At 61.8% G+C, this 230,686-nt stretch carries 191 protein-coding genes, 2 tRNA genes, 3 pseudogenes and 1 riboswitch (2 of these 197 running past the window's edge); of the genes and pseudogenes, 93 read left to right on the top strand and 103 right to left on the bottom strand.

What is annotated here, in order from left to right; all coding sequences use genetic code 11:
* The 4 genes from purH to ABX75_RS02130 all read left to right on the top strand — a co-directional run.
* Positions 1-54, top strand: the 3' end of a protein-coding gene (gene purH, locus ABX75_RS02115; RefSeq protein WP_034095679.1) for a bifunctional phosphoribosylaminoimidazolecarboxamide formyltransferase/IMP cyclohydrolase. It extends 1,554 nt beyond the left edge of the window; only the last 54 of its 1,608 coding nucleotides appear in the window; its start codon lies beyond the left edge, outside the window; it ends in the stop codon at positions 52-54.
* Positions 55-138: 84 nt separating this feature from the next.
* Positions 139-1,431 carry a phosphoribosylamine--glycine ligase gene (gene purD / locus ABX75_RS02120; RefSeq protein WP_034111583.1) on the top strand — a complete coding sequence of 431 codons (1,293 nt, stop codon included), beginning with the start codon at positions 139-141 and terminating at the stop codon, positions 1,429-1,431.
* A 126-nt stretch (positions 1,432-1,557) separates the two neighbouring features.
* Positions 1,558-4,329: a hybrid sensor histidine kinase/response regulator gene (locus ABX75_RS02125; protein ID WP_034095677.1), complete on the top strand. Its 2,772-nt coding sequence runs from the start codon at positions 1,558-1,560 to the stop codon at positions 4,327-4,329.
* Positions 4,330-4,423: 94 nt separating this feature from the next.
* Positions 4,424-5,020 carry a MarC family protein gene (locus ABX75_RS02130; protein WP_034095676.1) on the top strand — a complete coding sequence of 199 codons (597 nt, stop codon included), beginning with the start codon at positions 4,424-4,426 and terminating at the stop codon, positions 5,018-5,020.
* Here the strand turns inward: ABX75_RS02130 and ABX75_RS02135 are convergent.
* The 5 genes from ABX75_RS02135 to cobG all read right to left on the bottom strand — a co-directional run bounded on the left by ABX75_RS02135 (position 5,017) and on the right by cobG (position 10,300).
* A complete protein-coding gene (locus ABX75_RS02135; RefSeq protein ID WP_034095675.1) occupies positions 5,017-5,796 on the bottom strand; it encodes a hypothetical protein in 780 nt (259 codons plus the stop codon). The two genes, ABX75_RS02130 and ABX75_RS02135, sit on opposite strands and share 4 nt — an antisense overlap.
* 227 nt (positions 5,797-6,023) lie before the next feature.
* Complete coding sequence (gene cobJ, locus ABX75_RS02140) at positions 6,024-7,661, bottom strand: precorrin-3B C(17)-methyltransferase (RefSeq protein WP_047881387.1); 1,638 nt, start codon at positions 7,659-7,661, stop codon at positions 6,024-6,026.
* A complete protein-coding gene (locus ABX75_RS02145) occupies positions 7,661-8,395 on the bottom strand; it encodes a precorrin-2 C(20)-methyltransferase (RefSeq protein WP_169902991.1) in 735 nt (244 codons plus the stop codon). Before ABX75_RS02145 ends, cobJ begins: the two co-directional genes overlap by 1 nt.
* The gene (locus ABX75_RS02150) at positions 8,392-9,018 is read right to left on the bottom strand and encodes a precorrin-8X methylmutase (RefSeq protein ID WP_034095672.1); all 627 of its coding nucleotides are present in this window, start codon (positions 9,016-9,018) and stop codon (positions 8,392-8,394) included. Before ABX75_RS02150 ends, ABX75_RS02145 begins: the two co-directional genes overlap by 4 nt.
* Positions 9,011-10,300: a precorrin-3B synthase gene (cobG, locus tag ABX75_RS02155; RefSeq protein ID WP_256203846.1), complete on the bottom strand. Its 1,290-nt coding sequence runs from the start codon at positions 10,298-10,300 to the stop codon at positions 9,011-9,013. The genes ABX75_RS02150 and cobG overlap by 8 nt, the downstream gene beginning before the upstream one ends.
* Before the next feature lie 95 nt (positions 10,301-10,395).
* On the opposite strand from cobG, the gene ABX75_RS02160 reads away from it, so the two are divergent.
* The 21 genes from ABX75_RS02160 to ABX75_RS02260 all read left to right on the top strand — a co-directional run bounded on the left by ABX75_RS02160 (position 10,396) and on the right by ABX75_RS02260 (position 29,749).
* A complete protein-coding gene (locus ABX75_RS02160) occupies positions 10,396-11,601 on the top strand; it encodes a bifunctional cobalt-precorrin-7 (C(5))-methyltransferase/cobalt-precorrin-6B (C(15))-methyltransferase (RefSeq protein WP_047881389.1) in 1,206 nt (401 codons plus the stop codon).
* On the top strand, positions 11,598-12,332 hold the full coding sequence (locus tag ABX75_RS02165) for a cobalt-precorrin-6A reductase (RefSeq protein ID WP_034111575.1): 735 nt from the start codon (positions 11,598-11,600) through the stop codon (positions 12,330-12,332). The genes ABX75_RS02160 and ABX75_RS02165 overlap by 4 nt, the downstream gene beginning before the upstream one ends.
* 384 nt (positions 12,333-12,716) lie before the next feature.
* Positions 12,717-13,022: a type II toxin-antitoxin system RelE/ParE family toxin gene (locus ABX75_RS02170; protein WP_034095668.1), complete on the top strand. Its 306-nt coding sequence runs from the start codon at positions 12,717-12,719 to the stop codon at positions 13,020-13,022.
* 3 nt (positions 13,023-13,025) lie between these two features.
* Entirely contained in the window at positions 13,026-13,316 is a 291-nt protein-coding gene (locus ABX75_RS02175; RefSeq protein WP_034111573.1) for an addiction module antidote protein, read from the top strand.
* A gap of 96 nt (positions 13,317-13,412) precedes the next feature.
* Positions 13,413-13,808, top strand: a complete 396-nt coding sequence (locus ABX75_RS02180) for a DUF2946 domain-containing protein (RefSeq protein WP_034111572.1) — start codon at positions 13,413-13,415, stop codon at positions 13,806-13,808.
* 47 nt (positions 13,809-13,855) lie between these two features.
* On the top strand, positions 13,856-14,338 hold the full coding sequence (locus ABX75_RS02185; RefSeq protein ID WP_047881390.1) for a copper chaperone PCu(A)C: 483 nt from the start codon (positions 13,856-13,858) through the stop codon (positions 14,336-14,338).
* An 11-nt stretch (positions 14,339-14,349) separates the two neighbouring features.
* On the top strand, positions 14,350-14,751 hold the full coding sequence (locus ABX75_RS02190) for a DUF2946 domain-containing protein (protein ID WP_034095664.1): 402 nt from the start codon (positions 14,350-14,352) through the stop codon (positions 14,749-14,751).
* A gap of 93 nt (positions 14,752-14,844) precedes the next feature.
* Complete coding sequence (locus ABX75_RS02195; protein WP_047881391.1) at positions 14,845-16,905, top strand: TonB-dependent copper receptor; 2,061 nt, start codon at positions 14,845-14,847, stop codon at positions 16,903-16,905.
* A 116-nt stretch (positions 16,906-17,021) separates the two neighbouring features.
* Complete coding sequence (locus ABX75_RS02200; protein ID WP_047881507.1) at positions 17,022-18,398, top strand: PepSY domain-containing protein; 1,377 nt, start codon at positions 17,022-17,024, stop codon at positions 18,396-18,398.
* A 194-nt stretch (positions 18,399-18,592) separates the two neighbouring features.
* Positions 18,593-19,858 (top strand): urea ABC transporter substrate-binding protein, encoded by a 1,266-nt coding sequence (urtA, locus tag ABX75_RS02205; protein ID WP_034095662.1) that lies wholly within the window; start codon positions 18,593-18,595, stop codon positions 19,856-19,858.
* 63 nt (positions 19,859-19,921) lie between these two features.
* Positions 19,922-21,424 (top strand): urea ABC transporter permease subunit UrtB, encoded by a 1,503-nt coding sequence (gene urtB / locus ABX75_RS02210; RefSeq protein ID WP_034111567.1) that lies wholly within the window; start codon positions 19,922-19,924, stop codon positions 21,422-21,424.
* Positions 21,424-22,491 (top strand): urea ABC transporter permease subunit UrtC, encoded by a 1,068-nt coding sequence (gene urtC / locus ABX75_RS02215; protein WP_034095660.1) that lies wholly within the window; start codon positions 21,424-21,426, stop codon positions 22,489-22,491. The genes urtB and urtC overlap by 1 nt, the downstream gene beginning before the upstream one ends.
* Complete coding sequence (gene urtD, locus ABX75_RS02220) at positions 22,488-23,321, top strand: urea ABC transporter ATP-binding protein UrtD (protein WP_177329671.1); 834 nt, start codon at positions 22,488-22,490, stop codon at positions 23,319-23,321. The genes urtC and urtD overlap by 4 nt, the downstream gene beginning before the upstream one ends.
* A 12-nt stretch (positions 23,322-23,333) precedes the next feature.
* Positions 23,334-24,032 carry an urea ABC transporter ATP-binding subunit UrtE gene (gene urtE, locus ABX75_RS02225; protein WP_034111565.1) on the top strand — a complete coding sequence of 233 codons (699 nt, stop codon included), beginning with the start codon at positions 23,334-23,336 and terminating at the stop codon, positions 24,030-24,032.
* A 31-nt stretch (positions 24,033-24,063) separates the two neighbouring features.
* Positions 24,064-24,903, top strand: coding sequence for an urease accessory protein UreD (locus ABX75_RS02230; protein ID WP_034111563.1), 840 nt, complete (start codon positions 24,064-24,066; stop codon positions 24,901-24,903).
* A gap of 146 nt (positions 24,904-25,049) precedes the next feature.
* Positions 25,050-25,352 carry an urease subunit gamma gene (gene ureA, locus ABX75_RS02235; protein WP_003171437.1) on the top strand — a complete coding sequence of 101 codons (303 nt, stop codon included), beginning with the start codon at positions 25,050-25,052 and terminating at the stop codon, positions 25,350-25,352.
* A 9-nt stretch (positions 25,353-25,361) separates the two neighbouring features.
* Complete coding sequence (locus ABX75_RS02240) at positions 25,362-25,874, top strand: GNAT family N-acetyltransferase (RefSeq protein WP_034095656.1); 513 nt, start codon at positions 25,362-25,364, stop codon at positions 25,872-25,874.
* Positions 25,875-25,879: 5 nt separating this feature from the next.
* On the top strand, positions 25,880-26,413 hold the full coding sequence (locus ABX75_RS02245) for a GNAT family N-acetyltransferase (protein ID WP_034095655.1): 534 nt from the start codon (positions 25,880-25,882) through the stop codon (positions 26,411-26,413).
* The gene (locus ABX75_RS02250; RefSeq protein WP_034111559.1) at positions 26,410-26,715 is read left to right on the top strand and encodes an urease subunit beta; all 306 of its coding nucleotides are present in this window, start codon (positions 26,410-26,412) and stop codon (positions 26,713-26,715) included. Before ABX75_RS02245 ends, ABX75_RS02250 begins: the two co-directional genes overlap by 4 nt.
* A gap of 111 nt (positions 26,716-26,826) precedes the next feature.
* A complete protein-coding gene (gene ureC, locus ABX75_RS02255; RefSeq protein WP_034095653.1) occupies positions 26,827-28,527 on the top strand; it encodes an urease subunit alpha in 1,701 nt (566 codons plus the stop codon).
* Positions 28,528-28,621: 94 nt separating this feature from the next.
* On the top strand, positions 28,622-29,749 hold the full coding sequence (locus ABX75_RS02260) for a sensor histidine kinase KdpD (protein ID WP_034136684.1): 1,128 nt from the start codon (positions 28,622-28,624) through the stop codon (positions 29,747-29,749).
* Between the two features lie 21 nt (positions 29,750-29,770).
* Here the strand turns inward: ABX75_RS02260 and ABX75_RS02265 are convergent, their stop codons facing one another.
* The gene (locus tag ABX75_RS02265; RefSeq protein WP_034136683.1) at positions 29,771-30,709 is read right to left on the bottom strand and encodes a DnaJ C-terminal domain-containing protein; all 939 of its coding nucleotides are present in this window, start codon (positions 30,707-30,709) and stop codon (positions 29,771-29,773) included.
* A gap of 239 nt (positions 30,710-30,948) precedes the next feature.
* Between ABX75_RS02265 and ABX75_RS02270 the strand changes: the two genes are divergently transcribed.
* Positions 30,949-32,217: an Hsp70 family protein gene (locus tag ABX75_RS02270; protein ID WP_034095650.1), complete on the top strand. Its 1,269-nt coding sequence runs from the start codon at positions 30,949-30,951 to the stop codon at positions 32,215-32,217.
* Between the two features lie 125 nt (positions 32,218-32,342).
* Here ABX75_RS02270 and ABX75_RS02275 read toward each other — a convergent pair whose 3' ends face one another.
* Both ABX75_RS02275 and ABX75_RS02280 read right to left on the bottom strand, forming a co-directional pair.
* Positions 32,343-33,356 carry an AI-2E family transporter gene (locus ABX75_RS02275; RefSeq protein WP_034095649.1) on the bottom strand — a complete coding sequence of 338 codons (1,014 nt, stop codon included), beginning with the start codon at positions 33,354-33,356 and terminating at the stop codon, positions 32,343-32,345.
* A gap of 188 nt (positions 33,357-33,544) precedes the next feature.
* Complete coding sequence (locus tag ABX75_RS02280; RefSeq protein ID WP_034095648.1) at positions 33,545-33,847, bottom strand: PsiF family protein; 303 nt, start codon at positions 33,845-33,847, stop codon at positions 33,545-33,547.
* 120 nt (positions 33,848-33,967) lie between these two features.
* Between ABX75_RS02280 and ABX75_RS02285 the strand changes: the two genes are divergently transcribed.
* Positions 33,968-34,846 carry a DMT family transporter gene (locus ABX75_RS02285; protein WP_047881393.1) on the top strand — a complete coding sequence of 293 codons (879 nt, stop codon included), beginning with the start codon at positions 33,968-33,970 and terminating at the stop codon, positions 34,844-34,846.
* On the opposite strand, the gene ABX75_RS02290 is transcribed toward ABX75_RS02285, so the two are convergent.
* Positions 34,843-35,733 (bottom strand): triacylglycerol lipase, encoded by an 891-nt coding sequence (locus tag ABX75_RS02290; protein ID WP_047881394.1) that lies wholly within the window; start codon positions 35,731-35,733, stop codon positions 34,843-34,845. The two genes, ABX75_RS02285 and ABX75_RS02290, sit on opposite strands and share 4 nt — an antisense overlap.
* A gap of 175 nt (positions 35,734-35,908) precedes the next feature.
* Here ABX75_RS02290 and ABX75_RS02295 point away from each other — a divergent pair, with 175 nt between their 5' ends.
* Positions 35,909-36,439: a bacterioferritin gene (locus ABX75_RS02295; protein ID WP_034095645.1), complete on the top strand. Its 531-nt coding sequence runs from the start codon at positions 35,909-35,911 to the stop codon at positions 36,437-36,439.
* 97 nt (positions 36,440-36,536) lie between these two features.
* On the opposite strand, the gene ABX75_RS02300 is transcribed toward ABX75_RS02295, so the two are convergent.
* Positions 36,537-38,606, bottom strand: coding sequence for an AsmA family protein (locus ABX75_RS02300; protein ID WP_034095644.1), 2,070 nt, complete (start codon positions 38,604-38,606; stop codon positions 36,537-36,539).
* Between the two features lie 370 nt (positions 38,607-38,976).
* On the opposite strand from ABX75_RS02300, the gene ABX75_RS02305 reads away from it, so the two are divergent.
* Positions 38,977-39,381 (top strand): hypothetical protein, encoded by a 405-nt coding sequence (locus tag ABX75_RS02305; protein ID WP_034095643.1) that lies wholly within the window; start codon positions 38,977-38,979, stop codon positions 39,379-39,381.
* 152 nt (positions 39,382-39,533) lie between these two features.
* Positions 39,534-40,166, top strand: a complete 633-nt coding sequence (locus ABX75_RS02310; protein WP_034095642.1) for a TetR family transcriptional regulator — start codon at positions 39,534-39,536, stop codon at positions 40,164-40,166.
* A gap of 5 nt (positions 40,167-40,171) precedes the next feature.
* Here the strand turns inward: ABX75_RS02310 and ABX75_RS02315 are convergent, their stop codons facing one another.
* The gene (locus tag ABX75_RS02315) at positions 40,172-40,678 is read right to left on the bottom strand and encodes a C40 family peptidase (RefSeq protein WP_047881508.1); all 507 of its coding nucleotides are present in this window, start codon (positions 40,676-40,678) and stop codon (positions 40,172-40,174) included.
* Between the two features lie 277 nt (positions 40,679-40,955).
* Between ABX75_RS02315 and ureE the strand changes: the two genes are divergently transcribed.
* The 5 genes from ureE (at position 40,956) to ABX75_RS02340 (ending at position 44,959) form a co-directional block, all read left to right on the top strand.
* Positions 40,956-41,456 carry an urease accessory protein UreE gene (ureE, locus tag ABX75_RS02320; protein WP_034095641.1) on the top strand — a complete coding sequence of 167 codons (501 nt, stop codon included), beginning with the start codon at positions 40,956-40,958 and terminating at the stop codon, positions 41,454-41,456.
* Positions 41,453-42,127 carry an urease accessory protein UreF gene (locus ABX75_RS02325; RefSeq protein ID WP_047881395.1) on the top strand — a complete coding sequence of 225 codons (675 nt, stop codon included), beginning with the start codon at positions 41,453-41,455 and terminating at the stop codon, positions 42,125-42,127. Before ureE ends, ABX75_RS02325 begins: the two co-directional genes overlap by 4 nt.
* 39 nt (positions 42,128-42,166) lie before the next feature.
* The gene (gene ureG / locus ABX75_RS02330) at positions 42,167-42,781 is read left to right on the top strand and encodes an urease accessory protein UreG (RefSeq protein ID WP_034095639.1); all 615 of its coding nucleotides are present in this window, start codon (positions 42,167-42,169) and stop codon (positions 42,779-42,781) included.
* A 22-nt stretch (positions 42,782-42,803) separates the two neighbouring features.
* Positions 42,804-43,376, top strand: coding sequence for a HupE/UreJ family protein (locus tag ABX75_RS02335; protein ID WP_047881396.1), 573 nt, complete (start codon positions 42,804-42,806; stop codon positions 43,374-43,376).
* Between the two features lie 464 nt (positions 43,377-43,840).
* Positions 43,841-44,959 carry an AGE family epimerase/isomerase gene (locus ABX75_RS02340; RefSeq protein WP_034111545.1) on the top strand — a complete coding sequence of 373 codons (1,119 nt, stop codon included), beginning with the start codon at positions 43,841-43,843 and terminating at the stop codon, positions 44,957-44,959.
* Here the strand turns inward: ABX75_RS02340 and ABX75_RS02345 are convergent.
* The 9 genes from ABX75_RS02345 to ABX75_RS02385 all read right to left on the bottom strand — a co-directional run bounded on the left by ABX75_RS02345 (position 44,931) and on the right by ABX75_RS02385 (position 55,866).
* The gene (locus ABX75_RS02345; protein ID WP_047881397.1) at positions 44,931-45,836 is read right to left on the bottom strand and encodes a cation diffusion facilitator family transporter; all 906 of its coding nucleotides are present in this window, start codon (positions 45,834-45,836) and stop codon (positions 44,931-44,933) included. The genes ABX75_RS02340 and ABX75_RS02345 overlap by 29 nt on opposite strands.
* 203 nt (positions 45,837-46,039) lie before the next feature.
* The gene (locus tag ABX75_RS02350) at positions 46,040-46,804 is read right to left on the bottom strand and encodes an SDR family oxidoreductase (protein WP_034095635.1); all 765 of its coding nucleotides are present in this window, start codon (positions 46,802-46,804) and stop codon (positions 46,040-46,042) included.
* A gap of 706 nt (positions 46,805-47,510) precedes the next feature.
* A complete protein-coding gene (locus ABX75_RS02355; protein ID WP_034095634.1) occupies positions 47,511-48,227 on the bottom strand; it encodes an ABC transporter ATP-binding protein in 717 nt (238 codons plus the stop codon).
* Positions 48,224-49,099 carry an ABC transporter ATP-binding protein gene (locus tag ABX75_RS02360; RefSeq protein WP_034095633.1) on the bottom strand — a complete coding sequence of 292 codons (876 nt, stop codon included), beginning with the start codon at positions 49,097-49,099 and terminating at the stop codon, positions 48,224-48,226. Before ABX75_RS02360 ends, ABX75_RS02355 begins: the two co-directional genes overlap by 4 nt.
* Positions 49,096-50,373: a high-affinity branched-chain amino acid ABC transporter permease LivM gene (livM, locus tag ABX75_RS02365; protein WP_034095632.1), complete on the bottom strand. Its 1,278-nt coding sequence runs from the start codon at positions 50,371-50,373 to the stop codon at positions 49,096-49,098. The genes ABX75_RS02360 and livM overlap by 4 nt, the downstream gene beginning before the upstream one ends.
* Before the next feature lie 3 nt (positions 50,374-50,376).
* On the bottom strand, positions 50,377-51,291 hold the full coding sequence (locus ABX75_RS02370; protein WP_034095631.1) for a branched-chain amino acid ABC transporter permease: 915 nt from the start codon (positions 51,289-51,291) through the stop codon (positions 50,377-50,379).
* A 183-nt stretch (positions 51,292-51,474) separates the two neighbouring features.
* Positions 51,475-52,611, bottom strand: coding sequence for a branched-chain amino acid ABC transporter substrate-binding protein (locus ABX75_RS02375; RefSeq protein ID WP_034095630.1), 1,137 nt, complete (start codon positions 52,609-52,611; stop codon positions 51,475-51,477).
* 374 nt (positions 52,612-52,985) lie between these two features.
* Positions 52,986-54,269 (bottom strand): FAD-binding oxidoreductase, encoded by a 1,284-nt coding sequence (locus ABX75_RS02380; protein WP_047881398.1) that lies wholly within the window; start codon positions 54,267-54,269, stop codon positions 52,986-52,988.
* 106 nt (positions 54,270-54,375) lie between these two features.
* The gene (locus ABX75_RS02385) at positions 54,376-55,866 is read right to left on the bottom strand and encodes an aldehyde dehydrogenase family protein (protein ID WP_047881399.1); all 1,491 of its coding nucleotides are present in this window, start codon (positions 55,864-55,866) and stop codon (positions 54,376-54,378) included.
* 150 nt (positions 55,867-56,016) lie between these two features.
* Between ABX75_RS02385 and ABX75_RS02390 the strand changes: the two genes are divergently transcribed.
* The 3 genes from ABX75_RS02390 (at position 56,017) to nadE (ending at position 59,125) form a co-directional block, all read left to right on the top strand.
* A complete protein-coding gene (locus ABX75_RS02390) occupies positions 56,017-56,907 on the top strand; it encodes a LysR family transcriptional regulator (RefSeq protein ID WP_034111537.1) in 891 nt (296 codons plus the stop codon).
* A 172-nt stretch (positions 56,908-57,079) separates the two neighbouring features.
* Positions 57,080-58,294, top strand: coding sequence for a nicotinate phosphoribosyltransferase (gene pncB / locus ABX75_RS02395; RefSeq protein ID WP_034095626.1), 1,215 nt, complete (start codon positions 57,080-57,082; stop codon positions 58,292-58,294).
* Between the two features lie 3 nt (positions 58,295-58,297).
* A complete protein-coding gene (gene nadE, locus ABX75_RS02400; protein WP_034095625.1) occupies positions 58,298-59,125 on the top strand; it encodes an ammonia-dependent NAD(+) synthetase in 828 nt (275 codons plus the stop codon).
* Positions 59,126-59,231: 106 nt separating this feature from the next.
* On the opposite strand, the gene azu is transcribed toward nadE, so the two are convergent.
* The gene (azu, locus tag ABX75_RS02405) at positions 59,232-59,678 is read right to left on the bottom strand and encodes an azurin (RefSeq protein ID WP_040265915.1); all 447 of its coding nucleotides are present in this window, start codon (positions 59,676-59,678) and stop codon (positions 59,232-59,234) included.
* Between the two features lie 332 nt (positions 59,679-60,010).
* On the opposite strand from azu, the gene ABX75_RS02410 reads away from it, so the two are divergent.
* A complete protein-coding gene (locus tag ABX75_RS02410) occupies positions 60,011-60,193 on the top strand; it encodes a hypothetical protein (protein ID WP_034095623.1) in 183 nt (60 codons plus the stop codon).
* A 46-nt stretch (positions 60,194-60,239) separates the two neighbouring features.
* Here ABX75_RS02410 and ABX75_RS02415 read toward each other — a convergent pair whose 3' ends face one another.
* The 13 genes from ABX75_RS02415 to rnr form a co-directional block, all read right to left on the bottom strand.
* Positions 60,240-61,130, bottom strand: a complete 891-nt coding sequence (locus ABX75_RS02415; protein ID WP_047881400.1) for a transglutaminase family protein — start codon at positions 61,128-61,130, stop codon at positions 60,240-60,242.
* The gene (locus ABX75_RS02420; protein WP_034095621.1) at positions 61,130-63,616 is read right to left on the bottom strand and encodes a circularly permuted type 2 ATP-grasp protein; all 2,487 of its coding nucleotides are present in this window, start codon (positions 63,614-63,616) and stop codon (positions 61,130-61,132) included. Before ABX75_RS02420 ends, ABX75_RS02415 begins: the two co-directional genes overlap by 1 nt.
* Positions 63,617-63,710: 94 nt before the next feature.
* On the bottom strand, positions 63,711-67,001 hold the full coding sequence (locus tag ABX75_RS02425; RefSeq protein ID WP_047881401.1) for a DUF2126 domain-containing protein: 3,291 nt from the start codon (positions 66,999-67,001) through the stop codon (positions 63,711-63,713).
* Positions 67,002-67,189: 188 nt separating this feature from the next.
* On the bottom strand, positions 67,190-67,639 hold the full coding sequence (locus ABX75_RS02430) for a hypothetical protein (RefSeq protein WP_034111530.1): 450 nt from the start codon (positions 67,637-67,639) through the stop codon (positions 67,190-67,192).
* The gene (locus ABX75_RS02435; protein ID WP_034095618.1) at positions 67,636-68,568 is read right to left on the bottom strand and encodes a hypothetical protein; all 933 of its coding nucleotides are present in this window, start codon (positions 68,566-68,568) and stop codon (positions 67,636-67,638) included. Before ABX75_RS02435 ends, ABX75_RS02430 begins: the two co-directional genes overlap by 4 nt.
* Positions 68,569-68,776: 208 nt before the next feature.
* On the bottom strand, positions 68,777-71,080 hold the full coding sequence (locus tag ABX75_RS02440) for a YgiQ family radical SAM protein (protein WP_047881402.1): 2,304 nt from the start codon (positions 71,078-71,080) through the stop codon (positions 68,777-68,779).
* A 97-nt stretch (positions 71,081-71,177) separates the two neighbouring features.
* On the bottom strand, positions 71,178-72,575 hold the full coding sequence (gene dnaB / locus ABX75_RS02445) for a replicative DNA helicase (RefSeq protein ID WP_034095616.1): 1,398 nt from the start codon (positions 72,573-72,575) through the stop codon (positions 71,178-71,180).
* Between the two features lie 111 nt (positions 72,576-72,686).
* Entirely contained in the window at positions 72,687-73,133 is a 447-nt protein-coding gene (gene rplI / locus ABX75_RS02450; RefSeq protein WP_003171376.1) for a 50S ribosomal protein L9, read from the bottom strand.
* Between the two features lie 18 nt (positions 73,134-73,151).
* Complete coding sequence (locus ABX75_RS02455) at positions 73,152-74,045, bottom strand: hypothetical protein (protein ID WP_034095615.1); 894 nt, start codon at positions 74,043-74,045, stop codon at positions 73,152-73,154.
* A 36-nt stretch (positions 74,046-74,081) separates the two neighbouring features.
* On the bottom strand, positions 74,082-74,312 hold the full coding sequence (gene rpsR, locus ABX75_RS02460) for a 30S ribosomal protein S18 (RefSeq protein ID WP_002551829.1): 231 nt from the start codon (positions 74,310-74,312) through the stop codon (positions 74,082-74,084).
* A gap of 28 nt (positions 74,313-74,340) precedes the next feature.
* Entirely contained in the window at positions 74,341-74,763 is a 423-nt protein-coding gene (gene rpsF, locus ABX75_RS02465; RefSeq protein ID WP_003236224.1) for a 30S ribosomal protein S6, read from the bottom strand.
* A 199-nt stretch (positions 74,764-74,962) separates the two neighbouring features.
* Positions 74,963-75,727 (bottom strand): 23S rRNA (guanosine(2251)-2'-O)-methyltransferase RlmB, encoded by a 765-nt coding sequence (gene rlmB, locus ABX75_RS02470; protein WP_034095614.1) that lies wholly within the window; start codon positions 75,725-75,727, stop codon positions 74,963-74,965.
* On the bottom strand, positions 75,724-78,351 hold the full coding sequence (rnr, locus tag ABX75_RS02475; protein ID WP_047881403.1) for a ribonuclease R: 2,628 nt from the start codon (positions 78,349-78,351) through the stop codon (positions 75,724-75,726). The genes rlmB and rnr overlap by 4 nt, the downstream gene beginning before the upstream one ends.
* A gap of 224 nt (positions 78,352-78,575) precedes the next feature.
* Here rnr and ABX75_RS02480 point away from each other — a divergent pair.
* The 4 genes from ABX75_RS02480 (at position 78,576) to ABX75_RS02495 (ending at position 81,654) form a co-directional block, all read left to right on the top strand.
* Positions 78,576-78,662 (top strand) — tRNA-Leu (locus tag ABX75_RS02480).
* Positions 78,663-78,838: 176 nt separating this feature from the next.
* A tRNA-Leu gene (locus ABX75_RS02485) sits at positions 78,839-78,925 on the top strand.
* Between the two features lie 144 nt (positions 78,926-79,069).
* The gene (locus ABX75_RS02490) at positions 79,070-80,095 is read left to right on the top strand and encodes an extracellular solute-binding protein (protein ID WP_040265895.1); all 1,026 of its coding nucleotides are present in this window, start codon (positions 79,070-79,072) and stop codon (positions 80,093-80,095) included.
* A complete protein-coding gene (locus ABX75_RS02495) occupies positions 80,095-81,654 on the top strand; it encodes an iron ABC transporter permease (RefSeq protein WP_047881404.1) in 1,560 nt (519 codons plus the stop codon). Before ABX75_RS02490 ends, ABX75_RS02495 begins: the two co-directional genes overlap by 1 nt.
* 50 nt (positions 81,655-81,704) lie before the next feature.
* Here the strand turns inward: ABX75_RS02495 and ABX75_RS29875 are convergent, their stop codons facing one another.
* The 13 genes and pseudogenes from ABX75_RS29875 to ABX75_RS02555 form a co-directional block, all read right to left on the bottom strand.
* Positions 81,705-82,589 (bottom strand): methyl-accepting chemotaxis protein, encoded by an 885-nt coding sequence (locus ABX75_RS29875; protein WP_371263975.1) that lies wholly within the window; start codon positions 82,587-82,589, stop codon positions 81,705-81,707.
* A gap of 21 nt (positions 82,590-82,610) precedes the next feature.
* Positions 82,611-83,639 (bottom strand): annotated as a pseudogene (locus tag ABX75_RS29880) (methyl-accepting chemotaxis protein); the annotation flags it as partial.
* A 140-nt stretch (positions 83,640-83,779) separates the two neighbouring features.
* Positions 83,780-85,069: an adenylosuccinate synthase gene (locus ABX75_RS02505; RefSeq protein ID WP_047881406.1), complete on the bottom strand. Its 1,290-nt coding sequence runs from the start codon at positions 85,067-85,069 to the stop codon at positions 83,780-83,782.
* A 54-nt stretch (positions 85,070-85,123) separates the two neighbouring features.
* The gene (locus tag ABX75_RS02510) at positions 85,124-86,311 is read right to left on the bottom strand and encodes an ATP phosphoribosyltransferase regulatory subunit (protein ID WP_034095608.1); all 1,188 of its coding nucleotides are present in this window, start codon (positions 86,309-86,311) and stop codon (positions 85,124-85,126) included.
* 292 nt (positions 86,312-86,603) lie between these two features.
* Complete coding sequence (gene hflC / locus ABX75_RS02515; protein ID WP_034095607.1) at positions 86,604-87,470, bottom strand: protease modulator HflC; 867 nt, start codon at positions 87,468-87,470, stop codon at positions 86,604-86,606.
* Positions 87,470-88,645, bottom strand: coding sequence for an FtsH protease activity modulator HflK (hflK, locus tag ABX75_RS02520; RefSeq protein ID WP_034095606.1), 1,176 nt, complete (start codon positions 88,643-88,645; stop codon positions 87,470-87,472). The genes hflC and hflK overlap by 1 nt, the downstream gene beginning before the upstream one ends.
* 96 nt (positions 88,646-88,741) lie before the next feature.
* Entirely contained in the window at positions 88,742-90,043 is a 1,302-nt protein-coding gene (gene hflX, locus ABX75_RS02525; protein ID WP_034095605.1) for a ribosome rescue GTPase HflX, read from the bottom strand.
* Positions 90,044-90,055: 12 nt separating this feature from the next.
* Positions 90,056-90,316 (bottom strand): RNA chaperone Hfq, encoded by a 261-nt coding sequence (hfq, locus tag ABX75_RS02530; protein WP_034095604.1) that lies wholly within the window; start codon positions 90,314-90,316, stop codon positions 90,056-90,058.
* Positions 90,317-90,408: 92 nt separating this feature from the next.
* Positions 90,409-91,380, bottom strand: coding sequence for a tRNA (adenosine(37)-N6)-dimethylallyltransferase MiaA (gene miaA / locus ABX75_RS02535; protein WP_047881407.1), 972 nt, complete (start codon positions 91,378-91,380; stop codon positions 90,409-90,411).
* Positions 91,380-93,293, bottom strand: coding sequence for a DNA mismatch repair endonuclease MutL (mutL, locus tag ABX75_RS02540; RefSeq protein ID WP_034095602.1), 1,914 nt, complete (start codon positions 93,291-93,293; stop codon positions 91,380-91,382). Before mutL ends, miaA begins: the two co-directional genes overlap by 1 nt.
* Positions 93,293-94,714, bottom strand: coding sequence for an N-acetylmuramoyl-L-alanine amidase (locus ABX75_RS02545; RefSeq protein WP_034095601.1), 1,422 nt, complete (start codon positions 94,712-94,714; stop codon positions 93,293-93,295). The genes mutL and ABX75_RS02545 overlap by 1 nt, the downstream gene beginning before the upstream one ends.
* 15 nt (positions 94,715-94,729) lie before the next feature.
* Positions 94,730-95,200: a tRNA (adenosine(37)-N6)-threonylcarbamoyltransferase complex ATPase subunit type 1 TsaE gene (gene tsaE / locus ABX75_RS02550; protein WP_047881408.1), complete on the bottom strand. Its 471-nt coding sequence runs from the start codon at positions 95,198-95,200 to the stop codon at positions 94,730-94,732.
* Complete coding sequence (locus ABX75_RS02555; RefSeq protein ID WP_047881409.1) at positions 95,188-96,048, bottom strand: NAD(P)H-hydrate dehydratase; 861 nt, start codon at positions 96,046-96,048, stop codon at positions 95,188-95,190. Before ABX75_RS02555 ends, tsaE begins: the two co-directional genes overlap by 13 nt.
* 63 nt (positions 96,049-96,111) lie before the next feature.
* Here ABX75_RS02555 and queG point away from each other — a divergent pair, with 63 nt between their 5' ends.
* On the top strand, positions 96,112-97,194 hold the full coding sequence (gene queG, locus ABX75_RS02560) for a tRNA epoxyqueuosine(34) reductase QueG (RefSeq protein ID WP_040265879.1): 1,083 nt from the start codon (positions 96,112-96,114) through the stop codon (positions 97,192-97,194).
* On the opposite strand, the gene ABX75_RS02565 is transcribed toward queG, so the two are convergent.
* Together ABX75_RS02565 and orn are read right to left on the bottom strand one after the other, a co-directional pair.
* Positions 97,173-97,787 (bottom strand): trimeric intracellular cation channel family protein, encoded by a 615-nt coding sequence (locus ABX75_RS02565; protein WP_034095597.1) that lies wholly within the window; start codon positions 97,785-97,787, stop codon positions 97,173-97,175. The genes queG and ABX75_RS02565 overlap by 22 nt on opposite strands.
* Positions 97,788-97,962: 175 nt before the next feature.
* A complete protein-coding gene (gene orn, locus ABX75_RS02570; RefSeq protein WP_034095596.1) occupies positions 97,963-98,505 on the bottom strand; it encodes an oligoribonuclease in 543 nt (180 codons plus the stop codon).
* Between the two features lie 109 nt (positions 98,506-98,614).
* Here orn and rsgA point away from each other — a divergent pair, with 109 nt between their 5' ends.
* Positions 98,615-99,646 (top strand): small ribosomal subunit biogenesis GTPase RsgA, encoded by a 1,032-nt coding sequence (rsgA, locus tag ABX75_RS02575; protein ID WP_034095595.1) that lies wholly within the window; start codon positions 98,615-98,617, stop codon positions 99,644-99,646.
* Between the two features lie 66 nt (positions 99,647-99,712).
* On the opposite strand, the gene motB is transcribed toward rsgA, so the two are convergent.
* A complete protein-coding gene (gene motB / locus ABX75_RS02580; RefSeq protein ID WP_047881410.1) occupies positions 99,713-100,729 on the bottom strand; it encodes a flagellar motor protein MotB in 1,017 nt (338 codons plus the stop codon).
* Between the two features lie 3 nt (positions 100,730-100,732).
* On the bottom strand, positions 100,733-101,584 hold the full coding sequence (gene motA / locus ABX75_RS02585) for a flagellar motor stator protein MotA (protein WP_034095593.1): 852 nt from the start codon (positions 101,582-101,584) through the stop codon (positions 100,733-100,735).
* Positions 101,585-101,751: 167 nt separating this feature from the next.
* On the opposite strand from motA, the gene ABX75_RS02590 reads away from it, so the two are divergent.
* Genes ABX75_RS02590 through asd form a run of 3 tightly spaced genes read left to right on the top strand, consistent with a single transcriptional unit; the run spans position 101,752 to position 105,039 of the window.
* Positions 101,752-103,287 carry an HDOD domain-containing protein gene (locus tag ABX75_RS02590; protein ID WP_047881411.1) on the top strand — a complete coding sequence of 512 codons (1,536 nt, stop codon included), beginning with the start codon at positions 101,752-101,754 and terminating at the stop codon, positions 103,285-103,287.
* 57 nt (positions 103,288-103,344) lie between these two features.
* Positions 103,345-104,163, top strand: a complete 819-nt coding sequence (locus ABX75_RS02595; protein WP_047881412.1) for a rhodanese-like domain-containing protein — start codon at positions 103,345-103,347, stop codon at positions 104,161-104,163.
* A 15-nt stretch (positions 104,164-104,178) separates the two neighbouring features.
* The gene (asd, locus tag ABX75_RS02600; RefSeq protein ID WP_034111509.1) at positions 104,179-105,039 is read left to right on the top strand and encodes an archaetidylserine decarboxylase; all 861 of its coding nucleotides are present in this window, start codon (positions 104,179-104,181) and stop codon (positions 105,037-105,039) included.
* Between the two features lie 121 nt (positions 105,040-105,160).
* Here asd and serB read toward each other — a convergent pair whose 3' ends face one another.
* On the bottom strand, positions 105,161-106,375 hold the full coding sequence (serB, locus tag ABX75_RS02605; RefSeq protein ID WP_034095589.1) for a phosphoserine phosphatase SerB: 1,215 nt from the start codon (positions 106,373-106,375) through the stop codon (positions 105,161-105,163).
* A 133-nt stretch (positions 106,376-106,508) separates the two neighbouring features.
* Between serB and ABX75_RS02610 the strand changes: the two genes are divergently transcribed.
* A complete protein-coding gene (locus ABX75_RS02610; RefSeq protein WP_047881413.1) occupies positions 106,509-108,041 on the top strand; it encodes an AhpA/YtjB family protein in 1,533 nt (510 codons plus the stop codon).
* A gap of 193 nt (positions 108,042-108,234) precedes the next feature.
* Here ABX75_RS02610 and ABX75_RS02615 read toward each other — a convergent pair whose 3' ends face one another.
* The 8 genes from ABX75_RS02615 to ABX75_RS02650 all read right to left on the bottom strand — a co-directional run bounded on the left by ABX75_RS02615 (position 108,235) and on the right by ABX75_RS02650 (position 117,115).
* A complete protein-coding gene (locus ABX75_RS02615) occupies positions 108,235-108,945 on the bottom strand; it encodes a membrane integrity-associated transporter subunit PqiC (RefSeq protein WP_080758669.1) in 711 nt (236 codons plus the stop codon).
* Between the two features lie 177 nt (positions 108,946-109,122).
* Positions 109,123-111,387, bottom strand: a complete 2,265-nt coding sequence (gene parC, locus ABX75_RS02620) for a DNA topoisomerase IV subunit A (RefSeq protein ID WP_047881414.1) — start codon at positions 111,385-111,387, stop codon at positions 109,123-109,125.
* Between the two features lie 73 nt (positions 111,388-111,460).
* Entirely contained in the window at positions 111,461-112,456 is a 996-nt protein-coding gene (locus tag ABX75_RS02625; RefSeq protein WP_034111504.1) for an esterase-like activity of phytase family protein, read from the bottom strand.
* Entirely contained in the window at positions 112,456-114,360 is a 1,905-nt protein-coding gene (gene parE, locus ABX75_RS02630) for a DNA topoisomerase IV subunit B (RefSeq protein ID WP_034095584.1), read from the bottom strand. The genes ABX75_RS02625 and parE overlap by 1 nt, the downstream gene beginning before the upstream one ends.
* Before the next feature lie 54 nt (positions 114,361-114,414).
* Positions 114,415-115,023 (bottom strand): YqiA/YcfP family alpha/beta fold hydrolase, encoded by a 609-nt coding sequence (locus tag ABX75_RS02635; protein WP_034095583.1) that lies wholly within the window; start codon positions 115,021-115,023, stop codon positions 114,415-114,417.
* Positions 115,024-115,144: 121 nt separating this feature from the next.
* Positions 115,145-115,960, bottom strand: coding sequence for a 3',5'-cyclic-AMP phosphodiesterase (cpdA, locus tag ABX75_RS02640; protein WP_047881415.1), 816 nt, complete (start codon positions 115,958-115,960; stop codon positions 115,145-115,147).
* Between the two features lie 97 nt (positions 115,961-116,057).
* On the bottom strand, positions 116,058-116,507 hold the full coding sequence (locus ABX75_RS02645) for a DUF1249 domain-containing protein (RefSeq protein WP_003171323.1): 450 nt from the start codon (positions 116,505-116,507) through the stop codon (positions 116,058-116,060).
* Positions 116,498-117,115 carry an NUDIX domain-containing protein gene (locus ABX75_RS02650; protein ID WP_040265857.1) on the bottom strand — a complete coding sequence of 206 codons (618 nt, stop codon included), beginning with the start codon at positions 117,113-117,115 and terminating at the stop codon, positions 116,498-116,500. The genes ABX75_RS02645 and ABX75_RS02650 overlap by 10 nt, the downstream gene beginning before the upstream one ends.
* Before the next feature lie 193 nt (positions 117,116-117,308).
* Between ABX75_RS02650 and ABX75_RS02655 the strand changes: the two genes are divergently transcribed.
* A complete protein-coding gene (locus ABX75_RS02655; RefSeq protein ID WP_034095580.1) occupies positions 117,309-118,055 on the top strand; it encodes an RsiV family protein in 747 nt (248 codons plus the stop codon).
* Here ABX75_RS02655 and cytX read toward each other — a convergent pair.
* On the bottom strand, positions 118,024-119,313 hold the full coding sequence (cytX, locus tag ABX75_RS02660; protein ID WP_047881416.1) for a putative hydroxymethylpyrimidine transporter CytX: 1,290 nt from the start codon (positions 119,311-119,313) through the stop codon (positions 118,024-118,026). The genes ABX75_RS02655 and cytX overlap by 32 nt on opposite strands.
* 125 nt (positions 119,314-119,438) lie before the next feature.
* Positions 119,439-121,328 (bottom strand): phosphomethylpyrimidine synthase ThiC, encoded by a 1,890-nt coding sequence (gene thiC, locus ABX75_RS02665; RefSeq protein WP_034095578.1) that lies wholly within the window; start codon positions 121,326-121,328, stop codon positions 119,439-119,441.
* Between the two features lie 149 nt (positions 121,329-121,477).
* Positions 121,478-121,583, bottom strand: a riboswitch (TPP riboswitch).
* Positions 121,584-121,777: 194 nt separating this feature from the next.
* On the opposite strand from thiC, the gene ABX75_RS02670 reads away from it, so the two are divergent.
* On the top strand, positions 121,778-123,217 hold the full coding sequence (locus ABX75_RS02670) for a TolC family outer membrane protein (RefSeq protein WP_034095577.1): 1,440 nt from the start codon (positions 121,778-121,780) through the stop codon (positions 123,215-123,217).
* A gap of 106 nt (positions 123,218-123,323) precedes the next feature.
* On the opposite strand, the gene waaA is transcribed toward ABX75_RS02670, so the two are convergent.
* Together waaA and ABX75_RS02680 are read right to left on the bottom strand one after the other, a co-directional pair.
* Positions 123,324-124,601: a lipid IV(A) 3-deoxy-D-manno-octulosonic acid transferase gene (gene waaA / locus ABX75_RS02675; RefSeq protein ID WP_034111496.1), complete on the bottom strand. Its 1,278-nt coding sequence runs from the start codon at positions 124,599-124,601 to the stop codon at positions 123,324-123,326.
* 23 nt (positions 124,602-124,624) lie between these two features.
* Positions 124,625-125,515: a LysR family transcriptional regulator gene (locus ABX75_RS02680; protein ID WP_047881417.1), complete on the bottom strand. Its 891-nt coding sequence runs from the start codon at positions 125,513-125,515 to the stop codon at positions 124,625-124,627.
* Between the two features lie 101 nt (positions 125,516-125,616).
* On the opposite strand from ABX75_RS02680, the gene ABX75_RS02685 reads away from it, so the two are divergent.
* The 4 genes from ABX75_RS02685 to ABX75_RS02700 all read left to right on the top strand — a co-directional run bounded on the left by ABX75_RS02685 (position 125,617) and on the right by ABX75_RS02700 (position 129,023).
* Positions 125,617-125,952 carry a multidrug efflux SMR transporter gene (locus tag ABX75_RS02685; RefSeq protein WP_034095574.1) on the top strand — a complete coding sequence of 112 codons (336 nt, stop codon included), beginning with the start codon at positions 125,617-125,619 and terminating at the stop codon, positions 125,950-125,952.
* Between the two features lie 82 nt (positions 125,953-126,034).
* A complete protein-coding gene (locus tag ABX75_RS02690) occupies positions 126,035-127,204 on the top strand; it encodes an FAD-binding oxidoreductase (RefSeq protein ID WP_047881418.1) in 1,170 nt (389 codons plus the stop codon).
* The gene (locus ABX75_RS02695; protein ID WP_034111492.1) at positions 127,201-128,013 is read left to right on the top strand and encodes an aldo/keto reductase; all 813 of its coding nucleotides are present in this window, start codon (positions 127,201-127,203) and stop codon (positions 128,011-128,013) included. The genes ABX75_RS02690 and ABX75_RS02695 overlap by 4 nt, the downstream gene beginning before the upstream one ends.
* Before the next feature lie 41 nt (positions 128,014-128,054).
* Positions 128,055-129,023, top strand: a complete 969-nt coding sequence (locus tag ABX75_RS02700) for a hypothetical protein (RefSeq protein ID WP_034111491.1) — start codon at positions 128,055-128,057, stop codon at positions 129,021-129,023.
* Between the two features lie 29 nt (positions 129,024-129,052).
* Here the strand turns inward: ABX75_RS02700 and ABX75_RS02705 are convergent, their stop codons facing one another.
* The 3 genes from ABX75_RS02705 to msbA form a co-directional block, all read right to left on the bottom strand.
* A complete protein-coding gene (locus ABX75_RS02705; RefSeq protein WP_047881419.1) occupies positions 129,053-129,988 on the bottom strand; it encodes an NAD-dependent epimerase/dehydratase family protein in 936 nt (311 codons plus the stop codon).
* Positions 129,981-131,405, bottom strand: coding sequence for a bifunctional D-glycero-beta-D-manno-heptose-7-phosphate kinase/D-glycero-beta-D-manno-heptose 1-phosphate adenylyltransferase HldE (gene hldE, locus ABX75_RS02710; protein WP_034095569.1), 1,425 nt, complete (start codon positions 131,403-131,405; stop codon positions 129,981-129,983). Before hldE ends, ABX75_RS02705 begins: the two co-directional genes overlap by 8 nt.
* A gap of 136 nt (positions 131,406-131,541) precedes the next feature.
* On the bottom strand, positions 131,542-133,347 hold the full coding sequence (gene msbA, locus ABX75_RS02715; protein ID WP_034095568.1) for a lipid A export permease/ATP-binding protein MsbA: 1,806 nt from the start codon (positions 133,345-133,347) through the stop codon (positions 131,542-131,544).
* Positions 133,348-133,504: 157 nt separating this feature from the next.
* Here msbA and ABX75_RS02720 point away from each other — a divergent pair, with 157 nt between their 5' ends.
* Positions 133,505-135,361, top strand: a complete 1,857-nt coding sequence (locus ABX75_RS02720; RefSeq protein WP_047881420.1) for a bifunctional O-antigen ligase/aminoglycoside phosphotransferase family protein — start codon at positions 133,505-133,507, stop codon at positions 135,359-135,361.
* Between the two features lie 43 nt (positions 135,362-135,404).
* Here the strand turns inward: ABX75_RS02720 and ABX75_RS02725 are convergent, their stop codons facing one another.
* The 6 genes from ABX75_RS02725 to ABX75_RS02750 all read right to left on the bottom strand — a co-directional run bounded on the left by ABX75_RS02725 (position 135,405) and on the right by ABX75_RS02750 (position 142,056).
* Positions 135,405-136,286, bottom strand: coding sequence for a glycosyltransferase (locus ABX75_RS02725; protein WP_034095566.1), 882 nt, complete (start codon positions 136,284-136,286; stop codon positions 135,405-135,407).
* Positions 136,283-137,431, bottom strand: coding sequence for a glycosyltransferase family 4 protein (locus tag ABX75_RS02730; protein WP_034095565.1), 1,149 nt, complete (start codon positions 137,429-137,431; stop codon positions 136,283-136,285). The genes ABX75_RS02725 and ABX75_RS02730 overlap by 4 nt, the downstream gene beginning before the upstream one ends.
* A 59-nt stretch (positions 137,432-137,490) precedes the next feature.
* A complete protein-coding gene (locus ABX75_RS02735) occupies positions 137,491-138,903 on the bottom strand; it encodes a PIG-L deacetylase family protein (protein ID WP_047881421.1) in 1,413 nt (470 codons plus the stop codon).
* Positions 138,900-139,799 carry an antimicrobial resistance protein Mig-14 gene (locus ABX75_RS02740; RefSeq protein WP_047881422.1) on the bottom strand — a complete coding sequence of 300 codons (900 nt, stop codon included), beginning with the start codon at positions 139,797-139,799 and terminating at the stop codon, positions 138,900-138,902. Before ABX75_RS02740 ends, ABX75_RS02735 begins: the two co-directional genes overlap by 4 nt.
* Positions 139,800-141,557, bottom strand: coding sequence for a carbamoyltransferase (locus ABX75_RS02745; RefSeq protein WP_034111484.1), 1,758 nt, complete (start codon positions 141,555-141,557; stop codon positions 139,800-139,802). It abuts the gene before it with no gap.
* A 142-nt stretch (positions 141,558-141,699) separates the two neighbouring features.
* Positions 141,700-142,056 (bottom strand): YceK/YidQ family lipoprotein, encoded by a 357-nt coding sequence (locus tag ABX75_RS02750; protein ID WP_034111482.1) that lies wholly within the window; start codon positions 142,054-142,056, stop codon positions 141,700-141,702.
* Positions 142,057-142,240: 184 nt separating this feature from the next.
* Between ABX75_RS02750 and ABX75_RS02755 the strand changes: the two genes are divergently transcribed.
* Complete coding sequence (locus tag ABX75_RS02755) at positions 142,241-144,340, top strand: TonB-dependent receptor (protein WP_047881509.1); 2,100 nt, start codon at positions 142,241-142,243, stop codon at positions 144,338-144,340.
* A gap of 12 nt (positions 144,341-144,352) precedes the next feature.
* Here ABX75_RS02755 and ABX75_RS02760 read toward each other — a convergent pair whose 3' ends face one another.
* Genes ABX75_RS02760 through glnE form a run of 8 tightly spaced genes read right to left on the bottom strand, consistent with a single transcriptional unit; the run spans position 144,353 to position 154,297 of the window.
* On the bottom strand, positions 144,353-145,795 hold the full coding sequence (locus tag ABX75_RS02760; protein ID WP_047881423.1) for a lipopolysaccharide kinase InaA family protein: 1,443 nt from the start codon (positions 145,793-145,795) through the stop codon (positions 144,353-144,355).
* Entirely contained in the window at positions 145,795-146,547 is a 753-nt protein-coding gene (locus ABX75_RS02765) for a lipopolysaccharide kinase InaA family protein (RefSeq protein WP_047881424.1), read from the bottom strand. Before ABX75_RS02765 ends, ABX75_RS02760 begins: the two co-directional genes overlap by 1 nt.
* Positions 146,544-147,278, bottom strand: a complete 735-nt coding sequence (locus ABX75_RS02770; RefSeq protein WP_047881425.1) for a lipopolysaccharide kinase InaA family protein — start codon at positions 147,276-147,278, stop codon at positions 146,544-146,546. The genes ABX75_RS02765 and ABX75_RS02770 overlap by 4 nt, the downstream gene beginning before the upstream one ends.
* Positions 147,278-148,084, bottom strand: coding sequence for a lipopolysaccharide core heptose(I) kinase RfaP (gene rfaP / locus ABX75_RS02775; protein ID WP_034095557.1), 807 nt, complete (start codon positions 148,082-148,084; stop codon positions 147,278-147,280). Before rfaP ends, ABX75_RS02770 begins: the two co-directional genes overlap by 1 nt.
* Entirely contained in the window at positions 148,081-149,205 is a 1,125-nt protein-coding gene (locus ABX75_RS02780) for a glycosyltransferase family 4 protein (RefSeq protein WP_047881426.1), read from the bottom strand. Before ABX75_RS02780 ends, rfaP begins: the two co-directional genes overlap by 4 nt.
* Complete coding sequence (waaC, locus tag ABX75_RS02785) at positions 149,205-150,266, bottom strand: lipopolysaccharide heptosyltransferase I (RefSeq protein WP_034095555.1); 1,062 nt, start codon at positions 150,264-150,266, stop codon at positions 149,205-149,207. Before waaC ends, ABX75_RS02780 begins: the two co-directional genes overlap by 1 nt.
* A 1-nt stretch (position 150,267) precedes the next feature.
* Positions 150,268-151,302: a lipopolysaccharide heptosyltransferase II gene (gene waaF, locus ABX75_RS02790; protein WP_034095554.1), complete on the bottom strand. Its 1,035-nt coding sequence runs from the start codon at positions 151,300-151,302 to the stop codon at positions 150,268-150,270.
* Positions 151,303-151,357: 55 nt separating this feature from the next.
* A complete protein-coding gene (gene glnE / locus ABX75_RS02795; RefSeq protein WP_034111476.1) occupies positions 151,358-154,297 on the bottom strand; it encodes a bifunctional [glutamate--ammonia ligase]-adenylyl-L-tyrosine phosphorylase/[glutamate--ammonia-ligase] adenylyltransferase in 2,940 nt (979 codons plus the stop codon).
* A 383-nt stretch (positions 154,298-154,680) separates the two neighbouring features.
* Between glnE and aceE the strand changes: the two genes are divergently transcribed.
* The 4 genes from aceE (at position 154,681) to msrA (ending at position 162,721) form a co-directional block, all read left to right on the top strand.
* Positions 154,681-157,326, top strand: a complete 2,646-nt coding sequence (gene aceE / locus ABX75_RS02800) for a pyruvate dehydrogenase (acetyl-transferring), homodimeric type (RefSeq protein WP_003187985.1) — start codon at positions 154,681-154,683, stop codon at positions 157,324-157,326.
* Between the two features lie 11 nt (positions 157,327-157,337).
* Complete coding sequence (gene aceF, locus ABX75_RS02805; protein ID WP_040265826.1) at positions 157,338-158,990, top strand: dihydrolipoyllysine-residue acetyltransferase; 1,653 nt, start codon at positions 157,338-157,340, stop codon at positions 158,988-158,990.
* A 314-nt stretch (positions 158,991-159,304) separates the two neighbouring features.
* A complete protein-coding gene (locus ABX75_RS02810; RefSeq protein WP_047881427.1) occupies positions 159,305-162,001 on the top strand; it encodes a bifunctional diguanylate cyclase/phosphodiesterase in 2,697 nt (898 codons plus the stop codon).
* Between the two features lie 72 nt (positions 162,002-162,073).
* Positions 162,074-162,721 carry a peptide-methionine (S)-S-oxide reductase MsrA gene (gene msrA, locus ABX75_RS02815; RefSeq protein ID WP_034095550.1) on the top strand — a complete coding sequence of 216 codons (648 nt, stop codon included), beginning with the start codon at positions 162,074-162,076 and terminating at the stop codon, positions 162,719-162,721.
* A 69-nt stretch (positions 162,722-162,790) separates the two neighbouring features.
* On the opposite strand, the gene ABX75_RS02820 is transcribed toward msrA, so the two are convergent.
* On the bottom strand, positions 162,791-163,627 hold the full coding sequence (locus tag ABX75_RS02820) for a 23S rRNA (adenine(2030)-N(6))-methyltransferase RlmJ (RefSeq protein ID WP_034111472.1): 837 nt from the start codon (positions 163,625-163,627) through the stop codon (positions 162,791-162,793).
* 175 nt (positions 163,628-163,802) lie between these two features.
* Between ABX75_RS02820 and ABX75_RS02825 the strand changes: the two genes are divergently transcribed.
* A complete protein-coding gene (locus ABX75_RS02825; RefSeq protein ID WP_034095548.1) occupies positions 163,803-165,080 on the top strand; it encodes an O-acetylhomoserine aminocarboxypropyltransferase/cysteine synthase family protein in 1,278 nt (425 codons plus the stop codon).
* Here the strand turns inward: ABX75_RS02825 and ABX75_RS02830 are convergent.
* From ABX75_RS02830 to putP, 3 genes are all read right to left on the bottom strand, one after another.
* A complete protein-coding gene (locus tag ABX75_RS02830; protein ID WP_047881428.1) occupies positions 165,066-165,791 on the bottom strand; it encodes a DUF4123 domain-containing protein in 726 nt (241 codons plus the stop codon). The genes ABX75_RS02825 and ABX75_RS02830 overlap by 15 nt on opposite strands.
* Positions 165,792-165,824: 33 nt before the next feature.
* On the bottom strand, positions 165,825-167,831 hold the full coding sequence (locus tag ABX75_RS02835) for a type VI secretion system tip protein VgrG (protein ID WP_047881429.1): 2,007 nt from the start codon (positions 167,829-167,831) through the stop codon (positions 165,825-165,827).
* 204 nt (positions 167,832-168,035) lie between these two features.
* Positions 168,036-169,520, bottom strand: coding sequence for a sodium/proline symporter PutP (putP, locus tag ABX75_RS02840; protein ID WP_034095545.1), 1,485 nt, complete (start codon positions 169,518-169,520; stop codon positions 168,036-168,038).
* Positions 169,521-169,980: 460 nt separating this feature from the next.
* On the opposite strand from putP, the gene putA reads away from it, so the two are divergent.
* Entirely contained in the window at positions 169,981-173,934 is a 3,954-nt protein-coding gene (putA, locus tag ABX75_RS02845) for a trifunctional transcriptional regulator/proline dehydrogenase/L-glutamate gamma-semialdehyde dehydrogenase (protein WP_034095544.1), read from the top strand.
* A gap of 204 nt (positions 173,935-174,138) precedes the next feature.
* Positions 174,139-175,941, top strand: a complete 1,803-nt coding sequence (locus ABX75_RS02850; RefSeq protein ID WP_047881430.1) for an acyl-CoA dehydrogenase — start codon at positions 174,139-174,141, stop codon at positions 175,939-175,941.
* On the opposite strand, the gene ABX75_RS02855 is transcribed toward ABX75_RS02850, so the two are convergent.
* Positions 175,938-176,228 carry a cell division protein ZapA gene (locus ABX75_RS02855; protein WP_034111467.1) on the bottom strand — a complete coding sequence of 97 codons (291 nt, stop codon included), beginning with the start codon at positions 176,226-176,228 and terminating at the stop codon, positions 175,938-175,940. The genes ABX75_RS02850 and ABX75_RS02855 overlap by 4 nt on opposite strands.
* Positions 176,225-176,455, bottom strand: a complete 231-nt coding sequence (locus ABX75_RS02860) for a hypothetical protein (protein ID WP_034095541.1) — start codon at positions 176,453-176,455, stop codon at positions 176,225-176,227. The genes ABX75_RS02855 and ABX75_RS02860 overlap by 4 nt, the downstream gene beginning before the upstream one ends.
* 472 nt (positions 176,456-176,927) lie before the next feature.
* Between ABX75_RS02860 and ABX75_RS02865 the strand changes: the two genes are divergently transcribed.
* From ABX75_RS02865 to trxC, 4 genes are all read left to right on the top strand, one after another.
* Positions 176,928-178,670 carry a potassium/proton antiporter gene (locus ABX75_RS02865; protein ID WP_034111465.1) on the top strand — a complete coding sequence of 581 codons (1,743 nt, stop codon included), beginning with the start codon at positions 176,928-176,930 and terminating at the stop codon, positions 178,668-178,670.
* A 49-nt stretch (positions 178,671-178,719) separates the two neighbouring features.
* Positions 178,720-182,103 carry a mechanosensitive channel MscK gene (gene mscK, locus ABX75_RS02870; protein ID WP_047881431.1) on the top strand — a complete coding sequence of 1,128 codons (3,384 nt, stop codon included), beginning with the start codon at positions 178,720-178,722 and terminating at the stop codon, positions 182,101-182,103.
* A 48-nt stretch (positions 182,104-182,151) separates the two neighbouring features.
* Positions 182,152-183,615, top strand: a complete 1,464-nt coding sequence (gene selO / locus ABX75_RS02875; RefSeq protein ID WP_047881432.1) for a protein adenylyltransferase SelO — start codon at positions 182,152-182,154, stop codon at positions 183,613-183,615.
* 88 nt (positions 183,616-183,703) lie between these two features.
* Positions 183,704-184,138, top strand: a complete 435-nt coding sequence (gene trxC / locus ABX75_RS02880; protein ID WP_034095537.1) for a thioredoxin TrxC — start codon at positions 183,704-183,706, stop codon at positions 184,136-184,138.
* Positions 184,139-184,215: 77 nt separating this feature from the next.
* On the opposite strand, the gene ABX75_RS02885 is transcribed toward trxC, so the two are convergent.
* On the bottom strand, positions 184,216-184,986 hold the full coding sequence (locus ABX75_RS02885; protein ID WP_034095536.1) for a ParA family protein: 771 nt from the start codon (positions 184,984-184,986) through the stop codon (positions 184,216-184,218).
* A 337-nt stretch (positions 184,987-185,323) separates the two neighbouring features.
* Between ABX75_RS02885 and ABX75_RS02890 the strand changes: the two genes are divergently transcribed.
* From ABX75_RS02890 to ABX75_RS02985, 20 genes are read left to right on the top strand one after another with little or no spacing between them, the layout of a single operon-like run.
* Complete coding sequence (locus tag ABX75_RS02890; RefSeq protein WP_034095535.1) at positions 185,324-186,043, top strand: beta-ketoacyl synthase chain length factor; 720 nt, start codon at positions 185,324-185,326, stop codon at positions 186,041-186,043.
* Entirely contained in the window at positions 186,019-186,831 is an 813-nt protein-coding gene (locus tag ABX75_RS02895; RefSeq protein ID WP_034136601.1) for a 1-acyl-sn-glycerol-3-phosphate acyltransferase, read from the top strand. Before ABX75_RS02890 ends, ABX75_RS02895 begins: the two co-directional genes overlap by 25 nt.
* Positions 186,809-187,078: a phosphopantetheine-binding protein gene (locus tag ABX75_RS02900; protein WP_034095533.1), complete on the top strand. Its 270-nt coding sequence runs from the start codon at positions 186,809-186,811 to the stop codon at positions 187,076-187,078. Before ABX75_RS02895 ends, ABX75_RS02900 begins: the two co-directional genes overlap by 23 nt.
* Positions 187,079-187,087: 9 nt before the next feature.
* Positions 187,088-187,342, top strand: a complete 255-nt coding sequence (locus tag ABX75_RS02905; RefSeq protein ID WP_003209389.1) for an acyl carrier protein — start codon at positions 187,088-187,090, stop codon at positions 187,340-187,342.
* A complete protein-coding gene (locus ABX75_RS02910; RefSeq protein ID WP_034111460.1) occupies positions 187,339-187,884 on the top strand; it encodes a membrane protein in 546 nt (181 codons plus the stop codon). The genes ABX75_RS02905 and ABX75_RS02910 overlap by 4 nt, the downstream gene beginning before the upstream one ends.
* Positions 187,881-189,545, top strand: coding sequence for an acyl-CoA synthetase family protein (locus ABX75_RS02915; protein WP_047881433.1), 1,665 nt, complete (start codon positions 187,881-187,883; stop codon positions 189,543-189,545). Before ABX75_RS02910 ends, ABX75_RS02915 begins: the two co-directional genes overlap by 4 nt.
* On the top strand, positions 189,538-190,272 hold the full coding sequence (locus ABX75_RS02920; RefSeq protein WP_034095530.1) for a glycosyltransferase family 2 protein: 735 nt from the start codon (positions 189,538-189,540) through the stop codon (positions 190,270-190,272). The genes ABX75_RS02915 and ABX75_RS02920 overlap by 8 nt, the downstream gene beginning before the upstream one ends.
* Entirely contained in the window at positions 190,269-191,204 is a 936-nt protein-coding gene (locus tag ABX75_RS02925) for a glycosyl transferase (RefSeq protein WP_034095529.1), read from the top strand. Before ABX75_RS02920 ends, ABX75_RS02925 begins: the two co-directional genes overlap by 4 nt.
* Complete coding sequence (gene hutH, locus ABX75_RS02930; RefSeq protein WP_047881434.1) at positions 191,188-192,729, top strand: histidine ammonia-lyase; 1,542 nt, start codon at positions 191,188-191,190, stop codon at positions 192,727-192,729. The genes ABX75_RS02925 and hutH overlap by 17 nt, the downstream gene beginning before the upstream one ends.
* A complete protein-coding gene (locus tag ABX75_RS02935; protein ID WP_034095527.1) occupies positions 192,722-193,147 on the top strand; it encodes a thioesterase family protein in 426 nt (141 codons plus the stop codon). The genes hutH and ABX75_RS02935 overlap by 8 nt, the downstream gene beginning before the upstream one ends.
* The gene (locus tag ABX75_RS02940) at positions 193,144-193,734 is read left to right on the top strand and encodes an outer membrane lipoprotein carrier protein LolA (protein WP_047881435.1); all 591 of its coding nucleotides are present in this window, start codon (positions 193,144-193,146) and stop codon (positions 193,732-193,734) included. Before ABX75_RS02935 ends, ABX75_RS02940 begins: the two co-directional genes overlap by 4 nt.
* Positions 193,718-196,036, top strand: coding sequence for an MMPL family transporter (locus ABX75_RS02945; protein WP_047881436.1), 2,319 nt, complete (start codon positions 193,718-193,720; stop codon positions 196,034-196,036). The genes ABX75_RS02940 and ABX75_RS02945 overlap by 17 nt, the downstream gene beginning before the upstream one ends.
* A 33-nt stretch (positions 196,037-196,069) precedes the next feature.
* Positions 196,070-197,317 carry an NAD(P)/FAD-dependent oxidoreductase gene (locus tag ABX75_RS02950; RefSeq protein WP_080758668.1) on the top strand — a complete coding sequence of 416 codons (1,248 nt, stop codon included), beginning with the start codon at positions 196,070-196,072 and terminating at the stop codon, positions 197,315-197,317.
* Positions 197,314-198,048, top strand: coding sequence for a class I SAM-dependent methyltransferase (locus ABX75_RS02955; protein ID WP_047881437.1), 735 nt, complete (start codon positions 197,314-197,316; stop codon positions 198,046-198,048). Before ABX75_RS02950 ends, ABX75_RS02955 begins: the two co-directional genes overlap by 4 nt.
* Positions 198,045-198,527 (top strand): hypothetical protein, encoded by a 483-nt coding sequence (locus ABX75_RS02960; RefSeq protein ID WP_034095523.1) that lies wholly within the window; start codon positions 198,045-198,047, stop codon positions 198,525-198,527. The genes ABX75_RS02955 and ABX75_RS02960 overlap by 4 nt, the downstream gene beginning before the upstream one ends.
* Complete coding sequence (locus ABX75_RS02965; RefSeq protein WP_034095522.1) at positions 198,524-199,690, top strand: beta-ketoacyl-[acyl-carrier-protein] synthase family protein; 1,167 nt, start codon at positions 198,524-198,526, stop codon at positions 199,688-199,690. Before ABX75_RS02960 ends, ABX75_RS02965 begins: the two co-directional genes overlap by 4 nt.
* Complete coding sequence (locus ABX75_RS02970; protein WP_034111448.1) at positions 199,687-200,148, top strand: hotdog family protein; 462 nt, start codon at positions 199,687-199,689, stop codon at positions 200,146-200,148. The genes ABX75_RS02965 and ABX75_RS02970 overlap by 4 nt, the downstream gene beginning before the upstream one ends.
* Positions 200,145-200,873 carry a 3-oxoacyl-ACP reductase FabG gene (gene fabG, locus ABX75_RS02975; RefSeq protein ID WP_034095520.1) on the top strand — a complete coding sequence of 243 codons (729 nt, stop codon included), beginning with the start codon at positions 200,145-200,147 and terminating at the stop codon, positions 200,871-200,873. Before ABX75_RS02970 ends, fabG begins: the two co-directional genes overlap by 4 nt.
* Entirely contained in the window at positions 200,873-202,099 is a 1,227-nt protein-coding gene (locus tag ABX75_RS02980; RefSeq protein WP_034095712.1) for a beta-ketoacyl-ACP synthase, read from the top strand. Before fabG ends, ABX75_RS02980 begins: the two co-directional genes overlap by 1 nt.
* Before the next feature lie 25 nt (positions 202,100-202,124).
* The gene (locus ABX75_RS02985) at positions 202,125-202,577 is read left to right on the top strand and encodes a hypothetical protein (protein ID WP_034095519.1); all 453 of its coding nucleotides are present in this window, start codon (positions 202,125-202,127) and stop codon (positions 202,575-202,577) included.
* 266 nt (positions 202,578-202,843) lie between these two features.
* Here ABX75_RS02985 and ABX75_RS02990 read toward each other — a convergent pair whose 3' ends face one another.
* Positions 202,844-203,737, bottom strand: a complete 894-nt coding sequence (locus tag ABX75_RS02990; RefSeq protein ID WP_034095518.1) for a LysR family transcriptional regulator — start codon at positions 203,735-203,737, stop codon at positions 202,844-202,846.
* Positions 203,738-203,909: 172 nt separating this feature from the next.
* On the opposite strand from ABX75_RS02990, the gene ABX75_RS02995 reads away from it, so the two are divergent.
* Positions 203,910-205,130 carry an MFS transporter gene (locus ABX75_RS02995; protein WP_258535406.1) on the top strand — a complete coding sequence of 407 codons (1,221 nt, stop codon included), beginning with the start codon at positions 203,910-203,912 and terminating at the stop codon, positions 205,128-205,130.
* A 35-nt stretch (positions 205,131-205,165) separates the two neighbouring features.
* Here ABX75_RS02995 and ABX75_RS28185 read toward each other — a convergent pair.
* From ABX75_RS28185 to pilM, 11 genes and pseudogenes are all read right to left on the bottom strand, one after another.
* Positions 205,166-205,654, bottom strand: a pseudogene (locus ABX75_RS28185) (cytochrome b/b6 domain-containing protein); the annotation flags it as partial.
* Positions 205,655-205,847: 193 nt separating this feature from the next.
* Positions 205,848-206,915: a uroporphyrinogen decarboxylase gene (hemE, locus tag ABX75_RS03010; protein ID WP_034095516.1), complete on the bottom strand. Its 1,068-nt coding sequence runs from the start codon at positions 206,913-206,915 to the stop codon at positions 205,848-205,850.
* A 275-nt stretch (positions 206,916-207,190) separates the two neighbouring features.
* Positions 207,191-208,609, bottom strand: coding sequence for an FAD-dependent oxidoreductase (locus ABX75_RS03015; RefSeq protein WP_034095515.1), 1,419 nt, complete (start codon positions 208,607-208,609; stop codon positions 207,191-207,193).
* Positions 208,610-208,641: 32 nt separating this feature from the next.
* Positions 208,642-213,087, bottom strand: coding sequence for a glutamate synthase large subunit (gltB, locus tag ABX75_RS03020; RefSeq protein ID WP_040265781.1), 4,446 nt, complete (start codon positions 213,085-213,087; stop codon positions 208,642-208,644).
* A 352-nt stretch (positions 213,088-213,439) separates the two neighbouring features.
* The gene (locus ABX75_RS03030; RefSeq protein ID WP_047881440.1) at positions 213,440-214,999 is read right to left on the bottom strand and encodes an SPOR domain-containing protein; all 1,560 of its coding nucleotides are present in this window, start codon (positions 214,997-214,999) and stop codon (positions 213,440-213,442) included.
* Between the two features lie 10 nt (positions 215,000-215,009).
* The gene (gene aroB, locus ABX75_RS03035; RefSeq protein WP_034095512.1) at positions 215,010-216,110 is read right to left on the bottom strand and encodes a 3-dehydroquinate synthase; all 1,101 of its coding nucleotides are present in this window, start codon (positions 216,108-216,110) and stop codon (positions 215,010-215,012) included.
* A 125-nt stretch (positions 216,111-216,235) separates the two neighbouring features.
* Complete coding sequence (gene aroK, locus ABX75_RS03040; RefSeq protein WP_003187914.1) at positions 216,236-216,754, bottom strand: shikimate kinase AroK; 519 nt, start codon at positions 216,752-216,754, stop codon at positions 216,236-216,238.
* 4 nt (positions 216,755-216,758) lie between these two features.
* Positions 216,759-218,015, bottom strand: a pseudogene (locus ABX75_RS03045) (type IV pilus secretin PilQ); the annotation flags it as partial.
* 139 nt (positions 218,016-218,154) lie between these two features.
* Positions 218,155-219,135: a pilus assembly protein PilP gene (locus ABX75_RS03050; RefSeq protein ID WP_047881441.1), complete on the bottom strand. Its 981-nt coding sequence runs from the start codon at positions 219,133-219,135 to the stop codon at positions 218,155-218,157.
* A complete protein-coding gene (locus tag ABX75_RS03055) occupies positions 219,132-219,686 on the bottom strand; it encodes a PilN domain-containing protein (RefSeq protein ID WP_034095509.1) in 555 nt (184 codons plus the stop codon). Before ABX75_RS03055 ends, ABX75_RS03050 begins: the two co-directional genes overlap by 4 nt.
* Positions 219,683-220,336 (bottom strand): type IV pilus biogenesis protein PilM, encoded by a 654-nt coding sequence (pilM, locus tag ABX75_RS03060; RefSeq protein ID WP_047881510.1) that lies wholly within the window; start codon positions 220,334-220,336, stop codon positions 219,683-219,685. Before pilM ends, ABX75_RS03055 begins: the two co-directional genes overlap by 4 nt.
* 220 nt (positions 220,337-220,556) lie before the next feature.
* On the opposite strand from pilM, the gene ABX75_RS03065 reads away from it, so the two are divergent.
* Positions 220,557-223,022 carry a penicillin-binding protein 1A gene (locus ABX75_RS03065; RefSeq protein WP_371263976.1) on the top strand — a complete coding sequence of 822 codons (2,466 nt, stop codon included), beginning with the start codon at positions 220,557-220,559 and terminating at the stop codon, positions 223,020-223,022.
* Positions 223,023-223,233: 211 nt separating this feature from the next.
* Here the strand turns inward: ABX75_RS03065 and ABX75_RS03070 are convergent, their stop codons facing one another.
* The 3 genes from ABX75_RS03070 to rpmE all read right to left on the bottom strand — a co-directional run bounded on the left by ABX75_RS03070 (position 223,234) and on the right by rpmE (position 225,732).
* Positions 223,234-224,502: a malic enzyme-like NAD(P)-binding protein gene (locus ABX75_RS03070; protein WP_034095507.1), complete on the bottom strand. Its 1,269-nt coding sequence runs from the start codon at positions 224,500-224,502 to the stop codon at positions 223,234-223,236.
* Between the two features lie 178 nt (positions 224,503-224,680).
* Positions 224,681-225,478, bottom strand: a complete 798-nt coding sequence (locus ABX75_RS03075) for a thermonuclease family protein (protein ID WP_034095506.1) — start codon at positions 225,476-225,478, stop codon at positions 224,681-224,683.
* A gap of 35 nt (positions 225,479-225,513) precedes the next feature.
* Complete coding sequence (gene rpmE, locus ABX75_RS03080; RefSeq protein ID WP_010213765.1) at positions 225,514-225,732, bottom strand: 50S ribosomal protein L31; 219 nt, start codon at positions 225,730-225,732, stop codon at positions 225,514-225,516.
* 216 nt (positions 225,733-225,948) lie between these two features.
* On the opposite strand from rpmE, the gene ABX75_RS03085 reads away from it, so the two are divergent.
* From ABX75_RS03085 to ABX75_RS03095, 3 genes are all read left to right on the top strand, one after another.
* The gene (locus ABX75_RS03085) at positions 225,949-228,168 is read left to right on the top strand and encodes a primosomal protein N' (RefSeq protein WP_034095505.1); all 2,220 of its coding nucleotides are present in this window, start codon (positions 225,949-225,951) and stop codon (positions 228,166-228,168) included.
* A 110-nt stretch (positions 228,169-228,278) separates the two neighbouring features.
* On the top strand, positions 228,279-230,015 hold the full coding sequence (gene argS, locus ABX75_RS03090) for an arginine--tRNA ligase (RefSeq protein ID WP_047881443.1): 1,737 nt from the start codon (positions 228,279-228,281) through the stop codon (positions 230,013-230,015).
* A 1-nt stretch (position 230,016) separates the two neighbouring features.
* Positions 230,017-230,686: the 5' portion of an SPOR domain-containing protein gene (locus ABX75_RS03095; protein WP_034095503.1), read on the top strand. Its footprint extends 32 nt past the window's final position; only the first 670 of its 702 coding nucleotides appear in the window; it begins with the start codon at positions 230,017-230,019; its stop codon lies beyond the right edge, outside the window.

Consider the following 230,686-nt stretch of genomic DNA (forward strand, 5'->3'; position numbering starts at 1 on the left):
GACGAAGCTGGCATTGCCATGGTCTTCACTGGCATGCGTCACTTCCGCCACTAAGCCGACTCGATCGGAATGTGGGAGGGGCTTGCCACCTTCCACATAAAGCGCTCCAGCGGCGCCTACAGAATTTGAGGTTTTGACATGAATGTTTTGATCATTGGCAGCGGCGGCCGTGAACACGCCCTGGCCTGGAAAGTTGCCCAGGACCCTCGCGTCCAGACAGTTTTCGTAGCACCCGGCAATGCCGGCACCGCCATTGAAGCCAAATGCCAGAACGTTGCCATCGACGTGCTGGCCCTTGAGCAACTGGCCGATTTCGCCGAGAAAAACGTTTCCCTGACCATCGTCGGCCCGGAAGTACCGCTGGTGGCCGGTGTGGTGGACCTGTTCCGCAGCCGTGGCCTGGATTGCTTCGGCCCCACCGCCGGTGCTGCGCAATTGGAAGGCTCGAAAGCCTTTACCAAGGATTTCCTCGCCCGCCACAAGATCCCGACCGCCGATTACCAGAACTTCACCGAGATCGAGCCGGCCCTGGCTTACCTGCGTGAAAAAGGCGCGCCAATCGTGATCAAGGCCGACGGCCTGGCCGCCGGTAAAGGCGTGATCGTAGCGATGACCCTGCCGGAAGCCGAAGACGCCGTACGCGACATGCTCGCCGGCAACGCCTTCGGCGATGCGGGCTCGCGTGTCGTCATCGAAGAATTCCTCGACGGCGAAGAAGCCAGCTTCATCGTGATGGTCGACGGCAAGAACGTGCTGCCAATGGCCACCAGCCAAGACCACAAGCGCGTCGGCGACGGCGACACTGGCCCGAACACTGGTGGCATGGGCGCCTACTCCCCGGCGCCTGTGGTGACTAGCGACGTGCACCAGCGTGTGATGGATCAGGTGATCTGGCCGACCGTGCGCGGCATGGCCGACGAAGGCAACGTGTACACCGGTTTCCTCTACGCCGGTCTGATGATCGACAAGGCCGGCAACCCGAAAGTCATCGAGTTCAACTGCCGCTTCGGCGATCCGGAAACCCAACCGGTGATGCTGCGCCTGCAATCGAGCCTGGTGCTGCTGGTGGAAGCCGCCCTGGCCCAGGCCTTGGACAAGGTTGAAGCACAGTGGGACCCACGTCCGAGCGTCGGTATTGTGCTGGCAGCCGGCGGCTACCCTGCCGACTACGCCAAGGGCGACGTGATTGAAGGCCTGGAAGCGGCGGCTAAGCTGGAAGGCAAGGTGTTCCATGCGGGCACTGCGCTCAAGGACGGCCAGGTCGTCACCGCCGGCGGCCGCGTGCTGTGCGCAACCGCCATGGGCGCCAGTGTCGACGCCGCGCAGCAGCAAGCGTACAAACTGGCCGCGGCAATCGACTGGAAGGGCTGTTTCTACCGTAAGGACATTGGCTATCGCGCCATTGCCCGCGAGCGTGGTGAGAGCCAGTAAATCTCGAACATCGCTAGCATTGTCAGTAGCTATCCGTTCGGTTAGGCAAGGGCTCAAGGCCCTTGCCGTATACCCGCCACCCCGCGCATAGTTAACCCGTGCATCAACCTACGAAGGGATTTCGCCGTGCGCTGGCTCAGGATCGCCATAGGTTTCACTGTCAGTCTGCTGACGCTGCTCTGCTTGCTCCCGGCCCAGGCCGCCGCGCAAGGCAGTGGCTGGGCAGTATTGCTTGATGAACAGGCTGACCTGCAACTGAGCGACATCCGCTCCTCGCGTTACACCAATCAATTCAGCCCCATCGAACTGGACCGTATTACCGCCGCGGAGCCGGACGGTGCGTTGTGGGTACGTTTCAAGTTGCAACCCGGCAAGCACGAGCAAGTGCTGCGCATCTTCGCCCCGGACCTGTCCCACCTGAACCTGTACGTGCTCGATGGTGACACCCTGGTAGAGCAACAAAGCACCGGCACCCGCCAGGCCCAGACGGAACGCCCGCTGCCCAGCAGCGACTTCATGCTACCGCTGCCGCAAAGTCAGAACGTCCTTGAGGTCTACGTGCGGCTGGTCTCGGAACACGAGCTGCGCCCCTATATCACTCTGGAACCGGCCGTACTTGCCGCCGCCAACCAGACGCAGACGCTGATCTACGGCCTGCTGTTCGGCTGCCTGCTGATGCTGATCCTGCATAACCTTACACGCTTCGCCTACCACCGCTCGCGCAGCAGCCTATGGCTGGCCGCCTGCGAGGCCCTGTTGATGCTCAGCCTGGCGCTGCTGCTTAACCTGGTCGGCCCGTGGCTGCCCAACTGGCACGCAGTGCAGACCCCCGGCGCGTACCTGGCCCTGCTGCTGACCGCACCGTGCGGGCTGATGTTTGCCTATCGCTTCTTTATGCCGCTCGGCCCCCATGTACTGAACAAGCTGCTGATGGCCGACATCCTGCTCATCGTGCTGTGCGGTCTGCTGTTGTTGTTCGTCAACACCCTGCCCCTGAATATCATCACCTACGCGCTGGTGGCGTTGGCAGGGCTGAGCATGTTGTTCGTTTCAGCGTATCACTGGCAGAAAGGCTACCGTCCAGCGCGACTGTTCGTGGCGGGGATGGTGGTCTTCAATATCGGCACTCTGATCATTCTGCCGGCGCTGCTGGGCCTGACGATGGTCTCGCCCCAGGGCCTGATCGTGACGCTGCTGGCATTCATTTGCCTGAGTGGCCTGTTGATGAGCCTGGCCCTGGGCGAGCGCCAGCGCGCGATTGTCGAGGCACGCTTCAGCCTCAGCCGCGACCTGGCCGCCAGCAATGCCGAGATCGCCGCCAAGGCCGAGTTCCTGGCAAAAATCAGCCACGAAATCCGCACCCCCATGAACGGCGTGCTGGGCATGACCGAACTGCTGCTGGGCACTCCGCTGTCGGTGAAGCAACGGGACTATGTGCAGACCATCCACAGCGCCGGTAACGAACTGCTCACGCTGATCAACGAGATTCTCGACATCTCCAAACTCGAATCCGGGCAGATCGAATTGGACGATGTGCAGTTCGACCTCAATGCGCTGATCGAGGACTGCCTGAGTATCTTCCGCGCCAAGGCCGAGCAGCAGAATGTCGAACTGATCAGCTTTATCCAGCCCCAGGTGCCGCGCGTTATCAGCGGCGACCCGACACGCCTGCGCCAGGCGCTGTTGAGCCTGTTGGAAAACGCCCTGCAGAAAACCGACGAAGGCGAAGTGCTGATCGTGGTGGCCTTGGACGATCGCAGCACCAAACCGCGCCTGCGCATCGCCGTGCAAGACAGCGGCATCCCGATGGAAGCCGCCGAGCGCGATGCCCTGCTGCATAGCGAACTGCACAGTAAGAATTTCCTGTCGGCCACCCGTTTGAGTGGCCACCTGGGGTTGGTAATCGCGCGCCAGCTGATCCTGTTGATGAACGGCGAATTCGGCATCAAGAGCGGCAGCCATCAGGGCAGCACCCTATGGCTGACCCTGCCGCTGGACCCGGAGCGCCTGGAACACCCGACGTCCGACCTCGACGGTCCGCTCAAAGGCGCCCGCGTGCTGGTGGTGGACGACAACGACACCTGCCGCAAAGTGCTGGTGCAGCAATGCTCGGCCTGGGGCCTGAACGTCAGTGCCGCGCCTTCTGGCAAGGAGGCCCTGGCACTGCTGCGTACCAAGGCGCACCTGCGCGACTACTTCGACGTGGTGCTGCTGGACCAGAACATGCCAGGCATGACCGGCATGCAACTGGCGGCGAAGATCAAGGAAGACCCTAGCCTGAACCACGACATTCTGTTGATCATGCTCACCGGCATCAGCAACGCGCCGAGCAAGATCATCGCGCGTAACTGCGGGATCAAGCGCATCCTGGCCAAGCCGGTGGCCGGCTACACCCTCAAGACCACCCTGGCCGACGAACTGACCCAACGCAGCAAAGGCAGCGCCACGCCGCGCCCGGTCCTGACGACGCCGGAAGCTGTCACCGTGCCCAGCGATTTCCGCATTCTGGTGGCCGAAGACAACAGCATTTCCACCAAAGTCATCCGCGGCATGCTCGGAAAACTCAATCTCGATCCGGACACCGCCAGCAACGGCGAAGAAGCGCTGGAGGCCATGAAAGCCCAGCGTTATGACCTGGTGTTGATGGACTGCGAGATGCCAATCCTCGACGGTTTTTCGGCCACCCAACAACTGCGCGCCTGGGAAGTCAGCCACCAACGTATCCGCACGCCGGTGGTCGCGCTCACCGCGCACATTCTCTCGGAACATAAAGAGCGTGCACGCCAAGCCGGCATGGACGGGCATATGGCCAAGCCAGTGGAACTGTCGCAACTGCGTGAACTGGTGGAGTTCTGGGTGGCACAGCGTCAACAGCGCCCCGAACACGCCCCATCGTGACCTGAAATCCCATGTGGGAGAGGGCTTGCCCTCCCACATTTGCCCCCTGGCGCCTGTTAGACTCTCCCCACTTCTCCTGCCGCGAGCCTCCTCCATGCTCCACGTGCTATTCAGCGTTTACCTGAAGATGCTGGTGCTCTACAGCCCGTTCTTCGTGCTGTCCTGCTTTATCAGCCTGACTCGCGGCTATTCCAGCAAAGAACGACGCCGCCTGGCCTGGAAAGTGGCCTTGGCAACGCTGGTTTCCAGTGTGTTGCTCTACCTGTTCGGCCGGTTGATTTTCAGTGTGTTCGGCATCACCGTGGACGCATTCCGCATCGGCGCCGGCAGTGTGCTGTTCATCTCTGCCCTGGGCATGGCTCAGGGTAAGTCGGCCGTGCAGACCGATAACGTGCAGCAGGACGTAACCATCGTGCCGCTGACCATCCCCCTCACCGTCGGCCCCGGCACCATCGGTGCGTTGCTGGTAATGGGGGTCAGCCAGCCGCACTGGGATGACAAAATCATGGCCATCCTCAGCATCGCCCTGGCCAGCTTCACGGTGGGTGTGGTGCTGTACTTGTCCAACCGCATCGAACGCATTTTGGGTGACCAGGGCTTGCAGATTGTCAGTCGGTTGATGGGCTTGTTTGTTTGCGCCCTTGCCGCGCAGATTATTTTTACGGGCGTGCGCGGCTATCTGGTGCCCTAAATCCGGTATTTCGCGATTGCCAGCTGTACTTTGTCTCCGGCGCTCTCGCGCATCAGCTGGATGGTTTTTTCGTTGACCACCGAGGTATTGAGCACCAGGCAGGTTTGCCCGCTGAAGGCCTCGAACGAGGAGCTATCCCACTCCAGGAATGGCAACCCCACCTGTTTACTCACGCCCTGGGTGCTGTAGGTCACCAGCACCATCGTCAATTCACCGTCGGATTCGGCGCAGGACGCCAGGCCGAAATCACCGCCCTGGTGCACGGCGCTGTTGCGTTTGAACAGTTCGAAAGACGTCGGCTGCTGCTTCAGCGCCTCCAGCGCATCCGCCGCCAGCTTGGGCAGCGTAGCCAGCAACGGCCCGCTCAATGACGTCGAGGCCAGCAACGTCGCAATCATATTCAACGCCGCCAGTTGCACCGTCAGGCCCTTGCCGACGCTGGAGACGCGCTCGAACCGACTGCGCACCGGTAGCCAGCCTAGACTGATCATTACCTTGATAAATTCGTCGTACCACGCCTCGCTGCCGCGTTGGACTTTCAACACATCGCTCACGTAACTGCTGGCCAGCAGATAGCTTTTACGGATGTATTCGCGGTTCAGCCCCGACAGGCCCTCGGCAAACGACATGACACTGTTGTTGACCACCGCGGCGTTGCTGTCTTCATCGGTGTCCAGCGGTAACGTGGCGTGCGCCCCGGGCGCTCCCGGCAGTTTGTAGGCGGCGATCAATTTGCGCCGTTTTACGTTGTTGATCCGTTTGTGATGTCGCTCCATTTTCCAGTTCTCCACAAGCACCCCAACATGGGGCTTGCCTTCACCCTAGTCCAGCGCCCAGCGGGGTTTCCACACGACAAACAACGCTCGCCGCCACGCCGTGCGAAACGCTGCCCAGCAATTGCGGGGCACATCGCCGGGCCTTCCAGTTTTCCTTGTGCAAAAAAGAAAAAAGCTCCGAAAACACCCGGTGATCGCCCAGGGTTTATCGGAGCTTTCGTGCAGCCTCAGGCGCCGGGTTTTTCGCCGTACCAACGCGGTGTATAGACCCATGTACCGCCATCGGCCCGCGGGAATGTGCAGGTGGTAGACGAGCCGATCAGCACCATGGTGCGCATGTCCACCTGGTCCGGGGTGAGTTGACCCAGGGTGGTTACGCGCAGCGTCTGGCCAGGGCGGCCAATGTCGCGGCCCAGCACCACCGGCGTTTGTGGCGTGCGATGCAGCGCGACGATTTCCAGGGCACGACCCAGTTGCCACGGGCGCGAACGCGAAATCGGGTTGTAGAACGCCAGGGCCAGGTCGGCCTGGGACGCGAGGTCCAGGCGTTTTTCGATGATCGACCAGGGCTTGAGGTTGTCCGACAGCGACATCACGCAGAAGTCATGCCCCAACGGCGCGCCGGCCTGAGCGGCAGTGGCCAGGGACGCCGAGACGCCCGGCAGGATTTCCAGCTCGACCTGATGCCACGCCGGGTCGTCGGACTCGTGCAACGCCTCGATCACCGCCGCCGCCATGGCGAACACACCCGGGTCGCCGGACGACACCACCACCACCGAACGACCCTGGGCGGCCAGTTCGAAAGCATGGCGCGCGCGCTGCATTTCTTCGCGGTTGTCGGTGCAATGCTGTACCTGATCGTCACGGAATGGGCCGGCCATGCGCACATAGGTTTCATAACCCAGTACATCGGTGCAGCGCGCCAGTTCGGCTTTCACCGCCGGCACCATCAACTCGGCGGCGCCGGGGCCCAGGCCAATCACAGCGAGGCGGCCACGGGCGCGGCCCAGCTGGGACACATCCAATGGTTGCTCGGCAACATCGATCAGCAACTGCGCGCCGGGCTGCACATCGGCAAACCGCAGCGGCACGCCCAGCGCCAGCGCGGCTTCGTGCAGCGAAGAGTCGGCCATCTGCGTCTGGCTGGCCAGCAGGCAGGCCAGGGATTGCACAGCAATACCGGCTTCTCCCAAAGCGCTGCGCACGCGTTCGGCCAAGTACGGGCCCGGAGCACAGGTCACACACACGGTTTTCGGATAGATCAGCAATTCATTGGCCGCAGGTTTGCGCTCGGCACTGCCCACATGAATCGCCAGGCGGGCCTGTTGATCCTGGGGCAGATTGGCCTGTTCCAGCCACGGCGCCGCGCCTTCGATGCGCACGCTTTCACCGGCCAGCAGGTCGGAGACAAAACGCTTGCCCAACTCCAGATCGGCCAAATCATAACCACTCGGAGGGTTGAGCAGGCAAGTGCCGAAACGCAGTTCACCACTGGTGGTGATTGCCGCCGCCACGTTCAACGCAGCCGCGATCTCGCGGGCCATGACGTTGACCCCACCCAGCCCCCCCAGCAACGGCACCACAGCGCTGCCGTCTTCGGCCACCGCGAGTACCGCAGGCTCTTCGCCTTTTTCCAGCAGCAACGGCGCCAGGGTGCGAATCACGATGCCGGCCGCGCACAACGCAATCAACGGCGTGCCCTGTTGATAGAGCTGGCGCAGGGTGGTGCCGAACTCGTTGTAGAGGGTGTCCGCACCCTCAATACGCCCCGCCAGGCCGTGGATCAGCGCGCCAGGGTAAACCTGCTGGATCTTGCGCGCCGTGGCCAAGCTGCCTTGGCCCAGGATGACAATCGCCGGGCGCATCATCCTTGCCACCGTTCACCGGGCACGATGATCAGTGAAAAATATGGCGACGACATCGGTTCCACTTGATCCAGCGGCACAATCTTCTGGTTGGCCATGGTCGCGCGTTCCACATACAGCGCGCGTTCGGCCAGGCCGAGTTCTTCGAGCACCTGGCGCACCTTGGGGAAATTGCGCCCCAGCTTCATGATCACCGCCGCGTCAGCGTCCGCCAGGCGGCGCTTGAGGTCGTCATGGGGCAATACACCCGAAAGCACCGACAGGCTCTGGTTGCGATACACCAGTGGCGCGCCGAGCACCGAGGCGCCGCCGAGCATTGAGCACACGCCAGGGATGACCTGCGCTTCGTAGCGCTCGGCCAGACGGTCGTGCAGGTACATATAGGAGCCGTAGAAGAACGGGTCGCCTTCGCAGATCACCGCCACGTCGCGGCCGGCATCCAGGTGCGCGGCCACATCGACGCTGGCGGTGTCGTAGAAATCGCTGATCACCTGCTCGTAGGACAGCGGTGCCGGCAGCGCTTCGGTGGTCACCGGGTACACCAGCGGCATCAGGGTCTGCTGTGGCACCAGATGGTCTTCGATGATGCCGAAGGCGTTACCCTTCTTGCCCTTGGCCACGAAGTACGCCACCACCGGCGACTCACGCAGCAGGCGCAGCGCCTTGACGGTAATCAGTTCAGGATCGCCGGGGCCCACGCCCAGGCCGATCAAGCGTCCGCGCGCCGACATTATTCAACCTCCGTGGCGAGCGCATTCACCGCTGCGGCGGCCATGGCGCTGCCGCCCAGGCGACCTTGCATGATCACGAACGGCACGCCACGGCTGTCGGCGGCCAGCATCGCCTTGGATTCGGCGGCACCGACAAAACCCACGGGAAAGCCCAGGATCAACGCCGGTTTCGGTGCGCCGGCATCGAGCATCTCCAGCAGATAGAACAGCGCCGTCGGCGCGTTGCCGATCACCACCACGCTGCCCTCCAAGTGTGGGCGCCACAGTTCCAGGGCGGCGGCGGAACGGGTGTTGCCCAACTCCCGCGCCAGTTCCGGCACGCTGTCGTCGCGCAGGGTGCAGATCACGGGGTTGTTGGCCGGCAGGCGCGCACGGGTCACACCCTCGGAGACCATGCGCGCGTCGCACAGGATCGGCGCGCCGGCGGCCAGTGCATCGCGCCCGGCCTTGCCTGCGCCGTCGGAAAACTGCAAGCCGTCGATGGCCTCGACCATGCCGCAGGCATGAATCACGCGCACCGCGAGTTTTTCCAAATCAGCCGGGATACGGGCCAAGTTGGCTTCCGCGCGAATAATGGCGAAGGAGTTGCGATAGATCTCCTGACCGTCGCGGATGTAATCAATCATCGGTGTTGCTCCGTGGGCGGGCACGCAGCAAGGTGCCCGTCGCTTCAATAGAAAGGGTGCGCGCCTGCAGCCGGCCAAAACCGGGCTGGGCTGCATCGCGAAAATAGACGTCGTAGTGACCGGGGCTCACCGCCAGCAAGGTAACCGGCGCGGTGTGCGCCGCAGCGCAGGAGCGCGGGCAGCCGGACAGATGCACCTCTATGCCGGGTTGCAGCGCGGCCAGTTGCACAGCGTCAGCTTTGGTATCGGCCAGGGCTTTGCCGCAGCCGCTGGAACCGGTGCAGGCGATCATGCGCGCGAGGGGATCGTCGATTGCACACAGGAAGCCCAACTGCGCCAAGCGCTGGGTCACCGCGACCGGACGCTCGATATTGGGCAGCAACACGCCCTGCCAAGGGGTCAGGCGCAACGTCCCATCGCCGTACTCGCAGGCCAGTTGCGCGGCGCCCTTGAGCATCATCGAGTCCAGGCGGCCCAGCGGCGCACCTGCCGCGACATAGAACTGATTCTTTTGCTCTTGTGGATAACTTCCGATGTGCAGCAACGCGCCATTGGCCGGGCGTTTGAAGCCCTCCACCGACAGCAGCGGCAGACGCAGGCGGCGCATGAGGTTATCCACATCCAGATGGCGCATGCGGGTTTGCTCGGGGGTCGCAAGGTCGAGAAAAGCTTCCAGCACTGCCACCACCAGCGCATGGCCCTGCTCCAGCGGCACCGCCGCCACGGGGGCATCCTGGCCTGGGCAGCCGGCCAGGCCGAACGCCAGCAATGTCTTGCCATCGCGCACAAACGCCGATAGCCACAGGTCATGGTGATGGTCGAGCATCGCCAGGGCCTCGCCGCCATCCAACTGGATCGCGAACTTGGCCGACAGTTGGTGAAACCGCGAATGGTTTTGCAAGGTGGCGAGAATCTGCTCGGCCAGCGGGCGGGTGTCGAACAGCATCTGTGGGTCAATGCCGGCGCTGGGGCTGAGCATCAGGTTGCGCACGTCATCGCCGGCGGGGTTATTCGGCCCAAGATCGGCGGCGAGCAGCAGGGCAATCAACGCGTCCTGCTCGGCGCCGATGCCGCGAATCTGCAGATTGGCGCGATTGGTCGCCTCGATCACCCCACCGGCATAGGCTTGGGCGGCGTCCGCCACCGCGTGGGCCTGGGCGGCGGTGATGGAACCGCCGGCCAATTTGATCCGGCAGATGCCGCCATCCAGCGCTTGGACAATACGCAGCAACCCCGGACAAGCCGAGGGGCGCAAGGTATTCACAGCGGGCGTTGGCTTCACGGGGCTACCGGTTCATGGGCAAAGGCGCGGTATTATGCCTGCTTTGTCCGGCGGCATGAAAAGCCTGCCCGTCGGATGTCGTTCAAGGAATCCCTATGTCGCCCTGGCTGACGGTAGTAGGCATCGGTGAAGACGGCTTCAAGGGCCTGGGCAGGAACGCCCGGCACGCCCTGTTGCGCGCCTCACGGATTATCGGCGGGCAACGCCAGTTGGATCTGTTGCCGATGTGTATTCGGGGCGAGCGGCAATTATGGCCGAGCCCGTTTTCCCTGGAGCCGGTGTTGGCGCGGCGCGGTGAGCCTGTGTGCGTGCTGGCCAGCGGCGACCCGATGTTCTACGGCGTAGGGGCCAGCCTGGCGCGGCAAGTGGCCGCACAGGAGTTGCTGATCTTGCCGGCGCCGTCGTCGGTGTCGTTGGCGGCGGCGCGGTTGGGCTGGCCGTTGCAGGACGTAGTGACGCTCTCCGTGGTGGCGCGCCCGTTGGCGGCGCTTAACGCGCATCTGGCCAGCGGCGTGCGGTTGTTGGTGTTGAGCAATGACGGTCGCAGCCCTGCCTTGATCGCCTCGCTATTGGCTGAGTCAGGCTTTGGACCTAGCCGGTTGAGCGTGTTCGAACACCTGGGCGGGGCGCAGGAACAGCGCATCGATGGGTTGGCGCAGGCGTGGCAACACACATGCGTGGCCGATTTGAACCTGGTTGCCATCGACTGTGTGGCGGATGCCACGGCGCCTCGCCTGTCGCGCCTGGCGGGGTTGCCCGATTCGGCGTTCCAGCACGACGGCCAACTGACCAAGCGCGACGTGCGCGCCATGACCCTAGCCCGCCTCGCCCCCATGCCCGGCGAACTGCTGTGGGATGTGGGCGCGGGCAGCGGCTCCATCGGCATCGAATGGATGCGCGCCCACCCCAGCTGCCGCGCGCTGGCGATCGAGGCCGATGAAGGCCGCCAAACCCTGATCGAACATAACCGCGACGCCCTTGGCGTACCCGGCCTGCAGCTGATACGCGGCAAAGCGCCGGATGCGTTGCAAGGCCTTGAAGCCCCGGACGCGATCTTCATCGGCGGCGGCGTCACCCGCGACGGCGTACTCGATACCTGCTGGCAACACCTACGCCCCGGCGGCCGGCTGGTCGCCAACGCCGTCACCCTGCAAAGCGAAATAACCCTGATGAACTGGCGCGCCCAGTACGGCGGCGAACTGACGCGCATCCATGTGGCCCAGGCCCAGCCGTTGGGCGACTTCGATACCTGGCGCCAGGCGCTGCCGATCACTTTGCTCGAAGTGATCAAGCCACTATGAACAGGATTCTGCTGCTGGGCGGTGTGACCGAGGCCCTCGCCATTGCCCGCACATTGGGCGCGCAGCACATCTACAGTTTGGCGGGGGTGGGGCGTGTGCCGACCGATCTCAGTTGCCAAGTGCGTGTCGGAGGTTATGGCGGCGCTGAGGGCCTGGCGCAGTTTGTCCGGGATGAAGGAATCAGCCTGATCCTCGACGCGACCCATCCCTATGCGGCGCAGATCAGCCGTAACGCCGCCGAAGCTGCGCGGTTGAGTGGCATCCCTTGCTGGGCCCTGCGCCGTCCGGTGTGGCAGCCGCAGGCCGGAGATGACTGGCGCGAAGTGAGTGACTGGGCCGAGCTGATCGAAGCCCTGAAACCCTTCAAGCGCCCGCTCTTCACCTTGGGCCGCGAACCGTTGCAGCACCTCGACGAAATCCCCGCCGAGCAATTCTGGACACTGCGCGCATTGGATGTGTACCCCGGCAATGATCGCTGTGAAGTGATTGGCGCACGCGGGCCGTTTCTGCTCGAAGATGAACGCGCGCTGTTTGAACGGCGTGGGATCGATGTACTGATCAGCAAGAACAGCGGCAGTACCGCCACCGAGCCGAAGCTGGAAGTGGCGCGGGAACGCGGGCTGCCAGTGCTGGTGTTGAAGCGGCCAGTGTTGGCGGCGGTGGACCGAGAATTCACAGCCGTGTCAGCGCTGCTACAGGCAATACACACTCGTGGAGCACCACAAACCTAATAAACCTAATGTGGGAGGGGGCTGCCCCCTCCCACCTTGTTTGTTGTGGCGTTAGCGGCTTGTGGCTATCGCCTGCCCGGCAGCCGAGCAATCGCTACTCAGCGCATTGGCCGAGACTTCGCTGAGGTTGACCAACAGGTCTCCGGTGCTGATGCCAGCGGCTACGGTGAACAGACGCCGATACCACCCGAGCGGTCGCCGATTTTTACCCCGCCTTAAACGCAGAATTCACCTACAGACACTTCCGAGCCAGCTGGCTGGCTCAGCCAAAAGCCCCCGCCCTAACCTCCCGTCTCGCGGTTTTGCGTCAGCGCCCGCGAAGGGGGCACGCCGTTTCGACAACGTGTCACAGCTTGCCAACTTGTATCCTGAGGAATACGATCCATGACAATCGAGTTCAATGAAACCATTGAGTTTGCCAACTGGCTGGAAGCTGTTCGGGACCCGTTCGTAAAAGTTCGTGTGGTCAAGAGAGTGCGAATGGCTGAAGCCGGAAATTTTGGCGACTGCGAATCAGTGGGGGATGGAGTGTTTGAAATGCGGATCCATTACGGCCCTGGGTATCGCGTTTACTTCACCCGCCGAGACGAAGTGGTTTATCTATTACTAATCGGCGGTGATAAATCAACACAGAGCAGAGACATCAAACGTGCAAAGCAAATTGCGATAAATTTTGGTAGTGAGGAATAAATTATGAGCGAGTCCTTTTCCCGCTTCGATGCGGCAAAATATCTGAAAACCCCTCTGGAAATGGCTGCATATTTAGAGACCTGCTTTGAGGATGATGCTGGCGATGGTCTATTGATTCGCACCGCTCTCAACGACATCGCCCGCGCCCAAGGCATGACCCAAGTAGCCCGCGACGCCGGCCTCGGCAGAGAAAGTCTGTACAAAGCCCTCTCCAGCAGTGGCAATCCCGAGTTCGCGACTATCATGAAAGTCATGAGAGCGTTGGGCCTCAAGCTGCACGCCACCGTGATCTGATAGCACTGCGACACCAAACCACACCGCCGCTTTTTACTTATCCCCGCCGATCAGGCTAAATACCGGCCTGATCGTTAACCCTACGGATTGTCCGCCATGGCCCGTCAACGCTTTGCAATTGCCTGGATCGCCTGCCTTGCAGTGCTGTTCAACGCGTTTGCCATGCCGCTGGCCGGAGCGATGCAGCAGTCCAAGGACCCTGTACAGCAACTGCTGTGGGGTAGTTTCTGTTCATCCAATGGCGCCAGCCTCAAGACTATCGAACTGGGCAAACTGGAGATTCCGGCACCGCAGCCGGACGATCATTCCACCATGCAGCATTGCTGGTGTTGCTCGGGCTCACCGTCGTTGGTGGCATTGCCGGGGCATGTGCCGCAGTTGTATGTGACGCGCTTCGAGCCGCTACAAAGCCTGTCGCCGCCGTCATTGCAGACCCCCACCCCGCGCCAGCAATGGCCGAGCCTCAACCCCCGCGCCTCTCCATCGGTCTAGTCTTTTTCGCAAGTGAACTGCGTTTAGAACCGTTCTGGAGAACTGCCATGCTCAAATCATCCCTGCTTCTGGCCGCGTTGCTGCTGCCGGTGTTCAGTGCTGCCAATGCTCAAGACTACAAGGCCGGCGACCTGCTGGTCAGCGATCCCTGGTCCCAGGAGTTGCCACCCAATGCGCCCACCGTCGCGGCGTATTTCGTGGTGCATAACACCGCAGAAACACCGGACCGCCTGCTCAGCGCCGAGACGCCAGTGGCAGAAAAGGCGCAGTTGCACGAGCACGTCATGCAAGGCGCCCTGATGAAAATGCAAGAGGTGCCCAACGTGGCCGTGCCGGCCAAAGGCGATCTGACGTTCGCGCCCATGGCCTACCATGTGATGTTGCTGGGCCTCAAAGACCGCAGCCTACTGGCCGATGGCAAACAGTTCCCGCTGACCCTGACCTTCGAAAAGGCCGGCAAGGTCGAGGTGCAAGTGTCAGTGCAGAAAATGCCGCCCATGGCCAGTCACGAGCACCAGCACCCGCAATAGGCTGAAGCTCGATGGGCGCCCCTCGCGCCAGGTTGTCTCCCCGCCGCCGTGTAACACGCGGCAGTTGGATCAGCCTGTTCGCCATGCTGATGATCTTTATCGGTCCGCTGATTTCCCAAGCGATGCCGATGGATCATCACGCCGGTATGTCCATGGCAATGCCCATGGAGATGCCCGCTGACCACGGCGACTCCCATCATCCCAAAGCCCCTAGCGAGCACCACGCGCTGTGGGCCAAATGCGGCTACTGCGAGCTGCTGTTCAGTTGCCCGGCCCTGCCCGGCAACGCATCCTTCGTGGCCGTCGGCGCCCCACCGCCGGCCAACGCCCTCACCCCCGCCACGCGCCTGGGCCATGCCCGGCAGAGCATCTTCCCCGGCGCCCGCAGCCGTGCGCCGCCCATCGCAACGTAAACACTCAACCCCGTTACTTCACCCCGGCCGACTTTAGACAGACAGCCGCAGGCTGCTGGCCGTGTTGTTTACGATTGATTGATGGAATTTGTCATGTCCAGGTTCTCTGCTGACTCCCGTTTGGGAAGCACCCCCGTGTTCGCCGTTCTGTGCGGCGCACTGCTGGTTCCGATGGCCCACGCCGACGAACATGAATTGAGCCCCACGGTGATCACCGCAATCGCCCCCAGCTCGCCGCTGACCGTGGTCACCAACCCCAAGGATCCCCGTCAACCGGTGCCCGCCAGCGATGGCGGCGACTACCTCAAGACCATCCCCGGCTTCGCCCTGGTACGCAACGGCGGCACCAATGGCGACCCGGTGCTGCGCGGCATGTTCGGTTCGCGCCTGAATATCCTTACCAACGGCAGCATGATGCTCGGTGCCTGCCCCGGCCGTATGGATGCGCCTACCTCGTACATCTCACCGGAAACCTACGACACCCTCACCGTGATCAAAGGCCCTCAAACCGTACTCTGGGGCCCGGGCGCCTCGGCCGGCACGATCCTGTTCGACCGCGAGCCGGAGCACTTCGGCGAACTCGGCACGCGGCTCAACGCCAGCGTGCTGGCCGGTTCCAATGGGCGCTTCGACAAGGTCATCGATGCCGCCGCCGGCGGCCCGTTGGGCTATGTGCGGGTGATCGGCAACCAGGCCCACGCCGATGACTACAAGGACGGCAATAACGACACGGTCGCCTCGCGCTATGACAAGTGGAACGGCGACGTTGCGGTGGGTTTCACCCCCGACGCCGACACCTTGCTGGAACTCACCGCTGGCCGTGGCGACGGCGAAGCGCGCTATGCCGGGCGCGGCATGGATGGCTCGCAGTTTCTGCGCGAGAGCCTGGGGCTGCGCTTCGAAAAGTCGAATATCGGCGAGGTGCTGGATAAGGTCGAAGCCCAGGTTTACTACAACTACGCCGACCATGTGATGGACAACTACAGCCTGCGCACGCCGTCGGGCACCGGGATGATGGCCGGGCCCATGGCCTCCAACGTCGACCGACGCACCCTCGGCGCCCGCATCAAGGCCACTTGGCGCTGGGCCGACGTGCAGTTGATCGGCGGCCTGGACGCCCAGACCAACGAACACCGCCAACGCAGCAGCATGGGCATCGACACCTACAAAAATCTGCCGCGCGACAAGGACGCCGACTTCCACAACTACGGCGTGTTTGGCGAACTCACCTGGTACGCCGCCGACCGTGATCGCCTGGTCAGCGGCGCGCGCCTGGACCGCGCCTCGGCCAAGGACTTTCGCCAGACCACCGGCTCGGGCATGAGCAAACGCGCCAACCCCACTGCCGATGAGACCCGCGCCGACACTTTGCCGTCGGGCTTTATGCGCTATGAGCACGACCTGGCGGACAGCCCCACGACTGTCTACGCCGGGCTCGGCCATTCGCAGCGTTTCCCGGATTACTGGGAGCTGTTTTCGCCCAACACCGGCGCGGTCGGTTCGGTGAATGCATTCGAAGGTGTGAAGCCGGAGAAAACCACCCAGCTCGACGTCGGCGCGCAGTACAAAACCGACACGCTCGAAGCCTGGGCGTCGGGCTACGTCGGCCAGGTGCGCGACTTTATCCTGTTCGATTACAAGCCCGGCATGATGGGCACCACCTCCCAGGCACGCAATGTGGACGCACGCATCATGGGCGGCGAACTGGGCGCAGCTTACAAATTGACCCAGCACTGGAAAGCCGATGCGACCCTGGCCTACGCCTGGGGCAAGAACAGCAGCGACGGCAAGGCCCTGCCGCAAATGCCGCCGCTGGATACCCGCCTGAGCCTGACGTACAGCGAGGATAACTGGAGCGCCGGAGCCCTGTGGCGGGTAGTCGCGGCGCAAAACCGCATCGACCAGAACAAAGGCAATGTGGTCGGCAAGGACTATGACAAGAGCGGCGGGTTTGGCGTGTTCTCGCTGAACGGGGCTTATCGCATCAATAAAAACTTCAAAGTCAGCACCGGCGTCGACAACCTGTTCGGCAAGGCCTACGCCGAGCACTTGAACCTGGCCGGCAACGCCGGGTTCGGCTACCCGGCGAGCGATCCGCAAGCCCTCAAGGAGCCGGGGCGCACGCTCTGGACCAAGGTGGACATGAGCTTCTAAAAGCATTGGGGGCAAGCCCCTCCCACATTTTGAAATGCGCACCCAATGTGGGAGGGGGCTTGCCCCCGATGGCGGTACATCTGAAACAAAAAAACCAAAGCCTTGCGGAGCCTCTGATGAGCACTCAAAAAGTTTCCTTCTACAACCTGGCCTGGCGCTGGCATTTCTACGCCGGCCTGTTTGTCGCTCCCTTTATGGTGCTGCTGGCCCTGACCGGCATCATCTACCTGTTCAAACCCCAGCTCGATCCGCTGATGTACGGCGACCTGCTCACGGTGCAAAGCGCCGAACACGCGCTGAGTGCCGACGAGCAACTGCAACGGGCCCAGGCGGCCTTTCCCATGGGCAAGATCAGCAAATACCTACCGCCGGCCACCGCCACCAGCAGCGCACAGTTTGTGATGCACAACGATGGCCGCGAAGTGACGGTGTTTGTCGACCCCTATCGCGGCACCGTGCTCGGCGAGCAGGACGCCCAATACAATCTGCAAGCCATCGCCCGCGCGCTGCATGGTGAATTGATGATCGGCACCACCGGCGATCGCTTGGTAGAACTCGCCGCCGGTTGGGGGGTGATGCTGGTGGTGTCCGGCCTGTACCTGTGGTGGCCGCGCGGCAAGTCTTCAGCCGGGGTGCTGTGGCCACGTCTCGGCAGTCGCGGGCGGCTGTTCTGGCGCGATCTGCATGCGGTGGTGGGCTTCTGGGGCGCGGCGTTTCTGCTGGTGATGCTGCTCAGCGGCATGACCTGGACCGGCTTCTGGGGCAAGCAATACGCCGAGCTCTGGAACCGCTTCCCCGCAGCGATGTGGAACGACGTGCCGCAGTCCGATCAGCAAGCGCGGGCACTCAACACCGCGACGCAACAGACCGTGCCCTGGGCCATGGAAAACACGCCGATGCCGATGTCCGGCGACCATGCCGAACACATGAATCACGGCGCCATGCATTCGGGCCCGGCTGCGCCAACCGTGCGCCTGCAACAGGTGGTCGACCTCGCCACCGCGCGCCAAGTCGAGCCCGGCTACAGCATCACCTTCCCCACCACCGCCGACGGCGTATTCACCATCGCCGTGTTCGCCGACGACCCGCGCAACGACGCGACCCTGCATGTGGATCAATACACCGGCAAGGTCCTGGCCGACGTGCGCTGGGCGCACTACAACCTGGTCGCGCGGGCCACCGAGACCGGCGTGATGCTGCACGAAGGCAAGATGTTCGGCTGGGTCAACCAACTGCTCGTGTTGCTGATCTGCCTGATGATCCTGCTCAGCGCGGTCAGCGGCGTGGTGATCTGGTGGAAGCGCCGGCCCCAGGGCGGGCTCGGGGTGCCGCCATTGCGCCATGACCTGCCGAAGTGGAAAACCGCGATGGCCATCATGCTGGCGCTGGCGATCATCTTCCCCTTGGTGGGCGCCTCGTTGATTGCGGTGTGGGTGCTGGATCGCCTGCTGCTGTCGCGGTGGTTCGGGCAAGGCCAATCGGCGCGCCCATGACACAAGCCGGGGCCAACGCACCAGTGCAGTGCCGGCCCCGCACCACGGCCAGGTTCAGGCGCCGATTCGGTGCAGAGCCTGGCCGCCAGCGCGGTGTGAGCGCCGTATTCACTCGTTAGGGCAAGCAGGCACAGCCCTTGCAATCACCGGAGTATCTGTCCAACAACAACACTTGGGTACTCGGAGATCGCACCATGAAGCGTCGCAGCTTGATCAAGGCTTTCACTCTTTCGGCATCCATTGCCGCCATGGGCATGACGTGGACCGTCCAGGCCGCTGAGACCATCAAGGTCGGCATCCTGCACTCGCTGTCCGGGACCATGGCTATCTCCGAAACGTCGCTTAAGGACATGGCGTTGATGACCATCGACGAGATCAACGCCAAGGGTGGTGTGAACGGAAAAATGTTGGAGCCTGTGGTGGTTGACCCGGCGTCGAACTGGCCGCTGTTCGCTGAAAAAGGTCGGCAGTTGCTGACCCAGGACAAAGTCGCCGTGGTGTTCGGCTGCTGGACTTCGGTGTCGCGCAAATCCGTATTGCCGGTGTTCGAAGAACTCAACGGTCTGCTGTTCTACCCGGTGCAGTACGAAGGCGAAGAGATGTCACCTAACGTGTTCTACACCGGTGCCGCGCCGAACCAGCAGGCGATCCCGGCCGTTGAATACCTGATGAGCGAGGAAGGCGGCAGCGCCAAGCGTTTCTTCCTGCTCGGCACCGACTACGTGTACCCGCGCACCACCAACAAAATCCTACGCTCGTTCCTGCATTCCAAAGGCGTAGCGGATAAAGACATCGAAGAGGTCTACACCCCGTTCGGCCATGCCGATTACCAGACCATTGTCGCCAACATCAAGAAGTTCTCGGCCGGCGGCAAGACTGCCGTGATCTCCACCGTCAACGGCGACTCCAACGTGCCGTTCTACAAAGAACTGGCCAACCAGGGCCTCAAAGCGACCGAAGTGCCGGTAGTGGCGTTCTCGGTGGGCGAAGAAGAACTGCGCGGCATCGACACCAAGCCGTTGGTGGGCAACCTCGCCGCCTGGAACTACTTCCAGTCGGTGGAGAACCCGGTGAACCAGAAATTCGTCGCCGACTGGAAAGCCTACGCGAAGAAACACAACCTGCCGGGCGCCGACAAAGCCGTGACCAACGATCCGATGGAAGCCACCTACGTGGGTATCCATATGTGGGCGCAGGCGGCGGAGAAAGCCAAGTCCACCGACGTCGACAAAGTGCGTGAAGCGCTGGGCGGCCAAACCTTCGCCGCGCCGTCGGGCTTTACCCTGACCATGGACAAGACCAACCACCACCTGCACAAGCCGGTGATGATCGGCGAGATCCAGGCCGACGGGCAGTTCTCGGTGGTATGGCAGACCCAGGAGCCGATCCGGGCGCAGCCGTGGAGCCCATACATCCCAGGCAATGACAAAAAGCCGGACTATGCGGTGAAGAGCAACTAAGCCCCACCACAGGCCAACTGTGGGAGCGGGCTTGCCCCCTCCCACACGATCAGGACATTTTGTATGCCCACTGCCCTGCACCGTTTCATCGTCACAGCCTTGCTGTTGCTGCCGTTGGTGGTACACGCCGGTGACGCCGAAGACTTCCTGGCCGCCAACCCGACGCAACAGGCCAAGCTGTTGCAGGACTGGGCCGCCAACCCCGACCCTGCGCGCATCGAGCTGGTGGACGCCCTGCAACAGGGCCAACTCACCGTCAATGGCGAAACCAAGACCGTGCGTTTGAACAATCGTCTGCGCGGCTTGATCGATAACGTACAGGCCAGCCAACAACTGCTGGCCGCCGACCCCAAAGTGCGTCTAGCGGCTGCGCAAACCCTGCAAAAAAGCGCCCAGCCGGCGCAATTGAAATTCCTCGACCAGCAGGTCGCCGCCGAAACCAATGAGGACGTTCACACCGCCCTCAGCCTGGCCCTGGCCAACCTGCAACTGGTCGACGCCGACCCGGCGATACGCCTGGCCGCCGTGCGCCTGCTAGGCAGCACCGGCGACCCGCTGGCGCGCACGCGCCTGGAAGCGCTGCTGGCGCCGGGCGTGGAAACCGACGCCGCCGTGCATACCGCCGCCGAAACCAGCCTGGCCCAGGTCAAACGCAAACTGATGCTGGGTGAAATCCTCGGTCAGGCGTTCAGCGGCATGTCCCTGGGCTCGATCCTGCTGCTGGCCGCCCTCGGCCTGGCGATCACCTTCGGCCTGCTCGGCGTGATCAATATGGCCCACGGCGAGATGCTGATGCTCGGCGCCTATTCCACCTATGTGGTGCAGTTGTTGATGCAGCGCTACGTGCCCGCGGCCATCGAGTTCTACCCCTTGATCGCGTTGCCGGTGGCCTTCTTTGTTACCGCCGCCATCGGCATGGCGCTGGAACGCACGGTGATTCGTCACCTGTACGGTCGACCGCTGGAAACCCTGCTGGCCACCTGGGGCATCAGCCTGATGCTGATCCAACTGGTGCGTCTGGTGTTCGGTGCGCAGAACGTCGAAGTGTCCAACCCGGCATGGCTGTCCGGTGGTATTCAAGTACTGCCCAACCTGGTGTTGCCGTACAACCGCATCGTGATCATCGCCTTCGCGCTATGCGTGGTGGTGTTGACCTGGCTGCTGTTGAACAAGACGCGCCTGGGGCTCAACGTGCGTGCCGTGACCCAGAACCGCAACATGGCCGCCTGCTGCGGCGTACCCACCGGGCGTGTGGATATGCTCGCGTTCGGCCTGGGTTCCGGCATCGCCGGCCTGGGCGGTGTCGCACTCAGCCAGATCGGCAACGTCGGCCCGGACCTGGGCCAGAGCTACATCATCGACTCGTTCCTGGTGGTTGTACTCGGCGGCGTCGGCCAACTGGCCGGTAGCGTCATGGCCGCCTTCGGCCTGGGCATCGCCAACAAGATTCTGGAGCCGCAGATCGGCGCGGTGCTGGGCAAGATCCTGATCCTCGCGCTGATCATTCTGTTTATCCAGAAACGCCCGCAAGGACTCTTCGCACTGAAAGGACGGGTGATCGACTGATGAACCAGCCATTGATGCTCACGGCCACGCAAAAGGCCGGCCCCAAGGTGACCATCGCCGTGGGCGCGGTGATCCTGGCGCTGCTGCTGGCGTTGCCATTGCTGTCGCTGTTGCCGGTGGACAACGCCTTGCACGTATCGGCCTACACCCTGACCCTGGTGGGCAAAATCCTGTGCTATGCCATCGTCGCCCTGGCCTTGGACTTGGTGTGGGGTTACGCCGGGATGCTGTCCCTCGGCCACGGTTTGTTCTTTGCCCTGGGCGGTTACGCGATGGGCATGTACCTGATGCGCCAGGCTGCCGGCAGTGAGCTGCCGGCGTTTATGACCTTTTTATCGTGGACCGAATTACCCTGGTATTGGGCCGGCACCGATCACTTCCTCTGGGCCTTGTGCCTGGTAGTGCTGGCGCCGGGGTTGCTGGCCCTGGTGTTCGGGTTCTTTGCCTTTCGCTCGCGAATCAAGGGCGTGTATTTCTCTATCATGACCCAGGCCCTGACCTTTGCCGGCATGCTGCTGTTCTTTCGCAACGAGACCGGCTTTGGCGGCAACAACGGCTTCACCAACTTTCGCAGCATCCTCGGCTTCGGCATCACCGAGCCGGGCACGCGGGCGGTGTTGTTCCTGGCCACGGTGCTGTTGCTGGTGGCGAGTCTGTTCATCGGCTGGCGCCTGGCGCGCAGCAAGTTCGGCCGGGTGCTGACCGCCCTGCGCGACGCCGAGAACCGCCTGATGTTCTGCGGCTACGACCCACGCGGTTTCAAGCTGTTCGTGTGGGTGTTGAGCGCGGTGCTGTGCGGCCTGGCCGGGGCGCTGTATGTGCCGCAGGTGGGCATCATCAACCCCAGCGAAATGTCGCCGACCAACTCTATCGAAGCCGCCGTGTGGGTGGCCCTGGGCGGGCGCGGCACGCTGATCGGCCCGCTGCTGGGTGCCGGGGTGGTCAATGGCATGAAGAGCTGGTTCACCGTGGCCTTCCCGGAATACTGGCTGTTCTTCCTCGGGGCGCTGTTCATCATCGTCACCCTGTACCTGCCCAAGGGCGTGATCGGGCTGCTGAAGAAATGAGGAATGTGATGCTTGAACCTATTCTCGATGCGGGCAGCGGCCGCGACGCCATCGGCCTGGGCCAGGTGGCCGGCAAGGGCCTGAACACCCGCCATGGCACCATCCTGACCCTGGAAGATATCAGCGTGAGCTTCGATGGTTTCAAGGCGCTCAACGACTTGAACCTGTACATCGGCGTCGGCGAACTGCGCTGCATCATCGGCCCCAACGGCGCGGGCAAAACCACGCTGATGGACGTGATTACCGGCAAAACCCGCCCCAGCCACGGCAATGCCTGGTTCGGCGAAACCCTGGACCTGACCAGCCTGAGCGAAGTGCAGATCGCCCAGGCCGGCATCGGTCGCAAGTTCCAGAAACCCACGGTGTTCGAAGCTCTCAGCGTGTTCGAAAACCTGGAGCTGGCGCGAAAGACCGACAAGTCGGTATGGGCCAGCCTGCGTGCGCGCCTGAGCGGCGAACAAAAGGATCGTATCGATGAAGTGCTCGACACCATCCGCCTCAGCGCTTCGGTGCATCGCCCGGCCGGGTTGCTGTCCCACGGCCAAAAGCAATTCCTGGAAATCGGCATGCTGTTGATGCAAGACCCGCAGTTGCTGTTGCTGGACGAACCGGTGGCCGGCATGACCGACGCCGAAACCGAATTCACCGCCGAACTGTTCAAGGGCCTGGCGGGCAAGCATTCGCTGATGGTGGTGGAACACGACATGGGCTTTGTCGGCGCGATTGCCGACCATGTGACGGTGTTGCACCAGGGCAGCGTGCTGGCCGAAGGATCGCTGGAACAGGTGCAGGAAAATGAGCGGGTGATCGAGGTGTACCTCGGTCGCTAAGGAGAACTGAACATGCTGCAAGTCGACAAACTGCACCAGTATTACGGCGGTAGCCATATCCTGCGCGGGCTCTCATTCGACGTAAAAATCGGCGAAGTGACCTGCCTGCTCGGCCGTAACGGCGTGGGCAAGACCACCCTGCTCAAATGCCTGATGGGTTTGCTGCCGGCCAAAGAAGGCGCAGTGAATTGGGAGGGCAAGCCGATCACCGGGTACAAGCCCCATCAGCGCGTACACGCCGGGATCGCCTATGTGCCTCAGGGCCGGGAGATTTTCGGGCGGCTGACGGTGGAAGAAAACCTGCTGATGGGCCTGTCGCGATTCCCCGGTGCCGAAGCCAAGGAGGTGCCTGCGTTTATCTACGAACTGTTCCCAGTGTTGCTGCAAATGAAGCATCGTCGTGGCGGTGACTTGTCCGGCGGTCAGCAGCAGCAATTGGCAATCGGCCGCGCCCTGGCCAGTCGCCCGCGCCTGTTGATCCTCGACGAACCCACCGAGGGCATACAGCCGTCGGTGATCAAGGAGATCGGCGCGGTGATCAAAAAACTCGCGGCCCGGGGCGATATGGCGATCCTGCTGGTGGAGCAGTTCTACGACTTTGCCGCCGAATTGGCCGACCAGTACCTGGTGATGTCACGTGGGGAAATCGTCCAGCAAGGCCGTGGTGAAAATATGGAAAGCGAAGGTGTACGCGGCCTGGTAACCATCTAATCTGTTGCGACCTCATGAAAAGCACGCCGTTATGAACCTGCCCGTTTCCCCTGCCCTGTTCACCCCCAGCTGGCACGCCGCGCTGGAGCTCGGCTATGCGCGCTTCGGCGACACCACGCGCCCGGTGATGCGCCGCCACGTCGGCCCGCTGCGCGTGCAAAAGCATCTGTATGCCGAAGGCCCCGAGGTGTGCCAGCACATCATTGTGCATCCACCGGGCGGCATCGCCGGCGGCGACCGCCTGGACATCAGCGCCCACGTCGCCGAGGGCGCCTGGGCACAACTGACCAGCCCTGGCGCGGCCAAGTGGTACCGCGCCAGCGGCCCGGCGTTTCAGCAACTGGACCTGACGGTGGAGGCCGGCGCCACGCTGGAGTGGCTGCCCCAGGAAACCATCGTATTCAGCGCGGCCCAAGCCGAACTCACCACGCGCATCGACCTGCACGGCGATGCCCGGCTGTTCTATTGGGACGTGGTTGCGCTGGGCCGCCCGGCCAGTGACGAACGCTTCGACCTGGGACACTTTCAATCGCACCTGGATATCCGCCGCGACGGAAAGTCGCTCTGGCATGAACGTCAACGCATCGTCGGCGGCGACGGGCTGCTGGATTCGCCCATCGGCCTGGACGGGCAACCGGTGTTCGCCACGTTGCTGGTGACGGGCGATATCGACCCTGAGTTATTGGAACGTTGCCGCGCGCTGCCCCACGCCGTGCGCGGCGACTTGACCCAATTGCCCGGCTTGCTGGTGGCCCGCTGCCTGGCCAGCGAGGCGCTGCTGGCGCGGGGATGGTTGATTGATGTGTGGCGGCTGTTGCGCCCGGCCATATTGGGCCGAGAAGCGGTATCACCGAGAATCTGGAGCACATGAAGATCAAAAATGTGGGAGGGGGCTTGCTCCCGATAGTGGCGTGTCAAGCAGAGCATTTTTCACTGACCCACTGCTATCGGGGGCAAGCCCCCTCCCACATTTAATCTTCACTGTATTTACGAATGTATTTCACGACGGACTGAACCATGGACCTGACCCCACGGGAAAAAGACAAACTGCTGATCTTCACTGCCGGCTTAGTTGCCGAGCGCCGCCTGGCGCGTGGGGTGAAGCTCAATTACCCGGAAACCATCGCCTACATCTCCGCCGCCTTGATGGAAGGCGCCCGCGATGGCCGCACGGTGGCCGACCTGATGCACTACGGCACCACCCTGCTGAGCCGTGAACAAGTGATGGAAGGCATCCCGGAGATGATCCCGGATATCCAGGTGGAAGCCACTTTTCCGGACGGCACCAAGCTGGTCACCGTTCATCAACCGATTGCCTGAGGCACGCTCATGATTCGTGATGCAACTGAAAAGGACCTTCCCGCCATTCGCGATATCTACAACGACGCGGTGCGCAACACCACGGCGATCTGGAACGAACAACCGGTGGACCTGGCTAACCGCCTGGCGTGGTTCAACGCGCGCCAGGCCCAGGGTTACCCGATCCTGGTGGCGGTGGAAAACGACGAGGTGACGGGCTATTCCTCGTTCGGCGACTGGCGACCATTCGAAGGTTTTCGCTACAGCGTTGAGCACTCGGTGTACGTGCGCAACGACCAACGCGGCAAGGGCCTTGGCCCACGCTTGATGCAAGTGCTGATCGAACGAGCGCGCAGCGCCGGCAAATACGTGATGGTCGCCGCCATCGAAAGTGGCAATCAGGCCTCGATCCGCCTGCACGAGCGCCTGGGCTTCGTCACCACCGGGCAAATGCCGCAAGTGGGCATCAAGTTCGGCCGCTGGCTGGACTTGACCTTTATGCAACTGGCCCTGAACCCCGGCGCCGAACCGCCCAAGGAGTGAGATCGATGAGTGCTGCGCAAATGCGTCGCGTCAATGCGGAAAGTTTCGCCCATTACCGCCAGGGCTTGAGTGAACTGCTGTTGGACGCGGTCAGTCACGGTGCGTCGGTGGGTTTCATGGCCGACTTCGATGACGCCCAGGCGCGCAGTTACCTCAACGGCGTGCAGGCGAGCCTGCAAGACGCCAGCCTGTTGCTGTGGGTGGTGGTGCGCGACGAGCAGGTGATCGCCAGCGTGCAGTTGGCGTTGTGCCAGAAAGCCAACGGCCGCAATCGCGCCGAAGTCCAGAAGCTACTGGTGCACAGCAGCGCCCGCCGCCACGGCCTCGGCCAGCAATTGATGAACGCCCTGGAACTCGCCGCCCGCCAGCACCGGCGTGGCCTGCTGTACCTGGACACCGAAGCCGGATCGCCGGCCGAAGCCTTCTACCAGTCGCTGCGCTACACCAAGATCGGTGAACTGCCCGACTACTGCCAAAGCCCGGACGGGCGATACAGCCCGACCGCCATCTACTACAAGACCCTGGGGCAACCTGCATGATTCCTGGTGAATTTCAGATCCAGCCCGGCGAGATCGAACTCAACGTCGGCCGCCGTACCGTCACCCTGAGCGTGGCCAACAGCGGCGACCGGCCGATCCAGGTGGGTTCGCATTACCACTTTTTCGAAACCAACGACGCGCTGACCTTTGACCGCGCCGCCAGCCGTGGCATGCGTTTGAATATTCCGGCGGGTACGGCGGTGCGGTTCGAGCCGGGGCAGAGCCGTGAGGTCGAGCTGGTGGATTTGAGCGGCGGTCGGCGGGTGTTCGGGTTTGCCGGGCGGATCATGGGCGACCTTTAGGGCCTCATCGGGGGCAAGCCCCCTCCCACAGGGGAACGCATTCCAAAGGTGGGAGGGGGCTTGCCCCCGATAGCGATTTCACATTCAACACAAATATTTCAGGGCACACACATGAAAATCAGCCGCCAAGCCTACGCCGATATGTACGGCCCCACCGTCGGCGACAAGGTCCGCCTGGCCGACACCGAGCTGTTCGTCGAAGTGGAACGGGACTTCACCGTGTACGGCGAAGAGGTCAAATTCGGTGGCGGCAAGGTGATCCGCGACGGCCAGGGCCAGAGCCAGTTGCTCGCCGCCGAGGTGGTCGACACCTTGATCACCAATGCATTGATCATCGACCACTGGGGCATCGTCAAGGCCGACGTGGGCCTCAAGAACGGGCGCATCCACGCCATCGGCAAAGCCGGTAACCCGGATATCCAGCCCGGCGTGACCATGGCCATCGGCGCCAGCACTGAAGTGATCGCCGGCGAAGGCATGATCCTCACCGCCGGCGGCATCGACTCCCATGTGCATTTCATTTGCCCGCAGCAGATCGAAGAAGCGCTGACCAGCGGCGTCACCACCATGATCGGCGGCGGTACCGGCCCGGCCACCGGCACCAACGCCACCACCTGCACCTCGGGGCCGTGGCACCTGGCGCGCATGCTGCAGGCCAGCGATTCGTTCCCGATGAACATCGGTTTTACCGGCAAGGGCAACGCCAGCCTGCCGGGCCCATTGATCGAACAGGTCAAGGCCGGTGCCATCGGTTTGAAGCTGCATGAAGACTGGGGCACCACCCCGGCGAGCATCGACAACTGCCTAACGGTGGCGGACGACTACGACGTGCAAGTGGCGATCCACAGCGACACCCTCAACGAGTCCGGTTTTGTCGAAACCACCCTCGCCGCGCTCAAGGGTCGCACCATCCATACCTACCACACCGAGGGCGCCGGCGGCGGCCACGCGCCGGACATCATCAAGGCGTGCGGCTTCCCCAACGTACTGCCCAGCTCCACCAACCCGACGCGGCCGTTCACCCGCAACACCATCGACGAGCACCTGGACATGTTGATGGTCTGCCATCACCTGGACCCCAGCATTGCCGAAGACGTGGCCTTCGCCGAAAGCCGCATCCGCCGCGAAACCATCGCCGCCGAAGACATCCTGCACGACCTCGGCGCGTTCTCGATGATCAGTTCCGACAGCCAGGCTATGGGCCGCGTCGGCGAAGTGATCACGCGCACCTGGCAAACCGCCGACAAAATGAAAAAGCAACGCGGCGCCCTGCCAGGCGACGGTCCGGGCAACGACAATTTCCGCGCCAAACGCTACATCGCCAAGTACACCATCAACCCGGCGATCACCCATGGCATCAGCCATGAGGTGGGCTCCATCGAAGTGGGCAAATGGGCCGACCTGGTGCTGTGGCGTCCAGCGTTCTTCGGGATCAAACCGACGCTGATCCTCAAGGGCGGCGCGATTGCCTCCAGCCTGATGGGCGATGCCAACGCTTCGATCCCGACCCCGCAACCGGTGCACTACCGCCCGATGTTCGCCAGCTTTGGCAGCTCATTGCACGCCACCAGCCTGACGTTTATCAGCCAGGCGGCGCTGGACGAGGGTCTGCCCGAAGCGCTGGGTTTGAAGAAACGCATCGGCGTGGTCAAGGGCTGCCGTGATGTGCAGAAAACCGACCTGATCCACAACGATTACCTGCCGGAGATCGACGTGGACCCGCAGACCTATCAGGTCAAGGCGGACGGGCAATTGCTCTGGTGCGAACCAGCGGATGTGCTGCCGATGGCGCAGCGTTATTTCCTGTTCTAACCGTTCATCGGCACAGACCTGCGGGGCCAGTGAATGAAGCACGCGTATGGCGCTACGATGCGCCACGCGCTTTCATCGTTCTGGAAACCTGGCCATGCGTTTATCCGAATTCATCGTGTTACACGCCGAGCAGATCGTTGATGAATGGGAGCTGTTCGCCCAGACCCTGACACCCGCCGCCGACACCCTCAACCGCACACAATTGCGCGACCACGCCCATTCGATCCTGCTGGCCGCCGCCCGTGACATGAACACCCGCCAAAGCGCCAGCGAACAAGCCGCCAAGGCCAAGGGCGAAGGCCCGGAGAAAACCCCCAGCCTGGATCAAGCCGCAGCCAGCCATGGCGAGCTGCGCCATACCGTGGGCTTTGACCTGGTGCAGATGACCTCCGAGTTCCGCCATTTGCGCGCCTGCGTGATCCGGCTGTGGGTCGACAGCGTGCAAACCCCGCAACGGGCAGACCTGCAAGACATGATCCGCTTCAATGAAGCCATCGACGAAGCCCTGGCCGAGTCCACCGCAGCCTACGCCGAACAAGTGGCGCGCTCGCGGGACATCTTCCTGGCGATCCTAGGCCACGACCTGCGCGCGCCGTTGCAGGCAGTGAACATGTCGAGCGAGATGCTGTTGCGCAAGGCGCAGTTGGATAACCAGGGGTTGAGCCTGCTGGGCAATATCCGCAACGGCGCGCGCCACATGGGGGCGATGGTCAGCGACCTGCTGGAGTTCGTACGCAGCCGTTTGGGCAGCAGCCTGCCCATCGACCCCAAACCCATGAGCCTGGCGGACGCCGCGCGCGAGGCCATCGACGAGGCGTGCGCAGGTCGCCCGGAATGCAACCCGGCGCTGATCATCCACGGCGACACCCATGGCCAGTGGGACCGTGGCCGCGTCGACCAACTGCTGCAGAATCTGATCGGCAACGCCTTGCAGCACGGCACCCACAGCCAGGCGGTGACCCTGACGCTCAAAGGCACGGCGGACAGCGTGGAATTGCGCATGCACAACTACGGCCCGCCGATCCCCGAAGCCGCCCTGGGCACGGTGTTCGACCCATTGGTGCGCAGCGCCAACGAGGAACCGGGCAGCACGTCGACCAGCCTGGGGTTGGGTTTGTTTATCGTCAAGGAAGTGGTGCTGGCCCATCGGGGCAGCATTGAAGTGACGTCCAGCGAGGCGGACGGCACCACCTTTACCGTGGTGCTGCCGCGCTCGCTTTGACGGTCCCGCGCCGAGGCGGGTTTAGACGTTTTCGCGCGGGTTGAAGTTGGCCTTCTTGGCCAGCGCCTGCCACAGCGCGATGGTTTCGTCGTCGGCCTGCTTAGGCATCACTGCCTTGAGCTGCACGTAGAGGAACCCGCGCTGCCCAGCCTTGTTCATCAAGCCGTGACCCTTGACGCGCATGCGCTGGCCGTTCTGGCTGCCGGCCGGCACTTTGAGGTTGATCCTGCCGGTCAAGGTCGGCACCGCGACTTCCGCGCCCAACGCCAATTCCCACGGTGCCAGCGGCAAGTGGGTGATCAGGTTTTCGCCGTCCACTTCGAACTTGGGGTGCGGCGCGAACTTGATGATCAGGTACAGATCGCCATTGGGCCCTCCGGCCACGCCGGGCGCACCCTGCCCCTTGAGGCGGATACGCTCGCCGTCGGTGACGCCGGCGGGGATCTTCACGTTCAGGCTCTTGGTGGTGTTGCTGACATGCCGGCCCGAGGCGTCGTATTGCGGCACCTGGAAGCTGATCTGCTTGGACTCGGTGGACAGCGTCTCCTCAAGGAATACCGAGAGTTGCATCTCCACGTCCTGGCCCTTGCGCGCTGCGGAGCGGCGCTGGCCGCCGCCAAAGGCGTCGCCACGGGAGCCGAAGATCGAACTGAAGAAGTCCGAAAAATCGCCCGCGTCCTGGCCGCCACCAAAGCCGCCACGGCTCTGCCAGCCCGGTGGCCCCTGGAACGGCTGACCATGCTGGCCATACTTGCGCAGCTCGTCGTATTCGGCGCGCTTATCCGCGCTTTTGAGCGCTTCATAGGCTTCGGACGCGTCCTTGAACTTGGCTTCGGCGTCTTTTTCCTTGCTCACATCGGGGTGATATTTGCGAGCCAGCTTGCGATAGGCGGTCTTGATTTCCTTGTCATCGGCCGTCGGCTCGACACCCAGAATCTTGTAGTAGTCTTTGAAATCCATCGGCGGTTCACCATCCTCTCATCGGGATCGCACAGCCCAGGGCACAAGGTGCGATGCTTTGCACTTGTTGAGTCTTATGGCCTGGGGGTGCGTCAAAGTGTTATCGGCGCTAGCCGTATGCAACAGATGTGGGGGCAAATCGGCGACTTTCAAGCGTGATTTAACAGATAGTCGGCCTACGCATCGGCCCTCGACTGGCATACACTGCGCGGCCGTTTTTCGACCGGAACCCGATAGACATGAAAAACCCATCCCCAGCCCGTGCCTGCGGCATCGATTTCGGCACGTCCAACTCCACCGTCGGCTGGATCCGCCCCGGCGAGGAGACGCTTATTGCGCTGGAGGACGACAAAATCACCCTGCCGTCGGTGGTGTTCTTCAACTTCGAGGAGCGTCGCCCGGTCTACGGTCGCCTGGCCCTGCACGAATACCTGGAAAACTACGAAGGCCGGCTGATGCGCTCGCTCAAGAGCCTGCTGGGTTCCAAGCTGATCAAGCACGACACCAGCGTATTGGGCACGGCGATGCCGTTCACCGACCTGCTGGCGCTGTTTATCGGCCAGCTCAAGAGCCGCGCCGAAGCCAACGCCGGCCGCGAGTTCGAAGAAGTGGTGCTGGGGCGCCCGGTGTTCTTTGTGGATGACGACCCGCTGGCCGACCAGGAAGCGGAAAACACACTGGTAGATGTGGCCCGCAAGATCGGTTTCAAAGACATCTCGTTCCAGTACGAACCGATTGCCGCAGCGTTCGACTACGAATCCACCATCGAAAAGGAAGAGCTGGTGCTGATCGTCGACATCGGCGGCGGTACGTCCGACTTCTCGCTGGTGCGCCTGTCACCGGAGCGTCGCCACAACGACAACCGCCACGATGACATCCTCGCCACCGGCGGCGTGCACATCGGCGGAACCGACTTCGACAAGCAACTCTCGTTGGCCGGCATGATGCCGCTGTTCGGCTACGGCAGCCGCATGAAGAGCGGCGCCTACATGCCCACCAGCCACCACATGAACCTGGCGACCTGGCACACCATCAACTCGGTGTACTCGCAAAAATCCCAGTTGGCCCTGGGCAGCATGCGCTACGACATCGAAGACACCGGCGGCATCGACCGCCTGTTCAAGCTGATCGAACAGCGCGCCGGGCACTGGCTGGCGATGGAAGTGGAAGAAACCAAGATCCAGCTGACCCACGACGACAATCGCCATGTGCCGCTCGACCGCATCGAGCGTGGCCTGAGCGTGGACCTGAGCCGCAGCTTGTTCGAGTCAGCCATCGACGGGCTGCTCGAACGTGTACGTGGCAGCGTGACTCAACTGCTCAACGATGCCTCGGTCAGCGTGGCGCAGGTAGACACCGTGTTCTTCACCGGCGGCTCCAGCGGCATCCCGGCACTGCGCCACAGCATCGCGGCGATGTTGCCGAATGCGCGGCATGTGGAAGGGAATATTTTCGGCAGTATCGGCAGCGGGTTGGCGATTGAGGCGAGTAAGCGCTACGGCTGCTGAATTTCACCTGGGATACCGAGGTGAGTTTATCGGGGGCAAGCCCCCTCCCACATTTTGATTTGTGAACGCATTCAAAGGTGGGAGGGGGCTTGCCCCCGATGGCGTCAGCCCAGGCACCACAAAGCCTAAACCATCCCCCCCAGCTTCAACTCACTCTTGAGGTACGCATAGTAAATCGGCCCCGCCACCACCCCCGGCAAACCGAATGCCGCTTCGAACACCAGCATCGCCAACAATAATTCCCACGACTTGGCACTGATCTGCCCGCCCACAATGCGGGCGTTGAGGAAGTACTCGACCTTGTGGATCACGATCAGATAGCCCAACGCAGCCACGGCGACCCAGATCGACAACGACAGCGCGACGATGGTGATCAGGGTGTTGGACATCAGGTTGCCGATCACCGGCAACAGGCCGAGCAGGAAGGTCAGCACGATCAGGGTCTTGGTCAGCGGCAGGTGAATGCCGCACAGCGGCAGCACCACGGCCAGGAACACCGCGGTGAAGGCGGTGTTGAGGGCGGCGATTTTGATTTGCGCGAAGACGATATTGCGAAACGCCTGGACCAGCAGGTGCAGGCGGTCGAACAGCGCCGCGGCCAGGGGCTTGCGCTTGGTCAGGTCGGGAATCCGTTGCAGGGCAATGATCGCGCCGAGCACCATGCCGATCAGCAGGGTGACGAACATGTGCGCCGCGTCTTTGCCCACCAGTTGCAGTTCGCTCAGGTGCTTGCTCAGCCAGTCGCCGATGGCCACGCGGAACTCGGCGGCGCTGGCGGGCAGGTAGGCGTCGAGGAAGGGCGGCAGTTGGCCGCGCGCACGGTCGACCACGCCCATGAACTTGTCGAGGGAAGCGCCAGGGTTTTCCGCTTCGTGGAGCAGGAAGCTGATAGCGCCGGCAAAGATCAGCGTCAGCACGCTGACGATCACGGTGCCCAGCAAGGCCACCGCCAGCCAGCGCGCGCGCCGGCCTTCGATCAGCCGTTGCAGTTGAGGGGTGAGCATGTTGACCAGTTCGTAGACCAACAGACCGGCCAGCAGGCTGGGTAGCAACTTGAGCGGCAATACCAGCAGCAATCCGCCAAAAATAATGATGTAGCTGGCCAGCAACAACATATGACGCTGAGAAAACGTTGGCATACAGCCTCAAAACGAACGGCGTTAAAGGATGGGCAGTCTGCCAGCCTTAAGGGAATCAAGCGAGTGCGATCAAGCGTGGGAAGGGGCTTGCCCCCGATTGCGGTGCATCAGTGGACGCAAGAGCTGACTGATACACCGTTATCGGGGGCAAGTCGATGAGTCGCCCTCACCCAAGAGGAGTCGCCTACTCAACTGCCCTTGAGGCAGCTACTCATAAAGGTCTTGCGCGCATCACCGGTCAGCGCCTTGGTTTTCGCCGACGCGTTGCAATCCTTCATTTTCTGCTGCTGCGGCGTCAGCGTCTTGGCATCGTTGGCGGCCGGGGCCGACAGGCAGGTTTTCATAAACGCCTTGCGCTCATCGCCCTTGAGCGTCTTGGTGGTGGCTTCGGCGTTGCAGGTGGTCATCTTGGTCTGCTGGGCGGTGGCGGCAAAGCCCTGGGCACACAGCAGCAGGCCCATCATCAACAACGGAATACGCAGCATCTTCATGGAGTTTTCTCCCGGTTACCATGCGGAGGGCACGGCCTGTGCAGAGTGTAGTCAATCCTTGTTACACCTTCCGGCGCTGAGAGAGGATAATCCCCGCTCATTCATCCATGCGGCGCTGTCATGCAATACGCTTATCCCCTGCTGGCCATCTTTATCTGGGCCGGCAACACCGTGGTCAACAAATTGGCCGTGGGTTCGATCTTCCCTGCCGAAATCGGTTTCTACCGCTGGCTGCTGGCGGCCCTGCTGTTTACCCCGTTCATGCTCAAACCGGTGATCGCTCATTGGCCGACCATCCGCCCCAACCTGGGCAAGGTCTGCATCCTCGGCGTACTAGGCATGGCGGTGTACCAGAGCCTGGCGTATTACGCCGCGTCGCTGACCAGCGCCACTAATATGGGCATCATTCTGTCGCTGATGCCGTTGATGGCGTTGACCGCCGCCATTATCAGCCTCGGCCAGCGCTTGACCTTCGGCGCGCTCACGGGTGCGGTGCTGTCCTTTGCCGGGGTGGCGGTGGTGGTGTCGGCCGGCAGCCTCGGCGCCCTGCTGCAACATGGGGTCAACCTGGGCGACGCGATGATGCTGGTGGCCACCCTGGCCTACGCGGTCTACAGCACGCTGCTGAAAAAATGGCAGCTGCGCCTGCCGCCGTTGGTGTTGTTGTATTTGCAGATACTGGTGGCGGTGGTGGTGCTGTTACCGCTGTACCTGTTCTCCGCAAAGGCCGGCCTGGGCTGGGGGAATATTCCCTTGGTGCTGTACGCCTGCGTGCTGGCGTCGATGCTCGCACCGCTGGCGTGGATGCATTCGGTCAAAACCCTCGGGCCGAGCCGCACCACGCTGTTTTTCAACCTGCTGCCGCTGATCACCGCACTCATTGCGGCGGCGGTGCTCAAGGAAGAACTGGCGTTGTATCACTTGGTGGGTGGGTTGCTGACCCTGGGCGGCGTGGTTCTGTCGGAACGCTGGACCACACCGGTGCGTCGATCCGCTTAAACCCCCGCCGCCTTCAAGCGTCGTGCGTGCTCGACAAACAGGCGGATCGGCTCGGCGCCCTTGCCCACCAGGCCTAGGGACTGATTGACGATGTCGAAGTGGTCCAGCGCATAGTCGTCGCCAATCACCACGCCCAGGTGCGAACTGTATCGCCCGACCATGCCATCGCACTGGCCTTTCTCCCGTACGAAACTGCGGGCGAACAGCCGGCAACTGCGGTGGGTGCCATCGAACAGGTTGCGCCCGCGGTCGGTCTTGCCTGGCTGCAAGGTGCCAGACCATGAGTAATAACGCACGCCGTTGACCTGCGCCGCGCCCTGGCCGCCCCAGGTGTCGGGCAGCCCCTGGGGGTATTGGCGATTGAACAGCGCCACACCGGCACTGGTCAGGGACTGGTGCGACGCCTGCAAGTCCGCCTTGAAGCGCGGGCCGCGATAGCCAGTTTCCAGCAGGCCCATTAGCCGAGCCACCAGGTGCAACAACGCGCTCACCAGCCGCCCCTTGACGCTGTCGATGGGGTAATGGGTGTGGAAGTAGTCGGCCAGTTCCGAGCCGTGATTGGGCCCAGCCACCGACGTCACCGACGCCACCCACTCCGGCCGTTTGGCCGCTGCATAGCGTGCGGTGAGCGAGCCCTGGCTATGGCCGATCAGGTTGACCTTCTCTGCGCCGGTCTCGCGGCGGATGCGCTCGATCTGCACCAGCAATTGCTCGCCGCGCACCTCGTTGGAATCCAACGGCGCCACCTGCACAGGGAAGACTTGCGCCCCACCCGCGCGCAGGGCCGGGACGATGCCGTACCAATAGGGGAATAGCCCAATACGCACGAACCCCAGCATGCCGGGCACCAGTACCAACGGATAACGTGTGGCTAACGACTGCGGCATGAAGCGAACGTCCTCGAAAATACTTGGATGCCGTGCAGCCTAGCCCAACTGCAAGTCCGGCTGATGACGCCGGCGGCAAATCCGATAAAACTTTTTGCCTCGCCCAGCACTCACAACTTGGAGCGATCACGCCGACAGAGCGTGGCGTAACCCGGATTAGCCCCAGGAGATTGAGATGACTGAAGCAAACTTGACCGACGTTGCCACCCTGCGCAGCCGCGCCCGCCAGAACGTCGAAAACGGTGCCGTGACCGAGGGCTATGACGCTGACCGCGAAGAAATCATTCGCCTGCTCAACGCCTCCCTCGCCACTGAACTGGTGTGCGTGCTGCGCTACAAGCGCCACTACTTCATGGCCAGCGGCATCAAAGCCGCCGTCGCCGCGCAGGAATTCCTCGAACACGCCACCCAGGAAGCCGAACACGCCGACAAACTCGCCGAGCGCATCGTGCAATTGGGCGGTGAACCTGAGTTCAACCCCGACCTGCTGTCGAAGAACTCCCACGCGCAATACGTGGCGGGCAACACCCTCAAAGAAATGGTCTACGAAGACCTGGTCGCCGAGCGTATCGCCGTAGACAGCTACCGCGAGATCATCCAATACATCGGCGACAAAGACCCGACCACCCGCCGCATCTTCGAAGACATCCTGGCCCAGGAAGAAGAGCACGCGGACGACATGGCGGATATTCTCGAAAGCCTGTAAACCGCGACACAAACAAAAGGGGAGCTGATCAGTCAGCTCCCCTTTTGTTTGTGTGGGAGAGGGCCTGCCTGCTCCCACTTATTCAACGTGCGTCATGTCAACCCTTCACCGTCTTCGGCGCCTTGCCTTCCTTCATCTGCTGCAACAACGGCGCACACTGGTTCGGCGCGTCACCGCTCGGGGCCACTAGGGCGAGCAGGCCGGCGGCGGGGCCGGCGATCACACCGAGGGCCACCATGCCTGCACCGCGCAGGGCCAGGGGAATGGCTTTAACGCCCGCGTTGGGCTTGATAAATGGGCCGTTGACGTACAGCGGCGAGCGCAGGGAGAACAGGCGAAAGCCTTTGGACTCAGGGGTGATGGTCAGGTCCAACTGCTCTGTGGCCATGTTGGCCGTGCCGTCGACATAGATGATCGCGTTCTCGGTGTCGAACACGAACAGCCGCGTGGTGGCCAGGCCGCTCTTGACGCCGAAGTCCGCCGCCGCGCAGTTGATCTTTACTTCCTTGTCGCCGAACAGGCGCCCCACCACGTAATTGCCCACGTTGAGGCCGGCGATTTCCATCAGGCCACGGCTGATGGCGCCGTCGTTGATCAGCATCTTTAGATCGCCGTTGGAGGTGCCCAGCAGCGCCGCGACGGAGTTGCCGCGCCCGGAAATATCCGCATCGCCGTTGAGTTCGCCGAAGCTGGTTTTCATCGGTTCGAAGCTGGGGAACAGTTGCTTGAGCTTGAAGTTGCGCGCGGTGAGCCGGGCGCGACCTTCCATGGGCGTGGTGCGGCCATTCAGGCGAATCTGCGCATCGAGCTTGCCGCCGGCCACGCCGAAACGCAGGGGTTCCAGGCTCAGTTCGCCATCGTTGAGCACCAGGTGCGTGTAGAGGTCGGTGAAAGGCAAGTCGGCGCTGTGCACGATGCGCTTACCGGTGAATTCCACATCGGCGTCCATGTCGCGCCAGCGCTCGGTGCGGAACTCTTCCACCGGCAGCACCTTGGTCGCCGGCTGCTTGCTGTCGCCGCCACGGGCCTTTTGCTTGGCATTGGAATCGGCGCCGATCAGGGGCGCGAGGTCGGTCATCAGCAACTGGTTGGACACCAGCGTACCGCTGAGTTTGGGCCTTGGCTGGCTGGCGACGTAGGCCAGGTCGCCGTGGATATCACTGTTACCGATCTTGCCGTTGAAGTTCTCGTAGCGAAACGACGCACCACTGGCGTCGTGCAGCTTGGCGATCAGGTGACCGTCGGTGGCGTACGCCGGTGAATCGGGCAAGGTTACGCCGGTCAGCGGGTACAGGTTGCTCAAGCTGGTGCCGGCGAGTTTGAGGCGCAGGTCGAGGGCGCCAAGGTTAAGAGGGTCGGTCAGCGTGCCGGCCAGGGCGATGCTGGTGTCGGCGATCTTGACCTGAGCTTGCAGCGGAAACGGTTTGTTTGCGTCCTGCAGAGCCAACAGCCCGCCGATTTTGCCGGCACCGTCGAGCTTCTGGCCGTGGTACTGGCCTTTGACCTTGAGGGCGAACACGTAGTCCTGAGGGGCCGAGCCTTTTTCCAAGGCTTTTTTGGCATCGGCATCGCCGACGATTTCGCCGAAGGGAATGGGTTTGCCCAACAGGTCGATGATCACGTCGAGCTGGGTTTTGAGGGTTTGATCGTCGAGCGTCACATGGCCTTTGTCGAACCCGATGGCGCCAATGTCCACCACCCAATTGGAGGGCTCGGCGTCGGGGTCTTTAGGGTCGAACGTGAAGGTCCAGTTGGCGCGGCCATCGGCCAGGCGCTGCAATTCGGCGCTCGGCTCAGTGAGGTCGATACGTGGGATAACCACCCGTTGCGCCAACAATGCCAGGGGCGAAATGCGCAGCTCCACTTTTTTGAGGGTGACCATCTGCGGCTTTTTCGACCAGTCGGGGTTGCCCAGGGTCAGGTCTTCGGCAATCACATGGGGCCACGGCACCCAGGCGCGCCAGCCGCCTTCGTCGGGCTCGCGCTGCCACTTCACGGCAAGGTTGCCATTGATGGCAAACGGGCGATGCAGCTCTTCGGACACTTTGGCATTGAGGGGCGGTTTGATGCGGTTCCAATCAAAAAACACTAGAAACAGCACTACCGCAGCGATTAACACGACGAAGCTGGCGCAGCTCCAAACCACGACTTTACGAGTGCGCGTCATTGCACAGAACTCCTGAATACGACCGGCTGGGTGACAGCCTTTAGAACAGCTTACAAGACTACGACTGGCAAACCGCCCACGGGTTTAACCCGATCGCGTTTTAAGGGCGAGAAGTCGCGCAAAAAACTGGTTTTCCTGACCGGATCGACAGTTTCCACCATCGATGGCGCACCAATGTTACCCGCCAGCGTGTCGAAAATACCCACCATGGTGCAAAACCGCGTGCTTGAGAGGTGCGATCTAGAGGCCTCGGCGAGAACAATCAATTCTGTTGATTATTACCATTGTGTTTATGAACTTTTATATCGACTTATCGAGAGTAGCATTAGCCACGTACCCACTTTATCGCCCTCCCAAGGAGCAACTGATCATGAAACGCCAAGTACTCGCTACCGTCCTGTTATCTGTCCTGGCTTCGAGCGCCTTTGCCCTGCCAGCCGCCGAACAAGCCACCCCACAGAACAAAGCCCAAGCCGTGCAGTCGAGCCAAACCGTGGCACGCAGCGGTTCGCAAGAAGAAGAGAACCGCGACTACGCCAAAGGCGCTGTTGCTGAAAACGGCTTTAATCGCCTGCAAGAAAAAGGTTTGGTCGAAGGCGGCGCGGATCGTTTGATGGAGCGCAACGCAGTGGCCGAAGGTGGTTCCGACCGTGCCAACAAACGCACCTACACTGACGGAGTTGCCGAAGGTGGTGCTGATCGTCTGCTGGAACGCAATGCCGTTGCCGAAGGTGGTGCCGACCGCCTGGAAGAAATGCATCAAGCACAGAGCTGAGCCTGTGGTGGCCCAGAAAAAAGCCCGATCCGCCGATCGGGCTTTTGACTTTCTGCAGAACCTGTCTCGCCACTGACCCCGCCAAGTTCGACGCCGATCAAGCGGTTTTGCTAGAGTGCGTCGCTGTACTTGTCCACAAAGCCCGCCCGCCCATGCTGCCCCGTGCCGAACAAAAGCAACAGACCCGCCTTGCCCTGATGGACGCTGCTCGTCATCTGATGGAGTGCGGCCGTGGGTTTGGCAGCTTGAGCCTGCGCGAAGTGGCCAAAACGGCCGGCATTGTCCCCACCGGCTTCTATCGACACTTTGCCGATATGGATCAACTGGGCCTGGTGCTGGTCAGCGAAGTCGGCCAGACCTTCCGCGCCACCATTCGCCTGGTGCGCCATAACGAATTCGTCATGGGCGGCATCATTGATGCCTCCGTACGCATCTTTCTCGATGTGGTGTCGGCCAATCGCTCGCAATTCCTGTTCCTGGCCCGAGAGCAATATGGCGGCTGCCTGGCCGTGCGTCAGGCCATCGCCGCACTGCGCGAAGACATCACCCGCGACTTGGCGGCCGACCTGACGCTGATGCCAAAGCTGCAACACCTGAATGCCGAAGGCTTGCATGTGATGGCCGACCTGATCGTCAAGAGCGTGTTCGCCACCCTGCCCGATATCATCGACCCTCCGGCCCAGGCTCTGCCGGCCCACCTCACGCCCCAGGCGAAGATCACTCAACAGCTGCGCTTTATCTTTATCGGCCTCAAGCACTGGCAAGGGCTGGGCAGCACCGAGTAGACCAATCAACCCGCCGCGTGGAAACGCTTGGCGGTGGTGTAGTGCTTGTTCCAATAACTGTTGCTCAACGAGTCGATGCGTACGTTCTTGCCGGTACGGGGCGAGTGAATGAATTTACCCTCGCCGATGTAAAGCCCGACGTGACTGACCTGCCCGCTCCCATTGCCCTTGAAAAACACCGCATCACCGGGTTTGAGAGCGCTGCGCTGGATGGTGGCGGCCGTTGAACGGTGCATCGCCGCCGTGGTGCGTGGGATCTGGATATTGGCTTGGGTCTTGAACAGGTAGACCAGCAAGCTGCTGCAATCGAAGCCTTGCTCCACCGACATGCCGCCCCACTTATAAGGTGTGCCCAACAATTCATGGGCCCGGTCGATCACATTGGTAATCGAGGCAGACGGCAGGCTTTGCAGTGACGCGCCGAGGGTCGAACGCGGTTGATAGTTGGCTGAAGCCGACGACACAACAAACGACAAGCCGATAAAAAACGAACATAAAAATGACTTAAACATGATGAACATCGCAGCGGATTAAACACGGCGCAAAGCCTAATCACCGGCCGTGTAGCGCGCTGAGCGCCGAATCCCGAGATGTCGTAGGAAAAATCCCAAAGCGCCCATGTCCGGGGCAAGCCACCGGCAGACGCACCATATTGAGGCACTCCCTGCGCGCAGCACTGCCCCATTCGGTGGCAGCCGCCTCCCCACCTACAGGTAATTCCTACGCTTTTGCGGGGTTGGCAAGGCCCTTGCTCTAGCTGGTTCATTGCCCCTAGCTGGAAGCCTTCTGATGCTGGTGATCCATCGCCGAATTGCCCCCCAAGCCCTCTGGGCCGCTGAGTTGCAGCTGAATTTCGAAGCGCGCAGCAAAAGCCGCCTGCGCTGTTTCAGTGCCGATGGTGAAGACGTCGGCCTGTTTCTGGAGCGTGGCCAGCCGCCGCTGCACGATGGCGAATGCCTACAGGCGGAAGACGGACGTGTCGTACGCGTCACTGCACGCCCTGAACAGCTGCTGCACGTCACCTGCAGCAGCGCTTATGAGCTGACCCGCGCCGCCTATCACCTGGGCAACCGCCATGTGGCGCTGCAGGTCGGGCATGGTTGGTTGCGCCTGCTCGACGACTACGTGCTCAAGGCCATGCTCGAACAACTGGGCGCCCACACCGAAACCATCGAGGCGCCCTTTCAACCGGAGCACGGTGCCTACGGCGGCGGCCATCACCACTCGCGCCATGGCGATGAAGATTTCAACTACCCGCCCAAGCTGCATCAGTTCGGCGTGCGTCTATGAACCCAGCTTGGGCGTTGCTGCGTCTGGCCAGTCCGCAATTGCCGATTGGCGGCTACAGCTATTCCCAGGGCCTGGAGATGGCCGTGGAGAACGGCCGCGTCTGCGATGCGGCCAGCGCCAGGCGCTGGATCGGCGACCAGTTGCTGCTCAACCTGGCGCGCTTCGAAGCGCCTTTGCTGTTCGCCCACTGCCGGGCGGCTGCCGCTCAGGACTGGGCGCGGCTGACGCAATTGTGCGAAGAACACCGCGCCAGCCGTGAGACTCGCGAGCTGTATCAAGAAAGTCGGCAGATGGGCTATTCCCTGCAACAACTGCTCAACGGATTGCCCGAATTGGACGCCGCCGCACGTCACTTTCTCGACCACCTCAGCGAACCGCACCTGGCCCTCGGCTGGGCGTTGGCCGCGCGCGCCTGGAGCATCAGCGCCGAAGACGCGCTCGCCGCGTGGCTGTGGAGCTGGCTGGAAAACCAATTGGCCGTGCTGATGAAAACCCTGCCCCTGGGCCAGCAAGCTGCCCAGCGCCTGACCAGCGAACTGCTGCCGCTGTTGCAACAAGCCCAGCAGGACGCCAGTCGCATCGACCCCGACCACTGCGGCAGCGCCGCGTTTGGCCTGTCCCTGGCGTGCATGGCCCACGAGCGCCAGTACAGCCGCCTGTTTCGTTCATAGGTTCTTTAGATTTTGGCGCCCTTTACTTCGGAGAAGCACATGCACACACAACCCTTGCGCGTCGGCATTGGCGGCCCGGTAGGCTCCGGCAAGACCGCCCTGACCCTGGCCCTGTGCCTCGCCCTGCGCGATCGCTACAACCTGGCGGTGGTCACCAACGACATCTACACCCGCGAAGACGCCGACTTTCTGGTGCGCAACCAGGCTTTGGCGCCCGAGCGCATCATCGGCGTGGAAACCGGCGGCTGCCCGCACACGGCGATTCGTGAAGACGCCTCCATCAACCTCGAAGCGGTGGATCAACTCAACCGCCGCTTCCCCGGCCTGGACCTGATCCTGGTGGAGTCCGGTGGGGATAACTTGTCGGCGACCTTCAGCCCGGAACTGTCGGACCTGACCATCTACGTGATCGATGTGTCCGCCGGCGACAAGCTGCCGCGCAAAGGCGGCCCGGGCATCTGCAAATCCGACCTGTTGGTGATCAACAAGATCGACCTCGCCCCCTTGGTCGGCGCCTCGCTGGAACTGATGAACAGCGACACCCAGCGCATGCGCAACGGTAAACCCTTTGTGTTCAGCAACCAAAAAACCGGGGTCGGCCTGGACGACATCGTGGCCTTTATCGAACGCCAGGGTCTGCTGACCGCCGCCTGATCTCTCTTCAAGGAAGCTAGTTATGAGCCTCAACAAACTCTTTGCCACCGCTGCCCTGCTTCTCGCTCCGGCGCTGGCCTTCGCCCACCCCGGCCACGGCGATAACGGCCTGGTGGCCGGTATGAGCCACCCCTTGGGCGGCCTCGATCATTTGCTGGCCATGCTGGCGGTGGGCCTCTGGGCCGCCCAGCAGAAAGGCGCCGCGCGCTGGGCACTGCCGTGCACGTTTGTGGGCACGATGCTGATCGGCGGCCTGCTGGGTTTCGAGGGCCTGGCACTGCCGGCGCTGGAAAACGGGATTGCCGCCTCGGTGCTGGCCCTGGGCCTGGCCGTGGCGCTGGCGGTGCGGCCGCCGCTGTTGATGGCGATGGCAGCCACGGCGTTGTTTGCGCTGTTTCACGGTGTGGCCCATGGCCTGGAACTGCCGGAGATGTCCAGCCCTTGGGCATACGCCGCCGGTTTTGTCGGCGCGACGGCAGCACTGCACGCAGCCGGTTATGCACTGGTGCGCTTCCTGCCGGCAGCGGCGGCGCCATTGGTGCGAGTGGCCGGGGCGGCTTCGGCGGCGACTGGGGTCTGGTTGCTGGCGGGCTGATTTGCAGCGCGGCTAAAGGCCTCATCGGGGGCAAGCCCCCTCCCACATTTGGCTGCATTGCTATCACAAGGTGGGAGGGTTCTGGTTGCTGGCAGGCTGATTGGCAGCGCGGCTGAAGGCCTCATCGGGGGCAAGCCCCTTCCTACATTTGGCCGCTATCACAAGGTGGGAGGGGGCTGGTGGCTGGCGGGCTGATTGGCAGTGCGGCTAAAGGCCTCATCGGGGGCAAGCCCCCTCCCACATTTGGCTGCAGCGCTCTCAAACGGTGGGAGGGGTCTGGTGGCTGGCGGGCTGATTGGCCGCACGGCTGAAGGCCTCATCGGGGGCGAGCCCCTGCCCACATTTGACTGCAGCGCTATCAAAAGGTGGGAGGGGGCTTGCCCCCGATAGCTGTGCCACAGACACCACAGAACCCAAGCCTGCTACCATGCGCGCCTACACCTCTGCCGTGACGACGCCAGCCAATGCCCAGCGCTTCCCAACCCTCTTTGAACACCGTGCTCACCCACTTCCATGACCTGATCGTGCCGCTGTGGCAGGGCCCAGGCTGGAATGCCGAGCTGGCGTTGCCTTACGAGGCGCTGGACGCCGATCACCATCCTTTGCCGCCGCAACGCTACCGCGCCATGGCCTGCGCCCGGCAGTTGTATCTGTTCGCCAGCCTGATCGGCCAACCCGATGCCGAGTTTGCCCAAGTGCGGGCAGCCGCATTGTTTCGCTCCTTGCAGCGGCACTTCCACGACGCCGAACACGGCGGCTGGTTCTACAGCATCGACCCCGCCGGCCAGGCGCTGGACATGCGCAAAGACCTCTACACCCACGCATTCATCATCTTCGCCTGTGCCCATTACTGGGCCAAGGTGCGCGAACCGTTGGTGGAATCGGTACTCAATGCGGCCCTGGAAGTCGTCGCGCAACGCTTCGCCACAGATGACGGCCTGTACGAAGCCGTACTGGAGCGCAACTGGTCGTCGCTCGATTCCGGCCCGTTGCAGAACCCGTTGATGCATTTGGCCGAAGGCTTTCTGGCCACCCTCGCGGTGCGTGAGGACGCCACCGTGCAAGCCGCTCTGCTCAGCCTGGCAACCGCTATGCAACAGCGCTTCATCGACCGCCAGCACGGCGTGATGATGGAAAAACCGCTGGGTGCTGTGGATAACTGGTTTGAGCCCGGGCACCAGTTCGAATGGTTCTTTTTGCTGGAATCGTCGGATGTGCTGCGCGGTACGCCGTTGCACGCTTCACTGACGCGGGCGTTTGCCTATGCCGAACTCAAGGGTGTGGATAACGTGACCGGCGCGGTCAGCGGCATGCTTGCCCTCGATGGCAGCGTGCGCGACGGCACCCAACGCATTTGGGCCCAGGCCGAATACCTGCGCGCGCTGACCCTGCGCCCCAACAGCCAAGCGGTGTTGCAACGCCAATTGCTGGCGCTGCAGCAGCATTTCCTGCACGACAAAGGCTGGCACGAATGCCTGGATGCCAACGGCGCCGTGAGCCGACGGGACATGCCGTCGACCACGCCATATCACTTGGCGACCTGCTACCAGGGCCTTACGCAATCCACTTACGATCTGCGGTAAAGCTGATCGTCAACCAGCGCGCCGCATCCGGCTTGCCGAGCCCTGTGGATATCTCTTCGCGCAATCCGTCTAGGGTCGCAACGTTATCCACCGGGTAATCCGCTGGCAACACCACATGGATTTCGATAAACCGAGCGCGTCCATGCTTCTGCACGTACGACACGTACTCTTCGAAACCATGTCTAGCCGTCGCGGCGTCCATAACCTCGCGCACCTTGTCGTCCAGATGATCCGGGGCAATCCCCAGCACGTCGCGCAACGCCGGGCGCAGGATCTTGAACGCCGGCGCCAGCATGCTCAGGGCCAGCAGGATAAGGATCATGGGGTCGACATACACCGCCCATTCGCCATAGCCCTGGGACTTGAGCAACAGCGCGGCCAGGAAGCTGATCAGCAGCCCCACCGACAGCATCGCGTCCACCAGCCAACTGATGTTATCGAACTGGATCAACGACGATTTCAGTGCGCGGTTGCGATAACGCACATAGAAGAAATAGCCGAACTCGACGACGGTAAACACCGCCGCGTAGATGATCACCAGGCCCAATTCGACCTCGCGCCCGCCATTGATAATGCCGAACACACCGTTGAGAAACGCATAGATAGCGATCAGCAGCAGGAAACTGCCTTCGATCAACAGCACCATGGGTTCCAAGTGCCAGTAGCCAAATTGGAAACGCTCGTTGCTTTTCTTGGCGATCAGCTTGGCCGTGATCAGCATCAGCACCTTGATGGCGGTGGCGATCAGCGAGAAAAAGCCGTCGAACAGAATGGATTGGGCGCCGGATATCACGCCCGTGACAATCCCGGCGATCGCGACTGCGAACATCAGAATCGTCGATTGTTTGAGCAGTGCCTGCTCACCTCGGTTACTCACATTGCCTCCCGTCAAAACCCTGAATCCGCACGATACGGAGCGGCTTTCAGACAGGGAGTGTACCTTATGTCGTGTTTTGGCCGATTTGACGCCATCGGGGGCAAGCCCCCTCCCACAGTTGACCAGTGCACATCTTAGGTTTGTGAACACGGTCGAGTGTGGGAGGGGGCTTGCCCCCGATAGCAGCGACTCGGTCTAACGCCTTACTTGGCCCCCCGCTCAATCGCAAACCCAGCCCAGCTCTGGCTCACCGGCATCAACTCCAGGCGGTTGATATTGACGTGCGCCGGAGTGTTGAGCACCCAGAAAATAGTGTCGGCGATATCCTGCGGCTGAATCGGCTCGGCGCCGGCGTAGGTGGCGTCGTATCGCGCCTGGTCACCGCCAAAACGTACCAGGGAGAACTCGCTTTCGCACAGGCCCGGCTCGATGTTGGTCACGCGCACGCCGGTGCCTTGCAGGTCGCAGCGCAGGTTCAGGGAGAACTGTTTGACGAACGCCTTGGAGCCGCCGTACACATGGCTGCCCGGGTATGGGTAGCTGCCGGCGATGGAGCCCAGGTTGATGATGCCCGCGCCCCGGCCATGGGCGATCAAACGTGGCAGCAGCAGATGGGTGGTGGTCAGCAGGCCTTTGATATTGGTATCGACCATGGTTTCCCAGTCGTCCAGGTTGCACTTGGGCGCGGGGTCGGTGCCCACCGCCAGGCCGGCGTTGTTGATCAAGCCGCGCAGGGTGGCAAACGACGGCGGCAGGTTAGCGATCGCGTCTTCCATGCCCTTGCGGTCACGCACGTCCACTACCAGGCCGTGCACTTCGGTCTGCTTGGAAAGTTCTTCCACCAGCGCATTCAAACGCTCGGCACGCCGGCCAGTGAGCACCAGTTTCCAGCCAGCCTGGGCGAAGCGACGAGCGCAGGCTTCGCCGAAACCTGAAGTGGCGCCAGTAATAAACAGCGTGTCGGACATGGTGTTCTCCTTGCGAGCGACGGGAAAAAATCAGCCAGCAGAATGCCCGTCCACCGCCGTTGCGGCAACCGCTAAGCGCAAGCACTGCGGCATGACTGGTTATTTTATGATCACTCGGCTCAAACCCTTGTACTGCGTAGCCTGTAGCCATATGCACGCAGGTTATCCACAGCTGCGCCCACAGTCTTTGGGGGCAAGTTCAAACCGGCCAAACCCGCTGTATACAAGGGCTGCGGGCTGTTTCGGAAAGTATTTTGCTTGACCTTCAGCGAGGCCTATGTAGGCCCGACACACGCTGAAAAATCCGCGCGATGGCTCCAGGCCAGTTATTTCGGCCCCTGCGGAGGTCTTTCCAGAGTTTAATCACAGACTTATCCACAGGCTTAACGGACATAATTCGGTCATATACCTGTGTCTTTAAACAGGTTGACAAACCCCTCGAACGCTCACGAAAAAACCACTGCTCAAAAAACAACCGCCAGGCTACAGGCCGCGGAAACAGAGGCTTTCAGCCAGCTACTCCCACGTTACCCACAGCCGGTTCCACAGTGGATGGGGACAAGTCAAAACTGTGACAAAACAGCGATTTGCGGCGGCTATATGTCGCGCTTTGGAGGGAGGCTGGATTTGTTTTCCACAATTTGGATCAGCCTTGTGGATCACTCAAAACAAATGCGGGGAGGAGCTTGCCCCCTCCCCCACGTCCTCAGTGCCCGCCGAGATAGGCGTTGCGCACTTCCTCGTTCACCAACAGCTCCTTGCCGGTGCCGGTCAGGCGAATCTCACCGTTGACCATCACATAGGCGCGGTCCGACAGACGCAACGCGTGGTTGGCATTCTGTTCCACCAGGAAGATCGTCATCCCGGTCGCCGCCAATTCGCGCAGGGTGGAAAAGATCTGCTTCACCACAATCGGCGCCAGCCCCAGGCTCGGTTCATCCAGCAGCAACAACTTGGGCCGGCTCATCAACGCACGGGCGATGGCGAGCATTTGCTGCTCGCCGCCGGACATGGTCATGGCGCGCTGGTTACGCCGCTCCTTGAGGCGCGGGAAGAGCTCGAACATGCGCTGCATGTCTTCGCTGGCGAACTTGTCACCGATCGGGATGGTGCCCATCAGCAGGTTTTCCTCGACGGTCATGTCGGGGAACACCCGCCGCCCTTCCGGCGACTGCGCGATGCCGTTGGAGGCGATGTAGTGGGACGACTTGTGGGTAATGTCGACGCCGTTGTAGAGGATCTGCCCGGACTCGGCCCGAGGCTGGCCGAAGATCGACATCAACAGTGTGGACTTACCCGCACCGTTGGAGCCGATCAGGCTGACGGTTTCGCCTTCGTTGATGTGCAGCGAGACTTTTTTCAGGGCCTGGATCGGGCCGTAGAACACGTCCAATTCCTTCATTTCGAGGATAGGTGCACTCATACCAGCTCCTCTTCGTCAGCGCCCAGGTAAGCAGCGATCACTTTCGGGTCGTTGCGGATCGCATCCGGCCCGCCTTCGGCGATCACGTTGCCGTGGTCCAGCACCACGATGTGGTCGGAAATATTCATCACCATGCCCATGTCGTGTTCAATCAGCACCACCGTCAGGTCGTGTTCGTCGCGTAACAGGCGAATCATCGCGCTCAGAGCTTCGGTTTCCTGAGGGTTGAGGCCCGCCGCCGGCTCGTCCAGGCAGATGATCTGCGGCCGGGTGCACATGGCCCGGGCGATTTCCAGGCGCCGCTGCTGGCCGTAGGAAAGCTCGCCGGCCAGACGGTTGGCGCAGTCCACCAGGTCCACCACTTCCAACCAGTAGAACGCATGGTCGAGGGCATCGCTCTCGGCCTTACGGTAGCCCTTGGTGTTGAGGATGCCCGCCAACATATTGCGGTTGACCCACATGTGCTGGGCCACCAGCAGGTTTTCCACCACGGACATTTCCTTGAACAGGCGAATGTTCTGGAACGTACGCGCCAGCCCCGCCCGGTTCACCAGATGGGTGCCGCCGAACATCTTGTAGTAGACGCGGCTGAGGAAGCTTTTCGGCGATACAAAATCGGTGGCCTGGAAGCGCTCGCCCAGCAGTTGGATCACATTGGTCTGCTTGCCCCGCACGTTGAGCTCGATCTTGCCGCCACTGGCTTTGTAGAAACCGGTGAGGCAGTTGAACACCGTGGTCTTGCCGGCGCCGTTCGGGCCGATCAGGGCGAAGATCGAGTTGCGTTCGACCTTGAGGCTCACATCGCTCAAGGCCTTGATGCCACCGAAGTGCATCATCAGGTGTTCCACGCAAAGCACAACTTCCTTGCTCATGGCGCCACTCCTTTACGTGGTGTCACGCCGGTACGGCTGATGCGGATCAAACCGCGCGGTCGCCAGATCATCATCACCACCATCAACACCCCGAACAGCAATACACGGTACTCGGAGAAACTGCGCAGCAGTTCCGGCGCCACGGTCAACACGAACGCCGCGATCACCACGCCCACCGTCGAGCCCATACCGCCCAACACCACAATGGCCAGGATCAGTGCCGACTCGAAGAAGGTGAACGACGACGGGTTGACGAACCCCTGATAGCTGGCAAAGAACACCCCGGCCAAACCTGCCGTCGAGGCGCCAATGGTGAACGCCGAGAGCTTGACCAGTACGTGGTTCAGGCCCATGGAGCGGCAAGCAATCTCATCTTCGCGCAGGGCTTCCCAGGCGCGGCCCACCGGCATGCGCGTGAGGCGGTGCTTGATGTACAGCACAGCCAGCACCACCAAAAACAGCACGATGTAGATGAACATGAACTTGATGTTGGGGTTGTAATCGATGCCGAAGAACTCGTGGAACGGTACCCCGCCCTCCTTCGCTCTGCGCCCGAACTCCAGACCCAGAAAGGTCGGCGAAGGCACGGGCATGCCGTTCGGGCCGCCGGTGAACGACAGCCAGTTATTGAGCACCAGCCGGATGATTTCACCGAAGCCCAGGGTCACGATGGCCAGGTAGTCGCCGTGCATGCGCAACACCGGGAAGCCGAGGATACACCCCGCCAACGCCGCAGCGACGGCCGCCAATGGCAGCACCGACCAGAAGCCCAGGCCCAGGTATTGGTAACCCAGCGCCAGACCGTAGGCCCCGATGGCGTAGAACGCCACATAACCCAGATCGAGCAGCCCGGCCAGGCCAACCACGATGTTCAGGCCCAAGCCCAGTAACACGTAGATCAGCCCGAGGATCACCACGGTCAACAAGTACTTGTTGGCAAAGATCGGGAACACGATGGCGATCACGATCAACGCCGGAATGATCCAGCGCAGCCGCGATTTGTAGTCCGGTGCCAGCACATGCACGCCGGAGCCACTGCTTTCGAAGCCCTGCAGGATCTTCACGCCCTTGGGGGTTTGCAGGAACAGGCTCATGGCAAAGCGGCCGACCATCACAATGGCGACCAGCAAGCCCACACGGGCGGGTTCCAGGTTGAAGCTGTAGCCGTCGAGGACCACGCCGACGATCGGACCGAACACGATCAGCGAAATCAGCCCGGCAAGGACCGTATCGACGACACTTTTCTTGATATCGATGGGTTTGGCAGCAGACATGTTTTACACCTTAGCCACGAGCGGACGACCCAGCAGGCCCTGAGGACGGAAAATCAGAATCACCACCAGCAGGGAGAAACTGAACACGTCTTTGTAGTCAGAGTTGATCAACCCCGAGAACAGCGATTCGGAGATCCCGAGGATGATCCCGCCGAGCATCGCCCCAGGTAGGGAGCCGATGCCGCCGAGTACCGCTGCGGTAAACGCCTTGATGCCGATGATGAAGCCGGCATAGAAGTCGAATGTGCCGTAGTTGAGGGTGATCAATACGCCGGCCAGGGCCGCCATGGCGGCACCGATCACAAACACGTAGGAGATCACGCGGTCGGTGTTGATCCCCAGGATCGAGGCCATCTTGCGGTCTTGCTGAGTGGCGCGGCACATGCGGCCGAGCTTGGTGTACTTGATGACGTAGGTGAGCAATGCCATGCCGGCGAAGGCCGCCAGCAGGATGAACACCTTGGTGTAGGTGAGCTGCACGAAGCCGGTGCCGATATCCACACGCCATGCGCCGGCGAGCAGCGTCGGCACGCCTTGTTGCTTGGCGCCCTGGGCGATCTGTGCGTAGTTCTGCAGGATCAATGAGATGCCGATGGCACTGATCAGCGGCGCCAGTCGGGTGGAGTTGCGCAGCGGTTTATAGGCGACACGTTCGATGACCCACCCGTAAACGCCAGTGACGACCACGGTAAAGATCAAGGTGCCGAGAATGAGCAGCGGGAAGGATTCGATGCCGAAGTAAGCCAGCAGTGCCAGACTGATCGCCGCGAGGTAAGCGGAAATCATATAAACCTCGCCGTGGGCGAAGTTGATCATGCCAATGATGCCATAGACCATTGTGTAGCCGATGGCGATCAGGCCATAGACCGACCCGAGGGTCAGGCCGTTGACCAGTTGCTGCAGGAAAATACCATCCATAACGCAATCTCACGCGGTGAGCACCTGCACACCCGGAGGTGCGCGGCGCTTCTGGAGGAAAAGTCAGATCTCAATCACAACGCAGTCCCAATGTTGGAGGGGGCTTGCCCCCGATGTGGTGGGTCAGCTAGACAACCGTTGACTGACACACCGCTATCGGGGGCAAGCCCCCTCTCACATGGATTACTTCTGCTTTTCCAACTGATGGTATTTGCCGTCTTTATCCCACTGGTAAACCACGTAGTCGGAGACTTTCAGGTCGCCTTTGGCATCCCAGTTCTTCTCGCCCATCACGGTTTTGACCGGGTGGGCCTTGAGCCACTTGGCCGCGTCTTCGCCTTTGTTGGATTTGGCGCCATTGAAGCCGGCGGCCAGGGCCTGGAGCGAGGCATAGGCATACAGGGTGTAGCCTTCCGGCTCGTAGCCCGCTTTGCGGAACTCTTCCACCACGGCCTTGCTGTCCGGCAGCAGACGCGGGTCGGCACCGAAGGTCATGTACACGCCGTCGACGTATTGCGCGCCACCGGCAGTGGCCACCAGCTCGTCGGTGACGATACCGTCATCGGACATGAACTTAACGTCCTTGAGACCCTGCTCGCGCAACTGACGCACCAGCGGGCCGGCTTCCGGGTGCAGGCCGCCGAAGTACACGACGTCGGCACCGGTGGAACGGATCTTGGTGACCAGGGCGCTGAAGTCTTTCTCGCCGCGGGTCAGGCCTTCTTCCAGCACCGGCTTGACGCCACGCTTGGTCAGCTGCGCCGAGGTGGCGTCGGCCAGACCTTTACCGTAGGTGTCCTTGTCGTTGATCACCGCGACTTTCTTGCCCTTGAGCACATCAACGATGTAGTCGCCGGCCACGATGCCTTGCTGGTCGTCACGCCCGCACATACGGAACATGGCGCCCAAGCCGCGCTCGGTCACTTGGGGGTTGGTGGAGCCTGGGGTGATTGCGATCACGCCGGCCTCGTCGTACACCTCGGACGCGGGGATGGTGTTCGACGAGCAGAAGTGCCCGACCACGCCAATCACTTTGTCCTGGTCCACCAGGCGGTTGGCCACGGCCACGGCTTGCTTGGGTTCGCATGCGTCGTCACCGGCTACCAGCACGATTTTCTCGCCGTTGATACCGCCAGTCTTGTTCAGGGCGTCGGCCGCTGCCTGGGCACCCTTCATATACTGCTCACCGAACGACGCGTTGGCGCCGGTCATCGGCCCCGCTACGCCGATCTTCACATCAGCTTGAACAAACGTAGAAACACCCAGCGCCGCTGCAACGGCGAGAGCAAGAAAGCCTTTCTTGTAAAACGTCTGGGACATGAGTGGTGCTCCGATATTTTTGATTATTGGCACGACAACTTGCATTCAAACCTTTCACCGAAAGCTCAGAGCAAGCCTCGTGCCATTACGTTTTTATTCTTCAAAAAGACACGGTGTCATTGTTATTACAGGTGTTTCGGCTCCGCTCGCCAGGACGTGCAACCCCCTGGCGCGCGCAGGCGCAACCGCAAGCCCGAAAAGGTACAACCTCTACCGGTGCCACCTGCAACCAGAACCACAAACGACAGTTCCTACAGCGGTAACCCAAGGCGTAACGGAACTGCACATTTACAGTGCGTGATTGCTACGACTTGCACCAATACAGATTAGTAGCCTGCTAAGAAAACGCAGGGATTTGAAGGGTATTTCGCTGATCAGATGACAATCCTCAAGCATTGCCCCGCGTGATACAGCGAGAATCCTGCCTCATACAGGCAGCTGCGCAGGCCCACCGCCGCCAACGGCTGCATCGGCGCAAACGGAATCGGCAATGTCTGGGGATTCTGGTGACAGAGGTAGTCGGCAAACGCCTTGCCCACCACACTGCCGGTGGTCACGCCGCGGCCGTTGTAGCCAGTGACCGCCACCAGCCCCGGGGCCGGTTCGAACAGGCGCATCAAATGGTCGGGGGTGAAGGCAATGCAGCCGGTCCAGGTGTACTCCCACTGCACCGATTTGAGGTAAGGAAAATAGTGCTGCTGCACCCGATCGGCCCACGCCTTGAGAAACCATGCCGGTTTCTGGTTGCCGTTGCCCAGGCTACCCAGCAACAACCGGCCATCGGCATCGCGGCGGATGCTGCTCAAGACCTGGCGGGTGTCCCAGGAGCCCTGACCGCCAGGCAGGATTTGCCGCGCAGCATCGTCACTCAAAGGCGCCGACGCGACCTGATAGTAGTAACCGGGGAAAAAGTTGCGGCGCAGCTCGGTCCATTCGCCTTCGGTGTAGGCGTTGGAAGCGATCACCACCTGTGCCGCCCGCACCGCACCGTGCTCGGTTTGCACCGACCAGTTCGAGCCCTGGCGTTCCAGTTGGGTCACCGGGGAATGGTCGAACAACTGACCGCCGAGCCCCATGGCGGCGTTGGCCAAACCACTGGTGTAGGCCATCGGGTTCAAGGTCCCCGCGCGCCGATCCAGCAACGCAGCAGCGATCTTTTTGGTGCCCGTGGCTTGCTCGCACGCCTGGCCGGTGAGTAATTCCACCGGCGCGCCACGGCGCTTCCATTGTTCTTCACGACTGCGCAGATCCGCCTCGCCACGGGCGTTATGCGCCATGTGCAACGTGCCCTCGCGACGCAGTTGGCAATCGATGTTGTATTTGTCGATCAGGCTGAACACCAGCGCCGGCGCCGCACCCAACATGCGGTTGAGCTGGCTGCCCACCGCTTCGCCGAAGCCGGCTTCGATATCGTCAGGGGGAATCCACAAGCCGGCGTTGACCAGCCCGACATTGCGCCCCGAACCACCGTGCCCGGTGCGATGAGCCTCCAGCACGGCGACGCTCTTTCCCTGTTCCAGCAAGTGAATGGCCGCCGACAGGCCGGTGATTCCGGCGCCGATTACGCACACATCCACGTTGACCTCGCCCTTGAGCGCGGCGCGATCCGGCCGGCTGGGGGTGAGGTGTTCCCACAAACATGTTTCGCGTAATGCCATTGCCAGACTCCGATGAGACCCAACAAACAACCATCTTGATGTGCTAGTGCGATCAAATGTGGGAGGGGGCAAGCCCTCTCCCCAGATTCAGTCCAACGTGCAGTAATCAGTCGAAAGTAATGCCCTGCGCCAACGGCAACTCCAGCGAATAGTTCACGGTGTTGGTCTGGCGCCGCATATAGCCGCGCCAGGCATCCGAACCCGATTCACGCCCGCCGCCGGTCTCTTTCTCACCGCCAAACGCGCCGCCAATCTCCGCGCCGCTGGGGCCGATGTTGACGTTGGCGATGCCGCAGTCACTGCCCACCGCCGACATGAACTGCTCGGCTTCACGCACGTCGGTGGTGAAAATGCACGAGGACAGGCCCTGCGGCACGGCGTTGTTCAAGCGCAGGGCTTCGGCGAAATCGGTATAGCCGACTACGTAGAGGATCGGCGCAAAGGTCTCAGTGCACACCACATCGCTTTGCTCGGGCATTTCCACAATGGCCGGCGACACGTAGTAAGCGTTGGGGTACTTGTCTTCCAGCTGGCGCTTGCCGCCGAATACCTTGCCGCCTTCGCTCAAGGCTTGCTCCAGGGCATCCTGCATAGCGTCGAAACCGTGTTTGTCGATCAGCGGGCCGATCAGGTTGCCTTCCAGAGGATGGCCGATGCGCACTTTTGCATAGGCGGCCTTGAGGCGGGTGACGATTTCTTCTTTGACCGACTCATGGGCGATCAAGCGACGCAGGGTGGTGCAACGCTGGCCGGCGGTGCCGACGGCGCTGAACAAAATAGCGCGCACCGCCATGTCCAGGTCGGCGCTCGGGCCAAGGATCATGGCATTGTTGCCGCCCAGCTCGAGAATGCTGCGGGCAAAGCGCGCGGCGACCTTAGGCGCCACTTCGCGGCCCATGCGGGTGCTGCCGGTGGCGCTGATCAGGGCCACGCGCGGGTCATCCACCAGCGCGGCGCCGGCGTCGCGGCCGCCGATGATCACCTGGCTCAGGTACTCGGGGGCATCGCTGAAGTTTTTCACCACGCGCTCGAACAGCGCCTGGCAGGCCAGGGCGGTGAGCGGGGTCTTTTCCGACGGTTTCCAAATCACAGCGTTGCCGCACACCAGTGCCAGCGCGGTGTTCCACGCCCACACCGCGACCGGAAAGTTGAACGCGCTGATCACGCCGACCACCCCCAGTGGGTGCCAGGTTTCACGCATATGGTGGCCAGGGCGCTCAGAGGCGATGGTCAAACCGTACAACTGACGCGACAGGCCGACGGCGAAGTCGCAGATGTCGATCATTTCCTGCACTTCACCCAAACCTTCCTGAGTGATCTTGCCGGCTTCCCAGGACACAAGCTCACCCAGGTCGGCCTTGTATTGACGCAGTACGTCACCGAACTGGCGCACCAGCTCACCGCGACGTGGTGCGGGCACCTTGCGCCAGGCCTCGAATGCATGCTCGGCGCGACTGACCTGTTGCTCCACCTCGGCGGCACCCTCCCAGTGCACGCTGCCGATACGGCTGCCATCGATCGGCGAATGCACGGGCTGTTTCCCCGACTGGTACAACGCCGGGTTCACCCCGAGACGATCAAGCAATGCGGCAACCATGGGTCACTCCTTTAATCTGCGTACAAAAAACGCCGCGGCCCGCACGGCGATCCAAAGCTTATTTGTAGCTGGCCCAAGACTTGCCAACAAACGACGATTAGGCGAGATATCATTCCGTTTATTCATGCCAAGAATAAAAAGAGGCACCCCGTGCTGAACAAAAGACATTTGCCTTCGATCACCGCCTTGCAGTGTTTCGAAGCCGCCACTCGCCACCTGAGCTTCACCCGCGCCGCCGAGGAACTGAACCTCACCCAGAGCGCGGTGAGCAAACAGGTGGCGCAATTGGAAGAGTTGCTGCAACACCTGCTGTTCCGCCGCGTGCGCCGGCGCTTGCAGATGACCCCGGCGGGCGAACTGTATTTGGTGGAAGTGCGCAAGATCCTCACGCAGGTGGAGATGTCCACCCATTACCTGCGCTCTTACGGCGGCGAGACCGAAGTGCTGCGGGTGTCCACGCCCTACACCTTCGGCGCGCGCTGGCTGGTGCCACGCCTCAAGGGCTGGCGCTTGCGGCACCCACAGATCCATTTGGACCTGTGCAACGAACAGGAGCCGGACGAACTGCTGCAAGGCAAGGCCGACATGGCCTTCTACTTCGGCCCGGGTTCACGCCCTGGCACCGAGAGCCTGAAGCTGTTCAGCGAAGAACTGGTACCGGTGTGCGCCCCGGAAAGCCTGCCCGCGCAGCCCTTTACCGACCCGACCCAATTGAGCGAACTGGTACTGCTGCAAAACGCTTCGCGGCCTCAAGGCTGGCACGACTGGTTCGCCAGCCAGGGCTACCACACCGAGCACAGCTACCACGGCCCGCGTTTCGACACTTTCTATATGTGCATCCGCGCGGCGCAGGTGGGATGCGGCGTGGCGTTGTTACCGCGTTTTCTGGTGGAAGAAGAACTGGCCGACGGCAAGCTCGTGATCCCCTGGCAGCATGCGATGCCCAGCCAGGATGCGTATTACCTGGCTTACCCGGAGCACGCGGCCGAAGTGCCCAAGGTGCGCGAATTTGTGAAGTGGATGATGGAGCAGGTGATTTAGTGCCTGGAGTGGAATGCATTTCAAATGTGGGAGGGGGCTTGCCCCCGATGAGGCCAGTGGCCTCACCGAAAAAATGTCTGGCAAAACCCCTCAGGTCTATGCGCCACTAGCCCCCTTTCTTAATTGTGCGTAAAGGTCGGCCCCCTCGCCGACCCATCTGGAGATTCCCGTTATGAGCGAGAGTGTGTTTGCCGATCGCATCGTGCAGAACCTGCTCGACACCGACTTCTACAAACTGACCATGATGCAGGCGGTGCTGCACAACTACCCCAACGTGGAAGTTGAATGGGAATTCCGTTGCCGTAACAGCGAAGACTTGCGCCCCTACCTGGCGGAGATCCGCTACCAGATCGAGCGCCTCGCCGAGCTGAGCCTGAGCCCGGATCAGCTGGGTTTTCTGGAGCGCATCAGCTTTATGAAGCCGGACTTTCTGCGCTTCCTGGGGCTGTTCCGCTTCAACCTGCGCTATGTGCAGACCGGCATCGAGAACGGCGAGCTGTTTATCCGCCTGCGCGGGCCATGGCTGCATGTGATCCTGTTCGAAGTGCCGTTGCTTGCCATCGTCAGCGAAGTGCGCAACCGCTACCGCTACCAGACGGTGATCCTCGAACAAGCGCGCGAGCAGTTGTACCGCAAGTTCGACTGGCTGACGGCCAACGCCAGCAGCGACGAGCTGTCGGAGCTGCAAGTGGCCGACTTCGGCACCCGTCGGCGCTTCTCGTACCGGGTGCAGGAAGAAGTGGTCAGTGTGCTCAAACATGACTTCCCCGGCCGATTCGTCGGCACCAGCAACGTGCACCTGGCCCGCGAGTTCGACATGAAACCCCTGGGCACCATGGCCCATGAATGGATCATGGCCCATCAGCAGCTCGGCCCGCGCCTGATCGACAGCCAGATCGCCGCGCTCGATTGCTGGGTTCGCGAATACCGTGGCCTGCTGGGTATCGCCCTGACCGACTGCATCACCACCGACGCGTTCCTCGGCGACTTCGATCTGTACTTCGCCAAACTCTTCGACGGCCTGCGCCATGACTCCGGCGACCCGGTGCAGTGGGCGGAAAAAGCCATCACTCACTATCACAAGCTGGGTATCGAGCCGATGAGCAAGACCCTGGTGTTTTCCGACAGCCTGTCGCTGCCCAAGGCCCTGGAGATTTTCCGCGCATTGCGGGGCCGCATTAATGTGAGCTTCGGTATCGGCACCAACCTGACCTGTGACATTCCAGGGGTGGAGCCCATGAGCATTGTGCTTAAAATGACCGCCTGCAATGGCCAGCCGGTGGCGAAGATTTCCGATGAGCCGGGCAAGACCCAATGCACCGACCCGAATTTCGTCGCCTATTTGCGTCACGTTTTCAAAGTACCTGCCCTATCCAGCAAGGAGTGAACCATGCAAGCCGTACAGCGTGAGATTGCGCAGCAGCTCAAGGTCCAAGCGCCATTCAATGACCAGGCCGCGCTTGAAGCCGAAGTGGCGCGGCGCGTGAAGTTTATTCAGGACTGCCTGCGCAACTCCGGGCTCAAGGCCCTCGTGCTGGGCATCAGTGGCGGCGTCGATTCCCTGACCGCCGGCCTGCTGGCTCAACGGGCGATGCAGGAACTACGCGCCAGCACCGGCGACGAGGCCTACCGCTTCATCGCCGTGCGCCTGCCCTATGAAACCCAGTTCGATGAAATCGACGCCCAGGCGTCGGTGGACTTTATCGACCCGGACGAACGCCACACCGTCAATATCGGCCCGGCGGTCAAAGCCCTGGCCAATGAAGTGGCGGTGTTTGAAGGCAAGGCGGCGGTGTCCCGCGATTTCGTGTTGGGCAACACCAAAGCGCGGATGCGCATGGTGGCGCAGTACACCATCGCCGGGGCGGCTGGCGGCCTGGTGATTGGTACCGACCATGCGGCGGAAGCGGTGATGGGCTTTTTCACCAAGTTCGGCGACGGGGCCTGCGACTTGGCGCCGTTGAGCGGGCTGGTAAAGAACCAGGTACGTGCGATTGCGCGGCACTTTGGTGCGCCGGAATCCCTGGTGGAGAAGGTGCCGACCGCCGACCTGGAAGACTTGTCGCCGGGTAAGCCGGATGAGGCGTCACATGGGGTGACTTACGCCGAGATCGATGCGTTCCTGCATGGCGAGCCGGTGCGGGAAGAGGCGTTCAGGATCATCTGCGAGACGTATCGCAAGACTGAGCACAAGCGAGTCATGCCGTTTGCGCCGTGAGTTGAACCAGGCAGAACGTCATCGGGGGCAAGCCCCCTCCCACAGTTGACTGTATTCACAATCCAAGGTGGGAGGGGGCTTGCCCCCGATGAACGATTACGCGCGCTTACTTGACGACCACAGTGCCCTTCATCATCGAGATGTGGCCTGGGAACGAGCAGAAGAATGCGTAATCAGTACCCGCCGCCAGCTTCGACACGTCGAAGGTCACGGAATCTTTCTCGCCGGCACCGATGATCTTGGTGTGGGCGATGATGCGGGCGTCGTCTTCTTTCAGGTAGTTCTTTTCGATACCGGCGGCCATGCCATCGGTCGCGACCGGCTGCATGTCAGCGGCGCTGGTCAGCACCCAGTTATGGCCCATGACGTTTTTTGCCAGGCTGCCGGAGTGAGTCAATTCGACGGTGAATTTTTTGCAGCTCTTGTCGATCGTGATTTCCTTGGTGTTGAAGGACATCTGGTCAGTGGAGTCGACGGTAATCTTGCACTCTGCAGCCAGCAACTGGCCGCTGGCCAATGTCAGCAGGGAAACAGCAACGATTTTGGCAAACATGTGAATCTCCAAGGCAGGGTTAAAAACGCATGATGCGGCAAGGGTGCCTGAGACAGGCACGATTTCCTATGATCTGAATCAACAAATTGTATACAACTTTAGGCTATCAGACCTATCGACATAATCAACCGGCCAAAGTGCCGCAGCCTGCTTATGATCGGCTCCATCATCCACTGGAGTCCGAGCCATGCGCCTCAACCAACTGTTCAACGGCCTGCTGGCCGCCTACGCCTGCGGTAAGTGAAGGCCAAGCGCGCTGCTAAGCTGCTACCATGGCGACCCGAGGCAGCCGCGTGCCGCCCACCCTCACCTTCGACCCTAGAGGATTGCCCATGGCCAAACCTAATTACTCCTTCGCCAAACGTCAGAGAGACTTGGCCAAGGAACAGAAGAAAGAGGAAAAGCTACAACGCAAGAAAGCCGCCGCCGATGAAGAAGCCGGCGCGCTGAACCCGGATGCCGATGGTGAAGAAACGAGCGACGAGACCGAAACACCAAAAGATCCGGCTGAATAATTTTCTTTGTGGTGAACGGGCCCGCCCTGTTCACCACAATTCATCGTTACTCCAGCGGCATCACCGTCACCCGCACTTCCGGGTCATGGCTCCCTCCCCCCAGAATCACCCCACGCAACGGCGACACATCGGAAAAATCCCGGCCCCAGGCCAGGGTGATGTGCTCCAGTGCCGGCTGTACGTTATTTGTCGGATCGAAATCCACCCAGCCCGACACCGGGCAATACACAGAAACCCACGCATGGGACGCATCGGCGCCGATCAGCCGTGGCTGGCCGGGTGGCGGCTGGGTGAGCAGGTAACCGCTGATATAACGCGCCGCCAGGCCACGGGAGCGCAGGCACGCAAGCATCAGGTGGGCGAAGTCCTGGCACACGCCGCGACGGCGTTCCAGCACCTCCACCAGCGGTGTAGCGACCTGGGTGGCTTCGGCATCGAAGGTGAATTCGCTGAAGATCTTCTGCATCAACGCCTGCACGCCCAGCAGCAATGGCCGCCCCGGCGCGAAACAACTTTCGGAGAAATCGACGAAGGTTTGCTTCAAATGCACATAGGGCGACTCGAAGCGATAACGGCACGCTTCGATCGCCTCGGGCGACAACGGGCGACTGCTGTAGGTCAGGCTGTCGCGGGTTTGATCCCAGGCGGGTGACCGGGCGAAATCCGGCGCCGAGCGCGCCAGTACTTCCACGGTCAATCCGGCATTGACCAGCAGCTCGTCATGGGGTCGCTCGAACGCCAGGCGCGTGATGGGGTTGCCGAACACATCCAACTCATCGCGGCGTGAAGACGGCGACGGACTGATATCCAACTGTTGCGCGCTGCAGCGCTGCCATTCACACGCACGCGGCCACAGGTGCGCCAACTGCTGGGCCAGGGACACCGGGCTGTCGTAGTGGTAATGGGTATCGTGGAAAATCTGATAGCGCGCACTCATCACAGCGACACCGTTTGCTGGCTCACATCATCCACATGGGCAAAGTGGCGCAGCGCCAGGCGATCCGACACTTGCCCACTCTCATCGGCCACCGCTTGCAGCAGGTCAGCCAGGCCATCCAGCGCGGCGCGTACGCCGGACTCGCCGAACAGCGGGTTCTCCAGGCAACTCAGGTCGAAGCGCGTAAGGCGCTCCACCAACGGCCCCAGGCCGGTTTCTCGCGGCACGCCAAAGTCGTCGTTGAGCCGCCGCAAGGTGCGGCTCACCAGTTTGAGCTGGAACAACACCGCATGGGGGTTCTGCTCGTCCAGCAGCAACAGGTCGAGCACCGGGATCAGTTGCGGCACCGCCAGGTAGCGCGAGCGGTAGGTGATGCTGCTGTTGCCCAATTCCAGCAACCATTCCAGCCCCGCTTGATCGAACACCGCCACGCCGCGCAGGAACGCCGCAAGGCTGCTGCTGAGAAACTGCAGGCGCTCGATGCGCCGCCCCATCATCAAGAAGCGCCAGCCTTCATCGCGAGTCATGTCGTCCAGGGCGAACCCGGACAGCGCCGCGAGGGACATCACCAGGCGGTTGAGAAAGTCCAGCAACTCGCCGAAGTCCGCCGTTTCGCGCTCCAACTCCAAGGCTTCGCGCTGCAGCTCCACCAGGGCCTGCCAGTTTTCCCGGGACAACTTGCCGCGCACCTGGGACGCCGCCCACTGCAAGCGTTGCAGGTTGGCGCGCAGGCTCGACGGCCAGTCGTCACCGAGCAACGCGGCCAGCAGACGCTCGGGCAGGTCGCCCTCCTCCGGCAACAAGCGCAAGTTCTCGCCCAGTTCCACCGCCGCCTGCAACGCCAGCGGGTCGTCGCCGTCGACATAGCGGGCCAGCACGATCCGCAGCCAGCGCGCGCTGTCATCGCAGCGCTCGCAATACCGGCCGAACCAGAACAGGTTTTCCACCACCCGCGAGGGCAGATACGGGTCGCGGCGCACCAGATCATGGGCGCCGATGGAACGTTGTGCGCGCCACTGTTCGCCGCCGGGCGCCCGCTCGCCGAGCACCCAGGTGTCTTTGCTCGCGCCACCGCGCTGCATCGACACCACCTCGGCATCGGCTTCGGCGGCGACGCGCGTCAGGCCGCCTGGCAGCACGCGATAGCCGTCGTCACTGGCCACGGCATACACGCGCATGCCGATGGCACGGTGTTGCAGGTGATCCTCTTCGGTGTGCCACACCGGCGCCTGGGACAGTTGCGCCAGCTCTTGGGCCACGTACGCGTAAGGGCGCGCGCGCATACGTTCGGTCAGGGCCTGGCGCTGCGCATCATCCAGATCGCGGCCAAACACGGGGGTAAAACTCTGCGACGCAAATGCCGGTTTGATCAGCAACTCCGGCAGTTTTTCCAAGGCTTCGGCAAGCACTGGCGCCTCGCCGCACCACCAAGTGGCGATGGACGGCAGGATCAGTTCTTCGCCAAACAAAAACTGGTTGATCTTCGGCAGAAAGCCCAGCAAACCCGGAGACTCCAGCACGCCGCTGCCCAGGGCATTGGCCACCAGCACATTGCCCTGGCGCACCGCATCGAGCAGGCCGGGCACGCCGAGGGCTGAGTCGGTGCGCAGCTCCAGCGGGTCGCAAAAGTCGTCGTCCAGGCGGCGCATGATCGCGTTCACGCGGCGCAGGCCACTGAGGGTTTTGAGGAACACGCGGCTGTCGCGCACAGTGAGATCGCCCCCCTCCACCAGCGGATAACCAAGCTGACGGGCGAGGTAGAGGTGTTCGAAGTAGCTTTCGTTGAAACGCCCGGGGGTAAGCAGCACGATCAGCGGCGTCTGATCATCGCCGGGGGCCTGGCGCGCCAAGGTTTCCTGCAGTGTGCGGAAAAAACCGGTGAGGTGCTGCACCTGCAAGTCGCGGTACAGGTCCGGGAAGGCACGGGACACGATGGTGCGGTTTTCCAAGGCGTAGCCGGCACCCGACGGCGCCTGGGTGCGGTCGGCGGTGACCCACCAGCGGCCATCCGGGGTGCGCGCCAGGTCAACCGCATACAGGTGCAAAAACGTGCCATCGGGCGGCTGGATGCCCTGGCACGGCCATAGAAAGTTGTTATGCCCGAACACCAGTTCCGCCGGCAGCAGACCTTCCTTGATCAAGCGCTGCGGGCCATACAGATCGGCCAGCACCGCATTGAGCAAGCGCGCACGCTGGGCGATACCGGCCGCCAGGTGCTGCCACTCGTCAAAGGCCAGCACATGGGGCAGCAGGTCCAATTCCCATGGGCGGTCGGCGCCTTTAGGGTCGGCGTAGACGTTGTAGGTCACGCCGTTTTCCTGGATCTGCCGGGTCAACAGCGCCTGGCGCTGGGCCAGCTGCGCCGGGGTGCTGCGCTGCAGGTGATCGAGCAGGCGTCGCCAATGGGCACGCACTACGCCGCTGTCGTCCAGCAATTCATGATAAGTGCCCGCGGTCAGCGGGTAACGGTCGAGCAAGTCGGACATGGAACGCTCGGCAGAGGCAAAGGGGCTCAGGTTAACTCAGATTCATTGCAATCAACGGTGGGCGGGAGCTGGGCCCTCCCACCTTCAATCGCAGTCAGTCATTCTTATTGGCAAAGCGTCGTAGATCCAGGGTCATCGGTAATTCATCGTTGATCACGATGGTCGGTACGGGGAGCTTTCCGGGTGTATGGCCGAGCCGGAAAAACCGCGCCATGCGCCGGCTCTCCGCCTCGTTGGCATTCACCGGCAAGCTGTCGTAATTGCGCCCGCCCGGATGCGCAACATGGTACTGGCAGCCGCCCAGCGAGCGCTGCATCCAGGTGTCGAGCAGGTCGAACACCAGCGGCGCATGCACCGGGATGGTCGGTTGCAGGCAGTTGGCCGGTTGCCAGGCGCGGTAGCGCACACCCGCGACGAACTCACCGACACGACCAGTGGGTTGCAGCGGCACCGGGATGCCGTTGCAGGTCAGCAGATAACGTTGTGGCGGCAGGCCTGTGAGCTTCACTTGCAGGCGCTCCAGGGACGAATCCACATACCGCACCGTGCCGCCCGCCGCGCCCTCTTCGCCCAGCACATGCCAGGGTTCCAGGGCCTGACGCAATTCCAGCTCGATACCGCTGACGGCATAGTCGCCGACCTTGGGAAAACGAAACTCCAAGTGCGCGGCAAACCATTCGGCCCGCAGCGGATACCCGGCGGCATTGAGTTCGACGATAACGTCGGCAAAGTCCTGCTCGATAAAGTGCGGCAGCAGGAAACGGTCATGCAGCTCGGTGCCCCAGCGCGCCAGCTTGGCCGGGGCGTAGGGTTCACGCCAGAACCGCGCGACCAAGGCGCGCAGCAGCAACTGTTGGGTCAGGCTCATGCGCGCATGGGGCGGCATTTCAAAGGCACGCAGTTCCAACAGGCCCAGACGGCCGGTGGCGCCGTCGGGGGAGTAGAGTTTGTCGATACAGAACTCGGCGCGGTGGGTATTGCCCGTGACGTCGATCAGCAGGTTGCGCAGCAGGCGGTCGACCTGCCACGGCGGGCATTCCTCATCGGGTTCGGGCATTTGCGCGAAGGCGATCTCCAGCTCGTACAGCGCATCGTTGCGCGCTTCGTCCACCCGCGGCGCCTGGGACGTGGGGCCGATAAACAGCCCGGAAAACAGGTAGGACAACGACGGGTGGTTATGCCAGTAACTGATCAGGCTGCGCAACAGATCCGGGCGGCGCAAGAACGGCGAATCCTTGGGCGTGGCGCCGCCGAGTACGAAGTGGTTGCCGCCGCCGGTGCCGGTGTGGCGCCCGTCGATCATGAATTTTTCCGTGGTCAGTCGGGTTTGTCGCGCCTCTTCGTAGAGAAACTCGGTGCGCTCTACCAACTCGTCCCAAGTGGCGGACGGTTGCACGTTGACCTCGATCACACCCGGGTCCGGCGTGACCCGGAAGTTGCTCAGCCGCGTATCGGCCGGTGGCTCGTAGCCTTCCAGCAGCAGCGGGCAATGCAGTTCTTCTGCGCTGGCTTCGATGGCGGCGACCAGTTCCAGATAATCTTCCACGCGCTCCAGCGGCGGCATAAACACGTACAGCCGCCCTTCGCGAGCCTCGGCGCACAGCGCGGTGCGGGTCAGCCAATCGGCGGACTCGTCCACCTGCGGCACGCGTTCGTCGTTGGGAGCCGGCTCGGCGTGATGGTGCAGTTGCGCGTTATCCGGCAGCTCCGGCAGATCCTGGTTAGGGTCTGTGGGGTGCACGAACGGATACTCCGCCGCCGTTACCCAGGGCTGCGACGCCAATGGCAGGCGGTAGCCAAGGGGTGAGTCTCCCGGCACCAGCCGGCAATGGGTGTCGCGCAGGTACCAGCGCCCGCTCTGCCAGCGGTCATTGGCCGCCGTGCGCGCCAGCGGCAGCACATGGCCGATGACTTTATCCAGGCCCTGGCTGAACACTTTGCGCAGGCGCTCGCGTTCCAGTTCGTCGCTGAGTCGCGGGTCTTGGGCCGTGACGTTCTGCGGCAACGCACCTTCGCGCCACAGGTAATAAAAATGATCCTCGAAGGCCGGGAACACGAAACGCGCGGGCAATTTGAGGCGCTCGGCGACGCTGGCCAGGAAGCGCCCAGCCAACTCGTCATTGGCGCCGTAGTCCCGCTGCTCGTCGGCGATCAGTGCGCTGTTGTGCCAGATCGGCACGCCGTCGCGACGCCAATAGCAATTGAGCGACCAGCGCGGCAGTTGTTCGCCCGGGTACCACTTGCCTTGGCCGAAGTGCACCAGGCCCTGGGGCGCGTAGTGCTGGCGCATGCGCTGGAACAACTGGGCAGACAGGCGCCGCTTGTCCGGCCCGAGCGCGGCGGTGTTCCACTCGGCGCCGTCGGGGTCGTCGATGGACACGAAGGTCGGTTCGCCGCCCATGGTCAGGCGCACGTCGTGCTTGAGCAGGTCGCCGTCGATCTGCCGGCCCAGGGCATGAATCGCGCGCCACTGCTCTTCGGTGTAGGGCTTGGTGACACGCGGTGCCTCCCAGATCCGCTCCACCGACATTTCGTGGGCAAACTCGCACTCGCAAGGCTCCACCAGCCCACTGATCGGTGCGGCAGAGGAAGGATCGGGGCTACAGGCCAACGGGATATGCCCTTCCCCCGCGAACAGGCCGGAGGTGGCATCCAGGCCGATCCAGCCGGCACCAGGCAAGTACACCTCACACCAGGCGTGCAGGTCAGTGAAATCCACATCGGTGCCGGACGGCCCGTCCAGGGCTTTGACGTCGGCGGTGAGCTGGATCAGATAACCCGACACAAACCGCGCCGCCAGCCCCAGGTTGCGCAACAGTTGCACCAGCAGCCAGGCCGAGTCGCGGCACGAACCCGAGGCGTTTTCCAAGGTGAATTCCGGGGTCTGCACACCGGGTTCCATACGGATCAGATAGCCGATGTCCGCCGCCAGGCGCTGATTGAGGCCCACCAGAAAGTCCACCGCCGGCAGCGGCGTGCGGTCGATACCAGCCAGGTAAGCGGCGAACTTCGGCGTCAGTGGCAGGGTTTCCAAGTACGGCGCCAGCTCGCGCTGCTCGTCGGCGGCGTAATTGAAGGGAATGTTTTCGGCGTAGGGCTCAAGAAAAAAGTCGAACGGGTTGAACACCGCCATCTCGGCGACCAGATCGACTTCAATGCGCAGTTCGGCGGTTTTTTCCGGAAACACCAGGCGCGCCAGGTAATTGCCCTGGGGGTCTTGTTGCCAATTGATGAAGTGCTGCTCGGGCAGCACTTTCAGCGCATAGGACAAAATCCGCGTACGGCTGTGGGCCGCCGGGCGCAAGCGCACAATTTGCGGGCCGAGTTCGACAGCACGGTCGTAGCGGTAATGCGTAACGTGGTGCAACGCGACATGAATCGACACGGCGGCCTCCTGCGAGCCAGGGCATGGGCACATAGCGCGCAAGACTTATGCCAGAGCAGCGGTCATTGCGCGTTATCGTAAGACCCGGTGCAGTACAGCACCAAAACGGCGCCTTCGTAGAGGGCAATAGTGCAAGCGTTGCACCTATTTGTGACGCGAGTAGGCGAATGAAGAGCAAATCCAGCCAATCAACGGGCTTTTCGCTGCGCAACGACGGCATGGCGCAGACGACGTATTTCGAGGAGTCTGTGGCGCATTTCGCGGTGGCGCTTGCTGTTGAGCAATAGCAACCCCAGCAACGGAAACAACAACGCCGAGCCGTATACCAGCAAGTGAAGGTCGTATTGAATCATCGGCACGACGAACAACAGGCAGCACACCAGGTAGCCTGCCACCAGCCTGGTCGCCCAGGGATAGCCTCGAGCGATCATCACGTTGCCAAACACTAGCACCGCCACCAATACCAGGATCGCAGCCCCTGAATAGCTGGACTTGAGCGCGGGATCAACTCCGCGCAGGTACGTCACGCCCGCCATGGACACTGCGGCCGAGCCAGAAAAGATCGCCATGAACACGGTACCCATGAATACGGGAAAATAGCGCGCCAGGAAGCTGCCCATGTCGGGAAAGCCCTTCATTCCGTCAAATCCTCGAACAGACCGATCGCAATGGTTTCAGCCGTGCCCACATGGCCGGTTCGATAGCTGCCCCAGATCCCCAACAGGCCCCCCAATGCATCCTTGATTTGCGTCAGCGTGGCATGACGGATTTGCGTCGAGCTGTAGCTTTTGGTCAGTTTGCCGGCACGCTGCTGCAATTTGATCAATTTGGGGGTCAGGCTCGGGTCTCTCAGGCTGAGCAACTCCTTGGTCAACTTCTTACGCTCCTGGCGCGTCAGACCTTTGAGCAACTCGTACCAACTCTTGCCTAATGCGGCAGCTTTTTTGGCCTTGAGCAGCCGGAACGTGGTCAAGGCGCCCGTGCCGATGCCCACCAGCGAGGCGGCATCGAGAACTGGGGAAACGGCGCCATACCATTCCGCGTCGTCCATGCGGTCGTTGGCTTCAGGGTCAAGCACTTCGTTGTAAGTACGCGCCACGCCAAAACCGCATTGCGCGCTGCTGGCCAATGCCGCCGTGACGCCAATGCCCACCACAAAAGCACTGGCGCCGGCGGTGAACGGTACAGCGACACTGCCGCTGAACACCACAATCCAGCCAATCACCGCCGCGCCGCAGGAAAGCCCCATATCAAACGCCTCCTTCTGCAGGCGACCTTCACGGGGGTCGGTCTTCACCTGCTCCACAAACTGGGCAGGCGAAATGTACTTCTGCGCTTCACGCAAAATGATGCGCTTGGGCTTGATACTGCAAATGGGCTTGAATTCGCGCAGGGTGACGACGTTGAAGTCGGCGTCGATATACACCACGCCTGCGCCGACGATGCCGGGGTCGGCGTCAATGGCGGCGAATAAGCGCGGCAAATTGATCTGACTTTCGATGCGCTGGCGCGCCATGAACTGGGAGCGGTTGGAGTCCATACCGATGCCGGCCAGAGGGTTGCCCATGAGGAGTTCTTCCTTGAAGGGTGGAGACTGGACTGACGCTATCGGGGGCAAGCCCCCTCCCACAATTGGAGCGTGAATGCGGTCAAGCGTGGGAGAGGGCTTGCCCCCGATAGCGCTTCAATGGGCGCCACCTTACCAAACAGCCTCACCCCCGACCAGAAAGCAAAACGCCAGCACAAGGCTGGCGTTTTGCATTTTCAAGCGACGATCAACGCGGCACCACAGGCTTGCGGGCTGGCTTGCCGCCCTTGCCCTTGGCCGCATCGCTACGTTCCTTAGCGGCCTGCTTGTTACGCGCCTGGGCTGCGGCCTTGGCTTGTTCACGCTTGTCCCACGGGTTGCTGCCGTCGCTGCCACGGGGTGGCAGGCCGGTGTGCTGGGTGAGGATCTTGGTGGTGGTCTGCTTGGCGACCTTGTGGCTACCGGCCGGCGTCGAGTTCTTGCGACGGGCGCTCTGGTAGCTGTCGGTGCTCGGCTGATGCAGCGGGATCAGTTGGTCCTTGCCCGGCCCGATCAGGTCGGCGCGGCCCATGCGGGTCAGCGCTTCGCGCAGCATCGGCCAGCCTTTCGGGTCGTGGTAGCGCAGGAAAGCCTTGTGCAGACGGCGCTGCTCCTCGCTCTTGACGATAGTTACTGCGTCACTCTTGTAAGTGACCTTGCGCAGCGGGTTCTTGCCCGAGTGATACATCGCGGTGGCGGTGGCCATCGGCGACGGGTAGAACGCCTGCACCTGGTCGGCGCGGAAACCGTTGCCCTTGAGCCACAGCGCCAGGTTCATCATGTCTTCATCGGTGGTACCGGGGTGAGCGGCGATGAAGTACGGGATCAGGTACTGCTCCTTGCCCGCTTCCTTGGTGTACTTCTCGAACATGCGCTTGAACTTGTCATAGCTGCCGATGCCCGGTTTCATCATCTGGTTGAGCGGACCTTCCTCGGTATGTTCCGGGGCGATCTTCAGGTAACCACCAACGTGGTGAGTCACCAACTCTTTCACGTACTCCGGCGACTCCACGGCGAGGTCGTAGCGCAGACCGGAGGCGATCAGGATCTTCTTCACTCCCGGCAATGCACGGGCGCTGCGGTACAGCTGAATCAGCGACGAATGGTCGGTGTTCAGGTTCGGGCAGATGCCAGGGAACACGCACGATGGCTTGCGGCACGCGGATTCGATTTCCGGGCTCTTGCAGGCGATGCGGTACATGTTCGCGGTCGGGCCGCCGAGGTCGGAGATCACCCCGGTGAAGCCTGGGACTTTGTCGCGGATCTCTTCGATCTCGCGAATGATCGACTCTTCGGAACGGTTCTGGATGATGCGGCCTTCGTGCTCGGTGATCGAGCAGAAGGTGCAACCACCGAAGCAGCCACGCATGATGTTCACCGAGAAGCGGATCATGTCGTAGGCCGGGATCTTCTCCTTGCCGTACGCCGGGTGCGGGACGCGTGCGTAAGGCATGCCGAACACGTAGTCCATTTCTTCGGTGGTCATCGGGATGGGCGGCGGGTTGAACCACACGTCCACTTCACCGTGCTTTTGCACCAGGGCGCGGGCGTTGCCCGGGTTGGTTTCCAGGTGCAGCACGCGGTTGGCGTGGGCATAGAGCACCGCGTCATTGCGCACTTTTTCCACCGACGGCAGGCGGATCACGGTTTTGTCGCGGGTCATCTTGGGGCTGGCGAGGATCTGCACGACCTTGGCTTCTTCCGGGTCGTCGACCGGGCCTTTCTCCTGCTCGATGGCGCAGGCCTGGGTGTCCTGGGTGTTCACATACGGGTTGATGATCTTGTCGATCTTGCCCGGACGGTCGATGCGGGTGGAGTCCACTTCGTACCAGCCCGCAGGCGTGTCACGGCGGATAAACGCGGTGCCGCGCACATCGGTGATGTCTTCGATCTTGTGGCCCCAGGACAGGCGCTGGGCCACCTCGACGATGGCCCGCTCGGCGTTACCGTACAGCAGGATATCGGCGGTGGCGTCGATCAGGATCGAGTTGCGCACGCGATCCTGCCAGTAGTCGTAGTGGGCGATGCGGCGCAGGGAAGCTTCGATGCCGCCGAGCACGATCGGCACATTTTTGTAGGCTTCCTTGCAACGCTGGCTGTACACCAGGCTGGCGCGGTCCGGGCGTTTGCCGGCCATGCCGCCAGGGGTGTAGGCGTCGTCGGAGCGGATTTTCTTGTCGGCGGTGTAACGGTTGATCATGGAGTCCATGTTGCCGGCCGCGACGCCGAAGAACAGGTTCGGCTCGCCGAGCTTCATGAAGTCGTCTTTGGACTGCCAGTTCGGTTGGGCAATGATCCCGACGCGGAAGCCCTGAGACTCCAGCAGCCGGCCGATGATCGCCATGCCGAACGACGGATGGTCAACGTACGCATCACCGGTGACGATGATGATGTCGCAGGAATCCCAGCCAAGCTGATCCATCTCCTCCCTGCTCATCGGCAGGAATGGCGCAGGGCCGAAACATTCGGCCCAGTACTTGGGATAGTCAAATAACGGCTTGGCTGTTTGCATGACGGTGACCGGTGTTGAGATGAAAAATCGCGGGCGCGGAATATAGCACAAAATATGACCAATTCCGACGGTAATGGTCGGAATTGAGCAGAAGGCTTTATTCGTCGTCGTCGAAGTTGTAGCTGCCCGGCGCCAGGTTTTCGAAGCGCGTGTACTTACCGATAAACGCCAGGCGGATAAAGCCGATCGGCCCGTTCCGCTGCTTGCCGATGATGATCTCGGCGATGCCTTTATGCTCGGTCTCCGGGTGATACACCTCGTCGCGGTATACGAACATGATCACGTCGGCGTCCTGCTCGATCGCACCCGATTCCCGCAAGTCGGAGTTCACCGGGCGTTTATTGGGGCGCTGTTCCAAGGAACGGTTGAGCTGGGACAGTGCCACCACCGGGCAGTTGAATTCCTTGGCCAAGGCTTTCAAGGAACGGGAGATCTCGGAAATTTCGTTGGTGCGGTTATCGCCGCTGGAGCCCGGGATCTGCATCAGCTGCAGGTAGTCGATCATGATCAAGGCGATGTCGCCGTGCTCACGCACCAAACGACGGGTACGCGCACGCATCTCCGAAGGGCTGATGCCCGCCGTGTCATCAATAAACAACTTGCGGTCGTTGAGCAGGTTGACCGCCGAGGTCAGGCGCGGCCAGTCGTCGTCTTCCAACTGACCGGAACGCACTTTGGTCTGGTCGATGCGGCCCAGGGACGACAGCATACGCATGATCAGCGATTCGCCTGGCATCTCTAGGGAGTACACCAGAACGGTCTTGTCGCTGCGCAACACGGCGTTTTCCACCAGGTTCATCGCGAAGGTGGTTTTACCCATCGACGGACGGCCGGCCACGATGATCAAGTCGGCCGGTTGCAGGCCGCTGGTCTTCTCGTCGAGGTCGGTGTAGCCGGTGGAAATGCCGGTGATGGCGGCGTCGGTGTTGAACAAGGTGTCGATCCGGTCAATGGCCTTGGTTAACAGCTCGTTGACGCCTACCGGGCCGCCGGTTTTCGGCCGGGCTTCGGCGATCTGGAAGATCTGGCGCTCGGCTTCATCGAGGATTTCTTCAGCGGTGCGGCCTTCGGGGTTGAAGGCACTGTCGGCGATTTCAGTGCTGATGCCGATCAACTGACGCAGCGTGGCGCGCTGACGCACGATCTGGGCATAGGCCTTGATGTTGGCGACGGACGGCGTGTTTTTCGCCAACTCGCCCAGGTAACCAAGGCCGCCGACCTGGGAGGTCTGGCCTTCTTTATCGAGCTGCTCGGCCAGGGTCACCACGTCGATCGGGGAGTTCTGGTCGGCCAGCTTGGCGATGGCGCGGAAAATCAGGCGATGGTCATGACGATAGAAGTCCCCGTCCGAGACTTGATCCAGCACGCGTTCCCAGGCGTTGTTGTCCAGCATCAAGCCACCGAGCACGGCCTGTTCGGCCTCGATGGAATGCGGCGGCACCTTCAGGGCAGCGGTTTGCAGATCGTATTGCTCAGGAGCGGAAATATCGTTCATGGCCACTTGGAATTTGGGGTGTGTAGAAAAACAAAAGGCACGACCTGTAAACAGGATCGTGCCCGATGTTAACTGGCTGACACGCGAGGTGCCAGTAAGTTAGGTACAGCCTTAAGCAGCTACCACAACAACGCGTACGGTGGCTTCAACTTCGGCGTGCAGGTGCACGGCTACGTCGAATTCGCCTACGTTGCGGATGGTGCCGTTCGGCAGACGAACTTCGCTCTTCTGCACTTCAACGCCGGAGGCGGTCAGTGCATCAGCGATGTCGTGGGTGCCGATCGAACCGAACAGCTTGCCTTCGTCACCGGCGGTGGCAGTGATAGTCACTTCCAGCTCAGCCAGTTGGGCAGCGCGAGTTTCGGCCGATGCTTTTTTGTCTGCTGCGGCTTTTTCCAGCTCAGCGCGACGCTCTTCAAACGCAGCCAGGTTGGCAGCGGTTGCAGCGGTGGCTTTGCCGTATGGCAGCAGGTAGTTACGACCGTAGCCGGCCTTAACGTTCACTTTGTCGCCCAGGTTGCCCAGGTTGGCGACTTTTTCCAGAAGGATCAGTTGCATGTGAAAATCCTCTAACTTTTAACCTTCACCGTTCGCGTTATCGGCGTCTTTCGGCGCCAGACGACCGCGAAAATCAATCAGGCCGTCGACAATGGCCAGAACCACGAGTAACGGATAGATCAGCTGCATGAACAGCAACAGCGTCACGTACAACCCCACCAGCCAAAACTTGGCCAGGCGCTTCTGCGCGGCGAGCCCATGGATCAGGGCCAGCCCGGCAAACACCAGCGGTACACTGCAAATCGGCGCCAACAAGGCCATCTGTGGACCGAAGTTCGGTCCGACAACCATGCACGCCAGCAGCAACATCGCCGGTCCCGCGGGGATTCTGATACTGCGAAACTCGCGACCAAAACCACCCGGGTTGTACAACAACGCCTGCCAATAACGCCCAAGAATCAGGCTCAGCACGCTGACGACCTGCAACAATGCCGCAATCAGGCCGGTCAGGACCGGGGCAATCAGTGACGCAAACCGCGCTCGCTCATCTACCGACAATTGCTGGTAGAGATCCCCGAGGGCCAGCGGCAGGATCTTGACGATTTCCTGCGCCAGCGCCTCGATTTGCGGGCGGAAAGCCGCGCCAAGCATCACTGAGTACACCAACCCCAATGCCACGCTGACCAGCAGCGTGCGGACCCAGGACTCGCTTGCGCGCAAAACCAACGCAAGGCTCGATGACCCCAGCAGTACCAGAAGTACCCGTGGATCACCCATTTGCAGCCACCAGATCAAGGCCGGCAACAAACCCAGGGCAAGAACGCCAACGGCGTCCTTCAAACCGCGCCGCAGCAGCACAAGGCAACCCGCGGCAGCACCCAACCAATAAAGCAACGGCAACGCCGCACAGCCAGCCACTACCAGAGTGGCCTGCATACGACCGCGCATGATGAACTCAGCTAAGGCGCGCATGCATTCAATCCCTTACTACTTGTCGACTGCCCGGTCTCAGCGGCCGTGGCTGTCGGTGTAGGCCAGCAGGGCCAGGAAGCGGGCGCGCTTGATAGCGGTGGCCAGCTGACGCTGATAACGTGCTTTGGTACCGGTGATACGGCTTGGAACGATTTTGCCGGTCTCGGATACGTAGGCTTTCAGAGTGTTGAGATCTTTGTAATCGATCTCTTTCACGTCTTCAGCGGTGAAGCGGCAGAATTTACGACGACGGAAGAAACGTGCCATTTGATAGGCTCCTTAAAAGGTCCGTGGATTACTCGTCAGCGTTATCGCTGTTGTCGCTGTCATCACTGTCAGCGCTATCAGCGCCTTCGTGCTCAGGACGGTCGCGACGCTCACGGCGCTCACTGCGGTTTTCTTCAGCCTTGAGCATCTCGGATTGGCCGGTAACGGCTTCTTCGCGACGGATGACCAGGTTACGGATCACTGCATCGTTGTAGCGGAAGTTGTCTTCCAGCTCGGCCAGGGCCTTGCCAGTGCACTCAACGTTCAGCATCACGTAGTGAGCCTTGTGAACATTGTTGATTGCGTAGGCCAGTTGACGACGGCCCCAATCTTCCAGACGGTGGATTTTGCCGCCGTCTTCTTCGATCAGCTTGGTGTAACGCTCAACCATGCCGCCGACTTGCTCGCTTTGATCCGGGTGGACCAAAAAGATGATTTCGTAATGACGCATGAATGCTCCTTACGGGTTGTAGCCTGCCGCTCAAAAACGGTCAGACAAGGAGTGAATGACACTTATGGATCTTGCCGCAGGGAGGCACATCGGTGCCTGCCAGGAAGGCAAGGGGCGCAATAGTAGAGGAGCAGGGGGGAAGCTGCAAGCTACAAGCTACAAGTGGTCAACCACCGCGCTGTTAACTTGCAGCTTGAGCTTACGACTTGCGCGAAGCGCCCGCCTTTTTGGCCCCACGCTGACGCTGGGCTTCAAACAAGCACACGCCGGTCGCGACCGAAACGTTGAGACTGCTGACGCTACCGGCCATCGGCAAATGCACCAAGTAATCGCAGTGCTCGCGGGTCAGGCGGCGCATGCCTTTGCCTTCGGCGCCCATGATCAGAATGGTCGGGCCGGTGAGGTCCTGGTCATAAATGCTGACCTCGGCCTCGCCCGCCGTGCCCACGACCCACAAACCGCGTTGCTGGAGTTTCTCCAGGGTGCGCGCCAGGTTGGTCACGGCCACCAGCGGAATCACTTCCGCCGCGCCGCAGGCGACTTTACGTACTACCGGCGTCAAGGTGGCGGACTTGTCTTTAGGCACAATCACCGCCAGCGCGCCGGCAGCATCCGCTGAACGCAGACAGGCGCCGAGGTTGTGCGGATCGGTCACGCCGTCCAGCACCAGCAACAGCGGCGAGCCTTCGGTACGGTCGAGCAGCTCATCGAGCATGGCCTCACCCCACACCTGGCTTGGGCTGACATCAGCAACCACACCCTGATGAACGCCTTCGACCCAGGCGTCCATCTCACGGCGCTCGGCCTGGCCGATGGCGACACGGTTTTCATTGGCCAACTCGACCAGCGCCTGCACGCGCGGCTCGCTGCGACCTTCCGCCAGCCATACCTGCTTGACGCGCTTGGGATGGTGACGCAGCAGGGCTTCTACGGCGTGTACGCCGTAGATTTTTTCCAGACTCATGACTTGGCCTTAGGTTTGCGCGACCCGCCGCTTTTCGCGGGAGCCGAACCCGCTTTCGGCGGGCCTTTACGATGTTTACTCGGTTTGCTCGACGGTTTTTCCGCGCCGTGGGACTTTCCCCCAGACGCCGCTTTACCACCACTTTTGGCTTCGTTGAGCAACTGCTGCTTCAACTCGCGACTCTTGCGCAGCTCGGCGTTTTTCGCCGCCGCGTCGCTTGGGCGATAGGCATCAGGAGCCTTGTCTTTGGCGGACGAACGGCGAGCGGCTTTAGCCGGCTCAGGTTCGGCCGTCTTGGCAGCCGCCCCTTTGCCCTTGCTGGCTGGGGCAGCGGTATCGCCGCCACGTTTTTTACGGCCAGTCGGTTCGACCGGTTTATCAGGCATACCGAAGTCGATCTTGCGCTCGTCGAGATCGACGCGCATGACCTGCACTTCCACCGTATCGCCCAAACGGAAGCTGCGACCGGTGCGCTCGCCCGCCAGACGGTGATGCACAGGATCGAAGTGGTAGTAGTCGCCCGGCAAGGCGGTGACGTGCACCAGACCCTCGACGTAGATATCGGTCAGCTCGACGAACAGACCAAAACCGGTTACGGCAGTGATCACGCCCGGGAAGGACTCGCCCACGCGGTCTTTCATGAACTCACACTTGAGCCAGTTCACCACATCGCGCGTGGCTTCGTCGGCGCGGCGCTCGCTCATGGAGCACTGCTCGCCCAACTGTTCCAGGGCCGCTTCGTCGTACGGATAGATCCGCGCCTTCGGAATGGTCATGGCACCGGCGCGCTTGACGTGCGGGGTGTTCATCTTGGAATGGATCACACTGCGGATCGCGCGGTGCGTGAGCAGGTCCGGATAACGACGGATCGGCGAAGTGAAGTGGGTGTACGCCTCGTAATTCAGGCCGAAGTGGCCTTGGTTGTCGGCGCTGTACACCGCCTGGCTCAGGGAGCGCAGCATCACGGTCTGGATCACATGGTAATCCGGACGATCCTTAATGCTCGCCAGCAGTGCCTGATAATCCTTCGGCGTCGGGCCTTCCTTGCCTTTGTGCAGGGAAAGGCCAAGCTCGCCGAGGAATGCGCGTAGTTTCTCCAGACGCTCCGGCGGCGGGCCGTCATGCACACGGTACAGCGCAGGGATTTCATGCTTCTTGAGGAACTCAGCCGTGGCCACGTTGGCCGCCAGCATGCACTCTTCGATCAGCTTGTGGGCATCATTGCGGGTCGTGGGTGTGATCGCCGCAATCTTGCGCTCGGAACCGAAAATAATCCGGGTTTCCTGGGTTTCAAAGTCGATGGCGCCACGCACATGACGCGCGCCCAGCAGCACCTTGTACAGCGCATACAGCTGCTTGAGGTGCGGCACTACACCCGCGTACTCGGTACGCAGGGCCTTGGCTTCGCTGGATTTCGGCGTTTCCAGGATAGTGCTGACCTTGTTGTAGGTCAGGCGAGCCTGGGAATGGATCACGGCTTCGTAGAACTGATAGTCGGTCATTTCGCCGGTTTTCGAGATAGTCATCTCGCACACCATGGCCAAACGGTCGACTTTCGGATTCAGCGAGCACAGGCCGTTGGACAACTCCTCAGGCAGCATCGGAATCACGCGCTCAGGGAAGTAAACCGAGTTACCGCGCACCTGGGCCTCGTTATCCAGGGCCGAGCCGATCTTCACGTAACTGGAAACGTCGGCGATCGCCACGTACAACTTCCAGCCGCCGGAGAACAAGCGCAGCTTGCCCGGCTTGGCTTCGCAGTAGACCGCGTCGTCGAAGTCGCGGGCATCTTCGCCGTCAATAGTCACGAACGGCAGATGGCGCAGGTCGATGCGCTTCTCTTTGTCCTTCTCTTCGACTTCCGGCTTGAGCTTGCGTGCTTCCTTCACTACGGCCTCGGGCCAGACGTGAGGAATATCGTAGGTACGCAGCGCGACATCGATTTCCATGCCTGGCGCCATGTAGTTGCCGACCACTTCGATCACATCGCCCTGAGGCTGGAAGCGCGGGGTTGGCCAGTGGGTGATTTTCACCTCAACGAACTGACCGACCTTGGCGTTGGCGTTGCGGCCTGGGGTGATCAGCACTTCCTGCTGCACCTTGGGGTTGTCCGGAACGACAAAACCAATACCGCCCTCTTCGAAGTACCGGCCGACAATGGTTTCGTGACCACGGGATACCACTTCGACAATCACACCTTCGCGACGACCGCGACGGTCCAGGCCGGAAACGCGTGCCAAGGCACGGTCGCCGTCGAACACCAGACGCATTTGCGCAGGGCTCATGAACAGGTCATCGCTGCCGTCGTCCGGGATCAGGAAGCCGAAGCCGTCACGGTGGCCAGCGATGCGACCGAGGATCAGGTCGAGCTTGTCCACAGGTGCGTAGGTGCCACGGCGGGTGTAGATCAGTTGAGCGTCGCGCTCCATGGCGCGCAGGCGGCGGCGCAGGGCTTCGAGCTGGTCTTCGGTGGTCAGACCGAATTCTTCAACCAACTGCTCGCGGCTAGCAGGCGAACCCCGATCGGCGAGATGCGCCAGGATCAGTTCGCGGCTAGGAATAGGGTTTTCATATTTTTCCGCTTCACGAGCGGCCTCGGGATCGAGGGACTGCCAATCGGCCATTAGAGAGTTTTCACCTTGTCTATATGCGGGTTAGTTTGGCATACGCGTATTGAAACGGGAAATTTCAGGCATCAACAAGCGTTTAAACGCCCTTTAAAGCCCTCGTCGGGCACCTTGCACGACCACTGGCGAAATTTTCCAGGCTTTTTTCATGGCGGGGGTTTACAGCTCAAAAAGCGCTCCGTATAGTGCGCGCCATCGACGACGGCAACGTTGAAGATACTGCCCAGATGGTGAAATTGGTAGACACGCCAGCTTCAGGTGCTGGTGGCCGCAAGGCCGTGGAAGTTCGAGTCTTCTTCTGGGCACCATTTCAAAACTTGAGGTTAACCTTGAGTTCCACAAGAACCCGCGAAAGCGGGTTTTTGCGTTACAGGCCTTTGATTTTTAACGAAAAACTTGATTTATATTTTTGAATCAGGGGTTTACAGATCAAAAAGCCCACCGTATAGTTCGCCCCATCAACGGCGGTAACGCTGCTGAGAATGCCCAGGTGGTGAAATTGGTAGACACGCCAGCTTCAGGTGCTGGTGACCTTACGGTCGTGGAAGTTCGAGTCTTCTCCTGGGCACCATATTCAGATCAAACCCGCGAAAGCGGGTTTTTTCGTTTCCGGGGTTTGAAAACTTTTCCCGCAATTGTCCCCTCACCCGCACTTGAGAAGTTTTATCGTTTATCCTTGCAATGATTTGTTGCACTCAAGTGAGGAAAACCCCGGATGATGATCCGCGATACCCGTCCCAAGACATCCCTTCTGCGTGGCCTGACCATCACTCTACTCGGCCTGACTCTGCTCTCCCCCACCGCCTATTCCGCCGACAAGGTCTCCCTGACCCTGTACAACGGCCAACACAAAGAAGTCGGCGACGAACTCGCCAAAGCCTTCGAAGCCAAGACCGGCATCCACGTCAATGTGCGCAAAGGCAGCAGCAACCAGCTGGCCAGCCAGGTCGTGGAAGAGGGCGAGCGCTCTCCCGCCGACGTGATCTACACCGAAGAATCCCCACCGCTGAACAAGCTCGGCGAGCAAGGCCTGCTGGCCAAGATCGACGCCAGCACTCTGGACGTCTTGCCCAAGGACTACGTGGGCAGCAAAGGCAACTGGATGGGCGTAACCGCACGCACCCGCGTCGTGGCGTTCAACCCCAAGCTGATCGCCGAGAAAGACCTGCCCAAGTCGGTGCTGGATTTCGCCGGCCCCGAGTGGCAAGGCAAAGTCGGCTTCGTCCCCACCAGCGGTGCGTTCCAGGAACAAGCCGTGGCAATCATCAAGCTGCACGGCCGCGAAGCCGCCGAAGAATGGCTCACCGGCCTGCGCGCGTTCGGCAAGGTGTACAGCAACAACATGGTGGCACTGAAGGCGGTGGAAAACGGCGAAGTGGCCACGGTCCTGGTGAACAACTACTACTGGTTTGCCTTGAAGAAAGAAAAAACCAACCTCGACTCCCAACTGCATTACTTCACCGATGGCGACGCCGGCGGCCTGATCACCGTGTCCTCCGCTGCGGCGCTGAAGTCGAGCAAGCATCCCAAGGAAGCCCAGCAACTGCTGGCGTTCATGGCCAGCGAAGAAGGCCAGCGTGTGATCACCAACACCTCGGCGGAATACCCATTGCGCAAAGGTATGCAGTCCAATCGCGGGCTTAAGCCGTTCAACGAACTGCAACCGCCGAAAGTCACCCCCGCCGACCTGGGCAACGCCGAAGAAGCCCTGGAGCTGGAACGTGAAGTTGGCCTGAACTGATGAACCCCTCGATCCCCGCCCTGGGCGGGGGATTCAGCCCTCGACGCAAGCGCCCTTCGATCTGGCTGCTAATGCCGGTGCTATTGCTGGTTGGCTTGAGCCTGTTGCCGCTGGCCTATGTGGGGCTGAAGGCCTGGGAGGCGGGCTGGGCGCAAGCGGTGCATCTGCTGTGGCGGCCTTACGTGTTCGGATTGCTGCGTAACACCTTGGCGCTGATGATCGGTGTAACGGTGACCTGCGGTGTGATCGGCCTATCCCTGGCGTGGCTGCTGGAACGCAGCAACCTGCGCGGGCGGCGCATCTGGGGCGTGATCCTGTGCCTGCCATTTGCCGTACCGGCGTTTGTCAGCAGTTTCACCTGGGTGTCGCTGAGCGCCGACTTCGAAGGGCTGGGCGGGGCGATTCTGGTGATGAGCCTGTCCAAATACCCATTGGTGTTTCTGCCGGTGGCGGCAACGTTGCGTAACCTCGACCCGTCACTGGAAGAATCGGCGCGCACCCTGGGGCTGAATCGCTGGAGCATATTCCTGCGCGTCACGCTGCCGCTGTTATGGCCATCCTTACTGGCCGGGGCACTGTTGATCGCATTGCATATGCTGGTGGAGTTCGGTGCGCTGTCGATCATCGGCCTGCAGACGTTTACCACCGCGATCTATCAGCAATTCGAACTGGAATTCAGCAATGCCAATGCGGCGATGCTCTCGGCGGTGCTGCTGGTGATGTGCCTGACCCTGCTGTGGCTGGAGCTGCGCGTGCGTGGCAAAGGTCGACATGTGCGTATCGGCCAAGGCGCCGCGCGCCATGCCGAGCCGGTCCAACTGGGCAAGTGGGCGCCGCTGGGCCAGGTGTATTGCCTGGCGCTGGCGATCATTGGCAGCGGCATTCCCCTGGGGATGCTCGGCTATTGGTTGGCGGTGGGTTCGTCGGCGGCGTTTCCGCTGGCTGAAATCAGCGAGGCGCTGCTCTCCTCCTTGGCCCTGTCGCTGGGCGGTGCGGCGCTGTGCCTGGTGCTCGCGGTGCCGGTCGGCCTGCTGGTGGTGCGCTACAAGGGCCAATTGGCGATCTGGGCGGAACGCTTGCCCTACTTGCTGCACGCCCTGCCAGGGCTGGTGATTGCGCTGACGCTGGTGTACTTCGCCCTGCACTATGTGCCGGTGCTGTACCAGACTTCGGCGTTGCTGCTGATCGCGTATGCGCTGCTGTTCCTGCCACTGGCCCAGGCGCCGATCCGCACCGCGCTGAACAAGGCGGCACCGCAATTGGAAGAGGCCGCGCGCACGCTGGGGGCATCGTCATTCAGCGCGTTTTGCCGGGTGACCCTGCCGATCATCTTTCCGGCATTGGGCGCAGCGTTCGCACTGGTATTTCTCGATGCCATGAAGGAGCTGACCGCGACGCTGCTGCTCAGCCCGACCGGGTTGAACACGTTGGCGACAGCCGTGTGGGCGCATACCTCAAATGTGGAATTCGCGGCGGCGGCGCCTTATGCGGCGCTGTTGATCGTGGTGTCGGGGCTGCCGGTCTATTTGCTCACGACGCGGATGTATTTGAGTCGCTGAAAGCGTCATCGGGGGCAAGCCCCCTCCCACAGGTTATAGGGCAGGCAACGCTAAGCCCGGAACTGCCCCAGACTCGCCTTCAACTGTGCAGCCAACCCATCCAACACCTTGCCGCTGGCGGTGGTTTCCACCACTGCCTGAGCGGCACGCTCGGCTTGGGCATGGATCACCTCGACCCGTCCACGCACGGCTTGGGCGCCTTTAGCCTGATGTTCAGCGGCACGAGTGGCCAGGCCAATCGCGGCGTGCACCTGCTCCACCGACGCCTGCACCGTCTGCTGCAAGCGCACGCTATCGCGCAGCACCAGCAAACCCTCATTGGCTTGGCGACCGGCCTTGCCGATGGTTTCCACCGCCTCCCGGGCACCTTGCTGCAAGGCCACGATATGCGCCTGGATATCCCCAGTGGAGCTTTGAGTCTTGCTCGCCAAGGCGCGCACCTCATCCGCCACCACCGCAAAGCCGCGCCCGGTCTCGCCGGCACGCGCAGCCTCGATGGCCGCGTTAAGGGCCAGCAGGTTGGTCTGCTCGGCAATGCCATGAATCACCGTCAACACCACCTCGATCTGCTCGCTCTGTTGCGCCAGACGCTCGATAACCTGCGCGCCTGCCTCGACCTGCCCTGCCAACGCCTCTATCAAGCTGCCAACTTCTGCCGAAGTGCGTGAGTTTTGGTCCGTGGCCTGGCGGATATCCACCACCTGCTGCAAAGCCGCCTGCATGGCCTGGCTTTCGGCCTGAGCCTCGTCGGCCATTTCCGAGAGGGCACGCAGGCTTTCGGCCACTTCATCACGCTGCAAACCGGCTGCCGCATCGGCACCGGCATTACGCAAGGTCATCGCACCGATCTCAACCCCGGTACGCTGGGCCACATCGCCCGCCTCACGCACGATCGGTTGCAACTTATCCACAAAGCGATTAACCGCCGAGGCCATGTCGCCGATCTCGTCTTTGCTGCTGATTTGCACGCGCTTGGTGAGGTCACCCTCGCCCGCCGCAAGATCATCCATGGCCGCAATCAGCAACTTCAGACGATTGACCACGCGGCGCCCGAGCACCACCGCAATCAGCACCAGAACCCCCAGCCCCACCAACGCCAGGCCCATGCCGATGCGCCAGCGCAGCGTACCGGCCGCTTCTTGCACGGCACTGGAGGTATTAGCCGTCATCTGGGTGGCAGTGGCCTGCGCCGACTGCAACTTGGCGCCCATGGCGGCCGCGCTGTCAGCCGCCGCGCCCTTGAGGCTGTCGCCCACCAGTTGGTCGCCGCTGGCGATCAGGGCGGCAAAACGCTTATCCAACGCCTGCAGGTCGGCTTCCACCGAAGCGGTGGACACCCCCATCAGCACCTTGCCGATCTCCACGCCATTCGGACTGATGGACGCCTCAACGTAGTAAACCGACGGGTCGGTCTTGGCCGCATTGAGCACTTTGTCCAAGGCACGATCGCCTTGGCCTTTTTCCAACAGCGCTTTGTTGATTGGGTTTTCGCGGTTCAGGTAACGTGTCAAATGCTCACCGGTCGCGTCGTCGTAGACCACGAACAACACGTTGGGATTGCGCTGAGCACGCCGGGCAAACTCGGACAAAGTCGGCACATCGCTGTCCCACATGGCCCGCGGCGCCACCGAAGCCAGCAGCTGCGCCATATCATTGGCGGAGTCTTGCAGGTCTTTTTCCAGGGTTGCGCGCAGTTGCTTCTGCTCTGCCTGCAAACGCGAAGACAAACCGCTGGTCAAGCGCTGACGCGTACTGGAGGACAGGCTGTCGAGACTGGAAGTGACTTCCTTCCCGGCTTGCGCCAGCTCGTTCGACAGTTTTTGACTGTCGATGCCTAGGCGGTTGCCCAGATCGGCTTCCAACGCCGTGACGGTGCTCCGCGTCAGCGCGACGGCCACCAGCACCTGCACCAAAAGGGCGATACCCAGGGTAACGAACACCGGGCGCAGCAATCGGCTTTGTAACAATGAAAGAACGGCAGACATCGGAAATTCCCTCCACCACGGGTGCCATTAATTTGATAGCACCGCGAAAGAAGGAAATACAGCAAGCGTCGTGCCGTTTATTGCCTGGAAACGACAAAGGGCTCCCGAAGGAGCCCTTTGCGTTTTAGATCAACAGCTTATTAAGCGAACGGGTGACGCAGAACGATGGTTTCGTTGCGGTCAGGGCCCGTCGAAATAATGTCAATCGGTGCGCCGATCAGTTCTTCAACGCGTTTGATGTAGGCACGGGCGTTGGCGGGCAGCTCTTCCAGGGACTTGGCGCCCACGGTGGACTCGGTCCAACCCGGCACTTCTTCGTACACAGGCTGCAGGCCTACGTAGCTGTCGGCGTCAGTCGGCGCAACGTCGTTACCGTTTGCATCTTTGTAGCCGGTGCAGATGTTGATGGTTTCCAGACCATCGAGTACGTCCAGCTTGGTCAGGCAGATGCCCGAGATGCTGTTCACATCGATAGCGCGACGCAGGATAACGGCGTCGAACCAGCCACAACGGCGAGCACGGCCAGTGGTCGCACCGAACTCATGGCCTTGTTTGGCCAGGTGCGCGCCTACTTCGTCGAACAGCTCAGTCGGGAATGGACCCGAACCGACGCGCGTGGTGTACGCCTTGGTGATGCCCAGGATGTAATCCAGGAACATTGGGCCCACGCCCGAACCGGTGGCAACGCCGCCAGCTGTGGTGTTGGAGCTGGTCACGTACGGGTAGGTGCCGTGGTCGATGTCCAGCAACGAACCTTGGGCACCTTCGAACATGATGTCCTTGCCGGCGCGACGCAGGTAGTGCAACTCAGCCGTCACGTCCAGCATCAACGGCTTGAGCAGCTCAGCGTATTCCTTGCACTCGGCCAGGGTCTTGTCGAACTCGATGGCCGGCTCTTTGTAGTAACCGACCAGCATGAAGTTGTGGTAATCCACCAGTTCACGCAGCTTGTCTTCAAAGCGCGGCATGTTGAGCAGGTCGCCCACACGCAAGCCACGACGTGCAACCTTGTCTTCGTAGGCCGGGCCGATGCCACGACCGGTGGTGCCGATCTTCAGCTCGCCGCGGGCCTTTTCACGGGCCTGGTCCAGCGCGACGTGGAACGACAGGATCAGCGGGCAGGACGGGCTGATACGCAGGCGCTCGCGCACCGGTACGCCTTTCTCTTCCAGCTTGGTGATTTCCCGCAGCAGGGCGTCCGGTGCAACCACCACGCCGTTACCGATCAGGCACTGCACACCTTCGCGCAGCACGCCCGACGGGATCAGGTGCAAAACGGTTTTTTCGCCATCAATGACCAGGGTGTGGCCAGCATTGTGACCACCTTGGTAGCGCACTACGGCGGCAGCATGTTCGGTCAGCAGATCAACGATCTTGCCTTTGCCCTCATCACCCCATTGGGTGCCCAGGACTACGACATTCTTACCCATAACACTTGTCCTCATTCGCGCAAACTTGGTGCCGGCGATGGCCGGCAGGAAAACTCAAGAAGCCAGTGGCGATACTTGCCAAAGCCCGTTCTGCAGAATCAATTGCCGGTCGCAGTCCGCTTCACGGGCGGCGGCCAATGGCTGCCCAGGCAATGCCTGGACGACACGCTGACCCTCACTGCGCAACTGGCAGACCTGCTGCCAGAGTGCTGCGTCCGTACTGTCGGGCATCCAGATGCCACCAGACGGCAGCTCGACCTCAGCACGCCCCAGGGTCACCAGGGTTTTTAAATCGGTGGAGAAGCCGGTGGCCGGACGCGCGCGACCGAAGTCGGCGCCGATATCGTCATAACGACCGCCTTGGGCGATGGCCTGGCCAACGCCCGGAACAAACACCGCGAACACCACACCCGTGTGGTAGTGATAACCGCGCAGCTCGCCCAAATCGAAATACAGCGGCAACTGCGGGAAACGTGCCGACAACTGCTCGGCAATGGCCAACACATCATCCAACGCCGCCAAGACCGCCGCCGGCGCGCTCGCCAGTTGTTCACGGGCAGCCATAAGCACTTCACGGCCGCCACACAAGTTCACCAGCGCGCGTAGCATGCGGGCCAGATCGGCGGGCACACCTTCAGTCAGCGCGATGACTTCATCGATGGCCTTGCGCTGCAAGGCATCGAACAACTGTTGCTCCACTTCACCAGACAAACCGGCCGCACGGGCCAAGCCGCGGTAGATACCGACGTGGCCCAGGTCCATGTGCACATCCGGGACGTCAGCCAGTTGCAGCATGGCCAGCATCAAACTGATGACTTCCACGTCGCTGCTCGGGCTGGCGTCGCCGTACAGCTCGGCGCCCAGCTGGATCGGGCTACGGGAAGACGACAAGGCGCGGGGCTTCGCATGCAGTACGCTGCCGGCGTAGCACAGACGGTTCGGGCCTTCGCGACGCAGGGTGTGTGCGTCGATGCGCGCCACCTGCGGCGTGATGTCGGCACGGAATCCCATCTGCCGACCCGACTGCGGATCGATAACCTTGAAGGTGCGCAGATCCAGATCCTGGCCTGCGCCGGTCAGCAGGGATTCGAGGTACTCGATATGAGGGGTTACGACAAAGTCATAACCCCAGCTCTGGAACAGATCCAACACCTGGCGACGCGCTACTTCAATGCGCGCAGCTTCCGGTGGCAGTACTTCTTCGATGCCATCTGGCAGCAGCCAGCGGTCTACCGTTGCCATTACGCCATTCCCCTTTGATCCGGGCGGCCAGCCCTCGGCCGAGCCTTGAGTGAAGCAGAAAATGCCCGCCGCCTGCATAAACCACGCGCAAGAGCGACGTGACGAACGGCCTGCCAGCGGCCTCGTCGGGCACTTTCCTCGAAAAACCTGTCACGCCTGCCGAATCAAACATGCAGACGCAAAAAAGCCGGGAATTTCCCGGCTGCCGCATCATACACCCGTTTTCTGAAAGGATCACCCCGCCAGGCGTTTTACCCGCCCGACGGAGTGTGCCCTACGCAGTCACAGGCGCTTACTTGGCTTTTTCCAGGTAGCGAAAGAAATCGCTGCTTGGGTCCAGCACCATGACGTCGGTTTTGTTCGCGAAGCTTTCACGGTAGGCACGCAGGCTGCGATAGAACGCGTAGAACTCCTGGTCCTGACCGTAGGCCTTGGCGTAGATCGCCGCAGCTTGAGCGTCGCCATCACCACGGGCCTCTTCAGACTCGCGATAGGCTTCGGCCAGCAGTACACGACGCTGACGATCGGCATCCGCGCGGATACCCTCGGCCAACTCGTTACCCTTGGCGCGATGCTCACGCGCTTCACGCTCACGCTCGGTGCTCATACGCTCGAACACGCTGCGGTTTACTTCCTTCGGCAGGTCGATGGCCTTGACCCGAACATCGATCACTTCGATGCCCAGTTCTTTTTCCGCCATCTTGTTCAGCGAGGCCGTGATATCCGCCATCAGCGCATCACGTTCACCGGACACCACCTCGTGCAAGGTGCGCTTACCAAACTGGTCACGCAGGCCCGATTCCAGACGACGCGACAAACGTTCGTCGGCAATCTGCTTGAGACCGGAAGTTGCGGTGTAGAAGCGCTCGGCGTCCTTGACGCGCCACTTGGCGTAGGCGTCAACCATCACGGCTTTCTTTTCCAGGGTCAGGAAGCGCTGTGTCGGTGCATCCAGAGTCATCAGGCGTGCATCGAACTTGCGCACCTGGTTGACGTAGGGGACTTTCACATGCAACCCCGGCTGGACATCCGCCTGGACCACGCGACCGAATTGCAGCAGCACCGCACGCTCGGTCTGAGCCACGATGTAGAAGCAGTTCCAGGCAGCGATGACCACGACGACGCCCACAATCAGGGCGGTCAGCGATTTATTGCTCATCAACGACTCTCCCTGGTACGTGTTTGCTGTTGCAGCAAGTCAGCAGCCGCACGGGCGCTCGCTTCATTGGCAGCGGCAGTGGAACCGGTAGACGGCGCGCTGGTGCTGTTACGACCACCTTCGATCATCTTGTCCAGCGGCAGGTACAGCAGATTGTTCTGCCCACCCTTGCTGCCGGTCACGAGAACCTTGCTGGTATTGCTGAAAACTTCCTGCATGGTGTCCAGGTACAGACGCTCGCGGGTAACCTCGGGCGCCTTGCGGTACTCGGCCACCAGCTTGGTAAAGCGATCAGCCTCACCCTTGGCGCGAGACACCACTTCGTCGCGATAACCGTTGGCATCTTCGATGATGCGTTGAGCTTGACCACGGGCTTCCGGCACGACGCCGTTTGCGTAGGTTTCAGCCTGGTTGCGCGAACGCTGTTCGTCCTCACGGGCACGGATCACGTCGTCGAAGGCTTCCTGTACTTCACGCGGTGCCGCTGCGCTCTGTACGTTCACCTGGGTGACGGTGATACCGGTGCGGTAGGTATCGAGGAACCGTTGCAGGCGCTCCTTGATCTCGCTGGCCATCAGCTCACGACCTTCGGTGAGCACCTGATCCATGGCGGTGGAGCCCACCACATGGCGCAGTGCACTTTCGGTTGCGTGTTGCAGGCTGATTTCCGGCTGATCAACGTTCAGCACGAAGTCCTGCAGGTTGCTGATCTTGTACTGCACGGTCAGCGGCACTTCGACGATATTCTCGTCTTCGGTCAGCATCTGGCCCTGCTTGGTGTAGGCACGCTCACGCGTGACGTTCTCCATGTACTTCTTGTCGATCGGCGGGAAATAGATATTCAGGCCCGGACCAACAGTCTCGTAGTACTTGCCGAAGCGCAGCACCACGGCCTGCTCCTGCTCGTCCACCACGTAGACCGCGCTGTACAGCCAGACAGCCGCCAGCACCACAAGGCCCAAGCCGAGCAGGCCATAGCCACCGCCCTTGCCCGTGCGACCGCCGTCGTCACCACCACGTTTTTTTCCACCACCGAACAACCCATTCAGGCTTTCCTGCAGCTTTCGGAAGGCCTCGTCGAGATCTGGTGGCCCCTTGCGGTCGCCATTATTGCGGCGCTTACCACCCCAAGGATCCTGATTATTCGAGTTGCCACCCGGCTCATTCCAAGCCATAGCGCTCTCCATCTGATAAAGCAAAGACGCACCCACGGCGCGCCGACCAATGCTACAGAATGCCTGCTACTGCGGCACAACCGCTTTCGGAGGCTTTTATTGCAAAGTGTGTTGTTCGATGAACTCTGTCGGCACCACACCTTCACGGCTGACCAGCCGATTCAGCTCCGAGCGCGGCAATCGAACAGCCAGCAAGCTGACACCTTCTTCGTCGTGTTCTTCTTTCTGTACCGCGCCCAGCTCGAAAAACTGTGCACGCAGTCGAGCAAAACGCTGGGGCAAGCGCAAGGTGCCGACAAACAAATCACTGCCGAGCAACTCGGCAATCGCTTGTTCAAGCAGCTCCAGGCCACTGCCATCGCGCGCCGACAGCCAGACCCGCTGGGGCTTGCCGTTCTCATCGCGCTGGATTTGCGGCTCCACGCCTTCAAGCAAATCGAGTTTGTTATAGACCTCGAGGATCGGCAAGTCCTGGGCACCAATCTCGCCCAGCACCAGCATCACCTGCTCGATCTGCAACATGCGGTCCGGCTCGGCCGCATCGATTACATGCAGCAGCAAGTCGGAATTGCTCGACTCTTCGAGCGTAGACCTAAATGCCTCGACCAGCTTGTGCGGCAAGTGACGAATAAAACCCACGGTATCGGCCAACACGATCGGCCCCAGGTCGGCCAGATCCAGACGACGTAAAGTAGGGTCGAGGGTGGCGAACAGCTGGTCGGCCGCATACACGTCGGACTTGGTCACGTTGTTGAATAGCGTGGACTTGCCGGCGTTGGTGTAGCCCACCAGAGACACGGTGGGAATATCCGCACGCGAACGCCCACGGCGCGACTGCTCGCGCTGGCTGCGGACTTTCTCCAGCCGCCCCTTGATCTGACGCAGGCGAACCCGCAGCAGGCGGCGGTCGGTTTCGAGTTGGGTTTCACCCGGCCCACGCATGCCGATACCGCCACCCTGTCGCTCAAGGTGAGTCCAGCCGCGCACCAGACGCGTACTCATGTGGTCAAGCTGGGCCAATTCGACCTGGAGCTTACCTTCATGGGTACGGGCGCGTTGGGCGAAGATATCGAGAATCAGACCGGTGCGATCAATCACGCGACACTCGAAAACACGTTCGAGGTTGCGTTCCTGACTGGGCGTGAGGGTGTGATTGAAGATCACCAGATCGGCTTCTTCGGCGTGGACCAGGTCGCGCAATTCCTCGACCTTGCCGCTGCCGATCAGGTATTTGGCGGTTGGCCGATGACGCGGCACGTTAAAAAACGCAACGGTCTCGGCGCCGGCCGAATTTGCCAGCTCCTGAAACTCCTGCGGATCTTCGCGCGCCTCAGGGTCCTGTCCATCCAAGTGAACGAGGATTACTCGCTCACCACCACCGTGGCGCTCAAAGAACAAAGGAGACTCCTATCAGGCGTTACCTGGCTCAGCGTCAGCTTGCTCGTCACCCGCTGCGCTAGGCAGGCGGATTGGGCGAACAGGGACGACTGTCGAGATAGCGTGCTTGTAAACCATCTGGCTGACGGTGTTTTTCAACAGGATCACGAACTGGTCGAACGACTCAATCGTACCTTGCAACTTGATACCGTTGACCAGATAAATGGAAACCCCCACTTTCTCTTTACGTAAGGTATTCAAGTAAGGGTCTTGTAGCGAATGCCCTTTTGACATGTGCCGCACTCCTTTAAGGATCAATAATAAAAATCAGAAAATAGAAAGCTTTAACCGTCACACCCCCAAGGATAGACGGCAATTGCAAGGACTCAGCTCAATATGGAGACCGTTCCCAAGTATTTCAAGGCGCGTGACAGATTGTCGCTGTCCAGGCTGTCCAGCCAGTGCAAATCGCTCCAACTGCGCAACCAGGTGAACTGGCGTTTCGCCAATTGGCGCGTGGCGATGATGCCGCGCTCCTGCATTTCGGCTGACGTCAGCTTGCCATCCAGATGATCCCAGACTTGGCGATAGCCTACAGCACGTATCGAAGGCAACCCTGGATGCAGGTCACCTCTGGAACGCAGTGCTACGACCTCCTCCACAAACCCCTGTTCCAACATAATTGTGAATCTTTGTGCAATTCGTTCATGCAGCACCTGGCGATTTGCCGGAGCGATAGCCAGATTGGCCACAGTATAGGGCAATTGTGACTGCCCAGATGCGCCTGCATCAGCACTTTGCGCAGATTGTCGCTGCCGATGCTCGGTCATGGTCAGCCCGCTGACACGCCAGACTTCCAGTGCCCGCGTGAGGCGCTGCGGGTCATTAGGATGAATGCGCGCCGCCGACACCGGATCTACCGCTGCCAACTGATCATGCAGGGCTTGCCAGCCAAGGCGTGCAGCTTCGTCTTCAAGCTCGGCGCGCACCTGGGCGTCCGCTGGCGGCATATCCGCCAGACCTTCCTGCAAAGCCTTGTAATAGAGCATCGTGCCGCCCACCAGCAGGGGAATATTGCCCCGTGCGGTGCTCTCAGCCATGGCGGCCAGGGCATCGGTGCGAAAATCCGCCGCCGAATAACTCTCGGCGGGGTCAATGATGTCGATCAGCCGGTGCGGATGCTGCGCGAGCAACGCCTTGGAGGGCTTGGCCGTGCCGATGTCCATGTCCCGGTAAACCAGGGCAGAGTCGACGCTGATCAACTCGCATGGCAGCACCTTGGTCAGCTCGATAGCGAGATCGGTCTTACCGGCGGCCGTGGGGCCCATCAGGAAGATTGCGGGGGGCAAGGCACTCATCAACGACCGCGCAGGAACAGTTTGTCCAGATCGTCCAGGCCCATCTGGGTCCAGGTCGGTCGGCCATGGTTGCACTGCCCGCTGCGCTCGGTGTTTTCCATGTCGCGCAGTAGCCCGTTCATTTCCGGCAACGCCAGGCGGCGGTTGGCGCGGATGGCACCATGGCAGGCCATGGTACCCAGCAATTCGTTGATGTGGGCCTGGATACGGTCGCTGGTGCCGTACTCCATCAGGTCCGCCAACACATCGGCGACCAGCCGGTTGGCCTCGGCCTGCTTGAGCAGCGCCGGGATCTGCCGGATCGCCAGCGTTTCCGGCCCCAGGCGCTGCAGCTCAAAGCCCAGTTTCTGGAAAACCTCGTGATGCTCTTCGGCGCAATCGGCCTCACGCTGGCTGACCGCCAGGGATTCGGGCACCAGCAACGGCTGGCCGCTGAGACCTTCGCTGGCCATGGCGACCTTCAGCCGCTCATACATGATTCGCTCATGGGCGGCGTGCATATCGACCAGCACCAGGCCATGGGCGTTTTCCGCCAGGATGTAGATACCTTTGAGCTGCGCCAACGCATAACCCAGCGGCGGAATATCACCGCCGCCTTCGGGCAAGGCAGCCGCACTCGGCTGCGCGCCCGGCAGCGGCGCAAAGAATTCGCGATAGGCGGCCTGAGCCTCGGCCACCGGCACCGCTGACTGCGGACGCGGTGTGTATTGATATTGATAACCTGCCCCCGAGCCAGCGTTCGGTGCTGTGTAAGCCGGCTGCGGTTGCGGCGATTGCAGCAGGTTGCCTGCCAGGCTCATTTCGCCCTGGGGGCCGAATTCACCGGCCTCAGGCCCACTTGGCCGCACCACCGCCGTTACGATTGGCGCCGCCAGCTGGTCATCCGGGCGCACATCGCCCAGCGCGCGGTGCAACGTGCCATAGAGGAAGTCGTGCACCATGCGCCCATCGCGGAAACGCACTTCGTGTTTGGTCGGGTGCACGTTGACGTCCACCACCGACGGGTCGACCTCGAAAAACAGCACAAACGTCGGATGCCGCCCATTAAACAGCACGTCGCGATAGGCCTGGCGCACCGCGTGGGCCACCAATTTGTCGCGCACCGCGCGGCCATTCACAAAGAAATACTGCAAATCCGCCTGGCTGCGGGAGAAAGTTGGCAAGCCCACCCAGCCCCACAGACGCAAGCCGTTGCGCTCGATTTCGATCGGCAGCGCCTGCTCCAGGAAGCCCGCGCCGCACACCGCCGCGACTCGACGCGCACGGGCGGCGTCATCATTGGCTTCGTGCAGGCTGAGAATGGTCTTGCCGTTGTGGCGCAGGTGAAACGCCACATCGAAACGCGCCAGGGCCAGGCGCTTGATGACTTCCTGCAGGTGATCGAATTCGGTTTTTTCGGCTTTGAGGAATTTGCGCCGCGCCGGGGTGTTGAAGAACAAATCGCGCACTTCCACCGAGGTGCCCACCGGATGCGCCGCCGGCTGGACTCGGGGCGCCATGTCGCGCCCTTCGGTTTCCACTTGCCAGGCCTGTTCGGCGCTGCGGGTGCGCGAGGTCAACGTCAGGCGCGCTACGGAGCTGATGGACGCCAGGGCCTCACCGCGAAAGCCCAGGCTCATCACCCGTTCAAGGTCTTCCAGGTCGCGAATTTTACTGGTGGCGTGACGGGCCAGGGCCAGCGGCAGGTCGTCGGAGGAAATACCGCTGCCGTCGTCACGTACGCGCAGGAGTTTCACACCGCCCTGCTCGACATCCACATCGATGCGCTTGGCACCGGAGTCGATGCTGTTTTCCAGCAACTCCTTGATCACCGACGCCGGCCGTTCCACCACTTCGCCCGCTGCGATCTGGTTGGCCAGGCGCGGGCTGAGCAATTCAATGCGCGACCCGCTGGTGAGGATTGATTCGCTCATTACTGTGCCGCCAATTCTGTGCCAGGGATGGTCAACACCTGGCCGACTTTCAACTCATCGGTTTTCAGGTTGTTCGCATTGCGCAAGGTCGCGGGCGATACCTGGAAACGCACCGCCAGCATGGCCAGGGTATCGCCAGGCTGTACGCGATGGTCACGCGGGCCTTGGGCGATCTTGCCGGAGTCCCGCAGCCAGGCGATGTAAGTGCCAGGAGGCGGGTTCTGCTGGAAGAACTGGCGCACGCCAGCGCTGATGGAACGCGCCAACGCCTGCTGGTGACTGGCGCTGGCCAGTTTGGACGCTTCGTTGGCGTTGGAGATAAAGCCAGTCTCCACCAGGATCGACGGGATATCCGGCGACTTCAACACCATGAACCCCGCCTGTTCTACACGCTGTTTGTGCAACGACGTGACGCGCCCGATGTTGCTCAAGACTTTCTGGCCGACGTTCAGGCTGGACGTCAGGGAGGCCGTCATCGACAGGTCCAATAGTACGCCAGCGAGCATTTTGTCCTTGTCGTCCAGGGACACGTTGCCAGCTCCGCCGATCAGGTCGGACCGGTTTTCACTGTCGGCCAGCCAGCGCGCGGTCTCGGACGTGGCACCACGGTCCGACAACGCGAACACCGAAGCACCGAAGGCGGCCGTCGACGGCGCGGCGTCGGCGTGGATCGACACGAACAGGTCGGCGCCTTTCTTACGCGCAATTTCGGTACGGCCGCGCAACGGGATGAAATAGTCGCCGGTGCGGGTCAGTTCCGCACGGTAGCCTTTCATGCCATTGACCTGGCGCTGCAACTCGCGGGCGATGGCCAGTACCACGTCTTTTTCATGCTGACCACGCGAGCCGGATGCGCCCGGGTCTTCACCACCGTGACCAGCGTCGATGACCACGATGATGTCGCGCTTGCCGGCCGGGGCTGGCGGCGGCGGTGGCAGCTTGACCTGAGGCTGCGAAGGGTTGACCGGCACCGCCGGTACAGTTGCCACGCTCGGGGTTGGCGCGGGCGGCGGCGCAGCGTCGGCAGCGTTGTCAAACAGGTCGACCACCAGTCGGTTGCCGTACTGAGCATTCGGCGCCAGGGAGAAACTCTTGGGCGTCACGACTTTTTTCAGGTCGATAACCACGCGCAGATCGGTCGGCGTACGCTGTGCCGAGCGCATGGCGGTAATCGGGGTATTGGCGGTGGAGACTTTCAGCGGCGCGGCCAGGGTCGCACCATTGATGTCGATCACCAGGCGATCAGGCGCCGTCAGGGTAAAGACGCTGTGCTGGACCGGCCCAGACAGGTCGAACACCAGTCGCGTGTTATCCGGCGCTCGCCACAGGCGCACACTCTTTACCTGTGAAGCAGCCAGAGCATTGACAGTCATTGCCGCAAGCAACACCCCTACGACAGCAACCAACGCGCGAAAGCGCATACCTAACCCCACCAATTATTTGAATTCCAAAGCCAAAGCGGCACACCACGACTCGGCGCGCGCGCTCTGGGGCAACAACTTCAGCTGACGTCCATGCTCATGCGGCGTAATGGTAATGGTCAGGTCCGGCTTTGGCAAAAAGCCTGCACCTTTGTCTGGCCATTCGATCAGGCATAAAGCATCTTCATCGAAGTAATCACGGATACCCATGAACTCCAATTCTTCAGGGTCCACCAGGCGATAAAGATCGAAGTGAAAGGCACGCACCGCGCCAATCTCGTAGGGCTCCACCAGTGTGAACGTCGGGCTTTTTACCGCCCCCTGATGACCCAACCCGCGAATTATCCCACGGGACAGCGTGGTCTTGCCGGCCCCCAGGTCACCCTCCAGGAAAATCAGACCGTTGCCGGCCGTCAGTTGCGCAAGGCGATGGCCCAACGCAACCATGGCGTCTTCATCGGCCAGAAAAAGAATTACTTCAGGCACGGTGACTGTTCCTCCAGCAATTGACGAATGGTGGGGATCAGGTCACTGGCGGCGAGCCCGCGACCCAAGGTGCCCTGTCGTTCCCCAGCCGTGGCGTGCAGCCAAACGGCCAGGCAACTGGCCTCGTACGCGGGCATGCCCTGAGCCAGCAAGGCCCCGACCAGACCGGCCAATACATCGCCCAGCCCTGCAGTGGCCATGGCCGGATGGCCTTGATCGCAGCGGGAAACGCGCCCATCCGGGCAGGCAATCAGACTGCCTGCGCCCTTAAGAATGGCGACGGCATTGAATTTCAGGCTCAACGCGCGCGCCACCTTAAGACGGTCGGCCTGAACGTCGGCTGTCGAGATCCCCAACAGTCGCGCCGCTTCGCCCGGGTGCGGGGTGATAACGCAGTTGGCCGGCAGGCTTACACCGCCGTCGGCCAGTTGATTCAACGCGTCGGCGTCCCACACCTGCGGCTGGCGGGCATTGGCCGCGACAGACAACAGACTTTTGCCCCAACTGGCAGCACCCAGGCCAGGCCCAATGACGATCACCGAAATCTTTTCCAACAAGCCCATCAATTGGTTGGCGGAACTGACGCCAAGGGTCATGACTTCCGGCAAACGGGCCAGCGCCGCGGGCACGTGCTCAAGGCGCGTGGCCAGAGACACCATGCCCGCACCACTGCGCAAGGCACTTTCAGCGCTCAGTAGCGCGGCGCCGCCAAAACCAAGGTCGCCGCCGATCACCAGCAGGTGGCCGAACTGGCCTTTATGGGCGTCAGGGGAACGCGCAGCCAGTGTCGGCAAATGGCCGGGCAACAGTGGCTGAACGTCGGTTATTTCGTGTTTTGTCTGCGGCATGCGTCTTCAAGCTCCGATGTCTGGCAGAATTATACGCATCTAACCTGTGGTTTCCCGTGTCTCATGCCCGCTATTACCTCCGATCTGCCCGCCCTCGCCCAATCGATCAAAGACTGGGGCCGCGAGCTGGGTTTTCAGCAAGTCGGCATTAGCGGCCTGGACTTGGCCGAGCATGAGCAGCACCTGCAACGCTGGCTCGACGCGGGCTACCACGGCGAGATGGATTACATGGGCGCCCATGGCAGCAAACGCTCCCACCCCGAAGAACTGGTACCCGGCACCCTGCGCGTGGTGTCGCTGCGCATGGACTACCTGCCGGGCGATACCCAGATGGCGCATCTACTGGCCCAGCCGGAAAAAGCCTACATCTCGCGCTATGCCCTGGGTCGTGATTACCACAAGCTGATCCGCAAACGCGTGCAGCAACTGGCCGATCGCATCCAGTCCCAGATCGGCCCCTTTGGCTTTCGCGCATTCGTCGACAGCGCGCCAGTGCTCGAAAAAGCCATCGCCGAGCAAGCCGGCCTGGGCTGGATCGGCAAGAACACCCTGGTACTCAACCGCAAGGCCGGCAGTTATTTCTTCCTCAGCGAATTGTTCGTCGACTTGCCCTTGCCAGTCGACCCGCCCCATAGCACCGAGCACTGCGGACGCTGCACCGCCTGCCTGGATATCTGCCCCACCAATGCCTTCGTCGGCCCTTACGTGCTGGACGCCCGGCGCTGTATCTCGTACCTCACCATCGAGCTGAAAACGGCTATCCCGGAAGACCTGCGCCCGCTGATCGGTAATCGCGTCTTCGGCTGCGATGACTGTCAGATCGTTTGTCCGTGGAATCGTTTCGCTCGCCCCACTGGCGAAGGCGATTTCCAGCCACGGCATAACCTGGATAACGCAGAGCTGGCCGAACTGTTTATGTGGGACGAGGACAAATTCCTCAGCAGCACCGAAGGCTCACCCCTGCGCCGCGCCGGTTATGAGCGCTGGCTGCGCAACCTGGCGGTAGGACTGGGCAATGCGCCATCAAGCATTCCGGTACTGGAGGCCCTGAAAGCGCGGCGCGAGTACCCGTCGGAGCTGGTGCGCGAGCATGTGGAATGGGCGCTCAAGCAGCATGCCGAGCGTCAGTGCACATCATCGTTGTAGACGAACTTGGGCATTTCCCAGTGAAAGCGGATCGCCAGTAGACGCAATAGAAAGCCACTGAACAACGTCAGCAGGATGGCTTGCTCGCCGGGCAGCTCCAGATGCAGGCACAACAGATAGAACCAAGCGGCGAGGAACGACACGCTGGCGTACAACTCGCGGCGGAAAACCAGCGGGATATCGTTGCAGAAGATATCCCGCAGAATGCCACCGAATACCCCGGTGATCACACCGCTGACCGACGCCACCAGCATGCCGTGCCCCATTTCCAGGGCTGTCATGCAGCCAATCAAGGTGAACGCCACCAGGCCCACGGCGTCCAGGGCCAGGAATACCGAGCGCAGGCGTCGCATCAGCGGCGCGATAAAGATCGTCACCAGCGCGGCCACCGAGGTCAGCACCAGGTACTCAGGGTGCTTGACCCACGTCAGCGGGTAGTGCCCAAGCAACACATCCCGCACCGAACCGCCCCCCAGCGCCGTCACGCAGGCAATCAACACCACGCCAAACCAGTCCATGCCGCGTCGACCGGCGGACAAGGCGCCGGTCATGGCTTCGGCGGTGATGGCAATGAGGTAGAGCATCAGCAGCATGGTGGCGATCCTTGTAGTGAGCGGGCTTGCCCCGCGCCGGGCTGCGCAGCAGCCCCAAATACTTGGCGACGATATCTATAGGGAAAAATGCGGCAACAGCAGTGGGGCCGCTACGCAGCCCAGCGCGGGGCAAGCCCGCTCACCACAGGAAGCCCGGACACGGTAAGAAACCGTTTCAAGCCTTGATGAAGTGCTTGCGGTAATGCTGCAGTTCGGCAATCGATTCGCGAATATCGTCCAGCGCCAGGTGAGTGCTGCCCTTGTGGAAACTGTCTTTGACTTCCGGCGCCCAGCGCGCAGCCAGTTCCTTGAGTGTGGACACGTCCAGGTTGCGGTAATGGAAGTAGCTTTCCAGCGCTTTCATATGGGTATAAAGGAAGCGACGATCCTGGCAGATGCTGTTGCCGCAGATCGGCGACTTGCCCTTGGGTACCCACTGCTCCAGGAAGGCGATGGTCTGGGCTTCAGCCTCGGCCATGCTGATGCGACTGTCGCGCACGCGCTGGGTCAGGCCGGAATTGCCATGGGTGCGGGTATTCCACTCATCCATGGTGGCTAGCACCGCATCGCTGTGGTGGATGGCGATCACCGGACCTTCGGCCAAGGTATTGAGGTTGCTGTCGGTAACAATCGTCGCCATCTCGATGATGACGTCGGTGTCGGGGTTCAGACCGGTCATTTCCAGATCGATCCAAATCAGGTTCTGTGGGTTTTGCATGGCTCGTTTCTCTTGGCACCTTGGCGTAGCTGCGCAGTTTAGCAGGCGGGGGCGTGCTAGACTCGCGACCGTTTCACCCAAACCTTTGCATTATCGATACGGAACACCAATGGCCAAACGCCAGCTCAACCGTCGCCAAAACTGGCGCATCGAAAAGATTCAAGGCGAACGCGCTGCCCGCGCCGCCAAACGTGAATCCTCCGCCGTGGAAGCGCTTGAGGGCGGCGACCTGGGCCCCGAACAAACGGGTCTGGTGATCGCGCACTTTGGCGTGCAGGTCGAAGTCGAGGCGCTGGAAGGCGAACTCGCCGGTCAGGTGTTCCGTTGTCACTTGCGCGCCAACCTGCCGGCGCTGGTCACCGGCGACCGCGTGGTCTGGCGTGCTGGCAACCAGGGGATCGGCGTGATCGTCGCCCAGTTGCCCCGCAGCACTGAACTGCGCCGCCCCGACAGTCGCGGCCAGCTCAAGCCGGTGGCGGCCAACGTCGACATGATCGTGATTGTTTTCGCGCCGCTGCCCGAGCCCCATGCCAACCTGATCGACCGCTACCTGGTGGCCGCCGAGCACGCTGGCATTCGCCCACTGCTGCTGTTGAACAAATTCGACCTGATCGACGAACAGAATGCTCCGGCGCTCAATGCGTTGTTGGCGGTCTACCGCACCCTAGGCTACCCGGTGCTGGAAGTCTCGGCCCATCACGGCAATGGCATGGAACAACTGCAACAACAGTTGGACGGGCGCATCAGCGTGTTCGTAGGCCAGTCCGGCGTCGGCAAGTCGTCGCTGGTCAACAGCCTGCTGCCGGAAGTCGAAACCCGAGTAGGGCCGCTGTCGGAGCTGTCCGGCCAGGGCACCCACACCACCACCACCGCGCGACTGTTTCACTTCCCCGGCGGCGGTGAGCTGATCGACTCCCCAGGTATCCGCGAATTCGGCCTCGGCCACGTCAGCCGCAGCGATGTGGAAGCCGGCTTTATCGAATTCAACGACCTGATCGGCACCTGCCGCTTCCGTGACTGCAAGCACGACCGCGAACCGGGCTGTGCCCTGCTCAAGGCCCTGGAAGATGGCCGCGTGCAACAGCAGCGGATGAACAGCTATCGGTCGATCATTGCGAGCTTGCCTGAGAGCAGTTACTGACCGGTTCCTTGCCCTGCGAGGAAGATGTGAAAAGGCCGCGATGATCGCGGCCTTTGCATATACAGCTTAAGAGCCCGCTTTGGGCACCGTCGGGTCTTTCACCCCACCGTCATCGAACAGATTCAATTTCTGCCGCAGTTCATGGGCCGGCAACGGCTCCTGCCCTGGCGGGATAGCGTTCGGGTCAGCCGGTACGTCACCTGGCGCGCCAGCGCCTGGAGCCGGCACCGGCGGGGGTTGATCGCCTTCGATCGCACGCTGAGCCTTTTTGGTCAGCACAACGATGTCAATGCGCCGGTTGATCGGGTTGAACGGGTCCTTCGCATCAAACAGTTGCGAAGAGGCAAAACCCACCACTCGCGCCACTTGCGCGTCTGGGTAGCTGCCGGCCACCAGGGCACGACGGGCCGCGTTGGCGCGGTTGGCAGAAAGCTCCCAGTTGCCGAAGTCGCCCTGGCCCGCATAAGGCTTGGCGTCGGTATGGCCGCTGATGCTGATCTTGTTCGGCACCGCTTTGATGGTGTCGGCCATGGCCAGCAGGATGTCCTCGAAGTACGGCTTCAAACGCGCACTGCCGGAATCGAACATCGGCCGGTTGGCGGCGTCGGTGATCTGGATGCGCAAACCCTCGGGGGTGATCTCGAAAGAAATCTGGTCCTTGAACTTCAGCAGTTGTGGGTTTTCCTCAACCTTGTTCTGCAACTCCTGCAGCAGTAGCTCAAGACGCTCCTGCTCGACCTGTTCGGCCATGGACTCGACCGTATCGCGCTCAATCGGGATTTTCTCCTGAGGCGCCTCGGTCTTCACTTCCGGGTTGATGGTGCGTTCAGGCGCCAGTTGAGGCGAGCCGCCCAGGTCGATCACAAAGGGCGTGCCGCTTTCCGAGAAACCGATGGGGTCTTTGAAGTAGCCGGCGATGGCGATCTTCTGCTCAGGCGTGGCGGTAGACATCAGCCACAGCACCAGAAAGAACGCCATCATCGCCGTCGCAAAGTCGGCGAAGGCGATTTTCCAGGCACCACCATGGTGCCCCGCAGCGAAGCGCTTGACGCGCTTGATGATTATCGGCTGGTTGTTTTCCATGGCTTAGCGACCGCGAACCGCTTGTTCCAGCTCGGCGAAGCTTGGGCGATGCTTGGGGTACAGCACCTTGCGACCGAACTCCACCGCCAGCGAAGGCGGCATGCCGGAAGCGGACGCCACCAGGCTGGCCTTGATCGATTCGTACAGGTTGATCTCTTCCTTGGCGTCGTGGGCCAGGGAAGTCGCCAGCGGACCGAAGAAACCGTAAGCCGCGAGAATACCGAAGAAGGTACCCACCAAGGCCGCACCTACGTGCATACCGATGGCCGCCTGATCACCCTCGCCCAGCGAGGCCATGGTCACCACGATACCGAGTACCGCCGCCACGATACCGAAGCCGGGCATGCCGTCGGCGATGCCGGTCACCGCGTGAGACGGGTGCTCCAGTTCTTCTTTGAGGCTGAACAGTTCCATATCGAACAACCCTTCCAGCTCATGGGGGGCCATGTTGCCGGAGGACATGATGCGCAGGTAATCACAGATATAGGCGGTCATGCGCTCGTCTTTGAGCACGGCCGGGTACTTGGCGAAAATCGGGCTGGCGGCGGCGTCTTCGATGTCGGCCTCAATGGCCATCATGCCCTCGCGGCGGCTCTTGTTGAGGATCTCGTAGACCAGGCCCAGCACTTCCAGATAGAACGTGTGGGAGAAGCGCGAGCCGAACATGCTCAGGGACTTCTTGACCACGTGCATGGTCATGTACCCAGGGTTGGCTTGCAGGAATGCACCAAATGCCGCCCCGCCGATGATCATCACTTCGAAAGGTTGGATCAGCGCGGCGATCTTACCGTGGGAAAGGACGTAACCGCCGAGCACGCTCGCGAGGACGACGATGATGCCGATAATTTTAGCCATAGGAGATGAGTACTTGCGCCGTCAGGTTCATGGACATATTTGGGGGAACTGAAAAACTCTTGTTCTACTTATCGGCAAAACTGCGCCAGACTATAGCCCGTTAAGGCGAAAAGCCAGTTCGGCCCGCTCTGGGCGTGTTGACCGCAAGTGATGATCGCGCCCCTACCATGGCCAAACAAAAAATCGACCCAACTGCAAAACCTGCTTCCCTCCCCGACTGGATCAAGCGTCTGGACGAGGTGCGCCTGCCCGTTCCACAGACCAGCCACGACCGTGTGTGCAAAGCCATCCGCGACAACCGCAGTTCGTTGCGAGATATTGCCGAGCTGATGCAAAACAGCCCGGCGCTGGTGCTCAGCGTGATGCGCGAGGCCAACAGCCATACCCATGGCAGCCTAGCCGAACCGGCGGAAAACCTCGAAGTGGCACTCAACCGCCTGGGCCTCAAGCGCGCCGAGGAACTGCTGGCACGTTTGCCGTCGGTACCCGCCCAAGACATTCCCGTGGCGTTGCGCCAGCTATTGTTGGTCAGTCAGCACGCCTCGCAGCAAGCCAACGGTCTGTTCGGCAGCCGATTGGCGCGACTGTGGCAAGACATTCATTGGGGCAGCCTGCTGTTTTTGTCGCCGCTGTGGCCGATGGCGGTGGCTTATCCCAAGCTGTTGGAAGAATGGGAGCTGCGGGTTATCCACAAGGGTGAGTCGGCGCGCGTGGTTGAACAGCAGTTATTCGGCGTACGCCTGCTGGACTTGTGCATCGGCCTGACCGAAGCCTGGCACCTGCCAATGTGGGTATCCCAGGGTTATACCCTGCTGCTGAATGAGCAACGCATGTTGGTCAAGGCGCTGCGTATCGCCCGTGACGAAGACCCACTGCACCAACAGCAATTGCTGGACGCCGCCCCCCATCTGCGCCGCTGGCTGAACCAGCCGGCCAACACCGTACTGCTGGCCAATGGCCTAGCGATGTCCGCCCAAGAATCCTGGACCTGCCCGCACACGCAGCGCTGGCAATTCCTCACCGCTCTGTACCTGCAACAACCCTTGGCCGAAGTACAACAGCAAGTCCATCAACAGGCAGTGACCAGCGCCCGCACCACGCTGATGCCCGATCTCTGGCACCCGGCGCTGTCGTTGATCTGGCCGTGGCATGTGCAGAAGATCCACCGTGGTTTACTGCCCGCCCCGCCGCCCACCGCCGAGGCGCTGGCCGTGTGGCGCAGCCGCTGCACCGAACTGCTGATGGAGCCGAGCCGCTTTGCCAACGCCATGCACCTGACCACCTGCGCCAAAGAGGCGCTGGTCGCCAGCGGCATGCAACGGGTGATGCTGTTGATGACCGACCGCGCCCAAAGCACCCTGCGCGTGCATCAGGTTGACGGCCTACCCAAGGATGCCGCCAACCTGAGCCTGGATGTGGTCCACAGCACAATGCTCCAGCGTCTGCTGGAGAAATCCGCCCAGGTGCGCTTCACACCGGACAACCACGCGCAGTTCTCCGCGCTGCTGCCGCCGATCCTGCGCCGCCTGTTCAATGGCGAACACTTGCTGCTGCGCTCCCTGAGCTGCAACGGCAAAGTCGTGATGCTGATGGTGGCCGACCAGGGCGGCGGTCCGTTCTCGGAAACCACCGTACAGGCGTTCGGCAAAACCGCTCAATGCATCGAAAAGGCCTTGCACTGCTTTACCAACCGCGGCGCCTGATGCTTGCGCTACAATCGCCATCCTTTATCGCCAACTTTTATGCCCAGGAGACCTCACATGCCTGACTTCTCTGGCTTGCCGCTGGTGATCGAATCCGCCGACCTGCAAAGTCGCCTGGGTGCCGAACACCTGATCGTGGTGGACCTCACCAGCGCCGCCCGCTACGCCGAAGGGCATATCCCCGGCGCGCACTTCGTTGACCCCAAACGCACCCAACTGGGCCAACCGCCGGCTCCGGGCCTGCTGCCGAGCAAGGCGGACCTGGAAAAGCTGTTTGGCGAACTCGGCCACACGCCGGATGCGACCTACGTGGTCTACGACGACGAAGGCGGCGGCTGGGCCGGGCGTTTTATCTGGTTGCTCGACGTGATCGGCCATCAGAAATACCACTATCTCGACGGCGGCCTGCTGGCATGGTTGGCAGACGGCCAGCCCGTCTCCACCGACGCCCCCCCGTCGGCCGGCGGCCCGGTCAGCGTCACGTTGCACGATGGCCCCACCGCCACCCGCGAATACCTGCAAAGCCGTCTTGGCGCTGCCGACCTGGGCATCTGGGACGCGCGCGGCCCGCTGGAGTATTCCGGCGAGAAGGTGCTCGCGGCCAAGGGCGGGCATATCCCCGGTGCGGTCAACTTCGAATGGACTGAAGGCATGGATAAGGCGCGCAACCTGCGCATCCGCCGCGACATGCCACAGATTCTTGAAAAACTGGGCCTGACGCCCGACAAAGAAATCATCACCCATTGCCAGACTCACCATCGCTCTGGCTTCACCTACCTGGTGGCCAAGGCGCTCGGTTATCCGCGAGTCAAAGGTTATGCCGGTTCCTGGGGCGAATGGGGCAATCACCCCGACACGCCCGTTGAAAAGACTTAAGGTTTAAGGACAGTTATGAAAAAGCAGTTGTTTATCCTCAGCCAGTACTTGCTGCCGCACCATTTGCTGTCGCGTCTGGCCGGTTGCGTGGCCGAGTGCCGCGTGCGCTGGTTCAAAAATGCCTTCACCACATGGTTCGCCAAGCGCTATCAAGTGGATATGTCCCAGGCACTGGTGGAGGACGTGACCGCTTATGAGCACTTCAATGCGTTTTTCACCCGCGCCTTGAAAGACGGCGCGCGCCCACTCGACCCCACTCCCGGCGCCGTGCTGAGCCCCGCCGACGGCGCAGTCAGCCAACTGGGCCCGATCGAGCATGGCCGTGTGTTCCAGGCCAAAGGCCATAGCTTCAGCGTATTGGAATTGCTGGGCGGCGATGCTGCCATGGCGACGCCTTTCATGGGCGGCGATTTCGCCACTATTTACCTGTCGCCGAAGGACTATCACCGCGTGCACATGCCGCTGGCCGGCACGCTGCGCGAGATGGTCTATGTGCCGGGGCGGATTTTCTCGGTCAACCAGACCACCGCCGAAAACGTGCCGGAGCTGTTTGCGCGTAACGAGCGAGTGGTCTGCCTGTTCGACACCGAACGCGGCCCGATGGCTGTGGTGCTGGTGGGCGCAATGATCGTGGCGTCGATTGAAACCGTGTGGGCCGGCCTGGTTACGCCCCCCAAGCGCGAGCTGAAAACCTTCCGCTATGACGAAGCCGCCCGCGCGCCGATCCACCTGGAAAAAGGTGCGGAGCTGGGACGTTTCAAGTTGGGTTCCACCGCGATCGTGCTGTTCGGGCCGGATCAAGTGCAGTGGTCAGAAGCGCTGCTGGCCGGTTCGCCGGTGCAGATGGGTCAAGGGATCGGCCTGCCGAAAGCCTGATCCAATATTTGCAGAGATCCAACGTGAGAGGGGGCTCGCCCCCGATAGCTGAGTATCAGTCAACATCAAAGTGACTGATCTACCGCTATCGGGGGCAAGCCCCCTCCTACATTTCTGACCGTCAGAGCTGACCGTCGCGGTCGCGAAAGCCCAGCAGATACAGCACACCGTCCAACCCCAGGGTCGAAATGGCCTGCTTGGCCGACTGTTTGACCAGCGGCTTGGCCCGGAACGCCACGCCCAACCCGGCAATCGCCAGCATCGGCAAATCGTTGGCACCGTCGCCTACCGCGATGGTCTGCTCCAGACGCAACCCTTCCTTGTGCGCCAGCTCCTTGAGCAGGTCGGCCTTGCGTTGCGCGTCGACAATCGGCTCGACCGCCACGCCGGTCACTTTGCCGTCGACCACTTCCAACTCGTTGGCGAATACGTAATCGATGCCCAGTTTGGCCTGTAATTGCTTGGCGAAGTAGGTAAAGCCGCCGGACAAGATCGCGGTTTTGTAACCCAGGCGCTTGAGTTCGGCGAACAGGGTTTCGGCGCCTTCGGTCAGGCGCAGGGAAGCGCCAATGGAATCCAGCACGCTCACATCCAGGCCTTTGAGCAGTGCCAAGCGCTCCTTGAAGCTGGCGCGGAAGTCCAGCTCGCCGGCCATGGCACGCTCAGTGATGGCGCTGACTTGATCGCCCACACCGGCAGCCTTGGCCAGTTCGTCGATGACTTCGGCTTCGATCAAAGTGGAGTCCATATCGAACACCGCCAGGCGGCGGTTGCGGCGGAACAGCGAATCCTCCTGGAAGGCGATATCGACATTCAACTCCTGAGCGACGCTGAGGAATTCCGCGCGCAGGGCCTGCGGGTCTGCCGGCTCGCCACGCACGGAAAACTCGATGCAGCCTTTGCCCTGGTCGGCCGGCGTGTCCAATGGCATGCGCCCCGACAGACGGTCGATATGGTCGATATTCAAGCCGTATTGGGCGGTGATGGAGCTGACGCGCTGCAGTTGTTCAGCGGTGACCTTGCGGGTCAACAACGTGACGATATGGCGTTTCTTGCCCTGGCCGGCCACCCAATGCTGGTAGTCCGCTTCGGATACCGGAGTGAAACGTACCTGTTGATCCAGCTTGTACGCGGTAAACAGGATGTCCTTGAGCACGGACGATGACTGCTCGTTGCTGGGAATTTCCACCAGGATGCCGAACGACAGGGTGTCGTGGATCACGGCCTGGCCGATGTCGAGAATGTTCACACCACCCTGGGCCAGCACACCGGTAATGGCAGCGGTAAGACCCGGGCGGTCTTCCCCAGTGATGTTAATCAGGACAATTTCGCGCAAGGCGCACCCCCAGGCTGGAAAAAAACCGCATTCTACCCACTTTCAGTGACCATCGGGCACAGCCAGCGCTTTGCCGGTCATGGGCCTGTCGCTATACTGCGCGTCAACTTCACGGACCAAGAGCCGAGCTCAAGTGAACCGGCCCACGCCAGTAAAAACCGACAACTTCTTCCTGCTGATCTTCCGGGCACTGCGCCACCGCCGTGTACCGATCGCATTACGCATCGCCAGCCATAACGTGATCCTGGTCGCCCTGGCCCTGGTGATCTACGCCTGCGTAATGGGTTTGCAGTTCAAACAGGCCATGCACGAGCAAGCCGACGCCCTGGGCGAAAGCTTGACCACCCAGACCGCCACCTCGGCGACCGAGCTGCTGGTGTCCAACGACATCCTCAGTCTCAACGTGCTGCTCAATAACCTCACCAAGAATCCGCTGGTGGCCCACGCCGCCATCTACAGCGTCGACAACCGGATCATGGCCGAAGCCGGCCAGCGCCCGAAGAACGGCTTGTTGGGTGAGGCCGAAGGCCTGTATCAAAGCAATATCACCTTTCAAGATGTGAAAGCCGGCCAGTTGCGCATCAGCCTGGATATGCAGCAATTCCAACAGCCGATGACCATCAGCCTGCAAAGCATGGGCATCCTGAGCGCGATTCTGCTGGCCCTGGCCCTGGCCTTGAGCCTGCGCCTGGGTCGTCATATCTCGACACCGCTGATGCAACTGCGCATCTGGCTGCGGGATATCGACGAACACACCCCGGCCACCGACCGCCAGGATGAAATCGGCGACCTTGCCCGCCAACTCCACGCCAGCTTCGCCCCGGAGCCGGTGGTTCGCGAAGTTGAACCGGAACCCGAATTCGACGACACCGATTACGACGACGAACCCGAATTCGAAGTACGCGACCTGCGCGATCCGGGCTTCGACGAAAAGCCGCCGGTGGCAGGTCTCAAGCCGGCGACACGCAGGGCACTTATCGCCGAAGAGGATGAGTTGGACGACGAAGACCCGTTCGCTGATCTGCGCGATACCGCGGCCAGCAGCCCGGCAGTTGCACCCAAAGCCGTACCAGTAAAGAACGCCGAGCCCCAGCACAGCGCGGTACTGGCCGTACAACTCGGCGCCCAGGACCAACTGCGTCGCTTGCCCCGCGCACGCCTGACGGAATTGCTGGAGCGCTACCGCGACTGCCTCGACCAGGCCGCCTCGCTATACCAGAGCGAACTGCACACCCTCAACGATGGCAGCACCTTGATGCTGTTCCACAGCGAAGACAGCGGTGAAGACTACCTGACCAACGCCATCTGCTGCGGCGAGCTGCTGCGCGCCTTGGGCCATGCCCTGCAGATCGAAGTGGCGGACAGTGGCATCACCCTGCAACTGCAACTGGGCCTGACAGTGGGCGACGATCTGTTCGGCATGAGCCAGATCGACCTGCTGCTCACCGAAATCGCCCAGGACGCGCTGGCCTTGTCCCAACACAGCCGTAACCTGCTGCTGGTGGAGCGCAAGATCAGCGAAGACCCGCTGATTCGCCAGCGCGCCCGTATCCGCCCGATTGCCAGCCCCGAAGGCGCAAGCTGTGTGGAACGTTTGATGGAACCGTATCCGTCGATGCTGGAGCGTCAGTTAGCGCGGATGCATGAGACCCGCACAAAGCCTTAAAGCAAACCGCAAGTTCAATGTGGGAGGGGGCTTGCCCCCGATGGCGATGTGTCAGTGACAGCTGGTCTGACTGACCCACTGCTATCGGAGGCAAGCCCCCTCCCACATTTGGATCCCTAAATACTTCAAGTAAATCGCACACAAACAAAAGGCCCGCTGAATCAGCGGGCCTTTTGTTTGTGTGGCATTCAGATCAAAACCTGAACACTTCCATATCGGTACGAATCGGCGTGGCCATCGGCATCTTGGGCTTTTCCGGAGCAACCGGCTTGGCCTGGGCCGGCGCTTGTTTGCGCGGGGCCTCGGCGGCAATCGGGGGCTGGTTGGCCAATGGCTTGAGCGCCACAGACAGTTGCTGCGCCAAGTGCTGCAAGAGCACGCCCTGGGCCTGGACCTGGGACGCGGTGCTGCCGGTGTGCTGTTCCTGCAAGTGCACGATACGGTTGTCACGCACCTGACCACGGCGATCGATCAAGCGCCACTGCGCATCGAGAATTGCCGGTTGCGAAGTGCCCGAGTCCAACCGAGTGATGGTCAGCAGCACCTGCACGTCCGGCGTAAAGCCGGCAGGCGCGGGGGCGAGGACCACACGTTGGCTGTCCAACTGACCGGCCACCTGGCGCAGCATCAGCTGGTTGATGTCGGACGATAAACTGCCCGCCCAACGGCCATCGGTGGAACCTTGCAGGCTGCCGTCGTTCTGACGTTGCAGCAGGGTCTCGCGTTGCAGATAGTCGGCGACGATTACCGGCCCCAGCAATACTGCCATGCCGGCGGTTTGAGCTGGCTGAGCCGGACTTCCGCTGTCCAGCTGGTACAGCGACACCGGTTGATGTGTGCTGCAACCCGCCAGCCCCAAAAGGCCAGCGAGCATAAAAATAAAAGGAAGGCGTGGAGCAGTCATCATCCCATCCAGGTGGCTGCCACAAGGCGAACCACAATGTAATACTAAAAAATAACCTGTACACGCTCGGCCACGCCGGCGCTGAAGAGGCCATATCATCCGTGAATATGCGCCATGACTCCAGCGCCAAAGCGTCGATCTACGGGTTAAATCGTAGATCGAGGGCTCTAAAACGCCTTAAACGGGCGTTTCAACCAACAAAGCATCCACCCGCTGGAAGCCACGAGGCAATTTATTACCCCGGCGGCCACGCTCGCCCTTATAGTGCTCAAGGTCGTCAGGGCGCAGCGACAAAGTGCGCTTACCCGCCTGGAGCACCAGAGTGGCGCCCTCCGGAATCACGGCGATGTCGGTCACGTACTCTTCGCGACTGGCCACCCGCTCCCCGGGGATTCCAATAATCTTGTTGCCTTTACCTTTGCCCAATTGCGGCAGGTCGCTGATCTTGAACACCAGCAGACGCCCTTCGGTAGTGACCGACGCCAGCCAGTTGTTCTCACGGTCCTGCACCGGCCGCGGCAGGATCACTTTGGCGTTGTTGGGCAGACTCAACAGCGCCTTGCCCGCCTTGTTCTTGGCTTGCAGGTCTTCCCCCTTGACCACGAAGCCATATCCCGCATCGGACGCAATCACGTACAGCGCGTCATCGTCCGGTAGCAGCACACACTCGAAATTTGCCCCCGGTGGCGGTGTCAGACGCCCGGTCAGCGGCTCGCCCTGCCCCCGTGCCGACGGCAAAGTATGGGCCGGCACCGAGTAACTGCGCCCGGTGGAGTCGATAAACACCGCAAACTGGTTGGAACGCCCAGCGGCTGCAGTCTTGAACCCGTCACCGGCCTTGTACGACAGGCCAGTGGCGTCAATATCATGCCCTTTGGCGGAGCGAACCCAACCCTTTTCCGACAGAACGACGGTAATTTTCTCGTTGGGCAGTAGCTCGGTTTCTGTCAGAGCTTTCGCTTCGGCGCGCTCGACGATAGGCGAGCGGCGGTCATCGCCGTAAGTTTCGGCGTCTTTGATCAGTTCGCTACGCACCAGCTTTTTCAGCTTGGCTTCGCTACCCAGCAGGGCTTGCAGTTTGGCTTGTTCCTTGAGCAAGGCATCCTGTTCATCACGCAACTTCATCTCTTCCAGACGCGCCAACTGACGCAGGCGGGTGTCGAGGATGTAGTCCGCCTGAATCTCGCTCAGCTCGAAACGGGCGATCAGCTCGGCCTTCGGATGCTCGGCGGTGCGGATGATATGAATCACTTCATCCAGGTTGAGGTAAGCGATCAACAAACCGTCCAACAGATGCAGACGGCGCTCGACCTTGTCCAGACGGAACTGCAGGCGGCGCCGAACGGTTTGTATCCGGAACTCCAGCCACTCCACCAGCAGGTTGCGCAGGTTCTTCAACTGCGGCTTGCCGTCCAGACCAATGATGTTGACGTTGACCCGGTAGCTGGACTCCAGATCGGTGCTGGCAAACAAGTGTTGCATCAGCACTTCATGATCGACCCGGCTATTGGTCGGGATAATCACGATGCGGCACGGGTTTTCATGGTCGGACTCGTCACGCAAGTCGGCGACCTGCGGCAGTTTCGACGGTTTGGCCTGCATCAGCGCGGCGATCTGCTCCAGCACCTTGGCACCGGACACCTGGTGCGGCAGCGCGGTGACGATAATGTCGCCGTCCTCAATGTGGTACACGGCGCGCATACGCACCGAGCCCTTGCCGGTTTCGTACATCTTCAGCAAATCGGCGCGCGGCGTGATGATTTCCGCTTCGGTCGGGTAGTCCGGACCCTGGATATGCTCGCAGAGCTGCTCCACGGTGGCCTTCGGCTCATCCAGTAGACGCACGCAGGCGGTGGCTACTTCGCGCAGGTTGTGCGGAGGCACGTCAGTGGCCATGCCCACCGCGATACCGGTGGTGCCATTGAGCAGGATATTCGGCAAACGTGCCGGCAACACCAGGGGTTCGTCGAGGGTGCCGTCGAAGTTCGGCCCCCAATCCGCCGTGCCCTGGCCCAGCTCGCTGAGCAGCACCTCGGAGTAACGCGACAGACGGGCTTCGGTGTAACGCATGGCGGCAAAGGACTTGGGATCGTCCGGCGCACCCCAGTTACCCTGGCCGTCTACCAGTGTGTAGCGATAGCTGAACGGCTGCGCCATCAGCACCATGGCTTCGTAGCAAGCCGAGTCGCCGTGGGGGTGGAATTTACCGAGCACGTCACCGACGGTACGCGCCGACTTCTTGTGCTTGGAGTCGGCATCCAGGCCCAACTCACTCATGGCGTAGATGATGCGCCGTTGCACAGGCTTCAGGCCGTCGCCGATATGCGGCAAGGCACGGTCCATGATCACGTACATGGAGTAGTTGAGGTAGGCATTTTCGGTGAAGTCAGCCAGCGACCGGCGTTCTACGCCATCTAAGCTGTCTGCGAGGATGTCACTCATGCGGGCCTCATCAATAGTGGGTAAGGCGCAGCGGAACTGCCGCTGCGCTGATTCGATTCAAAAAGGGGCCGATTCATGGCTGGGCGCTCCAGCCGCCGGCCGGGGCGGCGAAACGATAGACCATGGGGCGTTTTTCACCATCGGCCCGGGGGCCAAAATTGTTGTCGATACCCAGCCAGGCCCCGCTTTCGTCAATGACCAGCGCCTCGGCCAGGCCATAGGGTTGGGCGTAGCGGCGTTCGGGGGTCAGGGTTTCGTCGGCGAACGACCAGCACAGCTCGACCTTGGCCGTGACCGCATCGCGCCGGCAAATCTGGAACGCATTACGCTCCAGGGTAAACAATTTGCCGTTGTACAGCGCCAGGTCGGCAAAATCCTTGGACACCGCCTTGGCATCGGTGAACTTGGCCGGCTGCACTTCCTGGCCGGCCTCGCTCAGCAGTACGCACGGGCCATCGCAATCCCAGAGGCTTTGCGCACGCTTGATGGAGATCAGCCCGCGCCGCTCGCGCTCGGCCGCCAGCCAGAGCTGGTTGCCTTCCGGGTTGATCACCAATCCTTCAAACAACGCATTGAAGTGCAGCAACATGCCGCTGGCGCGGGCCTCTCGCACCATGCCGGGGGCGATTTTCAGCCATTCCGGCGCGCCGCTCACCGGCACCTTCAGCACCGCGGCATGGGCTTCGCTGACAATGTACTGATTACCCATGCCATCACAGCTGATGCCTTCAAAATCCAGGTCACCGCCGCGAATGAACGAAGCAGCCTTGGTACGCGAGCGCAGCCCCCAGGGCAAGCCGGAGTCCGGCACCGGCGGCACCTCGATCTTTACCGCTTCGGCCTGCCAGGTGGGCGCACTGGTATCCAGGCGATAGATCTGATCGTCATCACGATCGGACACCGTCCACAGTTCGTTACCGCACTGCGCCAGCCCCGACAGGTTGCCGCCGCGCATGCCGTCCACCGGGTGTTCGGACACGAGTTTGAGTTCCACCACGGGCGCGGCGGCGACGGTGGTCGCTGCCAGCCCGCTCAACATCAGGATCGCCAGGGCGAAGCCTGTGCGCATCAGCCCAGAACCTCGGCCAGGTTGCCCTTGGATTCCAGCCAGGATTTGCGGTCCCCGGCGCGCTTCTTCGCCAGCAGCATGTCCATCATTTCACTGGTGGCGGCGAAATCGTCCAGGGTCAACTGCACCAGGCGCCGGGTGTTCGGGTCCATGGTGGTTTCACGCAGTTGCGGCGGGTTCATCTCGCCCAGGCCCTTGAATCGGGTGACCTGGGGCTTGCCGCGTTTCTTTTCGGCTACCAGACGATCGAGGATGCCATCGCGCTCGGCTTCGTCCAGGGCGTAGAAGATCTCCTTACCCAGGTCGATCCGGTACAACGGCGGCATGGCGACGTAGACGTGGCCGGCATCCACCAGCGGACGGAAGTGCTGCACGAACAGCGCGCAGAGCAAGGTGGCGATGTGCAGGCCGTCGGAGTCGGCGTCGGCGAGAATGCAGATCTTGCCATAGCGCAACTGGCTCATGTCGGCCGCGCCGGGGTCGACACCGATCGCCACGGCAATGTTGTGCACTTCTTGGCTGGCCAGGACTTCGCTGCCATCGACTTCCCAGGTGTTAAGGATCTTGCCGCGCAACGGCAGGATCGCCTGGTATTCCTTGTCCCGCGCTTGTTTGGCGGAGCCGCCGGCGGAATCACCTTCGACCAGGAACAGTTCCGAGCGCATCGGATCCTGCCCGGCGCAATCGGCCAGTTTGCCCGGCAGCGCTGGGCCTTGGGTGATGCGCTTGCGCTCGACTTTCTTGCTGGCCTTGAGGCGACGCCCGGCGTTGTTGATCGCCAGCTCGGCCAGGGCCAGGCCCAGTTCCGGATGCTCGTTGAGCCACAGGCTGAAGGCATCCTTGACTACCCCGGAGACAAACGCCGCCGCTTCACGGGACGACAGGCGTTCCTTGGTTTGCCCGGAGAACTGCGGCTCCTGCATCTTCATCGAGAGCACGAACGCGATGCGCTCCCACACGTCTTCCGGCGCCAGCTTCACGCCGCGCGGCAGCAGGCTGCGGTATTCGCAGAATTCGCGCATGGCATCCAGCAAGCCCTGACGCAGACCGTTGACGTGAGTACCGCCCTGGGCGGTCGGGATCAGGTTGACGTAACTTTCCTGCACGCTGTCGCCGCCTTCGGGCAACCACAGCAGAGCCCAGTCGACGGCTTCCTTGTTACCCGCCAGGCTGCCGCAGAACGGCTCGTTGGGCAGGCGTTCGAAGTCGCTGACCGAGTCTTCCAAATAGGAACGCAGGCCGTCTTCGTAATGCCACTCGACCTTCTCGCCGGTGCCTTTGTCTTCAAAGGTGACCAGCAGCCCCGGGCACAACACGGCCTTGGCCTTGAGCACGTGCTTGAGGCGGCTGATGGAGAATTTCGGCGAATCGAAGTATTTCGGGTCCGGCGCGAAGTACACGCTGGTGCCGGTGTTGCGCTTGCCGACGGTGCCGATCACTTCCAGGTCGGTGGCTTTGTAGCCATCGGCGAAGGTCATCTGGTACTCGTTGCCATCGCGCTTGACCTTGACCCGCACCAGGGTGGACAAGGCGTTGACCACGGAAATCCCCACGCCGTGCAAGCCGCCGGAAAACTGATAGTTCTTGTTGGAGAACTTGCCGCCGGCGTGCAGCTTGGTAAGGATCAGCTCGACGCCCGGCACGCCTTCTTCTGGGTGGATGTCCACGGGCATGCCGCGACCATCGTCGGACACTTCCAGGGAATGGTCTGCATGAAGAATGACGTGCACCGACTTGGCGTGCCCGGCCAAGGCTTCGTCGACGCTGTTGTCGATGACTTCCTGGGCAAGGTGGTTCGGCCGACTGGTGTCGGTGTACATGCCGGGGCGTTTGCGCACCGGGTCGAGGCCCGAGAGGACTTCGATGGCGTCGGCGTTATAAGAGCTAGCGCTGGGAGTGGCCATGGGGTCTCATCGTGAGTCGTTCGATTAAAAAGTAACCTGCGGTTTGCAAGGCAATTACAGTGCCGAGAAATCGAAGGATTGATACTGATCTGCGCCAATGCCGGCAAAACTGAGCAGCGCCGGCAGTTGCCGGGCAAACCCTTGGTAACCATGATCGCCACCGGCCTGGATGCGTAAGGCACAGGCCCGGTAATACTGCTGGGCGAGGCGATAATCCAGTGTTTCATCGCCGGTCTGCAACCACACTTGATAACGCGCAGCATCCTGGGGAGCCGGCACTTCCAGCTCGGCCAGCGCCGTCACATGGTCCTGGGTCAGTTCCCAGGTTTCATCGGTGTAGAGGTTCTTCTGGATGCCCAGGTAACCGTCGAACATCCGATGGGGGCTGACCGCCGGGTTGACCAGCAGCGCCTTGAGGCCATGGCGCTCGGCAAGATGGGTTGCATAGTAGCCGCCGAGGGAGCTGCCGACCAGCAGCGGCCGCCCCAACTGGGCAATGGCTTGTTCCAATTGAGGAATTGCCTGACGTGGATGGTGATGCAGGGCCGGCACGCGCAACTGATCGGCCAGGCCCAGAGCGTCCATCACACCCATCAACTGGCTGGCCTTGTTGGACGCCGGCGCGCTGTTGAAGCCGTGGATATACAGGATCGAAGCCGACATGCCGGGCTCTCCATGCTTACGCGAAAAAGGCGCAGTTTACAGGGATCGGGGTGGCGTGAGCAGCCGATGATCCAACTGGGGGCAAGCTATCTCCCACCGTTATGAGGAGTGTTTACGGTCTTTAATAGCCGTTGCTGCCGTAATCGATGGTAAAGGCGAAATCTTTAAGCCGCTCCACCCCGGTCTCCAACCGCCCATCGGCATGCATACGCAACCAGCGATAGCCCGGTGCCTGCTCGCTGACCTTGAAATCCTCGCTGCCCGGCGCGAACTGGATGCAGGTGGACGGCGACGCCAGCAGGCGCACGCCATTGCGCTCGCGGTCGATCTCCTGGTGCACGTGGCCCCAGAGCACGGCCTTTACCTGGGGAAAGCGGTCCAGCACGGCAAACAGGGCCTCGGGGTTGCGCAAGCCGATGGGCTCCATCCATGCGCAGCCGAACGACACCGGATGGTGGTGGAAGCACACCAGGTGATGACGATCCGGCGCCTCGCTCAAGGATTGAGCGAGCAATTGCAGCTGCTGGTCCTCCAGATAACCCGGCACGGAGCCAGGTACGGCGGAGTCCAGCAGGGTAACGCGCCAGTGGCCGATATCGACCACCGGTTCCAGCAAATCACTGTGCTCGGCGGCTTGGGCCATGATGAGCGGTTCGTCGTGATTACCGGGGATCCAGCGCGCGGGAGCGTCGATGGCCGCGGTCAAGGCGCGAAACTGCTGATACGACTCAAGCGTACCGTCCTGGGACAGATCCCCCGTGGCCAGCATCAGGTCGATAGACGGCTGTTGCTCGCGCACCAATTCGATTACCCGCTGCAGGCTCTCGCGGGTATTCATGCCCAGCAACGTGGCGTCGCCCTCGGCAAACAGGTGGCTGTCGGACAGTTGCACCAGCAACGCCGAAGCGTCGGGGCTCACGGTGGATACGCTCGGCAAGGCGTTCTCCCAAGGCAATCACAGAAATGGACGGTTGGCGCGATTATGCTGGGCAGGACACAAAGAGGAAACCTAAGGAAGCAGACGCAGTTCACATCTACCGCACGACTTCGAACTCGTGCCCAAGTGCCAGGCAATGGCTCAGCCATTCACCGAGGAACACATTGAGCTGGGCTTTTTCATCGGGCTGATGCATGAACACATTCGGGTAAGGATAGATGCTGCGAAAGCGTCGCGCATGTTCGGCGCTGATTACTTCGGCCATGCGTGCGTCGTGGTACACCTGCACTTCCAGTTGCGGTACCGGCAACCATGGCAGGCTGTGTTCCTGGCGCACGCGCAGGGTGGTGGTGTACGGGCAATTGACGATAACTTCCAGGGCCAGTACGCCGAGCATCTGGTCGCCATGGGTCACGCCGATGCGCCGCGCCTCGGGGGCGTGGCGCATGTCGGGGAGCAAGCGCATCAGCCGCGCATAGTTGGCCTCGCAGGCCGCTTGCAGCCCGATCAGGTCGACTCGATAACGTTCCCGTGCCTTTACTGCCATAACCCCCTCACTTCCGCGCGGTTAAGCGCTAGCCATTGCAGGGCGATAATGCTGGCTGCGTTGGAAATTCTGCCGTCGCGCACCGCTTGCAGAGCATCGTCGAATGCCCAGCGGGTGACGCGGATGTCTTCTGCCTCTTCTTCCAGGCCGTGAACGCCACCTGCGCCCGTGCTGTCGCAACGGCCCAGGTACAAGTGGACGAACTCGGTGCTGCCGCCGGGCGACGGGAAATACTTGGTGATCGGCCACAACGCGGAGAAGGTCAGCCCAGCTTCCTCCTCGGCTTCACGGTGCGCAACCTCCTCCGGTTGCTCATCCTTATCGATCAAGCCGGCGACCATCTCCACCAGCCACGGGTTGCCCGCGCGGCCCATGGCGCCCACGCGAAATTGCTCGATCAAGACCACCTCGTCGCGCTGCGGATCGTAGGGCAATACACACACGGCGTCGTGACGGACGAAGACTTCGCGGTTGATCACCCGGCTCATGCCGCCATCGAATTTCTCGTGGCGCAGTTGCACGCGATCGAGTTGGTAGAAGCCCTTGTAGGCATTGTCGCGCTTAACGATTTCAATCGTACTCGGCGTCGATTTTGCAGTGTCCGTCATATCCCTTCCTCGTTATGCCTGGGCGATTCGCGCCATCCTAACGCGCTCGCGCCCCTTGGTGCAGCCCCTTTCCGGTTGCCGGGATAGACGGCGGACGTCAAACTCACTCTAAATAGCTTAGTGGCGAACTGACTGCCTCGCTGGCAGTCGAAGCACCACAAATTTCGCTCTTATCGTTAGACGAAGGACATCCATGTCGCTCTTAAAGATTGCCTCCGTGGCCTGCATCGCATTGACCCTCGGTGCCTGCCAAAGCCTGTTCCAACCGAGCTATCGCACCCCGCTGGAAGCCACTCGCGACGCCACCGAGCAGAGCAAGCCGGGCTGCGCCAGCGCCGACTGCCCACTGGTGAACATCGACACCGTGCACTTTGCCAAAGAGCCCAAGCTCGACGCCTTGATCGAGCAGCGCCTGCTGGACATGACCCGCACCACCCCGAACGAGCCTTTGCCCACAAGCCTGGAAACGTACCGCGAGCAGTTCCTGAAAACCGCCGCGCCGCGCAACAGCATGTATTTGCAAGCCAAGGTACGCGAGCAGCATGACGGCTTGGTGATCATCGAACTGTCCAGCTATCTGGACCAAGGCGCCACCCATGGCGAGCCGGGCCGCGCGTTCATCAACTATTCGCGTCAGCAGCAAAAAGCCCTGTCCCTGACCGACATGCTGCTGCCGGGCAAGGAAGACGCATTCTGGAAAGCCGCCCAGGTCGCCCACAATAGCTGGCTGATCAGCACCCGCCTGAGCCTGGAGCAAGAGTTCGTGAAGACCTACCCCTTCCAGAAAACCCCGAACGTGGCGCTGACCTACGGCGGCGTGATCCTCAAGTACCCGACCTCGACCATCGCGCCGTACGCCCTGGGCCACGTCGAGTTGCAGATCCCCTACTCGCGCCTGGAAGGCATCCTCAAGCCCGAACTGGTGCCCGCGCGCCGCTGAAGGCTCGCCCAAGCATGAACTGCAGCAACCCTGCCAGCACGAGCGCCGGCAGGGTCGCGCCGATATCCGGGTAGACGTTGGCCAGCAGGTGATAGGTAGCAACCCCACCCAACCAGGCCAACAGCGCCGGCCAGCGCAGAGCAGTCGGTACGCCCTGGCCGCGACGGCGCAGGACAAAATGGTCCACCAGCACCACACCGAACAGCGGCGCGAACACCGAACCGATCAACAGCAGGAAATTCTGGTACTGCGCCAGCGGCGCCAGGCAAGCGATCAGGGTACAAATCACGCCGATGGCCAATGCCAGGTGCTCGACTTTCAAACGCAGCAACATCCCGCTGGACACCGCCGCCGAGTGGATATCGGCAAAGGCGTTTTCCGATTCATCCAACAGGATCAATAGCAGCGGAATCCCCAGTCCAGCCCCAGCCAATGCCAGCAGCAGCGCATTCACTTCACCGCTCGGCGCGAACGCCAGGGTGTAGGCCACGCCCAGGCTCATCAGCCAGAAATTACCGATAAAAAAGCCCAGCGCGGTACCGCCGAATACGCTTTTGGCGCGTTTGCCGAAGCGCGAGTAATCGGCGATCAGCGGCAGCCAGGACAGCGGCATGGCGATGGCGATATCAAACCCCACCGCAAAGGGCATCGAACCGTCACCGGCCTGAGCCCAGAGTGCGCCGAGGTCGGCCTTGGCGAACAGGTTCCAGGTCAGCCACAGACAGGCCGCCAACAGCAACCAGATGCCCCATTTACGCAGGATCTGGCGCACGAACGTCAGCGGCCCGCTGACCGCCAGCAAGGTTGCCAAACCACCGAAAAACAGCGTCCACAATAGCGGGCTGGCCAACAGGCTGCCCTCGCTGAACGCCCGCGTGCCCAACAGGCTGGCGGCATCACGCATCACGATGATTTCGAACGAGCCCCAGCCGATCAACTGCAACAGGTTGAGCAGCGCCGGCAGGCTGGCGCCCTTGGCCCCAAGGCTGAGCTTGAGCGCAGCCATGGCGGACAAGCCGGTGTCGCTACCGATCACACCGGCAGCGGCCAGCAACAGCACGCCGACCAGAGTGCCGAGGAAAATCGCCAGCAAGGCACCCGACAAGCCCAGGCCCGGCGCGAGCAATGCGCCGGTCTGCAGGACCATCAGGCCGATGCCGAGGGAGAACCACAGGGAAAACAGGTCGCGGGCGCCGAAGACTCTTTTGTCAGCAGGCACTGCGAGGTCAGGAGAATAGGTACTCGGTTGAATGCTCAAGGTGGGTATCTCTTGGGGACTTTTTTGTTTGGGGAGATTGCAATCGGGGCAAGCCCCCTCCCACATTCAGGTGCGGGAGGGGGCTTGCCCCCGATAACGGCGGTACAGGCACCGCCGTCTCTGGATCAGACCTTCTTGTACAACTGACTGCCTTCCTGCTTGAACCGCTCCGCCTGCTCCGCCAGACCCTTGGCCACGTCCACATCCACCGCGTCAATGCGCTGGTTGGCCGCGTACTCACGCACTTCCTGGGTGATTTTCATCGAGCAGAACTTCGGCCCGCACATCGAGCAGAAATGCGCGACTTTGGCCGAGTCCTTGGGCAGGGTTTCGTCGTGGTAGGAGCGCGCGGTGTCCGGGTCCAGGCCGAGGTTGAACTGGTCTTCCCAGCGGAACTCGAAGCGCGCCTTGCTCAAGGCGTTATCGCGGATCTGCGCGCCCGGGTGCCCCTTGGCCAGGTCGGCCGCGTGGGCGGCGATCTTGTAGGTGATGATGCCGGTCTTTACGTCATCCTTGTTCGGCAGGCCCAGGTGCTCCTTGGGCGTCACGTAGCAGAGCATGGCGCAACCGAACCAGCCGATCATCGCCGCACCGATGCCGGAGGTGATGTGGTCGTAGCCAGGCGCAATGTCGGTGGTCAGCGGGCCGAGGGTGTAGAACGGCGCTTCGTCGCAGCATTCGAGCTGCTTGTCCATGTTCTCCTTGATCAACTGCATCGGCACGTGGCCGGGGCCTTCGATCATGGTTTGCACGTCGTGCTTCCAGGCGGTCTTGGTCAGTTCGCCGAGGGTTTCCAACTCGCCGAACTGCGCGGCGTCGTTGGCGTCGGCAATCGAACCGGGGCGCAGGCCGTCGCCCAGGGAGAAGCTGACGTCATAGGCCTTCATAATTTCGCAGATTTCGTCGAAATGCGTGTAGGTGAAGTTCTCTTTATGGTGCGCCAGGCACCACTTGGCCATGATCGAACCGCCACGGGACACAATGCCAGTGACGCGCTTGGCGGTCAGCGGAACGTAGCGCAGCAGCACGCCGGCGTGGATGGTGAAGTAGTCGACACCCTGCTCGGCCTGTTCGATCAGGGTGTCGCGGAACAGCTCCCAGGTCAGGTCTTCGGCGGCGCCGCCGACTTTTTCCAGGGCCTGGTAGATCGGCACGGTACCGATCGGCACCGGCGAGTTGCGGATGATCCACTCGCGGGTTTCATGGATGTGTTTGCCGGTGGACAAGTCCATCACCGTGTCCGAGCCCCAGCGGATGCCCCAGGTGAGTTTCGCCACTTCTTCTTCGATGGACGAACCCAGGGCGCTGTTGCCGATATTGCCGTTGATCTTCACCAGGAAGTTACGGCCGATGATCATCGGTTCCAGTTCGGTGTGGTTGATGTTGGCCGGGATGATTGCGCGGCCACGGGCGATTTCTTCGCGCACGAATTCCGGGGTGATGATCTTCGGCACGCTGGCGCCGAAGCTGTGGCCGGCGTGCTGCTGGTCGAGCAAGCCACTGGCCCGGGCTTCTTCGAGCTTCATGTTCTCGCGGATGGCGACGTATTCCATCTCGGCGGTGATGATGCCTTTGCGCGCGTAGTGCATCTGGGTGACGTTGGCACCGGCCTTGGCGCGGCGCGGGTTCTTCACATGGGCAAAACGCAGGGCGGTCAGCTCGGCATCGCTCAGGCGCTGCTGGCCGAAATGCGAGGTCAGGCCGGCCAGGCGTTCGGTGTCGCCACGGGATTCGATCCACGGCGAACGCACATCGGCCAAGCCTTTGCGCACATCGATGATCACATTGGGGTCGGTGTAGGGGCCCGAGGTGTCGTACACGGTGACAGGGGCGTTGATTTCACCGCCGAAATCGGTGGGGGTCACGTCCAGGCTGATTTCGCGCATGGGGACGCGGATATCCGGGCGAGTGCCCTGCACGTAGATTTTTTGCGAGCGGGTAAACGGCTGCACGGAGCCAGAGTCGACCTTGGCCGATTCACTCAAATGCACGGTATTTTTTAGTTTTGTAGTCATCACGGGCTCTCCAACTTATCCAGGCGGTGGATGTTTGTCGGAGCGAACCTGTGACGGACGGACGCACTGGAACCAGTGCTGTGCTTGGCGCACGAGGGCTGCTCGGTAAACGAACAACATCCCGGACGAAGCACAAGAGGACTCGCCGGGTGACGAGAAATCTTGTTCCCTACGCAGGCGCTAACCTGATCAGGTTCAACGGGATCCGGTATTTACCGATCTCAGCCTTCCAACAAGGCACCCCGACAAGAACGCGGCCAGTCTAGACCATGGAATGGGCAAATTGCCAATGGTGCTGCTTTCAGCGTGATGAATGGCATGATTGCAGGATTGTTGCGTCGGGTCGGCGCCACTACACTCGGCTACTGCCCAAGGCTTGACGCTCTGAAACAGTCGCCGTAGCCTTGGCCGTCGAATTATCACCGTAATATTTATTCAGGGATCGCCTCATGCTGCGCAAACTCTCACTGGCTATTGCCGTGTCTTGTGCGACCAACGGAATGGTCTGGGCAGCTGAAGCGCCCTTGTCCGCCAGAACCGACTTGGTCAGCGTCTATCAGGAAGCAGTGGATAACAACGCCGACCTGGCCGCCGCCCGTGCCCAATACGGCGCGCAAAAAGAAGTGGTGCCTCAGGCCCGCGCCGGCTTGCTGCCGAACCTCTCCGGCGGCGCCGACATCAACAATGTACGCACCCAGATCGACACACCGGCCGCCACCGCCAACCGCGATGCCCACTCCTGGCGCGCGACCCTCAGCCAGCCGCTGTTCCGCGCCGACCGTTGGTTCCAGTTGCAGGCGGCTGAAGCCACCAATGAACAGGCAGCGCTGCAACTGTCGGCCACCGAACAGAACCTGATTCTGCAGAGCGCCGAGAATTACTTCGCCGTGCTGCGCGCCCAGGACAACCTGGCCTCGACCAAGGCCGAAGAGAACGCCTTCAAACGCCAACTGGATCAGTCCAACGAGCGCTTCGACGTGGGCCTGTCGGACAAGACCGACGTGCTGCAATCCCAAGCCAGCTACGACACCGCGCGGGCCAACCGGATTCTGGCGCAGCGTCAGGTAGAAGATGCGTTTGAAGCACTGATCACCCTGACCAACCGTCAGTACAACTCGATCCAGGGCATTGTCCACACGCTGCCGGTGTTGCCGCCGCTGCCGAACGACGCCAAGGCGTGGGTCGAAACCGCTGGGCGCCAGAACCTCAACCTGCTGGCCAGCAACTATGCCGTCACCGCCGCCGAGGAGGTCCTCAAGCAGCGCAAGGCCGGTCACGCGCCAACCTTGGACGCAGTGGCGCAATACGAAAAAGGCGATAACGATGCGCTGGGGTTCAGCAACCCGAATGCCTTCGGCACGCCCTATCGCGGCGACGTTGAACAACGCACCATCGGCCTGCGCCTGAACATCCCGATCTACAGCGGCGGCCTGACCAGCTCGCAGGTACGCGAGTCGTACTCGCGCCTGGGCCAGACCGAGCAGCAACGCGAAGGCTTGCGCCGCCAGGTGGTGGAAAACACGCGCAACCTGCACCGCGCGGTGAACACCGATGTGGAACAGGTACAGGCGCGCCGCCAGTCGATCATCTCCAACCAGAGCGCGGTGGAAGCCACGGAAATCGGCTATCAGGTGGGTACGCGCAATATCGTCGACGTGCTCGACGCCCAGCGCCAGCTCTATGCCTCGGTACGCAACTACAACAACAGCCGCTACGACTACATCCTCGACAACCTGCGTTTGAAGCAGGCCGCGGGCACCTTGAACCCTGGGGATCTGCAGGACCTGGCGCGCTACCTCAAGGCTGACTACAACCCGGACCGCGACTTCCTGCCGCCGGACCTGGCCAAGGCCGCCGCCGAACAGCTCAAGGCCCGCCCGAATAATTAATCACGCTGCAAAATCATGTGTGAGGGGGCTTTGCCCCCGATAGCGCAAGACAGCCAACACTATTTGACCTGACAGATCGTCATCAAGGGCAATCCCCTTTCGCCCTTTAAATCGCGATCAATCGGCCCAGACCATTGAGCAAGCGCTCAAGCGCGCCCTGGTTGGCCTGCATCACCTTGAGCCCCGCCTGCGCCATCTTGCGGGCATCCTGGGGTAGCTCGAACAACTGCCGCACGGCTTCGGCCAACCCTTCGGCGTCATCCACTTCGCGCAACGCACCGGCTTCGCGCATCATCGCGGTGATTTCGAGGAAGTTGAACACATGCGGCCCCATGATCACCGGCAGCGCCAACGCTGCCGGCTCCAATGGGTTGTGCCCTCCGGTCGCCACCAGGCTACCGCCGACGAAAGCGCTGTCGGCCAGGGCGTACAGAAACAGCAACTCCCCCATGGTGTCGCCCAGCAGCACCGATGTCTGCGCCGTGACGGGCTCGCCGCTGGAGCGCCGAACCGTGGCGAAGCCTTGCTGCTGGCATAGATCGAACATCGGCCCGAAGCGTTCCTGATGGCGCGGCACCAGGATCAACAACGCATTGGGGTAGCTGTCGAGCAGTTGACGATGGGCGGCAAGTACCACTTCATCTTCGCCGGCGTGGGTGCTGGCGGCGATCCACACCGGCCGCTCAGTGGCGCCCCATTGCGCACGCAGCGCGGCGGCGCGGGCCGGCAACTGCGGGTCGATGGTCAGGTCGAACTTGATCGAACCCGTCACTTCCACGGTCTCGGGGCGTGCGCCCAGGTTCAGGAAACGCTGAGCCTCGGCCTGCGTCTGCACGGCAAGCAGGCTCATCTCGGACAACATCGGTGCGGTCAACTTGGCGAAGCGCCCATAGCCCTTGGCCGAACGCGCCGACAGCCGCGCATTGGCCAGCGCCACCGGAATGCCGCGTTGGGCGCAGGCGTGAATATGGTTGGGCCACAGCTCGGTTTCCATGATCACCGCCAGTTTCGGCTGCACGCGATCCAGAAAACGCTTGGCCGCGCACGGCACGTCATAGGGCAAATAGCAGTGCTGGATGCGCGGCTCATTGGCGAACAGGGCCTGGATACGCTCGGAGCCGGTGGGCGTCATGCAGGTGAGCGTGATCGGCAAGTCTGGATAACGCGCCAGCAACCCGCGCACCATGGGCGCGGCCGCGATGCTTTCGCCCACCGAGACGGCGTGCACCCAGATCCCGCCCGGCTGCATCGCCGGCAAACCGTAGGAAAACCGCTCGCCCACGCGCTGGGCATAGGCCGGCGCCTTGCGCGCGCGCAGCCACAGACGTAAAGCCACCAAGGGCAGCGCCAGGTAAAACAGGCAGGTGTAGAGAGTTCTATTCATGGCGGCGGAGTTTATCGGCTTTTTCAGTCGATCGCCCGCAGGCACTCGGCAAAACGTTCAGCGAGAAATCTCGCGGCGGGCCCCAGGGGTTCATCGCGCCGCCAGACCAGCTCCACCACCAGCGCCGGCGGGGTCCATTCACTGTCGAGTTCGACCATCAGGTTCTGATACGCGGGGTATTGCACCACATGCCGGGGCAGCCAGGCCCAACCCAGGCCACGGATCAGCCATTCGGCCAGCACGTAGAAGCTGTCGGCCCGCCAGACCTGGGGGCTAGCGGCTTCACTGCCGGGGTAGACACTGGTCTGGGTCGACATCAGCAACTGACGGTATTGCGCCAGGCCCTGACAATCCACGCGATTCTGCGCCGCCAGCGGGTGGTGGCGCCCGCAGACCGTGACCATCTCCACACTGCCCACCACGCGGCGCTCCAGCGCTTCGGGGATTTGATCGTGATAGAACAGCATGCCCAGGTCAGCCTTGCGCTCCACCAATTTGCGTGCGACATCGCCCTGGGCTGCACTGGAAAGCTGCACTTCCAGATTGGGAAATTGCCCGGCCAAGGCGTCCAAGCTGTCGAGCACTGGCTGGTACAGCATGGCCTCGTCCTGAGCCAGGCGCAGGCAGGCTTCTTCGCCGCGCATCAATGACAAGGCACGACCGTTAAGGCGTTCGCACTGGCGCAACACTTCCCGGGCCTCTTCGAGCAACACCGCGCCGGCTTCGGTCAGCCGCGGCTGGCGGCCGCTGCTGCGCTCGAACAAGCTCACGCCCAGGTCAGCCTCCAGCATTGCAACCCCACTGCTGACCGCCGACTGCGCCTTGCGCTGCCCCCGCGCCACCGCCGAAAAAGAACGCTGCTCGGCAACGTTCACAAATAAGCGCATTTGTTCCAGATTCCATTGAATGCTCATGGAGCAACCTATCTCTCACACTGATAGGTAATGACTTTACCCCATCTAAGCAGCCGCTAAAATGCCGGCCTATTGACCCGCCCTACGCCGAGGATTGACCTATGAATGCCGCCTACTGCTACCTGGCCATCGCCATCTGCTCGGAAGTGATCGCCACGGTATCCATGAAAGCCATTAAGGGCTGGAGCACGCCGATCCCACTGCTGTTGGTGATCGTCGGCTACGGCGTGGCGTTCTGGATGCTGACCCTGGTGGTGCGCACGGTGCCGGTGGGCGTGGCCTATGCCGTGTGGGCCGGGATGGGGATCGTGATGGTCAGCGTGGCGGCGCTGTTTATCTACGGGCAGAAGCTCGACCTGCCGGCGATGCTGGGCATGGGCCTGATTGTGCTGGGGGTGGTGGTGATTCAGCTGTTCTCGAAAACGGCTGGGCATTGAATCGCGGCCAACGTGTCGCACTGATGAGGCAGCGCAGCGCGCTATACTACGCGCCCATTTCCAACGCAGAGGTCCCGCGCGCATGCCTATTTCCACCGACGTTCTGATTGTCGGCGCCGGGGTTGCCGGCCTCTGGCTCAACGCGCGCCTGCGCCGCCAGGGGTTTTCCACGGTGCTGGTGGAAAGCGCCACCCTCGGCGGCGGACAAAGTGTGAAGTCCCAGGGGATCATTCACGGCGGCGCCAAATACGCCCTGCACGGCGCCCTCACCGGCGCCTCCGAAGCCATCGCCGACATGCCGCGCCGCTGGCGCGAGGCCCTGGCCGGCAGCGGCGAGCTGGACCTGTCCGGGGTGCGCGTACTGTCCCAGGCGCACTACCTGTGGTCCCCCGGCACCCTCGCCGGCAATCTCACCAGCTTCTTCGCCAGCAAGGCTGTGCGTGGCCGTGTGGATCAGGTCAAAGGCGACGATTTGCCGCCAGCTCTGCAAGACAAGCGCTTCAAAGGCAAGGTCTATCGCCTGGCCGAACTGGTGGTGGACGTGCCGAGCGTGATCGAGCGCCTGGCACAACTGGGCGGTGACAGCCTGCTCGCCGGGCAGCACATCGAACCGCTGCAGGACGGCGGCACCTTGGTGGGCCTGAAGGTGGACGGCCGCGAGATTCGCGCCCAACGCATCGTATTGAGCGCGGGCGCCGGCACTGCCGACTTGCTCAGCGCCCTGGGCTTGAGCCAGCCGGCCATGCAGACGCGGCCACTGCATATGATCCTCGCCAAGGGCCCCGGCCTGAAGCCGCTGTATGCCCATTGCCTGGGCGGCGGCACGAAGCCGCGCCTGACCATCACCACGCACCCGGCCGCCAATGGCGAATGGGTGTGGTACATGGGCGGCGACATCGCCGAGGCCGACGGCGTGGCGCGCACGCCGGAAGCACAAATCGCCACCGCACAGAAAGAGCTGGCGCATTTACTGCCCTGGATCGACATGCACCAGACCCGCTGGGCCACACTGCGAGTCGACCGTGCCGAACCGCTGCAGTCGGGCCTGAGCCGTCCCGACAATGCCTTCCTCGCCGAACAGGGCCGCCTGCTGGTGGGCTGGCCGACCAAATTGGCCCTGGCGCCGGATTTCGCCGACCGCGTGCTGCACAGCCTGGAACGCGACGGCATCCAGCCAGGCCCCACGCAACCGCTGCCGGAATTGCCCAAACCCCCCCTCGGCGTACCCGTCTGGGAGACCCTGTTGCCATGAGCCTGCCGACCCTGCACGACCTGCATCGCCCGCTGGGCAACACCGGCCTGCTTGTTTCGCCGCTGGGCCTGGGCACCGTAAAACTGGGGCGCGATCAAGGGGTGAAATACCCCAACGGCTTTCAGATTCCAGGGGATGACGAGGCGCGCATGCTGTTGCGCCAGGCTCGCGAGCTGGGGATCAACCTGATCGACACCGCGCCGGCCTATGGCATGAGTGAAGAACGCCTGGGGCCGCTGTTGCGTGGTCAGCGCCAGGACTGGGTGATCGTCAGCAAGGTGGGTGAAGAGTTCGAAGCGGGTGTCTCCCGTCACGATTTCAGTGCAGCGCATACGCGCCTGTCGATAGAACGCAGCTTGAAACGACTTGAAACGGATTTTATCGACCTGGTGCTGGTGCATTCCGACGGCAACGACTTGCACATCCTCAACGACTGCGAGGTGTACCAGACCCTGGCGCAGCTCAAGCAAGAGGGCAAGATTCGCGGTTTCGGTTTCTCCGGCAAAACCGTCGAAGGTGGCCTGAAGGCCCTGGAGCAAGGCGACTGCGCGATGGTCACCTACAATCTGAACGAACAGGCCGAGAAAGCCGTCATTGATTATGCAGCGGCCCACGGCAAAGGCATCCTGGTCAAAAAAGCCTTGGCCAGCGGCCATGTCTGCCTGGAACCCGGAATGGATCCAATACGCGCCAGTTTCACGTTGTTGTTTGCGCAAACGGGCGTCGCCAGTGCTATTGTCGGGACCATTAACCCGCTGCACCTGGCCCATAACGTGGCGACCGCTGCCCAGGTCATTCGTCAACGCTGATGCCGCCCACGCGGCCGACCCCGTCGCAAGAAGGAGCCGACATGCCGCGCACGCTCATAAGAAAAAACCCCAGCAACTTCAAGACACTGCCGCTGCACGTTGAAGCCACCCCCGAAGGCCTGAGTTACCAGAGCGTCGGCATGCCGCTCAACTTCGCCCAGACCCTGCAACGGCGCAAACCGGTGGATGTGCCGGACGCCGAGCGCTTCGCGGTGGAGCTGGCCAACCTTGGGGTCTCGGTGCGTCTGACCTTGCACTGGCAGAACCGCGATTATTGGGTGCTGGTGCGCCAGCGCCGCCAGGACCGGGGCGACGTGGTGCTCAAGCTGATTTCCGGCTACGTACCGGCTCACGAATTGAACCTGCCGCTGCACACCGCCATCCAGGAAATCGCCGAAGAGTGCCTACTGGAAACCCCCGAAGGCTGGCTCGGCGGGCGCTTCAACGATACCTGGCTGCCGGCGCCCTACTCCGCCGCCCTGCATTACCGCGAGGCGCTGCCGTTTCGCCTCAGCCCGCTGTCCGGCGCCGCGCGCCCGGTCCGCTGCGCCACCACCCAGTTGATCGAACGCCCACGGGCTTATGTGCACCTGCCCACCGCTTCGCTGCAATTGATTTACGACCTGCGCCTTGAAGTGCCCAAGGAGGCAAAGTCCCTGAGCCTGTTCCATGTGGATGAACGCCTGGAAGGCGACCAGCTGGTGGCGCGCCTGGACCGTCAACGCCCGGACTTGTACCTGATGCCACTGAAGGACGGTCAACCACTGGCCGAGTTGTACACAGTCAAGAAAGACCAACTGCACCCCGCCAGCACACGGGGCTTGTTCCTGGCGGAGAGCTTCGCCCAGCAGGACGGCTGGGTGGTGCGAGAAGAGCGGATTCGCTGGAAGGATTGGCTGCGCCAGCAAGGGCTGGCGCAGCCGGAGAAAGAGTCGAAACTCAAACGCCTGACTGGCAGGGCGCGGCAGATGCTGGGCAAGATTGTGCCGAGGAAAAAGGCCAGCCGCTAATCAAGCAATTAGCGTACTGGCCTCAGGATTCAGCCGTTAAGCAGGCGCTGCAAACCGACCTTCAGCGGCGTGGGTTCAGGCAGGGTGAAGCTGGCCAGCAGCCGCTGATTGTTCGCCCGCGAATGTCGGATATCTCCCGAACGCGCTGGCCCGTAAGTCACGGCGGGCAACGAGCCCACCGCTTCTTCCAATGCCTGCAAGACCTGCTTGAGGGTGGTGGTGCGGTTCCAGCCCACGTTGATCGCACCCAGCGGCGCATCCGGCGCTTCGATGGCCTGCACCAATACGTCCACCAGGTCTTCCACGTACATGAAATCGCGAGTCTGCTCACCATCGCCGAACACGCTGATGGGCAGACCCTGCTGGGCACGTTCGCAGAAGATGCTGATTACGCCGGAGTACGGCGAGGACGGGTCCTGACGCGGCCCGAAGATATTGAAGAAACGGAACATCACCGGCTCCAGACCATGCTGGCGACGGTAGAAATCAAAGTAGTATTCGCCGGCCAACTTGTCGGACGCGTAGGGCGTCAGCGGCGCCTTGGTGGTCTCTTCGTCGATCGAGGCCCCTTCGCCATTGTTGCCATACACCGCCGCGCTGGACGCAAACACCACGCGTTTGACCCCGGCCTTGCGCATGGCTTCGCACACATTCAAGGTGCCGACGAAATTGCTCTGGTGCGTGCTGACCGGGTCGTCCACCGACGCCTGCACCGAGGCCACGGCGGCCAGGTGCACGACCGCCGTCGCGCCGAAGGCAGCCTGACCAACCAGTTCGGCGTCGGCCACATCGCCTTCGAGCAGCTCCACGCGCGGATTGTCCAGGGGCAGGTTGCTGCGTTTGCCGGTGGACAGATTATCCAGCACCCGCACGGCATAGCCTTTAGCAAGCAGTGCATCGACCAGATGCGAGCCGATAAAGCCCGCGCCTCCGGTGATCAAAACCAACGGTTCAGCCCTATTCATTGTTGCGGATCTTCTCGACGATTGCCGTGGTCGAGCTGTTCTCCACCAGGCCCAGCACTTTAACCGTACCGCCGTAGGCGCTGACGATATCGGCGCCGACCACCTGGTCGACGGAGTAGTCACCGCCCTTGACCAGCACATCGGGTTTGACCTGGGCCAACAGATTTTCAGGGGTCGCTTCAGGGAAGCTGATCACCCAGTCCACTGCGCCCAAACCGGCCAGGACCGCCATGCGCCGGTCGACGCTATTGATCGGACGGCCGGGGCCCTTCAGACGGCTGACCGACGCATCGTCATTGACCGCGACGATCAGACGATCGCCTTGGGCGCGGGCCTGCTCCAGGTACGTCACATGACCGGCGTGGAGGATGTCGAAGCAGCCGTTGGTGAACACAATGCTTTCGTTGTGGGCACGGGCGTCGTCAATCGCCAGCAGCAATTGCTCGATGCTCAGCACACCGCGCTCCGAGCCTTCGGAACGCTGGATCGCGCGACGCAATTCCGGAGCACTGATGGCCGCGGTGCCCAACTTGCCAACCACGATGCCCGCCGCCAGATTGGCCAGGGCCACCGCGTGGGGCAGTTCTTCGCCAGCGGCGATGGAGGCGGCCAGGGTGGAGATCACTGTGTCGCCGGCGCCGGTCACATCGAACACTTCACGGGCACGAGCCGGCAGGTGCATCGCCGGGTGGCCCGGGCGCAGCAGGGTCATGCCGTGCTCGCCACGGGTGACCAGCAAGGCGCCCAGATCAAGGTCGGCCATCAGCGTGGCGCCCTTGCTCACCAAGTCGTGCTCATCGGCACAACCGCCGACGATAGCTTCGAACTCGCTGAGATTCGGCGTGATCAGGCTGGCACCTCGATAAATCGAGAAGTCCTTGCCCTTGGGATCGGCCAATACGGGGATGCCCTTGGCTTTGGCGGCCTGGATCAGCATTTGGTGGTTCTTCAACGCGCCTTTGCCGTAGTCGGACAGCACCAGCACCTTGATGCCTTCGAGCAGTTCGTCGACCTGACCGCTGAGGGCCAGGGCGTCGGTGGCGAAGGGCTCTTCGAAATCGATTCGCAGCAACTGCTGGTGACGGCTCATGACCCGCAGCTTGACGATGGTCGGCTGATGGGCGATGCGCTGGAACAGCGCACGCACGCCGGCACCGCGCAGGCTGTTGGCCAGGCTGTCGGCGGCTTCATCGTCGCCGGTCACACCAACCAGCGAGGCCGGAGCGCCGAGGGCGGCAATATTAAGGGCAACGTTGGCAGCGCCACCTGGACGGTCTTCGATTTGCTCGACCTTGACTACCGGTACCGGTGCCTCAGGGGAAATCCGTGAGGTACCACCATGCCAGTAACGGTCGAGCATGACATCGCCGACCACCAAGACAGGGGCTTGATCGAATCGCGGCATGGACAACTTCATGGAGCAACCCACATACAAAATGAACAGGGGCGCGATATTAGCACAGGGTTACAGCAGGCTTGTGGGGGGTGTGACAGAAGATGGTATGGCGAGGGAGCGCACTCCCCCGCCATCGTCAGCCGTAGCGCAGGCGGGCTTAAGTGATATCCGCCGAGACCGGGGCATCCAGGCCCATGGCATGCAGACGGGCGTAATAGCCGTTCTGGGCCAGCAACTCGGCATGGGTGCCGCGCTCGACGATCCGACCGTCGTCCATCACCAGAATCAAGTCGGCCTTCTCGATGGTGGACAGACGATGGGCGATCACCAGGGTGGTGCGGCCCTGCATGACTTTGTCCAGCGCGCCCTGGATATGCCGCTCCGATTCGGTGTCGAGGGCCGATGTGGCCTCATCCAGAATCAGCAATGGCGCGTTCTTCAACAAGGCACGGGCAATTGCCAGACGCTGGCGCTGGCCGCCGGACAGCAGCACACCGTTTTCACCCACCTGGGTATCGAAGCCTTTGGGCAACTGATCGATGAAGTCCTTGGCATAGGCATCCGCCGCCGCCGCTTCAACATCGGCCCGTGGCGCGCCGGCCAAATCGCCGTAGGCGATGTTGTTGGTGACGGTGTCGCTGAACAGGGTTACGTGCTGAGTCACCTGGGCGATGTGCTTGCGCAGGTTGAGCAGCTTGTAATCTTCGATCTCTACGCCGTCGAGCAGGATTTCACCGCTTTCATGGTGATAGAAACGCGGAATCAGGCTGGCCAGCGTCGATTTGCCGCTGCCGGAACGTCCCACCAGGGCGACCATCTGCCCAGGCTCCGCGGTAAAGCTGATGTCCTTGAGCACATGGCGATCGGTGCCTGGGTAAGTGAAGTTCAGCTGACGCACTTCCAGGCGGCCGCTGACCTTGTCACGCTCGACAGTACCGCGGTCGACTTCCGGTGTTTCGTCGAGCTGTTCGAAAATGCTCTCGGCACCGGCCACGCCTTTCTGGATGGTCGAGCTGACTTCCGACAGTTGGCGGATCGGCTTGGGCAACAGACCGGCCAAGGTGATGTAAGCCACCATATCGCCCGCCGACGCATCGCCACGCAGGTACAGCACCAGGAACATCAACACGGCCATGGCGGTATAGATCACTAGTTGCAGCGCCGGTGTATAGATGGCCCCGGTACGGGTCATGCGCAGTTGCTTGTCGGTGTTGCTCTGGCTGGCCTTGAGGAAACGCTTCTCCTCGTAGACCTCGCCGCCGAAGCTGCGCACGACGCGGTAACCCTGGATAGTCTCAGAAGCCACATGGGTCACATCGCCCATGGCGACTTGGATCTTCTTGCTCTGCTTGCGGAATTTTTTGCTGGCCGTGCTGACCATCACCGCGATCAACGGCAGGATGGCGATCATCACCAACGTCAGGCGCCAGTTCATGAACAGCAGGGAGGCGAACAGGAAGATCACCGTCATGCCTTCGCGGATCACCACCTTGATCGCGTCTGTCGCCGCACCGGTGACCATGGTCACGTTGAAGGTGATGCGAGAGATCAGGTGCCCGGAGTTGTGGTTGTCGAAGTAGCGGTTGGGCAGCGTCAACAGGTTGTTGAACAGCTGCACCCGCAAGTCGTGAACCAGCCCCAGAGAGACCTTGGCCAACAGATAGTTACCCAGAAAAGACCCCAGGCCCTGCCAGGCCGCGATCAGGATGATCAGCAGCGGCACAGCCTGCAGCAACTGCAGGTCACGCAGGAACGGAACGCTGGGGAACAGCACGGCTTCCGGGTTGGAAAGGCCATCGACAAAATATTTGAGGATGTAACCCAGCATCGGCTGAGTCGACGCGAAAATCAGAAATCCGACGATACTCAGCGCGAACAAACCCGCGTAGGGCTTCACATAGCTGAGCAGGCGGAAATATATTTTCAAGCTCGAAGGGCTTGCGCTCGGACTGGAGTCGGTCATATCACGCGGCGTTTTAAAAAAGGAGGCTGACTTTAGCACAGCTTCTCTGTTGTACTTGCACCCGGCATGACCCAACGCTTAGCCGGCCTCAACCGGCGACATTATATAGCCACTACTTTAAGATGGTCGGCTTTCTCTTTCTGGAATGGCTTTTTGTATGCACTCCAAACGCCTCAGCTATGGCGCAAATCGCGTTTTCGACTTCCTGGTCCTATGGATTCTGCCCATAGGCTTATTGCTGCTTTTGAGTTCGCTGTTCTTCGTGACCAATCGCAATGTGCTGCACAAGTTCTACTACGGCCTTTTCAGCGCGCCGACCTTGCTGTTGCTGTGCCTGCGCCCCAGGGAAATCAAGGAATTATTGCGCGAGCCGCTGGTGATCGCCTTTCTGGTGTTTTGTGCGTGGGCGTTGACCAGCCTGTTATGGAGCCCGGAGCAACACCCTGACACCGACCTGTTCAAACGCCCCCTGCATACCTTCATGCTGTTCGCCGGCTGCGGGCTGTTGCTGCATTACCGCAATGAACTGTTCAAGCCGATTTTCTTCAGTGCGGCGGTGATCGCACTGGTGGTGTGCCTGTTCAATCTGGTGGCATTCATCAAGGGCTTCGAGCCGGGCATGCGTATGATCGGCGGCCGCGGCGCCCTGGATAACCCGCTGCTCAGTTCCCATGTATTCGGTTTCTTCTGCGTCTATTGGTTGTATGTCTGCGTAACCACCCAGCGCTTGCACGTCCTGTGGTTCAGCGTACCGGCCATGGCGATCATGACCGCGGCGGTCCTTGCAACCGGTTCGCGCACGCCCCTGGTGGCCCTGACTCTGACCATCCTGTGGATAACCTTTGTCAGCCGCAATCGCCGTTCGGCCCTGCTGATTGCGGGCTTGGTGGTGGGCGCTGCAGGTCTGTTGCTGATCTATCCGGAGCTGATCACCAGCCGTGGCAGCTCGTTCCGCTTTGAGCTGTGGAGCATGTCCCTGCAACGCATTGCCGATCACCCTTGGATCGGCCACAGCTACGATTCAGAGCTATACCTGACTCTGGCCGATGGCAACGAGCTGCGCGAACCCCACAGTTTTGCCTTGGGCGTGCTGTATTACGTAGGCATCATCGGCTTTATCCCATGGATTTTCATGCTCGCCTGGGGCCTTTTCAAAGGCTTCAAGCAACGGGCGCAACCGCTGTTTATTCTGGCTTCGTCCCTGTTGATGTACGGCATTGGTGCCGGCCTGACCGAAGGCGGGGGGATTCTGTCCCGCCCCAAGGAGCACTGGTTCCTGCTCTGGATCCCACTGGCAATCATCGCGGGCTTGAGCGTTGCCCAGCGGCGGCGCAGCGTACTGAGCATGCCGGTGCAATCCCTGAAAACCGAAACCTTCGAGCAACTGTGCAGCGATGCTCACGTCATCGAAGCAGACGGCCTCGGCCCGAAAGTCCTGCGCTTGGCTGATGGGCGTTTCCTCAAGGTTTTCCGCCCACGCCGCTGGTACACCTCGGGCAGTTTCAACCCCTACTCCGAGCGTTTTGCCAGCAACGCGGAACAATTGCGCGCCATGGGCATACCCACACCGCAGATTCTTGGCGTGTATGGTCTGAGCGATGGCAGCAGCGCCGTCATTTACTCACCACTGTCCGGTTTGACTCTGCGCCAGGCGCTTCAAAGCCTGGACAGCAGCCTGCGCGAATCCCTGATTGAACGCTTCGGCCAGTTCATGGCTCAACTGCATGAACGCGGCGTGTATTTCCGTTCATTGCATCAGGGCAACGTGTTGCTGATGGATGATGGGGAGTTCGGCCTAATCGACATTGCTGACCTGCGCATATTCCCTTCGCCGCTGCGCAACGCCTTGCGACAACGCAACCTGCGGCACATGCAACGCTATCCGCAGGACCGCGCCTGGCTGTTCGAGACACACTTTGAGCAACTGGCCAAGGGTTACGCATCCGTTGCGGGGCAGGCCGCCACCGCAACAATCCGTGCCCATGTATTGAAATTGGCGAGTCCAGCCGCCTGAAAAAAAGGCGACTATCGTTGCCGATAGTCGCCTTCTTCGACGCTTAGCCTTTGAGCGGCGTCAGGTACAACCGAACCAGACCGCGCCAGGTCTTGCGCCCCCAGAACTTCAACGGGATCTGCTTCAGAATCTCCCGCGCCAACGCGCGATCACGGTTGGCCGTCTTGAGGAACATCGAGTTCAGAAAGTTGTAACGCACCGCGTCGTACGCAGGGTGCTCACTGAACTTGGCGTATGTCTTGAGGATGTTCTGGATCATGTAGCGGTGATTCTTGTAGGTGTTGCTGGCGTGTTGCCGATAGCGCGCCATTACCACATCAAGGGCATCAATGGTGTAGCCCGCAGCGGTGATCTTCAGTTGGATCAGCAAGTCCTCCAACGGGATCAGCGGGTCGAAGCCACCGACTTCCTCCAGCGCTTCGCGGCGGATCAGCATGGTCGGCGCCGGCGGGAACGGTTTGCGATCCATGAACATGTCGTCGAAATCCAGGCTGCGAAACGGCACATCGCGACGCTGTTTTTTCTCCGGATGCAGATTACCGTCGCCATCGATCAGCTCGATGTTGCCGGCGCAGATCCCCACTTTCGGCTTGTCCTGCATGTACGCGACCTGAATCGAGATGCGCTCCGGCAGCATGATGTCGTCGGAGCCGAACGGGGCAATCAGGCTGCCCTTGGCACGCGCGATGGCGCCATTGAGGGTGGCGGTCAGCCCCTGGTTCTGCTGCACCTGGAAATCAAAACCGTGCTCGGCCTGCAGGCGACGGATGCGCTCAACGCTGTCGTCCTTGGAACCGTCATCCACCACCAACAGCTCGATATTGGGGTATGTCTGGCCGAGCACGCTGAGGATGCTCTCTTCGATATAACGGCCATGGTTGTAGGACGCGATAATCACCGAGACCAGGGGTTGCTGCTGAGTCATGCTCTTCCTACTTCCTTTAAGCCGGTGTCGATCAGGTTCAGGTATTTCTGTTGGAATTCGGCCAGGGCGTGGTTTTGTTCCAAGTAACGGAATACCTGTTCGCCCTTGGCACGCAGTTGTTCGTCGCTCATTGCCAGGTAAGTGTCCAGGGCGGCCGTCAGTTGCTCGACATTGCCAGGCTCATGGGACAAACCGCCCGCCCCTTGCACCAACGGCAGCATGGCCGGGCCATTGGACGCAATGACCGGCAAGCGCCCGCTCATGCCTTCCAACAAGGCAAGACCAAGCCCCTCCATCAATGAAGGCATGGTCCAGATATCGAACGCACGCACGTATTGCAGACCATCCTCGCGAAAACCCAGCAAGTGCGCCCGCCCTGTGAGGCCGAGGCGCTCGATATCTGCGCGCAGGTCGCCCTCGGCACGGCCAGAGCCGATGATGCCGACCTGGGCGTTAGGGTATTTGTCCTTGAGACGAGCGAAAGCCTGCAGCAGATGCGTATGCCCTTTGATCGGCACCAGGCGCCCCAGCGCGCCGATGATGCGCGCATCCTGGGGTAGCCCGAGGGCCTCACGCGCCTGCACGCGAGGCAGCTGCAAGGCTTCGGCCTGGGGGATGTCGATCGCATTGGTGACGAAGGTGGTGTTCTGGTGAGTAAAGCCGCAATTAAGCCCTACCAGATAATCCCTGACCGCCGCCGACACCCCGACAAAACGCCAGGCCGGACTCACCAGCCGACGCGTCTGGCGCCGGCGATACGCCCGTTCATACTCGCCAAACCCGTGGGAGATGCCGATGCACAGCGGAATTTTCAACCATCGGTTGAGCGACAGCATCATGTTCACCGACTTGAAGCGGTTACAGATGACCACGTCGAACTTCTGCTCTCGGCAATATTTGTAGATTTGCCACATCGCGCCCAGACGTATGCCCTTGAGGGCCTTGTCCGGAAACTCGAAATACTTGGAGTGATCAGCCACGCTCAGCGGCTGGCCCGGTTGCGGCCGCCCACTGAGAAAGGCCGAGGTGACCTCGAAACGCTCAACCGGCAACGACTTGACGATCTGCTCACCGAGATCGGCGAAGTCATGGATCTTGACGTTGTAGTCCGGCTGCAATTGCAAAACCTTGAAACGAGGTTTCATATCACTCCATGAGGCAATCGGCCTGCTGCACGTGAGCAGTCCGACGAAAAAGGTCAATTTCAGTCCTGCTTGAGGACCCAAAGCAGCTCGTGCCGACGTACGGCCTTACGGAAAAATTCGTTCTCACCGTAAGGCGATGGACCGCGCCCTGCCAGCCATTGCTGCAACAGGCGACGCACCCGGCGCTTGAACGGTGCGCGCGGCTGTAGGTCATGCATCATGCCCAATGCCATGGCCTTGTCCCGCTGCTGGCTCAGGCTCAGTAACCGGCAGTAGGGCTTGAGTACCTGGGCATGGTCGAACTGTGGCGGCAACGCTACGCCGGCGCCGGCGTCGCCCATGGGCCAGCGGTCGTTATCATGCAAGTGGTTGGCATAGCCAAGCAATGTGCTCGGTTGCCATGCCAGCCCGTGCAAGGCTTGCACGACGGCTTCATGTGCGCAGATGTGGTCCGGGTGCGGGTCAAGCACTGGGGTCGGCATGACGATGACCTCGGGGCGAGCTTTAAGCAGCAACTCCCGCAGGTCAGCAATCAGGTTGTTCCAGGTCGGAGCGCCATCCACATCGCTGGGCAGTGCCAAGCTGTTGAACTGGCGGAACACACGAGTATCGTCCAACTGCGCTTCGCGGGACGGCTGGGGCTGGTCCGGCGTAGCGCGCATGGCTGGCAATTGCAGGCAGAAGTACCCCAATTGAACGCACTGCGCTTCTGGCACCCCGGCCCAACGTGGCACCGCGATACTGTCCCAAGCGCGCAAACGCCCTTTGAGCTGCGCCGCTTCGGCCTTGGGCAAGCCCATTTGCTGATAGTGCTCGGCCTCGATCTCCCCCGCCGTCAAGGTCACGATCCAGCTTTCATGCGCCTGGCCATACAAACCAAACGCCGCCAGTTCCGCGTCGTCGGCATGGGGCGCGATCACCATCACCCGCTGGCCTGCAGCGTCCGGCTGGCGGAACACCCACAGCACCGGCCGACCGATCACCCGACAATGGCAGCCACGCAAGCGCAACTCACCGCCGAGCAACGCCTGCGCCGAGCCCGTGAGATTGAGGTAGCGTGTGCCAGCCACACCGCGTTCGAACGCTTGACGATCAGGCTGCTCGCTTGCCGACAGCTCAACCGCAGGGTCCAGAAAGCGGCCCAGCCAGTTGCTTTTGAGTTGTACCTGGACGATCAGCGTTTCGTCACCGACCAGTTCCACGGTCTCCTGAAGCACCAGGCGTCCGCCCTCCAGGCTTAACGCCAACTGCTGGCTGTCGGGGGCGAAGCGGTATTGGTAGTCGTCCTTGGGCGAATAGAAAAGATGGTCGGCAAACCAGGCTTCATGCGCCACCCACAGCAGCACCGCCAGGATCAGCGGCAGCCACCAAGCCACCAGCACGCCGCACACGATCAACGCCAGCGCGCCAATCAACAGCACCATGCGCTTATTGCGCCGATGACGTTTGAGCAGTTGCTGTTTGCGGCTCATAGGCTGAACACCGGCACCGGGTTGCACCAGCGCTCTTTGTACTCACGGTCGGCGCGGCCGAACGAAAAACGCAGCGGCTTATCCACTGCACGAGCCTGTTCCCAGGCGCTTTGGGTGTTGAGGAAGCTCAATACGCTCCCAGGGCTGAACGCGCGGGTTTCGGGGTCAACCCCACCATTGACGTACTCGACGCTGATCCACTCGGGCGACTCGACGCGATACACCAACTGCACGGCGATCGGCGCATCGTTGAGAAACAGCACCGACCCGATCAGAAACTCTTCGAGCAGCGCCAGCACGTCAGCCAAACGCTCCGCCCCGGTCGCCGGGAAACCCCAACGACGCTGGAACAGATCGCAATAAATCGCCGCCAACTCGGTGCTGGAAAACTCGCTGACCGCACGCACCACACCGCCCGCCTCCTCCAGCAGTCGCAATTCGCGGCGCTGGTTATAGCGAAACTTTTTCGACAAGTCTTCAGGGGTGCGTGCCATGGCCAATTGCTCAACCTGAGGCTTGAGCGTACTGACACGCCCTTGATTCAGGGCCGACAGATAGCGCCCGCGATGGCGCACCGCCAGCTGCGCATCAACGGCAATCGGCAGAATGATCTCGGCATTGCCCAGATCGAACAGGCCTTTCTTGCCGCTGCGCTTGAGCACGTCTTTGGACAGGGCGAGGTCGCGTCCCCAAGTGGCTATCGCGCCCTTGAGTTCGCCGCCCTGCTGCCAGCCCAGGTAACGCACCGGAATTCGCGCCAGGTCGGCCAAGCGCTCCACGACCTGCGGATGGGTCGCGACGCTGCCACCGAAGCGCTGCCAGGCTTGAGCGTAAACCTCGGCCTCTACAGGCTGCCAGCCGCCACGTTCACGCCATGCCTGGAGGCGATTCAGCATTTAGACCACAGCGTCATAAGGATCCACACCGTCCTTGACCACGAGGATGTCTTCCATGATCAGGTATTGCAGGTCGGAGCCGAAGAACATGTTCAGCGCGTCGGTCGGCGAGCAGATCATCGCTTCGCCACGGCGGTTGAGCGAGGTGTTCAGGGACACGCCGTTGCCGGTCAGTACTTCCAGCTCTTTCATCATGTCGTAATAGCGCGGGTTATATTCGCGCTTGAGCACCTGGGCGCGGGAGGTGCCATCTTCATGGACCACTTCCGGCACGCGGGTCTTCCACTCTTCAGCCACTTCGAAGGTGAAGGTCATGAACGGCGCCGGGTGATCGACCTTGATCATTTGCGGGGCCACGGTGTCGAGCATCGACGGGCAGAAAGGCCTCCAACGCTCGCGGAATTTGATCTGGTGGTTGATGCGGTCGGCCACGCCGGTGGCGCTCGGGCAACCGATGATCGAACGACCGCCCAGCGCACGCGGGCCAAACTCCATGCGGCCCTGGAACCAGGCCACCGGGTTGCCGTCGACCATGATCTTGGCGATGCGCTGGGGCATGTTTTCGATCTTGCGCCAGTTCGGCTTGCTCTCGTGCTTGGCGCACGCGGCAATCACATCTTCGTTGCTGTAGGACGGGCCGAGGTAGACGTGTTCCATCTTCTCCACCGGCACACCACGAGCGTGGGATACATAGGCGGCCGCACCGACGGCGGTGCCGGCATCGCCGGACGCAGGCTGCACGAACAGCTCTTTCACGTCATCACGGGCGATGATTTTCTGGTTCAGTTTGACGTTCAGCGCGCAGCCGCCGGCGAAGGCCAGCTTGCCGGTATCCTTGAGGATGTCGCCCAGGTAATGGTCGATCATCTGCAGGGCCAGCTTCTCGAACAGCGCCTGCATGCTGGCGGCGTAGTGGATGTACGGCTCGTCGGCGATGTCGCCTTCGCGCTTGGGCCCCAGCCACTCGATCAGTTTCGGCGAGAAGTAGAAGCCCTTGCCCTTCTCTTTGTAGCGGCGCAGGCCGATGACGTTGGCGTAGTCGGTGTTGATCACCAGCTCGCCGTTTTCAAAGGAAGCCAAACGCGAGAAATCATATTTGCTGGCATCGCCATAAGGCGCCATGCCCATGACCTTGAATTCGCCGTCGAGCATCTCGAAACCGAGAAACTCGGTGATCGCGCCGTACAGGCCGCCTAGGGAATCCGGGTCGTAGAATTCTTTGATTTTGTGGATCTTGCCGTTCTCGCCGTAGCCGAAGAACGTGGTGGCGTACTCACCCTTGCCGTCGATGCCAAGAATCGCGGTTTTTTCCTGAAAGCCCGAGCAGTGGTAGGCACTGGAGGCGTGAGCCAGGTGGTGCTCGACCGGCTCGATCTTGATCTTCTTCGCATCGAAGCCCAGTTGCTCCAGGCACCACACGATCTTGTTGCGGTAGCGCTTGTAGCGGCGGTTGCCCATCAGGATCGCGTCGAGGGCGCGGTCCGGGGCGTACCAGTAACGCTTGGCGTAGTGCCAGCGCGCCTCGCCGAACAGGCTGATCGGGGCGAACGGAATCGCCACTACGTCAACGTCGGAAGGCTTGATGCCGGCCTGTTCCAGGCAGAACTTCGCCGATTCGTAGGGCATGCGGTTCTTTGCATGTTTGTCGCGTACGAAGCGCTCTTCTTCGGCGGCCGCGATCAGCTTGCCGTCGATATACAGGGCTGCGGAAGGATCATGGCTAAGGGCGCCGGACAGGCCAAGAATCGTCAATGCCACAGGGGTCTAGCCTCTTTTAGTCTGCATGCAGGCGGGTCGCGCCTGAAAAAAGTGTGCCTCCCGCGCGGGCGGGAAACAGCTAAAGGGCGGGATTATAGCGTAAAAGCAGTGGGAAGCTGTTAGCGGCAAGCGGCAAGTGGGCCTAGCGGTAGATCTCGATGCTGCCGTCTTTGTTCTGGCGGTAGATCGTGTAAGGCAGGACCAGGGTGTCCAGCACGCCGGACCCCAGGAATTCGATGGCGATGATCGGTAGAGCGTTGCCGCTACTGTTCGACAGGCTTGGATCGTTCAGGCTTCTTTCAGGCTTGGGTTCACCGTTGAGCGTACAAAACCCGTACATCACGCCGCTGTAGATGCGCGGCACGTTTTCGCAATGGCTGCGCGAGTCCTTGAGATTCTGACTGGCCACGGCGTCGGGGCGGAACACGGTGTTGATCGTGCCGCAACCGGCCAATGCCAGTATCGCGACCAGCCAGATGACCCTCGATAGATGCCGCATGTCCGCTCCTTTGATCTATTTACTCAGGAACAGCCACGCTAGCACCGCCCGCCATGTAGTCCCAGTACGGACGTGTCGATTAGCCGCGTAGGAAGATTCCCGAATGATAAAAATCGCCCGACTCACTAAACTCGCGCCCCTTTGCGCGTTTACTTCCCAAGCGCCACTGATTTTCGGCCGATTGATGAACCACCTCACCCGCTTTACCCTGCTGCTGCCCGGCCTGCTTGCCCTGTGCGACACCGCCCAGGCAGACGACACTGTTCTGATCCTCGACCCCAGCGTCGTCACCGGCTCGCGCAGCGCCAGCCCGACGTTTGAGCTGCCGTATTCCGTGGACGGCATCAGCCGCGAACAGATCAGCGACGGCCAACTGGGCATCAATGCTTCCGAAGCCCTGGCCCGCGTGCCCGGCCTGGTGGTGCAGAACCGCCAGAACTACGCCCAGGACCTGCAGATTTCCTCACGCGGCTTTGGCGCCCGTTCGGCGTTCGGCGTGCGCGGCCTCAAACTCATCGCCGACGGCATCCCTGCCAGCACCCCAGACGGCCAGGGCCAAGCCGCCACGTTCAACCTCGACACCGCCGAACGCATCGAAGTGCTGCGCGGCCCGGCAGCGACCCTGTACGGCAGCAACGCCGGCGGCGTGATCCAGATGTTCTCCCGCGACGGCGAAGGCCCACCGCGCATTGGCGCCGAAACCCTGGTAGGCAGCGACGGCTTGAGCAAAAACCACCTCAGCGCCGAGGGCGCGACCGACGGCGCCGGCTTCGTGCTGGATGCCTCGCGCATGGACACCGACGGCTACCGCGATCACAGCAGCGCCCGGCGCGACCAGACCTTCGCCAAACTCAATGTCCAGCCCGACGACGACAGCAAACTGGCGCTGATCTACAGCAGCCTGGAACAAAACGGCACGCAAGATCCGCTAGGGCAGACGTGGGCCGCCTACAAAGCCGATCCACGCTCGGTAAGCGCCAACGCACTCACGTACAACACGCGCAAGAGCATCGACCATCAGCAATTGGGGATGAATTACGAACGGTATTTCGGCGATGCGACATTGCAGGTAAATGGGTATACGGGGCGGCGCAGCGTGATTCAGTACCTGTCGATCCCCGACAAGTTCGCCAGTGGCGCGACAAACCCTGCCAATACACGCGGCGGTGTGGTGGCATTCGACCGCACGTTCTACGGCGGCTCCATCCACTGGCTGCAACCCATCACCAGCGCCCCGGGCGACCTGACCCTGATTGCCGGCCTCGACTACGACCGCAGCGAGGATGACCGCCAAGGCTATTCCAACACCCTCAACGGCGTGCATGGCGTCAAAGGTGCGTTGGGCCGCGATGAAGTCGACACCGCTACCAGCCTCGACCCATTCGTACAAGCCAACTGGCTGCTGGGCGACTGGACTCTGCAAGCCGGCGTACGCCATAGCACCATGAAGATGGAGGTGGATGACCATTTCCTCAGCGACGGTGACGACAGCGGCAGCAAGACCTACCAGAAGAACACTCCGTCGGTCAGCGTGATGTATGCCTTCACACCCGACCTGCACGGTTATGTGAGCGCCGGCAAAGGCTTCGAAACCCCGACACAAGCGGAGTCGGCGTATTCCAGCGGTTCAAATGGTTTCAATTTCGCGCTCAAGCCATCGGTGAGTACGCAATATGAAGTGGGCCTGAAAGCACGGGTCGGCGAGGACACCCGCCTTAACGCTGCGGTATTCCAGATCACCACCGAAGACGAGTTGGTGGTCCAGCAATCCAGCGGCGGGCGCACCACTTACCAAAACGCCGGGCGCACCCTCCGCCGTGGCTTCGAGCTGGGCATCGAAAGCCAGCTGACGCAACAGTGGAGCACCCAACTCGCGTATACGCGCCTGCAAGCCACCTACGACAGCGACTTCACGGGCGGCGGCAACCCCGTGGATAAAGGTAACTACCTCCCCGGTGTACCGCAGACCACGCTGTTTGCCGAGCTGAACTGGAAACCGCGAGACTGGGTCAGCACCGCCATCGAAGGGCTGTACCGCAGCAAGGTCTACGTCGAAGACACCAACCAGCAACGCGCCGCACCGGCTTACAGCGTGTTCAACTGGCGAGCGCGCTTCGAGCAGAAGGCCGAGCACTGGACCTTCCATCAGACCCTGCGCCTGGACAACCTGCTGGACCGTCAGTACGTCGGTTCGGTGATCGTCGGCGACAGCAACAACCGCTACTACGAAGCCGCGCCTGGCCGTTCGTGGTACGCCGGCGCCGGCGCCGAGTATCAATTCTGATGGTCAGAGCGATCAGCTGGGTTGCTTGGGCAACCGCTGGTCGATCAGTTGATATAACGCACTGTCCTGCGGCCAGTTGCGCATAAACCGCGCGCGGTCCTTGGCGTAGGCCGGGGCGAAGCTGGCGAGACTGCGGTGCTGGCACATCGCGTCGAGATCAATCAGGGCCCAACGGTCTTCGTGCCAAAACAGGTTATGGCCCTTGAAATCCCCGTGGCTGATGCGCTCGCGGATCAGCTCGGCGAATAAATGATCCAGCGCCTGCAATTCATTTTCCGGCGCGTCGCCGTGTTCAACGTAGGGCGCGAAACGCTCGATGATGTCTGGGCCCGGCAGGTATTCGGTGATCAGGTACGCACGGCTGCGCAGCCAGAGAAAGCGCTTCTCCAACACCGCCAGCGGCTTGGGCGTGGCGATGCCGAGGAAGGCCAGGCGATTGCCTTCGCGCCAGGAATGCCAGGCGCGGCTCGGGCGCCAAAAACGCTTGAGCCAATGGGCGAAGCCCTTGATGTTGTAACGCTTGATCACCAGCGGCCGACCGGCCACCTCGACTTTGGCCACACTGGCCGCACCGCCGGTCTTGTACAAATGGCCCTGGTCCAGCAATACATCGGCCTGCTCCAGCACCGGCAGCATTGCGGGCACTTCCTCGCGCCTGATCGCGCGCAAGGCAAAAGCACCGCGCACGACGCTAAACAGCGTGCATTCGCGGCCAACCTTTTCCAGAAAGTCCTTCAAACGCCAGGCACTGACCTTGCGTACTTGTTTTTCCAGGGCTTCCAGGGGCAAGGCATGTTCGCTGTTGCTCAGCAGGTAATACACCAGCAACTCTTCGGTAAACGGCTCAAGATTCTTCGGCAATTGCGCAAAAAACACCCCGAGGTTTTCCAGCACCCGGTTGCGCGACAGCGGCTTGCCGGCTTCTTCGACGCGAATTCCGGCGCCATCGATCAGGTACAACTTGCCGTCCTTGCGCAGCAGGTTGTCCAGGTGCAGGTCTTCCTGCCACAAGCCTTTGGCGTGCATCTGCGCAATCGCGCCCAGTGCTTCGGCGAGCACCGCGGTTTGTTCATCAGCCAAGGGCGGCAAACCTTCGACCGCCTGCCAGGCATCGGCCAGGCTTTCGGCACCCTCGATAAACTCGAACAGCAACCAGCCACCCTCGCCTTGCTGCAAACCGTCGGCAAGCAGCAACGGCGTGGTCAGACCCTGTTCGGCCAACAGGCGAACACCGCTGAGCTCACGCTGAAAATGCCGCGCCGCCTTACTACCTACCAGCAACTTGGCCAGCACTGCGCGACCGCGCCAGACGGCCGCGCCGACATAGCGCTCGCCCGGCAACACGCGCAACAGGCTCAACAGTTGCAGTTGACCGGGGCCGGCGGCGTCCGCCAGGTCCAGGGTCAGGGGCAGGCTCGGGGTGCGGCCGGCGTTTTTCAGCTCCGACAGACGCATCAGCGCTTCTCCTTATGGCTGCGCCGGGTCGTCAGGCGTTGCAGCCAAGTGGCGACCTCTGCGCTGTCTTCTGGTTGGTCCAGGTAGGCCGCCAGCAGCTGGCGCACCTGTGCGTCGGACCATTGCGGGGAACGGCGCAGCAACGGCTCCAGGTCCTTGACCCGATCCCGCCAGCCAAACAACAACGGGCGGGTTTTCTCCAGATCGATCAACTGCGCGGCATAACCGTCGCCGGTGGCCTGCAGGAAAATATGCTTGGGGTAGAAACAGCCATGCACCTGGCCGACGCCGTGCAGCCGGCGCGCCAGTTCGCCGCACGCCCGCAGAATAGCGCGGTGCTGGGCATCGCTGAGCGAAGGCCACTGCTCAAGCAGCGAATCCAAGTCGTTCCAGCCGTCAAGGGCACGGGTCAGCAGCATCGCGCGGTACTCGCCGGCCACTTTGCGTTCGCCATAGAACGCCGCCTGCAAGGCCGGGATACCCAACGCGCGGTAACGGCTGATATTGCGAAACTCGCGGGAGAAACTCGGCTCGCCCAATGGGCGATGAAGGCTGCGGGTCAGGTAGTTGCTCTGACGCTTGAGGTAATACCCCTGCCCCTCCAGCTCCAGGCGAAACACGCTGCTCCAGCCGCCGCGACTGGTGTTCGGTTCGTCCACTGCGTCGAGCTGTTTGGCCCACAAGGCGTCGAACGTGGCCAGACCGTTGCGTTCCAACAAAACCCGGTCTTCAGCCGCCACAAAATCACTCATTCGCGCCCCTCAAAAAACTTCACCACATGGCGAATACGCTGTTTGTCCGATGCACTCAGGTGCTGGCGCTGACGGTATTGCAGATAGAACCGCAGGCGCTGAGTGGCCGACAGGTGATATTTGGCCACCTTGTCCAGGCAGGCCAGATCCTTGGTAATACGGTACTTGAGCCAGAACCCGCGCCAGAAATCGCCGTTGGGGCAATCGATCAGGTACAGGGTCTGCTGGTCGTCGATCAGCAGGTTGCGCCACTTCAAATCGTTATGAGTAAAGCGGTGATCGTGCATGGTGCGGGTGTATTCGGCGAGCTGGCGGCTGACCCCATCGACCCAGCGCGGATCGCGCAGACGGGGGTCGTTGCGATCGGCCAGCGCCGACAGGTCTTCGGTCTTGGGCAATTCACGGGTGATCATCGCGCCGCGATCATAGGCCAGGCCTTTACGCTCCAAGCCCCAGGCCACCACATCGGCGGTGGGAATGCCCCATTTGGCAAAGCGCTTGAGGTTCTGCCATTCGGACTTGACCCGCGGCTTGCCCAGGTAGCGACGCAAGCCCTTGCCGGCGCCGACGTAGCGCTTGACATAATAATTGACCCCACCGCGCTCTACCCGGATCACTTCGGACAACGGATCGCGGGTCAGCCGCTCGCCTTGCAGGGCGAACACCGCGTCGAGGCTGCCAAAGTCATCCGCCAGGCCGGCATAGGCCGGTTCCAGGTTCCAGCCCGCCATCAGAGCGCATCCCCGTATCGCTGTTTACGCGCGTAGAGTTTGTCGGCCTTGCCTTGCAGCCACTGCAACAAAGCGCTTTCTTCGGCCAGGATCTGGCGCAACGGCTGCTGGAAGTAGCCCTTGAGGAACCGCAGCTTGTCGCGACGGGTCAGGCCGATGTCCAGCGCCGAGAAGTACAGCGCGGCCAGGTCTTTGTTGCGCCAGCGCAGGCTGATTTTCGGCCGGGTCTGGGCACGGTGCAGGTCGATCACCGACAACTTGAAGCGATCAGGCGTGATCGGCGTGTCGGTGTGCAGCAGGAAGTGGCAGATATAGCAGTCACGATGGTTCACCCCGCCGCGATGCATCATGCCGGTCATGCGCGCCACTTCGGCGATCAGCGCGCGCTTGAGGCGCGGCTGCGGTGGCTGCTTGACCCAATCAATGCTGAAGTCTTCCAGGCTGACCGTGGGCGCCAGCTCTTCGGTGATGATGAACGAGTGCTGGTCCGCCGGGTTGCTGCCGCGCTCGCCGTAGGCCACGGCGGTCATGGTCGGCACGCCGATTTCCTGCAGGCGCTGGATCGCCAGCCATTCCTGCCCGGCGCCGAGCACCGGCAGCTTGGCGGTGACCAGGTTCTTGACGATCTCACCCCAGCCGATGCCCCGGTGGATCTTCACAAAGTAGCCACGGCCGTCCACCTCGGTGCGCAAGGTGCGTCGGGCTTCCAGTTCGCGGTACACCTCGCCTTCCAGCCGCTCTACTTCGGCGAACGCATCGCGTCCGGCCCAGAGGCTCTTGAAGGGTTCGGCAAGCATCAACTTCATGGCTTTGGCTCCGCCAGAATCACATCCGCAGCCTGCTGCGGCATGCTGTAGAGGTCGGCCGTCTCAGCGAAAGCCAACCCGTTGCGGCTCCAGGCCGCGCGCTGTGCAGAATCGGTCAACATGCGCGCCAGGTACTGGTTCAACTGAGCCTGTTCGAACGGCTCATCCAGCACCAGGCCGCTGTCGGCCTCGGCAATGTAATGGGCATAACCACACACCGCCGAGACCAGTACCGGCAACCCGGCCACCAGCGCTTCAAGCAGCACGGTGCCAGTGTTTTCGTTATACGCCGGGTGGATCAACAGGTCGGCGCCCAGCAGGAAACGCGGGATATCGCTGCGCCCTTTAAGAAACTGCACGTTATCGCCCAGCCCCAATGTGGCGCTTTGCAATTGGAATACTTTGGGGTCGTCCTGGCCGATTACAAACAGACGCGTGCGTTTTTTCAGCTCCGAGGGCAACGCGGCCAGCGCCTTGAGGCTGCGGTCGACGCCCTTGGTCTTGAAGCCGGAGCCGATCTGCACCAGCAGCAGGTCGTCCTCGCCCAGGTTGAATTCCTTGCGGAACCCTGCGCGGATTTCGGCGGCGTTCGGCGGTGCGCGACGGTCCTGGGCGATGCCCGGCGGCAGCAGATGAAAGCGCTCCACCGGGGTGTCGTAGTACTTGATGAACAGCGGCTGCTGCACTTCGGAAATCATCAGGATTTCGGTCTTGGCGTCCTTGGCGAACACCGCACGTTCGTATTCGGCGAAGTGGCGGTAACGACCAAAACTGCGGTACAGCGAATGGCGCAGGTTCTGTGCTTTGTCTTCAAAACAACCGTCGGCAGCGTAGTACACGTCCAGGCCGGGCATCTTGTTGAACCCGATCAAACGGTCCACCGGGCGCTTGGCCAGGTCGGCCTCCATCCAGGCACTGAGTTTTTCGTTGCGCCGATGGTTGAAGAACGCTTTGACCGGCGCCACCAGCACTTCAAAACCGGGCGGAATATCGCCCTCCCAGATCAGGGTGTAGACGCGAATCTGATGGCCGCGCCGCTGGCACTCCAGGGCGATGCGCATGAAGTCACGCTGCAGGCCGCCGAAGGGGAAGTATTTGTACAGAACAAAAGCCAGTTGCATCAGTGCAGTTCCTCAGCCAGTAACAACGTGCTCAGTCGGCTTGCCACACGCTCAGGGTTCAGGCGCGTGAAGCACAGGGGCGATTCGCGCGCGATGTCGAATCGACGCAGGTCGTCGGCCGTCGGTTGATAGGTACAGTGTTTTTGCAGGCACGGCGCGCAGGACCAATCGCTGGCCAGGTGAATCTGCGCCTTGCCGTAGGCGCCGGTCAGGCCCGGATTGGTGGGGCCGAACAGGGAGATGGTCGGCACATCCAGCGCCGCCGCCAGGTGCCCCAGGCCGGTATCCACCGCCACGCAAGCGCGGGCGCCGGCCAAAACGCGAGCCACGCCGGCCAGGTTCAACTTGGGCAATACTTCGGCGTTCGCCAGGCCTTGAGCCAGGCGTTCGGCGCGGGCTTTTTCCGTGGCGTTGCCCCAGGGCAGCTTCACGTCCACGCCCAGGCGCCCCATGCGTTCGGCCAGCTCGCGCCAGTAGGCTTCCGGCCAGTGCTTGGTGTCCCAAGTGGTGCCGTGCAGCAGTAGCACGAAGGGCTTTTTCGGTGGCAGGCCGAGCAACTTGTCGACGCTCAGGCCGTAGTCGCCCAAGCCTTTGGGCAAGTCATAACCCAGGGCCACGGCGAACAACTGACGCAAGCGTTCCACCGCGTGCTGCCCACGAGCCACGGCCAGACGTCGGGAGTAAAAACGCGCCGCGATGGGTTCACGGGCGGAGTTTTTATCAAAGCCGGCCACTGGCGCCCGTACGTAACGGGTCAGCCAGGCGCTTTTGAACAGGCCCTGAGCGTCAATCACCAAGTCATACTTGGTCGCCTGGATGCGCTGCTTGAAGCGCCGCCATTCACCGCTCTTGAAGGTTTGCCAGAGGTTCTTGCGCCAGCGGCGGATCGCCACCGGGATCACCTTGTCTACCGCTGGGTGCCAGGTGGGGATTTCGGCAAAGCCCTCTTCCACGACCCAGTCGAATTGAATGCCGGGGATCGCCCGCGCCGCATCGGTCAGTGCCGGCAAGGCGTGGATCACGTCGCCCAGGGATGAGGTCTTGACTACCAGTACCCGCAACTCAGTGAACCTCGACCACGTCGCCCTGCAACCGCTGCAAGGCTTCGCTGACCGACTGCGGCAACAACTGGCGCAGGCAATTGTAGTGGCCGAAACGGCAGGTGCGCTCGAAACACGGGCTGCAATCGAGCCCCAGGCGCACCACTTCCACTTTGTCGGCCAACGGCGGGGTGAAGCCCGGCGAGGTGGACCCATACACCGCCACCAACGGGCGGTTCAGCGCCGCGGCCACGTGCATCAGGCCGGAGTCGTTGGACACCACCGCATCGGCGCAGGACAGCAGGTCGATCGCCTCGGCCAGCGAGGTGTCGCCGCTCAGATTCACCGCCTCTTCGCGCAGGCCCGGGATCAGACGCTGGCGGATGTCTTCGCCCACCGAGTGGTCGTTCTTCGAGCCGAACAACCATACTTGCCAGCCTTCGCGGATCTTCATCTCAGCGACCTTGGCGTAATGCTCCGAAGGCCAGCGCTTGGACTCGCCGAACTCGGCGCCGGGGCACAGCGCCAGCACCGGGCGATCCAGGCTAAGGCCGAACTTGGCCAGCGCCGCGTCGCGGGTGACCGGGTCAATCCGCAGGCTCGGGCGCGGATAGGGTTTGGGCAACTCGGCACCCGGCGCGTACGCCAGCGCCATAAAGCGTTCGATCATCAGCGGATAGCGGGTTTTGTCCAACGTGCGCACGTCGTTGAGCAGCACATAGCGAAATTCGCCGCGCCAGCCGGTGCGCTTGGGGATGCCGGCAAAGTACGGCACCAGCGCCGACTTGAGCGAATTGGGCAGCAGGATCGCCTGGTCGTACTCGCCGGCCATGGATTTGCCGATGCGACGACGGGTCGCCAGCTCCAGGGCGCCGTGGCCGAGCGGAAAGCTCAAGGCCTTGCGCACTTCGGGCATGCGCTCAAGGATCGGCCGGCTCCACTCAGGGGCGAGCACGTCGATCTGGCAATCTGGATGGCGAGCGCGCAGGCACTGGAACAGTGTCTGTGCCATCACCATGTCACCGACCCAACTGGGCCCAACGATCAGAATATTCATGTAGTTTCCACAAACGATGCGGGGAGGCTTATGCCTCCCCGCCCTAATAGTGTCTTCAGCTCAATCCCAGTTCCTGCCAGATTCGCATCACCTGGCGCCGCTCCTCGACGAACTGATCCCCGGCCACCGTACCGGCCTCGTTCTGCAAGGCCTGACGATGCGCGGCGGAACGGTAGGCTTTATACACCTCACGCAGCAGATGGGCATCGGCGGCGGGCATCAACCCCACCTGCTCCAGACCTTCCAGAATGCGGATATTGTCGGTGTAGCGCAGCAACGATGGATGTTGCGCAGACCACGCCAAAGCCGCGTATTGCACCATAAATTCAATATCGACGATACCTCCGGCGTCCTGCTTGAGGTCGAACAGCGCCGTGGCTTCGAAGGCATTGGCGCCCGTGCCGGCCGCAGTGCTCTTGGTGCCCAGGTTGTCGCGCATCTTGGCGCGCATCTCGCTGACCTCCTGGCGCAGCGTCGCCAGGTCACGCTCGCGCCCCAACACCCTGGCCCGCACTTGCTCGAACGCCTGGCCAACGTCCTGGCTACCGACCAGCACGCGGGCGCGGACCAACGCCTGATGTTCCCAGGTCCAGGCTTCATTTTGCTGATAGCGGTCGAAGGCCCCCAACGAACTCACCAACAGCCCGGATGCGCCAGACGGGCGCAGGCGCATGTCCACTTCATATAACTGGCCGGAGTTGGTCTGGGTCGTCAGCAAATGAATGATGCGCTGACCCAGGCGCGTAAAGAACTGCGCACCGTCGATCGGCTTGGCGCCATCGGTTTCGGCATGCGGGTCGCCGTCGTGGATAAACACCAGGTCCAAGTCGGAACCATGCCCCAGCTCGATGCCGCCGACTTTCCCGTAGCCGACAATGATGAATCCAGGATCGCACAAGGTGCCGTCCAGCCGTTGCGGCGAGCCGTGGCGCGCCACGGTCTGGCGCCAAGCCAGGGCGAGGACCTGTTCGAGGATGGCCTCGGCGAGCCAGGTCAGGTAATCGCTGACTTTCATCAACGGCAGGCTGCCGGCGATTTCCGAGGCGGCCACACGCAGGCGATGCGCCAACTTGAAATGGCGCAGGGCTTCCATCTGCTGTTCAAGGTCATCTTCGGGGATGCGTGTAAGGCGTTCGCGCAGTTCGGCGGCCAGTTCCGGCGCCAACGGCGGCTTGAACAGGCGCCCTTCATTGAGCAATTCATCCAGCAACAGCGGGAAACGCGTGATCTGCTCGGCGATCCAGGGGCTGGCGGCGCACAGGGTCAACAGGCGACGCAGGGCGTCAGGGTTTTCGGTGAGCAGCACCAGATATGCCGAACGCCGCGCGACGGCTTCGACCAGCGGCAACACGCGCTCCAGCACCAGGTCCGGGTTGGCATGCTCGACGGCCTGGGCCAGCAGGCGCGGAATAAACGCATCCAACCGTTCACGGCCCAGGCGCTGCATGGCGCGCAGTTGCGGGCTGCCGCGCAGGCTGGCCAGGGCTTTGAGTGCCTTGGGTGCATCGGTGAAACCGCCTTCGGCCAACTGCCGGCAGGCGGCGTCTTCGTCCTGGGACTCTTCCCAGAGCGGCAACCACTCACCGCCTACCACCAGCTCGCTTTCTTCGCCTTCATCTTCATCCGGGTCGGCGATCACTTGGCGAAAGTGCCAGTCAATCCGGCCACGCCAATACATCAGGCGCTCATGGAACGCGGCCCAATCGGCAAAACCCAACATAAAGGCAATGCGCGCCTGATCCTGCGGACTGTCGGGGAGCATCTGGGTCTGGCGATCGGCAATCGCTTGGATCGCATGCTCGGTGTAACGCAGGAACTCATAACCGTTGCGCAACTCGGCGATCACCGCCGGCGGCAGGTAGCCCTGGCCCTCCAGAGTGCCGAGCACTTTAAGCAATGGGCGCTGCTGCAAGCTCAAGTCGCGGCCGCCGTGGATCAGCTGGAACGCCTGGGCGATGAATTCCACTTCGCGAATGCCGCCCGAGCCCAGCTTGATGTTGTCGGCCATGCCTTTGCGCCGCACTTCCTGCTGGATCAGTTGCTTCATGGTGCGCAGCGCTTCGATGGCGGAAAAATCCAGGTAACGCCGGTAAACGAACGGCCGCAGCATGTCGAGCAATTGCGCGCCCGCCACCTGATCGCCAGCCACCACCCGCGCCTTGATCATGGCGTAGCGCTCCCAGTCGCGGCCCTGGTCCTGGTAATACTGTTCCAGCGCATTGAAGCTCAGTACCAGCGCACCGGCCGAACCGTATGGGCGCAAACGCATATCAACGCGGAAGACAAAGCCGTCGACCGTCATCGGGTCGAGCGCCTTGATCAATTTTTGACCAAGGCGGATGAAAAATTCCTGGTTATCCAGCGCACGCTTCACCCCCACGGTTTCGCCGCCTTCGGGGTAGGCGAAGATCAGGTCGATGTCCGACGAGAGGTTCAGCTCAACCGCGCCGAGCTTGCCCATGCCGAGGATCACCATGTGCTGGGCCTCGCCGCTGCGGCGCCCGGTGGGCGTGCCGAATTGCACACAGTGGCGCTGGTACAGCCACTGGTAGGCTTGGTCGATGCTGGCGTCGGCCATATCGGATAGGTCGCGGCAGGTTTGCACCAGATCGGCCTGGCGCGTCAGGTCACGCCAGATAATGCGCACTTGCTGGCGGGTACGCTGGCGACGCAGCACACGGCCCAGCTCATCTTCTGTTTCGGCTTGTTGCACCGCGCCAGCAATTTGCCCGCATAGCTCGCCAGGTGCGAAACCACGGTCCAGCTCGCCCCAGGCCGCCAGTTCGAGCAACATCAAAGGGTCACGAAGGCTCTGTTCAATAACGAAATCACTGGCGGCGCACACCCGGGCGAAGTCGGCCCAGCGTTGCGGCGTCCATTCAGAAAGGCCATGATCGTCATCCAGCGCGGCCACTGCGTCACGAAATGACTGCTCGGCCCGCTGGGCAGCTGGGAGCAGAATGGCCGGCAATTCGGCCAGCGTTGGAAGGCTCATGGTCTATCCTTGGTCGGCGCGTAAAAGGCTTGTAGCGAGACGTGCAGGCACCACGCTGAATGAAGGACTGTCGAACAAAAGTTAGAAATAGCTGAAAACACTTTAATTTTGGCAGGCAACATTAAACTTCTACCTTTTCTTGTTCGCAAAAGATCAACAATAACGATTATGCTCACCAGCCAGACCGAGCCATACGCTCAGTCTTGTGTAGTTTTACTACTCGTATATACATTCGAAAGGCTGAAATGGCCGACGATTTGTAGTAAAACTACAGGACGCCGAAGCAACCTTCGGCCATCCAAGAATTTATGTCGTCTGCCCACAAGGCCAGTCGCAAACTTCAGGCAACCGATTCTGGTAGCCTTTCCGCCCTGGAGCAAGCCATGCAAGACCTCGATCCCGTCGAAACCCAGGAATGGCTGGACGCCCTGGAATCGGTTCTCGACAAAGAAGGCGAAGACCGTGCTCACTACCTGATGACCCGTATGGGCGAACTCGCGACCCGCAGCGGCTCGCAACTGCCTTACGCCATCACCACGCCATACCGCAACACCATCCCCGTTACCCACGAAGCACGCATGCCTGGCGACCTGTTCATGGAACGCCGCATTCGCTCGCTGGTACGTTGGAACGCCATGGCGATGGTAATGCGCACGAACTTGAAAGATTCGGACCTGGGCGGTCACATCTCCAGCTTCGCTTCCAGCGCAACCCTGTATGACATCGGCTTCAACTACTTCTTCCAGGCCCCGACCGACGAACATGGCGGCGACCTGATCTACTTCCAGGGCCACACCTCCCCAGGCGTTTACGCCCGTGCGTTCATGGAAGGCCGCATCAGCGAAGAACAAATGAACAACTTCCGCCAGGAAGTCGACGGTCAGGGCCTGTCGTCCTACCCGCACCCTTGGCTGATGCCGGACTTCTGGCAGTTCCCGACCGTATCCATGGGTCTGGGCCCGATCCAGGCGATCTACCAGGCGCGCTTCATGAAGTACCTGGAAGCCCGCGGCTTCATCCCTGAAGGCAAGCAAAAAGTCTGGTGTTTCCTGGGCGACGGCGAGTGTGACGAGCCGGAATCCCTGGGCGCCATCTCCCTGGCCGGCCGCGAAAAACTGGACAACCTGATCTTCGTCATCAACTGCAACCTGCAGCGCCTCGACGGCCCGGTTCGCGGCAACGGCAAAATCATCCAGGAACTCGAAGGCGTGTTCCGCGGTGCGCAGTGGAACGTGACCAAAGTCATCTGGGGCCGTTTCTGGGACCCACTGCTGGCCAAGGACGTCGACGGTATCCTGCAACGTCGCATGGACGAAGTCATCGACGGCGAGTACCAGAACTACAAAGCCAAAGACGGCGCGTTCGTGCGTGAACACTTCTTCAACACGCCTGAACTCAAGGCGATGGTTGCCGACCTGTCCGACGACGAGATCTGGAAGCTCAACCGTGGCGGCCACGACCCGTACAAGGTCTATGCGGCATACCACGAAGCGGTCAACCACAAAGAACAACCGACCGTCATCCTGGCCAAGACCATCAAGGGTTATGGCACCGGTGCCGGCGAAGCGAAAAACACCGCGCACAACACCAAGAAAGTCGATGTCGACAGCCTGAAGTTGTTCCGCGACCGTTTCGACATCCCGGTCAAGGATGAAGAACTGGAGAACCTGCCGTTCTTCAAGCCGGAGCCGAACAGCGCCGAAGCCCGCTACCTGAGCGAGCGCCGCTCCGCACTGGGCGGTTTCGTGCCACAGCGCCGCGCCAACAGCTTCAGCGTACCGACGCCTGACCTCAGCACCCTCAAGGCCATCCTTGACGGTTCGGGCGACCGTGAAATCTCCACCACCATGGCCTTCGTGCGGATTCTCGCGCAGCTGGTCAAGGACAAGGACATCGGCCCGCGCATCGTCCCGATCATCCCGGACGAAGCCCGTACCTTCGGTATGGAAGGCATGTTCCGTCAGTTGGGCATCTACTCCTCCGTCGGCCAGCTCTACGAGCCAGTCGATAAAGACCAGGTGATGTTCTACAAGGAAGACAAGAAGGGCCAGATCCTCGAAGAAGGCATCAACGAAGCGGGCGCCATGAGCTCCTTCATCGCCGCCGGTACTTCGTACTCCAGCCATAACCAGCCGATGCTGCCGTTCTACATCTTCTACTCGATGTTCGGCTTCCAGCGCATTGGCGACCTGGCCTGGGCAGCGGGCGACAGCCGTACCCGTGGCTTCCTGATCGGCGGCACCGCCGGCCGTACCACGCTGAACGGCGAAGGCCTGCAACACGAAGACGGTCACAGCCACATCCTGGCTGCCACCATCCCGAACTGCCGCACCTTTGATCCAACCTACGGCTACGAGCTGGCGGTGATCATCCAGGACGGCATGAAGAAGATGACCGAAGAGCAGCAGGACGTTTTCTACTACATCACCGTGATGAACGAGTCCTACCAGCAGCCAGCCATGCCGGCCGGTGTCGAGGAAGGCATCATCAAGGGCATGTACCTGCTCGAAGAAGACACCAAGGAAGCGGCCCACCACGTCCAACTGATGGGCTCCGGCACCATCCTGCGCGAAGTGCGTGAAGCGGCGAAGATCCTGCGTGACGAATTCAACGTCGGCGCCGACGTGTGGAGCGTTACCAGCTTCAACGAACTGCGTCGCGACGGCCTGGCCGTAGAGCGCAGCAACCGCCTGCATCCGGGTCAGAAACCAGCGAAGAGCTACGTCGAAGAATGCCTGGCCGGCCGCAAGGGCCCGGTCATCGCCTCTACCGACTACATGAAGCTGTTTGCCGAACAAATTCGCCAGTGGGTCCCGTCCAAGGAATTCAAAGTCCTGGGCACCGACGGTTTCGGCCGCAGTGACAGCCGTAAGAAGCTGCGTCACTTCTTCGAAGTCGACCGTCACTTCGTGGTGTTGGCAGCCCTGGAAGCCTTGGCTGACCGTGGTGAGATCGAACCCAAGGTGGTGGCTGACGCCATCGTCAAGTTCGGGATCAACCCGGAAAAACGCAACCCACTGGACTGCTGAGGAGACTTTTTGTGAGCGAACTCATTCGCGTACCTGACATCGGCAGCGGTGAAGGTGAAGTAATCGAGCTGTTTGTGAAGGTCGGCGACACCGTCGAAGCCGACCAGAGCATCCTGACCCTTGAATCGGACAAGGCGAGCATGGAAATTCCTGCTCCCAAGGCCGGTGTGGTCAAGAGCCTGAAGGTCAAGCTGGGCGACCGCCTGAAAGAAGGCGACGAACTGCTGGAGCTGGAAATCGAAGGTGCCGCCGATGCGGCGCCTGCGGCGGCCCCTGCTGCCGCTGCCGCACCCGCGCCGGCCGAAAAGCCTGCCGCCGCCGAGGCCCCAGCAGCACCGGCCCCGGCCGCTGCACCGGCTGCCGCCAGCGTTCAGGACATTCACGTTCCGGACATCGGCTCGTCGGGCAAAGCCAAGATCATCGAGCTGCTGGTCAAGGTCGGCGACACCGTCGAAGCCGATCAGTCGCTGATCACCCTGGAGTCCGACAAGGCCTCCATGGAGATCCCATCGCCGGCTGCCGGCGTGGTGGAAAGCATCGCGGTCAAGCTGGAAGACGAAGTCGGCACCGGTGACTTCATCCTCAAGCTCAAGGTACAAGGCGCCGCGCCTGCCGCAGCTGCTGCACCGGCCGCGGCGCCGGCTGCCAAAGCTGAAGCCGCGCCGGCTCCGGCTGCTGCACCCGCACCGGCTGCCAAAGCCGAGGCCGCACCAGCCCCAGCCGCTGCCGCGCCTGCGCCAAGTGGTGCCAAGGTTCACGCTGGCCCGGCCGTGCGTCAGTTGGCCCGTGAATTCGGCGTTGAGCTGAGTGCCGTCGCGGCCACCGGCCCTCACGGTCGCGTGCTGAAGGAAGACGTGCAGGCTTACGTCAAAGCCATGATGCAAAAGGCCAAGGAAGCGCCAGCTGCCGGCGGCGCGACCGGTGGTTCGGGCATCCCGCCGATCCGTACCGTGGACTTCAGCCGCTTCGGCGAAACCGAAGAAGTGCCGATGACCCGCCTGATGCAAATCGGTGCGGCAGGTCTGCACGCCAGCTGGCTGAACATCCCTCACGTCACTCAGTTCGACCAGGCCGACATCACCGACCTGGAAGCATTCCGCGTTGCGCAGAAAGCCGTGGCCGAAAAGGCTGGCGTCAAGCTGACCGTACTGCCGCTGCTGCTCAAGGCCTGTGCGCACTTGCTCAAGGAACTGCCGGACTTCAACAGTTCGTTGGCGCCAAGCGGCAAGGCGATCATTCGCAAGAAGTACGTGCACATCGGCTTTGCCGTCGACACGCCTGATGGCCTGCTGGTGCCGGTCATCAAGAACGTTGACCAAAAGAGCCTGCTGCAACTGGCTGCCGAAGCGGCTGCACTGGCCGCCAAGGCCCGCGACAAGAAGCTCACCCCGGACGATATGCAGGGTGCTTGCTTCACCATCTCCAGCCTCGGCCACATTGGCGGTACTGGCTTCACGCCAATCGTCAACGCGCCGGAAGTGGCGATCTTGGGTGTGTCCAAGGCCACTATCCAACCGGTTTGGGACGGCAAAGCGTTCCAGCCGAAGCTGATGCTGCCACTGTCGCTGTCCTACGATCACCGTGTGATCAACGGCGCCGCCGCTGCACGCTTCACGCAGCGCCTGAGCCAATTGCTGAACGACATCCGCACCATTTTGCTGTAAGCCGTAACGGGCCTTCTTTTACTCGGAAGGCCCGTTTGCATCGATTTCCGAGCGCCACGCTCGTACCTCAACCCCGCCACTTGGCGGGGCTTTTTTTGCGCGTCCAACGGCAAAAATTGGACAGAGAGAACAGGTTTGTACACCTTCTGTCAGCACGACTGTAGAAATCGCCCACGCGGCCGATAACCCCCATATAGCACTTAGCCTTCATCCTCTCTTGTCAGCCCGCGCCGCATGATGCAACCTTGCCGCAGGCAACAGAAAAGAGGGCGTGAGCCCGGCGCCGTGCGCGTTATTTCAAGTGAGTTTCCCCCATGAAAAGCCAACCCGATGTCGCCCGTACGGCGGCCGAGGTAGTCACGCAATTACCGGTGCCTTCGCGCCTCGGTATGCTGCGTTTCGAGCGGCTTAATGAGGCAAGCTGGGCCCTGCTCTACCTCGACCCCAACTGCGAGCGCCAATTCGGTCTGCCGGCGGTCGAATTGTGTGCCCTGATCGGCACCCCCTACGCCAGCCTGATGGAGCCCCAGGCCCGCTATCAATTGCACGACAACATCCAGCAGCAGTTGACCCTGAGCCCCCACTATCTGGTGCGCTATACCCTGCACACCAACGACGGCCCTCTAAGCCTGCTGGAAATGGGCGAAGCCTATAAACAACACAATCGTCATCTGTTGCGCGGTTACCTGATGGTGGTCGACGGGCTGTTTAGTGAAGTGCCTTCGCCCCTGCCCTCTTCGGACGACCTGGAGAGCCAGAACAGCCGCCTGCAGATCGCCCTGGAACTCAACCAGCGGGCCCAGCAGGAACAATTGCAGCACCTGGAACGGGTGCGCGCCCAGCAGGAGCTGATCCTGCTGCTGGCCCGCCAACGCTACACCGCCAACAATTCGCTGCAGGAAGCCGCCGAGCTGATCACCCGCAGCGCCTGCGAAATCTATCAGCTCGACTGCGCCAGTATCTGGAACCTTGAAGGCCAGCGCCTGGTGCCGATTTCGGCCTATCACCGCGCCGACCAGCAGCACCATTTGCCCGACCCTATCGACGCCAGTTGCTTCCCGGATTATCTGGAAGCCTTGCACACCAGCCGCGCCATCGATGCCACCAACGCCATGCGCGACCCGCGCACCCGTGAAATGGCCGAAAACCTGCGCGCCAAAGATATACACGCCATGCTCGACGCCAGTATCCGCGTCGATGGCCAGGTGGTCGGCGTACTGTGCCTCGAACAGGGCGGCAGTTCCCGCGCCTGGCAGGCCGACGAAATCGCGTTTGCCGGCGAGCTGGCAGACCAGTTTGCACAAGTGATCAACAACCATAACCGCCGTACCGCCACCAGCGCCCTGCACCTGTTCCAGCGCGCGGTGGAGCAAAGCGCCAACGCCTTCCTGCTGGTCAATTGCGACGGCGTAGTGGAGTACGTCAACCCCAGCTTCACCGCGATCACCCAATACAGCGCCGAAGAAGTCCACGGCCACCGCCTGGCGCAGTTACCGGCCCTGGAGAACCTCAGCGAATTGTTGTTCGACGCGCCGTCGAGCCTGGCCAAGAGCAACAGCTGGCAGGGCGAGTTCAAGAGCCGCCGCAAGAACCTGGAGCCCTACTGGGGGCAGTTGTCGATCTCCAAGGTATATGGCGACAACCGTGAGCTGACGCACTACATCGGCATCTACGAAGACATCACCCAGACCAAGCTGGCCCAGCAGCGCATCGAGCGTCTGGCGTACACCGACAACCTGACCAACCTGGGCAACCGCCCGGCGTTCATCCGCAACCTCGACGAACGCTTCGCCCGCGACAGCGACAGCCCGATCAGCCTGCTGCTGGTGGATATCGACAATTTCAAGCGCATCAATGACAGCCTCGGTCACCAGACCGGCGACAAGTTGCTGATCAGCCTGGCCCGGCGCCTGCGCAACAGCTTGACCAGCAGCGGCAGCCTGGCGCGTTTTGCCAGTAACGAGTTCGCGGTGCTGCTGGATGAAACCGATCTGGAGGCCGGTCAACAAGTGGCCAGCCAGTTACTGGCGACCCTCGACAAACCGATGTTCGTCGACAACCAGTTGATCAGCGTTACCGGCTCCGTGGGCCTGGCCTGCGCGCCGCTGCATGGCCGCGACCCGCAGACCCTTATGCGTAACGCCGGCTTGGCACTGCATAAGGCCAAAGCCAACGGCAAACATCAGGTGCAGGTGTTCACCGAGGCCCTCAATGCCGAAGCCAGTTACAAACTGTTCGTCGAAAACAACCTGCGCCGCGCCCTGACGCAGAACGAGCTGGACGTGTTCTATCAGCCAAAGCTGTGCCTGCGCAGCGGTCGCTTATTGGGCATGGAGGCGTTACTGCGCTGGAACCATCCGGAAAAGGGCATGATCCGCCCGGATCAGTTCATCAGCGTGGCCGAAGAGACCGGCCTGATCATCCCCATCGGCAAATGGATCGCCCGCCAGGCCTGCCGCATGAGCAAGCAACTGAGCGCTGCCGGCCTGGGCGACTTACAGGTGGCGATCAATCTGTCGCCCAAGCAGTTCTCCGACCCGGATCTGGTAGCCTCGATCGCCACAATCCTCAAGGAAGAAGAGTTGCCGGCCAACCTGTTGGAGCTGGAACTGACCGAAGGCCTGCTGCTGGAAGCCACCGAAGACACGCGCCTGCAACTGGACCAGTTGAAGAGTCTTGGCCTGACCCTGGCCATGGACGACTTCGGCACCGGTTACTCGTCCCTCAGTTACCTGAAAAAATTCCCCATCGACATCATCAAGATCGATCGCAGCTTTATCCACGAGATCCCGGACAACCAGGACGACATGGAAATTACCTCCGCCGTGATCGCCATGGCGCACAACCTCAAGCTCAAGGTGGTCGCCGAAGGCATCGAGACCGCCGAGCAACTGGCCTTTCTGCGGCGGCACCGCTGCGATGTTGGCCAGGGGTACCTGTTCGATCGGCCGATCCCCGGGGCAGAGCTGCCGGCGATGCTCAAACGCTACCCGCGCGGCCCAATCGCCTGACATCGCTGTAACACTCGGGCACACTGGCTGTCTGAATTTTTACCATCACTCAACCTGACGAGAGGACTGATCATGGTCTTGCGCTCGGAAATTCTGGTGAACAAAAACGTGCTGCCTACTCAAGAACAAGCATTGCCTGGTCGTGACACCCCGATGAGCCTGCCAGAGACGCATTTCGTCAATGGCAACCCATTACTGGGCCCATTCCTCGATGACGTAGGCTTTGCGATCTTCGGCCTGGGTTGCTTCTGGGGCGCAGAACGCAAATTCTGGCAGCGCGACGGCGTGGTCAGCACCGTGGTGGGTTATGCCGGCGGCTTCACGCCCAACCCGACCTACGAAGAAGTGTGCTCCGGCCTGACCGGCCACAGCGAAGTAGTGCTGGTGGTCTATGACCAAGCCAAGGTCAAGTACGAAGACCTGCTGAAGATGTTCTGGGAATTGCACAACCCGACCCAGGGCATGCGCCAGGGCAACGACATCGGCAGCCAATACCGTTCGGTGATCTACGCGACCACACCGGAACAACTGGAGGCTGCAAAGGCCAGTGCCGAGGCGTATCAGGCCGAACTGAACAAGGCCGGCCTGGGCCAGATCACCACCGAAATCGACCAGGCGCCGACGGTGTATTTCGCCGAGGCGTATCACCAGCAGTACCTGGCGAAAAACCCGCAGGGCTATTGCGGCATTGGCGGAACAGGCGTGGTTTGCCCGATCTGACGTTCGGAGCGGCAAGCTGCAAGTGGTGTTTTCTGCTCTCACTTGCAGCTTGAAGCTTGCAACTCACAGCTACTCAGCTATAAGCCAATCCATCTGCCACCCGCCCTGGGTCTGACCCAGTTGCTTGGACAGCCACGGCAACAGCTCACGCAGTTCTTCCTCCAAGCCCCATGGCGGGTTGGCAATCGCCAGGCCCGAGCCGGTCAGGGTGTTGGGCGTGTCCAGGGGATGCACCAGCAGTTCCACGCGCAGCAGTTTCGGCGCCCCCGTGCCGGCCAGGTCCTGATAGAAGCGACGCAACATGCGCTGGTCCTTGACCGGGTACCAGATCGCCGCCACGGTCTGGCGCATGCGGCCGACCGCCTCCTTGAGGGATGCCGCGCAGCGTTGCATCTCGTCGAGTTTTTCGAACGGCGGGTCGATCAGCATCAACGCGCGTTTTTCCGGCACTGGCAGCAACGCTCGCGGCACATGCCAGCCTTCGCCCAAATGCACTTTGACCCGACGGTCGCCCTTCATGTTGTCCTTGAGCAACACACCGTCTTCGGGGTGTTTTTCATTGAGCAGCACACGGTCCTGCGGGCGCGTGAGGCGTCGGGCCAGCTCCGGCGAACCGGGGTAGTAGCGCAACTGGCCGTCCGGGTTCATCTCGTGCAGCACGCGCATGTAGTCGGCGGTCAGCGGCGGCAGATCGTTCCGGCCCCATAGGCGCGCGATGCCTTCGAGGTATTCGCCGGTACGGTTGGCCTGATCGCCCTGCAGGTCGTACAGGCCGATGCCCGCGTGGGTATCGAGGTAGGCAAACGGCTGCTCCTTGCGCGACATCAGGGCGATGAGGCGGGTCAAGGTCAGGTGTTTGAAGACATCGGCGTGGTTGCCGGCGTGAAAGGCGTGACGATAATTCATGGTTGCTCCTGCGCAGGGGGCGAAGTTTACCTTCTACACGGGCAAAGGTGCAGGGCGGCATGCCGGGCGGTGCTTATGCCCTAAAAGCAGGGAGCGGACTGAAAAAAATCTAAATGTCTCCATGAGCGCGGATTTATTGTGGCGAGCACCCAATCCAAGGAGGTCAATTGCCATCATGAAAGACGCCACCCTCGCCCTGCACCACGGCTTCAAGTCGGACCCGACCACCAAGGCCGTGGCCGTGCCGATCTACCAAAACGTGGCTTTCGAATTCGATAACGCCCAGCACGGGGCCGACCTGTTCAACCTGGATGTGCCCGGCAACATTTACACGCGCATCATGAACCCTACCAATGACGTACTGGAGCAACGTATCGCCGCCCTCGAAGGTGGCATCGCGGGCCTGGCGGTGTCGGCGGGCAGCGCGGCGATTCACTACGCAATCCAGACCCTGACCCGCGCTGGCGACAACATCGTCACCACGCCGCAGCTCTACGGCGGCACCTACACCTTATTCGCCCACCTATTGCCCAGCTTCGGTGTGGACGTGCGGTTCGCCCGGGACGACTCCGCCGAGGCCATTGCCGAGCTGATCGACGACCAGACCAAAGTGGTGTATTGCGAAAGCATCGGCAATCCGGCGGGCAATATCATTGATCTGGAAGCCCTGGCCAAGGTGGCCCACGCCCGAGGCGTGCCGCTGATGGTCGACAATACCGTAGCCACCCCGATCCTGTGCAAACCCATCCAGTTCGGCGCCGATATCGTGGTGCACTCGGTGACCAAGTACATCGGCGGACATGGCAACTCCCTCGGCGGTGTGATCGTCGACAGTGGCACTTTCCCCTGGACCCAGTACCCGGAAAAATTCCCCGGTCTCAACCAGCCCGAGCCGGCTTATCACGGCGTGGTCTACACCGAAAAATTCGGCCCCGCCGCGTTCATCGCCCGCGCGCGTACCGTGCCATTACGCAATACCGGTGCGGCCCTGGCGCCGATGAATGCCTTCCTGTTGCTGCAAGGCTTGGAAACCCTGGCCCTGCGCATGGAACGCCATACCGAGAACGCGCTCAAGGTTGCACAGTTTCTACAGGAGCATGCCGAGGTGGAATGGGTCAGCTACGCGGGCCTGCCAGAACATCCGCACCATGGGCTGGCGCAAAAATACATGCAGGGCAAACCCTCGGCGATCCTGTCTTTCGGCCTGAAGGGTGGCTATGACGCGGGTGTGCGCTTCTACGACGCGCTGCAGATTTTCAAACGTTTGGTGAATATCGGCGACGCCAAATCCCTGGCCTGCCATCCGGCCTCCACCACCCATCGGCAGATGAATGAGCAGGAGCAAGCCAAGGCTGGCGTGAAACCGGAGATGATTCGCCTGTCGGTCGGTATTGAAGCCATTGAAGACCTGATCGACGACTTGCAGCAGGCACTGGCCTCAACTCGCCTCTGAGGCGAGGTAGTCCGTCAGCGCTGCATAGGTCACCGTCGAACCACGAGCGAAGTAAGCGACCTTGTGCTGCAAGGTCGCAGGCGTGAAGGCGGTGTAGAGGTCCGGGCGCTGCTCCTCAAGCCATTGCAGCAGGTTGTCGATCAGGGTTTGCGGCGATTGTTCGGCCAGATGCTCCAGTAACGATGCTGGCACCTGCCACCAGGGGCTGGCCTTGGCGGTAGTAACCGGCCCCGTTGCAACGGCCTGGGGTTGCCCATTGATCAGATAGCGCTGAAACACCGGCAGCACCTGCCCCGCCTCACCGCCCAATTGCCGCAACAGCGGCAAGAACTGCGTGCCGTCCCAAAAGCGCAGGAACACCGGCGGCCCCTCGGGCAGTTTCACTTGGGTCAAGCCTTGCAGATGAGCGAGTACCACGTCCGCCGGGCTGGACGACACCGCCAGCCAACCCCAGTCCTCGGTCTGGGTGTTCGCCACCCAATCGAGAAAGGCGCTGCCGGGCTCGACTTGTGCGAGATAAGGCATAACCTGCGTCCAATCCGCATAAGCCGTGCCCGCCCAGACCGAGCGCGGTCGCGCACCCGCCGCCACACCTTGCCAAGCCTCGAACGGCTGGGCATCGCTGGCATTGCCCAGCACCGCGAACAGTTGCTCATGGGGCTGCAGAGGCCACTGTGCGAGCCAAGCACTGGGCGATAGAGGTTGATCCATTGGGGCGAAACTCCTTGGGTTGAAAAATACTGATCAATGGGGTTGGTGAGTGACATCACACTGGCCGCTCTTGCAGCGTGCACACTCTTCGCAGAACGGCGCGCTGCGCTTCAAACTGGCGATCTGCACGCGGCTCAGAGGCGCCGGGATCACCGCCAGCACCTTGTCCTGCAGCCCGGGCAACAACGGTGCCGCAGCGGGGGCGGGAGCACCACCGAGCTGGATCGCCACACTGCTGAAGATGCCTGCGGCTGACAGGGTGATCGACTGCCCACCGGCCTGGATCGTGACGCTGGCACCCGCATCGATGACGACGCTTTGGCCGGCGCCGATCTGAATCACCTGCTCCGCGCGGACCCGCTGCGAACCGCCGACCGCCAAGTGGTCGTCCTGCTTGAGTTCGGTCAGGCGATTGCCGTGGGTGATGCGCTGCTCTTCTCCCTGCAGCTCATGGTGCGACTCGCCACCCACGGTGATCCGACGCCGGTTATCCACCTGCACCTGCTGGTCATGCAGCACATGCTGGGTCCAATCGCGCTGGGCGCGCAGGTAGATCTCTTCGGCGCCCTTGCGATCCTCAATGCGCAGTTCGTTGTAACCGCCACCACCGGGGCTGCTTTGGCTGCGCAGGATGCTGCGGGTCTTGTCCGCTGGCAGGTTCAGGGGCACCGGCGTCGCGGCATTGGCCAGGCAACCGACCACCACGGGCATGTCCATGTCGCCATTCACAAAGCCGACCAACACTTCCATGCCCACCCGTGGGATCAGCACCGCGCCGTAGCGATCATGGGCCCAGCCGCTGGCGACCCGCAGCCAGCAACTGGAATGCTCGTTATGTTCGCCGTGCCGATCCCAGGCCAATTGCACTTTGACACGGCCGTATTCGTCGCAATGGATTTCACTGTCGGCGGGCCCGGTCACCACCGCGTTCTGGTAACCCGTCATCGGCCTGCGGGGCGCCAAGGGCGGGCGGAAAACTACATCCCAGGGCGTCGCGACGAAGTGGTTGGAGTAACCCTGGCGCATGTCCCCACCCGCCACCTCGGTCACCGCCTCTTCGAGTACCTGGGGTTGGCTGCCCTCGTGAGTGACTTGGGTCACGAGCCACAAGTCGTTCCATTCCTGGCGAGGATGCCCGGCCAGCTTGAGGAAGCGCCCACAGGCCAACGTCGGCTCATCCCCGTTGCCCACGGCGAGGCGATGGTCGCTGCGGTGACGCTCCAAACCGCGCCGTGCCAGGTGCTTACCCTCCACGCGGTCAGTGAAATGGCCGGGGTAACCCTGCTCTTCAAGGCACAGGGTCTGCTGGTCGGACACTGCGCTTTCCAGAGTCAGGCGCGGCTTGCGCCAATCGTAATCGCGCAGGCTCAGCGCCGTGGTGCGGGTTTGCAGTTGTACGGTGAAGCGCTTGATGGCCGGAGTGTCCGCTACCATCCCGGAGCCTGCGGCGTAAGGCGTTGCGTGCTCGGCCTGGGCAAACACGCTCTGGTCGTCGCCAAATACCAGTAAATGGCCTTCGGGCGAATGCCGAAAATGATAATGAATGCCCTGCTCGGCACACAGGCGCTGGATAAATGCCAGGTCGGTCTCGCCGAACTGCACGCAATACTCACGCTCCGGGTACGTACCGCTTAGATGAAATTCGAATCGATCCGCCTGGATGCCTTGCTCTTTGAGCACCTGCGCAACGATCTGCGGCACGCTTTTGTGCTGGAAAATACGCGGATGGGTGCTATGGGCCAGATAAGCCAACTGAGGGACGAGACGAACGCTATAGCGCGTCAGCCGCCGCCCGGAATCGCCCTGCGCCACATGGTCGACCAGGCCATGCACACCGTGGCCCTGATCATCGAAACCCAGATAGGCCTGGCGATGCAGCAAGTTGCCCAGATCCAGGTCCGGCTGTTCGTCGACCAGTTCCAGGTCAAAACGATAGGGTTGGCTGAGTGTTTCCTGACCGTTGAAGCGGTAGACCTTGAGATCGCTGGGCACCCCGTCCAGGGTCAGGGTGAAAGCACTTTGATTGGCAGGCGCGAACATCCGATGTTTCTCTGCGAAGGCTGGGGGGCCGATTCTGCACCAGTGCCCGCGTCTGCCGAGCAGCGCGCGCGTAAATCAGTAAAACCCTACGAACGAGCGTGCGAATCTTCAGTTTGTCCGACCCAATTCACACATAAAAAAGGCCCGCTATCCGTAGGATGCGGGCCTTTCGTTTAACTCATCAGGCGCAGCGCGCCCGGCGAATTACTTGTTGAGGTTGTAGTCTTTTTCCGCCGCATCAAAACGCTCGACCATACCCGCAGTCGGCGCGCCCAGCTTGCTGACGATGTAGATCGCCAGGCTGGCGAAGATGAAGCCAGGGATGATTTCGTACAGACCCAGCAGCGCGAAGTGTTTCCACACAATCACGGTGATCGCACCGACCAGGATGCCGGCCAGAGCGCCATTGCGGGTCATGTGCTTCCAGATCACCGAGATCAGCACCACAGGGCCGAACGCAGCGCCGAAGCCGGCCCAGGCGTAACTCACCAGGCCCAGTACGCGGTTTTCCGGGTTGGCGGCCATGGCGATGGCGATCAAGGCCACCAGCAGCACCATCAAGCGACCGACCCAGACCAGCTCAACCTGGGAGGCGTTTTTACGCAGGAAGGTTTTGTAGAAGTCTTCGGTCAATGCACTGGAGCACACCAGCAGTTGGCAGCTCAAAGTACTCATGACCGCCGCCAGGATGGCCGACAACAGCACGCCCGCAATCCATGGGTTGAACAGCAGCTTGGCCAGCTCGATAAACACACGCTCGTGGTTTTCGGTGACCGGGCCGGCCACTTCCGGGTGCGCCGAGAAGTAAGCAATACCGAAGAAACCCACGGCCACGGTGCCGCCCAGGCACAGGATCATCCAGGTCATGGAGATGCGACGCGCTTTGGCGATCGACTTCACCGAATCCGCCGCCATGAAGCGCGCGAGGATGTGCGGCTGGCCGAAGTAGCCCAGGCCCCAGCCCATCAGCGAAATGATGCCGATGAAGGTGGTGTTCTTGAGCATGTTGAAGTTGTCGGGGTTCTTGGCTTCGATGGCCAGGAACGTGGTGTCGACGCCGCCGGTGGCCAGCAGCACGATGATCGGCGTGAGGATCAGCGCGAAGATCATCAGCGTGGCTTGTACGGTGTCCGTCCAGCTCACCGCAAGGAAACCGCCAACGAAGGTGTAGGCAATGGTCGCTGCGGCACCGGCCCACAGCGCGGTCTCGTAGGACATGCCAAAGGTGCTTTCGAACAGACGGGCGCCGGCCACGATGCCGGAGGCGCAATAGATGGTGAAGAACACCAGGATCACCACCGCGGAGATGATCCGCAGCAGGCCGCTTTTATCTTCGAAGCGGCTGGAGAAGTAGTCGGGCAGCGTCAGGGCGTCGCCGTTGTGTTCGGTCTGTACCCGCAGGCGACCGGCCACGAACAGCCAGTTGAGGTAGGCACCGACGATCAGGCCGATGGCGATCCAGCTTTCCGACAGACCGGACATGTAGATAGCGCCCGGCAGGCCCATCAACAACCAGCCGCTCATATCGGACGCGCCGGCCGACAAGGCAGTGACCACGCTACCGAGGCTGCGACCGCCGAGGATGTAATCGGAAAGGTTATTGGTGGATCGATAGGCCATGAAGCCGATCAGCACCATTGCTGCGATATAGATCACGAACGTGATCAGGGTTGGATTGCTAACGCTCATAAGAAGTGACGCCCTGGCTTTGTTTTTATGTAGCGGCGGTCTGTCAGGCGCCGACCCTTTTGCAAGGGTAGACGAACCCGCGTGCCGCGCATTTATGACTGGCGTTTCCCCAGGAAAGCCGCCAGCCGATGCCCCAAACCCGAAAGCTGGTTGCACCTTGGCCGCGAATGCTATTCAACAAAGCAAATCAGGTGCAACCAGTTTCTCGCGAATAAGTTGCACCTTGAGTGATTTTGCGGAAAACACCCTGTTTTTGCTCCCTTTCGGAGCAAAAACAGCCGATCTCAGAAGCAAATGCACCAACACGCAGCGCATCACGCTGAGGGCTTAATTATTTCCGACGAACCATCGAAAATTTCATTAACAAAATAGGTTGCACCCGGTTGCACCTACGCATGTGCACAGCTAATCTTGCCGCCAGCTAATGCCACTCGGTAGTGGCACCCATGAGGATAAGAAAATGGCGACGACCACCCTTGGGGTCAAACTCGACGACCCGACCCGCGAACGCCTGAAGGCTGCCGCGACCTCCATTGATCGCACGCCGCACTGGCTGATCAAGCAGGCGATTTTCAATTACCTGGAGAAACTGGAGGGTGGTGCAACCCTGACCGAACTCAATGGTTTGAGCAGCAAAGACGCAGACGACGTAGGCGAGGTCCAGACCGACCACGCTCACCAGTGCTTCCTTGAGTTCGCCGAAAGCATCCTGCCGCAGTCCGTACTGCGCGCGTCGATCACCGCCGCTTACCGTCGCCCCGAGCCGGAAGTGGTGCCGATGCTGATCGAACAGGCCCGCCTCCCGGCACCCATGGCCGAGGCCACCAACAAACTGGCCGCCACCATTGCCGAGAAATTGCGCAATCAGAAGAGTGTCGGCGGCCGTGCCGGGATTGTTCAGGGCCTGCTGCAAGAGTTTTCCCTGTCCTCCCAGGAAGGCGTGGCGCTGATGTGCCTGGCCGAAGCGCTGCTGCGCATCCCGGACAAGGGCACCCGCGACGCACTGATCCGCGACAAGATCAGCACCGGCAACTGGCAGCCGCACCTGGGCAACAGCCCGTCGCTGTTCGTCAACGCCGCCACCTGGGGCCTGCTGCTGACCGGCAAACTGGTCTCTACCCATAACGAAGCCGGCCTGACCTCTTCCCTGAGCCGCATCATCGGCAAGAGCGGCGAACCGATGATCCGCAAGGGCGTCGACATGGCCATGCGCTTGATGGGCGAACAGTTCGTCACTGGCGAGACCATCGCCGAAGCGTTAGCCAACGCCAGCAAGTTCGAAGCCAAGGGCTTCCGTTACTCCTACGACATGCTCGGTGAAGCCGCACTCACCGAACACGACGCCCAGAAATATCTGGCCTCGTACGAACAAGCTATTCACTCCATCGGCAAAGCCTCCCACGGCCGTGGAATTTATGAAGGCCCGGGCATCTCCATCAAGCTGTCGGCGCTGCACCCGCGTTACAGCCGTGCGCAGTACGAGCGCGTGATGGACGAGCTGTACCCGCGCCTACTGTCCCTGACCCTGCTGGCCAAGCAATACGACATCGGCCTGAACATCGATGCCGAAGAAGCCGACCGTCTGGAGCTGTCCCTGGATCTGCTGGAACGCCTGTGCTTCGAGCCGCAACTGACCGGCTGGAACGGCATCGGCTTCGTGATCCAGGCTTACCAGAAGCGTTGCCCGTACGTGATCGATTACGTGATCGACCTGGCCCGCCGCAGCCGCCACCGCCTGATGATCCGCCTGGTAAAAGGCGCGTACTGGGACAGCGAAATCAAGCGCGCCCAGGTCGAAGGCCTGGAAGGCTACCCGGTGTACACCCGCAAGGTGTACACCGACGTTTCCTACATCGCTTGCGCGCGCAAACTGCTGTCGGTGCCGGAAGTCATCTACCCGCAGTTCGCCACGCATAACGCCCACACCTTGTCGGCCATTTACCATATCGCCGGTCAGAACTATTACCCCGGCCAGTACGAGTTCCAGTGCCTGCACGGCATGGGCGAACCGCTGTACGAGCAGGTAGTCGGCAAGGTTGCCGACGGCAAGCTGAACCGTCCGTGCCGCGTCTACGCCCCGGTCGGCACCCATGAAACACTCTTGGCCTACCTGGTACGTCGCCTGTTGGAAAACGGCGCGAACACCTCGTTCGTCAACCGCATCGCCGACCAGTCGATTTCGATCCAGGAACTGGTGGCCGACCCAGTGGCCAGCATCGAGCAAATGGCGACGGTGGAAGGCGGCTTCGGCTTGCCGCACCCACGCATTCCGCTGCCGCGCGACCTGTATGGCAGCGACCGCGCCAACTCGGCCGGTATCGACCTGGCCAACGAACACCGCCTGGCCTCGTTGTCCTGCGCCCTGCTGGCCACCGCCCACAACAACTGGAAAGCCGCACCGATGCTTGGTTGCGCGTCCAGCGAGCAAACGTCGACCGCGGTATTGAACCCATCCGACCTGCGCGATGTGGTCGGTCAGGTTCAGGAAGCCACTGTCGAAGACGTCGACAACGCCATCCAATGCGCGATCAATGCCGGCCCGATCTGGCAGGCCACCCCGCCGGCCGAGCGCGCCGCGATTCTGGAACGCGCCGCCGACCTGATGGAAGGCGAGATCCAGCCATTGATGGGGCTGCTGGCCCGCGAAGCCGGCAAGACCTTTGCCAACGCCATCGCCGAAGTGCGTGAAGCCGTGGACTTCCTGCGCTACTACGCGGTGCAGGCGCGCAACGATTTCACCAACGACGCCCACCGCCCACTGGGCCCGGTGGTGTGCATCAGCCCGTGGAACTTCCCGCTGGCGATCTTCAGTGGTCAAGTCGCCGCGGCACTGGCCGCCGGCAACCCGGTACTGGCCAAACCTGCCGAGCAAACCCCGCTGGTGGCAGCCCAGGCCGTGCGCATCCTGCTGGAAGCCGGTATTCCGGAAGGCGTGCTGCAACTGCTGCCGGGCCAGGGCGAAACCGTCGGTGCCCGCCTGGTGGGTGATGATCGCGTCAAAGGCGTGATGTTCACCGGTTCCACCGAAGTGGCGCGCCTGCTGCAGCGCAATGTGGCCGGGCGTCTGGATGCCCAGGGTCGTCCGATTCCGCTGATCGCCGAAACCGGTGGCCAGAACGCGATGATCGTCGACTCCTCCGCACTCACTGAACAAGTAGTGATCGATGTGGTGTCGTCGGCCTTCGACAGCGCCGGTCAGCGTTGCTCGGCCCTGCGCGTGCTGTGCCTGCAGGAAGACTCCGCAGACCGCGTCATCGAAATGCTCAAAGGAGCCATGGCTGAATGCCGCCTGGGCAACCCGGAGCGCTTGTCCGTGGACATCGGCCCGGTGATCGACGCCGAAGCCAAGGCCGGCATCGAGAAGCACATCCAGGCCATGCGCGACAAAGGCCGCAACGTGTACCAGGTGGCGATCGCCGACGCCGAAGAAATCAAGCGCGGCACCTTTGTGATGCCCACCCTGATCGAACTGGAAAGCTTCGACGAGCTGCAACGCGAGATCTTCGGCCCGGTACTGCACGTAGTCCGCTACAAGCGTAAAGAGATCGACCAGTTGATCGGCCAGATCAATGCGTCCGGCTACGGCCTGACCCTGGGTGTGCACACGCGCATCGACGAGACCATCGCCAAAGTGATCGACAACGTTCACGCCGGTAACGTCTACGTCAACCGCAACATCGTGGGTGCTGTGGTCGGCGTGCAGCCGTTCGGCGGCGAAGGCCTGTCGGGGACTGGCCCGAAAGCCGGTGGCCCGCTGTATCTGTACCGTTTGCTGTCGACTCGTCCTACCGATGCAATCGAGCAATCCTTCGTTCGCGCCGACAAGTTGGCGGCGCCGGACGTACGTCTGCGCGATGCCATGAGCCAACCGCTGACAGCCCTTAAAGCCTGGGCCGACAGCCAAAAGTTCAGCGAGCTGAGCGTGCTGTGCAGCCAGTTCGCCGCGCAATCGCAAAGCGGTATCACCCGCCAACTGACGGGCCCGACCGGCGAGCGCAACAGCTACGCCATCCTGCCCCGCGAGCATGTGCTGTGCCTGGCGGACGTGGAAGGTGACCTGCTGACTCAGTTGGCTGCGGTACTGGCGGTGGGTGGCTCGGCGGTATGGCCGGAAACCGACCTGACCAAAGCCTTGTTCCCACGCCTGCCGAAAGACATTCAGGCGAAGATCAAGCGCGTGGCCGATTGGACCAAGGACGATGTGGTGTTCGATGCCGTTCTGCACCACGGCGACTCTGACCAATTGCGCGCGGTGTGCCAGCAAGTGGCGCAGCGTGGTGGGGCGATCGTCGGCGTGCATGGTTTGTCCCAGGGCGAAACTTCCATTGCGTTGGAGCGCCTGGTGATCGAGCGAGCGTTGAGCGTCAACACCGCTGCGGCGGGCGGTAACGCCAGCCTGATGACCATCGGCTAACCCTGAAAGAAATACCGCTAGACATTGTGGGAGGGGGCTTGCCCCCGATAGTGGAGTATCAGTCAGTACCTCGGGCACTGACACACTGCTATCGGGGGCAAGCCCCCTCCCACATTCTGCCGCTCCATCACTTAGATCAATCTTGCTATTCACCCTTAATTCGCACGCTTAGACTCGGGCCAATTCCTCTAAAGGTAATCCGCCATGTCCGAGACGCTGCTCAGTTCCCGCAATCTGGCTTTCGAGCTGTACGAAGTCCTCGATGCCGAGGGCCTGACCCAGCGTGAGCGGTTTGCCGAGCACAACCGCGAAACCTTCGATGCGGCCATCAGCACCGCGCGCAGCATCGCCGAAAAGTACTTCGCGCCCCATAACCGTAAAAACGACGAAAACGAACCGCGCTACGAGGACGGCAAGGCCATCCTGATCCCGGAGGTCAAACCGGCCGTGGATGCGTTTCTGGAGGCCGGTTTTCTCAACGCGGCGCGTAGCTTCGAGGCCGGCGGCATGCAATTGCCGACCCTGCTGTCCCAAGCCTGTTTTGCGCACTTTCAGTCGGCCAACGCGGCGTCCACGTCGTATCCGTTCCTGACCATGGGCGCGGCCAACCTGATCGAAAGCTTCGGTACTGAAGAGCAGAAACAGCGCTTCTTGCAGCCCATGATCGAGGGGCGCTTCTTCGGCACCATGGCGTTGACCGAGCCCCATGCAGGCTCGTCGCTGTCGGATATTCGTACACGCGCCGAGCCCGCGGCCGACGGCACCTATCGCCTCAAAGGCAACAAGATCTTTATTTCCGGCGGCGATCATCCGTTGTCGGAAAACATCGTGCACATGGTGCTGGCCAAGTTGCCGGATGCGCCGCCGGGGGTGAAGGGCATTTCGCTGTTTATCGTGCCTAAATTCCTGGTCAACGACGACGGTAGCCTGGGCGCGCGTAACGATGTGTTGCTGGCGGGGCTATTTCACAAGATGGGCTGGCGTGGCACCACGTCCACGGCGCTGAATTTCGGCGACAACGGCAACTGCGTGGGCTATTTGGTGGGCAAGCCGCACCAGGGCCTGAGCTGCATGTTCCAGATGATGAACGAGGCGCGCATCGGCGTGGGCATGGGCGCGGTGATGCTCGGCTACGCCGGCTACCTGTACTCGCTGGAATACGCCCGCGAACGCCCGCAAGGTCGTCTACCTGACAGTAAAGATCCTACGACTGCGCCGGTCTCGATCATTCAGCACGCGGACATCAAGCGCATGCTGCTGACGCAAAAATCCTACGTGGAAGGTGCCTTCGATCTGGGCCTCTACGCGGCGCGCTTGTTCGATGACACCACCACCCTGGCCGATGAAGCGGAACGCAAACAGGCCCACGAATTGCTGGACCTGCTCACCCCTATCGTCAAATCCTGGCCATCGGAGTTCTGCCTCAAGGCCAACGAGCTGGCGATCCAGATTCTCGGCGGCCACGGCTACACTCGTGAATACCCGGTGGAGCAATACTACCGTGATAACCGTTTGAACCCGATCCACGAGGGCACCCATGGCATCCAATCCCTGGACTTGCTGGGGCGCAAGCTGGCGCAGAACGGCGGCGCGGGGCTCAAGCAACTGATCCGCCTGATCGCCGACACCGGCGCGCGGGCCCAGCAGTACCCGTCACTCACCGCGTTGCGTGAACCGCTGGACCACCTGCTTAACAGACTGCAAAGCGTCACCCTCGGTTTGTTGACGGATCTCGGCCAAGGCAAGGTCAACAGCAGCCTGGCGAACTCGGCGCTGTACTTGAAGGTGTTCGGGCATACGGTGATTGGCTGGCGCTGGCTGGAACAAGCGATTCGCGCCGAAGAAGGACTGGCCAAGGGCAATGCAGCGGATGCAGGGTTCTATAAAGGCAAGCTCCAGGCCGCCCGGTACTTCCTGACCTGGGAAGTACCGAGCTGCCATCATGAACTGGCGATTCTGGAAGCACGGGACGATACGTGCCTGGGGATGCAGGATGAATGGTTCTAAGGCTGGATCGCCTTGGAAATCACCTCGACCGTGGCGCTGACTTGCTCTTGGTAACGGTCGAGTTCCTGCTGATGAGCCTGCTGCATTTCGATCTGCTCGGCGCACAGGTTCAGCGCCGCCAGCACCAGTAATTTGTCACCGATCAGGGTCGGGTACTTTTTCTTGGTGGTGGCCAGGGAAGCCTTGAGCATGGTCACGGCGTGCATCAGGGTTTTGTCTTCCCCGGGCGGCGCCTTGATCGAGTAATCCTCTCCGAGAATCGAAACGACCTTTATCCCTTCGTTCATGCGCCCACAGGACCTGCGCTCACGCGCTCAACCAATGCCTGAATACGCGCGGCAGTAGCACCGTGTTTTTCTTCCTGCTCCATCAGGTTCAGTTGCAGGCTGTCGTTTTCATCCTTGGCGCGGGCAAGTTCTGCCTTGAGGGATTCATTGCTGCCCAGCAGGTCCTGGTTTTGCTGTACCAGGTCATTGACCAGTTGTTCCAATTGGCTGAGGGATGCTTCTAACATTTTGATTTCTCGAGCGTTTTAAAAGGGCGGTGACGATAAAGAAAATTCACCTCGGATGCCAGGCTTATCCCCGGCGCGCAGCCCGGTTCTTCAGGGTGGAGCCACGCTTTCGAGCCTTAGTGACTGCATTTCCCCCATCTGGTTCCTGAATCCGCTAACCCCTCGTCAGGTGCGACAAAAACCCAAGGCACTCTTCAGTGCTTTGGTCGTACCACCGATAGCGATGCAAGCTCGTTCATCACAGAAGCTAGCCAGTTTTTTTGTGGTGAGCAGGCTTGCCCTGCGCTGGGCCGCGAAGCGCCCCCTTGGATTTGTCGGTGAACCTGTCGGGGCGGCAACCCCCCTTCCACATTTAAACGCCATGAAAAGCTTTTTGACAGGGCGGCAATTCAACAGGTTAGAATCCCTGGCACGCAGACTGCATGGTCAGTTTGCGCCCCGTCTTTTTGTATCTACTCATGGAGTACTGCCTTTGAATGCGACGACCATCAACAGCCTGTTCTTGATCGGCGCGTTGCTGGTGAGTGCGAGCATTCTGGTGAGTTCTCTTTCGTCACGCCTGGGCATCCCGATTCTGGTGATTATCCTGGCCGTGGGCATGGTCGCCGGCGTCGACGGCGGCGGCATCATCTTCGACAACTATCCGACCGCCTACCTGGTGGGCAACCTCGCATTGGCCGTGATCCTGCTCGACGGCGGCTTGCGAACCCGAGTGGCGAGTTTCCGCGTGGCGCTGTGGCCGGCCTTGTCGCTGGCCACGGTGGGGGTGTTGATTACCACCGGCCTCACCGGCATGGCGGCGGCCTGGCTGTTCAACCTCAACATTATCCAAGGCTTGCTGATCGGCGCGATTGTCGGCTCCACGGACGCCGCGGCGGTGTTCTCGCTGCTGGGCGGCAAGGGCTTGAACGAACGGGTCAGCGCCAGTCTGGAAATCGAATCCGGCAGTAACGACCCAATGGCGGTGTTTCTCACCGTTACCCTGATCGACATGCTCGCCAGTGGCCAGACCGGCCTGCACTGGAGCCTACTGACCCATCTGGTGCGCGAATTCGGCATCGGCGGCCTGGTCGGATTGGGCGGCGGCTGGCTGATGTTGCAGATGGTCAATCGCATCAACCTGGCCACTGGCCTCTATCCGATTCTGGTGATCGCCGGCGGCCTGTTCGTCTTTGCCCTGACCAACGCCTTCCACGGCAGCGGCTTCCTCGCCGTGTACCTGTGCGGCCTGGTGATCGGCAACCGCCCGGTGCGCAGCCGTCACGGCATCTTGCATATGCTCGATGGCATGGCTTGGCTGGCGCAGATCGGCATGTTCCTGGTGCTGGGCCTGCTGGTCACGCCCCACGATCTGCTGCCCATCGCCCTGCCGGCCCTGGGCCTGGCGCTGTGGATGATCCTCCTCGCGCGACCGTTGTCGGTGATGGTCGGCCTGCTGCCCTTCAAGGCCTTCCACGGCCGTGAAAAAGCCTTTATCGCCTGGGTCGGCCTGCGCGGCGCGGTGCCGATCATTCTGGCGGTGTTCCCGTTGATGGCTGGCCTGCCCCATGCCCAGCTGTATTTCAACCTGGCGTTCTTTATCGTGCTGGTGTCGCTGCTGGTACAGGGCACGAGCCTGCCGTGGGTGGCCAAGCTGCTTAAAGTCACAGTGCCGCCGGACCCGGCGCCGATCTCCCGCGCGGCGCTGGAAGTGCATGTCACCAGCGAGTGGGAGCTGTTCGTCTACCGCCTGGGCGCGGAGAAATGGTGCATCGGCGCGGCCCTGCGCGAGCTGAAAATGCCCGAAGGCACGCGCATCGCCGCCCTGTTTCGTGGCCAGCAACTGCTCCATCCGTCGGGTAGTACGGTGCTGGAAGTCGATGATCTGCTCTGCGTAATCGGCCACGAACACAACCTGCCAGCCCTGGGCAAACTGTTCAGCCAGGCGCCGCAGCGTGGTCTGGACCTACGCTTCTTCGGCGATTTCGTGTTGGAAGGCGACGCCCAGCTAGGCGCGGTGTCGGCGCTGTATGGCCTCAAGCTCGAAGGTATCGACCCGGATACGCCGCTGAGCCAGTTCATCACCCAAAAGGTCGGGGGCGCCCCGGTGGTGGGCGACCAGGTGGAGTGGAACAACACCATCTGGACCGTCGCGGTCATGGACGGGAACAAGATCGGCAAAGTTGGCGTCAGATTCCCCGAAGGAAGTCGCCCGGGCCCCGGACTCTTCCTCTAAACTGCGGGGCGACAACGCCCCCGATTCTTCACTAGCTCGACCGGTCTCTATGCCAATCCTGCGCTCTTTTCTCGCCACTGCCCTGCTGGGTCTGACCCTTTGCGTCGGCAATGTCTACGCCGCCGACCCGCCCAGCGCCGACGCCATCCAGCAATCCCTGGACAAGCTGCCCGACCGTAAACTGCCCGACGCCGACATGAAGGCGCTGCAGACCATCCTGCAGCAAACCCTCACGTATCTGAGCAACAAGCAGGATTACGAGCAACGCCTGGTCGATCTCAAGCGCCAGCTGGACGACGCCCCGCGCCAGACCAGCGAAAACCAGCGCGAGCTGACACGGCTCAAGGCCACCAAAATCATTCCGGTGGCCCAGCGTTATGCCAGCCTGCCGATACCGCAGTTGGAACAGCTGCTGGTGCAGCGCAGCACCCAGCAAGGCGACCTGCAAAAAGAATTGGCCGACGCCAACAGCCTGACCATCGCCGCCCAAACCCGCCCAGAGCGCGCCCAGACCGAAATCAGCAGCAGCCAGACGCGCATCCAGCAGATCAACGCCACCCTCAAGTCCGGCAAGGACAACGGCAAAGCCCTGAGCAGCGACCAACGCAATCAGTTGAACGCTGAATTGGCGGCCCTGAATGCACTGATCCCGCTGCGTCGTCAGGAACTGGCGGGCAACAGTCAGTTGCAAGACCTGGGCAACAGCCAGCACGACCTGATCCAAGAAAAGACCGCGCGCCTGGAACAGGAAATCCAGGACCTGCAAACCCTGATCAATCAGAAGCGTCTGGCCCAGAGCCAGCAGACGGTGACCCAACAGTCCATCGAGGCGCAGAAAGCCGGCGGCAGCAGCCTGCTGGCCACGGAAAGCGCAGCCAACCTGAAGCTGTCCGACTACCTGCTCAGAAGCACCGACCGTCTCAACGACCTGACGCAGAAAAACCTGCAAACCAAGCAACAGCTGGACGCCGTCACTCAGAGCGATTCAGCACTGGACGAGCAGATCAACGTGCTCAAGGGCAGCCTGCTGCTGTCCAAGATTCTCTACAAACAGAAACAAGCCCTGCCGCGTCTCACGGTGGACCGCGACCTGGCGGACGATATCGCCAACATTCGGCTGTACCAGTTTGAGGTCAACCAGCAGCGCGAGCTGATCAGCTCCCCCAGCGCTTATGTGGATAACCTGCTGGCCAACCAGCCCCCGGACGACGTGACCCCGCAACTGCGGCGCACCCTGCTGGAACTGGCGATCACCCGCAGCGACTTGCTTGAACGCCTGAGCCGCGAGTTGAGCGCGTTGCTGAACGAATCCATCACCCTGCAACTGAACCAGAAACAACTGCTCAGCACCGCCACCACCCTGCGCGCGACGCTGGACGAGCAGATGTTTTGGATTCCCAGCAACAAGCCGCTGGACACGGAGTGGCTGGAAACCGTACCGGCGCACCTGAGCAAGCAAATCACCACCCTGCCGTGGGCGTCCAGCGTCAGCGAATTGTATGACGGCCTGACCCAGCGCCCGCTGCTGTTCCTGCCGCTGCTGCTGTTGATCGGCGCGCTGCTGTGGCGCCGCAAGGCCCTGTATCAGCGCCTGAACAAGGTCCATCTGGACATCGGCCACTTCAAGCGCGACAGCCAGTGGCATACGCCACAGGCCATTTTGATCAATATATTGCTGGCCATGCCGGTATCCCTGGGCCTGGCCTTGTGCGGCTACGCGCTGCAGATCGACGCACGCGGGCAGAACGCCAACCTGGGCTCGGCCCTGCTGCAATTGGCCCAGGCGTGGTTGGTTTTCTACACCGCTTACCGGATTCTCGCGCCCGGCGGCGTGGCGGAACTGCACTTCCGCTGGGAAAAACCCCAGGTCGAATTCCTCCAGGGCTGGGTGCGCAAGCTCGGCCTGGTGGTATTGGCCCTGGTGGCCGTGGTCGCTATCGCCGAGCACCAACCGGCGGCGCTGGCCGACGACGTGCTGGGCATCGGCGTGGTGCTGACCTGCTACGCGCTGATGGCCTGGCTGCTGGGTCGCCTGCTGCTCAACAGCCCCACCCATGAAAAGGCATCGTTGTTTCGCAAAGCCGTGGGCCTGTTGTTTACCGCGCTGCCTATCGCACTGTTTATCGCGGTGTGCTTCGGCTACTACTACACCGCCCTCAAACTCAGCGACCGCTTGATCAATACCCTGTACCTGCTGATGTTCTGGCTGGTGATCGAAGCCACCTTCGTCCGCGGCCTCGGCGTGGCGGCCCGTCGCCTGGCCTACTCCCGCGCCCTGGCCAAACGTCAGGCGGCCAAAGAGGCCGGCGATGGCGAAGCGGTGATCGAAGAGCCGACGCTGGATATCGAACAGGTCAACGAACAGTCCATGCGCCTGATCCGCCTGGCCCTGCTCGGCGGCTTTATTGCGGCGTTGTACTGGGTGTGGTCGGACCTGATCTCGGTATTTTCCTACCTGGACAACGTCACCCTGTACGAATACACCAGCGGCACCGGTGCGAATATCAGCATGGTGCCTATCAGCATCGGCGATTTGCTCGGCGCGCTGATCATCATCGGCATCACCTTCGCCCTGGCGCGCAACCTGCCCGGCCTGCTGGAAGTGTTGGTGCTGTCCAAACTGGATCTGGCCCAGGGCAGCGCCTACGCCACCACTACCTTGCTGTCCTACATCATTGCCGGCGTGGGCTTTGTCTCAACCCTGTCTACCCTCGGCGTGAGCTGGGACAAGTTGCAATGGCTGGTGGCGGCGCTGTCGGTGGGGTTGGGCTTCGGTATGCAGGAGATCTTCGCCAACTTTATCTCCGGCATCATGATTCTGTTCGAACGCCCGGTGCGTATCGGCGACACCATCACCATCGGCAACCTGTCGGGCACGGTGAGCAAGATCCGCATCCGCGCCACTACCATCACCGACTTCGACCGCAAGGACATCATTGTCCCGAACAAAACCTTCATCACCGGGCAACTGATCAACTGGTCGCTGACCGACACCATCACCCGCGTGACCTTGAAACTGGGGGTGGACTACGGCTCCGACCTGGACCTGGTGAAGGAATTGTTACTCAAGGCCGCCAGGGAAAACCCACGGGTTCTGAAAGATCCGGAACCCCACGTGTACTTCCTCAACTTCGGCGAAAGCACCCTGGACCACGAACTGCGCATGCATGTGCGCGACCTGGGCGACCGCAACCCGGTGCTGGACGAGGTCAACCGCTACATCAACCGCGAATTCAAGAAACAGCACATCAACATCTCGTTCCGGCAGATGGAGGTGTACCTCAAGAATATGCACGGCCAGGAGTACAAACTGGTGCCGGTGGAAGACGAGCGTAAGACCATCGTCGGCGCGCAACCGAGCACGGATGCCCCCGAGCCGCCCGCCGGCAAAGTCGTCGATGCACCGGAACCGCCGCCGAGCAAACTCGACTAAACCCTCTATCCCCAGCAGAATGCTCGGACATTCTGCTGGAGATGGCCGGTGAAAGCCCTCGACGACCTGACCTTCGACAACCGCTTCGCACGCCTGGGCGACGCGTTTTCAACCCACGTTCTGCCCGAACCTCTCGACGAGCCGCGCCTGGTAGTGGCCAGTCCTGGGGCCATGGCCTTGCTCGATCTCGACCCATCGGTGGCCGACACGCCGCTGTTCGCCGAGCTGTTTGGCGGCCACAAACTGTGGGCCGAAGCAGAGCCGCGGGCGATGGTGTATTCCGGCCATCAGTTCGGCGGCTACAGCCCACAACTGGGCGATGGCCGCGGCTTGCTGCTGGGCGAGGCATACAACGCCGCCGGCGAGCACTGGGACCTGCACCTCAAAGGTGCAGGAATGACACCTTACTCACGCATGGGCGATGGCCGCGCGGTATTGCGCTCGTCGATCCGTGAGTTTCTGGCATCCGAGGCGCTGCACGCGCTGGGCATCCCCAGCAGCCGCGCGCTGTGCGTGATCGGCTCCGACACACCGGTATGGCGCGAGAAACAGGAACGCGGCGCCATGCTGCTGCGCTTGGCGCCGAGCCATATCCGCTTCGGGCATTTCGAATATTTCTATTACACCCAAAAGTCCGAGCAGTTGGCGCAACTGGCCGAGCACGTACTCAACCTGCACTACCCCGAATGCCGCGAACAGCCGGAGCCGTACCTGGCGATGTTCCGCGAAATCGTCGAGCGCAACGCCGAACTGATCGCTAAATGGCAGGCCTATGGTTTCTGCCACGGGGTGATGAACACTGACAATATGTCGATCCTGGGCATTACCTTCGACTTCGGGCCGTTTGCGTTTCTGGATGATTTCGACGCGCACTTCATCTGCAACCATTCCGACCATGAAGGGCGCTATTCCTTCAGCAACCAGGTGCCGATTGGCCAGTGGAACCTCAGCGCGCTGGCCCAGGCGCTCACGCCGTTTATCAGCGTCGATGCCTTGAAGGAAACGCTGGGTTTATTCCTGCCGCTGTACCAAGCCCATTACCTGGACTTGATGCGCCGCCGCCTGGGCCTTACCACGGCCGAAGAGGCTGACCAGAAACTGGTGGAACGCCTGCTGCAACTGATGCAGAACAGTGGCGTGGACTACACCTTGTTCTTCCGCCGCCTGGGGGATGAACCGGCCGCGCTGGCCGTGAGCCGCTTGCGTGATGACTTTGTCGACCTGGCCGGGTTCGATGCCTGGGCCAAGCTGTACACAGCGCGGATCACACGGGACGGCGACTACACCGAAGAACAACGCCGCGAACGCATGCACGCGGTCAACCCGCTGTACATCCTGCGTAACTACCTCGCACAAAACGCCATTACCGCCGCCGAGTCAGGCGATTACAGCGAAGTGCGGCGGCTACATGAGGTGCTGAGCCAGCCGTTCGAGGAACAGCCCGGCATGGAACAGTACGCGCAGCGGCCGCCGGATTGGGGCAAACACCTGGAAATCAGTTGCTCGTCGTGAAATCGAGAGGTCGACCCCAGCTGGCTACCTTGATAAACACCGGCGGCGGCGCCAAATAGAATCCATTGGCCATCCCCAGGAGCCCATCATGTCCGAACCTCTTGTCATCCCTTGCCCCCATTGCAACGGCCTCAACCGCATCCCCGGCGAACGCCTGGGTGATGCGCCCAAATGCGGGCGTTGCAAGCAACCCGTATTGCTGAACAAGCCGTTTGAGTTGAAACAAGGCGACTACGCCAGCCAGATCAAGGGCGATCTGCCGCTGTTGGTGGACGTGTGGGCCGACTGGTGCGGGCCATGCAAGTCGTTTGCGCCGGTGTTTGAACAAGCAGCCGGTCAGCTGGAAGGCAAGTGCCGCCTGGCCAAGCTCGACAGCGAGGCCAACCAGCAGTTGTCAGCGCAATTGGGGATTCGCTCGATCCCCAGCTTGATCCTGTTCAAGAACGGCCGCGAAGTGGCGCGCCAGAGCGGTGCGTTTCCGCTGCCGCAATTGATGAGCTGGTTGCGTAGCCAGGGGATATAACCGCACCGAGACAATGCTGGACGCCGTGGGTGGGGGGCAACCCCCCTCCCACCTTGGATCTGTGTGGCGCTTGAAGGTCAGGCGTTTTCCAGCAGGTTATGCAGTTCCACAAATTGCTGAGTCAGCTTATGCCGTGGGTCCAGGTGGATCAGCGGGCGACTTTCCTGGTGCGACTCGCGCATGCGTACCGAACTGGCCAGGTACACCGGCAGCACCGGCAGGCCTTCGGCGATCAACTCGTCGAGCATCTGTTGCGGCAAGCTGGCGCGGGCCTGGAATTGGTTGACCACAATGCCTTCTACTTCCAGCCCTTCGTTATGGTCTTCTTTCAACTCTTCGATTTCCGCCAACAGACCATACAGCGCCTGGCGCGAGAAACTGTCGCAATCGAAGGGGATCAATACGCGATCAGCGGCAATCAGCGCCGAAACCGCATAAAAATTCAAGGCTGGCGGGGTATCGAGGTAAATGCGGTCGTAATCGCCGTCCAGCTCGTCCAGCAGTTTTCGCAATTTATTGATCTTGTGCTTGGCTTCGAGCTTGGGCTGCAGGTCCGCCAACTCGGCGGTGGCAGTGATCACATGCAGGTTATCGAAGGGCGTTTCGTAGATATCCACCTTGTTCTTCTTGGAAAACGGTCCGGAAGACAGGGTTTGCTTGAAAAAATCGGCGATTCCCATGGGGATATCGTCCCCAGTCAGGCCGGTCAGGTACTGGGTAGAGTTGGCTTGTGCATCCAGGTCAACCAACAGGGTTCGATAGCCTTCGCTGGCGCTGACCGCCGCCAGGTTGCAGGCGATGCTGGATTTGCCCACGCCGCCTTTCTGATTGAACACCACACGCCGCATGGAAAAACCTCCGTGTATCAATGAATGTCCGAGTGTAGAGGGCAAAAGCGCCTGTTAGCTACCTCGTTCATCCATGCACTGCTGCATCGACCGAAAGCCGTAGTACGTCACACACGAAGGTTTAGGAAGGGTCCGACAGCCCAACTAGCGCCTGGGTAACGGACAATCTGCAAATCTTTCCCACGATTTTGTAATCGGCCTTGAACAATTTTTTACCAATGTTTGCTAGAACCCCACGGCACCCGGATAATGCGCGCCATTCGGCGCTTGCTGCCTGTCCCGGTATTCGGGGCCAAATGCCGCACATGGAAGCCCGCAGGGGCGGGATAACTTCTCAGTGATCAATTTCAACATCGCCCAATGGCGCGCCTGGGCCCCTGGCCTGGAGAGTGCGGACGACTGGCACGCGTGGTGCCAGGCCCCGGTGTTGCTGCCTGAAAGCGAAGCTTCTCCCGACGTGTCATTTCTGCCGGCAATACAACGTCGGCGTTTGAGCCGTCTGGCGCGCATGGCGTTCAGTGTGGGCTGGCCGCTGGCCGAGGGCCTTCAAGACCTGCCGCTGGTATTCATTTCGCGCCACGGCGAAACCCCGCGCACCCTCGATATCCTCAGCGATCTGGCCCACGAACAACCGCTGTCGCCGACCCAGTTCAGCCTATCGGTGCACAACGCCGTGATCGGCCTGTGGTCGATCCTGCGCAATGAAACCAGCGAAATGACCGCCCTCGCTGCCGCCGGCGACGGCCTGGAACACGGTCTGCTCGAAGCCGCCGCGCTGCTCCAGGAAGGCGCGCCGGCGGTGCTGCTGGTGATCACCGAAGAACAACCGCCCGCCGCCTATACCAGTTGGATCCATGACGTGCCGTTTCCATATGCACTCGGCCTGTTGCTCACCCCAGGCGACGAGTGGCAACTGGAACTCACCACCGGCACTGTCCAAGCCACTCAAACCCAGTGGCCCCACGCCCTGAACCTGCTGCGCGCCCTGCTCACCGACCAGGGTGCCTGCCAACATGCCTGGAAGAACCGCGTATGGAATTGGCAACGCAAGCCATGACCAACAAGCCCCGGGACGCCTACTACTGGCGCCTGTTCGCCACCGCTGCCAGCTTCGTGCTGTTCGGTTTCGGTGGGTTGTGCTTGCGCCTGCTGGTGTTCCCCCTGCTCAGTTGCCTGCCAGGCAGTGCGGCCCGGCATCGAGGGCGCGCGCGGCACACCATCAGTTGGTTGTTCTGGTTCTTTATTCGCCTGATGCAACGCGCGGGCGTGCTGACTTATAGCGTCGAAGGCGCGGAAAAACTCGGCCGTCCCGGCCAGATGATTATTGCCAACCACCCGTCGCTGATCGATGTGGTGTTTCTGATCGGTCTGGTGCGCCAGGCCAATTGCGTGGTCAAGCAGAGCCTGTGGCAGAACCCCTTCACCCGCGGGCCGGTGCGCGACGCCGGCTATATCAGCAACGACGGCAGCGCCGAAATGCTCGATGCCGCCGCCGCTGCCCTGCAAAGCGGGCAAACCCTGATCATCTTTCCCGAAGGCACCCGCACCACTCCCGGTGCCGCGCCGGCCTTTCATCGCGGGGGCGCCGCCATTGCATTGCGAGGTGCGACAATCATCACCCCCGTTGTGATCAAGGTCAGCCCCACCACCCTGACCAAGGCCGAACCCTGGTATCGCATTCCTAAACGCCGCGTGCACTTCAGTTTGCGGGTTGGCGCCGATATAGAACCACAGGCGTTCGCTGCACTGGGCCCCGCGCCCCAGGCTTCACGCAAGCTCAACGATTACCTGCACCACTATTTCATTAAGGAGCTCGCCGAAGATGAGCGACAAACAACGCCTTGAGCACGACATAAAGACGCTGATCATCGAGGCCCTGGGCCTGGAAGACATCGGCGCGGACGATATCCCCAGCGACCAGATCCTGTTCGGCGAAGGCTTGGGCCTGGATTCGGTGGACGCCCTGGAACTGGGCCTGGCCATCCAGAAAAAGTACGGCATCAAGATCGACGCCGACGCCAAGGACACTCGCAACCACTTCACCAACGTGGCCAGCCTTGCGGCGTTCGTCACGGCCCGCCAGGCAGCTTGAGACCGGACCATGCAAACTCGTGACGATATTTTCAACACCCTGCGCGATGCCTTGGTGGAACTGTTCGAATTGGAACCTGAACGCGTGACCCTCGACGCCAACCTGTACCAGGACCTGGAAATCGACAGCATCGATGCGGTGGACCTGATCGACCATATCAAGCGCCAGACCGGCAAGAAGATTGCTGCCGAGGAATTCAAGGCCGTGCGCACCGTGAACGATGTGGTTGAGGCGGTGTACCGTCTGGTCCAACCAGCCGCATGAGCCGGCTGATCGGCCTTGGCCTGTTGCTGGCGGGGCTGCTGTACCCCTTCGCGGTGTATTACGGCACCGAGCATTTTGCGCCGTGGCAATTCGGCCTGCTGCTGGGCAGCCTATGGCTGTTGCGGGCGCTCACCGCTGCGCGGCGCCCTGGCAGCCGTTGGATGGCGGTGGCGGTGATCGTGTTCTGCCTGTTGCTGGCCTGGTTCGACAACCCGCAGCTGCTGCGCTGGTACCCGAGCCTGGTCAGCGCGTTCATGCTCACGCTGTTCGGCTTGAGCCTGAAATACGGCCCACCGATTGTTGAGCGCCTGGCGCGGATGACGGAACCGCAACTGCCCCCCGAGGCAATTGTGTACACGCGCCAGGTCACGGTGGTCTGGAGTGTTTTCTTCTTAGCTAACGGCCTGCTCGCGGCCGCCCTCACCTTGTGGGCACCGCTGAGCTGGTGGACGTTGTACAACGGCCTGATCGCCTACGGGCTGATGGGGCTGCTGTTTGCCGTGGAATGGCTGGTACGACAAAGGGTGCGGGGCCGCGTATGAATTGGTTGAACCTTGAGCATCTGTTGCTTGAGCCGGTGGCGCAGCGTTCGGTGTGCGCAGGCCTGAATCACGCCCAACTGTGGGACCAGGCCTTGCGCCTGGGCGCCGGGCTGCAACGCCGTGGCATCCAGCGCGTGGCCGTGCACCTGGAAGATGCCGGCCTGCTGGCAATCGCCTTGCTGGGCGCCTGGCGTGCCGGGGCCAGCGTGTTGCTGCCCGCCGACCTGCAACCCCAAACCCGTCAACGCTGGGCCGACACCGTCGACGCCTGGCTGACCGAGGCCGCGGACCTCGACGCCTTGTATCAGGCCGCCCTGAGCCCGTCCGCTCTGGACCTGGACACCTGCCAATTGAGCCTGTGCACCTCCGGCTCCAGCGGCGAACCCAAGCGCATCGACAAGACCCTGCGCCAGTTAGCCAACGAAGTGCAGGCCCTGGAAACCTTGTGGGGCGCCGACCTCGACGGTGCCTGCATCATCGGCAGCGTCGCCACGCAGCATATCTACGGCTTGCTGTTCCGCGTGTTGTGGCCGCTGTGCGCCGGTCGCACATTTGTACGTCAACAACTGGCCTTCCCCGAAGATTTGCAGCGCGCCAGCCGCGAACACGCCCGGTTCGCCTGGGTGGCCAGCCCGGCGCTGCTCAAGCGCATGGGCGACAACCTCGATTGGCCGGCATTGAGCCAAGTGGCGCGGGTGTTCTCATCCGGCGGTGCGCTGCCGGTGGAAGCCGCCAGCAGTCTGTATGAACGCCTGCAACAATGGCCCACTGAAATCCTCGGCAGTTCGGAAACCGGCGGCATCGCCTGGCGCCAGGGCAATCAACCTTGGCAGCCGTTTGCCGATGTGCACCTGAGCCAGGATGCCGACGGCGCCCTGCGCATCGCGTCGCCGTACCTGCCCCCTGGGCATATCGAGCAGACCGCCGACGCCGCACGCCTGCATGCCGATGGCCGCTTCGAGCTGCTGGGACGTCTGGACCGCATCGTCAAGCTGGAAGAAAAACGTATCTCCCTGCCCATGCTCGAACAGGCCTTGATGACCCATCCATGGGTCGCCGAAACGCGATTGGGCGTGGTTCAGGAAAGCCGCGCGTCCCTCGGCGCGCTGGTGGTGCTGAGCGCCGCCGGCCTGCACGCATTGCGCAATCAGGGCCGGCGCAGCGTTACCCAGACCCTGCGCCAGCACTTGAGCCAACATTGCGAAGCCCTGGCCCTGCCACGCCGCTGGCGCCTGCTGAGCCGACTGCCACTCAACGCCCAAGGCAAACTGCCCCAGGCCGACGTGGCGGCGCTGCTCATGGCGCCACGGCCCAAGGCGCCGCAGGTGCTGGAACAGGTTGAAGCTAACGGCGAGTGGACACTGCAACTGAGCGTGCCGCCGGACCTAGCCTATTTCAGCGGGCATTTCCCGGTCACTCCGGTATTGCCGGGAGTGGTGCAGGTGGAGTGGGCATTCAACCTCGGCCAACAACTGCTGGATTTGCCGACGACCTTTGCCGGCATGGAAGTGCTCAAGTTCCAGCAACTGATACGCCCAGGCGACCGGATCGAACTGCACCTGCGCTTCGACGCAGAGCGCGGCAAGCTGTATTTTGCCTACCGCAACGGCATCGCCGCCTGTTCCAGCGGCCGCATCCAACTGGAAGCCGCCCATGCATAAGCCCTGCGCCCTGATCCCGGTCTATAACCACGAAGCCGCCGTGCCCGCCGTGGTCCATAGCCTGTTGAAAAGCGGCCTGCCGTGCCTGTTGGTGGACGATGGCAGCAGCCCGGCCTGCGCAGCGGTGCTGGCGCAGTTGGCCACTCTGGACAACGTCAGCCTGGTCACCCTGCCCCACAACCAGGGCAAGGGCGGTGCGGTGATGGCCGGTTTTCGTGAGGCCGCACGCCAGGGCTTTACCCATGCCTTGCAGGTCGATGCCGACGGCCAGCACGACCTGCGCGAAGTCGAGACCTTTATCGACGCCTCCCGCCGCCAGCCCGACGCGCTGATCTGCGGCTACCCCGAATACGACGACAGCGTGCCCAAAGGCCGCCTGTACGCTCGCTACCTGACCCATGTGTGGGTGTGGATCAACACCCTGTCGCTGCAGATCCGCGACTCGATGTGCGGCTTTCGCGTGTACCCGCTGGCCCCGGTGTTGGCACTGATGGACTCGGCCTACATCGGCACGCGCATGGACTTCGACTCGGACATCCTGGTACGCCTGGCCTGGCGCAACCAACCAATGCGCTGGCTGCCCACCCAAGTCCACTACCCGGCCGATGGACTGTCGCACTTCCGGCTGTTCCACGACAACGTGCGCATCAGCGCCATGCACACGCGTTTGTTCTTCGGCATGCTGGTGCGCGCGCCGATGATCCTGTGGCGGCGGTGGCAGGCATGAGCGACAGCACCAAGCACTGGGCCGACCGCGAAGAACGCGGCAGCTACTGGCTGATGAAACTCACCGCGTTCGCCGCCAAAGTGCTGGGCCGGCGCCTGCTGAGCCCGGTGCTGTACGGCATCGTGTTGTACTTCTTCGTGTTCGGCCGCACCGCGCGCCAGAGCGCCTGGCAGTACCAGCAACGCCTGGCCGAGTGGAGCGGGCGCGATGAACTGCGCCCCTCCCATAGAAAAGTCTTCGGCCAGTTCATGGCCTTCGCCGACGCCCTGCTCGACAAGCTCGATGTGTGGAACGGCAAGCTGCGCATCGAACAAATCGACATCGACGACCCGGCCAAGCTACGCGGGCAATTGCGCGGCGAGCGCGGGCAGATGCTGGTGGGGGCGCACCTGGGCAATCTGGAAGTGTGCCGCGCCCTGGCGGAAATCGGCGAACAAGTGACCATGAACGTGCTGGTACACACCAAGCACGCCGAACGTTTCAACCGTTTGCTGGGCGAAGCCGGCGCGACCCATTTGCGCCTGATCCAGGTCAGCGAGCTGGACCCGGCCACCATGCTGTTGCTCAGCCAGCGCCTGGACGAAGGCGAATGGCTGGCAATTGCCGGCGACCGCGTGCCGCTGCACGGCGGGCGCACGGTGCGCGTGGATTTCCTCGGGCATGCCGCCGCATTTCCCCAGGGCCCTTGGCTCTTGGCCGGCCTGCTCAACTGCCCGGTGAACCTGCTGATGTGCCTCAAGCACAATGGCCGTTATCGCCTGACCATCGAGCCGTTCGCGCCATCGATCGAATGGAAACGCAGCACTCGCGAGCAGGTCATCGCCCAGTGGACCTCACGCTACGCCGCGCGCCTGGCCGATTTCTGTCTGGAAGCGCCCCAACAATGGTTCAACTTTTACCCTTTCTGGAAGACCGATGACGACGCATCTTGAGCCGGTAACCTTTGGCGAACGCCCCCTGCGCATCGAAGACGTGCTGGCCCTGGCCAACCGTCAGGTGCCTACCCAGTTGCAAGGCGACGCGGCCTATCGCCAGCGCATCGCCAAGGGCGCGCAGTTCCTCGACTCGCTGCTGGACAAGGAAGGCGTGATCTACGGCGTGACCACCGGCTACGGCGACTCTTGCGTGGTGGCGGTACCGTTGCAGCATGTCGAAGCCCTGCCCCGTCACCTGTACACCTTTCACGGCTGCGGCTTGGGCAAATTGCTCGACGCCCAGGCCACCCGTGCGGTGCTGGCCGCGCGCTTGCAGTCGCTGTGCCACGGCGTGTCCGGGGTGCGCGTTGAACTGCTGGAGCGCCTGCAAGCGTTTCTGGAACACGACGTACTGCCGCTGATCCCGGAAGAAGGCTCGGTGGGCGCCAGCGGCGACCTGACGCCGCTGTCCTATGTGGCGGCGACGCTGTCCGGCGAGCGTGAGGTGCTGTTCCGTGGCGAGCGCCGCGCGGCCGCCGATGTGCATCGCGAACTGGGCTGGCAGCCGCTGGTACTGCGCCCCAAGGAAGCCCTGGCCTTGATGAACGGCACCGCCGTGATGACCGGCCTGGCGTGCCTGGCGTTTGCCCGCGCCGACTATCTGCTGCAACTGGCCACGCGCATTACCGCGCTGAACGTGGTGGCGCTGCAAGGTAACCCCGAGCACTTTGACGAACGCCTGTTCGCCGCCAAGCCGCACCCGGGTCAGATGCAAGTCGCCGCGTGGTTGCGCCAGGACTTGGCCATCGACGCACCGACCGCGCCGCTGCATCGCCTGCAGGATCGCTACTCGCTGCGCTGCGCGCCCCATGTGCTTGGGGTGCTGGCCGACAGCCTGGGCTGGTTGCGCGGGTTTATCGAGACCGAGCTCAATAGCGCCAACGACAACCCGATCATCGACGCCGAAGAAGAACGCGTGCTGCACGGCGGGCACTTCTACGGCGGGCATATCGCTTTTGCCATGGACAGCCTCAAGACCCTGGTGGCCAACGTCGCCGACCTGCTCGACCGCCAGCTCGCCCTGCTGGTGGATGTGCGCTACAACCACGGCCTGCCGAGCAACCTGTCCGGCGCGCCGGCGGATCGCGCCATGATCAACCACGGCTTCAAGGCGGTGCAGATCGGCACCAGCGCCTGGACCGCCGAAGCGCTGAAAAACACCATGCCGGCCAGCGTGTTTTCACGTTCCACCGAATGCCACAACCAAGACAAAGTCAGCATGGGCACCATCGCCGCCCGCGATGCGATCCGCGTGCTGGAGCTGACCGAGCAGGTTGCCGCCGCCACCCTGCTGGCCGCCAATCAAGGCGTGTGGCTGCGTGCCCAGGCCGACGACGCCCGCCCGCTGCCACCGGCCCTGGCGGCCATGCACGCGGAACTGGCCAAGGACTTCCCGCCGGTGATCGAAGACCGCGCCCTGGAAGGCGAGCTGCGCCTGTGTCTGCAACGCATCGCCGAACAACACTGGAGGCTGCATGCGTAGTCAGGGCGTGTTGCACTGCGACACCGAGATCCTCGTGCCGTTTTTCGATGTCGACACCATGCACGTGGTGTGGCACGGGCACTACGTGAAATACCTGGAAGTGGCACGCTGCGCGTTGCTGGACAAGATCGGCCACAACTACACGCACATGCTCGACTCGGGCTATGCCTGGCCGGTCATCGACATGCAGCTGCGCTATGTGCGCGGGGCGGTGTTCGGCCAGACCCTCAACGTGCGCGCCAGCCTGGTGGAGTGGGAGAACCGCTTGAAGGTCAATTACCTGATCACCGACCGGGCTAGCGGCGAGCGCCTGACCCGCGCCAGCACCGTGCAGGTGGCGGTAGAAATCGCCACTCGCGAGATGCAGCTGGCGTCCCCCAAAGTCTTCACCGACGCCGTCGACAGGGCCTTGTCATGAAACTGATCACCTTCCTTGGCGCGTTGCTGCTGTCGCTTCAAGCCCACGCCTTCGACCTGCAACAACTCAGCGATCAGTTGGCCAAGCCCTCGGTGGTCCAAGGCAGCTTTATCCAGGAAAAACACCTGCGCGCCCTGCCGCAGCCATTGGTCAGCAAAGGCACCTTCGTCCTGGCCAAGGACCACGGCCTGCTGTGGCTGCTCAAGACGCCGCTGCAACAGGATTACCGCATCAGCGCCCAAGGCATCGCCCGCCGTGATGCCAATGGCTGGCAGCTGCTGCCGAACAAGAGCGCCGGCGCCGAGCAGAATCGCTTGTTCCTCGCCGTGCTACAGGGCGACAGCAGCGGCCTGCAACGGGACTTCGAGCTGCACCTTCAAGGCGAGGCCACGCAATGGACGCTGACCTTGATCCCACGCTCGCTGCTGCTCAAGCAGGTGTTCAACCAGATCAACATCAATGGCGGCGCGCTGGTGCAGACCATCGAATTGCTGGAAACCCAGGGCGACAGCACCGTACTGCGCATGCAGGACAGCCGCGCCGACCTTCCCCTCAGCGATGCGCAGCAGCATGACTTTGCTCAGTGAGCGCCAGTTGCCGCGTCTGTTCCTGATCCTGCTGGTGGCCGTACTGGCCCTGGCCGGCTGGCAGTGGCGTCATGGCGCGCCGCTGTCGGCCAACCTGATGGAGCTGGTGCCCGGCAGCACGCCGGATGCCCTGGAACTGCAAGCCGAGCAGCGCATGCAGGAGCCGCTGAACCGCGAGATGCTAGTGCTGGTGGGCCACACCGATCGCCAGCAGGCGGTGGCCGTGGCCCAGCAATTGGGCGAACGCTGGCAGGCCAGCGGCCTGTTTGAAACAGTGCAGTGGAACCTGCAAGCCGACCTGCCGGCGCTGCGCGAGCAACTGCTGCGCGGGCGCCTGGCGATGCTGTCGGGCAAAGACCGCGAGCAGTTGATCGAACACCCCGACGCCTTCATTCAGCAGCGGGTGCAGGCGCTGTTCGACCCCTTTACCGGGTTCAGCCTGGTGCCCAGCCAGGACGATTGGCTGGGCCTGACCGGGCGCATCCAGAACAGCCAGCCGCAACGTGGCTCGGTGCAACTGGACATCGGCAGCGGCGCGCTGATTGCCGATGCCGACGGCAAGAGCTGGGTGCTGCTGCGCGCGCGCACCACCGGCAACGCCTTCGACATGCACCTGCCACTGCGCGTGGCGGACCTGCTCCAAGCCAGCCGCGCCGAGGCCGGCGAGCATGGCGCGCAATTGCTCGCCGCCAGCGGCCTGTTGTACGCCGCCAACGGTCAGCAACAGGCCACTCGCGAAATCACCTGGGTCGGCGGCGGTGCGACCGTGGGCATCCTGTTGCTGCTGTTGCTGGCGTTCCGGCGTTGGCGCGTGCTGCTGGCATTCGTGCCGGTACTGGTGGGGATGTTGTTCGGCGCGGTGGCGTGTGTGGCGCTGTTCGACCATATGCATGTGATGACGTTGGTGCTGGGTTCCAGCCTGATCGGCGTGGCCGTGGATTACCCGCTGCACTACCTGTCCAAAAGCTGGAGCCTGCAACCGTGGCGCAGTTGGCCGGCGCTGCGCCTGACGCTGCCGGGGCTGAGCCTGAGCCTGGCGACCAGTTGCATCGGCTACCTGGCGCTGGCCTGGACACCGTTCCCGGCACTGACCCAGATCGCCGCGTTCTCCGCCGCCGGGCTGGTGGGTGCCTACCTGTCGGCGGTGTGCCTGTTGCCGGCGCTGCTCAACGGCGTCGAACTGCGCCCGGCGCAATGGCCGCTGCGCATCGCCGAACGCCTGTGGCAACTGCGCGTTGCCTTGCTCAAGCGTGTCCCGAGTGCCGTATTGCTGGCACTGGTGCTGCTGTTTTGCGCGGGCGGCCTGTGGCAGCTGAACACCAAGAACGACATTCGCCAATGGATCGGCGCGCCGCCGCAGTTGCTCCAGGAGGCCCAGGCCGTGGCGCGCATCACCGGGTTCCAGCCCACCAGCCAGTTCTTTCTGGTGCGCGCGCCGGATCAACCCCAGTTGCTGGAGCGCCTGGACACGCTGGGCCAGCGCCTGGATCAACTGGTGAACATGAACAAACTGCAAGGCTACCTGGCCCTCAACCAATTGGTCAGTCGCCCCGCCGAACAGCAGCAAGTGCGCGATGCGTTGAACCGCCTGCCGCAGCATTGGCAGCCGCTGCTGGACCTCGGCGTTCCCGCCAGTGCCCTGCACGCCGAAATCGCGCAATTGCAGGCCCTGCCCACCGAAGATATCGATGCCGCCTTAGCGGGCCCGCTGGCCGAACCCTGGCGCCCCCTGTGGCTGGGCCCGGTGGACGGCGGTGTGGCGGCGATGGTCAGCCTGCAAGGCTTGAACAACCCGGCGTTGCTGCACGCGCAGGCGGCGGACTTGCCAGGCGTGCAACTGGTGGATCGCCTGGGCGACTTGAATCGGGTGTTCGCCGCCACGCAGATCAGCGCCGCTGAATTGAAACTGCTGTCGTGCGGGTTGATCGTCATCCTGCTGATCGTGCCATTTGGCCTCGGCGGTGCGTTGCGTATCGTCGCGCTGCCATTGCTGGCGGCGCTGTGCAGCCTGGCCAGCCTCGGTTGGCTGGGCCAGCCGTTGACGTTGTTCAGCCTGTTCGGGCTGCTGCTGGTGACGGCGATCAGTGTCGACTACGCGATCCTGATGCGCGAACAGATCGGCGGCGCTGCGGTCAGCCTGTTAGGAACACTGCTGGCGGCGCTGACGACATGGTTGTCGTTCGGCCTGCTGGCAGTGTCGAGTACACCCGCAGTCAGTAATTTCGGTCTATCGGTCAGCCTGGGCCTGGCGTTCAGCTTTATGCTGGCGCCCTGGGCCGGCCAGCAGAAACATGCCTTATGAATGTGATTATCGCCAATGCGGCAAGGAGCCCTCGTGCCCACAGTTGAAATGGAACGCCGCCAGGTCGTGGTGATCGGTGCCGGCCCATCAGGTGCCATCGCCGCCGCGCTGCTCAAGCGCAAAGGGCATGATGTATTGATCATCGAGCGCCAGCATTTTCCACGGTTCTCGATCGGCGAAAGCCTGCTGTCCCACTGCATCGATTTCATCGAAGAAGCCGGCATGCTGGACGCTGTGCAGGCCGCCGGTTTCCAACTGAAAACCGGCGCCGCGTTCGCCTGGGGCGAGCGCTACAGCGCGTTCGATTTCAGTGACACCTTCAGCGACGGCAAGCCCACCACCTTCCAGGTGCAACGCGGCGAGTTCGACAAATTGCTGGCCGACCAGGCCGCGCTGCAAGGCGTGGACATCCGCTACGGCGAAACCATCGTCGGCGTGGATTTCAAAGGCGAATGCCGCTACCTGCATGTGCGCCGCGAGAACGGCAGCGAGTATCACCTCAAGGCCAAGTTCGTGCTCGATGCCAGCGGCTACGGCCGCGTGCTGCCACGCCTGCTGGACCTGGAAGCGCCGTCGAATTTCCCGGTGCGCCAAGCGGTGTTTACCCACATCGAGGATCGCATCGAACATCCAGGCTTCGACCGCACCAAAATCCTCGTCACCACCCATCCCACCCAGCGCGATATCTGGTTCTGGACCATTCCCTTCAGCAACGGCCGTTGCTCGGTGGGCGTGGTCGCGGCCAAGGAACATTTCGACGGCCGTGGCGATGACCTCGACGCCTGCCTGCGCGGCTTTATCGCCGAAACCCCAAGCCTGGCCGGCGTGCTGCAAAACGCCGTGTGGGACACGCCGGCGCGCACCATTGGCGGCTATTCGGCGAACGTCACGACCTTGCACGGCCCAGGCTTCGCGCTCTTGGGCAATGCGGCGGAATTCCTCGACCCGGTGTTCTCCTCCGGCGTGACCATCGCCATGCGTTCGGCCAGCATGGCCGCCGGCGTGCTACACCGCCAGTTGAGCGGCGAGGCAGTGGATTGGCAGACCGAATTCGCCGCGCCCCTCAAGCGCGGTGTCGACACCTTCCGCTGCTACGTCGAAGGCTGGTACGCCGGGACGTTCCAGGACGTTATTTTCCATCCGGGCAGTGCCCCGGAGATTCGCCGTATGATCAGCTCGATCCTCGCCGGCTATGCGTGGGACGAGCGCAACCCGTTCGTCAGCGAGCCCAAGCGACGTTTGCGGATGTTGTCGGAAATCTGTGCGAGTGAGCCGGTATGAGCACGCAATACCTGAGCAAAAACTACGTTGAGGAAACCCGCTTCGGCCTGTGGTTCCTGCGCAGCCACACCTGGCAGCACCACGTGCTGCGCGTGGCGATCAACGACCTGCGCGGCCTGTTCAGCGAGCCGCCGCCCCAGGCGCCGGTACTGCTGGACGCCGGTTGCGGCCAGGGCAAGTCGTTCACCCTGCTACAACAAGCATTCGCGCCGGCACGCCTGATCGGCCTGGATGCCGACCCTCACAGTTTGCAGATGAGCCAGGCCGAGGCCGAGCGCCAGGGTTTGAGCGTCGAGCTGATCGGCAGCGATTGCGCCACCCTCGATGTGGCGGACAACAGCGTCGACCTACTGTTCTGCCACCAGACCTTCCACCATCTGGTGGAACAGCAGCGTGCGCTGCAAGAGTTCTATCGCGTGCTCAAACCCGGCGGCTACCTGCTGTTTGCCGAGTCCACCGAAGCCTATATCGACACCTGGGTGATCCGCTGGCTGTTCCGCCACCCCATGCACGTGCAGAAAAGCGCCGAAGGGTATCTGGCGATGCTGCGCGAGCAAGGCTTTGAGTTCGGCCCGCAGAATGTCTCGTACCCGTACCTGTGGTGGAGCCGTTCGAAGGATTTCGGCCTGCTCGAACGCCTGCGCCTGCGCCGACCGAAACCGGTGGGCCAGCGCGAAGAAACCCTGGTCAACTGCGTGGCACGCAAACCCTTGGCGAGCGTCGTACCATGATTCGCGCACTGTTGATCGGCTGCCTGTTGCTGCTCAGCGCCTGCGCCAGCCAGCCACCGCTGCCCGCCACCACCCCGAGCTTGCCGCTGCCGCTGCAACTGCATGTGCAGCGCCTGGCGGATGGCCAGAGCCAGGATTGGCTGCTGGTGGTGCAACGCGAAGGCGGCGCGATTCGCTGGTCGATGATGGATCCGCTGGGCATCCCCCAAGCCCGGCAGAAACTGGTCGATGGCCAGTGGCAGGCCGATGGCTTGCTGCCGCCCAACCCCCAGGCCCGCGAGTTGTTCGCCGCGCTGTTGTTTGCCCTGACGTCGGCCGATGACGTGCGCGCGCTGTACCCCAGCGCCCAGGCACGCGACCTGACCCGCACCCTGCCGGGTCATTGGCAAATCATCTACCAGTCTTCAGAGGTGTTCAGCGTGAACATCGTCGGACAGCCCTTGAGCTACCGCATCACGCCGCTGGGTACCGCACGATGAGCGCGTACTTGAACGCCCTCGGCGTGATCTGCGCCCTTGGCCGTGGCCAGGCTGAGGTCAGCCGCCGCCTGTTCGCCGGTGACTGCTCGGGCATGCGCGCCGAAAGCGGCTGGGTGCCGGAACGCGTGCTGCCAGTGGGCGGCGTGCAGGGCGAGCTGGCGAGTATCCCGCCTGAGCTGGGCCAGCAAAGCAGTCGCAACAATCAACTGTTGCTGGAAGCGGCGCTGCAAATCGAAGAAGAGATCCGCCAGGCGATCCACACCTACGGCGCATCGCGAGTAGGCGTGGTGCTCGGCACCAGCACTTCGGGCATCGACGAAGCCAGTCGCGGCATTGCCGAGTACCTGCGCGACAACCGCTTCCCCGGCACCTATGACTATCAGCAACAGGAACTCAGCGCCCCGGCCAATTTCCTTGCCGACTGGTTGCAACTGAGCGGCCCGGCCTATGTGATTTCCACCGCCTGCACCTCCAGCGCCCGTGCGCTGATGAGTGCCCGACGCCTGCTGGACCTGGACCTGTGCGATGCGGTGATCTGCGGCGGCGTGGACAGCCTGTGCAAGCTGACCCTCAACGGCTTCAGCGCGCTGGAGGCGGTATCCGACACGCGCTGCAACCCGTTTTCGCGCAACCGCGACGGCATCAATATCGGCGAAGCGGCGGTGTTGTTTCTGATGAGCAGGCAACCGGCGCCCATCGCCCTGTTGGGCAGCGGCGCCAGTTGCGATGCGCACCATATCTCCGCGCCGGAGCCGAGCGGCAAAGGCGCGCTCCAGGCGATGCGCAAGGCACTGGCCTGCGCGAAACTGGCGCCGGAGCAGATCGGCTATCTGAACCTGCACGGCACGGCTACCCAACATAACGACGCCATGGAAAGCCTGGCGGTCGCCAGCCTGTTCCCCGACGGCGTGAGCTGCTCATCGACCAAACCCATGAGCGGCCATACCCTGGGTGCCGCTGGGGCGCTGGAAGCGGCGTTCTGCTGGCTGAGCCTGCGCCACGGCCAGGTGCCGCCCCATGTGTGGGACGGCGAGGCCGACCCTGCGCTCCCCGCCTTGCAGTGGGCACGGGTCGGCGAACCCTTGAAAAACACGCGCCTGATGAGCAACTCGTTTGCCTTCGGCGGTAACAACGTCAGCCTGATTATCGGAGAGGCCCCATGATCGATTGGCCACTCGCCGAACTGATCCCCCACGCGGGCGACATGATCCTGATCGACCAGGTGCTGTCGTTCGACGACGAACAGATTCATACCCGCGCCACCGTCAAGCCCGGCGGCCTGTTCAACCGCCCTGACGGCAGCCTGCCGGCCTGGGTCGGTATCGAGCTGATGGCGCAGAGCGTGGCCGCCTATGCCGGCTGCCATGCCCGCCGCAAAGGCGAGCCGGTGGCGCTGGGCTTCCTGCTCGGCACGCGTAAGTTCGAGTGCAACGTCGAGCACTTCCCGGCTGGTGCCGAGCTGAGCATCCACGGCCTGCGCTCCCTGGAAGACGACAATGGCATGGGTGTGTTCGAATGCCACCTGCGCGGCGACGGGTTCCACGCCAGCGCGCGCTTGAACGTATTTCGACCGCCCCAGGCGGCCGCCTATTTAGATGAATCGAAGGACGAAACGCCATGACTGAATCCGTACTGGTCACCGGCTCCAGCCGTGGCATCGGCCGCGCCATTGCCCTGCGCCTGGCCCAGGCGGGCCACGACATTGTGCTGCACTGCCGCAGCGGCCGCGCCGAGGCGGATGCGGTGCAGGTGGAAATCCAGGCCTTGGGCCGTCAGGCGCGGGTGCTGCAATTCGACGTGGCGGATCGCGCCAGCTGCAAGCACATCCTTGAAGCCGATGTGGAGCAACACGGCGCCTATTACGGCGTGGTGCTCAACGCCGGCCTAACCCGCGACGGCGCGTTCCCGGCCTTGTCGGAGGACGATTGGGATGTGGTGATGCGCACCAATCTCGACGGTTTCTACAACGTGCTGCACCCGGTGATGATGCCGATGATCCGTCGTCGCGCGGCCGGGCGCATCGTGTGCATTACCTCGGTATCGGGGCTGATCGGCAACCGCGGGCAGGTCAACTACAGCGCTTCGAAAGCCGGCCTGATCGGCGCGGCCAAGGCCCTGGCCATCGAGCTGGGCAAGCGCAAGATCACGGTCAACTGCGTCGCGCCGGGGTTGATCGACACGGCCATGCTGGACGAGAACGTACCCGTCGAGGAACTGATGAAGATGATCCCGGCACAGCGCATGGGCACCCCGGAAGAAGTCGCCGGGGCGGTGAACTTCCTGATGTCCGCCGAGGCCGGTTACATCACCCGCCAGGTGCTGGCGGTGAATGGGGGCCTGTGCTGATGAAGCGTGTCGTCGTCACCGGCATGGCCGGCGTGACCTCCCTGGGCAGCGACTGGCCGACCATCTCGGCCAACTTCCGCGCCAACCGTAGCGGTATCCGGCGCATGGACGAATGGGACCGTTTCACCGAACTGAACACGCGCTTGGCCGGGCCCATCGACGATTTCGTGGTGCCCTCACACTGGACGCGCAAGCAACTGCGCAGCATGGGCCGCGTCTCGCGCCTGGCGGTGTGGGCTGCGGAGCAGGCGTTGCAGGATGCCGGTTTGCTCGGGGATGAGTCGATCAAGGACGGGCGCATGGGCGTGGCCTGTGGTTCGTCCACCGGCAGCACCGATGAGATCAAAGCCTTTGGCAATATGCTGCTCAACTCGGTGGCCGAGGGGCTGAACGCCAACTCCTATGTGCGCATGATGCCGCACACCACCGCGGCCAATATCAGCATCTTTTTTGGTCTGACCGGGCGCTTGATTCCCACTTCGAGCGCCTGCACCAGTGGCAGCCAGGGCATCGGCTACGCGTACGAGGCCATCAAGTTCGGGCGCCTGCCGTTGATGCTCGCCGGCGGCGCCGAAGAACTGTGCCCCACCGAAGCCATGGTGTTTGACGCGCTCTACGCCACCAGCCTGAAAAACGACGCACCGCAAACCAGCCCACGCCCCTATGACAGCGGCCGCGACGGCCTGGTGATCGGTGAAGGCGGCGGCATGCTGGTGCTGGAAGAACTGGAACATGCGCTGGCGCGCGGTGCGCATATCCATGCGGAAATCGTCGGTTTCGGCAGCAACGCCGACGGCCAGCACACCACCCGCCCGGAACAGAAAACCATGCGCCGCGCCATGGAACTGGCCCTGGAAGACGCCGGCCTGGCCCCCGCCGCGATCGGTTATGTGAACGGCCATGGCACCGCCACCGACCAGGGCGACATCGCCGAGACCCTGGCCACCAGCAGCCTGTTCGGCAGCCGCATGCCTATCAGTTCGCAAAAGAGCTTCCTGGGCCACACCCTGGGCGCGTGCGGCGCGTTGGAGTCGTGGTTCAGCATCGAAATGATGAACCGCGACCAATACGTGCACACCTTCAACCTCGACACCGTCGACCCGCAGTGCGGCGAACTGGACTACCTGCAAGGTGGCTTTCGCCAGATGCACCACGACTACGTGATGAATAACAATTTCGCCTTTGGCGGCGTCAATACGTCGCTGATCTTTCGCCGCTGGTCCTGATTTTTAATCGATTGGAGAAAACGGAATGTCTTCCTTGCTACGCGCCACCTTCATCACGTTGGCCCTGCTGAGCGCCGCCGGTTGCACCAGCAAACCGGTGCTCAACCCTCACAGTGAGCTACCGGCCGGAACGCAGGTCAGCGAAGAAAAAATGAAGCAGGTGATCGTCAACGCCTTGCAGAAACGCGAATGGACTGTGCAACGCCTGAGCCCGCAACTGGTGCAGGCCGAAATCACCGTGCGCGGCCAGTACCACGCTGAAATCGACATCCGCTACACCCGCAGCAGCTACGCCATCACCTACCGCGACAGCCGCGAGCTGGGCTACAAGGACGGCAAGATCCATCGCAACTACAACCGTTGGGTGAACAACCTGGATAACGACATCAAGGCAGGCTTGCGCAGCAATGGTGTGAGTGGCGAGGCAGGGTCAGCGGCGCAGTTGTTTGAGCAGACCGGCACCTCAAAGCAGAACTGAGGCCAAGCACTACCCCCTTCGATGGTCGGCCCATCTTATGTGGTGATAAGCCGAGCATTTTTGCAGCGGCCCCTTTTTCAACCGATGCCGTTCAACTGGCACATGGGATGGGGGCGGCGGCCCAGCCCAGCGCGGGGCAAGCCCGCTCACCACAACAACCGGACTCACCGTAGGAAGCGTCACCTATGTAGTGAGACAACCTCTGTGGTGAGCGAGCTTGCCTCGCGCTGGGGCGCGCAGCGGCCCCTTTTCGGGCGGCTCGACGATTACTGCGTGGCCTTGCGCGTGAGCAATTCCACGAATGCCTTGCCCATTGGCGTTTGTGCGCTCTTGCGTTGCACCAGCCACACTGACGTCACCGCCTCCGGGTCCAGCAAGGTGCGATACACCACGCCATCGATGCGGATGCGCTGATACGACGCCGGCAGTACCGACACGCCTAACCCCGCCGCCACCAACCCGATAATCGTCATGGCCTCACCCGCTTCCTGAGCGAAGCGCGGGCTGAAGCCGGCGTCGCGGGCCAGGTTGAGCAGTTGGGCGTATAAGCCACTACCGTAACTGCGTGGGAAAAACACAAACGGTTCTTCCGCCAATTGCGCCAGGTGCAAACCACGCTCGGAGCCTTGCGCCAGGGGGTGGCCGGCGCTTAACACGGCCACCAGCGGTTCTCGCATCAGCTCGATCACAGCCAACGAATCCGGCAAAGGCAACGGTCGCATCAGCCCGACCTGAATCGACTCATCCACCAGCGACTCGGCCACCTCGGTGCTGCTCATTTCCTGCAGGTTGAGGTGAACCGCCGGGAACGCCTGGCGGAACGCAAAGATGGCTTGGGGAATGCTGGCATTGAACGGCGCCGATGATGTGAAGCCAATCTTCAATTCCCCCAGTTCGCCCAACTGCGCACGCCGCGCCACGTCCGCGGCTTTATCGACTTGGGCCAACACAAGGCGTGCCTCTTGCAGAAACAGGCGCCCGGCCTCGCTCAGCTCGACCCGACGATTGGTACGCTCGAACAACCGCGCCCCCACCTCATGCTCCAATGCCTGAATCTGCTGGCTCAGGGGCGGTTGCGAGATGCCCAGCACCTGCGCGGCGCGGCCGAAGTGCAATTCTTCGGCGACCGCGATGAAGTACCGCAGATGTCGCAATTCCATGCCCACCTCATTAGGTCGTTTAAGCTATCAAACAGGTCGAACAATATATTGGAAAGAATCATTAGCCAGCTATATTCTTTTTTCCATTGCCCGCCTGGCAGGCTTTTGCTCCCCCGAGGTTCCTGTGAAATCTGCTGTTGCGCCACTCGCTCATGATCTTCCACCCACCGCCCTGGATGAGGTGGTGGCTCAACTCAACGACGAGTACATCGAAAAAGGCACACCGCTGTTCATGCGCACGGTGCTCGCGCTGTTCTCCGGCGGCTTCGCCACGTTTGCCCTGCTGTATTGCGTACAACCGATGATGCCGGCGCTGTCCCATGAATTCTCCATCAATGCGGCGCAGAGCAGCCTGGTGCTCTCGGTTTCCACGGCAATGCTGGCGCTGGGGCTGCTGATCACCGGGCCGATTTCCGACACCCTGGGGCGTAAACCGGTGATGGTGGCCGCGTTGTTCTGTGCCGCGTTTGCCACCATCGCCAGCGGCCTGATGCCGTCCTGGGAGGGCATTCTGTTGATGCGCGCGCTGGTGGGGCTGTCGCTCAGTGGCTTGGCGGCCGTGGCCATGACGTATTTGAGCGAAGAGATCCACCCTCAGCACATCGGCCTGGCCATGGGCTTGTATATCGGCGGCAACGCGATCGGGGGCATGAGCGGGCGGTTGATCATCGGCGTGTTAATCGATTTCGTCAGTTGGCACACCGCGATGCTGATCATCGGCGCCCTGGCGCTGATCGCCGCGACGGTGTTCTGGAAAATCCTGCCTGAATCGCGCAATTTCCGCCCCCGTAGTTTGCGGCCGCGCAGCCTGTTGGAAGGCTTCGTCATGCACTTCAAGGATGCCGGCCTGCCATGGTTGTTCCTTGAAGCCTTTCTGCTGATGGGTGCGTTTGTGACGCTGTTCAACTACATCGGCTATCGCTTGCTGGCCGATCCGTACGACCTGAGCCAGGCCGTGGTGGGTCTGCTGTCGCTGGTGTACCTCTCGGGCATCTACAGCTCGGCGAAGATCGGCTCGCTGGCCGACCGCCTCGGACGCCGGCGCGTGCTGTGGGCCACCATCCTGGTGATGCTCGGCGGCATGGCCATGACCCTGCTATCGCCGTTATGGCTGGTGGTGCCGGGCATGTTGGTGTTCACCTTTGGCTTCTTCGGTGCCCACTCGGTGGCCAGCAGTTGGATCGGCCGCCGGGCCACCAAGGCTAAGGGCCAGGCTTCCTCGCTGTACCTGTTCTGCTACTACGCCGGCTCCAGTATCGCCGGCACGGCAGGCGGGTTCTTCTGGCACTTTGCCGGTTGGAATGGCATCGGCGCGTTTATCCTGACCTTGCTGACCGGGGCGTTGCTGGTGGCGTTGAGGCTGGCCAAGTTACCGCCGCTGGCCTCGGCCTGAGGCACCTTCGGCTGCGTAAACGACATCCGCGCCATCACCCGTTTACCGCGACGTTCATGCATCACCACCGCGCCGATATGCAGCACCAGCATCAGCAACAACGCCACGCACGACAGCACATGCACGCGGGTGTAGAGGGCGATGCGCGCCGCGTCGCTCTCAAAAGGCGCAATGGACACCAGGTTAAAGATATTGATCGGGCGGTCCATCATCAGCACACCCGTCGCCAGCACCACGGCCAGCACCAGGTACATCGCCTTGTGCACCAGCAACGCCAGGTACTCCTGCACCGTGCGTTTGCTTGAAAAATCCAGGCCGTGGCTGAAAGAGCAGAACACCCGCAACACGAAGATCGGGATATAGGCGGTGGTCAACGACACATTGAAGAACGCGACCCACGCCTTGACCGACGCCGGCACACCGAACACGGCGACGAAAAAACCGGATAACAATGCCCACAGAATGATGACGGCCGAAATCCAATGCAGGAGTTTCTGGCCGGTTGAATACGCTGAAGTGTTCATCCTGATATCACCTGACAATAAACGCCAATCACTGGCGAGCTGAAGAGTCGGGTAGGATTTTTACCGAGGCAGTTACCGAAGGCTGTAGGAGAAATCCCAACCTCGGCAGCGTACCAAGGCAGGACTTAACAAACGCTGAAGCGCAACGAGCCGCCCTCTGCCAGACAGAGGGCGGCTCGCTTGAGGCGGGATGTTACTGGTGGTATTGCGCGGACAGCTCGTGCACTGCTTGCAGGAAAGCGCCGGCGTGGTCCGGGTTTACCTCCGGGGTGATGCCGTGGCCCAGGTTGAACACATGCCCGGTGCCTTTGCCGTAGCTGGCCAGGATACGGCCGACTTCGGCGCGGATCGCTTCCGGCTTGGCGTACAGCACGGTCGGGTCCATGTTGCCTTGCAGCGCGACCTTATCGCCGACCCGGCGACGGGCGTCGCCGATATCACAGGTCCAATCCAGGCCCAGGGCGTCCGCGCCAGCATCGGCGATGCTTTCCAGCCACAGGCCGCCGTTCTTGGTGAACAGAATCACCGGCACCTTGCGGCCTTCGTGTTCACGGATCAGGCCGCTGACGATTTTGCGCATGTAGGCCAGGGAAAACTCCTGGTAAGCCGCAGCTGACAGGTTGCCGCCCCAGGTATCGAAAATCTGCACCGCTTGCGCACCGGCCATGATCTGGCCGTTCAGGTAAGACGTCACCGACTGGGCCAGCTTGTCCAGCAGCAGGTGCATGGCTTGTGGATTGTCGTAGAGCATGGCCTTGGTCTTGCGGAAGTCTTTCGACGAGCCACCTTCGACCATGTAGGTCGCCAGGGTCCACGGGCTGCCGGAGAAGCCGATCAGCGGCACGCGGCCGTTAAGCTCGCGGCGGATGGTGCTGACCGCGTCCATCACATAGCCCAGGTCTTTGTGCGGATCGGGAATCGGCAGGGCTTCGATGTCGGCCAGGGTGCTGACGACTTTCTTGAAACGCGGGCCTTCGCCGGTTTCGAAGTACAGGCCTTGGCCCATGGCATCGGGGATGGTGAGGATATCGGAGAACAGAATGGCCGCGTCCAGTTGTGGATAGCGGTCCAGCGGCTGCATCGTGACTTCGCAGGCGAACGCCGGGTTCATGCACAGGCTCATGAAGTCGCCGGCGTGGGCGCGGCTGGCGCGGTATTCCGGCAGATAGCGCCCGGCTTGACGCATCATCCATACCGGGGTGACGTCTACGGGCTGCTTGAGCAGGGCACGAAGGAAACGGTCGTTCTTGAGGGCAGTCATGTCGGCATCCGCAAAAAAAGTGCGGGCATTTTCTCAGAGCGCGACACAAAAGGCACGGCAAGAGCGGTGCCTTTTGTCTATCGGGTTGATTTACGACAATATCTGGAACCTATGTGGGAGGGGGCTTGCCCCCGATTGCAGTGTGTCAGCCAATGAATCTGGTGACCGTTCACCGCAGATCAAAGGGGCTGCTTCGCAGCCCGGCGCGGGACAAGCCCGCTCACCACAGCAAGCCCCCTCCCACCTTTTGATCCCATTTCAACCCGGGATCGGGGTCAGACTTGCAGGTAGTCCAGGATGCCTTCGGCGGCATTACGGCCTTCGAAGATCGCCGTCACCACCAGGTCGGACCCACGCACCATGTCGCCACCGGCGAAGATTTTCGGGTTGCTGGTCTGGTGCTTGTACTGGCCTTGTTCCGGGGCGACGACGCGGCCCTGGCTATCGGTCTGGATCTGGAACTGCTCGAACCACGGCGCCGGGCTTGGACGGAAACCGAAGGCGATGACCACGGCGTCAGCCGGGATGATCTCTTCGGAACCCGGAATCGGCTCGGGGCTACGACGGCCACGGGCATCCGGTTCGCCGAGACGGGTCTCGACCACCTTGACGCCCTCGACGCGGTCTTCACCGACGATGGCGATCGGCTGGCGGTTGTAGAGGAATTTCACGCCTTCTTCCTTGGCGTTCTTCACCTCTTTGCGCGATCCCGGCATGTTGGCTTCGTCGCGACGATACGCACAGGTCACCGACTTGGCGCCCTGGCGGATCGAGGTGCGGTTGCAGTCCATCGCCGTGTCGCCACCGCCGAGTACCACGACCTTCTTGCCTTTCATGTCGACGAAGTCTTCCGGCGACTTTTCAAAGCCCAGGTTGCGATTGACGTTGGCGATCAAGAAGTCGAGCGCGTCGTACACACCCGGCAGGTCCTCACCGGCAAAACCGCCCTTCATGTAGGTGTAGGTGCCCATGCCCATGAACACCGCATCGTATTCGGCGAGCAGTTGCTCCATGGTCACGTCTTTGCCGACTTCGGTGTTCAGGCGGAACTCAATGCCCATGCCGGTGAACACTTCGCGCCGGTTGCTCAGTACGGTTTTTTCCAGCTTGAACTCGGGGATGCCGAAGGTCAGCAGGCCGCCGATTTCCGGGTTCTTGTCGAACACCACCGGGGTCACGCCGCCACGCACCAGCACGTCTGCACAACCCAGGCCCGCCGGGCCCGCGCCGATGATCGCCACGCGCTTGCCGGTGGGCTTGACCTTGGACATGTCCGGGCGCCAGCCCATGGCAAAGGCGGTGTCGGTGATGTACTTCTCCACCGAGCCGATGGTCACCGCGCCGAAACCGTCGTTAAGGGTGCAGGCACCCTCGCACAGACGATCCTGTGGGCACACCCGGCCGCACACTTCCGGCAAGGTGTTGGTCTGGTGCGACAGTTCGGCGGCAGCGAGGATGTTGCCCTCGGCCACCAACTTCAGCCAGTTGGGAATGAAGTTGTGCACCGGGCACTTCCATTCGCAATACGGGTTACCGCAGCCCAGGCAACGGTGGGCCTGTTCGGCCGAGTGCTGGGGTTTGAAGGGTTCGTAGATTTCCACGAACTCTTTCTTGCGTTGACGCAACAGTTTCTTCTTCGGATCTTTGCGCCCGACATCGATGAACTGGAAGTCGTTATTCAGACGTTCAGCCATGTTAAAACCTCATCAAACTCTTCAGGCGCATATCACTGCGGGTTGGCACGGATGCTGGAAAGCAACGATTTCAGGTTGGCAGCCTTGGGCTTGACCAGCCAGAAACGACGCAGGTAATCATCGAGATTCTCGGCGAGGTTGCGACCCCATTCGCTGCCGGTTTCCTCGACGTACTCGTCCAGCACGTGCTGCAAGTGGTTCCGGTAGGATTCCATGGCTTCGCCGCTGATCCGCTGGATCTCGACCAACTCGTGGTTGACCTTGTCGACGAAGGTGTTGTCCTGATCCAGCACGTAGGCGAAACCGCCGGTCATGCCCGAACCAAAGTTGTAACCGGTCTTGCCCAGTACCGCGACAAAGCCCCCGGTCATGTACTCGCAGCAGTGATCGCCAGTACCTTCCACCACCGTGTGGGCACCGGAGTTACGCACGGCAAAACGCTCACCGGCCGTACCGGCGGCGAACAGCTTGCCGCCCGTGGCGCCGTACAAGCAGGTGTTGCCGATGATGGCACTGTCCTGGGTCTTGTAGATGCTGCCCTTAGGCGGAACGATGACCAGCTTGCCGCCGGTCATGCCCTTACCCACGTAGTCGTTGGCATCGCCTTCCAGGTACATATGCAGGCCGCCGGCGTTCCACACGCCGAAGCTTTGGCCCGCCGTACCCTTGAAACGGAAGGTGATCGGCGCTTTCGCCATACCCTGGTTGCCGTGCTTGCGCGCGATTTCGCCGGAGATGCGCGCGCCGATGGAACGGTCGCAGTTGCAGATATCCAAGGCGAATTCGCCACCGCTGGCGTCGTTGATCGACGATGCGGCCATCTCCACCATTTTCTCGGCCAGCAGGCCCTTGTCGAACGGCGGGTTGCGGTCGACGCCGCAGAACTGCGGTTTGTCGGCCGGGATGTGATCGCTGCCCAACAGCGGCGTGAGGTCCAGGTGCTGTTGCTTAGCGGTCTGGCCTTCAAGCACGTCCAGCAGATCGGTACGGCCAATCAGTTCTTCCAGCGAACGCACGCCCAGCTTGGCCAGCCACTCACGGGTCTCTTCGGCAACGTAGGTGAAGAAGTTCACCACCATGTCGACGGTGCCGATGTAGTGATCCTTGCGCAGCTTCTCGTTCTGAGTGGCGACGCCGGTGGCGCAGTTGTTCAGGTGGCAGATACGCAGGTATTTGCAGCCCAGGGCGATCATCGGCGCGGTGCCGAAGCCGAAGCTCTCGGCGCCGAGGATTGCCGCCTTGATCACGTCCAGGCCGGTTTTCAGGCCGCCGTCGGTTTGCACACGGACCTTACCGCGCAGGTCGTTGCCGCGCAGGGTCTGGTGGGTTTCGGCCAGGCCTAGTTCCCACGGCGCGCCGGCGTACTTGATGGAGGTCAGCGGCGATGCGCCGGTGCCGCCGTCGTAGCCGGAGATGGTGATCAGGTCGGCATAGGCTTTGGCCACACCGGCGGCGATGGTGCCCACGCCGGCTTCCGCCACCAGTTTCACCGAGACCAGCGCCTGCGGGTTGACTTGTTTGAGGTCGAAAATCAGCTGCGACAAATCCTCGATCGAGTAGATGTCGTGGTGCGGCGGCGGCGAAATCAGGGTTACGCCAGGCACCGCATAACGCAGCTTAGCGATCAGACCGTTGACCTTACCGCCCGGCAACTGGCCGCCCTCACCGGGCTTGGCGCCCTGGGCGACTTTGATCTGCAGCACTTCGGCGTTGACCAGGTATTCCGGGGTCACACCGAAACGGCCAGTGGCGACCTGCTTGATTTTCGAGCTCTTGATGGTGCCGTAGCGTGCCGGGTCTTCGCCGCCTTCGCCGGAGTTGGAACGCGCACCCAGGCGGTTCATGGCTTCGGCCAGGGCTTCGTGGGCTTCGGGCGACAAGGCGCCGAGGGAAATACCCGCAGAGTCGAAGCGCTTGAGGATCGACTCCAGCGGTTCGACCTCGCTGATGTCCATCGGCGTGTCCAGGGTCTTGACCTTGAGCAAGTCGCGGATCATCGACACCGGGCGGTTATCCACCAGGCTCGTGTATTCCTTGAATTTGGCGTAGTCGCCCTGTTGCACAGCGGCTTGCAGGGTGCTGACCACATCCGGGTTGTAGGCGTGGTATTCGCCACCGTGTACGAACTTGAGCAGGCCGCCTTGCTGGATCGGCTTGCGTGCGCTCCAGGCTTCGGCCGCCAGGGCTTTCTGCTCGGCTTCGATGTCGACGAAACGCGCGCCCTTGATGCGGCTCGGCACGCCACGGAAGCTCAGTTCGCAGACTTCTTCGGACAGGCCGATGGCCTCGAACAGTTGCGCACCGCGATAAGAGGTCACGGTGGAGATGCCCATCTTCGACAGGATCTTCAGCAAGCCCTTGGTGATGCCCTTGCGGTAGTTCTTGAACACCTCATAGAGGTCGCCCAGTACTTCACCGGTACGGATCAGGTCACCTAGCACTTCGTAGGCCAGGAACGGGTACACCGCCGAGGCGCCGAAGCCGATCAACACCGCAAAATGATGCGGGTCGCGAGCGGTGGCGGTTTCCACAAGAATGTTGGAGTCGCAACGCAGGCCTTTTTCGGTCAGACGGTGGTGCACCGCACCGGTGGCCAGCGAAGCATGGATCGGCAACTTGCCCGGGGCGATATGGCGGTCGGTCAGCACGATCTGGGTACGACCGGCGCGCACGGCTTCTTCAGCCTGGTCGGCGACATTGCGCACGGCGGCTTCGAGGCCGAGGCTCTCGTCGTAGTTCAGGTCGATGATCTGGCGGTCGAAGCCTGGGCGATCCAGGGTCATCAGCGAGCGCCACTTCGCCGGGGAAATGACCGGCGAGCTGAGGATCACGCGAGAGGCGTGCTCAGGCGACTCCTGGAAGATGTTGCGCTCGGCACCGAGGCACACTTCCAGGGACATCACGATGGCTTCACGCAGCGGGTCGATCGGTGGGTTGGTCACCTGGGCGAACTGCTGGCGGAAATAGTCGTACGGCGTGCGCACGCGCTGGGACAGCACGGCCATCGGCGTGTCGTCGCCCATGGAGCCGACCGCCTCGTAGCCTTGCTCACCGAGCGGACGCAGCACCTGGTCGCGCTCTTCGAACGTGACCTGGTACATCTTCATGTACTGCTTGAGCTGGTCGATGTCGTAGAAGGCCGAACCGTGGTCGTTGTCTTCCATGGTCGCCTGGATGCGCAGGGCGTTCTTGCGCAGCCATTGCTTGTACGGATGCCGAGACTTCAAGCGGTTGTCGATAGCGTCGGTGTCGAGGATCTGCCCGGTTTCGGTGTCCACGGCCAGGATCTGGCCAGGGCCTACGCGGCCTTTGGCGATCACGTCTTCAGGCTTGTAGTCCCATACGCCGATCTCCGACGCCAGGGTAATAAAACCGTTGGTGGTGGTGACCCAACGCGCCGGGCGCAGACCGTTACGGTCGAGCAGGCACACCGCATAGCGACCGTCGGTCATCACCACGCCGGCCGGGCCGTCCCACGGTTCCATGTGCATCGAGTTGTACTCGTAGAATGCACGCAGATCCGGGTCCATGGTCTCGACGTTCTGCCACGCAGGCGGAATGATCATGCGTACGCCACGGAACAGGTCGATGCCGCCGGTGACCATCAGTTCGAGCATGTTGTCCATGCTGGAGGAGTCGGAACCCACGCGGTTGACCAGCGGGCCGAGTTCTTCCAGGTCCATCAGGTCGTTGGCGAACTTGGTGCGACGGGCCACGGCCCAGTTGCGGTTGCCGGTAATGGTGTTGATCTCGCCGTTGTGGGCGAGAAAGCGGAATGGCTGGGCCAGCGGCCATTTCGGCAGGGTGTTGGTGGAGAAGCGCTGGTGGAACACGCAGATCGCGGTTTGCAGGCGCTCATCGCTCAGGTCCGGATAGAAGGCGGTGAGGTCCGCCGGCATCATCAGGCCTTTATAAATGATGGTCTTGTGGGAAAAGCTGCAGATGTAGTGGTCAGTGTCGGCAGCATTGGCCACGGACGAGCGACGACGGGAAGTGAACAGCTTGATCGCCATGTCCTGGTCGCTCAGGCCATCGCCGGCGATGAACACCTGTTCGATCTGCGGCAGACGCTCCAGGGCCAGACGGCCGAGTACGCTGGTATCGATCGGCACTTTGCGCCAGCCGACCAGTTGCAGACCGGCGGCGACGATTTCGCGGTTCATGTTTTCGCGAGCGGCTTCGGCTTTGACCGGGTCCTGGTTGAAGAACACCATGCCCACCGCATATTGCTTGGGCAGGTCGATCGCGAAATGCTCTTTGGCGACAGCGCGCAGGAACTGGTCGGGCTTTTGAATCAGCAAGCCACAACCGTCACCGGTCTTGCCGTCGGCGTTGATCCCACCACGGTGGGTCATGCAGGTCAGGGCCTCGATGGCCGTTTGCAGAAGGGTATGACTGGGCTCGCCCTGCATATGGGCTATCAGGCCGAATCCGCAGTTATCCTTGAATTCATCGGGTTGGTACAGACCTGCTTTCATAGACACTTTCTCACCAGGCTGCCTCTTATACCGAGGCAAATTTCTTTTCAATTCAACCGGTTACCTTCCACGCCGAACGTACGCCGGCTTAGCGGGGGCAAAAGGGAGGTCATTGTACACACCGACACAGACGCTCACAAATTTAGCGACGAAATGTCGCAAATCTATGTCGCATTTATGAAAGGTTTAAAGCGATATGCTGTGCTAGTCAAAACTTTTTTAATTCTGACCGCTACGACTCAAAAGCTACTGTGACGCAGACACCACAAAGCGCGCGGTCCCTAGAGACTGCACGCCATGCGATTTTTTTTTGAGGTGCCGGGAGGGCGGCCTGGGTAAGGCCGCCGGATCTTCAGCGAGTTGCTGCCAGTTCTTGTTGAACGCTGGCAACAGTGCGAGGCCAAGGTTTACCAGCCTGAACCTTCGCTGGCAAGGCTTTGATGGCAGAATCAGCTGCCGCACGGCTGGAGAAGTTGCCGTAGGTGATCACATAGAGAGGCTTGCCGTTGAGCACTTTCTTGAAATAACGGTACTCGCCGCCCTGCTCTTTGACGAACGCCTGGGCATTGGCTTCGGAGCTGGTGCCGAGGATCTGTACCACGAAATTGCCGCTCGGCTGGCTGGCGTACCAGCTGCTGCCGGCGGTGCCGGCCTTGGCCACGGTAGCGGCCGGCTTTTCAGCAGGCTTGGTCACTGGCGCCGGTTTGGCAGCTGGTGCTGGAGTGGGCACTGCGACCGCAGGCTTGGTGACCGGTGCAGGTTTGGCGGTAGCGACAGTCGGCGCTGGGTTCGCCGCAGGCTGACCCGCAGGCACGCCTGCAGGCGGTGCGGTGGTGGTCACGGTCGGCGGCGTGGCGCTGGAGCCTTCCACCGGCACGCCGTCGTCGCCTTCGGAAATGCCGCCGGCCTCTTCGGCGAGCGGGCCACGCATCACCGGCTGGCCCACCATCGGCAGATTGGTCGGCTGACCAGAGTTGGCGAACTCCACATTCGGCGTTGGCTTGCCCAGCGGCAATTGCGCCTGCTCGGCAGGCGTGCCGGCAGTAGTAGGTGCCTTGCTGCGACCCGGGATCAACCAGGCGGCGGCAACGGCGACCACGACCACTGCGGAAATGGCCAGTACGTGCTTCTTCGGCATAGTGAACCCCATCTTTGGACGCTTGACCGCAGAGCGGCTGGCAATCATGGCTTCGATCATGGCATCGCGGGCAACCTGGTTGATGTTGCCAGGCCAGCCGCCTGCGCTTTCGTGAATATCAGAGATCTGCGCAGCGGAGAAAAGTTCGATGCCGGCCCCCGCGCCTTCGAGGCGCTGAGCCAGGTATTCGCGGGTCTCTTCTTCTTCGTAGGGCTGCAATTCGATAACGTGGAACAGCTCCTGATCGCCGCTGATCTGCTCAAGATCGGCGATCAACGAAGACTCACCAAACAGGAACACATGAGGGCGACCCTCCGGCGTGCCCGCGGCCAGCGCCAGCAGGGCTTCCAGCGCCGACTCGTCGAGCTGCTCGGCATCGTCCACCAGCAGATAGACTTCCTGGCCGGTCAGACCCAACTGCACCACCTGCTTGAGGATTGCGCTCGGCTCGGCAGTGGACACGTCCAGCGCCTGGGCTACCTGGCTCAGAACACCGGCCGCATCGGTGGCACCACGGGCCGACACCACCACGCTCTGCACCGATTGCTTATTGGTACTGGCTACCAGAGCCTGGCGCAGCAAGGTCTTGCCGCTGCCCAAGGGACCGGTCACTACCAGCAGCAGTTGGCTATAGCGCGCGAGATGGTGAAGCTGTCCCAGCACCGGCTTGCGCTGGGCCGGGAAAAATTTGAAACCAGGCACCCGTGGAGCGAAAGGGTCGTGGCTTAACTGGTAATGGCCGAGGAACGCCTCGTCGGCATGCAAACTAGTCATGAGAATCTTATTAACCTTTAAGCTGGGCCAGGGCGCGGTAATCCGCTCCCAGCGTGGCCTGTAAAATCTCTTTCGGATAATCGTCGGTCACTACGGCTTCGCCCATGCGGCGCAGCAGCACCAGTCGCAGTCGACCGTCGATCACTTTCTTGTCTATCGCCATATGTTCGAGGAAGTCCGCCTCGGTCATCTCCTGCGGCGGAATGACCGGCAAACCAGCACGCTGGAACAGGCGGATACCGCGATCGCGCTCGTCGGCGCTGATCCAGCCCAGGCGGTGTGACATTTCCATGGCCATCACCGTGCCAGCCGCCACCGCCTCGCCATGCAACCACACACCATAGCCCATGTGGGTTTCGATCGCATGCCCAAAGGTGTGGCCCAGGTTCAGGGTGGCCCGTACGCCGGATTCGCGTTCGTCGGCGTTCACCACCAGCGCCTTGGCCGCGCAGGAGCGAGAAATCGCTTCGGTGAGCGCTACCTGATCGAGACCGCGCAAGGCGTCCATGTGCTCTTCCAGCCAAGTCAGGAAGGGCTCATCGCAGATCAGCCCGTACTTGATGACTTCCGCCAGACCCGCCGACAACTCACGCGGTGGCAGGGTGTTGAGGGTGGCGGTGTCGATCAGCACAGCATTGGGCTGATAGAACGCGCCGACCATGTTCTTGCCCAGCGGATGGTTGATGCCGGTCTTGCCGCCCACCGACGAATCGACCTGGGACAACAGGGTGGTTGGCACCTGGATAAAGTCCACGCCGCGCTGGTAGCAGGCGGCGGCAAAACCGGCCATATCGCCGATCACGCCACCGCCGAGGGCGACCACCGTGGTACGCCGGTCATGGCGCGCCGTCAGCAGGCCATCGAAGATCAGTTGCAGGGTTTGCCAGTTCTTGTGGGCTTCGCCGTCGGGCAGCACCACGGAAATCACTGAGTAGGCCGCCAGACTGCGGCTCAGACGCTCAAGATACAGCGGCGCGACTGTTTCGTTGGAGATGATCGCCACTTGCCGCCCGGCAATATGCGGCGCGAGCAACTCGGGCTGGTCCAACAGACCCTCGCCAATGTGGATCGGGTAGCTGCGCTCGCCTAGATCGACCTTAAGTGTCTGCATGTGTCCCCGCGTGAGAGATGAATTGACGACCGGTAACGTCGAGGTCCGACGCTGCCTGATGGCTCTACGCCACACCGCTCAGGGTGATGGCGCGACGCCGAGAATAGCGCATTTCGCCCCTGGCTTTAACGGGGAGGCAGCCGTTGCAGGCGTTCGAGAATGTCCAGCACCACCATGCGTGGCGGCCGCTCATCGGTTTCCACCACCAGGTCGGCGATTTCCCGATACAGCGGATCGCGCAGCGCCAGCAGATCGCGCAAGGTTTTCGCCGGGTCGGCGGTGCGCAGCAAAGGGCGATTGCGATCACGAGCGGTACGGCCCACCTGCTGCTCGACCGACGCATGCAGATAGACCACCCGACCACCGGCATGCAGCGCTCGGCGATTTTCATCGCGCATCACCGCGCCACCGCCGGTAGCCAATACCACGCCATCGCAGCCGCACAGTTCGGCGATCATCGCCTGCTCACGGTCGCGAAAGCCCAGTTCGCCTTCTTTATCGAAGATCCACGGGATATTGGCACCCGTGCGCAATTCAATTTCCTTATCGGAGTCTTTGAATGGCAGGCGCAGCTCTTTGGCCAGCAAACGGCCGATGGTGCTTTTTCCAGCCCCCATCGGTCCTACAAGAATCAAATTTCGCACAGAATCAACGACTCACAGCAATCGCCTGGTTATTCATAATACGCGGAGTCAGGAATACCAGCAGCTCGGATTTTTTCTCTGCCAGCACATCGCGCCGGAAAAGGCGGCCAAGATACGGCACATCGCCCAAAAATGGCACTTTATCTACCACTTTGCTTTGGGTATTGGAGAAAACTCCACCGATCACGATGGTCTCGCCATCCCTGACGAGGACCTTGGCATTGACCTCGTTTTTCTTGATCGGCGGTACGTCATTGAGCCGGTTGAGGTAGTCGGGCTCATCCTTGGTGACTTTCACCTCCATGATCACCCGGTCGTCGGGGGTGATCTGCGGGGTGACTTCCAGCGATAACGAGGCCTCCTTGAACGACACCGATGTCGCGCCGCTGGAGCTGGATTCCTGATACGGAATCTCGGTGCCCTTGAGGATGCGCGCGGTCTCCTTGTCGGAGGTCACCACTTTGGGCTGCGAGACGATTTCACCGTTGCCGGTCTTTTCCATGGCCGTCAGTTCCAGGTCCAGCAGCAGATTGTCGGTGATATAGGCCACCCCCAGACCGGACGACGCGGTCACCGCGCCCAGATCGACAAACGGCGAGCTGGGTGGGTTCTCCGGCGGTTGCGCGCCCTCCGGCAGCGGCTTAGGCATACCGCCGGCCTGCCAGTTGCCGCTCGTGAGTCGCCCACCCCAGCGCGCGCCGAGGCTTTTGTCGTAATCGACGTTGGCCTCCACGATTCGCGCTTCGATCATGACCTGGCGCACCGGAATATCCAGCTGCGCCACGATCCGCCGAAGCTCGTCGAGGCGTTCGCCGGTCTGGTAAGCGATGATGTTATTGGTGCGATCGTCCACCGCCACCGAACCGCGCTCGTCGGTAGCACCTTCCAGGCCGGTCACTGATTGGAACAGCTTGGCCAGGTCCGCCGCCTTGGCGTAGTTGACCTGCAACAGCTCGCGACGCAACGGCGCCAAGTCGGCCATTTGTTTGCGTGATTCCAGCGTCAGCAGTTCGCGGGCCGCCAACTCCTCGGCGGGCGCCACCAGCAATACCCCGGCCTTGATCCGCTTGTCCAACCCCTTGGCTTGCAGCACCAGGTCGAGGGCCTGATCCCATGGCACGCCTTTGAGGCGCAGTGTGATCGTACCCTGCACGTCGTCGCCGGCGACCAGGTTCAGGCCTGCAACATCGGCGATCTGCTGCAGCACGGCACGTACTTCGATGTTCTGGAAATTGAGGTTGAGCGGTTCGCCGCTAAAGGCACTCACCACCGCCCTGCCAGGGGGCGGCAATTGGATGAGGTCCACACGATTGGGCACAGCGGCAGCCATCGGTGCCGTAAGCGCTATCCATAGCGCTACACCGAAGGACAGGAAAGTCCTTTTCATTTGCTTGATTCCGTTATGAGTTGACGTTCAGCACGAGGGTTCGCGGGCGCTCCAGCCAGGCACCCTGTTTATCGGGAAACAGCTCGACCAATTCGATATGGTTGTCATGAATGGCCGTGACTCGACCGTAATCGGGCCCCAGGTAATCGCCGACCGCCAGGCGATGCACCGTGGACGCCACCCTCAGCAGGGCGAAGGTCTGCGCCCCACGAGAGAGCGTGCCGACCATTTCGAATCGGTCCAGGGCAAGCCCCTCCAGCAGCCCCCTTGGCCGCATCGGGTCCGGCCCAGGCGCGCGCCGCCCTGCCACATGCTCGACCTGCAAGCTCAACGGCTGGAACGGGTCGCGCAGGCCGGCCACACGGTAGATAAAGCGCGGTTTGCGCAACGGCGACGGCTCAGCCTCATCCCTCACCGACGATGGCAGCGCACGCCGGTAGATCCTGGCCTGCAGGTCAAGCCGCAACAAGCGGCCATCCGCTTGCAGGCGCATCTCATGCACCGTGGTAAATCGCGACAGATCAGCCAAGGCACTGACGAACGAGGCGAGGTCGTGATAGGCGCCAGTGAGGCCGATCTGCACAGGCTGCTCGGCATACAGAGGGCGCAGTTGTTCATCCTGGGGGAGCACGGACTCGATCACCAAGCCATTGGCCAAGGCCAATCGGGCGATATCTTCCAGCATGCTTGGCATCTGGGGCCCACCCGGCAGTTGTCGCAACAGCCCCTCGACCTGGGCCTGCTTGAGTTGGAGCTGACGAGCGCGCTCTTCGAGTTCGGACGCTAAAACAGCTGATTCCGCGAGCTGCCGTTGCAGGGCCATCTCTTGCGCCTGCGCCTGCTGCAACCGGACGCGGGCGGGACCAAGCTGCATCAGCTCACCCATCGCCAGCACCAGGCCGCCCAGGGCACAGCCCAGCAAGACCTTGCCAGGTAGGGGCCATTTTGCAGCACGGTGAGAGAACGCGGAAAATTCGAGCCTGGGCCGGCTCATGGCTGGGCCTCGGAGGACGCTCCCTGGCGCACCATCAGTTGGAATCCATTGCTGCCTTGCGCGCCTTCGGTGCGCACATGCTGCAAACGAGCCCCATGGGCGCCCTCCGATGCTTCCAGACGACGCATCAATTGGGCGATATCCTGGCTGGATTCGGCGGTGCCGCTGATACTCAACGTATCGCCTTTGGCCACGACCTCATGCAAATGCACGCCATCGGGCACCGCACGGGCCAACTGATCCAACAATCGGGCACCGGATGAGTGGCCGTTGTGCAGGTCCTGCACGACCTTCATCCGCTCAGCCAGTTGCTGGCTTTGCGCCTCTAGGTCGCCAAGGGTCTTGATACTGGAATCCTGAGTGGCTATGTCATTTCCCAGGTGGTTATTGCGCGTCACCTGCCGATCGATCGCTTGGTCAATCACCTGATCCGCCAACCACACGACAACCAACGCCATGCACACGAACGCCAGAAGCAGCGCCACAAAATAGTGACGGCGTCGTTCAGCCTGGGCTTGGCGCCAGGGCAAAAGGTTGATTCGTGTCTTCAAGCGAAACTCCTCAGGGCCAGCCCGCAAGCAACTCCCATCCCTTGGCCATCTACGGCCCATTGTGCGCCATCGACGCGATTGCACGGCGTGAAGCTGGCGAAATCCTGACTGCTCGCGCGCGCCAATGCAAACGCTTCAACATCGACCACCGCCGGTATGAGCCCCGCCATGGTCAAAACCGCCTCGCGCGCTTCGACATGCTCCTTCAGGCATGCCGCCAGCAACACCTCGACCCGCTCCGCCTTCTGGACCGAGCGCCCCTGGACTAGAAAGTCGATGGCCATGTCATCCAGTGGATAAGGAATGTACTGCTCGGCCTCCCGCTCGACCATCGCCAGCATCGCTTCGTCAGTAAGCCCCGCCTCCAGCTCGATGAGTCGCGTAATGACCGATGGCCCGCTCACTGCGACCGCTGCGCGCCGAACCCTCGTCTGCAACTTGAGCAAAGCGGTGTGCAATGCCTGGCCGATGCCGTCCAGGTCCAGGAACGCGCCGTCGACCACTACCCCGGCGGGCAGCCCCTGCGTGACGTAACCTTTAACGCTGAAACCTGCGGGCGAGTGCCCCAGTTCGACCAGCCTGATGGCCGTGTCATTGATATCGATGCCCAGCAAGGTATCGACTTTTCGCCTGAATAATCCCTTTCCCATAAAACTCCCTAGAACATTGCCTGTCATACCGCCTGGTTGCCGCGGGACGCCGTGCATTCGGTCGACTTGTTGCAGAGGCACGAATGACGCCCCAGGCCGAAAATGCTTTAATGCCCAGCGTTTTTTCCCGCTTTTTATCTGCAGCTCGGGTTGATCCATCGTTTGCCATGCATGCCCCGACGCCTAACCCATTCTTTTCTCTGGAAATCCAAAAGCCTTGATTCGTCTGCTGAAGTTTTTCGGGTACTCCATTGTCGCCATCGTCTGCGGGCTGCTGCTCGTGCTCAGCGGGGCGTACCTCTACCTTAGTCCGGGTTTGCCGTCGGTAGAGGCCCTTAGAAGTATCCAGTTGCAGATTCCTTTGCGGGTCTACAGCAGCGATGAAAAACTCATCGCGGAGTTCGGCGAAATGCGCCGCACACCGATCCGTTTTGCCGACATTCCGCCTAATTTCATCAGCGCCCTGCTGTCGGCCGAGGACGATAATTTTGCCAACCACTATGGCGTCGACCCCAGCAGCCTGGTGCGCGCCGCCACCCAGTTGGTAAAAAGCGGACACATTCAATCCGGTGGCAGCACCATCACCATGCAGGTGGCGAAGAACTTCTTCCTCACCAGCGAGCGCAGCTTTTCGCGCAAAGCCACTGAAATCCTGTTGGCACTGCAGATCGAGCGACAGCTGACCAAGGACGAGATCCTTGAGCTGTACGTCAACAAGATCTACCTCGGCAACCGCGCCTACGGCATTGAAGCCGCCTCCCAGGTGTACTACGGCAAGTCCATCCGCGACGCCAGCCTGGCGCAGATGGCTATGATCGCGGGCCTGCCCAAGGCGCCTTCGCGCTTCAACCCACTGGCCAACCCGGCGCGTAGCAAAGAGCGACGCGACTGGATCCTGGGGCGCATGTACAAGTTGGGCAAGATCGACCAGGCCGCTTACGAAAGCGCCGTGGCCGAGCCGCTGAACGCCAGCTATCACGTACCGACGCCGGAAGTGAACGCCCCGTATATCGCCGAAATGGCCCGCGCCGAGATGGTCGGCCGCTACGGCAGCGATGCCTACACCGAAGGCTTCCGCGTGACCACCACGGTTCCGAGCGACCTGCAGGAAATCGCCAACGATGCGGTGCATTCCGGTCTGATTTCCTACGACCAGCGCCACGGCTATCGCGGCCCTGAATCGCGTCTGCCGGGCAAGACACTCAGCGCCTGGACCGCAGAATTGAGCAAACAGCGCCCCATCAGCGGCTTGGAACCCGCCATCGTCACCCAGGTGAAAAAAGACGGCCTGCAAGTGCTGACCCGTACCGGCGAGGCCCATGTGGCCTGGGACAGCATGAAATGGGCGCGCCCTTTCCTGAACACCAACAGCATGGGCGCCATGCCCAAGCAGCCGTCGGACGTCGCGCAAGTGGGCGACTTGATCCGCGTGCAACGCCAGAAGGACGACAGCTTGAAGTTCAGCCAGGTGCCGCTGGCCCAGGGCGCACTGGTGTCGCTGGATCCGCAGAACGGTGCGATTCGCGCCCTGGTCGGCGGTTTCGCGTTCGAGCAGAGCAACTACAACCGCGCCACCCAGGCCAAGCGCCAGCCCGGTTCGAGCTTCAAGCCGTTCATCTACAGCGCCGCACTGGACAACGGCTACACCGCCGCCAGCCTGGTCAACGATGCGCCTATCGTGTTCGTCGACGAGTACCTGGACAAAGTCTGGCGCCCGAAGAACGACACCAATACCTTCCTTGGCCCGATCCGTATCCGCGAGGCGTTGTACAAGTCACGTAACCTGGTATCGATCCGTTTGCTGCAAGCCATGGGCGTCGGCAAGACCATCGACTACATCACGCGCTTTGGCTTCAATAAGTCGGACCTGCCGCCGAACCTGTCGTTGGCCCTGGGTACCGCCACCCTCACGCCGATGGAAATCGCCACCGGCTGGAGCACCTTTGCCAACGGCGGCTACAAGATCGCGCCGTACCTGATCGACAAGATCGAAAGCCGCAATGGCGACACCCTGTTCACTGCCAACCCGCCACGGGTTCCGGGCGATGTGGTCAACGGCGTAGTTGCCACCGATGGCCTGGCTGCGCCGAGCCACGGCGGGATCACCATCGAGCCAGCACCCGGCACGACTCCGGCAGCCGCCAACCCTAGCGCCCCTAGCGAACCGCAGGCACCGGCTGTGGCCGAACGTGTTGTGGATGGCCGTACCACCTACATCCTCAACAGCATCCTGGAAGATGTGATCAAGAAGGGCACCGGCCGCCGCGCCCTGGCCCTGGGCCGCGCAGATATCGCAGGCAAGACCGGCACCACCAACGAATCCAAGGACGCTTGGTTCTCCGGCTACAACGGCGACTACGTCACTACGGTATGGACCGGCTATGACCAGCCGGAAAGCCTCGGTCGCCGCGAGTTCGGCGGCACCGTCGCGCTGCCGATCTGGATGAGTTACATGGGCGCTGCGTTGAAGGACAAGCCGCTGCACACCCAGCCGGAGCCGGAAGGCATCCTCAGCCTGCGGATCGACCCGATCAGCGGCCGCGCTGCCTCGCCAAGCACGCCGAATGCGTATTTCGAACTGTTCAAGAGCGAAGATACGCCGCCGTCGGTCAATGAGCTGGGCAACGGCGTCGTGCCGGGCAGCCCGCTGCCCGCAGACGAGTCGGCGCCGATCGATCTGTTCTAACCTGAACCTTAAGCCTACGCAGAACCCAATGTGGAAGGGGGCTTGCCCCCGATAGCACTGGACCAGCCAACTCATCGAGTGACTGACACACCGCCATCGGGGGCAAGCCCCCTCCCACATTTGATCTGCACAGGACACCCGTTAATCGCCACCCCAAAAAAAAGCCCCGACTCGCGAGAGCCGGGGCTTTTTGTTGGTGCACTACTACGGCTTAGCCGTTGAACACATCATCCACGCTTTGCAGCGGGTAGTGCTTCGGATACGGCAGGGTAGCCACACCGGTCTCGATCGCAGCCTTGGCTACGGCGTCGGAGATCACGGTGATCAGGCGCTTGTCCATTGGCTTCGGAATGATGTACTCACGACCGAATTCCAGCTTGGCGCCACCGTAGGCGTCGCAAACGTCCTGAGGGACTGGCAGTTTGGCCAGTTCACGCAGGGCGTTGGCGGCCGCTACTTTCATTTCTTCGTTGATGCGCTTGGCGCGAACGTCCAGGGCGCCACGGAAGATGAACGGGAAGCCCAACACGTTGTTGACCTGGTTCGGGTAGTCCGAACGGCCAGTGGCCATGATCACGTCGTTACGGGTGGCGTGAGCCAGTTCCGGCGCGATTTCAGGGTCCGGGTTGGAGCAGGCGAACACGATCGGGTTGGCCGCCATGGACTTGAGGCCTTCGGCGCTCAGCAGGTTCGGGCCGGACAGGCCGACGAACACATCAGCACCGTTCAGGGCGTCAGCCAGGGTGCGCTTGGAGGACGGGTGGGCAAACATCGCCTTGTACTGGTTCAGATCGGTACGCTCGGACTGGATCACGCCCTTGCTGTCGACCATGTAGATGTTCTCCAGCTTGGCGCCCATGCTGACGATCAGCTTCATGCAGGAGATAGCCGCCGCGCCGGCGCCCAGGCAAACGATCTTGGCGTCAGCCAGGGTTTTGCCAGCGATTTCCAGGGCGTTGATCATGCCGGCCGCGGTTACGATCGCGGTGCCGTGCTGGTCATCGTGGAATACCGGAATGTCGCACTGCTCGATCAGGGCCTTTTCGATCTCGAAGCACTCAGGTGCCTTGATGTCTTCCAGGTTGATGCCACCGAAGGTGATGGAGATGCGTTTGACGGTGTCGATGAAAGCCTGCGGGCTCTCGGAATCGACTTCGATGTCGAACACGTCGATGCCGGCAAAGCGCTTGAACAGCACGCCTTTACCTTCCATGACTGGTTTGGACGCCAATGGGCCGAGGTTGCCCAGGCCGAGAATCGCGGTGCCATCGGAAATCACTGCAACCAAGTTGCCTTTGCCGGTGTACTTGTACGCCAGCTCGGGGTCGCGAGCGATTTCACGTACGGGCTCGGCCACGCCAGGGCTGTAGGCCAGCGACAGGTCGCGGGCGGTGGCGGTGGCTTTGGTGAGCTCTACACTCAGCTTTCCTGGACGAGGATGGGCATGATATTCGAGAGCGGCAGTTTTCAAATCAGACATATCGGCATTCCGCTTTTACTGTTGGTCGACGGACCGCCGAGGATACGCGTGTCGTAAAGCCCCTACAAGACTGGGCAGTCACCGGTGTCAAGGCCCCAAAGCGCCGTACTTTGGTCTAAGGCCACGGGATATAAGGGCTGGACTGTTCACAATCCCCTTAAAAAATGTCTACAATTTTTTATTCGCGCTGCACTTTCAGCATGCTGGAATCGGTCAGCGGCAGTAACCAGCGCGCTTGATGGGTTTTAAGGCCACCCCGCCGGGAGCGATCCTGTACCCAGCCACGGGCCTCGACGGTCTTGCCTTGCAGACCAGTGAGCAGGCGCGAGTCGAATTGTCGGGCCTGATCGGGTGCAATGCGTAATACCAATGAGCCCTGTAACTCGATCCAGATTCCGCCACGATTGCGCTCGATGCTCCGGACTTGCCCGCTGATGACTGCGAACCCGGAACGCTTGATGTGCGCCACCGAGCGCACCGGCGATTGCCGCCACAGCCCCACTCGCGCTTTGCGCGCGCTGTTTTCGGCCGCCTGCTGACAGGCCACCAGATCGATATTCGGCGCGACGCCCACCTGAAACCCCAGCCCATCGGCGAGCAATTGCGCTTCCAGATTGCGGCCATTGGCGCCGTAGAGATGGGCCAGGGTTCGCCCATAGTGATCCTTGGCTTCGCGCCCCGGCACCAGGCCGACCCGCCCGTCACTGGCCTGCACCAAGGCTTGCAGACGCTCGCGCGCGGCGACGGCGAACGGCTCGTCCGGCCGCCCCTTTTTACCAGTTTCCGGCGCATTGAGGCCGATCATACGCACACTGCGGCCATCCTTGAGGCGCACGGTGTCGCCGTCCACCACGCGCTGCACCTCCACCTGAACCAAGGACGCCGGCGCCGGGCAAAACACCTCGGCCTGAACCGCCGACAGCCAAATCCCAGGCACAAAAAAGGCGCCCACAAGGGACGCCTTTTTTATCAGCATGGAAAAACCGCAGCGGCTTCCCAAGTTGATCGGCCTTAGGCCTTTTTGGCACCGAAAGCACCGAAACGGTCAGCAAAGCGCTGTACACGGCCGCCGGTGTCCAGAGTTTTCTGCTTACCGGTGTAGAACGGGTGGCACTCGTTGCATACGTCAGTACCCAGTGGCTTGCACAGGTTCGAACGGGTTTCGAACTTGTTGCCGCAGCTGCAGGTTACTTCGATGGTTTCGTACGCTGGATGGATATCGGCTTTCATGGTGACTTCCTCGGGCTAGCGTGCCGCCACTCGACACTATTGTCGAATACCGCACGTAATTAGGCCGCGGATTCTACCAGACCTTTGCAATCGCGCAAGCGGACCTTACCGTCAGCAAGCCCCTTTCATCAGAAAACCACGGCATACCCATTAACGCCCTCCTCTGCTAGGCTCGCGCCCCTGCGCCACCGCCTGCCTTTATATGAGACTCCCCGCGTGCCCGACGCCATTTTGCGCCTCGCCCTGCCTTCGCCCCTGCGCCGCCTGTTCGATTACCGGGCGCCGGCCGGCGTGTTGCGTGCGCAGTTGCAGCCGGGCATGCGGGTACGCGTGCCGTTCGGCCGGCGGGAAATGATCGGCATCTTGGTGGAAGTTGCCGACCACAGCGAAGTGCCCGCCGAGAAACTCAAGCCGGCCGTGGCGATCCTAGACGCCACGCCGCCGTTGCCACCGGCGCTGTTCAAGCTGTGCTTGTGGACCGCCCAGTATTACCAGCACAGCCTGGGCGACACCTTAAGTTGGGCGCTGCCAGTGTTGCTGCGCCAGGGCGAACTGGCCGAGGCGCGCCAGGAGCGTTTCTGGTCGACGGTGCCTGGCGCGCGCCTGGACGACCCACGCATCGCCCGCGCGCCGCGTCAGCGCGAAGCCTTGGCGACGCTGGCCCAACACCCCCATGGCGTAGCCCATCAGTTGTTGAGCAAGCTGATGTTGAGCAAGGACAGCCTCGACCTGCTGCTCGCCAAAGGCCTGGTGCAGGTGGAAATCCGCAAGCATGCCCCAGACGCCCGCCACGAACATTGGCTGGCCCAACCGGAACTGCCGCTGAACGCCGAGCAACGCGCCGCCTATGAAGCCATTCGCGCCGGCTTCGACAGCTTCCACGCGTTCCTGCTGGCCGGGGTCACTGGTAGCGGCAAGACCGAAGTTTATTTGCAACTGATCCGCGAAACCCTGCAGGCCGGCAAACAAGCCCTGGTGTTGATCCCTGAGATCAACCTCGGCCCGCAAACCCTGGCGCGCTTCGAACAGCGCTTCAACGCGCGTATCGCCCTGGTGCATTCGGCGGTCAACGACCGCGAGCGCTTGGAGTCCTGGCTGGCGGCGCGGGACGGCGAGGCCGACATCATCATCGGCACCCGTTCGGCGCTGTTCACGCCGATGAAAAACCCCGGGTTGATCATCATCGACGAGGAGCACGACGGCTCCTATAAGCAGCAGGAAGGCTTGCGCTACCACGCCCGCGACCTGGCACTGGTGCGCGCGCGCCAGGAAGACATTCCGATTGTGCTGGGCTCAGCCACACCATCCTTGGAGAGCTTGCACAACGCCTATACCGGCCGGTACGGGCTCCTACGCCTGAATGAGCGGGCCGGTGGCGCCAAGCAGCCACGTTTCCTGCGTCTGGACGTGAAAAGCCGTCCGCTGGACAGTGGTATTTCCGGGCCGATGCAACAAGCTATCGGCCAGACCCTTGCCGCCGGCCAGCAAGTGCTGGTGTTCCTCAACCGTCGTGGATTTGCCCCCACCCTGTTGTGCCATGACTGCGGCTGGATGTCCGAGTGCGAACGCTGCGATGCGCGCATGACCGTGCACCAGCGCTACGGCGAATTGCGCTGCCATCACTGCGGCCATGTGGAGCGGGTGCCGCGCCACTGCCCGCAGTGCGGCAAGGTGGACCTGCGACCGGTCGGCGCGGGCACCGAACGCGCCGAGGAACGCCTGGGCATTCTGTTCCCGGATTACCCGGTGCTGCGGGTCGACCGCGACAGCACGTCGCGCAAGGACGCGATGAACCAACTGTTTGCCACCATCCAGAAGGGCCACCCGTGCATTCTGGTGGGCACCCAGATGCTTGCCAAAGGCCATCACTTCCCTCGGGTGACCCTGGTGTCGATCCTGGACGCCGATGGTGGCCTGTTCTCCGGTGATTTCCGCGCCAGCGAGCGCATGGCGCAGTTGATCGTGCAGGTCGCCGGCCGCGCGGGACGGGCCGAGGAGCCCGGGCGGGTGATTATCCAGACGCACCTGGCCGACCATCCGTTGCTGATCCAACTGACCGAGCAAGGCTACTTCGCCTTTGCCGAACAGGCCCTGAGCGAACGCCGTTCCGCAGGCCTGCCGCCATTCGCACACTTGGCGCTGCTGCGCGCCGAGGCGCATAAACCGGGGCAGGCCGAAGGTTTTCTGGATGAAGCGTGCAGCGCCGCCGAACGTTTGCTCGGTGAGTTGGGTCTGACCGGCATCGAACTGCTTGGCCCGGTGCCCGCGCCCATGGAGCGCCGCGCTGGACGTTATCGGGCACAGCTGCTGCTGCAAGCCAGCGCGCGAGCCCCCTTGCATCGCCTGTTAAGTAGCTGGTTACTTGCGCTGGAGCAAATGCCGAGCGGTCGCCAAGTGAGATGGTCACTGGACGTAGACCCGGTAGATTTGTATTAAGCCTGGCCACAGGTCCCGCGAAGGTTGGCAAGCCCGCCCCCGCCACGGATAATGCCCAGTTTTTCCACCTGCGCATCGCGCGCCGCCGCTTGCGGTCGAAAGAGAACACCATGAAAGACACCATTCGCCAGCTGATCCAACAAGCCCTCACCCAACTCGTCAACGAAGGTGTGTTGCCTGAAGGCCTGACGCCGGCGATTCAGGTGGAGAACACCCGTGACAAGACCCACGGCGACTTCGCCAGCAATATCGCGATGATGCTGGCCAAGCCGGCCGGCATGAAGCCGCGCGACCTGGCGGAAAAAATCATCGCCGCCCTGCCGGCCGACCCGCAGGTGAGCAAGGCCGAAATCGCCGGCCCGGGCTTTATCAATATTTTCCAGAACACCCAGGCCCTGGCCTCGCGCCTGGACGCCGCGCTGGCCGATGCCCGCATCGGCGTGCGCAAGGCCGGCGACAACCAGCGCGTGGTCATCGACCTGTCGGCGCCCAACCTGGCCAAAGAGATGCACGTCGGCCACTTGCGCTCGACCATCATCGGCGACGGCGTGGCACGGGTGCTGGAATTCCTCGGCGACACCGTGATCCGCCAGAACCACGTGGGCGACTGGGGCACCCAGTTCGGCATGCTGATGGCGTACCTGCAGGAAAACCCGATCACCAGCAATGAGCTGTCGGACCTGGAGAACTTCTACCGCGCCGCCAAGAAGCGCTTCGACGAATCCGAAGAGTTCGCCGACCGCGCCCGTGGCCTGGTGGTCAAGCTGCAGGCCGGCGACGAAGAATGCCTGGCGCTGTGGAACCGCTTCCGCGATATCTCCCTGGCCCACTGCCAGCAGATCTACACCCTGCTCAACGTCAAACTGACCATGGCCGACGTGATGGGCGAAAGCGCCTACAACGACGACCTGATCAATGTGGTCAATGACCTCAAGGCCAAGGGCCTGCTGGTGGAGAGCAACGGCGCGCAGTGCGTATTCCTCGAAGAATTCAAGACCGCCGACGGCGAGCCGCTGCCGGTGATCATCGTCAAGGCCGATGGCGGCTATCTGTACGCCACCACCGACCTCGCGGCCGTACGCTACCGCAGTGGCGTGCTCAAGGCGGACCGTGCGCTGTACTTCGTCGACCAGCGCCAGGCCCTGCACTTCCAGCAGGTGTTCGAAGTAGCGCGTCGCGCCGGTTTCGTCACCCACCCGATGCATATGGAACACATGGGCTTCGGCACCATGAACGGCGCCGACGGCCGCCCGTTCAAAACCCGCGACGGCGGCACCGTCAAGCTGATCGACCTGCTCAACGAAGCCCAGGACCGTGCCTATAACCTGGTGAAGGAAAAGAACCCGGAGCTGGCCGAAGCCGACTTGCGCAACATCGCCCGCGTGGTGGGGATCGGCGCGGTGAAATACGCCGACCTGTCCAAGCACCGCACCAGTGACTACAGCTTCAACTTCGACCTGATGCTCAACTTCGAAGGCAATACGGCGCCGTACCTGCTGTACGCCTACACCCGCGTGGCCGGCGTGTTCCGCAAACTGGGCAAGGACTTCAGCCAAGTCGAAGGCCAGATCGTGCTGGACGCCCCCCATGAACAGGACCTGGCCGCCAAGCTGGCGCAATTCGGCGAAGTGCTGAACAGCGTCGGCGAAAAAGGCACGCCACATATCCTGTGCACCTATTTGTACGAAGTGGCCGGGTTGTTCTCCAGTTTCTACGAGAACTGCCCGATCCTCACCGCCGACGACGAAGCCCACAAGCAGAGTCGCCTGCGCCTCGCCGCACTGGCTGGACGGACCCTCAAGCAAGGCCTGGAACTGTTGGGCCTGGAAACTCTGGAGCGTATGTAAGTTGGCTGCCAAGAAAAAACCCGCACCCAAGCGCGGCGCCAGCCGCTACCAGCCCCCGGCGAAGAAGCCGATCCCGGGCTGGTTGTGGATGGCCATCGGCCTCACGGTCGGCGCCTTTATCGTGTTTCTGATGAAGCTGGACCCAGGCCAGGGTGACGATGTCAAACGGGTTAAACAAGAGCAGCAGAAAGCCTCGAAGATCGCTGAAGCCAACAAGACCACACCAAGCCCTACGGCGCCGGTGAAGCCAAAATACGACTTCTACACGCTGTTGCCGGAATCGGAAGTGATCGTGCCGCCTGACGCTGTGCCGGAGAAAACCCTGCCGACGCCGCAAGTGCCGACCACGCCGGTCACCCCGGCGGAAGCGGCGAAAATCGACACCGCGCGGGCCCAGGCGGCGTTGGCCGGGATTACTCCTCCGCCAGCACCGCCGGTTGCCGAAACCAAGGCCGCACCGGTGACCAAGTTCTTCCTGCAAGCTGGCTCGTTCCCGAAGCAGGCCGATGCGGATCGCGTGCGTGCCCAGATCATTCTGTTGGGCCAGACGGTGACGGTGGAATCCGGCACGGTGAAAGACGCAACCTGGTATCGCGTGTTGGTGGGGCCATTCAGCAACCGCGAACAGCTGACCGTGGCGCAGAAGCAATTGGCCGGCGCCGGGTTTAGCA

It is taken from the genome of Pseudomonas sp. ARP3, from assembly GCF_001029595.1.
Lineage (GTDB): Bacteria > Pseudomonadota > Gammaproteobacteria > Pseudomonadales > Pseudomonadaceae > Aquipseudomonas > Aquipseudomonas rhodesiae.

Excerpts from the sequence above, each read along its gene's own strand:
- pncB (WP_034095626.1), top strand. The coding sequence starts at position 57,080 with ATGAGCGAGAGTGTGTTTGCCGATCGCATCGTGCAGAACCTGCTCGAC.
- rpmE (WP_010213765.1), bottom strand. The coding sequence starts at position 225,732 with ATGAAAGCCGATATCCATCCAGCGTACGAAACCATCGAAGTAACCTGC.
- ABX75_RS02455 (WP_034095615.1), bottom strand. The coding sequence starts at position 74,045 with ATGCGCGCCTTAGCTGAGTTCATCATGCGCGGTCGTATGCAGGCCACT.
- urtB (WP_034111567.1), top strand. The coding sequence starts at position 19,922 with ATGCCCACTGCCCTGCACCGTTTCATCGTCACAGCCTTGCTGTTGCTG.
- motA (WP_034095593.1), bottom strand. The coding sequence starts at position 101,584 with ATGGCTAAAATTATCGGCATCATCGTCGTCCTCGCGAGCGTGCTCGGC.
- ABX75_RS02925 (WP_034095529.1), top strand. The coding sequence starts at position 190,269 with ATGAGCGACAGCACCAAGCACTGGGCCGACCGCGAAGAACGCGGCAGC.
- ABX75_RS02720 (WP_047881420.1), top strand. The coding sequence starts at position 133,505 with ATGCACTCCAAACGCCTCAGCTATGGCGCAAATCGCGTTTTCGACTTC.
- ABX75_RS02690 (WP_047881418.1), top strand. The coding sequence starts at position 126,035 with ATGCCTATTTCCACCGACGTTCTGATTGTCGGCGCCGGGGTTGCCGGC.
- ABX75_RS02285 (WP_047881393.1), top strand. The coding sequence starts at position 33,968 with ATGCAATACGCTTATCCCCTGCTGGCCATCTTTATCTGGGCCGGCAAC.
- ABX75_RS03050 (WP_047881441.1), bottom strand. The coding sequence starts at position 219,135 with ATGAGCCGGCCCAGGCTCGAATTTTCCGCGTTCTCTCACCGTGCTGCA.
- ABX75_RS02935 (WP_034095527.1), top strand. The coding sequence starts at position 192,722 with ATGCGTAGTCAGGGCGTGTTGCACTGCGACACCGAGATCCTCGTGCCG.
- ABX75_RS02855 (WP_034111467.1), bottom strand. The coding sequence starts at position 176,228 with ATGAACGAAGGGATAAAGGTCGTTTCGATTCTCGGAGAGGATTACTCG.
- ABX75_RS02250 (WP_034111559.1), top strand. The coding sequence starts at position 26,410 with ATGATTCCTGGTGAATTTCAGATCCAGCCCGGCGAGATCGAACTCAAC.
- ABX75_RS02150 (WP_034095672.1), bottom strand. The coding sequence starts at position 9,018 with ATGATTGATTACATCCGCGACGGTCAGGAGATCTATCGCAACTCCTTC.
- ABX75_RS02650 (WP_040265857.1), bottom strand. The coding sequence starts at position 117,115 with ATGACGGACACTGCAAAATCGACGCCGAGTACGATTGAAATCGTTAAG.
- miaA (WP_047881407.1), bottom strand. The coding sequence starts at position 91,380 with ATGAGTGCCTTGCCCCCCGCAATCTTCCTGATGGGCCCCACGGCCGCC.
- ABX75_RS02360 (WP_034095633.1), bottom strand. The coding sequence starts at position 49,099 with ATGAGCAAGGAAGTTGTGCTTTGCGTGGAACACCTGATGATGCACTTC.
- ureG (WP_034095639.1), top strand. The coding sequence starts at position 42,167 with ATGCACACACAACCCTTGCGCGTCGGCATTGGCGGCCCGGTAGGCTCC.
- ABX75_RS02565 (WP_034095597.1), bottom strand. The coding sequence starts at position 97,787 with ATGCTGCTGATGCTCTACCTCATTGCCATCACCGCCGAAGCCATGACC.
- ABX75_RS02495 (WP_047881404.1), top strand. The coding sequence starts at position 80,095 with ATGAACCCCTCGATCCCCGCCCTGGGCGGGGGATTCAGCCCTCGACGC.
- waaF (WP_034095554.1), bottom strand. The coding sequence starts at position 151,302 with ATGAATATTCTGATCGTTGGGCCCAGTTGGGTCGGTGACATGGTGATG.
- hfq (WP_034095604.1), bottom strand. The coding sequence starts at position 90,316 with ATGTCAAAAGGGCATTCGCTACAAGACCCTTACTTGAATACCTTACGT.
- ABX75_RS02945 (WP_047881436.1), top strand. The coding sequence starts at position 193,718 with ATGACTTTGCTCAGTGAGCGCCAGTTGCCGCGTCTGTTCCTGATCCTG.
- parE (WP_034095584.1), bottom strand. The coding sequence starts at position 114,360 with ATGGCCACTCCCAGCGCTAGCTCTTATAACGCCGACGCCATCGAAGTC.
- asd (WP_034111509.1), top strand. The coding sequence starts at position 104,179 with ATGAAAAAGCAGTTGTTTATCCTCAGCCAGTACTTGCTGCCGCACCAT.
- cobJ (WP_047881387.1), bottom strand. The coding sequence starts at position 7,661 with ATGCGCCCGGCGATTGTCATCCTGGGCCAAGGCAGCTTGGCCACGGCG.
- hutH (WP_047881434.1), top strand. The coding sequence starts at position 191,188 with ATGACGACGCATCTTGAGCCGGTAACCTTTGGCGAACGCCCCCTGCGC.
- ABX75_RS02545 (WP_034095601.1), bottom strand. The coding sequence starts at position 94,714 with ATGCGCTTTCGCGCGTTGGTTGCTGTCGTAGGGGTGTTGCTTGCGGCA.
- ABX75_RS02505 (WP_047881406.1), bottom strand. The coding sequence starts at position 85,069 with ATGGGTAAGAATGTCGTAGTCCTGGGCACCCAATGGGGTGATGAGGGC.
- ABX75_RS02940 (WP_047881435.1), top strand. The coding sequence starts at position 193,144 with ATGAAACTGATCACCTTCCTTGGCGCGTTGCTGCTGTCGCTTCAAGCC.
- ABX75_RS02370 (WP_034095631.1), bottom strand. The coding sequence starts at position 51,291 with ATGGATGGTATTTTCCTGCAGCAACTGGTCAACGGCCTGACCCTCGGG.
- ABX75_RS02340 (WP_034111545.1), top strand. The coding sequence starts at position 43,841 with ATGCCCAGCGCTTCCCAACCCTCTTTGAACACCGTGCTCACCCACTTC.
- ABX75_RS02830 (WP_047881428.1), bottom strand. The coding sequence starts at position 165,791 with ATGGATCAACCTCTATCGCCCAGTGCTTGGCTCGCACAGTGGCCTCTG.
- ABX75_RS02900 (WP_034095533.1), top strand. The coding sequence starts at position 186,809 with ATGAGCGACAAACAACGCCTTGAGCACGACATAAAGACGCTGATCATC.
- ABX75_RS02825 (WP_034095548.1), top strand. The coding sequence starts at position 163,803 with ATGAAAGACGCCACCCTCGCCCTGCACCACGGCTTCAAGTCGGACCCG.
- azu (WP_040265915.1), bottom strand. The coding sequence starts at position 59,678 with ATGTTTGCCAAAATCGTTGCTGTTTCCCTGCTGACATTGGCCAGCGGC.
- ABX75_RS02270 (WP_034095650.1), top strand. The coding sequence starts at position 30,949 with ATGAAAAACCCATCCCCAGCCCGTGCCTGCGGCATCGATTTCGGCACG.
- ABX75_RS02635 (WP_034095583.1), bottom strand. The coding sequence starts at position 115,023 with ATGTCGGCTTCGATCCTGTATATCCACGGCTTCAACAGCGCGCCGGCG.
- ABX75_RS02755 (WP_047881509.1), top strand. The coding sequence starts at position 142,241 with ATGAACCACCTCACCCGCTTTACCCTGCTGCTGCCCGGCCTGCTTGCC.
- ABX75_RS02705 (WP_047881419.1), bottom strand. The coding sequence starts at position 129,988 with ATGAATAGGGCTGAACCGTTGGTTTTGATCACCGGAGGCGCGGGCTTT.
- ABX75_RS02335 (WP_047881396.1), top strand. The coding sequence starts at position 42,804 with ATGAGCCTCAACAAACTCTTTGCCACCGCTGCCCTGCTTCTCGCTCCG.
- ABX75_RS02305 (WP_034095643.1), top strand. The coding sequence starts at position 38,977 with ATGAAACGCCAAGTACTCGCTACCGTCCTGTTATCTGTCCTGGCTTCG.
- hemE (WP_034095516.1), bottom strand. The coding sequence starts at position 206,915 with ATGACTGCCCTCAAGAACGACCGTTTCCTTCGTGCCCTGCTCAAGCAG.
- ABX75_RS02380 (WP_047881398.1), bottom strand. The coding sequence starts at position 54,269 with ATGGCATTACGCGAAACATGTTTGTGGGAACACCTCACCCCCAGCCGG.
- ABX75_RS02905 (WP_003209389.1), top strand. The coding sequence starts at position 187,088 with ATGCAAACTCGTGACGATATTTTCAACACCCTGCGCGATGCCTTGGTG.
- ABX75_RS02750 (WP_034111482.1), bottom strand. The coding sequence starts at position 142,056 with ATGCGGCATCTATCGAGGGTCATCTGGCTGGTCGCGATACTGGCATTG.
- urtE (WP_034111565.1), top strand. The coding sequence starts at position 23,334 with ATGCTGCAAGTCGACAAACTGCACCAGTATTACGGCGGTAGCCATATC.
- livM (WP_034095632.1), bottom strand. The coding sequence starts at position 50,373 with ATGTCTGCTGCCAAACCCATCGATATCAAGAAAAGTGTCGTCGATACG.
- ABX75_RS02435 (WP_034095618.1), bottom strand. The coding sequence starts at position 68,568 with ATGGGCAACCCTCTGGCCGGCATCGGTATGGACTCCAACCGCTCCCAG.
- ABX75_RS02355 (WP_034095634.1), bottom strand. The coding sequence starts at position 48,227 with ATGAGTGCACCTATCCTCGAAATGAAGGAATTGGACGTGTTCTACGGC.
- hflC (WP_034095607.1), bottom strand. The coding sequence starts at position 87,470 with ATGAGCAATAAATCGCTGACCGCCCTGATTGTGGGCGTCGTCGTGGTC.
- ABX75_RS03030 (WP_047881440.1), bottom strand. The coding sequence starts at position 214,999 with ATGACTAGTTTGCATGCCGACGAGGCGTTCCTCGGCCATTACCAGTTA.
- ABX75_RS02970 (WP_034111448.1), top strand. The coding sequence starts at position 199,687 with ATGATCGATTGGCCACTCGCCGAACTGATCCCCCACGCGGGCGACATG.
- queG (WP_040265879.1), top strand. The coding sequence starts at position 96,112 with ATGCCCGCTATTACCTCCGATCTGCCCGCCCTCGCCCAATCGATCAAA.
- ABX75_RS02920 (WP_034095530.1), top strand. The coding sequence starts at position 189,538 with ATGCATAAGCCCTGCGCCCTGATCCCGGTCTATAACCACGAAGCCGCC.
- ABX75_RS02910 (WP_034111460.1), top strand. The coding sequence starts at position 187,339 with ATGAGCCGGCTGATCGGCCTTGGCCTGTTGCTGGCGGGGCTGCTGTAC.
- ABX75_RS02915 (WP_047881433.1), top strand. The coding sequence starts at position 187,881 with ATGAATTGGTTGAACCTTGAGCATCTGTTGCTTGAGCCGGTGGCGCAG.
- argS (WP_047881443.1), top strand. The coding sequence starts at position 228,279 with ATGAAAGACACCATTCGCCAGCTGATCCAACAAGCCCTCACCCAACTC.
- ABX75_RS02760 (WP_047881423.1), bottom strand. The coding sequence starts at position 145,795 with ATGCGTCTGTCGGAGCTGAAAAACGCCGGCCGCACCCCGAGCCTGCCC.
- orn (WP_034095596.1), bottom strand. The coding sequence starts at position 98,505 with ATGCAAAACCCACAGAACCTGATTTGGATCGATCTGGAAATGACCGGT.
- ABX75_RS29875 (WP_371263975.1), bottom strand. The coding sequence starts at position 82,589 with ATGGCCTCGGCGGTTAATCGCTTTGTGGATAAGTTGCAACCGATCGTG.
- ABX75_RS02180 (WP_034111572.1), top strand. The coding sequence starts at position 13,413 with ATGGCCCGTCAACGCTTTGCAATTGCCTGGATCGCCTGCCTTGCAGTG.
- ureE (WP_034095641.1), top strand. The coding sequence starts at position 40,956 with ATGCTGGTGATCCATCGCCGAATTGCCCCCCAAGCCCTCTGGGCCGCT.
- ABX75_RS02300 (WP_034095644.1), bottom strand. The coding sequence starts at position 38,606 with ATGACGCGCACTCGTAAAGTCGTGGTTTGGAGCTGCGCCAGCTTCGTC.
- ABX75_RS02965 (WP_034095522.1), top strand. The coding sequence starts at position 198,524 with ATGAGCGCGTACTTGAACGCCCTCGGCGTGATCTGCGCCCTTGGCCGT.
- ABX75_RS02325 (WP_047881395.1), top strand. The coding sequence starts at position 41,453 with ATGAACCCAGCTTGGGCGTTGCTGCGTCTGGCCAGTCCGCAATTGCCG.
- rlmB (WP_034095614.1), bottom strand. The coding sequence starts at position 75,727 with ATGAGTCTGGAAAAAATCTACGGCGTACACGCCGTAGAAGCCCTGCTG.
- ABX75_RS03075 (WP_034095506.1), bottom strand. The coding sequence starts at position 225,478 with ATGCTGATAAAAAAGGCGTCCCTTGTGGGCGCCTTTTTTGTGCCTGGG.
- ABX75_RS02590 (WP_047881411.1), top strand. The coding sequence starts at position 101,752 with ATGGCCAAACAAAAAATCGACCCAACTGCAAAACCTGCTTCCCTCCCC.
- ABX75_RS02980 (WP_034095712.1), top strand. The coding sequence starts at position 200,873 with ATGAAGCGTGTCGTCGTCACCGGCATGGCCGGCGTGACCTCCCTGGGC.
- ABX75_RS02740 (WP_047881422.1), bottom strand. The coding sequence starts at position 139,799 with ATGCTGAATCGCCTCCAGGCATGGCGTGAACGTGGCGGCTGGCAGCCT.
- ABX75_RS02885 (WP_034095536.1), bottom strand. The coding sequence starts at position 184,986 with ATGCGGCGTGTGGTGTTCAATCAGAAAGGCGGCGTGGGCAAATCCAGC.
- ABX75_RS02135 (WP_034095675.1), bottom strand. The coding sequence starts at position 5,796 with ATGGAGCGACATCACAAACGGATCAACAACGTAAAACGGCGCAAATTG.
- nadE (WP_034095625.1), top strand. The coding sequence starts at position 58,298 with ATGCAAGCCGTACAGCGTGAGATTGCGCAGCAGCTCAAGGTCCAAGCG.
- hldE (WP_034095569.1), bottom strand. The coding sequence starts at position 131,405 with ATGAAGTTGTCCATGCCGCGATTCGATCAAGCCCCTGTCTTGGTGGTC.
- glnE (WP_034111476.1), bottom strand. The coding sequence starts at position 154,297 with ATGAGCCTTCCAACGCTGGCCGAATTGCCGGCCATTCTGCTCCCAGCT.
- ABX75_RS02290 (WP_047881394.1), bottom strand. The coding sequence starts at position 35,733 with ATGCCGCAGTCGTTAGCCACACGTTATCCGTTGGTACTGGTGCCCGGC.
- aroB (WP_034095512.1), bottom strand. The coding sequence starts at position 216,110 with ATGCAGACACTTAAGGTCGATCTAGGCGAGCGCAGCTACCCGATCCAC.
- rfaP (WP_034095557.1), bottom strand. The coding sequence starts at position 148,084 with ATGAAGTTGATGCTTGCCGAACCCTTCAAGAGCCTCTGGGCCGGACGC.
- ABX75_RS02385 (WP_047881399.1), bottom strand. The coding sequence starts at position 55,866 with ATGGTTGCCGCATTGCTTGATCGTCTCGGGGTGAACCCGGCGTTGTAC.
- ABX75_RS02820 (WP_034111472.1), bottom strand. The coding sequence starts at position 163,627 with ATGAATTATCGTCACGCCTTTCACGCCGGCAACCACGCCGATGTCTTC.
- ABX75_RS02160 (WP_047881389.1), top strand. The coding sequence starts at position 10,396 with ATGTCGCCCTGGCTGACGGTAGTAGGCATCGGTGAAGACGGCTTCAAG.
- ureA (WP_003171437.1), top strand. The coding sequence starts at position 25,050 with ATGGACCTGACCCCACGGGAAAAAGACAAACTGCTGATCTTCACTGCC.
- purD (WP_034111583.1), top strand. The coding sequence starts at position 139 with ATGAATGTTTTGATCATTGGCAGCGGCGGCCGTGAACACGCCCTGGCC.
- rpsR (WP_002551829.1), bottom strand. The coding sequence starts at position 74,312 with ATGGCACGTTTCTTCCGTCGTCGTAAATTCTGCCGCTTCACCGCTGAA.
- ABX75_RS02430 (WP_034111530.1), bottom strand. The coding sequence starts at position 67,639 with ATGAAGGGCTTTCCCGACATGGGCAGCTTCCTGGCGCGCTATTTTCCC.
- ABX75_RS02410 (WP_034095623.1), top strand. The coding sequence starts at position 60,011 with ATGGCCAAACCTAATTACTCCTTCGCCAAACGTCAGAGAGACTTGGCC.
- putP (WP_034095545.1), bottom strand. The coding sequence starts at position 169,520 with ATGAGCGTTAGCAATCCAACCCTGATCACGTTCGTGATCTATATCGCA.
- ABX75_RS02685 (WP_034095574.1), top strand. The coding sequence starts at position 125,617 with ATGAATGCCGCCTACTGCTACCTGGCCATCGCCATCTGCTCGGAAGTG.
- ABX75_RS02280 (WP_034095648.1), bottom strand. The coding sequence starts at position 33,847 with ATGAAGATGCTGCGTATTCCGTTGTTGATGATGGGCCTGCTGCTGTGT.
- ABX75_RS02555 (WP_047881409.1), bottom strand. The coding sequence starts at position 96,048 with ATGCCGCAGACAAAACACGAAATAACCGACGTTCAGCCACTGTTGCCC.
- ABX75_RS02850 (WP_047881430.1), top strand. The coding sequence starts at position 174,139 with ATGTCCGAGACGCTGCTCAGTTCCCGCAATCTGGCTTTCGAGCTGTAC.
- ABX75_RS02655 (WP_034095580.1), top strand. The coding sequence starts at position 117,309 with ATGTCGCTCTTAAAGATTGCCTCCGTGGCCTGCATCGCATTGACCCTC.
- ABX75_RS02310 (WP_034095642.1), top strand. The coding sequence starts at position 39,534 with ATGCTGCCCCGTGCCGAACAAAAGCAACAGACCCGCCTTGCCCTGATG.
- ABX75_RS02835 (WP_047881429.1), bottom strand. The coding sequence starts at position 167,831 with ATGTTCGCGCCTGCCAATCAAAGTGCTTTCACCCTGACCCTGGACGGG.
- ABX75_RS02670 (WP_034095577.1), top strand. The coding sequence starts at position 121,778 with ATGCTGCGCAAACTCTCACTGGCTATTGCCGTGTCTTGTGCGACCAAC.
- ABX75_RS02735 (WP_047881421.1), bottom strand. The coding sequence starts at position 138,903 with ATGAGCCGCAAACAGCAACTGCTCAAACGTCATCGGCGCAATAAGCGC.
- ABX75_RS02260 (WP_034136684.1), top strand. The coding sequence starts at position 28,622 with ATGCGTTTATCCGAATTCATCGTGTTACACGCCGAGCAGATCGTTGAT.
- waaA (WP_034111496.1), bottom strand. The coding sequence starts at position 124,601 with ATGAATAGAACTCTCTACACCTGCCTGTTTTACCTGGCGCTGCCCTTG.
- ABX75_RS02860 (WP_034095541.1), bottom strand. The coding sequence starts at position 176,455 with ATGTTAGAAGCATCCCTCAGCCAATTGGAACAACTGGTCAATGACCTG.
- ABX75_RS02165 (WP_034111575.1), top strand. The coding sequence starts at position 11,598 with ATGAACAGGATTCTGCTGCTGGGCGGTGTGACCGAGGCCCTCGCCATT.
- rpsF (WP_003236224.1), bottom strand. The coding sequence starts at position 74,763 with ATGCGTCATTACGAAATCATCTTTTTGGTCCACCCGGATCAAAGCGAG.
- thiC (WP_034095578.1), bottom strand. The coding sequence starts at position 121,328 with ATGACTACAAAACTAAAAAATACCGTGCATTTGAGTGAATCGGCCAAG.
- hflK (WP_034095606.1), bottom strand. The coding sequence starts at position 88,645 with ATGGCTTGGAATGAGCCGGGTGGCAACTCGAATAATCAGGATCCTTGG.
- rplI (WP_003171376.1), bottom strand. The coding sequence starts at position 73,133 with ATGCAACTGATCCTTCTGGAAAAAGTCGCCAACCTGGGCAACCTGGGC.
- ABX75_RS02770 (WP_047881425.1), bottom strand. The coding sequence starts at position 147,278 with ATGGCGGGCTGGAACCTGGAACCGGCCTATGCCGGCCTGGCGGATGAC.
- urtC (WP_034095660.1), top strand. The coding sequence starts at position 21,424 with ATGAACCAGCCATTGATGCTCACGGCCACGCAAAAGGCCGGCCCCAAG.
- ABX75_RS02420 (WP_034095621.1), bottom strand. The coding sequence starts at position 63,616 with ATGTCCGACTTGCTCGACCGTTACCCGCTGACCGCGGGCACTTATCAT.
- ABX75_RS02245 (WP_034095655.1), top strand. The coding sequence starts at position 25,880 with ATGAGTGCTGCGCAAATGCGTCGCGTCAATGCGGAAAGTTTCGCCCAT.
- ABX75_RS02645 (WP_003171323.1), bottom strand. The coding sequence starts at position 116,507 with ATGGCAGTAAAGGCACGGGAACGTTATCGAGTCGACCTGATCGGGCTG.
- ABX75_RS02375 (WP_034095630.1), bottom strand. The coding sequence starts at position 52,611 with ATGTCCCAGACGTTTTACAAGAAAGGCTTTCTTGCTCTCGCCGTTGCA.
- dnaB (WP_034095616.1), bottom strand. The coding sequence starts at position 72,575 with ATGAACGATATTTCCGCTCCTGAGCAATACGATCTGCAAACCGCTGCC.
- ABX75_RS02810 (WP_047881427.1), top strand. The coding sequence starts at position 159,305 with ATGAAAAGCCAACCCGATGTCGCCCGTACGGCGGCCGAGGTAGTCACG.
- rsgA (WP_034095595.1), top strand. The coding sequence starts at position 98,615 with ATGGCCAAACGCCAGCTCAACCGTCGCCAAAACTGGCGCATCGAAAAG.
- msrA (WP_034095550.1), top strand. The coding sequence starts at position 162,074 with ATGGTCTTGCGCTCGGAAATTCTGGTGAACAAAAACGTGCTGCCTACT.
- ABX75_RS02200 (WP_047881507.1), top strand. The coding sequence starts at position 17,022 with ATGAGCACTCAAAAAGTTTCCTTCTACAACCTGGCCTGGCGCTGGCAT.
- ABX75_RS02440 (WP_047881402.1), bottom strand. The coding sequence starts at position 71,080 with ATGCAAACAGCCAAGCCGTTATTTGACTATCCCAAGTACTGGGCCGAA.
- rnr (WP_047881403.1), bottom strand. The coding sequence starts at position 78,351 with ATGGCCGATTGGCAGTCCCTCGATCCCGAGGCCGCTCGTGAAGCGGAA.
- ABX75_RS02240 (WP_034095656.1), top strand. The coding sequence starts at position 25,362 with ATGATTCGTGATGCAACTGAAAAGGACCTTCCCGCCATTCGCGATATC.
- trxC (WP_034095537.1), top strand. The coding sequence starts at position 183,704 with ATGTCCGAACCTCTTGTCATCCCTTGCCCCCATTGCAACGGCCTCAAC.
- mscK (WP_047881431.1), top strand. The coding sequence starts at position 178,720 with ATGCCAATCCTGCGCTCTTTTCTCGCCACTGCCCTGCTGGGTCTGACC.
- putA (WP_034095544.1), top strand. The coding sequence starts at position 169,981 with ATGGCGACGACCACCCTTGGGGTCAAACTCGACGACCCGACCCGCGAA.
- parC (WP_047881414.1), bottom strand. The coding sequence starts at position 111,387 with ATGAGTGACATCCTCGCAGACAGCTTAGATGGCGTAGAACGCCGGTCG.
- motB (WP_047881410.1), bottom strand. The coding sequence starts at position 100,729 with ATGGAAAACAACCAGCCGATAATCATCAAGCGCGTCAAGCGCTTCGCT.
- ABX75_RS02175 (WP_034111573.1), top strand. The coding sequence starts at position 13,026 with ATGAGCGAGTCCTTTTCCCGCTTCGATGCGGCAAAATATCTGAAAACC.
- gltB (WP_040265781.1), bottom strand. The coding sequence starts at position 213,087 with ATGAAAGCAGGTCTGTACCAACCCGATGAATTCAAGGATAACTGCGGA.
- pilM (WP_047881510.1), bottom strand. The coding sequence starts at position 220,336 with ATGGGAAAGGGATTATTCAGGCGAAAAGTCGATACCTTGCTGGGCATC.
- msbA (WP_034095568.1), bottom strand. The coding sequence starts at position 133,347 with ATGACCGACTCCAGTCCGAGCGCAAGCCCTTCGAGCTTGAAAATATAT.
- ABX75_RS02130 (WP_034095676.1), top strand. The coding sequence starts at position 4,424 with ATGCTCCACGTGCTATTCAGCGTTTACCTGAAGATGCTGGTGCTCTAC.
- ABX75_RS02595 (WP_047881412.1), top strand. The coding sequence starts at position 103,345 with ATGCCTGACTTCTCTGGCTTGCCGCTGGTGATCGAATCCGCCGACCTG.
- ABX75_RS02230 (WP_034111563.1), top strand. The coding sequence starts at position 24,064 with ATGAACCTGCCCGTTTCCCCTGCCCTGTTCACCCCCAGCTGGCACGCC.
- ABX75_RS02780 (WP_047881426.1), bottom strand. The coding sequence starts at position 149,205 with ATGCAACTGGCTTTTGTTCTGTACAAATACTTCCCCTTCGGCGGCCTG.
- ABX75_RS02700 (WP_034111491.1), top strand. The coding sequence starts at position 128,055 with ATGCCGCGCACGCTCATAAGAAAAAACCCCAGCAACTTCAAGACACTG.
- ABX75_RS02615 (WP_080758669.1), bottom strand. The coding sequence starts at position 108,945 with ATGACTGCTCCACGCCTTCCTTTTATTTTTATGCTCGCTGGCCTTTTG.
- urtA (WP_034095662.1), top strand. The coding sequence starts at position 18,593 with ATGAAGCGTCGCAGCTTGATCAAGGCTTTCACTCTTTCGGCATCCATT.
- ABX75_RS02490 (WP_040265895.1), top strand. The coding sequence starts at position 79,070 with ATGATGATCCGCGATACCCGTCCCAAGACATCCCTTCTGCGTGGCCTG.
- mutL (WP_034095602.1), bottom strand. The coding sequence starts at position 93,293 with ATGAGCGAATCAATCCTCACCAGCGGGTCGCGCATTGAATTGCTCAGC.
- aceE (WP_003187985.1), top strand. The coding sequence starts at position 154,681 with ATGCAAGACCTCGATCCCGTCGAAACCCAGGAATGGCTGGACGCCCTG.
- ABX75_RS02350 (WP_034095635.1), bottom strand. The coding sequence starts at position 46,804 with ATGTCCGACACGCTGTTTATTACTGGCGCCACTTCAGGTTTCGGCGAA.
- ABX75_RS02895 (WP_034136601.1), top strand. The coding sequence starts at position 186,019 with ATGGAATTGGCAACGCAAGCCATGACCAACAAGCCCCGGGACGCCTAC.
- ABX75_RS02680 (WP_047881417.1), bottom strand. The coding sequence starts at position 125,515 with ATGAGCATTCAATGGAATCTGGAACAAATGCGCTTATTTGTGAACGTT.
- ABX75_RS02960 (WP_034095523.1), top strand. The coding sequence starts at position 198,045 with ATGATTCGCGCACTGTTGATCGGCTGCCTGTTGCTGCTCAGCGCCTGC.
- ABX75_RS02190 (WP_034095664.1), top strand. The coding sequence starts at position 14,350 with ATGGGCGCCCCTCGCGCCAGGTTGTCTCCCCGCCGCCGTGTAACACGC.
- ABX75_RS02295 (WP_034095645.1), top strand. The coding sequence starts at position 35,909 with ATGACTGAAGCAAACTTGACCGACGTTGCCACCCTGCGCAGCCGCGCC.
- ABX75_RS02985 (WP_034095519.1), top strand. The coding sequence starts at position 202,125 with ATGTCTTCCTTGCTACGCGCCACCTTCATCACGTTGGCCCTGCTGAGC.
- ABX75_RS02195 (WP_047881391.1), top strand. The coding sequence starts at position 14,845 with ATGTCCAGGTTCTCTGCTGACTCCCGTTTGGGAAGCACCCCCGTGTTC.
- ABX75_RS02415 (WP_047881400.1), bottom strand. The coding sequence starts at position 61,130 with ATGAGTGCGCGCTATCAGATTTTCCACGATACCCATTACCACTACGAC.
- ABX75_RS02990 (WP_034095518.1), bottom strand. The coding sequence starts at position 203,737 with ATGGAATTGCGACATCTGCGGTACTTCATCGCGGTCGCCGAAGAATTG.
- ureC (WP_034095653.1), top strand. The coding sequence starts at position 26,827 with ATGAAAATCAGCCGCCAAGCCTACGCCGATATGTACGGCCCCACCGTC.
- ABX75_RS02185 (WP_047881390.1), top strand. The coding sequence starts at position 13,856 with ATGCTCAAATCATCCCTGCTTCTGGCCGCGTTGCTGCTGCCGGTGTTC.
- ABX75_RS03070 (WP_034095507.1), bottom strand. The coding sequence starts at position 224,502 with ATGTCTGATTTGAAAACTGCCGCTCTCGAATATCATGCCCATCCTCGT.
- ABX75_RS02510 (WP_034095608.1), bottom strand. The coding sequence starts at position 86,311 with ATGGCAACGGTAGACCGCTGGCTGCTGCCAGATGGCATCGAAGAAGTA.
- ABX75_RS03015 (WP_034095515.1), bottom strand. The coding sequence starts at position 208,609 with ATGGCTGAACGTCTGAATAACGACTTCCAGTTCATCGATGTCGGGCGC.
- ABX75_RS02315 (WP_047881508.1), bottom strand. The coding sequence starts at position 40,678 with ATGTTTAAGTCATTTTTATGTTCGTTTTTTATCGGCTTGTCGTTTGTT.
- urtD (WP_177329671.1), top strand. The coding sequence starts at position 22,488 with ATGAGGAATGTGATGCTTGAACCTATTCTCGATGCGGGCAGCGGCCGC.
- ABX75_RS02730 (WP_034095565.1), bottom strand. The coding sequence starts at position 137,431 with ATGAAACCTCGTTTCAAGGTTTTGCAATTGCAGCCGGACTACAACGTC.
- ABX75_RS02695 (WP_034111492.1), top strand. The coding sequence starts at position 127,201 with ATGAGCCTGCCGACCCTGCACGACCTGCATCGCCCGCTGGGCAACACC.
- fabG (WP_034095520.1), top strand. The coding sequence starts at position 200,145 with ATGACTGAATCCGTACTGGTCACCGGCTCCAGCCGTGGCATCGGCCGC.
- ABX75_RS02275 (WP_034095649.1), bottom strand. The coding sequence starts at position 33,356 with ATGCCAACGTTTTCTCAGCGTCATATGTTGTTGCTGGCCAGCTACATC.
- ABX75_RS02955 (WP_047881437.1), top strand. The coding sequence starts at position 197,314 with ATGAGCACGCAATACCTGAGCAAAAACTACGTTGAGGAAACCCGCTTC.
- ABX75_RS02625 (WP_034111504.1), bottom strand. The coding sequence starts at position 112,456 with ATGCGCACAGGCTTCGCCCTGGCGATCCTGATGTTGAGCGGGCTGGCA.
- ABX75_RS02765 (WP_047881424.1), bottom strand. The coding sequence starts at position 146,547 with ATGAGTGATTTTGTGGCGGCTGAAGACCGGGTTTTGTTGGAACGCAAC.
- ABX75_RS02265 (WP_034136683.1), bottom strand. The coding sequence starts at position 30,709 with ATGGATTTCAAAGACTACTACAAGATTCTGGGTGTCGAGCCGACGGCC.
- ABX75_RS02725 (WP_034095566.1), bottom strand. The coding sequence starts at position 136,286 with ATGACTCAGCAGCAACCCCTGGTCTCGGTGATTATCGCGTCCTACAAC.
- ABX75_RS02170 (WP_034095668.1), top strand. The coding sequence starts at position 12,717 with ATGACAATCGAGTTCAATGAAACCATTGAGTTTGCCAACTGGCTGGAA.